Source organism: Psychrobacter cibarius (genome assembly GCA_030686115.1).
GTDB lineage: Bacteria > Pseudomonadota > Gammaproteobacteria > Pseudomonadales > Moraxellaceae > Psychrobacter > Psychrobacter cibarius_C.
The window spans coordinates 2,594,246-2,824,931 of sequence record CP131612.1 but is presented as its reverse complement, the minus strand read 5'-3'; the positions used below and the strand labels follow the sequence as shown (position 1 = coordinate 2,824,931).

Below are 230,686 nucleotides of genomic sequence, written 5' to 3'. Positions count from 1 at the left end.
GACTCTGACGGCTGAGCAGCTGCAAGATTTTACGGCGATATCAATTATCGTTACCCCCGATGATTATTCGACCAGTGGCTATCACAACAGCTACTTAGCAATTAGCCAGCATTTGGCAACGCTTGCGGACAAACTCACCAACCTTTCACGCATTGTTTTTATTTCATCAACGGGTGTTTATGGGCAAGATAACGGCGAATGGATTGATGACAATACTGCACCTGTGCCGCCAAAACGCGAAGCATCGCAGGTGATATTGCAAGCAGAACAAGTCCTGCAACAAGGCTTTGGGGATAAAGCCATTATCATTCGTCCAAGTGGTATTTATGGCCGCGCGCGTCTCATGCGTCTGCGCAAAGCCCGCGAACCACAAAAGGAAGCAGTGGCAGCCGCGCATTGGAGCAATCGGATTATGGATCGCGATTTGGTCGTTATCATCGCTAACGTACTGACTATCGATGCGCCCAAGCCCCTTTATATTGCTACTGATTATGCGCCAGTCACGACTTTTGAGTTGGGTATCTGGTTAAGTCAGCAGATAAATGAAACGCCTCCTGCTCTTGACGATAAAAAAGTAGCGGTTACGGGAAAACGCTTGCACAGTAATATTCCATTAGCTTGGTTGGCATATCCTGATTGGCAAGTCGGTTACCGTAATATTTTGCGTCATCAAGAACAATATCAAGAACAACATCAAGAGTAATATGCCAGTTTGATTTAATTAGAATTATTTTTATATTTTATAGCTTATGGAGATTTCATGACCCAGCCTTCTACTTCTGACACTCATTTACCCAGTGCTGATCTTAAAAAAGCAGTAGGCGGTACAATTTCAGAAGGCAATGCTGAGCAGTCGTCTATCTTGCCAGATAGTACCCAACCTGCGATTGTACATCCTAATTTTGACCCGAGTCGCTTGGCACTTGATCCTGCCAGACCCTTGAGCGATATTCCAGAGCCTGCTAGGCGTCTAAATGGTCAATTGCAACGACTTTATGGTCGCTCTGCGCGTTTTTATCAGCCTAAAGAACACAGCTTGTCAAAATGGGCGCTGATTGCTTCAGAAGTATTGGGCGAGCATCTGTCATTACTGCGGGCAGCAGAGCTTGTCGAGTTTCCAGACAGCTTTTATCACAATCACAGCACGCAACCATTATTATCATCATTAAATGGTATGACTTTGCTCGACATGGCTGATATTCAGCAGGCGCTTCGTGCTTATCTAAAACTGCATCGTTACGGTTTTATACTGAATGGCTCTTCTGTAAGTACCGATACGAGCGTTAGTAGTAATGCTAAAAACAAACAGACTTCTTTCCGTGCATTGACCAAACGGTATAATCCAGATGAGTTGCTCAACAGTGTTTACGCCGAAGATTGGCAGGTGGTGTTGCAGCCGCAGCAATTTGAGACAGGCGAGGGCAGTTTGGCTACTGATATTATGGCATGTAGCGTCGCTGTCCATGCATTGAGGCAGTGCGAGACACGCAAAAGTATCAATCACCGCTATAGCGCCGCGCAAATCTGTCAGCACATACGCAGTTATCTGCTGAGTCAAATCATTTGTGAGCCATCGCAGCGCCATGCCTACCGTCAAATACGCATTTTCACAGGACATGTTATTGTTGCCGCGTATCATTTAGGTTGGGAGATACAAGTAAGTGATGACGGTCAGTGTTATTTTAATCTCTCATCGCGCAGTGGCCTATTGACTCGTTATCCTAACATGCAGGATTACGACATCAATGGTTGGTCAAGCTGACCAATAATGCGTACAATAACGCCAATTTTTTGCTCTTCTTTTTGTCAATAGGAACGCTTCCATGCTTAATGCCTCAATGCCTAATGCCCAACACCCTTCTTTCTCCTCACACCAATTTATCCAACTGGCTTTAGACAATCAAGTTCTCAAATTTGGCGAGTTTGTCCTCAAGTCTGGGCGTATTAGTCCGTATTTTTTTAATGCAGGCTTGCTGGCATCGGGTGAGATGTTGTCGTTGCTTGCGTGTGGTTATGCTGATGCCTTGGCTGAGCAAATGGCTGCTAGTCATAACGGTACAGATGAGCAGGAGCTGGTGATCTTTGGGGCAGCGTATAAAGGTATTCCTTTTGTGGCAGCAACCGCGCAAGCCTTATGGATTCATCATGGTATCAATGCCAAGTGGGGCTATAATCGCAAAGAAGCCAAAACTCATGGCGAAGGTGGCAACTTAGTAGGCGCTGACGTTAGTGGTAAAGCAGTCTGGGTACTCGATGATGTCATTACCGCTGGTACGGCGATGCGTGAAGTGGTTGAGATTTTAGAACAAGCAGGCGCTAGCGTTGCTGGTATTATCGTTGCTCTTGACCGTAAAGAAAAAGGTCAGGCTGAGCATTCTGCTATTCAAGAGTTGGCGTCGACATTAGAGGTACCAGTGCGTGCACTCGTCGATATCGATGATTTAATCAGTTATTTGGCAGATGACCATGGCGTACAAAGCGGTCAGCATAAAGACGCGACCCAACTTGCCAAGATGCAACATTATCGCGCGCAGTACGGCGTATAGTTGGGCACTGAGTTCGAAGCTGTTCTACATTAATAATATAACGTAAGTGAGCTTTATTATGAGCCAAGAAAATCAAAAAAAATCGTTAAACATACTCGTTATTATGGATCCTATCGAGCAAGTTAATTATAAAAAAGACACGACCCTTGCGATGATGTGGTCGGCACAAGACCGTGGGCACAGCCTTGGCTATTGTCAGATTCATGATTTATGGTTGGATCGTGGGCAACTGATGGTTGATACGCAGCCAGTGACCATCAAGCGTGCTCCTGAAGATTTTTATACATTAGGGGATAAAGCGACAGCGCCAATCAGCGACTATGACGTGGTGTTGATGCGTAAAGATCCGCCGTTTGACATGCGTTTTATTTATGCCACTTATATGCTTGATCATGCCAAAGCTGCTGGTGTGCTAGTGGTCAATGACCCACAAGCGATACGTGATTGTAATGAAAAGCTATTTGCCACGTGGTTTAGCGATTATATGAGCCCAACGATTGTGACCAGTAAACAGGCGCATATTCGCAAGTTTATCGCTGAGCAGCAAGACGTCATTGTTAAGCCATTAGATGGTATGGGCGGTACGGGGATTTTCCGCTTGACCGCAGATAGTCCAAATATCGGCGTCACGCTTGAGATTTTAACTGAGCTTGAAACCTTGCCGATTATGGCACAGCGTTATTTACCAGAGATCAAAGAAGGCGATAAGCGTGTGTTGATCGTTGATGGTGAAGTGGTCGATTATAGCTTGGCACGTATTCCCACCAAAGGCGAAACCCGTGGTAATCTTGCGGCGGGTGGTAGCGGTGTTGCGATGCCGCTCACCGATATCGAACGTCAAGTGGCCCAAGTCGTGGCACCTATTGTTAAAGAAAAAGGTCTAATGTTCGTCGGGCTCGATTTAATCGGCGGTCGTATTACCGAGATTAATGTCACCAGCCCAACGTGTGTACGTGAAATTGATGATCAATGCGGTACAGATATTGCGACCGATTTTATCATCGCCATTGAGAATAAAGTAGCAGTTTGCGCAACGCTGTAAGGATAGAGTGATTTATCACTAAGCTATGCGCACAATACTTAAAAAACACTGTGCTAAGATAGATTGATAAACAGCATCTTTTCATAGCGCATAAAAAGGCGATAAAACGTCATTTATAAACGATGCTTTTATGATTTTTCGATAGTATTTATAAAAGCCAAGTCGTGATTGCTCGCGGCTTGGATTTTTGTTATTGACAGTGCATAAAGTGCTATATATCAGCCAACGATTTACACTATACTATGCGAGATTTTATAGGGTCATTATTGGCTGATGACTAAGATGATCATAAGATAATAAGTCCTTCATATAAATAAAGAAAAGATAGGCAGGCGTTCATGAAAGCACCGCATATATTAATGATGGCCGCGGGTACTGGCGGGCATGTGTTCCCAGCGCTGGCAGTGGCTGAGGAATTGACTCAGCGTGGTGCGGTTATTCATTGGCTAGGAACGCCAAATGGTATGGAAAACGGCTTGGTTGCACCGACTGGTTATCCTTTTCATGCGATTGAGATGCAGGGTTTACGCGGTAAAGGAATCGGGCGTTTATTGAAATTGCCAGTGACCTTATTATCAGCGACGATGGCAGTTATAAAGGTGATTCGTAGTAATCAAATTGACATAGTTGTCGGTTTCGGTGGTTATGTGACAGCGCCTGGCGGTATCGCCGCACGTCTGACCAATACGCCTCTGATTATCCATGAACAAAATGCCATTGCAGGCATGAGTAATCGCTACCTATCCAAGATTGCAACCAAGGTGCTGCAAGCATTTGAGGATACCTTTGCCAATAGTGCACAGGATGCTAAGCTTGAAACGGTTGGTAACCCAGTACGCAATGCCATTACTGGTGTCTCTGAACCGACGGTGCGTTATGATGTTAATGACAGCTCACCGCTTAAACTGTTGGTGGTGGGTGGCTCACTTGGTGCACAAGCCTTAAACGACACTGTGCCAAAAGCGCTGGCATTGCTCAACCAGCCTTTTGAAGTGCGTCATCAATGCGGGCGTAACAATGAGGCTGCCACACAAGCAGCTTACGATGAGCAAGACTTGAGTATGCACAAGTTTGTGGTACAGCCTTTTATCGACGATATGGCCGCCGCTTATAATTGGTCAGATATTATTGTTTGCCGAGCAGGGGCATTGACGGTTACGGAAATCCAAAACGTTGGTATTGCCGCAATTTTTGTACCGCTGCCGCACGCGGTAGATGACCATCAGACTGCTAATGCCCGCACTTTAACCTCACACGATGCGGCGATTTTGTTACCGCAGTCTGAACTGACAGCACAGCGTTTGAGCAATGAGCTTGCTGCCCTTAATCGAGAGAAGTGCCTAGCGATGGCCAAAAAAGGCCATGCCCTTGCCAATCGAAGTGCGAGCAAGCAAGTGGCTGATATTATCTGGCAAACGCTGTAGCCTATATTCTTATAGCTGACTGTTTTTATTACCAATTATTTTGATCCATTAAATTTTATTAGCCTTTAATAAAGAGAAGCCCTATGTCTAACCCTGCGAAAGCTCTACCTAAGCGTTTGATTGAAATACCAGAAATGCGTCGTATTCAGCATTTGCATTTTGTCGGTATTGGTGGCTCGGGGATGTGCGGTATCGCGGAGGTGATGAATAATCAAGGATATCAAGTAAGTGGTTCTGATATTGCTGAGAGCTTAGTCACCAAACGTTTGGCACAGATTGGTATTGATATTGCGATCGGTCATGATTCTAAGAACATCGCTAATGCTGATGTCATCGTTGTATCGTCAGCGATTGATCGCAGCAACCCTGAAGTAAAAGCGGCACTAGAAGCGCGTTTGCCAGTGGTTCGCCGTGCCGATATGCTGGGCGAGTTGATGCGTTATCGTCACGGTATCGCTGTTGCTGGTGCTCATGGCAAAACCACGACGACCAGTTTGTTGACTACCATGATGGCAGAAGGGCAACTCGATCCTACCTACGTGATTGGCGGTAAGCTGAATGCATCTGGTAAAAATGCTGCGCTAGGTAGCAGTCGTTTCTTGGTGGCAGAAGCCGATGAATCTGATGCGTCGTTTTTATCGTTACATCCCATGGCTGCGATTGTCACCAATATCGATCAAGACCATATGGAAACGTATGAGAATAGTTTTGATAAATTAAAAGCTGCTTATATTCAGTTTTTACAAAACATGCCATTCTACGGTTTGGCAGTGGTCTGCGGTGACGACCCGGAATTGTATGCCATGATTGATGATATTGGTCGTCCCGTACTGACTTTTGGACTTGAGGCTTTTAACGACGTTCAAGCCATCGACTTGGTGACGGAAGGCACGAAAACTCACTTCACGGTACTGCGCCGTGACCGTGAACCTTTACGTTTGACCCTTAACATTCCTGGTACTCACAACGTTTACAATGCGCTTGCCGCTATCACCATGGCGACCGATGAAGGGGTCGATGACGAAGCGATCAAACGCGCTCTGCAAAAATTTGAAGGCGTTGGTCGCCGTTTTGAGCAGCATGCTTCTGTCAGCCTTGATGAGGGTAATGTTTTATTGATTGACGATTATGGTCATCACCCAAAAGAAGTCGATGCCACCATTAAAGCGGCGCGTCAAAGTTTCCCTGAACGTCGTTTGGTAATGATGTTTCAGCCGCATCGTTATAGTCGTACCCGAGATTGCTTCGATGATTTTGTTGAAGTACTCTCCAGCGTTGACGAATTATTATTATTAGACGTATATTCAGCAGGTGAAAGCCCAATTACTGGCGCTGATACCAAATCATTGGCGCGTAGTATTCGGTTGCGCGGTGAAGTTGAACCGACGATTATTGACAAGGACAATTTAGCTCCTGTCATGCAGCGTTTATTAAAAGCCAATGACATGCTCATTACTCAAGGTGCAGGTAATGTAGGGCAGATCGCTGTCGACTTGGCTGCCAATAACCTTTACATTAAGTAAGCTAAAAAATTCTAGGAACGATCTTCATGACGACTGATACTAAAGAAAATACCAGCACTCAAAATTTAGATAATTTAGATAGCAATGATGCCACTCTAAACACGACGACCAGTGATGCAAAAGATGCCAGACAGTTTGGTAAAGTGGCGGTTGTCTATGGCGGCAGTAGCAATGAACGCAGCGTGTCGTTAGACAGTGGTGCCGCTGTATTGCAGGCGCTACAAAACCAAGGCGTTGATGCCACTCATTTCGATCCTAAGCATCAAGACATCACAGAGCTACGTGAGTATGACCGCGTGTTCAACGTGTTGCATGGTCGCGGCGGCGAAGATGGTTTGTTGCAAGGTGTGCTGCAATGGTTTGATATTCCGCAGACGGGTTCAGGCATTCTGGCATCAGCGCTGGGTATGGATAAGGTTCGTACCAAGCAATTGTGGCAGGGTTGTGGGTTAGCAACCGCGCCATTTTCATTGTTAACAGCTGAGACTGACTGGCAGCAAGTGGTCAACATGCTAGGTCTACCACTTATTATCAAGCCCGTTCATGAAGGCTCGAGTATTGGTATGACTAAGGTCAACAATCTTGACGAGTTGCCAGCGGCTTATGCAACGGCGGTACAGTGCGGTGATGCAGTTATGGCTGAGCGCTGGATTACTGGTCGCGAGTTTACAATCGTCATTATCGACGATGAAGCCTATCCAGTCATTCGTCTTGAACCTGCGGATATTACCAACTTCTACGATTTTGAAGCCAAGTACAATCGTAATGATACCAGTTACTACATTCCCTGTGGTCTGAGCGCTGCTGATGAAAAGCATTTACAAGATTTGAGCCTTGCAGCGTTCCGTGCCGTTGATGCCAAAGGCTGGGGACGCATCGATGCTATGCAAGATGAAGCAGGCAACTTCTGGTTGCTTGAAATCAATACGGTACCAGGCATGACCAGCCATAGCTTGGTTCCGATGGCAGCCAAGGCTCGAGGCATGGACTTTGATGCATTGTGCTGGCATATTTTAGCGCAGACATTAGAGTGACTGGTATAGTAGTCATTGCTTAAATAGTTATTTAGCAATGCTACTTTTTAACATTGCTCATTCTTTAATATTGCTCATAATGCTATTGATATTTATTGAGACAGTTGTCATTGATAGGCTGTCTTAATAAACCAGTGATAAAACTTATGAATCATTAGGTTTGAATTTTTCTTATAGCCTGAGAATACTACTAGACGAGAACGGGTTAATGTATCACTAGAGCTGCTATACCACAGCGTCATGTAAACTTGTGTAAATTCGTTGTCACTAGTAGGGGTTAAGCTATTGTTTAACCATAAAATACGTTAATATTGTAATTATAGGTCTGTTTTAGTGATATTTCTGTTTTCTATGAATTTAGCTCATAAGTTATTCATAAATTAAGAAAAATGTTACGTTTAAATGAGCATAATGTCATCCTATAAATCGTTTTAGTAAAATATTTTGATAATATGTCAACTTAATAGGCTTCTGCAAAAATATGCAGAGTTACATTTATAAATAGCATGATCAGTTTTATGCAAATATAGGGACAAAGGTCGTTATGGCTCAAACTGTCAACGAGGTAACTGACTTGATGAGTGATAAAACCCGTCGCCCAAACTCTAAGTTCCAAGTACCGACTTCGCTCAAATATTTTTTTATGGTATTGGTACTAGGGTTGCTCGTACTGATATTGATAATGGGTGGAAAAGCGTTGCGTGATGCACCGCCAGCTTCTATCCATGTGAATAATCAGGGTTTGACCGTTACCCAATATCGCGCATTGCAACAGGTTATGAATCAACAAAAGGTAAGCAGCTTTTTTACCTCTGATTTGCAAGCGTTAAGAGATATTACGACGGGTCTGGCTTGGGTTGATCAGGTTAGTATTTCTCGTGATTGGCAACGGGGCATAGTCGTTACCGCATTACCTAAGCAAGCGGTCGCTAATTTTGGTACAGAGCGTTTGGTGGATGCAAAAGGTGCGGTTTTTGTCCCTGCTGATAGTAAAGATCTGACGCAAGAACGCTTTGCCACCTTACAAGGTGAGATAACGCAAGCCCCAGTTATCATGCAGCAAATGCAGCAAGTTAACGACTGGTATGCGCCACTTGGTATGCAAGTCGAAGATATTATCCTGTCACCAAGAATGACTTGGCTGATTCGTTTTGACAATGGACTGCGTGTGATTGTTGATAACGAGAATACTGCGCAAAAGCTGCTGAGTTTAAGTCAGCTGCTCGGCAATCAGTTAAGTGATCGTCGAGGCGAAATACAGTCTGTAGATTTGCGCTACAAAAATGGTTTTACCATTGCTTGGGATATGGCACAGCCAAAAATTGATGAAGCAAAATAACAATAGATAGCACAAGCAAAAACTGGTTAGCATTTTAGTTTGAGCTATTTTGATAGTTTGTAGCACAGAATATACAACATCATAGCGTGTTGATAACGCTTTTTTTAATGATCTAATGGAGACGTCATTTGGTCTCCTGTTTAGCGATAATTTGTCTGGTACCATGAAAAATACTGAAAATCTGGTTGTTGTCCATCTAAGTGCCACGGCAGTATATGTCGTTATTGGTAACGTTGTCTCTGCAAAAGACATCCGTATTCTGGGCGTGGGACAAGTCAAAAATAGCGATTTTTACCAAGGTCAAATAAAACACCGTGAACGTCTACAAGGTGCTATCAAGCAAGCCATTCAAGAAGCAGAAGATACTGCCAATTGCCGCGTGCATAGTGTGTGGTTGACCTTAGCGACACCGGAATTATCGAGCAAAAATAGTGCAGGCGAGGTACGTGTAGAAGATGAGGCGGTACGTGCCAAAGATATGGTGCAGGCGTTGTCTAATGCCAAGTCACGCGATCTATCATCAGACTATTATCTAATGCATTGCTGTCAGCAGGGTATCTATGTTGATGATCAAGATTTCATGGTGGATGATGCAATCGAAATGATGGCGCATAATATTACTGTGATGTATCACATGATGATGATGCCCGTTGCTAGTCGTCAGAATATCCAAAAATTACTGCAAAGCTGTGATGTTGGTATTGACCACATTGTATTTGATGCAGTGACGAGTGCTGAATACAGTTTGATGAGTGATGAGCGCCAGCAAGGGGTTTGTTTGGTAGATATTGGTGCTAGTACGACCAGTATTTGCGTTTATAAAGAAAACAAGCTGATATTTACCCATTGTATCGCGACAGGCAGCCACGAAGTAACGATGGATATCTCAGCTGATTTTGGTATCTCCATGATTGAGGCTGAAAAGCTGAAAAAAACTCATGGTACTGTCGATGTCAATAGTGTCGATCCTAGCTCGTTCTTTATCTTTAAACCACAAGGAACAGGTGATGAGATTAATATTGGTATCTATAATCTAGCCCGTATTATTGAAGCACGCTATGTACAGATATTTACGGAAGTTGCTCGTCAATTGCATGAGGCTGATCTCATCGGCTATATTGACAAAGGTATCGTACTCACAGGTGGCGGTACGGCGATTAAAGGTATGATACCCTTTACCAAAAAATTGCTCAAAATGCCTGTAGTATTAACCAACACTCATCCTGCTATTAGTGCTCATAATCATTTTGATAATGATGAGTCATTTAAGCAGCTAAACAGTCAAGTAAATGATCGTGCTTATCAAACGGCATTTGGTACACTATTATATAGTCAAAGCGAGCAGTTTCGCCGTAGTGAAAAAAGCGAGCCTGAAGCGATTCAAAAAAATCGAGTCACTGGTGTTTTTCAAAGTGCAGGGCAGCGTTTTGCTAGTGTACTCAAAAAGATATTATAATTTGTTAGCAAAACATACTTATATTAAGCAGCATAAGAGTATGCAGCTATATAATAGGCAAGAATACGAAAAGTAACACCCTGTACCATACTGGCATATTTTGGCTAGCACAATTATCTAAGCCATTGCCCTGTTTTATTTAAATACAATTATATATAGTAAGTCGATAGCGCGCCATATAAGTGTGTTACCAAGTATCGACCATCACGCTATCTGCAACTGGAGAAACCTTTTTATGTCAAAATACACCATGCCAGATGATAACCAGCCTCAAAATAACGGCCAAGCAAGCTTCACTGTATTCGGTGTTGGTGGTGGTGGCGGTAATGCGGTTGAACATATGGTACAACAAGGGATTAGAGGTGTAACGTTCGTCTGTGCTAATACGGATAAACAAGCGCTTGATCGTTTAACTGCACCGCATAAATTGCAACTTGGCGCAAAAACGAATCGCGGTTTGGGCGCAGGGGCGAACCCAGAAGTTGGGCGTGAAGCAGCAGAGAGCGAAGAAGAAGCCATCCGTGCATTACTCGAACATTCAGACATGGTATTCATTACTGCTGGTATGGGCGGTGGTACGGGTACGGGTGCAGCGCCTGTGGTTGCTCGTATTGCTAAAGAAATGGAAGTTTTGACAGTTGCCGTCGTAACTACGCCATTTAAGTTTGAAGGTGGCAAACGTATCAAGGCTGCTAAAGCTGGTATTGAGCAATTGACTAACTTTGTTGATTCTATCATTACGATTCCGAATGATAAGTTGATGAGTGTCTATGGCAATATCTCTATGCAGGATGCCTTTAAAAAAGCGGACGATGTGTTATTACATGCGGTTCAAGGTATTGCTGAAACTATCGCTAGTGAAGGTATGATCAATATCGACTTTAACGATATCCGTACTGCTATGACTGCCAAAGGTCATGCGATGATGGGTATCGGCCGTGCTAGCGGCGATGATCGTGCGCGTCAAGCAACTGAGAAAGCCATCAGATCACCATTACTTGATGACTTGCGTTTAGAAAATGCAAAAGGTCTGTTGGTTAACGTAATTTCTTCTGAATCACTCTCATTAGATGAGATGAGCAAAATCAGTGTTATTGTCGAAGAAATTACAGATATTGACGATGCACATATTTTCTATGGTTCGGTGATTGATGAAAAAATGGGTGATGACTTACATGTCACTGTTATTGCAACGGGTTTGACGTTAGATGAAAACGCTGGACAAGAGCCAGAAGTAGTCGAGGCACCAGTTCCTTCTGTCAATAGCACTCAGCCTGTTGACCCTAACGTGCATACCAGTGCTTTAAACAGCCAGAAGCAATCGCAAGCTCAGATGTATCAAGAAACGGCTAGTGCTACTCGCTCAAGCGCGCCTCAAGAGCAGGCGAAAACCAAAACCAATAGCATTCAAGACTATCTAAAACGTCAACAAAATAAATAATATTTTCAGATGTTTGGGATAAAAAAAGCCAGTACTAAGTTGCTGGCTTTTTTGTGCGTATAGAAAATGTCCATATATTAGTAAGCTGATTCAGCTATGAGAGCGCTCTATTTATAAGAATCGCCTCTCAATGCGAAAATAATCATTAATAAATAGGCGCATAAAACAATTTATGATTGTAACATTTGGCTGTTATTTCCCTGTGTTAACAGAGGCAATGCGATCAATAAGACATGAAAACCATCAAAATTTATTGACGATAAGTGTTATCAATCAAGGAGATAAGGAAATTAGCGAGTTTTAACTATGGCGAACTAGGGGCGGGTAATGATACACTATGGCAATTGTAACAAAATATGTGAGAAGACAGCCATGAACCAAAGAACCATAAAAACTGCGATTGCTGTTACAGGTATTGGTCTCCATAGTGGTCAGCCTGTTGACTTAGAGTTTCATCCGCAACCTATTGATACGGGTATTGTTTTCGAGCGTTCTGATATCGAAGGCAGTCAGCCGATTCCAGCCAGTGCTTTTTTGGTGCAAGATACTATGATGTCGTCAAACCTAGTGTTTGGTGGCACACGTGTGGGGACGGTCGAGCATTTGCTTAGTGCCATTGCAGGACTTGGCGTGGATAACCTTTTAATTCGTGTATCGGCCTCAGAGATACCGATTATGGATGGTAGTGCCGCTCCTTTTGTAGCGTTGCTGCTTGACGCAGGATTCTGCGAGCAAGACGCTTTAAAGAAGTTTATAAAAATCGTCAGACCTGTAAGAGTAAAAGTGGATGATAAATGGGCAGAACTGCGTCCTTATGAAGGGTTTGAGCTAAATTTTGAGATTGATTTTGATCATCCTGCTATCGACAAAGATTTTCAGCATGCACAGTTGCAGTTTTCGACGCAAAACTTCATTGAGCAATTGAGCTCAGCCCGTACTTTTGGGTTTTTACGAGATATAGAAGCCTTACGTCAGAATAATTTGGCGTTAGGAGGCAGTATGGATAATGCTATTGTTATTGATGAGGTAAATATTCTTAACGAAGAAGGTCTGCGTTTTAATGATGAGTTCGTTCGCCATAAAATTTTGGATGCTTTAGGTGATTTGTATTTGATTGGCTATCCGATTTTGGGTCGCTTTAGTGCTTATAAATCTGGTCACGCGTTAAACAATTTATTGGTACGTGAGATACTATCTGACCATAATAATTTTGAAATTGTAACTTTTGATGACAATGTAACGTGCCCAATTCAGTATTTACCTCTCGAAGGTTTGACTGTTGAAGGATGAATACAGGAATATACACGAAGTATCGAAACATTTACGCAATATTACATAATCCAGCAGTAATTACATTCTAATAATATTCGTTTTTTTGAATATATTGTTTAGATTATTTTAACAATTCTGCTCTAGAGTAGAGAATATCAAAGCTGTGGATAGTTTTTCAATCATCTGTTGGTGACGTTCATAATGTGAACGGAGCTAGCAGGTGATTTTTTTTGTTTACGTCATTACAAAATCGCAGCGTTATCAGCTGATTTTTACGGTTTTGTTTACACAACTTTACATAGCAATATTAATAATTTCAATGATTTGCCAGACGCAAAAGTGCTTTTTTGAGATTTTCATCAGTGGTGACATGCTCTGCGGCCTGTGATATAGTCCGCTTTGTGTTTTGGCTAAGAGCCTGATTTTCATTGGCTTTACTAGACTTTGACAAAGTTGATGCTGCTGCTGATAGTTGTTTAGATGAATGATTATCAGCTGAATTTTTAGCGACGACGACGCGAATTTGCTTGAGTTGTTTAAATGTAATTGACTGCTCTGTTAAGACTTGCAAATAAGCGCTCTGCAAATAGCGAATATGATTGGCAGCAGTCATTGAGCCCACACTGAGTATTAATTGCTCGGAGGTGAGGCCTACGACCCAACAGGTATTAAGAATTTCTTCAGGTAGACAATCTACCAGTAGCTCTTTTACCTCGTTGGTCGCTTCTATGTATAGCCGCATATTGTCAGCAAGCGTTCGGGGTAATGCGCTACCAGCAAAAGCTTGATGGTCGATAAGTTGGGCAAGCCGATTTGGCTGTTTTTTTGACATCGTGATGACTCGTCTAATAGGTGACAAAATCGATATTCATAATTGACATGCTAAAGGCAATTGATACTGAACGATTTGCGAGACAGTGAACTAAGCGGAATATGGTATTAACAGATAATACCAGCATTAGTCACTACAGAAGAAATAGCGGGCTGTTTTAATAAGGATTTTATCATGTTTTGTAATGATCATCTCCTCTAAACTAATTGATGCTTTGTCACGGATGACGAGCGGTCTTGTATTAACAATAGGTAGTAAATTTATGAAACAAGCTTTATTAATTTTGTCAGTATTGGGAATGGGTATAGCACAGACAAGTGGTGCTGTCGAAACAACCTTTCAACCAAATAATACCTTGAGTCATACCATCACTAACATTTCTGCTTCTGCGAACTACGGTTCTAGCCGCAATATCTATAGCACTAACAGTGGTGCTCATGTATATAGCAATGATGAGATCAGTCAAGCCATTGACAATTTAAGTGCGCATGCCAAGCAAAAAGAATACCAACTTGCTTCGCTTACCAGCCGTTTGTCTTATGAGCAGCGTCAGCAGCAATCAAGCCGCGCTCCTGATCGCAATTCTGCTCCTGCTATCGCAGCGGCAAGTGCATCGCGAGTAGCGTTATCTAGAAGCTCTGGCTACTGTGCTCGCTATGTACGTAAAGCGCTACAATCAGCAGGTTACGAATTTACGCCTAACCCTTCAGCTTATCAGTATGCCTCTCGCGGCACACTTGCTCAAGCAGGTTTTACCAAGATCAGTAATGATATGCAGCCACAAGTGGGTGACGTCGTTGTCTATAATCGTACGTCAAACCGTCCACATGGTCATATCCAGATCTTTGATGGTAACGATTGGGTATCTGATTTCCGCCAAAACAGCATTAGCCCATACAGTGGCACTTACAGCTATACGACATGGCGTGATTCGCAATATGTCGATGATGCATCAGACCGTGGTATTTACCTCGCGATGGCTGACAAATAATAGCCAGTTAGATGTAACCTAAGTTAAAAGTTTTCTCCAAATCCAGTAATGCTCTTTATAGCGTTGCTGGTTTTTTTTGCGCTTTGAGTTGTAATGCTTAAGTTAAAAGTAGAGTTAAAGCTCAAATCTCGACCAGTGGCTACGATTGTGAAAGTCAGGTGGGGAGGCGTGGTTTGAGGCAAAATATAAAGCAATCTCACCAAACCATAAAATAACGCAAGGGTGTATCTGCTCAATCACAGTATTTGCGATGACGTACTGCTTATTAGGTCGTTGGATTAGTGGTACATTAAAGCTGCGCTCATAATGATGAGGTTTATTTGCGACTGATGGGTCATTAAATAAAGGATTCTCCACGTACCTTAATGTTGGCTTTACATTGTTTATCCAATTAATAAACGCGCGTGCTTGTCCATCAGCTGCATATAAGGGTGTTGGTGGTAAGGTCGCAGGATTACGATAGCTTGCAAATTGATATAGCGCGTAACGACCGTCTGGATTGGCATTAATCTCGATATAGGGCGTTGCCTTTTGAGCATCCGTTAGATTTTCATCATTTATCAGACGACCAGCGATAAAACACTCAAGGCAAGTCTCTTCCCACAAGTAATCATCGAATTTTACTTGCGCTTGCTGCCACATTGACCAGTTTAGCTGCTTTGCTAGCATTTGGTTGGGCAGGGTGAGTCGATAGGTTAGCTGTAAGTGGAGTGATGGCTGTTGAATGACCTGAGCACTCACATTTATACAGATGCGCTGCAACTCATCCACTGTTACACCCAGTTGCTGTGCATCGTTTACTATGGTTTCGGTGGCCACACAGAGATTGAATGATTGATTCATAAGTTAAGACCCGACAATAAAAATATAGAAGTAACCATAAGAAAAGTTGTACCGACTAAGCGAGCTAATATTACACGCTAAGTAAATCTAAAACGAGCAGACAACATAAAAGCCGCGAGCAAGATGGATGCATCGCGGCTTTTACATTTATCGTTACCATTTGGCTATGATTTGAGTTGATGTGCATCACATCACTCAAACCCGCTGGTCATCACATATTATTATGCATGACGTGCTAAGTTAGACAGTTTTGGGTTGGCGTTTGGATTTTTACGTAGTAACAATGCCATACGACCAATAGAATGAACCAAAGACGCGTTAGCCGCTTTGGCAAGTTCCGCACCGATGATATCGCGCTCTTCTTTTGTGCCAGCAGGCAGTTTTACTTTGATGAGCTCATGATCTGATAGCGCGCGATCAATCTCTTCAGTAATGGTTGGGGTAATACCTTTGTTGCCAATCATGACGATAGGTTTGAGGTCGTGACCAACGCCTCTTAGGCGTTTGATGGTAGCGTTATCGAGTTGCATAGAATTCCTAGGTGTTGGTAAAAATAAAAGACAGTGCTATTAAGAGCAGTTGACGACCATTATAGATAATCTGTGGTCATCTTGCATGAGATCAGCAGGATTTTGCACGATTTTACGTGATGAAAATGTTAAACTGAATGTTTGGGCACATTATAAACGCTACTGTCTGATAAATCAGTGTTTTAACCAATAGAATTTAGTCAGTCTAAGACTGTAAATGTATAAAAATCTTGATTGATGGCATATTCGAATGAATTTAACCCATATCGAAAGTGCTTCATAAATCTTTTAGCTACTTCAGTAATATGTATGAATGTTTTGCAAAGCAATAGGAGCAGGTATTTTGGCCACGCGTATCGAAAATAAAAAACTGTCAAAGAGTAGTAGCGCTTGGATGAAAGAGCATATTGACGATCATTATGTGCAAAAAGCGCAAAAAGATGGCTATCGTGCTCGTGCCGCCTATAAATTACTAGAAATTAATGAAAAGACCAATATTATTAAAAAAGGCATGACGGTTGTAGATTTAGGCAGTGCTCCAGGCAGTTGGTCTCAAGTGGCAGGTCAGCTAGTAGGCGAAAAAGGCATTTTGATTGCCTCTGATATTCTGCCGATGGATACATTGCCTGATGTGACCTTTATTCAAGGCGACTTTCGCGAAGCAGAAGTGTTTGATGCGATCATGGCAGAGGTTGGTGATAGGCAGGTCGATGTAGTGCTGTCCGATATGGCACCAAATACGGCAGGAAACAGCGCAATCGATCAGCCACGTATGATGTATTTATGCGAGCTGGCAGTGGACTTCGCGCTTGCAACCTTACCAGAAGGTGGCGCACTTATTATGAAAGTGTTTCAAGGTGAAGGCACACAAGAATTACGCAAGCAGATGCAGCAGGATTTTAGTAAAATCCGTAGTATCAAGCCGGGTGCATCACGACCACGGTCAAAAGAGATGTTTTGGATAGCGATTAAATAATCATAACGTCGTTATTTCACAGCCATTGTAAGCGAGATAATGTGTCACCATAACATAGTCTCATGAGCGCATTGAACCCGCTACAATCGTTAACTGAATAATAGCGAAACCTGCTTGAATTATGCAGGTTAGCACCACATATCATGGTATATTAACTTTGTTTCAAGCATATGTTTTAGGCAAAGTCGTCTGACAATAAGCGCCTGATGTGCTCATCTACGATAGATATATAGGTCATTGATATTTATAACTTGTGAAAACAGTCCCCATGCAGCATTTGAGTTGTATGAGTTTGAATCATAAATTTTGGCTATGAATATATCTACTAAAAAATGAGCGATACGTTTATAGACGTCACGTGTTTAATAAACACACCAATAAGTAAGGGATGGGAATAACTAGTGAGCGACATGGTAAAAAATACCTTATTGTGGCTGGTGGTAATCGGCGTTTTGGTGCTGGTGTTTAGCGGCTTTGATCAATCATCCGAGCCGGATAGCCTTAACTACTCTGAGTTTGTGACCGCTGTGTCAGAAAACCAAGTAGCCAGCGTTGAAATCGATGGCGAGCAAATCACCGGCGAAAAGAAAAATGGTTCATCATTTGAGACCATTAGACCAGCTGTGTCAGATGATGAGCTCATGCCATTGCTGCGTGAGAACCAAGTCGAAGTCCAAGGGACTGCCCCAAAACGCCAAAGCGTCTTGATGCAATTACTGATAGCCAGTTTCCCAATTCTATTGATTATTGGTCTGTTTTTATTCTTCATGCGTAATATGCAAGGCGGCGCTGGCGGCAAAGGCGGCGGACCTATGAGCTTTGGTAAGTCAAAAGCTAAAATGCTGACTGAAGACCAAATCAAGGTGAACTTTGAAGATGTGGCTGGTTGTGAAGAGGCCAAAGAAGAAGTGGTTGAAGTGGTCGAATTTTTACGCGATCCTGATAAATTTACCAAACTGGGTGCAACGATTCCACGTGGTATCTTAATGGTAGGTCCTCCAGGTACCGGTAAAACCTTGTTAGCAAGAGCCATTGCGGGTGAAGCTAAAGTGCCGTTCTTCTCAATCTCAGGTTCTGATTTTGTTGAGATGTTTGTCGGTGTCGGCGCCTCACGTGTACGCGATATGTTCGAACAGGCTAAAAAGAGCGCGCCTTGCATCATCTTTATTGATGAAATTGATGCAGTCGGTCGTCATCGTGGCTCTGGTATGGGCGGCGGTAATGATGAGCGTGAGCAGACACTGAACCAATTATTGGTGGAAATGGATGGTTTTGAAGGCAATGAAGGCGTAATCGTCATTGCAGCGACCAACCGTGCGGATGTGCTTGATAAAGCGCTATTGCGTCCAGGTCGTTTTGACCGTCAGGTACAAGTGGGCTTGCCAGATATTAAAGGCCGTGAGCAAATTCTTAAAGTGCATTTGAGAAAGCTGCCGAATACTATCGGTGTGGATGCCAATGCACTGGCTCGCGGTACACCAGGTTTCAGTGGTGCGCAGCTGGCTAACCTCGTCAACGAAGCGGCATTGTTTGCAGCACGCCGCAACAAGACCAGTGTTGATATGAATGACTTTGAAGATGCAAAAGACAAGCTATATATGGGTCCTGAGCGTAAATCAATGGTCATTCGTGAAGAGGAGCGCCGTGCGACCGCTTATCATGAAGCAGGTCACGCCTTAGTCGCTGAGCTACTACCAGGTACCGATCCTGTGCATAAAGTAACGATCATGCCGCGTGGTTTTGCGCTTGGGGTTACTTGGCAGTTGCCAGAGCATGACCAAACCAGTATGTATAAATCAAAAATGCTGAGCGATATTGCTATCTTATTCGGCGGTCGTATCGCTGAAGAAGTCTTTATCAATCAAATGTCGACGGGTGCTTCTAACGACTTCGAACGTGCAACCAAGATGGCTCGCGCCATGGTAACGAAGTACGGTATGTCTGATGCGCTTGGTATTATGGTTTATGAAGATGAAGACAGCTCGCAAGGCTATTTTGGCTCTAGCAGTCGTACGATTTCAGAAGCCACGCAGCAAAAGGTTGATGAAGAAGTTCGCCGTATGTTAGAGGAGCAATATGATATCGCGCGCGAATTGATTGAAGGCAATCAAGAAAAAATGCATGCGATGGTAGATGCTCTAATGAAGTGGGAAACGATTGACCGTGATCAGTTGCAAGATATCTTAGCAGGTGAAGACCCTCGTCCACCTAGAGTTTATCAGCACAACGAAGTCAACTTATCGAAGAATGATATTAAAACAACCAACTCAACACCGCCACCGTTACCAGCGATGTAGTTATTAATTGATTCATATTCAATAGAAAAAGCCCTTTATCATAAAGGGCTTTTTTTGTTGTCCATATTTCGTGAAGGGTTTAGTACAGAATAGAGTTTACTGGTATCATAAGCACAACGCATAACAAGCAGTCTGCAATAATTAGAATGTTTTAATGAGAGATAATTTGGTTATGTCCTTATTTCAGCCCTTACCCAGCTATAAGATATCAAGTCGTGATAAAACACTAGATCTATCGCAGCCTCATATTATGGGTATTCTTAATGTCACACCCGATTCGTTTTCAGACGGTGGACAGTTCAATGCGGTAGATAAGGCTGTTGCGCATTGTCAGCAAATGATAGAAGAGGGCGCGACTATTATCGACATTGGCGGTGAGTCTACTCGCCCCAATGCGAATGCTGTGGGCACGTCTGAAGAGCTGCAGCGTGTTGCGCCAGTGGTTCGAGCCATCCGCCGGCATTGCGGGGAGGATATTTGGCTATCCATTGATACCAGTAATCCAGAGGTTATGAAAGCGGCTTTTGACGCTGGTGCTGATATTTGGAATGATGTACGCGCACTCAAACGCGAGGGTGCAGCAGTACTAGCGGCTGAGCTTGATATACCCATCATGCTGATGCACATGCGCGGTGAGCCAACAACGATGAATAATTTGGCACAATATGACGACATCATTAGTGACGTAAGGGCTGAGCTATTATCGCGTATTGACGAAGTAACAGGAATCGGTGTTAAGCGTGAGAAAATTATTATCGATCCAGGCTTTGGTTTTGCTAAAAATTATGAGCATCATTGTGCACTATTAAGCCAGCTTGGCAGGCTACAAGCGCTTGGTTTACCGATGATGTTTGGCATTTCGCGCAAACGTTTTTTAGCGGAAGTATTGAGCAAGAGTGGCGTCGAAGTCGTTGCTACTACCAACGCGGTAGATCGTGATGTGGTAGGTACGGCAGCTGGTATCTTTGCCCTACAGCAAGGCGCTGGCATTATACGCACCCATAATGTGGCGATGATGCAGCAAGCAGTCGCCTTATGGCGTCAATTATCTGCGCATAATTATCCTTAATCCCAATTTAAAATAATGAGAGTACTTTTATGACCACCCCGATTCAGCCAGAACCAACCAATGAACAGCGCCGCATTATCTATCAAGCACGCCGCGGATTAAAAGAGTTAGACTTTTATATTGACCTTTATGTCAAAGAGATTTACTTAACGGCAGAGCCTGCTGAACAAGAGACGTTTGCAGAAATGCTGACTCATGAAGACCCTGATTTGTTGGATTATTTCACCAATCAAAATCGTCCAGAAAATGAAGAAATATGGGCGTTAGTCAATAAAATTAAGACATGGCGTCATACCAAAGATTTGACTTAAAGACTGATTTAGATATAAAAAATAGTTGTCCAGAGCTGGCATAGATAGGCCTGAGCAACATAATGGTCTGCCGTTTTTTTTGGTGATAAAATATGACCTTGGCAAATTCGTTACGTATTGATACGGCTATTCGGCCTGCCAGCTATTTTCGTTTGCTGCTTTATAGTGGGTTGACCGCCGTCATGGTTGTACTGGCATGGCTTGCTTCTTTACTGTTATGGCAATATGTGCTTATTTTAATCGTTACCGCCGCGGTGATTATTTATTTAACATTATCACGACCCATACTGCTGCACCTTAGCCAGCCACCACTTAGCCATCGTGTTGATCAACATTGGCAGCTACTGCTCCGTACGGGTCGCGGTGATGAGCTATGGCAGGCACAATTAATCAATGTCTCTGGATATCGATGGGCGATAAGCTTTGAATTCAATGTTATAGAGCCTTATCAGCGCTCTTTATCAGTGACCATCTTTCGAGATCAAGTGAGACCTGAACAATGGCGAGAGTTGAATATTTTGGCTAGATTGTATTGAATATTCATGAATGGTGCTTATCAGTACCATGGTTGAATGTTCAATATGCCTAACATAAACGCCGGAAATACGAGTTAAGGAAGTATTTTTTTATAGTTTCCAATGAGAGGTTTTTTCCACGAATTTACGAACGCCTACATGTCATAACAAAACACCTATCTGGATAGCGAAAGAGATTTGTTATATTGCAAAAGAATTGTGAATCGCATAAGTAAATCGAGATGTTACTTACTATATTAAATTAGCAGCGAAGTTTTTAGCGGTTTATAGATAATAAATAATATGACAAAAAGGAATCGAGAATGAGCTTATTAGGGAATTTGGTTAGTCAGGTGGCCCGTCGTGCGATGGATCCTGAAGATGCGCAGCGTAATCCTGTAAATCAACGCATTGATCCACGTCGTACAGGTGGTCTTGGGGATATATTGGGTAGCGTGCTAGGCAGTGGTAGTCAAACTGGTGGCTATAATCCACGCCAGTATGATCGTCAACCAGACAATGGTTTTGGCTTAGATGATATTCTCGGTGGGTTAACAGGCGGTGGACTTACTGGTGGCAATCAACGTGGCGGTGTCAATTCTAATGCTGGTGGTCTGGGCGATATTTTAGGCAGCGTATTGGGTGGTCAGCGTACCAAAGGCGGATTCGGTGGTAAAGGTATGCTAATCGCTGCACTTATGCCAATGGTACTAAGCTGGATCAAACGCAATGGTGGCTTGAGTGGTGCATTATCGAAAATCACAGGCATGGGTTATGAAAACCAAGCGCGTTCTTGGATGAGTAACCAGCAAGACAATGACAACCTTGATCCAAATGATATCAGTCAGTTATTCGATGAAAATGAGATTCAGCAGGTTGCAGCACATACTGGTGCTAATGACGTAGAAGTCCGTCAAGGTCTTGCTGAGTTGCTGCCAGAAGTAATGAATCAGCTGACACCAAGTGGCAATTTGGATAATGAATCTGAAGCCAATGAAGAGATTGATCAAATCATTAATCAACTATCTAGTCGACTAGGTGCGTTAAAATAAATTTATCTTTTAAAGAAAGTCGCAATCGTTAATGCCAAAAAGTTAATACCATAAAAAAGAGTACGTTATCCAACGTGCTCTTTTTTATGGCTGTTAGTTTAACCCTACTATTGGTACTCAATTACTGAATATTTACTCTTTATTCTAAATAGATATGTTAAAAATGGTGAATAATAGAAAAATAATTCTATAAATCTTATAAGATGGTCATATGATTCATTGAGTCTTTTGTCGCCGTGGTTACTTTGATAATCCGTTATATAATATGACTGCGTGATGGTATAAGCATTTATAAGGATAGTTAATCATGCCATTTAAGCCTATTCAAGCAGCGGTTGCCATTTTGGTCGGCTTGATCATTTGGTTTGTGATACCAGTGCCTACTGGCGTTACGCCTGAAGCATGGCACATGCTGGCGTTATTCATCGCCACTATTGTCGCCATCATCGGCAAAGTATTACCCATTGGTGCCATTGCTATCATTGCCGTCACCCTAGTCGCACTGACAGGCGTGACTAGTGATAGCCCAGCACAAGCCATTAGTGATGCACTATCAAGCTATTCAAGTCCATTGATTTGGCTAATTGGTATTGCAGTCATGATATCGCGTGGCTTGATCAAAACGGGTTTGGGTCGACGTATTGCCTATTACTTTATTTCTATTTTTGGTAAAAAAACCATCGGCGTGGCTTATTCTTTGACTGCGGCTGAATTGATGATAGCACCCATTACGCCCTCTAATACGGCACGTGGCGGCGGTATTATTCACCCTATTATGAAGTCTATCGCGCAAAGCTTTCACTCAACACCTGAGGAAGGTACTCAAAATAAAATTGGTCGCTATTTGGCGATGGTGAACTATCATGCCAACCCGATTACCTCTGGAATGTTTATCACGGCTACTGCGCCCAACCCTCTGGTTGTAGATTTGGTGAATAAAGCCACGGGCGGTGATATTCAGCTGTCATGGACCACTTGGGCAGTGGCGATGTTTGTACCTGGCATGCTATGTCTGCTTGTGATGCCGTTAGTCATTTATATAATTTATCCACCTGATGTTAAAATCACGCCCGATGCAAAAGGTTTTGCCAAGGAAAATTTGGCAGAAATGGGAAAAATAAGTAGCCAAGAAAAAATCATGCTCGGGGTATTTGCTCTGATGCTGTTATTGTGGGCGAATATTCCCGCATTGATGTTAGGTGAGCAATATAGCGTTGATGCTACTACCACAGCATTTATTGGTTTGACGACCTTAATATTGACTGGGGTACTGACTTGGGACGATATTTTAAAAGAGAAGTCAGCATGGGATACCATTATTTGGTTTGGCGCCCTTATTATGATGGCCGCTTATCTTAATAAGCTTGGACTGATAAGCTGGTTCTCTGGCAATATCGAATCGATGATTGGCACGACTGGGCTTGGCTGGATCGGTGCTGTGACTATTTTGACCCTAGTATACTTATATATCCATTACTTCTTTGCTAGTACCACGGCTCACATTACTGCACTATTTGCAGCATTTTATGCGGTGGGTTTAAGCTTGGGCGCACCGCCGATGTTATATGCGCTTATCTTAGCCGCAGCGGGCAATATCATGATGACGCTTACGCATTATGCAACTGGTACTGCGCCAGTCATTTTTAACTCTGGTTATGTGACGTTAAGAGAGTGGTGGAGTATTGGTGCAATAATGAGTGTGGTCAATTTAGTCATTTGGATCGGTGCTGGTTTGATTTGGTGGAAAGTGCTCGGCTATTATTAATAGATCGCTCAAGGCATATTGTTTTATGTAACAGCTGGGTGTTTTTAAAAAAAGGTGGGGGTGGCTTAAAAGCGCTCATCTAATGTGTCTAACGTATAATTGAGCGCGGCAAAACAGATATCGCTCTGAAAGCCTCGATATTGCAAAAACCGTAGCTGCTTTGCTTTGTCTTTTTGTTCAGTGGGTATGTCATCGCCGTACTTCTTAGTGCGGGCTGTGACCGCCAGTTTGAGCCAATCGACACCATCTACCAGATTATCTGCACTATCATCTACAAACTCCCTAAACTCTTCTGACTCTGCATTTGCCATATCGATTAACTCATCGATATTACTGGGCATGGTAATTTTTTTACGATAAAACTCCTGCTTGATACGTCCGCGTCCCCGACCTTTACGGATATTTTCACGAATGAGCATGAGCGTCGTGCGATAATCACTTTGGTAGCCTTTTTCCTCAAACTCATCGAGTAGAGCATCAATTTTATCTGGGGCTTGCTCTTTATCAATAAGCTTTTGCTTAAGCTCAGCCTTGCCGTACTCACGGCGCGATAAATAATAAAAAGCTAACCAACGTAAACGACTTTCGGCTTTGAGCTTATCTATTTCTGCTTGTCGTTGTTCAGGCGTGCGCAAATAGGCTTTAAGAGCAGCAGGTAGGTTATCCATCTGACTGTCGACTGTGCCATGCACAGAAGTGTTGGTAATGGCAGCATCGGTTGTATACTGTGATTCTTTGTTAAATTCATCATCAGTAGCCGCGCTATCGTCTGGTTCACCATGAATATTTTGTTTAACTTCAGCCAGCATCTCTTTGATACTTTGCGCTTCTGGTTGCTGATAAGCAGGCAAGTCACTAGGCTCAGGGCTAAAGTTAGCCGCTGGGTGAAAACGCTTTTTACGTTTCTTAGTTTTAGCAGGATTTTTATTGGTAGAAGAGTAAGCCTCAACGGATTCTACTGCAAATTCAGCATCGTCAGATAACGAGTGGTCTTCATGATAGTAAGTTGAATGTTTGCGCGTCTTAGTTGTTTTTTTAGGATCGCCTTGATAGGAATGCTGAGAAAATTTGGAGGATTCAGAGGGTTTAGAAGTTTTTTTTGATTTGATAGTAGGACCACTCGCTGAATCGGCATCGGATTCAGCAAGTATTTCAGCTAAGGTTTTAATGTTCATAACAATTTAATTTTCATAACAAGTCATGATTATTGATAACGATTAATCATTGCGCCGTTATTGTACAGGTTCAGAAACCAACGCTTCATTGGCTTTATCTTCGGCTTTGGTCTCTTTCTTTGATCCAAGCTTTTCTTCACGGATTTTAGCTTCGATTTCTTGCGCAATCGCAGGGTTTTCTTTTAAGAACAGCACAGAATTGGCTTTACCTTGACCGATCTTTTCGTCGCCATAGCTATACCAAGAGCCTGCTTTGCCAACGGCTCCAATTTCAACACCCAAGTCAATCACTTCGGCTAAGTGGTTGGTACCTTCACCATAAGTAATTTCAAACTCTGCTTGGCGGAAAGGCGGTGCCATTTTGTTTTTGATGACTTTGACACGGGTTTGGTTACCGATGATTTCATCACCATTTTTGACTGCACCGATGCGGCGGATATCCATACGCACTGAGGCGTAGAATTTGAGCGCGTTACCACCAGTCGTAGTCTCAGGGCTACCAAACATCACACCAATTTTCATACGAATTTGGTTGATAAATATCACCATACAATTGGAGCGTTTGGCGTTGCCTGTGATTTTACGTAGGGCTTGGCTCATAAGACGCGCTTGCAAACCCATATGTGAGTCGCCCATCTCGCCTTCAATCTCGGCACGTGGCGTCAAGGCAGCAACTGAGTCAATGACGATCATATCAACCGCCCCAGAACGCACAAGCATGTCGGTAATTTCAAGCGCTTGCTCACCATTATCAGGCTGAGAAAGCAATAGTTCATCAGTATTCACGCCAAGCTTACGCGCATAAACTGGATCTAGTGCATGCTCAGCATCAATAAAGGCACAGACACCGCCCTGTTTTTGACACTCTGCAATCGCCTGTAGCGTCATGGTGGTTTTACCAGAGCTTTCTGGACCATAAATCTCTACGATACGGCCTTTTGGTAGACCACCAATGCCAAGTGCAATATCCAGACCCAACGAACCTGTTGATACTACATCGACATCCATAATAGCTGAGTCGTCACCTAAATGCATGATGGTATTCTTACCAAACTGCTTTTCAATTTGACCGAGTGCTGCTTTAAGGGCTTTGGCTTTATTGTCGTCCATACTGGATTCCTTGTCTTCAATCATTGGTTAAAACTATAAATTTGGTATGATAAATAAAATGTTTGTAGCTATGAAGGTTAACGGCTCAATAGTGCTGATGGCTATCTACATAATAGGCAGCGTTCGTTCAATGTCTATCTAGGATGAATGGGTTAGGGTATCGATGGTGTAGACAGTAATATAGGATATATCACTCTACTATACAGTAAAATCAAATAACGATAAAAGTAAAATTAAGTTCATAATCAGCGGCAACAGATGTAATTTGTAGGTAACATTATGCTCGTTGAGCCTTAACTGTTTTCTAAAGTGCGGTTGATTAGATAAGGTGATTATAACAAAAACGAAGGAGCATATAGAAGGTTAGATGATGCTAAACGACACTAACTGTCGCATTGTATATAAGTTATAGCTTGTGTAATCTAGTTGCTGAATACATCCTAATTTTGGATAGGATAATGCTGCCCTTTGTCAATAGCATTAAAAGTTGTCCACAAGAAATAAAGCGTATAAATTTAGCTTTTGTGAAACATCAGTGAGGATTAATTTAATTTAAAAATATATTGAAAATAAATTACAGTATTATGAAATACCATTTAACTTACTGATTTAAAAGGTTTTTTAAATCGTATAAAAAATGAACGATTTTACCTCATCCTTTGAGCTATCTAGGGAAATTGTTGTCAAGTGCGTACTTATGCACAGGGTTATCCACAGCTTATGGGGAGAACTCATGAATCCCTTGTACTATCAATGTTTGAGTAGATAGGTAACCTGTGAGTGTGGCGCTGGAATATATTTTTTACCCCTATATGTAGCATTATCAATTTAAAAATTCTATGAAAATAGACGATGTTTCACGTATTAAAAAAATTTATTATTTTTAATAAAAATACTTATAGCTTGTCTATTAAGGGTTGTAGCTAAAAAAAATCAAATAATATTGTCATTAGATAATTTGCAAGCACAAAAAAGCGGCTAAATAATTTAGCCGCTATGCAGAAGTCACCGAAGATAAGTGAGCTGAATCTAGTTTTTAATATAGATTAAATCCCAAACGCCATGTCCACTATTTATACCGCGGCGCTCAAATTTGGTCATTGGACGAAAGTCAGGGCGGTCGGTGAAGTGACCTGCGCCTGCTTGATTGGTTAAACCAGTAAAACCGTCTAACACTTCAACCATCCAAAAGGCATAATGCTCCCAGTCGGTTGCGGTATGGAACCAGCCGCCTTGCTTTAGACTACGAGTCACAATCGCCATGCGTTCAGCACTGACGAAGCGGCGCTTGTGATGGCGCTTTTTTTGCCATGGGTCAGGGAAGTAAAGCTGGATACGATCAATATGGTTTTCTGGTAGTTGCTTGAGCAATTGGATGGCGTCACCGTTGATGATTTTGACATTGGTTAGCGCTTGCGTACCTGCCATATAGGCGCATTTACCGATACCTGGCTCGTGCACTTCGATACCAACGAAATTGCGGTTAGGTTCTGCTGCTGCCATCTCAATGAACGAATCACCCAGTCCAAAACCAATCTCTAAAGTAAGCGGTGCTTCACTACCGTTAGGGCTATCAGCGAATAGCGTTCGTAGATTGTCAATACCATCAAGATTGCCATCACCGAAACTGTTATTGACCAGATACTCAGCAAATTCTGGCGCGGTTAGTGCCAGTTCGGCATTTTTATTCATGTGCGTACGTCGTTTCATAAAGGTATTTACGATACGTAGATGTCTGCTTTCTTCAGGCTTATTCTCAATACTAATACTGGCTTCAATGTCAGTATTAGTATTGCTTTCGGTGTTAGTACTGAGGACTTTTTGCTCATCAGTAGTACTCGTACTATCGATGTTATCATTAATATCAAGATGTTGACTCATAGGATTGACAAGGCTTCATAAAATGGGTGATGTATGCTTATTATAAGTTAAATCTATACAGCTGTGAACGGGCAATGCTTTTTTAATATTGTTATCGTTCATTCAGCATAAAAAAGTGAAAGTGTTGACCTTGTTTGATGTATCACATATAGATTGGCATTCGGCTGCCTTGACTATCCTTTACATTGAATTAACGGTATTTATCTGTCGTTTTACTGTTTTGTGCATCGGTTTTGGCGTTATCATATAAAGTGAGTAATGGATTTAAATTTTTCTTCATCGTTAATAGGGGTCATCACTATGCTATTTATCGAGACGGATTCGCCACCCCCTTTTTACCAAGAACAGCTGACTCCTGCTAAGCGTACACAACTCGATAAATGGTTCATCGGTCATCGTAGCCAGCACTATTATCTGAAACGTTTTGAGCAGTTCGATGCGCAAGGTTATCTGTCGCCAAAATGGCATTGGGCAGCATTTTTCGTAACCTTTCCTTGGCTCCTCTATCGCAAACGCTATATGGATGCGATTGTCTATAGCGTGGCAGGCTGGTCGTTTATTCAGCTCAATGTGGCACTGGTATTGGTTGCGTTTGAATTTTTGGCGATGTCTTTTATCCCTGATGCTTACCAAATGGCGACACGCATAGGTATTGCTGCGCTCATTTGGTTATTTTGGTCGTTTATGGTGGCGCGTTGGACGGATGCGTATTATTACCGCATGGCGCGACGTGAAATTGCAGATGCTATCGATGATTATCCGCGTGATGAAGCAGCGCAAAAGGCGCATCTGCGCCGAGAAGGTGGTGTCAGTCTATTTGGGTTAGGATTGGGGTTTGGTATTTTTGCTTTTGCTTTAATGGTTGTTAAGATACAGTTTTTACCAATTATTGCCAAGCCAAAGGCCAATGAAGTGCTGTTCGATGCGTATGATACAGCCAAAACGGCACAAAATCGTGTGGCACTGATTTATCAACAGACAGGGCAATGTCCGATTCATTTGCCTATCGATACAGGCACTCAGCAGATACGAATTGATATCGATAAAAAGGCCGCTGGCGTAGTAGAAACGGATTGTGCAGTCATTGCGACCATACAAAATGTTCAGTTCCCTATCCGCTATCTAAATCAGCAGACACTGGTTTTTTACCATGTGCCAGACAGCGATAGTTGGAACTGTACAAGTTCACTAAATAAGAAACTGGCACCAGCAAGCTGTATGCCCGATTAGGGCATGTTTGATGATTTAACCATGACACTGACTATTTGTGAATCATCAAACACGCTTTAAAATATATAAATATTTAGGTGTTAGAGTCAGTTGCAACATCGTCCTTTTTATCAACGGGTGTTGCTTTACTTTTTAGCGCGTCATAAAAATCTGTTAAGTCCATTTTTCGGGCTTTATCAATGTCTTCATCAAACAAGCTTTCTAGCTCTGCCATCGCTGATTGTGCGGATTCAATCATGCTGGCTTCATCATCATAGATCGCTTGCTGACGTTCAATCAAGTCATCGTCGTAATCACGGAAAGTTTGCACCGTCTCGCGCGCTTTTTCTGGTGAGATGCCAAGCAGTTGTAGCGATTCACGCGACATATCCAAGGACGATAGGTAAGTCTCACGCCAAATATGACGCACACCGACCTCACGCAATCGATAATAATGCTGACGGTCACGTGCCCGTGCCAAGACAATCAAGTCTGGATAGTTTTTACGTAAGTATTGAGCCGTGGTGATAGAGCGCTCTAAGTCATCGATGGCTAAAATGAACACACGGGCTTTTTTAATACCAGCCGCGCGCAATATCTCAGGGTTTTTTGGGTCGCCGTAATAGACTTGGTTACCAAATTTACGAACGAAATCGACGCGATTCGCTGAGCGTTCAATGGCGGTAAATTCGATATTATGCATGCGTAGTACACGACCGATAATCTGACCGACGCGCCCAAAGCCAGCAATAATGACCTGATGTTCATGATCGGGGATGGCATCGTATTCGCGGCTTGGTTTGCTTTTGGCAAATAAAGGCTCACCGATTTTCTCAAGTAACAAAAATGCCAGCGGTGTGAGTGCCATAGAGATAGTGACGATAAGGTTCAGGGTGTTAGCAAGCTCAGGGCGCAACACATTTTGAGCAGTAGCGACACTGAATAAGACAAAAGCAAATTCACCACCTTGAGCGAGTGTCACACCCAGTCTGATGCTGGTTGGCCAGCGATTGCCTGATATCTTTGCAATGGCGGTAATGACACCAAATTTGATCGCCATCAATGCCATTGCACAGCCGATGATAAAGATAGGTTTTGCCAAGATAAGTTTGACATCAGTCAGCATACCGACCGACATAAAAAACAAGCCAAGTAGCAATCCTTTAAACGGCTCAATACTGGCTTCTAGCTCATGGCGATACTCAGAATCTGCAAGCAGTACCCCTGTCAAAAAAGCACCTAATGCCATGGATAAACCAATTTGGCCCATCAAAATAGACACACCCATCACGATAAATAGCGCAACGGCGGTCAGCAGTTCTGATGCGCCACTAGAGGCTACAAACTTAAAGAAGGGACGAACGACATAACGACTAGCAAAAATCAGTCCAGCAAAAACCGCAAAAACTTTGCCAAAATAAATCAAATCATAACTTTGTTCGCGCACCCCTGATAGGAAAGGAATGACGGCTAGCAAAGGGATAACCGCAATATCTTGGAATAATAAAATCGTGAACGCTTCACGACCGTGGGTGCTAGAAAGCTGCTGTTTTTCCGTCAGTATTTGTAGTACAAAAGCTGTGGATGACAAGGCAAGGCCAAAACCGACGATAAAAGCAGTATCGAGCTGTAAGCCAAAAATTTGATGTAACAGCCCCATTAATAATGTGCCAGTCAGACCGACTTGCAAACCACCGAGGACAAATATCGAGCGCCGTAGTGCCCAAAGCCGCGAGGGTTGCAGCTCAAGCCCGATAATGAATAGCAGCATGACCACGCCAAACTCAGAGAAGTGTAACAAGCTCTCAGCATCGCCTGCGACGTCCAGACCACTGGGCCCCAATATCAATCCTGTAATGAGATAACCTAAAACCGTCGCAATGCCAAAACGTTTACCAAGGGGTACAAAGAGCAGGGCTGCTCCTAAGAAGATTGTAGCTTGTAACATTAAATTTGGTGAGCCGGTGGCGGCAGCGAACATCTGGAATCCTTAGCAATCATGATAAAATAAGCGGTACAATATGGGCATGGCAAAAATAAAAAATCTTAGCATACGTTATTTTTTACGATAAATCTTCCACACACCATTATCGGCAAGTGGATTGTTATAAGCATCGTTACGGCGCTTACGCGGGGTCTGGCGACTGTCTACGATTTTGAAATCGGGCAGCGCATGGACGATAAGACCCGTTCGATAAAAACGTACGCGTTCAGGCTCCAGCATCTCGCCCTTGCTATCACGGCAAAATACATAGGCGCGCAAATCAATAAATTCACGATGCGCCACCAAACGCGCCTCATCATCATTATCAAATACTGCACTCATACGCGCAATTTCATCAGCACTATAGTCACCACACTTATCAGTAAGCGCACCGACCGAACCGAAGCTTTTGGATTCTTTTGCACGAGTCTTGGTCAAATGTAGCCTTTGAACATGATAGATAAATTGCGGTATCTCAAGGCTGGCTGGTAGCGGCAGATGATCGGGCGGTAGATTGGCAGCAGGATAAAACGCCATGGCGCGCTCAAGAAGATTATGCCAACGCTGCTGATAGGCTTGGACTTCGGCAATATTGCCTTCATAAATTGGCATATCACGAATTTGACGCAAAATATCAGGCGGAAACTGCTCATCTCGAAAGCTAGCAATGTCTTCTTGCAATGTTGATAACAATGCTTTGGCATGCTTTTTACCCTCTGCTGAGATAGGGTCATCAATGTGGCTTGGAGCAACAAAAGGAGCTGAGCGTCTCGACATGGCAGAAAATAATCCATTAGTGGTAAATTGGGTATTTCAGCTTTAAGTATACAGAATTTATATGAAAAATATGGCGGCGAGGCTAAATTTCCCATCATTTTTAACATGCCATTACAATGCTAAAAATCGGTGTGATATCAGCTTATTTAAAATAAAGCCTGTTTATGTCGGCGCATAATAAGTTAAATTCATGCACGATGATTCGTCCGCTGATAGTAAGTTGCGCGGATTATTGAAGACTTTTAGAAAAATAATTTTAAGGGTTTTCGGGGCAGGACTGGCGCTGTTATTTGGATTTTGGTTGCTGCTTGCGTCATATATGGCATCTGATTATTTGACATCTGATTATGTAACGCACATCAGGACTGACGCATGAGATTTTTGGATTCGAATCATATTCTTATCGTTGGGGTTGGGTATTTGGTCAATAACAACGCTTTGGCTAATTTGGTGCATATGACGTTATGATTTCCACCACTTGATAAAACGTCGCCAATCATAGGCAACGTTTAAATTGATATTTGAATAAAGAATGGTCTTTTCAATGTCTCATGCTTAATGATTGTGACCAATATGATTATTACCCTCTGTTTGTTGTTCTGAGATATCGCAGACCAGCGCATCGCTATGTGCCTCAGTCTGCGGATGTGATGCGCTTTCTACCTGAATGGTCGCATGATGGATGCCGAGCTCAAGGAGGCTTTGCTCTAAACTGCTAATCAGGATACTGGATTCATAAATACTCATTTCGCCATTGACGACCACGTGACACGATAGAGCGTTGAGACCGCTGGTGATACTCCAAACATGCAAATCATGGACTTTTTGCACTTGTGGATGGGCAAGCAGTTTGTCTTCGACATTCACTAAAGATATGCCCTCTGGCGTGCCCTCCATTAGGATATGTACCGAATCCCGCACGACGCGGTAACCACTAAATAAAATCAGTATCGCCACAATCACAGAGGCTACTGCATCTGCCCAAACCCAGCCAAAGCTCATCATCAAAAGTGCAGCAACAATAGCGGCAACTGAACCCATTAGGTCACTTAATACATGCAGGTAAGCACTTTGCATATTTAAGTTGACTGGTTCTTTACTGGCATTTTTTCCTTGAGTGTTTTCGTGAGTGTCCTCGCGACTATCTTTATAACTACCAGCATGACTGTGACCATGGGTATCTTTACCGCGACTGCTACGATGCATCAGCCATGCGACCAAAATATTGACCAACATACCGATAGTAGCAACGATAAGCATACCTTGGGTCGCAATATCAGGCGGCGAATTGAAACGTTTAATCGCCTCATAAAAAATCATGATGGCAATAATAACCAGCGTTGCACCATTGACCGTTGCAACTAAAATCTCAAAGCGCTTGTAACCAAAGGTCTTTTGGTGAGTGGCTGCTTTTTCACCAATCTTAAATGCCATTAACGTCGCGCCAAGTGCTACGGCGTCACTGAGCATATGACCTGCATCAGATAATAGCGCCAAACTACCAGTCAGCCAGCCACCGATGGCTTCAATAAACATATAGCCTGTGATAATAATAAAGCTAAACAACAAGGTACGCTGATAGCCTTTGGTATCGCGCGGAGTGACAGTCTGTTCTAGATGTTTATCGTGGTCGTGATTGTCTTGATTATCATCAGTATAACTGTCTTTAGTATAATGACCTTCTGCATCCTTTTGACCGTGCTTATGGTTATCAGCCGCAGCATTCTCATGAGAATGATCATTGTGTCCAGGTTTTGGGTGATTGTGATTCATAACAACCCTCAGGATGATAGAAGAGAAATTTTGACTGCTGATAAACTTTGATGACTTATGGAGCTGTGCTTGCTATGCTCAAACCAGACAGATACAAAGAATTTAGCACATTTAATAAAGGCGTGCTGTATCTAGGCGGTAAACGATGAATTGTCTATTTTGAATAACCCTCTTTATTGACGGCGAGCTATAGAAGAGTGATTGGGCTTAGAGAGTGATAGTTAGGAGCTGGCGGCTACCAACCAATAGGGTCGATATCCAAGGTCAGCTTCAGATATTTGGCACTTGGCAAAGTAAGTACAGGCTGCCACCACTGGCTTAATACCTGATGTAATTGCTGTCGACTTTTTCCTAACAGCAGCAACTGCACATGGTAGCGGCTGTTCTTTTTACTCATTGGTGCATCAATAGGACCGAGGACGGCAAGACTATGCCCATTTGGCAAAATAGCAATCGCATCTTTAAGAGCCTGCGTTGTAGGAGCAAGGGTTTTGCCTTCACAGCGTATCAGGGCAGCATGACTGTGCGGCGGCAAGCCCATCATTTTACGCTCTTGCAGTAGCTCACGCGCGAATGATAAATAACCATCTTTGACCAGTTTTAATAACAGCTCATTGTCAGGTTGCAATGTTTGAATGAGTACGCGCCCCGATTTATCACCACGACCCGCACGTCCTGCGACCTGAATCATGAGCTGTGCAGTATGTTCCGGCGAGCGAAAGTCGGCTGATAAAAAGCCACGATCAGCATTGGGCAAGCAGACAAGCGTAACATTGGGGAAATGATGACCTTTGGCGACCATCTGCGTACCAACCAAGATGGCAGGCTTGCCTTCATTGATACGCTGATAGATATGCTCCCAGCTGTCTTTACGCCTGGTGGTATCGCGATCGATTTGGATAATGGGGTACAACTCTTTGCTGGTTTGCGGATTGGCAAAAATCGCATGCAGGTTTTCGCTGAGCCTTGTCGTGCCCATTCCTTTAGCATCCAAATTTTGACTGCCACAATCAGGGCAAACTGTTGGAATATAGGCTTGCCAATCGCAATGGTGGCATTTTAAATATGAGCTGCTTGAATAGGAATTAGATGGCGATTGGCTATTATAATGAACGGTTAAATGGGCGTCGCAGCGCGGACAATCTGCCTGCCAGCCGCAAGCTTCGCAGAGCAAAACTGGCGCATAGCCGCGGCGGTTTAAAAATATTAATACTTGATCGCCCGCTTCTAGCGTTTGCCGTATGGCGCCAATAAGCGCATCGGTCAGCCCAGTATCATAGCGCGCGCCGTCGTCCGTTGTTTGCTGATGAGTACTTTGCAGGCGCGCATCAATCAGCTGCATGCTGGCAAGCTTCGCATTACCGGGGCGAGTTTGCAATTGGCACTCTACCAGCTTGCCATCATCGACCAGTTTTAGATGCTCAAGAGACGGCGTCGCCGTACCCAATATGACAGGGATGTTAGCTTGAAGTCCGCGATAAAGTGCCACATCGGCGGCATGATAGCGCAAGGTATCTTGCTGCTTATAAGAGCCATCATGCGCTTCATCCACGACAATTAAGCCCAAATCTGCAAAAGGATATAGCACCGCTGAGCGCGTGCCGATGATGATTTGAGCGTGACCGGTACGGCAGTCTTGCCAGCCGTGCAGGCGATGGGTATTGTTCATGCCAGAATGCAGCAGGACAATGTGAGCGGCAAAGCGACTGGCGAAACGCGCACGCGTTTGCGGTGTCAATCCAATCTCTGGTACCAAAATCAATACCTGCTTGCCAGCTTCCAATACGGCTTGCATCGCTTGCAGATAGACTTCTGTCTTGCCACTACCAGTGATGCCATTTAATAAAAATCCCGTGTAGCGATTGGCTTCATGAGCCGCAATAATGGCGGTAACGGCGAGTTGTTGCTCGTCATTAAGATCAAGGGGCATTTTTGCTAATTTAACAGGCGCAGGTGATTGTTTGGGCTGAATATAGCGCTCGATTAAACCTTTGTCTTCGAGCGCCTTTAAAAAACTCCTCTCCATGCCCTCTAGCAATAAAACATCTTCACTCGCGCCGCGCTCGCCATGCAGCTTAAGCATATCGAATTGTTGTTTTTGTTTTTTGGCATTGGCACGAAAGTCAGTGTCGCTTACCTGTGGCAAAATTCGCCAATGGGTAATCAGTAAATCCAGCGGCTTACCTTGACGAACGAGAGTTGGCAGCATGACTGCTAAAACGTCACCAAGCGGGTAGTGATAATAACGCGCCAGCCAATGTGCCAGCTTTAGCATACTTGTCTCTAAAATAGGCTCAGCATCCAAGCATTTATTGATAGGTTTTAGCTTATTAAGTGGCACGCTGCTATTTGCTTCTGGAATATGAGCGACGACGATACCGATTAAAGTTTGACGACCAAAGGATACTTCGACACGGCAGCCAATATGAGGTAAAGAAGGGCTTGATAAGGCGTTGATATCTGCTGGTACGCTATAGTCAAATACCCGATAAAGGGGCACGGGTAGAGCAACTTGTACCAACATAGAATGCGTTCCTAGTTTTCAGGTAAATGGTTTTTGGATAAACAGTTTTTAGGTAAATGGACTTTAGATAACCAGCTTTTAGATAACTAGATCGTAATATTGATAAGAATAATAGCAGTAAGCCCAAATAGTGATATTTGGGCTTACTCTGGCCTTACCTTTTAGCAGTGGCTTTTTTGACGTAACGACTTGAGAATTAAGTACGTCTATGTATTAAGCCTTACCATATACATGATGATACGGCTTAAGTTACTCAATATATAAAATTGACTCAATCTCGACCACACCGCCTTTAGGTAACGCCGCTACTTGGACAGCTGCACGAGCAGGATATGGCTCGCTCAAATTGGCAACGAATACTTCGTTTAAAACAGCAAAATCACTCAAATCTGTTAATGACACGTTAAATTTAACCACGTCATTTAAGCTGCCACCAGCCGCTTCACAGATGGCTTTGATGTTTTCGAACACTTGCTCAGCCTGTGCTTTAAAACCTTCTTTTAATTCCATGGTATCAGGGTCAAAACCCAACTGTCCTGAAATATAGACGGTGTGACCAACTTTGACGGCTTGTGAATAAGTACCAACGGCAGCAGGGGCTTTATCAGTTTGAATGGTTTGACGAGTCATATTATATCCTTTTTATCTTTTTCTGGTTTAGTAGGTAAGGGCGCATTATTCATCATTTACATTTTGGTTTTCACCGTGCAAATGATGACACGCTCTATGTTTATTTGTTAAAAATCAAAAAACACAGTTTATCATTATTTCAGGTCTTTCTAAAATTTTCTAAATCCATTATTCAATGTTCTATTGAGTGGGTGTTGGTGGCAATGTATCACGCGCACTACACCATACGCACTACACCTTGTTACCAGCACTACAGCTGATACAGCCTGATGATGTTTGGAAAACCTAGCAAGGAGCGTAGCTCGCGAATGCCTTGTGCTAGATGATTGCGACTGCGAACGATGATATGGATGATGGTGTCACTACTACGCACGTCTACTTTTTCTACCCCTATATTTAGTTGGCGTAAATGATAGATGACTTCAGTAATCTGTTCGTCGCTGAGGGCAATAGATAGTTTTAAATAGGCTGGAAAGCGAATTTTTCCGGTATTTTTTATGTCATACTCGCCAGCGTCACCTTGTTTTACGGCCTTGTCATTACGCCAGCGCAGTTGTATAACCTGATAAGGATTGTCTTTACGAATATCGTCAAGTGAAAAGCACTTGTGTCGATGAACCACCAGACCGTGACGGGACAAGTGACCGACGATAGGATCACCATAAATAGGATGACAACAATTGGCAAAATCAAGCTCAACCCCAGACGCATTGACTATCAGCTGCTGTGGTTGGGTCATATCATCGCTGTGTTCTTGTGCTTGTAAATCATTAACTTCATCGCTAAACAAGCGAGTTACCACCAGCTGTGGTAATAACGTACCAGAGCTTATTTGCTCGAATAGTTCGGATTTTTCGGTCAAGCCACGCCATTCAGTGAGGTTTTTCCAATCACTATCGGTTAAGTCATCGAGACTTTTTTGATAGGTTTTTAGCGCCCGATCTAAGGCTTGTTGACCATGGTGTTGCTTATCAGCAGGAGACAAGTCTTTAAACCAACGCAAAATCTCTTCACGCGCTTTATTGGTCACGACAAATCCTAGCCATTCTGCTTTTGGTTCTGAGTGGCTATTGACTTCTATTTCAACCAGCTGCCCATTCTTAACGACTGTGCCAAGTTTGGCTTTTTTGCCATCGATATTGGCGCCAACGGCTACATTGCCGACCATCGGTCCGACAGCGTAAGCAAAGTCTAGTGCGGTTGCGCCTTGTGGTAGCTCATAAGCGCGACCCTTTGGACTATAGCAGATGATTTTACTGGAGTGTAGGTAATCCATCAGCTCATTAATGGTAGAGACTGCCGCTGAAAAGTCTGGGCTATTTTCATCTAAGCTGTCTTCATCGACCAAGTCTTTCATATTGCGTAATGAGGCTTGGATAACCGATTGGCTAACGTCTGAGGCATGCTCTGCACCAATGACACCAAGCCGCGCTGCGCTTTGCATTTGCTTGGTCAAAATCGTCACTTTGACGACATCGTTATCGCGCTCATAGATAAGCGTGAGTGATTGATTGCCACCCGGTAGCGGACGACGAATATTATCAGCGATATGAGAGTCATCAATCTGGTATTTTTTAATTAAGTAATAGGCCAGCTTGTCACAGGCTTCGACATTATCGAGGACAATCTCAAAGGCATAATGACGGAGTAGAGCATTGATTTCACCGCGATTGCGGAAAAACTGACGGTAGATGACCACGCGATTGTCTAAAACTTTAACCAGACCATTCAACCCCAAATTATTGAGGACAATACTCAAGTAGCGATGGATGGCCTCTCTTTGAAAGTTACGCCCAAGCCCGTGCTGTAGTAGCTTGTCAGACAGTTTGTTGTACATGTCAGAATCAAGGTTACGGTAACAGAGCACCTCGATATAATCGGCAATATCATTAAGACCCATTAGCCGCGCAAACGGCACATAAAAATCCAACGTTTCTTGTGCTGTGGTGCGTTGTTTTTCGGGGCGTACTGCATCCAGTGTCGACATATTATGTAAGCGGTCAGCAAGTTTAATAATCAATACACGTGGGTCGGCAAGGGTGGCTGTCAAAATTTTATGAAAGGTGGCTGCTTTGTTTTGCTGTTTATTGTGTGAGGACGACTTTAGCTTAGTCACACCGTCGACCAGTCTCGCCACTATTTTGCCATAGCGCTGCTCAATCTGCTCATCGCTCACCTCGGTGTCTTCGACCGTATCATGCAAAATCGCTGCAATAATCGTATCTCGATCCAAACGAAAACCTGCCAGTATCTCGGCCACCGCAATCGGGTGGGTGATATAAGGCTCTCCTGATTTACGCTTATCTTTGATGTGCGCAATATCACCGAACTCACAGGCATCAATAATATCACGGCGTTCAGCAGCAGTGAGGTAACCTACTGAGCGCAGTAAATTATATTGAGCCTCATCGACTAAATGATGGCTGAGTTTGGGTAAGGTTTGACTCATAAAGTAACGATCCTATTTTCCATTACCTGTTTGCCTGACTGTCTATCGGGTAAATGGTGACTGAATAAATGCTGGAATACTATAAATATAAAAAATCTCGAGAAAAAAGATAAAAATAGGTAGACCATCCTCTAATTAATCGTAAATCGCATTCAATGTCAACTGCTAAGCGAACAGGTGCTATAAAAATTTAGCAATTCTAACTCAATGGTAGGTTTTCAGGTATAAATGGTGACTAAAACAGTCAAAGCAATATCGCAGCAATCAGCCATTACAACCAAAAAACCACAGCCTATGCTGTGGTCTCTCGTCAATATGTCATCACTGTGTGGATTTGTCTTATAAGGCAGTGGTTAGCTTTATAGGCTTCATACGACAAATCTTCAATGCTGTATCTTAATAATACAGTGTCTTAAAAACCATGATCGCCTGACAGTGCCAAATCTAATGAACTGGTGGCAAAGTTGTGCTCTGGCTGATTTAGGATATCGCGAGTGATTTTACCAGCAGCGATTTCACGCAATGCCAATACCGTAGGCTTGTCATTATCCACATCAACCAATGGTTCTGCGATACCTTTAGCCAATTGACGTGCACGTTTGCTTGCCACTAAAATCAGTTCAAAGCGATTATCAACATTATCCAAACAATCTTCAATCGTCACTCGTGCCATATGTAGCTACCTCGGTTGTTTTTATTAGTCACGGAGCTTGCCCGCTACTCAATAAAAATAATATCAAAATATAAAGGGGGATAGCGAGACATTATAGCATTTTTTGCCCAGCCGCGTAGTTGCTTTTTGCGTGTCTATTAACGTATCTATTAATAAGCGCTCATCGACTGAGTTGACAGTAGTATTTCGTTCTTGCTTTACTCTTCTACTTTATTACTAAGTAAATTGCTGATGGTGCGATGATACCGCTGCTGTTGACGCTTAAGCGTCTGCCTGTCCGCCACGATAATGGCTTTTAGCTCAGTTAAAGCGACCTCAAAATTGTCATTAATAATCACGAAATCAAAATGGACATATTGCGCCATCTCAGTCACTGCGCCAGCCAGACGTTGCTCTATTACCTCCATAGTATCTTGCCCACGCGTCGATAAGCGCTGACGTAAAGTGGCAATACTTGGCGGTAAAATAAAAATCATAATGGCGTCAGTAAAGATTTTTTTGACTTGTAGTGCGCCCTGCCAATCAATCTCTAAAATAACATCGACGCCTGCTTCTAACTGCGTCCGCACGCTTTGCTCCGAGGTGCCATAGTAATTACCAAAGACCTCAGCATGTTCTAAAAACTTGTTTTCACCGATGGCAGTTACAAATTTTTCGACATCGGTAAAATGATAATGGTGACCATCAATCTCGCCGGGACGCGGCGTGCGCGTGGTGTGTGATACGCTGACGGTTAAGTCATTAGTCGTGGCAAGTAGCTGCTTTACCAGTGAGGTTTTGCCCGTACCTGAGGCAGCGGTAATAATAAATAATGAACCTGTCATACAATTTGTCCTAATGGAGTGTGTGCTAGTCAAATCTGTGCGAGTAAAAGAGCCAAAGCTGTTTTAGTAAACAATTCAAAACTGGTAAAAAGAAAAATCGCCATCATGTATGGCGATAGACATTGTCATCGATGCACTATTATAAACTGCTTTTGTGGCTTTTATTTTAATTAAAGCCGCCTTTGACCAGTCGTTATCATCGAAGCGATCTAAAGATGGCATAGGGCAACTTATTATAAATCACATTTTTAGTGCATTAAGTGCAGTTAACGCTGCCACTATGGATAAATACTTTGAACGTATGAATATGTGTGTGCTTCTAGTTAAAACAGCCTCTAGTACCGTGCTATTTTCAAAGGCAATAAAAGTAAATTATGCTAAAGTAGCGTAATGAATTCATCCCAATTTTTGAGTTAAAGCTTTTGACAGTAATGTCGTGTATTTAAGCTTTAATAATAAATTATCTAATGATAGGCCCTCTTATGCAAATTTATCTTGCCAATCCACGTGGATTTTGTGCTGGTGTGGATCGCGCGATTGCGATTGTGAACGAAGCATTGACACGTTTTGAACCGCCCATTTATGTTCGTCACGAGGTGGTACATAATAAATTTGTCGTCTCTGATTTGGCCAATCGCGGTGCAGTCTTTGTGGAAGAACTTCATGAAGTGCCAGATGGCTCTATCGTTATTTTTTCTGCTCATGGTGTATCAAAAGCTGTCGAAGATGAGGCTGAACGCCGCGATTTGACCGTATTTGATGCCACTTGTCCGCTGGTCACTAAGGTACATATCGAAGTCGCTAAATTTGCGCAAGAGGGTATGGATGCGGTATTGATTGGGCACGCTGGACATCCCGAAGTGGAAGGCACGATGGGGCGCTTTAACCGTCGCCACGGCGGTCACATTCATTTGGTTGAAAACGAAGCCGATGTGGCAGCATTGAGTGTACAAAATGCCGAACGTTTGGCATTTGTTACCCAAACGACCTTATCTATGGATGACACAGCGCGCGTCATCGATGCACTGCGTGAAAAATTCCCTAGTATCCAAGGTCCGCGCAAAGACGATATCTGTTATGCCACGCAAAACCGCCAAGATGCGGTAAAAGACTTAGCCAGTCGCTGTGAGGTGGTCTTAGTGGTCGGCTCGCCCAATTCATCAAACTCTAATCGTCTGCGTGAGCTGGCTGAGCGGATGAATTGCCGTGCGTATTTAATCGACAATGCCAGTGAGATGGATAAAAGCTGGTTGGATGGTGTGCAGAGTATCGGTGTCACCGCTGGCGCATCAGCACCCGAAGTACTGATTCAAGAAGTGCTACAGCAGCTGCAAGATTGGGGTGGTGATTTACCGAGTGAGCTATCAGGCATCGAAGAAAATGTCACTTTCAGTCTGCCTAAAGCCTTGCGTATCCCAGTCACCCAAGTGGGTAAGTAGATAAGGCTTTGTACAAGACATCTAATAGGTAATGTATAGTAGGTAACGCAAAATGAAAAAGCAAAAAAAAGGATTTGTATTGGCAGAAGCTACTCTCGGTGAGGTTAACAAGCAATTGAAAGTGAATTTGTTTGTCATCGTGGTGGTGGGATTCGTGTTAGGTAGTAATATTCTGCATTTTATGCGAGAAAAGAGTGTTTTTTATGGCGTATTAATTGCCGCGATGGTCGTTGCGTTATTTTTTGTCATTAAGAGTCGACAGGTTCTTAAATTAAAACAACAAGAGCTTATCAAATAAATCATAGGACAGTCATGTCAGCTTATTATAACTTTATCAAACGCGAACAGCGAGAAGACGGCGTCAACGTCGCACATTATCAGCCCACTAAGCATGCTCAAGGCGCTTGGAATGAGCATGAACAGCATATGGCGCCAGCGACAGGATTGCTCACGGCTGAGCTCAACGGTTATGCGCCGCAAGAAAACATGCGTATCGCTCGTATCAGCCTAGATATCTTAGGATTGATTCCACTGGATGACTTTACCATTACCACGCGTTGTATTCGTCCGGGCAAGACCATTGAGCTGATTGAAGCAGTCATGAGCAGTCGCGGTCGTGATGCGATTATTGCGCGGGCATGGCGCCTAATGACCCAAGATACCAGCGAGATTGCAGGCATTGAAGACCAAAAAGCGGTACATAAGCCCGAAGAATTGCCCATCTGGGAAGACATGAAAGGCTGGCCGGGAGGGTTTATTGAAAGTGTGCGCTTGGTCGCTGATGATACGCAGCGTCGCCCAGGACGCGGTATGGTCTGGATTACTAATGATTTGGATATGATCGAGGGCAAGCCAACTGATGACTTGGTGCATCTATTGGGCATGGTCGACACGGCCAATGGCGTTGTGCCTCGGCTTGGGCTTGGCTTGTCAGAATTAGAATGGATGTTTCCCAATACGGATTTGCAAATTCATATGCACCGCACGCCGCAAGGTCGCTGGCTTGGCATCGAAGCGGTGCAGCAGTATGGCAATGATGGTATTGGCTTAACGAGCGCTGTGTTACATGACATCAATGGCCCTTTTGGTCGTAGTGAGCAAATTTTGACCATTCGTCCGATGCCGCGCTAATTGCTCTGTGGTATTTAATCAAGCTCTATTTGATATGGTCAATTCGCTTTAAAAAAGTGATAGCAAGGCTGATAGAGAGTGCTTGCACTTTTAATATTTATCGTTGTTAATAACAACCATCCTAAGGAATAAAGTATTTGCATGAGTAAAAAACAAGTTAAGTGGTTCTGAAAAACAAAACTAAAGCATGTAATTAATTAATTATACAAATCAATGGTAATGGGTTGTAATAGTATCTAACCACAGAACATGACTGTCATTAGACATTACTATGAAAAAAACAAACCGTTTTTCGAACAAGCTGACAACTATTCTGGAACTATTAATAGAAGCGTATTCAGAATAGATTTTGTACTTTAACCCATTTGCTATTCACAGGAGTATGACTATGAACAACGATATGAACAATGATATGAGCGATAAAAAATGTCCTTATGCACCGACCCAATTGACCATGGGCAATGGCGCACCAGTGGCAGACAATCAAAACAGCATGACCGCAGGCAAACGCGGCCCATTATTGGCGCAAGATGTTTGGCTCAATGAAAAGTTAGGAAATTTCGTCCGTGAAGTGATTCCAGAGCGCCGTATGCATGCCAAAGGTTCTGGCGCATTTGGTACTTTTACCGTGACCAATGACATCACACAATATACCCGTGCGGATATTTTTAGCGAAGTGGGTAAACAGACGGAGATGTTCGCGCGCTTTAGTACCGTCGCAGGTGAGCGCGGCGCGGCTGATGCCGAGCGCGACATTCGCGGTTTTGCTTTGAAATTTTACACCGAAGAAGGTAACTGGGACATGGTGGGAAATAATACACCTGTGTTCTTCTTACGTGATCCGCGCAAATTCCCAGACCTAAACAAAGCCGTCAAACGTGATCCACGTACCAATATGCGTTCGGCGACCAACAACTGGGACTTTTGGACTTTATTACCTGAAGCCTTACATCAAGTTACCATCGTTATGAGTGATCGCGGTCTGCCAGCCTCGTACAGAAATATGCATGGTTTTGGCTCGCACACCTATAGTTTTTGGAACGAAGCCAAAGAACGTTTTTGGGTAAAATTCCATTTCCGTACGCAACAAGGCATCAAGAACTTGACCGATGCAGAAGCGGCAGAGGTGGTTGGTTCTGATCGTGAAAGTCATCAAAAAGACTTGTACGATGCCATCGAAAATGGCGATTTCCCTAAGTGGAAAATGTATGTGCAAATCATGCCAGAAGCTGAGGCGGATACCGTTCCTTATCATCCGTTTGACTTGACCAAAGTATGGCCAAAAGGGGATTATCCACTGATTGAAGTGGGTGAGTTTGAATTAAATAAAAACTCTGACAACTACTTTGTCGATGTGGAACAAGCCGCATTTGCCCCAAGTAATTTGGTACCGGGTATCAGCGTTTCACCAGATAAAATGCTACAAAACCGCTTGGTTAACTATGCCGATGCTCAGCGTTATCGTGTCGGTGTCAATCATCAACAGATTCCTGTCAATAAGCCGCGTTGCCCTGTGATGAGCAATCATCGTGATGGTCAAGGCCGTGTCGATGATAACTATGGCAGTCGCCCGCATTATGAGCCAAACAGCTTTAGCCAGTGGCAAGAGCAGCCTGATTATGCTGAGCCACCATTAAAAATTGACGGCTATGCGGCGCATTATGACTTCCGTGAAGACGATAGCGATTATTTTAGCCAACCTCGTGCATTGTTTAATTTGATGAGTGCTGAGCAACAACAAGTGCTATTTGAAAACACAGCGAATAATATGGCTGGTGTGCCGGACTTTATTCAGTATCGCCACATTCGCAACTGTAACTGGTGTGATGCCGCTTATGGCGCAGGTGTTGCCAAAGCACTAGGCTTAATGGTTGAAGATGCGATGAATGCTCGTGAGTCAGATCCAGCGCTGCATTTGCCTAGCTGCTTATAGTTGATAGGTCTATCTAAGAACGTATTACTAAATCTATTTGCTAAACCTATTATCGATATAACGACACCGCCTTAGGATACTAGGGCGGTGTTTTTATCGAATTGTGCTTTTTAGCTTGAAATTTTCTGCTGCGCCCCTATTAGTATAAACAGCTTAGCGATATTCGAAATTGAACTGCTTAATTTATAGCTGAGTAGAGAAAGTTGAATGCTTGCTATTTTATGATACGTTTTTGACATAAATTAAAGGAGTTTTTTATGAGTGAACAGACCCCAGTTGATAACCAAAAAGTTGATAGCATCAATGTTAATAAAAGCAGCCCTGAATTAAAAAAACATACCTTTGAGGCGGAAGTAGCGCAACTGCTACATCTAGTCACCCATTCGCTTTATTCTAATTCTGATATCTTTGTGCGTGAGCTGGTTTCAAACGCCTCTGATGCTTGTGATAAATTGCGCTTTGAAGCGACCAATGATGACAGTCTTTATGAAGACGATGGTGAGCTAAAAATTCGCATTGCGGTCGATGAAAATGCCAAAACCATCACCTTTACCGATAATGGTATTGGTATGAATGAAGCAGATGCCATTGAAAACTTGGGTACGATTGCCAAGTCCGGTACTAAAGCATTTTTAGACAAGCTGTCTGAATCACAAAAGCAAGATGGTCAATTAATCGGACAGTTTGGGGTTGGCTTCTATTCAGGTTTTATCGTTGCCGATACGATTAGCGTCGAATCACGCAAAGCGGGCGAACCTGCGGATAAAGGCGTACGATGGGTATCTGATGGTACCGGTAGCTTTACGGTTGAACCTATCACGAAAGAAACTCGTGGCACCGCCATTACTTTGCATTTAAAAGAGCAATATAGTGAGGGCGAAGACAGCTATTTAGACCGTGGCAAAATTAAGCAGTTGGTTAATAAATACTCAGACCATATCAGCTTACCGATTCAGATGCGTAAAGAAGTTTGGCAAGAAGATGTCAAAGAAGATGAGAACGACGACGCACCTGCTGGTGGCGAGATGGTATTGACCGATGAATGGGAAACTATCAATAAAGCCAGCGCGCTATGGACACGTTCAGCCTCTGAGATTGAAGATGATGAGTATGTCGATTTCTACAAAAACATCACTTATGATATGGATGCGCCACTCGCATGGACGCATAACCGTGTCGAAGGTCGCGTTCAGTATACTCAGCTGCTATATATTCCGAAAAAAGCCCCTGTCGATTTATATACTCGTGACCAGCAGCATGGCCTAAAGCTATACGTGAAGCGCGTCTTTATTATGGATGAAGCTGAGCAATTATTGCCAATGTACCTGCGTTTCGTCAAAGGGGTCATTGATTCAGCAGACTTGCCATTGAATGTCAGCCGCGAGCTATTACAAGAGTCGCGTGATGTGAAATCAATCCGTGATGGTAACGCCCGTCGTATTTTGACTTTGCTCGCCAGTCTTGCCAACAGTGAAGACAGTGATAAGCAAGAAAAATTCGCGCAATTCTATGCTGAATTTGGTGATGTTATCAAAGAAGGCGTTGGCGAAGACATGGGCAATCAAGAACGTATTGCCAAATTGCTGCGTTATGCAACCAGTACTCAGGATAGTGTGACGACCAGCTTTGAAGACTATAAAGCGCGTATGAAAGAGGGTCAAAAAGCCATTTATTATTTAACGGCTGACAATCTAGCGGCTGCTAAAAACAGCCCACAACTTGAGCTGTTTAAAAAGAAAGGCATCGAAGTTATTTTGATGACCAGCCGTGTTGATGAGTGGGCGATGAATTTCTTGACCTCATTTGATGAGACACCGCTACAAAACGTTGCCAAAGGTGCCGTTGATTTGGGCGACTTGCAAGACGAAGCCGAAAAAGCTGAAGCTGAAAAAGCGCAAGAAACCATGAAGCCAGTCGTTGATAAACTTAAAGCAGCGTTAGGCGAACGTGCCAAAGATGTGAAAGTATCGACGCGTTTGGTTGATAGTCCTGCCTGCTTGGTCGTTGGTGAAGGTGAGCTATCACCACAAATGATTCAGATGCTTAAACAAATGGGTCAAGATGTGCCAGAAAGCAAGCCGACATTAGAGGTCAACCCTGATCATCCATTGATTAAAAAGCTAGAGACTAGCGAGCAATCTGACGTCGATTTTGATAAATTGGCGCAAGTTATTTTTGACCAAGCATTGTTAGCAGATGGCGGTCAGTTAGATGATCCAGCCGCTTATCTAAAACGTGTGAATGAGCTTTTGATGAGATAGTAGTGAGTCTTTGATACAGTCATTATTGAGAAAAAAGGAGGTCTTGGATTCAAGATCTCCTTTTTTATATGTTCTTAGCCAAATTTAAGCGAATTTTACAAATCAGCCTTATCCTCTTGACCGACAATCCGTTACAATCGCGTTATATTAGCGAGCTAAACTGTTTAGTCATATTTTTAGTCTTTGCTATTCGTCTCTTAAAATCATCTCATTGTGAATTGCATGTAATCTTGATGTCCATATGCTATATAAAAAATGTGAATTAATGACATTTTGTAGGTAGCTGCACACCAAAAATCATCATCAACTCACTTTCTTTTCTCGACTGGCTAGAGGTTTAAGTCTTTGTCACTTGCGTCGTTAAAAACCGTATCGCTTCAGCGTTTTTCGCTCAATTTCGCTGCCAATATTATTGCAACCTTGTGGATGCTAGTAGGGTCGACGCGCGCGTTTTCTTGGGTAAAACCTACCTTTATCCAGTTTGCCGTATTTGCACTATTGGCACTCGGTAGTAATGTACTGTTTTCTTGGTTAGCCGCGGAAAATGGCAGTATCTTTAATGAGCAAGGGTTGGTCAGCTACTTGATTTGGCCGATGATAATTTTATTGGGCGGCATCATTTTGGCACGGCGTTCTGGCAATCAAACGTTGGTGTTTGTGCCTGTGGTATTGTGGTTAGTGGCTGATACCTTATCTGCACTATTACAAAGTTTGGTGCAGTTTTTGGGCAGTTATGGTTGGTTGCCAGATTGGAGCTATTCACTTTTACCCATACTGTTTTTGGTGCTGTTTTTATGGCAGACGTTGGCATTATTATGGATTTTTTCTCGTCGTCTACGCATACCGTGGTGGGAGCGGGTCATTGTATTGGTAGGTGCAGTCGCACTGTTGACGATTTGGCAGCGTAATGTCGCGGATCAACCTATATTTAAGCAGATTCCTGTAGAGCCTGTTTTAGCTGAAGCGGCATTATACGAGCAGCCTCGTTTGTTACAGCAAGCATTAAATAGTATCGATCCTAGCACTTCGGGCAAGACCGACTGGTATTTTATGGGTGTGGCAGGCTTCTCTGGTCAAGATGTCTTTCGCTCTGAGATTAATAAAGTGCGTGAGCTGTTCGATGTGCGTTTTGGTACTAGTGGACATTCACTCTCGTTGATCAACAATACTTATAGTTGGCTTGATGAGCCAATCGCTACCAAAACCAGCATTCTGCGTGGATTAAAGAAAATTGGTCAGCAGATGAATGCCGATGAAGATGTGTTATTCCTAACCTTGTCTTCACACGGCAACGAAAATATCATTCAATTAGCAAATCCACCATTAGCAATGGAGAATCTAGATGCCGCATGGTTACGGGAGGCGCTAGACGCTTCAGGTATTCGCTGGCGGGTGATTGTGGTATCTGCTTGCTATTCAGGCTCATTTATCGATGAATTGGCCTCCCCAACCACGGTGGTGATTACCGCATCAGCGGCGGATAAGGCATCGTTTGGCTGTACCAATACTGCTGAGATGACCTATTTTGGGCAAGCGTTTTTTGCTGAAAGCCTGCGTGGCAATACCAGTTTTGAATCTGCCTTTAAAGATGCCCGTTTGCGTGTGAATGAGCGTGAAAGTGCGATGGGTTTTGAACCCTCAGAGCCGCAGATGGTGATTGGTAGTCTGATGGAGACTGCTTTGCCAGCATTCGAACAAGTATTGTTTGATAAAACCCGACCACCAGTCGCCAGCATTATTAATGACAGTGATTCTATCGCCATTAATATCGTAGAGGATAGTGCTTCTGGTCAGCCAGTGGCTAATACTGCGATCACGGCCAATTAACAACTAACAGTAAATCCAAAACCCGCAACCCAAAAATCACGATGAGCCGTATTAAGCTCGTTCAGTCTAGAATCTGTAATACTGACACTCGCTTTCCTTACTACTTTAATTCTTGTGAATGGTATAATGATTGAGTACTAAGTGAGTTTGGAGAAGTGCTAGTATTACTTTACCAATGCTTTTTATAAGTCATCGTGTACTTTACTTTGGATAAAAAGGATGTCGCTTATGAACAACTCTTATAAACACAGTTTATCTACCAATTCAAAAATCACGCAGATCAGCGTCAACCGCTGTTTCGATGGTGAGCAGCATTACTATAGCCATCAATCATCATCGACCAAAACGCCGATGACCTTTAGCATTTATCTGCCAGATGAAGCGCTTGCTGGTCGCCGTTGTCCAGCGATTCTATATTTATCAGGTCTCACTTGCAATGCTGATAATGTCACCCACAAAGCGCATTTTCAGCAAAAATGCAGCGAGCTTGGCATGATATTTATCGCCCCTGATACATCACCTCGAAGTAGTGATGACAGCGATGTGCCAAACGACGACCGCTATTTTGTCGGTCAGGGTGCCAGCTATTATGTCGATGCGACGCAAGCACCTTGGTCAGAGCATTTTAATATGCAAAGCTATATCGTTGATGAGTTATATGACTTGTTACGCTCAGAATTTCCTATTGACAGTATCGGCGTGACAGGGCATTCGATGGGCGGTCACGGAGCATTACTATTGGGCTTTAAGTTTCCAGGCAAGTTTGCGAGTGTCTCAGCTTTATCGCCTGTGTGCGCGGCCAGTGAGTCGGCATGGGGGCAAGCCGCTTATACAGAATACTTCGGCGATGATAAATCACGATGGGCGCAGGCAGATGCTGCGCAGATGATTGAAAAATCGGGGCAGCAGTATGCAAGTATCTTGGTGGATCAAGGCGCGGCTGACAATTTTTTAGCAGAGGGTCAACTGCAAACCACCAAATTACAACGCGCTTGTGACAAAGCCAATCAGCCCTTAACCTTGCGTTATCAGGCGGGTCACGATCATAGCTACTATTTTATCCAAACGGTGATTAACGATCATATCGAACATCACTGGCGTATGGCACAAATGAGCTAAGCCCAGTATTAGAATGATGCTCTGATCGATAAATTGACAGACAGTTACGCTGATTATTTAGTCAAGCGTACTTATTGATATAAAATAGATTAATATAAAATAAAAATTGGCTAAGTATCTGTTAAGCATCTTTAAAGGTAAGGTTTTATGGCAAATAATCTGACAGCATTAGTAGTCGATGGTTTGGCTTGTAAGCAGCAAACCGTTCAGTCATCGCTTGCGACCATGCAAGCCGATATGACCGCGGCTCTAAAAAATAATCAGCATGCTGATATTAGTACTGAATCAAATGACAGACAGACACGTTCAGATGAGCTTATCGCAACTGTAGTCAATGAGTCGGGTGATAAAGTGCTAGATGACGCGCAAATCTCACGAGTGATAGAAATGGCGTGGGAGGACAGAACACCGTTTGGGGCGATAGAGCATAGCTATGGTCTTAATGAAGCAGGCGTGATTAAGCTGATGCGCCAAGCGCTAAAGCCGTCGTCTTTTCGCTTATGGCGTCAGCGCGTGAGCAATCGCGCTACCAAACACCAAGCTAAGCGAGGCTTCGATGTCGGTCGTGCTTATTGCAAAACCCAGTATAAGCAGCGCTAGTGGTTTGAGTTCTTAATATTATTGCTTTAAAGGCTCAGTTTTTTTAAGTCAGTCCTTAATTTCTTTTTATTTTATTCGTATTTTATTTCAACAGAATCAGGTAGCTCAACTATGATTATTCCTTCTAAACCTTATCTTATCGCCCCATCAATACTCTCAGCTGATTTTGCACGTTTAGGTGAAGAAGTTGAAAGGGTGTTGGAATCAGGTGCTGATGTGATTCATTTTGATGTAATGGACAACCATTATGTACCCAATCTCACCTTTGGCAGTATGATTTGTAAGGCGCTGCGTGATTATGGGATTGATGCACCAATCGATGTGCATTTGATGGTATCACCAGTTGACGGCATGATTGAGCAGTTTTTGGAAGCAGGTGCGAGTGTTATCACTTTTCATCCAGAAGCCAGTGGGCATATTGATCGCTCTTTACAGCTGATCAAAGATGGCGGTGCTGAATGTGGTTTAGTATTGAATCCAGCAACGCCATTACATTATTTAGACTATGTGATGGACAAGGTAGATCAAATTTTATTGATGAGCGTCAACCCAGGTTTTGGCGGTCAGTCATTTATTGAAGGGACGTTAGAAAAAGTGCGCCAAGTCCGTCAGCGCATCATCACCAGTGGTCGTGATATCAGATTAGAAGTAGATGGCGGTATCAAAGCCAGTAATATTCGAGCCATTGCCGAAGCGGGTGCTGATATGTTTGTGGCAGGGTCGGCGATCTTTAACCAAGATGACTATAAAGTGGCTATTGATGCTATGCGTGCTGAGCTGGCTTTGGCTAATGGTAACGAATAACCACGGTCTTATGTGATTAGTAAATACGTTCATCAGTCATTTTCGTCATAAAAGAATAGTAGCAAAATGTGCTGTATAACGGATAACGATGCATAACGGCAAGTTACGTAAAGGTGAAATATGGACACAAAAAACTCAATCAATTCGTCAGAATCACCTGAGTCAGAGCAAAGCATTGAGCAGCCAATTCAGAATTAGACACAGCAACGCAGCTTGGTGCCAAAGGGTATTACTATTGGCTTGGCTGTATTTGCCTTGGTTCTAAGTCTGGCAGGTTACGGCTTTCGGCTAATGGTGGGTGATGATACTGGTGAAGTATTACGTCATGCTGCGGTCATTGTGCCTGCATTTATGCTGGGCATTCCCCTGTTTTTTTGGGTAGGTTCGAAGATACTTAACAAAGTTAAAGGCATGCATATAGAGAGCTGGAATGCTATTAGCTTGGGCTATTTGACGTCTTGTATATCGATGCTATGGTTGATGGGTACTTACAGTTAGAGTCTTATGAACAGAGATAAAGCTGTTTGATAAATAGTGCACTGCAATATTTATGATAGGCTGTTTTTATACAATTTTTAATTATTAAGTCACGCGCTACAAGCGTGACTGGAATTTTACATGAGAATCATACCTACCAAGATTGCCAATATCATCTATCCAAAAGATCTACCCAATGGCTTATTCACCAGCTTAATTATCGCCTGTTTGCTGCTAGGACTGGCATCATTGCGTAACGGTACTGATTTACAAGGCTGGCTCAATGTCATCGAAAACTGGCTGCTTATGCTGTTGATATTTCCGACCGCCACCGCCACTGTAGCATTACCGTTTAAATATCGAGATCCGACATTAGAGTTAAAGCTCATGTATTATCTCGGCATGTTTGTTGCCTTCTTATTTACTGTGGCAAAATTACGCTACTGGCGCTAATACTATTAGTGATAGCACACCTAAAAAGCCTTTATGTAGAAGACTTATGTGACAAGCCTTGAATTTCAAGACCAAAGCGTCCATTGTATGACTAAGATAGTTTTACCCGTATTACTGTAAAACAATAATGTTGCGACGCGCGATTTTTCTTGCAAGTATTAGACGGGACAATGAGGAACCAATTCATGCCATACGATATCGATAATGATATAGAAGTAGATAACGAAAGTACGGATCAATTTGCAGGATTTGCTAAAGAGACTACCCTTGAGTTGGTAGAGGCAGAAGATGGTCGCTTATTGTTACGTGACGCGGAACAAGACGAAGCGCCGCTGATGACCATTGATTTTTCTGAAAAGCTTAAAGAGCTGCTCGGTAGTGACACCCAAGCGATAGGTCAGCATATGATTCATGCCGCGATTCAGGTCATTATGCAAAAGCAGATGAGCCAATGGCATGCGCATGTTTATGACAAAGAGCCGACGCACTATAGTTAGTGATGAGTTGCTGTTAAGCTGGCTGGCTAGCAGTAGTCAATTAAAATAATCATCATGAAAAGTAGCAAGCATAAAAAAGGGTATATCAATTGATATACCCTTTTTTTTCAAATAACTTATATATAGAAAGTATATTCTATATATAACAGTAATTATTTGATTTTAGCTTCTTTAAACATCACGTGCTGACGAATTTTTGGATCGAATTTCTTCATTTCCATTTTGCCAGGCATAGTGCGTTTGTTTTTAGTAGTGGTGTAGTAATACCCAGTACCAGCTGTTGATACTAATTTAATTTTATCTCTCATGATAGCTTTCCTGTAAATGAGGGGTCTTCAAACGATAGGTACGGATCTAAAATATTGAGTCGCTACAAATGTAATGATGTAGCAGAAAAGCAGCTTAAATGACGAAAATTATCGAGATATTAAGCTGCCAGTCTTAACTTATACTTTTTGACCTTGTGCGCGCATATCTGCTAGCACTTTATCGATACCAAGTTTGTCAATAGTGCGCATACCTTTGGTAGACACACGTAGACGTACAAAACGATTTTCAGACTCTACCCAAAAACGATGGTTATGAAGGTTTGGTAGAAAGCGACGACGGGTTTTGTTGTTTGCGTGCGAAACATTATTACCCACCATAGGGCGCTTTCCAGTCACTTGGCAAACTCGAGACATGGCGAACTCCTAATCTATGAGGTATGAGTTTTTCTCATACCAGTCTGGGCAAGTTGCACGTTTTTGCGGCATGGACACAGCAAGCGGCAGCTTTGCACCAAACAAAACTATATGAATGTTGAGTTGATATTGCTGTTATCTAAAGGCAAATAACAAGCGTACCAATTCAGAAAATTTTAAAGCCGACATTTATACCATAAAAGAGATGAATACTCAAATATTTTTATGATTATTGTCGATCTAAAGGATGGCTATTATACCCTGAAATTCGCTGGCTATGTTGTTGATTATTTAATAGTAAAGATTAATTTTTAGTTGTAAGTTATAACAAAAGTCAGTAAAGTTGCTGTTATATATTTAATACAATCTGTTAATACAACGAGTGTTAATGTAAATCTATGTATCATTACCAATCTATTATGATTCTGTGTAATGATTTTTGTTTATTTGCTCAAATAAATTACTGCTGACGCGGAGTCCAAAACATGTCATATAGCTCATTACCTTTTACCTCTAAATTATTTCAGCTTACGGCGTTAACAATATCACTAACTCTAGCTGGATGTGGTGGAGGTGGCGGTGATACTGTGGATTCTGTTGCACCAGCGCCTGATATTGGATTGGTTCCAGTAGTTCCTGATAATCAAAATCCTGGTGATCAAGGTTCAGGCGATCAAGAAGAGTCAACGATTAAAGCAAGCGAAATATACATATTATCTAACTATACTAGTATTAACGTAAATATGGCAAAAGACACTTCTATAAAAATAGAGGCGCTTATACTAGATGATAATAACGGTGTGTTAGACAATAAGACCGTTACCTTTAAGATCACTGATCCTAAAGCTACAGGGCTGTTTAGCACTTCTAGCTCTAGAGTTGTTACTGACGAAAAAGGTAGGGCAGTTATTGAGCTGCAAGCAACAAATAAGTTGACTGCAGCTCAAAGTGATTTCCTTATTAAAACTGGTTTAACAGTAGAAGTTAGCGTTGATGGTATTCAGCAATCTATCACCCTATTCGGAAAAGAAAATAATACCAATACTCAAAAAGATGATGTTTATGATGTGTTTATTTCATCTGATAAAACTGAGTTATTGACCGGTGCAGATACAGCAACAGTAAATATTAGAGTTACTGATAAAAAAGGCGGTATTGTTGCAGGTGTTCCTGTGATTATAGGCATCACTGATGCTGCATTATATGGCTTGTCTCTAAGCAGTCCTTCTAAGCAAGTCACTAATGAGCAGGGGCTTATCGCTGTTCAGCTAGTACAGAGCAGAGTAAGTATCGACGCTCAATTAAACCATGAGAGTCTACTAACCATCGTTGTTGATGATGAAAAGAATAGTATCGTTGAGCAAAGTTTTCCTATTATAGTGTCAGGTACTCGTGCGAGTAATGTGGTATCTTCCAAAAACATAGTAAGTACAGGAGAGAATTTCTCAGTATCTGGGCAAATTCTTGACGGTGCAGCGAAGCCTATCAATCGTGCAAATGTAGTGTTATATAATAATAACGTAGAAGTAAGTACTGGTAGCACTGACAATAATGGTAATTTTAGATTTGATTTAAACTCTGCTACGTTAAAAACTTCAGATGATGACAGTTATGTATTTAGTATTGAGATTAAGGGTACTGAGAGTAGTCAGCGCATTTCTAACATACTGACGGTAGGGTCTGCTGTCAGCTCAAGTATGAATTTTGCACAAACTACTGATATCGTAGTTGGGGTCAGAAAGAAAATAACCTTGAATGTTCCCGATGGTAGCAACGGTGATGATGTTGTTATCTCAACTAATAAAGGTAAAGTGTTTGAGAGCATGAATGAAGCTGAAAGCCTAGGTAGCTCTCGTCGCATACTAAAAGTGGCAAATAAAAAGGTTGAGTTCTTCATTGAATCTAATGTACCTGATAGCGCCACGATAACTGCCACACATAAGCGTACAGGACAACCAGATAACACCAAAGAAACCGTGCTAAGCTTTGTATCTATTAGCCCTACTAAGCTGCTGCTACAAACTGAGCGTTCAGTACTAAGTATTGGCGGTTCCACTGAAGTGATTGCTCGTGTATTAGATAATGATGATGCACCAGTGAAAAATGCTATCGTACAGTTTACGACGACTAAGGATGCATCTGGAGGTAGTTTAGGGCAAGGGATTGCTTATACTGATAGTAGTGGTTTAGCAAAAGTTGTCTATAACGCAGGACAGAACCCTACTAAGACAGATGGTGTCATCATAGAAGCTGAAGTAAGATTGATCGAGTTGCCAGACGGCAAAGAGAAGCCAGTTAGTGTCACACTTGCAGAAACAAAGCTTTCAGTGCAGACCAGATCAACATTTATCAGCTTTGCTTTTGCTGATAAAATATCTGCTGGTGATCGTCAAGTATATTATTATCAAAAAGGTTCAATTAGTGTGCTTAATAGCACTGGTAAACCAGCAATTAATCAGCCAGTATCTATTAACTTGAATCCTGATAGTTACCTAAAAGGTGGATTTGATATTGGTAGAAATATATTTGGCGACAAAGTTTGGATTCGAAATCCACTTTTCTCTTGCCAAAATGAAGACGTTAATAACAATGGTATATTAGATCCAGGTGAAGATTTTAACGGTAATGGACAACTAGATCCTATCAACGTCGCAGCAGTACTTGATAAAGATGGCAATGAAGTTAGTTCTAGTCAAAATTTTAATTTTATAACGGATGGCGCTGGTAAAGTTGATTTTTCAATACGTTATCCAAAAGAGTATGCAGAATGGTATAAAGCAAAAGTTACCGTCAATACTAGCGTAGATGGTAGTGAGTCACAGCAGTCTCGTGCAATAAGCTTCCCAGTTCTCATAGATGATGTTGATATTAGTGAGCCAATACGTCCGAATTGGGTTAGTCCATTTGGTGTTGAAGCCTGCACAAGTCGCAACTAAGTCAGTTTTAAGCTAAGTGATATTAAATTATGAACAAAACCCTCAACCTCGCGTTGGGGGTTTTCGTATTTATAACCTCAATAACGAAATACAACCAACTCAATCAGCAAAGTTAGGTAAAAGCGATTAGAATAGTCGGTTTCCTATGCTAATGACCGTATTGAAAGTCAGTAGCAAGTTTAATTTTTTGATTGGGCGCACTATGTCAGACACTGCAACGATTACTTCAGCAAAAAACTCATCTCATAAACTATCTAATAACCTGTCTAACAAGACGACAATCGATACTGCCACGCTATTGATTAAATGCCGTGATCAAGCCGGTATCGTGCAAGCGGTATCTGAGTTCATCCATCGCTATGGCGCTAATATCATCACTCTCGATCAGTATTCAACTGCTCATGAGGGTGGTCAATATTTTATGCGTTTAGAGTTTGCTTTAGCAGGATTGAGCGAGATTATTGAGAATTTTGAAGCCAGTTTTGCGCATACGGTAGCCAAGCGCCATAACATGGCTTGGCGTTTACATGATAATGCGATTAAGACGAAAGTTGGGATTTTAGTTTCCAAGTTTGATCATGCATTGTTGGATTTGTTATGGCGTCATCAGCGTGGATTGCTCGATTGCGAGATTACCTCTGTTGTTAGTAATCACGAAGACTTGCGCCAATCGGTAGAGAACTTCGGTATTACTTTCCATCATGTGCCAGTGACCAAAGACAATAAATCAGAGGCAGAAGAGCAAATTCATGAGTTGATGGAAGGCAATGATTTGCTAGTGTTGGCGCGTTATATGCAGATATTATCGTCTGATTTTGTCAAGCGATGGCCGATGCAAGTCATTAATATTCACCATTCATTTTTGCCTGCATTTGTGGGAGCTGACCCTTATCGTCAGGCTTATGATAAAGGTGTGAAACTCATTGGCGCGACCGCGCATTACGTCACCGCTGAGCTTGATCAAGGCCCTATCATTGAGCAAGATGTACACCGAGTCACTCACCGTCAAGGTGTGACCGAGCTGCGCGCTATTGGTCGTGATATCGAGCGTAATGTCTTGGCACGCGCTGTGAACTGGCATGTACAAAACCGCGTGATTGTAGCGGGTAATAAAACCGTGGTTTTTAATTAGCCTCTAATTAGAGCTATTTCAAATTGAAAAGTGCTGGTTAACATAAGGTTAAAAAAAGCCGTGAGTATTATTCATTAATACTCACGGCTTTTTTCTGGACCTATTGCAGAGCTGATTTTATATCAGCATCTCTAACACAAACTTGCTGCCTACAAAGCCAATGGCTAATAGGATAAAAGCATAGATAGTCATATTGGCGGCACGTTTGCCCCGCCATCCAGCACGCCAGTTACCGACCAGTAGCGCCCCAAACAATAACCAAGACAGCAGGCTAAACACGGTCTTATGCACAATATGCTGCGCCATCAAATCCTCTACATAGATAAAGCCAATGCCCAATGCGATACTTAGTAGGACAAAACCGACCAATAGCATATCGAATAATAGACTCTCCATACTTTGTAGTGATGGTAGTTTATTGACCCAAAAGCGATGAATAGAGTGGTGCTTGAGTTCGCGTATTTGTAGGCGCAAAAATAGCGCTTGCACCGCTGCCATCAGCAGCACACAATAGGCGGCAAGTGATAGTAATATATGAGCTTCAAGCCCAATACTGATATTCGTAATGGGTTGATAAGGCGCACGGCCAATATAGCCAATTGTTAACCCTACCAATGCTGTTGGCGCTGCCAGTATGCCCAGACTGACAATAGGGCGATATAAACAAAATAAAAAATAGAAGAACAAAAAGAACAAGCTGATTAGGCTAATGATATTAAAAAGATTGAAGTTTAGCCCGTAAAGCGTCACAACATAAGGATAAAGTAGCGCCGCATGCGCGAGCATGCCGACCATCAATAATCCCAAGCTGATGCCTTTATGGATAGGCTTATCCCGAGTCAGTGCCCAACTAAGGTAAGCGCTGACTAAGATATAGGCTAGGCTAGCAAGTAAGAATGCAAAGTGCACAGATAGAATGCCTCATCTCATACTGAGCGTAAAATAGCCGCTCAATTTAATGCTAAAGTGGTATTATCGGAATGATTAGAATAATCGTCCAATTTATCATAAAATGGGTGCCAATTGAGCACCAACTTGCTTATTCCTTATAAATGCTTGGCCAAGTTTGCTTGAATAAGCGCTAATATGCCTAGCTTGTAAAGCGATTGTCTATAAGTCATAAAGCGCCGCGCCAAGCTTTGGTAATGCTGTATTTGCAAAACCAATATAATTTTGGCATCTTCTTGGTGCTATAGTGTTGATAATAGACTGTTTTTTATCATTGTTTTTATGAAGATACGATTAAATACTTTACAGTATTCCCTAATAATATTTATCCGCCATTTAAGCTGAAGCCAGTTTTAGCTAAGTATTGTTTTAAGTAAGCATTATTTTAAGTAAATATTGTTTTCACCAAGAATTATTTTAACTGAGAGTTATTTATGTTTGATACCTTAACAGAACGCTTATCGTCGAGCCTGCGTAATATCGCAGGAACTGGGCAGTTGACCGAAGACAACATCAAAGATACCCTGCGTGAAGTGCGTATGGCGCTACTAGAAGCCGACGTCGCGCTACCCGTCACCCGTGACTTTGTGAAGCGCGTCAAAGAGCAAGCGCTTGGTGCAGAAGTACTCAAAGAGTTAGCGCCAGGGCAAGCCTTTGTCAAAATCGTCCATGACGAACTGACCGAAATGATGGGCAGTGCCAATCAGCAGCTTGAGATGACGGGTAAGCCGCCAGTTGTTTATTTACTGGCTGGTTTGCAAGGTGCAGGTAAAACCACCACGGCTGGTAAATTGGCGAAGTTTTTACAAGAGCGCCATAAGAAAAAAGTCATGCTAGTATCCGCTGACGTCTATCGTCCAGCGGCGATTGCTCAGCTTGAGCAAGTGGCAGGTCAAGTGAATGCCAAGTTTGTTAATTCAAGTAGCGACGAAAACCCGATTGATATTGCCTTACGTGCTATCGAAGAAGCAAAGATTCAGTACCAAGATATTTTGATTATTGATACCGCTGGTCGTCTGGCTATCGATGAGACTATGATGGCTGAGATTAAGGCGTTAACTGCAGCGGTAAATCCGTCTGAAACGCTATTCGTCGTCGATGCGATGACTGGTCAAGATGCGGCCAACACTGCCAAAGCCTTTAATGATGCGCTGCCATTAACAGGTGTGATTTTAACCAAGACTGACGGTGATGCTCGCGGCGGTGCGGCACTTTCTGTACGTGCGATTACTGGCAAGCCGATTAAGTTTTTAGGTCGCGGTGAAAAATTAGACGCGTTAGAGCTGTTCCATCCTGAACGTATCGCTCAGCGTATTCTTGGTATGGGTGACGTACTGAGTTTGGTCGAAGAAGTTGAACAAAAAATCGACCGTGATAAAGCCGAAAAAATGGCGAAAAAGATGCAAAAAGGCGGCGATTTCGACCTTGAGGATCTATTGACCCAATTCCAACAAATGAAAAGCATGGGCGGCATGGCAGGCTTCTTAGATAAGATGCCAGGTATGGGCGGCTCGGATATGCAAAAAGCAGTCGAAGATGCTAAGCCAGAAGAAAAAGTACGTGAGATGGAAGCGTTGATTAATTCGATGACGCCATTTGAGCGCAAAAATCCCGATAAAATTAACCCAAGCCGTAAGCGCCGTATTGCCGCAGGTTCGGGACGTGAGATTCAAGACGTCAATCGTTTGCTCAAACAACACAAGCAAATGGCAAAAATGATGAAAATGATCTCTAAGCCTGAAGGCATCAGTAAAATGATGAAATCGATGCAAGGGTTAATGGGTGGCGGCGGTGCTGGTGGCGGCGGTGGCGGTCCTTTATTTGGTGGCGGCGGTCAGCAAGGCGGCGTCAAGGATGTGAATCCACAACAAATGGCTAAGCAGATGGGTCTGGATCCAAACAACATGCCAAGCACCGAAGAGATGCAAAAACAAATGCAGGAAATGCAGAATCAAGCGCCAAAAAAGTTTAAAACCCGTTTTTAATTGATAGATGCTTAGATTGCTATAGTATTGAATTCTTAATGAAAACCCCAAGGTGCCAGTCGCTTTGGGTTTTTTTATGTCTGTCATGTTCCCATAAATATTGATGGATTAAGTATGAAAATTTAGAAATTAATAAAATTTGCCTATCCTAAATGCTATGATAGGCGCTGTTTTATAATGCTAAGTGAATAGGCCGAGGTTATGATGTTTTTAGCAATGGATACCGTGTTTGATCAGTGTTCGATCGCGATTTTAGATGCCAGTGGTCAAGTGCTATCGAGTCATACGGAGACGGGCAAACGCCAGCAAACCCAGCAAATTCTACCGATGATTGACGCCGCTTTGTCCGAGGCTAAGCTCAACCTTACTGATTTACAAGCCTTGATATTTAACCGTGGTCCTGGTGCCTTTAGTGGCATACGGATTAATACGGCAGTAGTACAAGCATTGTCTGTCGCCCATGATATTCCTTGTGTCGGAGTCTCAAGCTTACAAGCGATTGCGCAAGCGGCGTATCAAAAATATGGTGTGACCGAAGTGTATAGCGCCCTTGATGCGCGTATGCAGCAAGTTTATTTTGGGCAATATGTGCTAATAGAAAACCTTATGCAGGCGGTTAATCAAGAAAATGGCGAAGATACCGAGCAGTTGCTCGATTATGACAGCCAGACGGTGCTTAATATTCCCATTGCTGGCAATGGTGCGCCGTTATTAATATTACATGACGGTCAGATCATTCAGGCAGATATTCACCCTGACGCTACTGTGATAGGGCAGCTTGGTATTGCTCAATTTATGGAGACAGGCGGCACAGAAGCCTCGCAAGCGTTACCAAAGTATCTGCGCAATCAAGCGTGGAAAACACTTAAAGAACAAGGTAAGGCGTAACCATCATATTAATGCCAGCCATTATCAGTGCTATATAAAATATAAAATATAAAAACACTCTAAAACGCTATTAGCCAATAGATCCATATTTAGGAAAGCCATCGTGGATATCATTTTATTAATTCAAGCTGTTATCATGGGTATCGTTGAAGGTATCACTGAATTTTTACCCATCTCTAGCACTGGCTACTTGATTTTATCAGCGGATTTGATGGGCTTTTGGACCAAAGAAAAAGTCGATTTATTTGTGGTAGTGGTGCAGCTTGGCGCTATCTTAGCGGTCATTTATGATTACTGGGACAGACTATGGCAAGCGCTTATGGGTCTGCTGACAGGCAAAGCTGAAGGCATGAGTAATCCAAGACAGCTTGGACTTAGCTTAATTGTGGCGACTATTCCGGTGATGATCGTTGGTTTTACCTTCGCCGATGAGATTAAATCATATTTATTTAATCCCATCGTCGTGGCAATTATGCTGATTATCGGTGGTTTATTGATATTCTATGTAGAAAATCGCCCTAAAACGATTATTGCGCAAGAAGCAGAAGACGTCGGCCTAAAAACCGCGTTGATGATTGGTCTGCTGCAATGTCTGGCATTGATACCGGGAACATCACGCTCAGGCGCGACAATTATCGGCGCGCTATGGCTCGGCGTCTCACGTAAAGCTTCTGCTGAATTTTCTTTCTTTTTGGGTATTCCAGTCATCGTGGGCGCGGCATTATTGGATTTGCTGAAGCATCATGATGTATTGACCAATAGCGAGGATTGGCTGGTATTAGGTATAGGGACGGTTGTGTCATTTATCGTCGCCTTACTCTGTATCCGTTTGCTAGTAGAATGGGTCAGTCGTCGTGATTTTAAAATCTTTGCGTGGTTACGCATTATTACTGGCATCATTGTATTAATAGCGGCTTGGGGTTTTGGCTATCAAATGGCAGGCTAGAGCCGATTATAGGATGAGTCTATAAGCCGCGAATAGGAAAGTAGAGATGACCGCTTCACGCCAAGGGTTCAAAGAGAGTAGTAACATTATGCACTGCCAACTATACTATGTCAGCGAGTCGCAGCATAGTCAGGTTGCAGATATACAAGCGCTGATCATTGCACATCAGCTGCCCATTATTTTACACCTTGAGCTGTTTACCGATAAGCTTAGTCAAAAACGTCGCCAGCAGTTAAGCCAGACAGTTACCCAACCTATATTGTTGTTGGATGAAAAAAATAAGCTGTCATGGCTGAGCGATGGGTTAAGCGTTGCACCAGAATGGGATAAGCTGCAACGCCGTGTGGTGAGCGCGGGGCGTAAGTCTGAGTTATTATTACAAGCAGTCAAAATCAAATCTGACAGTCAGGTTATCGATGCCACAGCAGGCTTTGGTCATGACAGTTTGATATTAGCCAGTACGGGCGCACAGGTCATTATGCTCGAGCAGCAGCCCTTGATGGCATTGTTATTGTTAGTAGAGCAGCAGCGTATGAGTGGGCTAGCAAATTGGCAAAAGCTGATGCACCGTCTGCATATTATCAATACCGATGCGCTTGGCTATTTTGCAACTCTAGCAGCGGATGCGATAGATGACACTAAAGAAATCGATATGAAAGCAGTCGATGTGGTGTATCTGGACCCTATGTTTCCGGAGGACAGTTACCAAGATAGCAAAACGGGTAAAGGCGCTAAAGTGGGCAAGCACATGCAAGCCTTACACCAATTGGCTAGCCCCCCAACGCTAGAACAAGAAGAACAGTTGCTACAAAGTGCGCAAGCAGTCGTCTGTCAAAAGGGACAAAACACAAACACACAGGGGCGCGTGGTTGTTAAGCGTCCGCAATTTGCGCCGTTACTTGCGCATCAACAACCAAGTGAGAGCTGGCATAACGAAGCCGTACGCTTTGATGGTTATTTTGTTTAATAGCCGTTTCTCATCATAATAAATGCGCCTAGCTGTTGAACTAAGTTATTTGACTCAGTTATTGAGCTTAGAGCGCGCAGTTAGCAACTTCATATTTGTAAAATTTAGAGTGATTGGATTTAGGAGCAGGGAATGTCGACGCTAATTATTTGGATCATGGGTGCAGGATTATTATTAATAAATATCATGTTGCGCACCCGAATATTAAGGCTAGAAGCCCGTTTAAAAGAGTTCAGTCGTCCTGAAGATTATGTGGCATTTTTGCGTCAACAAGCCGCACAAAAAGACAAAATCCCTGCTATTAAAGCTTTACGTAAACAATATCCTGAGCTGTCGCTCATCGAGGCCAACAAATTGTGGCAGCAAATTCAGTAGCTCGCCAATGTATTAATAATTCAATGTAATAGCACTTCATATAAGAGCTGCCGAAAAAGTAGGCAAACACGCACGAAAAAACCTTCTATTAATGATAATAAAAAGCCATGACATTTAACGACAAACTACAAGCCTACCTACAGCTGACGCGCTTTGATAAACCAGTAGGTATTGAGCTATTATTATGGCCAACGCTATGGGGCGTAATGCTGGCGGCGATGGGTCAAGCGCAACAGCAAGGTTCAAGTGCAGGTCTACCAAGTCTTAAGATGTTGGTGATTTTTGCGCTGGGCGCGATTTTTATGCGGGCGGCAGGTTGCGCGATCAATGATTTTGCCGATCGTAAGGTCGATGGTCATGTGACCCGCACCAAAGGACGTCCATTAGCTGATGGGCGTCTGTCTGCTAAAGAAGCAATCACTGCTTTTTTAGTATTGGTATTACTCAGTGCCAGTTTGCTGTTCTTTTTGCCGATAGCCGTATTTTACTGGTCGCTTGGCGCAGTGTTATTGGCATTCATTTATCCATTTATGAAGCGTTTTACCCATTTGCCGCAGGTGTTTTTAGCAGCGGCTTTTGGTTGGGCGATACCGATGGCGTATGTGGCGATACAAGGCGCGCCTGATATCTGGTGTTGGCTGTTATTTGTCGCTTATATGTGTTGGACCGTAGCTTATGATACCCAATATGCTATGGCTGACCGTGAGGATGATTTAAAAATTGGGGTCAAATCAACGGCGATATTATTTGGTCGCTATGATGTGATTATTATCTCGCTGCTACAAACATTGTTTTTGCTTATCATGGGCGCGGTCATTTGGCATTACTTTGCACCGACAAGCTTAGGCCTGACGCCAGTATTTGGCTTGGCGTTAGTGGCGATGATGTTTGCTAAGCAAAATAGCGCTTGTGCTACTCGTAATGCAAGAGCCTGTTTTCAGGCGTTTTTAGCCAATATATGGGTAGGGCGTTACGTCTTTGCTCTCATCGCAATCGCTTGCCTATGGACGACTTTTAATGGATAACTTCAAAAAGCTCTCAAAGTCAAAAGCGAAAAAATCTTCTGATGCCAATGCACTTGTTATCGATTATCAAGCAAAGTTAGCTGAGCACGGATTAACACGCGAACAAGTGATCGCCACCGAGCGTAAATTGGCTAAGTTTGCTAATACGATGGATTCGCTGGTACGTGTGCCTTTTACCAAACAAGGCATGGGTGCAGATGCGGCGCTTTCGACGATTCCGCTGGCAGGAGATTTAGCAGGACTGGCTTTAACCAGCTATGCTTTTGTATTAGGGCGTCAGCTAGGTGTGCCAGCGCATAAAATGACGCCTGCGGTCAGACTGGCACTCATTGATATGGTCGTTGGTATCGTACCGGGTATTGGCACGCTGCTCGATATTTTTATTCGCCCCAGTCGTAAGACTTTAGGCATCGTGCATGAGCATCTGCACGATGAATATGGCATTACTGAAACGATGCATATGGATCGACCATTTTTACATCAATCGCTAGAAGATAAGCAGCGTAGCCGTTTTGGCGCTTTTTGGCACAATCCTATCATTGCGTGGTTGTATTTGCACATTCCTGATCTGTTGGGATTGATCGTTTTTGTAGTGGTTGGTTGGGGACTGTGGGCAGTAATCAGTTGGCTGGTCAGTCTGTTTGGCAAGGTAACTGGATTTGGTTAGAGAAAAGTTAATAGCATTAAAAAGGCGGCAAATATCATAAATATTTGCCGCCTTTTTAATGCTCAAGAGATTTCTTTTATGTAACTTTTTAAAGGTTCTAAGCTGTATTTTTTAATCAATTACTCAGTGATGACTTCTGCTTCGGCACTGACTGCATCAAAGCTAGTAATTTTGTTATTTTGGACAAGGTCGATAGTACCACCACCAGCATGACTGACCAGCTCGATGCTGCCATCGCTTGATCGATAAGTCGGGTTATTGCCTTGACCTTCAGGTGCACTTAGTGTCATTTTTGGTTTGTTCGGTAGGCTAATGATAGCGTTGAGTACGCCTGCTGCTGAGGTTTCAAAAACGACCGAGAGTGATTCACCAGCCGCATTTTTATAACGGACATCAGTAATTTGCGCGCCTTTAATGGCTTGTTCTGGATTTGGTGCTAGTGCAGTATTGTTTACTGCCGAGTCTGTTGCACCAAGGTCATTCTCTAGCTCAGTTAAGCTTACATCTTGTTCTGAGCTTACTTCAGGATTTGCGATATCATCACCGTTATTAGCGGTCGTATCAACATTAATATTGCTAGTCACGGGTGTGGTTTGTACCGCCGCTTCAGAGATTGTTTCGTTATCTGTCTCAGGCTCTGGTGTTTTTTGGCAAGCACTCAATAGTGAGAGACTTAAAAAAATAGCAGAAATTGCCTGAAAAAAGAGTTTTGATTTTGCAATTGTAAGAGCATCGATTTTCATGATAATACGGCTATCCATTGGAAGGGTTTTTGTTTAAATATAGTGAATGACGTAGACTTATTTATCCCTCACAGTCAAATATGACCGTCATTTGCTATTACTATCAATTTCTTGCTTACTATCTACAGGCATTACTTATTTCAGTTTTAGATTGTCGGCTGCCATACCGCTTTCTTTATACACGTCATCTAAGTATCGACGGCTGGCAAGTAGCTTGTCTACAACGCCACTTTGGCTTTGGATATTGAGCTTTCGAGAAAAATCTAAAATCGAGTTTAATTGATCTAATACCATGTCATAGCTGGTATTTTGTTTGTCGGTATCAATAATGACTGTTTTGGCATAATGTTGATCGAGGCTCAAGTAGTCGCCAATCAATTCTGGAACACGTGTGGTGATGAGTTTATTGAGGGTAAATAGCTGTGATTCAGTGATTTCTTCATGATGGGTAGACTCATATTGTTGTCCAATATCGTCCATCACAGATCGAAACGTCTTAGGTACTTGCTCGTCATAAAGTAGCTTGATAAAAGGATGTCGAGCTGAAAAATTAATCATGCTGAGCCCGTTAGCTCGCTCATGATTTACCTCGTTGTTTACCGCCATATCTGCTTTAGACTGGGTAGCGACAAGATTCGCAGAAGCCAAGTATTCTTGATGCCGCTGTATAGAAGCAATCTGTGTGTGCTTAGACTTTTCTTTCATCACAAAAAATATGGGCACAATAACAATTAGGCTAAGCAAAATGAGTAAGGTAAAAAAAGACATGTCGGGGCTCTTTCATAAACAATGCTATTTATTAAAAAAAAGTTTTTAGATTACAATATAACATGCTTGTGTTATGTTAAGGCAAAATAGCGGTCGATAAAAGTTGTATCTCGCTACTGTTTATCTCGCTATTATGTATCTTACCACTATATATTTTACGACTAAGTGCTTGCCTATTTCTAATTAAGGAAGATGATGAATAATGACACGATTACGAAGAGTCAGCTAGCCGCTTATAAACCAACTACTGCTTATGTCGGAACTTCTTGGGCGGTGATGTTGGTGGGTGTCCTAGCGTATTTACTTGGCTTATGGAATGCACAGAGTATGTTATTAAATGAAAAAGGCTATTATATAGCGGTGCTGGCGCTAGGTCTTTATTCAGCAATTAGTTTGCAAAAAACCCTTCGTGATCGTAGTGAAGGTATTCCAACAACCAATATGTATTATCTAATCAGCTGGGCGGCTCTTGGGTTGTCCATTGCACTAATCGCTATTGGTTTGATGAATGCGGGAAGTTTAAGCTTAAGTGAAAAAGGCTTTTATATGATGGCATTTACCATGAGTTTATTTGCTGCAGTGACCATCCAAAAAAACACCCGTGACGAAGCACAGATTCGCACTTTAACTGCACCAATGATTACGACTGACACTCAAAGTAGTACTAAAATTGGTCATCAAGAGTCCCGCGACTCTGACACTGGAAAATCACTTTTTGGTGCAGTTAAATCTAGAATGGAAGGCAGTGATTAAACCTTTGACTAAAAATTTCAAGTAAGCGGTGTTTGTAAACGCGTACGATTTGGCGACAGGCGCGTAAGCATCGCTGTTGATAAGGGGGCAAATGCTCCTAACATCATATCTGTTAACGCTTCAGCACATATTGGTGCAATGGCATACCCCTTAGCTCCCATGGCACTCATTACCCAAATTCTTTTGCTTTCTGCTAGTACGCCAACGATAGGATGATAATCAGGCGTTTGCGTACGAATCCCCGCCCGTCCTTGCCACAAACTAATATCTGTTGGAATAATCGAGTCCATCTCGGGAATGGCAGTCACTAGTTTGTCGCGGCTAATCTGATGCTCTTCTGTGCGGATATCTATGTCAGTATCATTACGTATAAAGCTTGCGCCTAATAAAAACTGAGATTGCTGTTCTACAACATCGTTCAATTGTGCATCGCCTGTTTGCGCGGTAAATAACGCACAGTAACCGCTGTATTTAAGCGGTATTTTGGGCAATATGGTGAGCTGCTCGGTTGTGGGCGTAAACCAAGAAAGCTGACCACGAATTTTACGACAATCAAAAATACGCTTGTCCAGTTGATGACTCTCAAAAGCTGCGCAAATGACCACATTATCAGCGCTAATGGATATCGTCTGCTTATCCTGATTATTGCCTGCGATACAAACACTTTCTTCTGTTTCGCTAACACTTTTAACGTCTACTTGCTGAAAGTGGATGAGCGGATGCATTAGGATAGTATCTTTTAATGCTTGTGGATTGACCAAGCCAGACTGCGGTAAATACAAGTTCTCTGATAAATCTTGTGTTTTTAACCCGCTGACAGTTTGCGCCTGCTCATGGGATAGTGTGGTGGCCATTTCATCGCGATAATCAGCGATTTGCTCTGTGCCAATATTGGCTTTCATAAGCAGATCAAGAGCACCCGTTGGTTCAAGTATTGGCACTAATGCTGATTTTTTAGCGTCTACACTTAAGCATCGATATAGCCTGCTGCTATAGAGATAGCCTATGGTATGCAAATGTTCATCGACATGATGAATGGGCGTCATCTTGGGAGCGAGCAGAGCACGAGGGTTGCCTGATGCGCCTGCCAAAGGTGCTGATTTATCTAGCAAAGTCACTTGAATACCACGATTGGCCAATGACCAAGCCGTTAATAGCCCTGAAACGCCAGCGCCAATGACAATGCTATGGGCGGGCAGGTTGTCAGTGGGTTTGGCAGATTGGCTATCGTTGTCGGGCGCAGCGGTGCTAGCATTATTGTAAGAGGTTATGTTTTTACTATTGTTGCCATTATTATTGTCAGTTAAATTTATGGTATCCAGCATGATCGCCGTTAGCATTTCGTTCTTACGACCAAAGCCTTTCACTTTTTTAATCTGAAAGCCACAATCTTGCAGCGCACGTTTGACGATACCGGCACAGCTATAGGTGGCGGCAGTTGTATTGGGTCGTGATAAACGCTGCATTTGTGCAAAAATACTATCCGCCCACAAGGTACTATTGCAAGAGGGCGCAAAACCATCTAAAAACCAAGCGTCAACATAAGGTGCATGCGGGCTAGAAGAGTTATTTGCCAATTTGGCTAAGCTCTCAGCTGCGTCACCCAACCATATATCAACGGTCAAATTATCATCAAAGAAGCTCAAACGATGACAGCCCGCGATAAGAGGCGGATAGGCCGCTAATAATAGCTCTATTAGTGTTGTCAATTCAGGCGCGCGCTGTCCCCATAAGTCAAGTATTTGGGTAAGGTCGGTACGAGGTATCGGGAACTTTTCAGTGGTAATAAAATGCAGTTTTGCAGTTGCTAATTGAGGGTGTATATCCCGCAGCTGTCGCCATAGCTGCCACGTAGCGAGAAAATTCAGTCCAGTACCAAAGCCCAATTCAGCAATCGTAAAGCATTGATTTGGTGCAAGATTGGTCAGTCGTTCAGGCAATTGATTGTGCGCCAAAAACACATGACGCGATTCCGCTAAACCATCAGCATTTGAGAAGTAAACATCACCAAACTCACCCGATACCGGCACTTTATTACCCGTATCATCCATCTGCCAATCAATCTTGGCAGGGGTGATATTTGATGAGTGAATGCTTAGTGACTGAGTGTTTTTGGAGGGTGTCGACGATGTATCAGTATCTTTTGATTCGAACGTGGATTTAGACATAGACAGTCACATAAGATAAATCAATAAAAAGCGCGTGGTACTAGTTACCAGCGTTCACGGCGGACAAACACCAACCAAGAAATAAAAATACCGACCAACAAGCTAATTAACACAGTAAATGCACCGTATAAAAAAAGCTGACCTTTGCTCTCGTAGACCAAAACATTTACTTGAGTTTGCAAGTCATTCAACTCGCGCTGCAACTGTGCATTACGGCTTAATAGCTGCTGATTGGCATCGGATAACGCCTTATCAGATGGTTGTAATTGCGCCGCCAATGTATCGCTGATATTCATCACTGAGTTTTTCGTTGGTTGAGCGGTCGATATTGGTTGAGCTGGCACGGGTGTCGTGAGTGTTGGATCAGCCACATCGATAGCTGTCACCGTCGGCGCAGCCTGTGCTGAAACAGTAGCCATAAAAATCATACTAACAATGCTACGCTGATAAGAGCGACTTTTTAACAAAGATAGGCACTGAATCACGATTTTGCTACTTTAACTGATGCGCTGTCATCCGCTTTTGGCAATGTATGGATAAAGGGTTTGATATCTACGTGACTGTACACGCCATCACGTAAGTAAGGCTCATCGTTTGCCCATGATTGCGCTGCTTCTGCAGAGTCAAAGTCAGCAATAATTAAGCTGCCTGACATCTCGCCTTTGCCATGCTCGATAGGTGTTGGACCAGCGATAATCAGTCTATTGTCATGATCTAAAGCTTGCAAGCGTTCGACATGTTCAGCGCGGGTAATCTGACGTTGTGCGCTGCTATTGGCCACGTCATGACCAATAATGGCAAATAAGGACATGAGACTTCCTCGATTAATAAAAATTATGATTAATTTAAAGTGTTTTGCTTAATTCGCCTGAGCTAATTGCGATTAATGATTGTCGCTATTGGCATTTAGAAATAGCATTGGCTCTATTATAAAATGATAAATTGAGTATTATTTGACGGTTTTATCCGTGAGCGCAGGGTTGAGGTGCTTTTTTAATACGGCAAACTGGGCGATGACGAACACCAACATAATCGGAATCCAGCCATAAGTTTTAAAGTTAATCCATGCCTCATCTGACATCGTAAACGCTGTGATATAATGCAGTATGCCCATAAAGGCGAAGAATAGTGCCCAAGCGAGAGTGAGTTTTTTCCAACCACTCATCGTTAGCAAAAAAACATCTTTCATCGCCAGTTGCATCAGTGGCTTATTAATCGCAGCACTGACTAAAAGTGTTAGTGCAAAGATACCGTTGATAATGGGTGACTTCCAACGCAGATAGATATCATCACGCAATAATAAAGTACCACCACAAAACAGAATGGTTAATAGTAAGACAACCCATTGCTGTTTATCAAACGTGCCTTTTTGGCGAATAAAATGAATGGCATAAACGATGATGGTGGCGATGAGTAACGCACCTGCCCCCGCTAGGATACCACTGTAGCGAGCAGCAATAAAAAAGGCAATTAAGGGAATAAAGTCTAATAAAGCTTTCATAGCAAAGGGGATGTCCGACAAAAACGTATGGGGTAGTTTACACGTCTACTGCGCCAAAAAAAAGCAATCAACACGATAATCATGCTATATCACGGGCCTGCGTAGCAATACCTGATGATTATGACTCATAATCATGACAACTGCCAAATATAACGGCTTATTGCCAATGTGCTCATTTTCTACACTTTTAATTTTTAATGCTAAGGCTTCTCTTATGAAATTCGATTTACATTGTCACAGCACTTGCTCTGATGGTACTTATGCACCAACGGAAGTAGTGCAGCGCGCCCATGCGGCCGGCGTCAATGTATTGGCATTGACCGATCACGATACGCTGGCAGGAATTGATGAGGCGCGTGCGGCTGCCATTGCCTGCGATATGCAGCTGATTAATGGGGTCGAGATAAGCTGTGAGCATACACTTATTGGTGGTTATGGCAAAAATAAATCAACCAATAAAATCATCCATGTGCTGGGGTTAGATTTTACCGATCGCGAAAAAATGCATGCAACGCTGCAGCAATTACAGGATAGCCGTGCCACGCGTGGTCAACGAATCACTGAAAAGCTCAGTGTGCTATTAGATATTAACTATGATGCGCTGTGGCAAGCCGTACTTGATAAAGCTGGCGGCAACCCACAAGCGGTCGGGCGCGCGCATATTGGTCAAGTATTGTTTGAGCGCGGTGAAGTCAAGACAGTACAAAAAGCCTTTGATAAGTATTTGGCAGATAATAAACCTGCTTATGTGGCGATTGATGCACTGAGTATGGCTGACGGCATTGAGCTGATCCATGCTTGTGGTGGCAAGGCGGTGTTGGCGCATCCCACGCGCTATCAGCTTTCAGCGACACGAGTTCGTAAACTGATTGAAGAGTTTGCTGGTCTTGGTGGCGATGCTTGTGAGCTGCCGTCGAATAGCGAACCGGTTAGTACTCGCAGAATGGTCGATCGCAGTATCGCTGCCCACAATCTTGTCGCCTCGATCGGCAGTGACTTTCATGGTAGCAATATGCCGTGGCGTCGTTTGGGTGATGTACCGACAATGAACCCTGATCAGCAGGGAGTTTGGCAGTCTTTTGCAATGTTTTCTTAAACGAAAATTCATTGCTGAGTACAGTTTTGAATGTTGACTAAGCTCAAACATCAATTGACAGGTTATCCAAAAAACATGCGTCATATATTGACGCATGAAGGCAGTAAATAGATTGATAACTGCGACAGAAATTGCCACACTAGATGAGTGGGGTTTTTTTAAAAATGAAATTTTCGGGGTTAACTCCCATTTAGTTTACAAAATGTAGTATCGACACTCGCATTCTTATCTACTTAAGTTTTTGGGAATGGTATAAGGTAAAAAGTCATACCATTTATTATTGTTGATTTAGGCTTTTGATTTTTATTTAATGGTTTTAATGTCAACTTAATAACTTTCACTATTTGCGGTAGCCCTACTATGGCTGTATCGATATCTCATCTAGGCTATACCAAGCTATCTCAAGCAATTTTTGAGTGGCAAGCTGCTGATAAAACGTCATTACTGGCTTTATTTATGGTGATGGAGGTATCTTTACACTGGCTATGGTGCTTATTTGTTTGGTGGCGCCGCGATATTTATGACACATATGTCGATATAGCCCTGCTGTATCCACTATGGTTCGGCGTGACACTGGTAGCTTTGTTTTTATTATGGATAACCAGTCGTTTTTCACCTGTCAAAAAAGCCAATAGCAATTTGTATAAATGGCAAGGCATATTAATTACGGTCTATAGTGCTTATATTGCAATGGTTATTTTAGTTCTAGGACATAGTAGCTTGGTCGCAGGCGTCTCTTTAGTCGGCGGTGCGATATTGGGGATGATGCTTATACGTCGGCGCTACGTATGGAGAGCATTTTTAGGGCACGCAGCCGTCATTCTGGCAGTCACATTTATTCCTTATCTTGGCGTTACTTTACCCAATCTGCGTCAAATGACACTCACAGTCATTCCTCTTGATACCTATTATAGTTATATCAATTATAGTGAAATTACGACAATCGAAAACGCCATCTCTGCCTCTATTTTTCAAAATGGCACGCTAAATTGGGACAGTGTTGATCAATTGCGCCGATCTTCCGCTTTTTTTTGGCGTTCTACACATATTTATATGGCGCTACCAAAAGCTATTTTTATTATCTATATGTTTCGTACTTTGTTACTAATATTGGATGACAGTAAAAAAGAAATTCTACAACATGCCAATCAAGATGAGCTAACTCAACTCAAAAGTCGCCGTTACGGGATGATGCAAATGAAGCAGGTGCTGAAGTCAGTAGAAGACCATCAAGATATCAGCGTTATTTTATTGGATTTGGATTGGTTTAAAGAGGTCAATGACAGTTACGGTCATGAGATCGGGGATCGAGTATTGGTGGAGGTCGCGCAGACGCTCTTGCAGTCTTTAACTGATGAAACAATCGTGAGTCGCTATGGCGGTGAGGAGTTTTTGATTGTATTGCCAGATACGAAGCACGACACAGCTATGATAATTGCTGAACAATTACGGCGTGTTATCGCTAAACACGTCATCATTCTCGATGACGATACAACCTTTAGTGTGACTGCCAGCTTGGGGCTATATACACTGACCCATGGTGAGCGTAATTGTATAAAACAAGCCTGCGAAACTCTGAATAAAAAGGATGTCTCGCAGTCGCTTGCTAAACCGCAGAGAATCCCCTCGTATAGTAGCAAACGCGTGAATCGTAAAATTCCCGCAGTGCAGCTACCTCATGATATTTGCCAGCGCTTAATTTGTATGGCAGATAAGGCTTTGTATGAAGCCAAAGGCCGTGGCCGTGATCAAGTGGTGAGTGCCAACGAGATGTTGGCAGCAAAAAATAATAATATTGAAGCGCTCTATGGCACATAGCTAGCTGCCATAGTCGAAGGTTTAATTATGCTTTAGTGTATTAATTGTTTTACTAAGCTTGCCAAGACACTGGTAGCAAAGCTACCTGTCGTTAACGTAAAGCTCAGCACCAATGTCTGTTCATTATCTTTATCCTGCCATTCCCAAGACAGCGCTTCAATAGGTAGGCGCAGCGCGCGTCGCTGTGCTTTTACATCGCGCTGCTCTAAGCCATTGGCTAAGCGAGCCAGTAGCGGATTTTGCTGAATCACATTTTTCTCAGTACTTGCCGCCATGCCGCTGACTTTATCATTATCCTTGCCCCATAATGCAGCAGTGGGATGGATATCACCCGTCTCAAGGCGTGAACGCAACGTGTCGTCTATGGCTTCGCTAGTAAATATTGATCCTGAACCCTCTAAGTTAAACACTTCGCCTGCCAGCCCAGTATTCCAGCTGCCATCACGCACTCGTACTGCCAATACCTCATTGAAAATTAAGCTACGTGCGGCAGACAGCTCCATTGTATTCTGCTCACGTGGCGCGTGCTTGCGTTTGCTCTTTTTGGGTTGTGGTCGACTTTGCTGTAGTGGGCGCGCAAACAGCGATAATGCTTCTCTAATATTATTGCCATTTCGTCCAAAACGCTGAGGGCCAAAATAATTGGGCACGCCATTTATAGCGATGCTTGATAAATGCTGCTCGACATCTTGCTTCGCCGACAATAATTGCTCAGGTGCTGGCAATGCTGTATCAAAATCAGCAAATTGGATATCACGCAAGGTAATGATAAATTGATTAGCGCGATGCGTGCCGCGATTGAGCTTTTTGTTGTGCCATTGTTGGTCGATGATCGTGAACGATTCATTGGCTCCGATATCGACTGGTGCAAACTCAGCCGCGGGCAGTTGTTTTTTTGGGATTCGCAAGCTAAACCACTGGGTTGTCAATGCATGGCGATCCTTAAGACCTGAATAACCAACATCGCGCAGAGGAATCTCTGCCCACTCTGATAGAAGTTTGGCAAGATAAGCGGTATTCATCCCTGATTTTTGGATATGCAGCCATAAATGCTCACCTTCACCGGTGAATTCGAGCGGCAATAGCTCATTAACGATAAAGTCTGTTGCGTTGGCTTTATAGGTCGCTTGCTGTACAGGTGGTTGAAGAGGCTGCGGTAACTGCGCAGTATCCGTCGCTGCGGTAATATCGATACTTGCCATATCAAACTGCTCATTATTAAACGACCCATTAGCAGGTAACTCGTTATCAGGTTGAGTACTTTCAAGAGCGGATTGAGGGCTAGCATTAATATCGGTCATGTCATCACGAGAAGTCATAAAGTCGTCTTTTATGTTGAGGATAAAATTTAAAAAGAATAGGTAAGCATAGGGATTAACAGTTAACGATTACGTTTTGCAACGCAGGAAACATACAAAAAAACAGCGTGTGCGAAAGTGTCTTGTTACTATCAATGGATAGCGTTTTAAAAAAACATTTAAATAAACGTATCGAGAATGGTGTTTTTCGTTGAAACTGGCTGATGCGATAGGGTTATTTTCAACACGTTTGACTCAGGGAACCATTATAACTGTTAAGGAAGACTTATGACCAATGCAACGATTCACACAGTGACTATTAATAAGGCCGATATCGCCAGTGGCGACATGAAATCTTACAAGCAAGATGATGACAGTATCATTTTAATTACCCGCGACGATGATGAGTTTCAGGCGTTCGATGGTAAATGCCCGCACGCAGGTGCAGATTTAGGCACAGGATTACGTTGTGGCAATCGTGTGGTCTGTCCTTGGCATCATGCGACTTTTGATAGTCGCGATGGAACGCTATTAGAGCCAGTCGCGACAGTAGGATTGACTCAATATGAAGTGACCGATAATGGCGATAGCTTGACGGTGAATACTTCAGCGAAGATAGACAAAAAGATTGCAAATGATAAGCTTATCGAGACGCATACTCTCATCGTGGGCGGCGGCGCAGCAGGTTTTATGACGGCGCATCAGCTGCGTAACACTGGCTATGGCGGCAAAATCACCTTGATTAGTGCTGATGATAAAGCCCCTTATAACCGTCCATTATTGTCCAAAGCATTTTTAGCGGGCAATATGCCTGAAGAGAAGCTTCTACTAGGCGGTGCAGATTGGGCGAGCAAACATGATATTAAGTTGCGATTGAATCAAACTGTCAGCGAAGTATTGCCCAATGAACGTACCATTATCATTAAAGATAAAAATGGTCGTAGTGACAGACAAACTGCTGATTTCTTAGTGGTTGCAACAGGCGCTGAGCCAAAGATTCCTCCCCTTAAAGGGGCAGAGCTTGATGGCGTTTATACGCTGCGCAGTATGGATGATGCCAAATTGATAAAAGCGGCCAGTCATGACCAGCGTGTGGTGATTATCGGTACTGGCTTTATCGGTATGGAGGTCGCTTCCGCATTGGCACAAGCAGGCACGACGGCTTCTATTACCGTCATCGGACAAGATCATCGGGTAATGGGAAATATCGTCTCCGAAACCGTCAGTAATGCGCTGATCAAGCTGCATGAAGAAAAAGGCATTCAGTTTGTTGTTGATGCCACGGTCAATGAAATCACTGAGGTCAAAAGGGTTGTTAATCCGTCTGAGAATGAAGAAGAAAACCAAACCTTTTTACAAGTGGGCGGTGTCACGCTGGCGAACGGTGAGCAAGTTGATGCAGACATCGTGATTTTGGGGACTGGCGTAGCACCACGTATAGAACTGTTCGAAGAAGTAAACGCGCCAGATGGCGTGCAAGTGGATGAGCATTTACAGCTGCGTGATGGGGTTTATGCCTTGGGTGATATTGCAAAAGCTTCTGGGCAAATGGGGCGCATGCGCATCGAACATTGGCGTGTGGCTTTGCAACATGGCTTAGTGACTGCGGCTGCGATACTAAATGATGATAGTGTCAGCTCGCTCGCCGCGCGCATCCCTTTCTTTTGGACGATGCAATATGGCAAAAGCCTACGCTACAGTGGACATGCCGCGACACCTGATCATAATATCTTGTTTGGTTCGCCAGATACGTTAGATTATATCGAATACTACTTTGATGATGATGGGGAAGACACACGTGCTAGTGCGGCTAGCACTTTAGGGCATGATAAAGAATTGGTTGCCTTTTCTGAACTGCTCCGCCGTGGTCATGCACCAACGCGTGCACAGCTTCAGGCAGGATTTAATATTATCGACCAAGCGCAGGTATTATCGCCCTAGTACTCAAGATGGATACATATTACTATTAAGGCTGACCTATCGATTTGGGTCAGTTTTTTTAATACAAACAAGGAAAGGAAAAATTATAATATGAATAAAAACACTATAGGTAAAAATTACTTGGATAGAGAGTCTGTATTTTTGCGACAAGCGCAAGCCGATGATATTGATGCACTTGAGCAATTATTGAACTGCTGCTATCGCGAGACCGCAGGTTGGACCAATGAGGCGGATTTAATTGGTGGTATTCGAACCACGTCAGCCGAGCTCGCTGCCGTAATTAATGACCCTAATCACTATTACTTTGTCTATCCAAAAACGACAACGGGCGACCGTGATGGAGAGGAAACGGGTGAGATACTCGGTTGTATCGCTGTCGATATCAAAACCGATGCTGACTCAAATAACAAAGCCTACATCGGCATGTTTGCAGTAGATCCAGAGTTGCAGGGGCATGGCGTTGGCAATGTGATTTTGCAAGCGGCAGAAACCTTTGCTACTCGTCATCTACAGTCAGATGGGCAAGCAGCTGATAAAAACACTGCGCGTTTGACCATGTCTATTTTAAGTCATCGTCCTGAGCTGTTGGCTTACTATCAGCGCCGAGGTTATGAGCTAAATGGTAATAAAATGCCATTTCCAAATGACGGCAATAATGGCGAGCCAAAGCGTGAAGATTTAGAATTATTGGAGTTAGAAAAAATGGTTCATTAAAGAATATTGAATGTTTAAAGGCTGATTTTATTAACCCCAAAAATGACCAAAGGTCATAAACAGCCCAACACTTAGCAAGATAAATGCCACGATAATTAAGCGCTTGAACCAGTTAAAAGCGGGCAAGCGCGTGGCATTGTCATCAGACATCAGATAGGCAAACAAAAATAACAAACTTGCTGCCAAGGTCATAATTCCCAGACCAATCGGTAATATAAAAAAGTACACCTGCCACACAGTTATCTCGCAACGGTTTTGAATACCACATCATAGCAGTATCGTGAATGCACTGTCAGTATACACCGCACGTTAATTCCTTCATCTCATTAGATTATTAAAGCTATTCATCATAAATCCAAACTTGTACTCTAAAATTAAGTTGGGTATTTAGAAGTAATTCTGTATAGTGAAGTAACATTATAGACACATTGAGATTGAGATGACTAATCTGAAAAAACTGGCAGTCATAGCATTACTAACACCGCTATTTGTCGCATGCTCTAATGCACCTTCTGAAAGCACGGTTGAAGCGTTAATCGAGGCACAATACGAGCAAGCCAATAGTATGATGGACGATGCGATGGCGAACGCAGGCAATGATGAGATGGCAAAGGCGATGAGCGGCATGATGGAGGGTATGATGCCAAAGCTTGAACGCGTCGAGAATATCAACTGTGATACTGTTGAGGGCGACAATACTTATATGTGTACCGCTGATATCACTCAGACAATCGCGGGGGAGAGCCGCACTAACAAGACCAATTTCAAGGTTTATCAAGTGAACGATGAATGGGTATTAGGCAATTAAAGCAGAGCTATATTTTTTAAAGTTACTCATAATAAAATCATCAGAACTTTCAAGTCACATTCACTTTATTCTTAGAGAGATAAAATGCTAAAAAAAATCGCTTTTCTAACGATTACATCAATACTATTTGCTGGTTGTGCTTCTGTACCTACTGAAAATGTCGAAGTATCTAACGTACTCAAGCAAGTGAAAGCACCAAGTACAAACAATGCTGGCCTATATATTTATCGTAGCAATAGTGTGGTGGGTGCTGCTTTGAAGAAAGATGTCTGGGTAGATGATGAGTGTATTGGGGAAACTGCGCGTGGAACGTTCTTTTATCATGAGGTGCTAGGTAACAAAGAGCATAAAGTTTCGACAGAGTCTGAATTCTCACCCAATGATCTAATGGTAATAACCAAAACAGGTCAAAACTACTTCGTCAAACAATATATTAAGCCAGGTCTGTTCGTTGGGGGAGCTGGTCTTAAACTTGTATCTGAGAGTGAAGGTAAAGAAGCTATAGCCGATCTGGAACTAGGTATTAAAGGAACTTGTAGCAAGTAGTTCAAGTCACTATCTATTAAAAAAGGCCATTCTTTATAGAATAGCCTTTTTTTGTGTTGTCCAGTCTGTCTCGTGCTTAACACTTAGCGCATCGTCACAAATTCTTCTGAGCCGGTTGGGTGAATGGCAACTGTATTGTCAAAGTCAGCTTTAGTCGCGCCCATTTTGATGGCGACCGCAAAGCCCTGAATCATCTCATCGACACCAAAGCCAAGACCGTGTAGACCAATGACTTTTTCCTCATCGCCCAAGCATACCATCTTCATCATACACTTCTGACGATGCTGGGTCACCGCGCTATACATAGAGGTAAAGGTCGATTTATAACATTTGATATTTTCTTTGCCATAGCGCTCAACCGCGTCGATTTCAGACAAGCCAATCGTACCAATAGCAGGATGGGTAAAGATAACCGTCGGTATTAACGTATAGTCCAAATGCTCATTAGGCTTGTTGTTAAATAAGCGCTCTGAAAGACGACGACCTGCGGCAATAGCCACGGGCGTCAAATCCACACTGTTTTCGATAATATCGCCGACCGCATAGATGTTCTTAACATTGGTATTCTGGAATTTATCGACTTTGATTTTGTCAATCTCGTTTGTCTCTACGCCTGTCACTTGCAGGTTGATATTGTCTGTCGATGGCGCACGACCAATCGCCCAAATCAAGCAATCTGTCGTGTCTAGGCTGCCATTTTCGGTACACAAAGTCAGACTGCCATCTTCATTTTTATTGACTTCCGTGAGCGTGGTATTGGTATGCAATTGAATACCGTCTTGCTCCATCTCTATCAGCAATGCCTCTACTACACTGTGGTCAAATGAGCGTAGCGGCGAGTGCTGGCGTACATACAAATGCACCTCAGCGCCCAAACTGTTCAACACGCCTGCGATTTCAACAGCGATATATCCAGCTCCCACAATTGCCACGCGTTTTGGCAAGTGATTCAACGCAAAAAAGCCGTCAGAGTCGATGCCGTATTCTGCGCCTTTGATGTCAGGCTGAATCGGGTGACCGCCGGTGGCAATCAAAATATGGTCAGCGGTAATAAGTTCGCCATTCACTTCTACCGTATTGGTATCGACAAATTTGGCAAAGCCTTTGATCACTTCTACGCCATTTTTGGCTAAGTTATTGTCATAAGAGCGATGGATATTTTCGATATATTGTTGACGGCTCTGCACCAGTTTTTGAAAGTCAAAACCTTTAACATCCACATCAAAGCCATAGTCTGGCGCATATTTATGAATCGCCTCGGCAATTTGCGCGCCATACCACATTACCTTTTTGGGAACGCATCCCAAGTTCACACAAGTACCGCCCAACTGGTTGGCTTCGATAATGGCGCATTTTTTGCCATAGCTCGCCGCACGGTTGATTGAAGCAATGCCACCGCTACCGCCGCCAATGGCGATATAGTCATAATGTTTTGTCATGGTTAAGTCTCTTTATTCAGGACGTATTGATGCGTATTGGTGCAATTTTGCCGTCTATTATTTTTTAATTCTGTTGTTTTGAACTCTATTGTAACGGGTATCATTATTAATCTTACAAGGTTTTGCTTATGAGGATGTACCAGTTAGCATCAGAATATAAAAGCATTTAGGCAAAAATAGCCTGATATCTAATAATTCCATTTAAACCCAACTAGACTCATCTAAACTTACTTAAACAATGGCACGTCGTCTATAAAATAACAGTCCCGGAATAGACAAACCCAGTACCAATCCTGAGGTGACAAATAATGCATCAAACAAGTACACCATCATTTGGCTAAATAACTCGTCTGAAAAACCAAAATAACCAATCTGCACCATACTGACCATCGCTTTATAAGCGGCGATACCGGGCATCATACAAATGACACTAGGCGAGATAAGTGCTTTGGGTGGCAAGGTATATTTCTTAGAAAAATACACGCCTAAAAAGCTGGCAAGCATTGCCCCGAAAAAGCTGGCAACCACGAGATGTACATGTTGATAAACGAGAGCAGTCTTTAATCCGAAGCCAAAAGCAGTCATCAGCAAACAAGGCAAAATATAGCGTTTGGGTACGCTAAACATCAGCGTCCAACCAAGGGTAATAATACATGAAAGCACAACGGTTTCAATAAACCACATCTCAAAACCCCCAATGCTGTATGCGAAGCAAAACCAGCGCCATCACGATACCAACGCAAGCAGATAAGGTCAACATATAGGTAAAGACTGCACGCCCAACGCCAATATTGACATAGCCTTTGAGGATATCTGAGAACGAGTTAATCAAAGGAAAGCTCGGCACCAGTAGCAGCACGCTAGAGGCAACCGCAATATCGGCATTATTACCAATATCAAAATAGTAGGTCGTCGCTCCAATTAAAGAAGCAATAAAAGCGGTCACAATGACGGTGATAAAAGGATTAAAGTGGTGTTTGGATAAGTAAATACGAGTGAACATCGCCACCATACCCGCAATAAATGTCACCGCGGTAATAGACCAGCTGCCGCCATTCAGATACGCAAACGCTCCACAAGATGCGCCAACAAACATGCTCACTAGCCACGTTGGGTATACGGTCTTATCCAATTCATCAAAGGCAAGGGTCGTGCGGTCAATCAAATCGGTACTGTCTACGGTGGCTTCGGTTTTATTGATAATTTGCTGAATTTGTACCAATAAATTGACATTGATGCTTTGATTGATCGTGTCTCTGGTGGTGGTGATACAGCGTTCGTCACAGATGGTCGTCAGGGTGATAGCGTTAAAATTCAGAGAACATTCAACGCTGTTCATCCCCAACGCAAGCCCCAAGCGTTTGGACAAGTCCACGACTACGGCAGACTCAGCGCCATACTGCATAAGGAGTAAGCCGCAGCGCACGCATAGTCGAGTAATGCGTTGCTGCTTTACGTAGCTGATAGAGGTCATGGTGAGACACGCAGGTTGGTTGGTATCGATACGCTATTATAAAGGGTCTGGGAGCTGACGCGCAGACATTATCGGACATTATGTTTGATGCTACTATAAATTATAAACTTTTTTGGCAAAGAGAAAATAGAACGTACGGTAGATGCGCGAGTGATAAATGTAGAAAGGGCGTTCATGTAGGTGGAATCTATTGCAGGATGCTCTCTAAGCAGCGATTTTAATTAAAGGAATAAAGTTGTAGGCGTCAAATGGAGGCTGGGAATTGTGATATCAAACAAATAATAGATTATAAAATTAATAGACTTTTGTTTTCTGTAGTGATAATCTCTTCCTCGATAATCTAGACACATTACTTACATGATAATTACATATTGATTGAATTTTAGTTACGTTATCAATTATATATCGTTCTCAATTATATATCGTTCTCAATTAATGTGTTGCAAGACATAGATTTCGATAGTGGAATTTTAAGTCTATCAATTCCTTGCCTTTAGCTTAGCTATTTAACTTAATTGTATTTCTCAACCAGGACGTCTAATGACCACTTTTAATAACATAAAAAATGCTCTATTGCTGACTACTATTACTACTTTAGCAGGGTGTACTACGGTCGCCGATATGGCAGGGTACGATACGGCTACATTAAATACCGATGCGGCTAAAAGCTACTCTCAAGTGGTCTCTAAAGCCAGTAGTCAAGGCGCGGTAGATAATACTTCTGCTACCGCCATTCGAGTGAAAAACGTCTTTAATCGTATGAAGCCCTACGCCGTTCGCGCTAATACAACAGGCGTCCCTTTTGATTGGCAGGTCACGGTTATACGTTCACCTGAATTAAATGCTTGGGCAATGCCTGGCGGTAAGATGGCTTTTTATACCGGTATTGTAGAAAAGCTACAGTTAACAGATGCAGAGATCGCGGCAATCATGGGACACGAAATGACCCATGCGCTATCTGAGCACAGTAAAAAAGATGCTGGGCAAAAAATTCTGACAGGCTTAGCGCTGCAGTTAGGTGGTGCCGAACTACAGTCAAGAACAGGGTTAAGTGATGATGCGTTGGGTTTGATTAGTGACTACGGACTTGATAAGCCATTTTCTCGTAGTCAGGAGTCACAAGCCGATGCGGGTGGTCTACGCTTGATGGCGGAGGCAGGCTACAATCCAGAAGCTGCCGTTGCAGTATGGCAAAAAATGGAGGCTGCCAATGGTCGTAGCAACACCATAGCTACTTTAATGTCTACCCATCCAAACTCTGGGCAGCGTATCGCTAAAATTCAGGCACTTTTACCTGAGGTTACGCCAGTTTATCAAGCGGCTGCGAAAGCACCTGCTAATGCAACTAGTGGGGCAACGACTGGAGTAACGACTAGAACCATTAAACGTAAATAACTCAGTAAATACTCTCAAAAGTAAATGTTATCGAAAAAGGTAAGTCAAACGACTTACCTTTTTTTTGCGAAGAAACATCTAAAATTGGTTGGTTTAAATTTTATCTTAGGTCATGATGTTGGGTGTTGTGAGCTGCGCCTAACATATTGGCTTTGGCAATACGTCAAGCTTCGCGGTATGTGAGAGCGGTGAGCGGGATGACATGACGCTAACGAGTAAGCGTTTTGACAGTTGGGCTGTCTAAATGTGAAGTTGAGTCGTAATGCAGCAAATTGAAGAAAAGCTAGAGTGTATTGTGGATGCGCAGGTGATGAATATTGAGCGGGAGTTTGTTTAAGTTAGGTATGCTTATAGAGAGCAAAGGCTGATTTTAGCTCATACCTTATCTACCCTAAGCTTATGAGTAGTCGCTACAACCGAAGCCAAATAGATTTTTAGAGCAGAAAGCCATAATATCTTTAGAGATTTATGATTGATAAAGGACTAGATGAATGAGTGAAAGAAAAAAAATATTAATATTAGGAAATGGCTTTGATTTAGCTCATTTCCTACCAACAAAATATGAACATTTTATTACTGCAATGCGCGCAGTCGAAGATGCTGATTCAAATGAACATTTATTATTTGATAATATTTTCCATGAGCTGTTAGCAAGTGAAGATTTCTTTCTAAACAGAACTAAAGAAATGTATAAAACTGAAGATGTGAAAATTTCTGTAGAAAGTTTAATACTTTTGAAGGAGAAGCTATCTAATAATGGATGGTTTCAGTATTTCAAAGATTACTTAGATAGCGGCATCGATACATGGATAGATTTTGAAAACGAAATAAAAAACGTTTTAGATATTGTATGCTCTGTATTAGATAAAAATTCAGATAAGAACGAGATGATTGATATAAAATACTATGGAAGTGATTTAAATATCATTGCGGATGAATTTTTTGAAGACTTTAATACTAATAAAAATCACTATCTCAACGTCTTGCTAAAGCTGGGTATTTTACGAAATACATATATATACGAAGATAAAGGAAACTTTATAGAAGTCAATAAATTTGGGTTTGACGATATGAATCAACAATATGGTTACGATCCACTTACCGGATTTGGTAGACCGAGTCCAGCATTTGAAGAACTAAGTTTAAACGATGACTATGTAAAGAAATATAAAGGTAAAACAACTGGTGTCCATATCTATAAAGTAATAGAAAATATGAATTATCACTTATCGTCTTTTATAGATATTTTCTCTAGGTATATTGAATTAGTTGAAAGTTTGGTACCAAGGTCTAAATTGCAAAGACCTAAAGCACTTTGTAATTTAGATGATATCTATAGTTTTAATTACTCATCTACTACTAGTAGATTATATGAAACAGCACATCAAAATTTCCTACATGGTAAAGCAGGCGCTGATAATATTGTTCTTGGAATATCAGAATTAGAAAATGAATTATTAGTTAACCAAAAAGCATATGGGTTTGTTAAATATTACCAAAAACTAGTTAATGACACTAACTATAAATTCCTTTCTGGTAATCAGAGTCTAAATATTTTAGAAAGGAACACTAGAGACGATACAAATTATATGCTTGCAAAGCCATATGAAGTATACATATGGGGTCACTCACTTGACTCATCTGATAGTGACTACATTAAAGAAATTTTTTCTTTTAATAAAACTGTTAGAGTTTCAGTGTATCTAATTGTGTATTACTTTCCATCTCCACATGCACAACTTGCAAATCTAATCTCAATTATGGGTAAGGATATAATTGAAATGTGGATGAAGAAGGGTTGGCTTGAATTCGTTGAAGCGCCTGATATTTATGCTCTTAACAGTACCGAAGGTTATGTTGATAAGTTAAGTAAATATTCAGAAGGAGGTATTTTTGCATAATGAATATTGTTGACTAAAAACGTAGGTTATCAAGTTGTAGTAAGCTGCTAACTTAATCTTATATTAAAACCCAACCCAACAAAAAGGCCACTCCCTAAAGAGTGGCCTTTCATCAATGATCATCTAACAAATACCAGTTATTAGTGACGACCTTGGCCTGCAGGCTTCTCAAACCCTTTTGCACTCATGCATGAATCTATTTTCTTCATATCGCTTTTACTTGGACGACTGTCTTTATTCATTTTTACGCCAGCTCTTTGAGCACAATCATTCATGGCTTGTTTCATGTCTGCTGACATAGCAGGTCTTTGATGGTTGCGATCGTTTGAGCCATTTGATGTACCGTTTGACGCACAGGCACTAATGCCAACAGTAGATGCTAAGACAATGAACAGTAATTTTTTCATAAGAAGTCCTTGAGAGTTTTAGGGATAGGATAGGGGTTAGCTGTGTCAGTGTGTACGTGCTATGGCTTGTTATATGGCTCTTAACCAGATATTTCTATATCGTATGCGTCTACGCATCATATCTAACTATTTAAATATTAATACAATCAACGTTTAAGTATCTTTAATAAAGATTAAGAAAGGTAACGCAACGCGTTATATATATCTTGATGCCTTAATCAAGATATAGTGTGCAGATTGGACAAAGCCTTATATTAGCCAATAAAAAAGGCCACCCTATCAAGAGTGGCCTTTTATCAATCATTCACTAACTTGTATTAGCTGACTTCTTTCATGCCTTGCTCTAGCATCGGCTTTAAGAATATACCCGTGTAGGATTCTGTGCCTTCAGCTACTTGTTCAGGTGTGCCTTCAGCGATGATCATACCGCCACCTTTACCGCCTTCAGGGCCCAAATCAATTACCCAATCTGCCGTTTTGATGACGTCAAGATTGTGCTCGATGACCACGATGGTATTACCTTTATCGCGTAGGGCATGTAGGATATGCAGCAGCTTATCGATATCATGGAAATGCAAACCAGTGGTTGGCTCATCCAAGATATAGAGCGTCTGTCCCGTATCGCGTTTGGCCAGCTCACGCGCTAATTTAACACGTTGCGCTTCACCACCTGATAGGGTCGGTGCAGACTGACCAAGACGGATATAGCTAAGTCCAACATCCATCAGTGCTTGCAGACGACGATAAATCGCTGGAATGGCTGAGAAGAACTCAGTGGCATCTTCTACGGTCATATCTAGGACATCGGCAATATTTTTACCTTTATAGTGAATCTCTAAGGTCTCACGGTTATAGCGCTTGCCTTCACAAGTATCACACGGCACATACATATCAGGCAAGAAATGCATCTCAACCTTGATGAGACCATCACCTTGGCACATCTCACAGCGTCCGCCTTTTACATTGAAGCTGAAGCGACCCGGCTTATAACCACGGGCACGCGCTTCTTGCGTCTGAGCAAACATCTCACGCACAGGGGTAAACACACCGGTATAAGTCGCTGGGTTTGAGCGCGGCGTACGACCAATCGGACTTTGATCGATATCGACCATTTTATCCAAATGCTCAAGACCACTGATGCTGTCATGCTTATCCGCGATGAGCGTTGAGGCATTATTCAATTGCGTCGCTGCCAATGGCATAAGGGTACGGTTGATCAAAGTTGATTTACCCGAACCTGAGACACCAGTCACACAAGTCATAATACCAATGGGAATGGTCAAATCTACATCATGCAAGTTATTGCCTGAGGCACCTTTGAGCTCAATCGTCATCGGAACTTTTTGAGCTTTGGCCTTACCTGTGATTTCAACATCCATCGTCTTGGCTTTATGACGAATGCTTGGAATCTCGATTCTCTTCTTACCAGACATATATTGCCCAGTCAGCGATTCTTTATTGGCCATGATGTCATCGACCGTACCCTGAGCGATAATATGACCGCCATGTACACCTGCACCAATACCGATATCGATGACGTGATCTGCTTGGCGAATGGCATCTTCATCATGCTCAACGACCAGTACGGTATTACCCAAATCACGTAAGCGCGTTAGAGTTTTTAGCAGACGGTCATTGTCGCGCTGATGTAGACCAATCGATGGCTCATCAAGCACATACATCACGCCCATCAGTCCTGCGCCAATTTGGCTAGCCAAGCGAATACGCTGCGCCTCACCGCCTGATAATGTTTCAGCAGAGCGGGCGAGTGATAGATAATCAAGTCCGACACTGACGAGGAAGTTTAAGCGCTCGTTAATCTCTTTAAAGATTTTTTCCGCGACTTCACCTTTATGACCGCCAATCTTGAGCGTTTTATAATAGTCAGCAGCGTCACCGATAGACAGCTTAACGATTTGAGCGATGGTTTGGTCATCGACACGGACATTGCGCGAGATTTCATTGAGACGCGCGCCATCACAGACGTTACAAGTGGTATCAGCCAAGTATTTCGCTAGCTCGTCACGGACGAGATTACTTTGCGTCTTAGCATAACGGCGTTCTAAGTATGGAAGCACCCCTTCAAATGGCACGGTCTTATTGGTTTTACGACCGCGCTCATCAGTAAAATTAAACGTCAGCTTCTCTTTACCAGAACCTTGCATAATCAGGTCTTGCTGTTCTTTTGGCAGATCTTGCCACGGTGCATCCATGTCAATTTTAAAATGATTACAAACGGTCGATAGCAAACCAAAATAGTAGGCATGACGCTTATCCCAACCATTGATCGCCCCTTGATTGAGCGATTTTTCATGATGGGTAATCAGTTTTTCGGCAGAGAAGTACTGACGTTTACCGAGACCATCACAGCTTGGGCACGCACCGTATGGATTGTTAAAACTGAACATACGCGGTTCAAGCTCAGGTACGGCACGATCACAGACAGGGCAAGAGTGCTTAGCTGACATGACTTGATTGTCATCGCCGCCTTCTTTTGGATTGCCATCCATAAAGTGTAGCGTCACCAGCCCTTGACCCAAACGCAGAGCGGTTTCTAAGCTCTCAGCAACACGGTTGCCCAAGTCATCACGAACTTTAAAGCGATCGACCACCACTTCGATGGTATGTTTTTTCTTCTTATCCAACGTCGGTAGCTCATCGGTATCATAGACATCACCGTCGACGCGCACACGGACAAAACCTTGTCCAATCAGCTGCTCAAGCAAGACGGTATGCTCACCTTTACGCTCACGAATCACAGGTGCCAAGATCATAATCTTAGTATCATCTGGCAAGGCCATGACTTGATCGACCATTTCAGTGACCGACTGCGCGACCATTGGTTCACCATGCTCTGGGCAAAAGGGCGTACCAATGCGCGCATAGAGTAGACGAAGATAGTCATAAATCTCAGTAATCGTCCCGACGGTAGAGCGCGGGTTATGGTTGGTTGATTTCTGCTCGATAGCAATCGCTGGCGATAAGCCTTCGATACTATCGACGTCAGGTTTTTCCATTTGCGAGAGGAACTGACGCGCATAGGCCGACAAGCTTTCGACATAACGACGTTGCCCTTCGGCATACAGCGTATCGAATGCCAATGACGATTTACCAGAGCCTGATAAGCCGGTAATTACTACGAACTTGTCGCGTGGAATGTCTAAATCGATATTTTTTAGATTATGAGTGCGTGCGCCGCGAACCTTAATATACTCGTGTGCCATCGGTGTTAGGTTTCCTATTTGCTAAAAGGGGATTGAAAATATCTCAAATTAAAAGCTAAATACAGATCAATAGAATGGTTGGTTAAAAACGTGAATATTTTGTAAGTTTATAATATGGTTATAAATAATATTTTTATAAAGTGTTCATACGTTGATGAAGTGAGAGCTATAGATGCCTAATTTACTGTTTTAATTTTTATTGCTGAGCGATATGCTACTTGGCGTTCATTTTGCTGTTTTCTTATTCTACAGCCTTTGAGGTGATTGGTTTTCGTATGACTAAGCAAATCTAAATCAAATCAATGTTAAGTAGTAGTCATCTTTTGTCATGGTTTTGACCAAAATGTCGTTTTATAGAGGAGTTTGTCATCTAAGCGATCGCTTTAGCTGACGAGTAATAATGTTTATGACGTTTTACTTTATTGTCATGGCGACCGCATTATTCAAGGTGTGATTGCGCATCCGATGCAGTTGGTAACAAAATAATCGCGTAATATGAATGGCTTGGGTTGAGACGGTATAGGAGGCTGCACTCATAAGACAAAAGTCTCGGCACGCAAACGGCGAATGTCTTATACTAGTGGGCTTAATTTGTAGCTAAAGTCTTGATAGCATCACAATAGTATAAGCAGCGCAGTAGTGATAAATCAGCAATGACGAACCAGTGAGGCAAGTATGAATAGCGTAGAAAAACGGGCAATCCTCGGGGTCGGTGGTATATTTGCTTTGCGGATGATTGGTCTGTTTATGATTGTGCCTGTGTTTTCTGTATATGGTGACAATTATGCGCACGCGACGCCGTTTTTGATTGGCTTAGCCGTTGGTATTTATGGCTTAGGGCAGGCGATATTTCAGATACCCATGAGTTTGGCTGCGGATAAATTCCCGCGTAAGCCGATTATCTTTTTAGGACTGATCTTATTTGCCATAGGCGGTATCATTGCGGCAAATGCGACTGATATTTACGAGGTTATCATTGGTCGGGCGCTGGCAGGTAGTGGTGCGGTCTCTGCAGTATTGATGGCATTATTGGCTGATGTAACGCGCGAAGAGATGCGTACCAAAGCGATGGCAACGATGGGCTTGACCATTGCGACTTCTATCATGCTCGCTTTTGCCTTTGGTCCGTTATTGGTTGGCTCGATGGGTATCTCTGGTTTATTTTGGTTGACCTCAGGCTTTGCCGTATTGGCGATGCTGTTATTGTTGTTCGTGCCGACACCGCTACGAGTGCTTAAACACAATTTAGACAATAAATCGATTGGTCAACAATTAGCAACCGTCCTCAAAATCGGCGATTTAAACCGCCTACATATCGGTATCTTTGCTCTGCATCTGACCATGACGGCGATATTTGTGATATTGCCGCATCAGCTTAATGAAGTGATGGGTTTATCGGTACGTCAGCAAGGCTTGGTTTATTTGCCGCTGTTATTCATTGGTTTTGCCGTCGCCATTCCTTTTATTATCATCGCTGAAAAGAAACGCAAAATGCGCCAAGTATTCTTAGGTGCGATTGCGCTAATGACCGCTGCTTTAGCGATATTGGCTATTGGCAGTCAGGTTGGCATTGGTATTATATTAGGTCTGTTATTGTACTTTATGGGCTTTAACTTACTTGAGGCAACGATTCCCTCATGGATATCTAAGCGCGCCCCAGTCGCCAATAAAGCCACTGCTATGGGGCTTAACTCATCCAGCCAGTTCTTTGGTGCGTTTGTCGGTGGTGCGATGGGTGGTTTGTTATTAAGTCAGCCGAATTTTCTGGCGTGGGGTATTTTAGCCGTCATTATGGGCGTGGCACTACTCATTATCATTCCGATTGCTCAGCCGCCTTATCTATCGAGTACTACTGTGACCATCCCTAAAGATATTAATATCCAAGACTGGTCACGCCAAATGCTGGCGGTAGACGGCGTGGATGAGCTGGTCGTGATGGCGAAAGAGCAAGTCGCCTATCTCAAGCTAGACAAGACACAACTGACAGATGACTCGCGGCTGCAGCTATCGAGTTTGGCACAGAGTCCACTAGATATTTAACAAAGGGTATAGACAACGTACTTAGGCGAGTAGAGATAAGGTTGAATAGGCAAAAACTGAGTAGACAACGACTAGATAGACAGCCATTATTAATAAGTAAACGCTAAATCTTTATCTCTATTTAAAAGGAATTAATATGAGTAAGTTTACGATGTTGTCGCACGGTGTTGCGCCTCGAGTAATGGCCAAGCTGGCAATAGGTGCTGGTCTATCAGCCACGTTACTACTCTCAGGTTGCGCCACACAAAATATCCAAGCCTATCAGAACAGCACGCCGACGCTCGATATGCATGAATTCTTCTCGGGTCAAATCGATGGTTGGGGCATGTTTCAAGGTCGCAATGGCGAGGTCAAAAAACGCTTTTACGTCGATATTGATGCCACTCACGAAGGCGATAACGTCATCGTTTTAGATGAGAAGTTCGCATGGGCGGATGGGTCAAAATCACAGCGTATCTGGCGATTGACCAAACAAGAGGATGGTAGCTGGAAAGGCACAGCAGGCGATGTCATTGGCGAGGCAACAGGGAAAGTGGTTGGCAATACCTTGCATTGGAATTACTTGTTAGAGCTACCCGTTGAGGATAAAACCTACAAAGTGAATTTTGATGACTGGATGTATCTGGTCGATAAAGACGTCATGCTCAATCGCTCAGTGATGAAAAAATTTGGCGTAGAGCTGGGTAGCGTCACCTTGAGTATGCATCGCAATAACGAGAGCAATGGTTCTAAATAAGTTTATAAAGGACAGAGTGAGTTGATATAGTCAATCCTTTATAAAAGAGCTACAGCGTTAACCTCGCTTGAAGTATCACATATACATCTGCACTCGGTTGCCTTGTATCTCTTTTAAACTGAATCCACTATAAGTCAGTAACTGGTAATAGTATTAATTCGCTTAATAAAATGGCAAAATAGCAATATCAGGGTTTTTTAAACCTAAAAATTATAATATATATCTAGACGACATAGATTGTCGTCTTTAATAGATAGCTTGTAGATATTCCAATAAAAATTGATTACAGTAAAATCATTAATGAATGCGCTTAGCTGCACAGTCATTAAAGCGATTCATAAAATTATTCATAAGTAAAAGGACGGTATCATGCGCGGAGTTAATAAAGTTATCATCATCGGTAACCTTGGAGCAGACCCTGAGGCACGTCAATTTAATAACGGCGGTAGTGTGACCAATATCTCGGTTGCAACGTCAGAGCAGTGGACCGACAAGCAAAGTGGCGAAAAAAGAGAAGCGACGGAATGGCATCGTATTTCTCTATTTAATCGTTTGGGTGAAATTGCCGCGCAGTATTTGCGTAAAGGCAGTAAAGTTTATATCGAAGGCAGTTTGCGTACCCGTAAATATCAAGATCCCAATGGTCAAGACCGTTATATTACTGAGATTCGTGCTGAGCAAATGCAAATGCTAGATGGTGCGACTGGTGGTCAAAGTGATAATAGCTTTGGCGGTCAAAATCAGGGTCAAGGTGGTGGCTATGGCAATCAAGGTGGTCAAAGCAATCAAAACAACTTTGGTCAGCAAGCAAACAATCAGCCAGCACAGCAAGGCGGTTACAACCAGTCAGCTGCTCAAGGTGGTCAAAACAGCTTTAACAATCAAAGCGCACCTGCTCAGCAGAACCAGTTTAATCAACCTGCGCAAAAGCCTGCACAGTCAAAGCCGACAGCAATGCCAGACGGTCCTGTCGATGATGATATTCCTTTTTGAGGAATACGTAATCTAATAGTGTTGATTAAATCAGATGGGGTCTATATAAATAGACCCTTTTCTTATGTCTAAAGAATAAAAATAGTTTATAATAGATTTGTGAATAAAATACATGATTAAGTGTTGATTAAAAGGTTTGTCACATGGCTCAGATTAAGAACTTAATATTTAGTAATGGGGAAAGATATCCAATGCTAATGGATTCAGATGGTACTCCTGACTATTGGGTTACATTATATGTGACAGAGAAGCTAAGACCTTCTCAAACACAATCCGCAATTATCAATACTCTTGGGCATTTGATACACCTTAAACTATGGGAAGAGATAAACAATAGAAACCTTATAGAAGAATTTGTAGAGTCTAAGTTCTTAAGTAATGAGGATGTCTACTCTATTCGTGATCACTGTATGCTGGATAGTAGAAGCTTGAGGAGTTGGTTAAAAAGATCAAAGAGTAATGTAGTAAGGTTTCCGTCAGCATCAACTGCGAGCTTTAAGCCTATTCAAAGTGTCTCTAGTAATCATGCATCAAATAGAATGACTCATATAGCTTTTTACTTAGACTTTATAGTTAGAGTCTTACTAAAGAACAAACTAATAAATGAGACTGTGTCTGCTTCAATTACTAGCATGAATAAGTCGTTATTAGCTAACAAGCCCAAAGGCAATAAGGGAAAGGGTTTAGCTGTTGACCCTAATTTAAAGTCTGCACCACCTGAAGCTTTCGATCGAATACTGGAGATTGTAAAAGAAGATTCATCTGATAATCCTTTCAAAGGTACAGATGTTAAATTACGCAATGCAATTATATTTGAAGTCATGAATCAGACAGGTATGAGAGCTGGTGAGATCCTAGCGTTGCAAATTGATGACATAGATTTCCATAAAAATACTATTTCAGTTGTGAGGCGACATGATGCGGTTGAAGACCCCCGAAAAAGGCAGCCAGTGGCTAAAACTAGAGAACGTAGCATACCTGTTAGTGCAACCCTCATTGGACGATTAAAAAGCTATATTATGGAAAATCGTGCAGCTACCGATAATGCTAAGGCGCATCCTTATATTTTTGTCACTCATAAGCGTGGTAACTATTTCGGTAAGCCAATATCCAATAGTACGTTTGTTAACCGTATTATTAAGCCTGCAATAGCAGTTAGCCCAGAGTTACTTGAAGAAGTAACAAGGCATGGTTTTCGCCATAATTTTAATTACAACCTCTCAAAGCGCATAGATGCTAGAAATCAAGCAGCAAAGACCAATCCAGAGATATCTCCAGTTACAGAGAAAATGGAAATACAAATTAGGAAGCAACTTAATGGATGGAGTTCTGATAATACTGCTGAGGGATATAATTTAAGATATATAAGAGAAGAAGCCGATCGCGTTATGCGCGAAGATATAGAACACTGGTCTCAATTCATTAAGAAGGATTTATAGCGTGCAAAGTTTACTGAAAAATAATAATAGTGTAGAAGTTTGTGCTGAGCTTGAAAAAGCAAGAATCAAGATACCCGCTCAACATGTTAGTAAAAGTGGATATCCTTTTCAATTTAATAGTGATGAGTGGCGTTTAGATGGCTCCACTGTTATCTACTTCGAACGTTTGTCACGTATGCCTAATAAGCTAAAAGATAGCTTTAAGAGAGCTTTGTGTCGATATGCAGAAGAGCTTTCAGCAATGCATACCTTCAATATGTTTAATCGTTTTAATGCTTTCATGAAAGCTAATAGTGATGAAAATATAACAGTAGACGCTTTATCTAACTACAGAGCTTCGTTTAACTCAGATAATGAATACAAATTAGGGGCTTTAAAAGGGTTTTTGCTAGCTTGGTATGAATGGCGCTTTGAAGGCATTGGCAAAGAAGTCGCAAGTTACTTGGACGAATTAATACTTAGAGGAAACCCTAAAGGCAATGCTGTCAAAGGTGCATGTCCATATTCGGGGCCGTTGACTCATAATGAGCTAGGGGCCTTAATTGATTGGGCGTCAAATGCATTCAATACGAAATCTCTGAATCTTAAAGAGTATGCTTTTTTTATGACATTAGCATTAACTGGTCGTCGAGCTGTTCAAATTCGATCTCTAAGATCCATAGATCTCATTTTACGTGAAGGTGATAACGGTAATGATTATGTTATTAACTGTCCTAGAGCTAAGCAGCGTGGTACTGGTTTTAGAGGACAGTTTACACCTCTTCCAGTCAATGACGATTTATACCTTATCTTGAGCAATCAGCGTGACGAATCGATAAAACGGATTGAAAGTATATTGGGAGTTGTCTTACCTTCAAAAATTCAGGATCAAATCCCCATCTTTTTAGAAGAAGAAAGATTGAATGAGATAGTGGATCAGAAGGACTTAATAAGACAGTTTACTGAAACACCTGATTTTTTACACATGACAAGAAATACAGCTTTTTATTTGCTTCGAAAAGTTTCTATCAAAAATACAGCCTACTCTGAAAGAACTGGTGATTTTATTAACTTTACTGCTTATAGGTTTAGATATACTAAAGGAACTAACCTTACACGTCGAGGAATAACAGGTGTTGCTTTAGCGGCTGCATTAGATCATACGGATACACAGAGTATTGGTGCTTATGTAGAAAATACCGAAGAAACAGCTAAACAGATAGATGAAGTAATGGCTCCAATATTAGCCCCTCTAGCACAAGCGTTTGCTGGAAAACTGATCGCTTCTGAACGAGATGCTATTAGAGCGAATGATCCAAACAGTAGAGTAAAGAATGGGGTTTCGCAAAATATTGGTAATTGTGGGACACATGCATTCTGTGCATCTGGCTATAGAGCGTGCTATACCTGCGTAAATTTTCAACCTTGGTTAGAAGCTCCTCATACTAATGTTCTCACCGAAGTCCTAGAGGAAAGAAAAAAACAAGAGAATCTAGGTATTTCACAAAACGTTATTCAATCAACAGACAAGTTACTACTTGCCGTACAACAAGTCGTTCTTATGTGTGAAGCTATCAAGTCAGAGGAGAAAGTAGTAAATGTCTAATGTTATTCATTTTGAACCTAAAGACGAGCTAACAGCTAAAGAGAACTTAGAGAGTTTTATTGTCCATTGTCGTGATAAGTTGACGCTCTATGATGATCAGGGCGGTTGGCAGAGTAATAACTGGAAACACGAACAAAAAGGGCGTTCAATAGCAATGACCTTTTCAAAATATCGTGAAGTTTCGAATCCTGCTAACTTTGATCCTTTAGAAGAGCCTTTCCTGTCTTTCGCAAAATCTTATATTCGTTACAACCAAAGCATCAAAGCTGTTTCAAGTGTTACTAATAAGATGGTTGCTTTACGCCTAATTCATGATGCTTTGTTTGAGGTTCATGATGATGCCGATATATTAAGAGTTGATGGTTTAGTCCTTATTAAGGTGAATGAACTAACTACGATTCGGATAACTAATGATGACCGCAGAAATAAAGTAGGCTACCAAATTCAAATTCTGCTTGATTTTATTCGGGATAAGAGATTTGCACCTACACTTCAGGCATGGGTAAATCCTTGGCCTAAAGTAGGCGCAAAAGCCGAAAGAACTGACAAAGAATCTATAGAATGGCAGGATACACGTTGTCCAAGTATGCATCAAATGTTAGCTTTGGCAGATAGTTTTGCAAAAGCTGATACTCAAGAAGACAAGTATTGGTCTAGTATTATGGCACTGCTAATGTTTGCACCTGGAAGAGGCGGAGAGCTTTCAGAATTAACGGTTGATTGTATTCACCGAGGCGAAAATGGGGCGTTAGGTGTCAGATGGTATGCTAAAAAGGGCTTTGGTCATACAATCAAGTGGGTTCCTAAAGACCTTGAAGAGACTGTTTTAGAAGCTCATAGAAGGCTAATGGAAATTGGGCAACCTGCACGAGATGCTGCTAGGTTTGCCTACAATAGGCCTAATACTTTCTTACGTCACGAAGAATGTTGCACCTCACATGACTTCCCTGAGAACGGAAAGCTAAATGCATACGAATTTGCATGTGCAATGAACTTCTCAAAATCTACTGTTGATGGGTTGCTGTATAAGAATATAGATTTAAAATCTGAAGAAGCTTGGGATTACATCGGTGAGAAAAGGACTAAATGGATACAGAATCTAAGATCTAATGGAAGCCCTACATATACAGCGCTAGCTCAATATACCTTAGAAGAGTACAAAAACTCAAGTTGGCCAAATTTACAGTCAATTGAACGTCCAATATGGGACTCTCTAGTACTTATACGTGACCGTGAATTTCATAACCAGTTTTCCGCTAGATCCTTTTCATGGCGTCTGCCTACAGTTAACGAATTAAATGCTCAATTATCTATCCGAGACAAGCTCAAAAATCCACCTAAAACTCTGTTCCAAAGAATGGGTTATAAAGATGAAGATGGATCTGAGATTCGCTTAACTTCACATCAAATTCGTGTTTGGCTATCCACTAATGCTGAGCGTGGAGGTATGGATGCATGGCAATTAGCACGATGGGCAGGACGAGCAAGGATAAACGACAACCGTCATTATGATCTTAGAACTAGCGAAGAGCGAGAGCAACAAGCTAGAAGTGTGATGGAGTTTAATGAGCGTCCAACGGCGCTTCAAGCTATAAAGCTTAATTTACCAGTAAGTTATAAGGATTTAGGCTTAAACCGTATCGGTGTCGCTGATGTTACAGAATACGGTATGTGTACTCATGATTATGCTATGTCACCCTGTACTAAAGGTGGTGAGTGCATGACATGTAAAGAGCATGTGTGTATCAAAGGGATGCCCAACACTTTAGAAAGCATTATTAGACTAGAAGACCAAGTAGAGTCTCAGTTCAAAAAAGCAGAGCGTGATGAAGTTAGCGGTCATTTTGGTGCTAATAGATGGGTGACTCACCTTAGTTGGAAGTTGGCACATATTCGCACGCAGCGTATATTGCTTGAGTCAGAGGACACGGCTGAAGGAGCTATTTTGTGGATTCCACCAGACCATGACCCTAGTCCAGTCAAACGCGCATTAGCACAGAATGATTTACAGATCATAGCGAATAGCGAAGATTACGTTGAAGAATCTACACTTACATCTTTACTAGGAATCGAAAATGCCTAAACAAATTATCACACGAAAAACTCTTCAAGTTGCGTTGCATGAGCTGGATAGTTGGAGTGGTAAGTTAACATGGGATAGATACGCTCAGCAGCTTGCTAAGGTGTTAGGTGAGGATGCAATCAGTCGGCATACTCTAATGTCATACAAGGTGTTAGTTGAGGCTTTTAGAGAGCGAAAAGAAAGCTTGAAAGAAGCTAAAAATAGCGATGCACCAGATATTACTCTTGAGTTTGCCAAAAAACAGATTGCTATGCTAGAAGCTAAAGTGAAGCGACTTGAAAGTCAAAATGAGAAGTTACTAGAACAGTTTGTGAGATGGCAGCATAATGCTTATATGATGCCGAAAGTGGATATGAATTTGCTTAATCAGCAGTTAGATAAACCTTTGCCTCAAGTAAACAGAAGGTAGTTTTAATCCACAGATGTAAAGAATTCGTAGTACTGTTATTATTAGTTAAGTATATTCAATACAATTCTTACGAAACTACCCCTTCGTTGATTTTGCTAAAAGATTTTAAGAGTAAACGAGGCTATAATTTTGTATCCGAAGCAGAAAATCAAAGTAATTATAAAGCGGCTATGTAAAAATTAAATTAATAAAGTATTTGATTATAAAAATTGGGCTTTCAAATGGAAAAAAACGAAGTACAAATACAAATACAGACGCAAGTACAAAGATGGTTGTCTCGCAAGACAACTACAGGTTCTGTTAGACAAGTGACAGGATTACCTATTGCCTTAGCATCAGATGTGGGAGTAGTACGGTCTGAGAATCAAGACCGACTAGTGTTATTGCGTGCCCAAGTAACCAATGAGAAATCATTTTTAGTTGGAGTCTTATGCGATGGTATGGGGGGAATGGTTAATGGTAAAGAGTGTGCTGAACTTGCAATATCTTTCTTTATTTCTAGTTGTATAGTACATAGACAGATGAAGTTAAAAGATAGGCTATTGAATGCCGTTAATTCTGCTAACAATGCAATATATGAGAAATACCATGGAGATGGTGGTACAACGCTTTCTGCATTCATACTGGATAGCGATAAACAAATAGAAGTTGTAAATGTTGGTGATAGTAGAATTTATTTAAAAACTGACATGGGTTTTGAGCAAATTACAACTGATGATACTGTTGCAGGGCAGCTTAAAAATAACTTTCATACCCCTGAAGTAAGTGGCCTTCTTCAATATATTGGGATTGGACCGAGCTTAGAGCCTCATTTTATTGAGCTACCCCATATAGATAAAATTTCAAAACTATTAATGACAAGTGATGGTTCGCACTACATAGTACAGGAAACTCTTAGGCGTATCATGATTCCCAAATTACCTGCATCAGAGCTTGCTGAAAGACTTATAAGTGTAGCTAAATGGTGTGGCGGTCATGATAACGCAAGTGCTTTACTCCTAACAGATTTGCCTTCTCTATTCCTTAAAACTGAAAATATTTATAAAGGAACGATAGATATTTGGGACTCATTTGGAGAAATGCAATTGTTTGGAATAGAGACAGCGTCATCCAAAAAAACTCAAATAATTTCCGATGTTAGTGTAGATCCGAAAGCGGATATAAACGCAAGTGTTGTGTCTAATACTAGTGCGCGCTCAAAAGATGAAGAAACTTCTAAGAATAGTGACAGTCTCGATAATAAAATCAAGCCAAGAAAAATGAGACAGAAAAAAGAACTTACAAAAGAACCAGAACAGCCCAACTTGAGGATTGATTTTGAATAATAGTATTCTGATGAATGGATTGCCAACAAGATATGTACTTGATGGAGAATCAGGAAGCGGTGGTTTTAGTGATGTATTTTACTGCAATGATACTCACCTAAAACGTAAAGTCGCAATAAAGACGATTAGAGATGCTGATCAAGCTCGGCGACTAGATGATGAGATAGAAGCGTTATTGAAGATTAGGTCAAAACACGTAGTGCAAGTATTTGATGTTATACGTGTGTCAGACATTGATACTAATATGGATACAGTTGGAATTGTTTTGGAGTACATAAACGGTGAAGATTTAGTTGAATCTAAATATCACCTTCAGTCTAATACTAGTTTACTAAAAGTGCTTTGGCAAATTGCTTCAGGAATATCTGATATTCATGATACTGGATTGATTCATAGGGATATCAAACCAAACAACATGAAACTGGATAGCGAAGGTATACTTAAAATATTTGACTTTGGATTATCAAGGAATTCAGGCTTAGATGCGGTGACTGTCGGATTTACAGGCACTCAGGGATTTGTTGCTCCTGAACAATACACGCATGAAGAGGTAAACTTTACATCTGCTATCGACATATATGCATTTGGAATTTCAGCTCTTTATTTAGCTACACAAGATATACCTAAGCCATTATTGGAAATGCCACCTAAAGCTATACCTATAAACTCTTTTGACTGCCCATACTTAGATCCCTACCCAACTTTAAAAGTACTTTTTGAAAAATGTCTAGCACATGATCCTATTGATAGACCAAGTATTGTAGAGATTACAAACGAAATTAGTAAATATTTGCTTTTTAACCAGCATCAAGCAATTGTTGTTATGGACGGAAAGACTAACTTATTAAACTCATCAACTAGAAGTGCGAAATTAAATTATGGAACAATCGGTAGTTTTGAGATTGAGTATAATGGACTGGATTTCTTATTGAAAAATGTTGTAGGTGAAGTGTTTGTCAATAATGGACTAGCAAAATCTGGTAGAAATATTCCTGGAGCATGTGTAATTGGCTTAGGAAATAAACAAAGGCATCATCTTGAAAGAAAGTTTGTTACTTTTGATATTTCAAATCCGGAGGTTACATTATGATCGGTCCACACGAGCGAGATGATATTGTAGGTGAGCGATACCAAATTGAAGAATTTGTTGACCAAGGAGGTATGCAATTCGTATATTCAGCTTACGATAAAACTCTCAACAATAGAGTTGCGCTTAAAACTCCAAAAAATCCATCTGCGGAAAAGAGATTCCATAGAAGTGCAGTTGTTTCAGCAAAAGTTAATCATCCTAATGTTGCAAAGACATTAGACTATTTCGAGGTTGGTGATAGAGCATATTTAGTTGAAGAACTGGTTATTGGAGGTGATATGTCTAAAACGCTTCTTAAAGAAGCAGACTATTTGGACCCATTTCTTGTTGCCAAGTTATTCCATTATTTAGCAAAAGGACTTGCTGCTTCGCACCACGCAAATGTCATACATAGAGATTTGAAGCCCACAAATATAATGATTGTTGGTGGTTTTCAATTATCGGGTGTTAAGATTACAGATTTCGGTATTGCTAAGATGGCCGCTGAAGAATTAACAGAAGCAGTCATAGGTGGTGAAGAGACAATAACTGTTTCAGCTACTGCTCTTGGAGCTTTACCTTATATGTCACCCGAAGCTATAGACACTCCCAAAGATGTAGGAATCGAAACTGATATTTGGTCGCTTGGAGCTATGATGTATGAGTTATTGACAGGTACAAAGCCTTTTGGCTCAGGTTTAAAAGTTGTTAAGCGTATCCTTGATGCTGATTATGATGCCTTTCCTGAGTTTATAACTGCTAATCCCCAATTTAGCTACTTGTCTACGAAAATAGTTGAACTGATACAAAAATGTCTATCTCTTGATTCAAGAGATAGACCAACTGCTGATGAATTAGTTACAGAATGTGGATTACTTTGCTATCCAATTCGCGAAAGACACTTTGGTACTATGAGACCACAGAATTCAAGATGGGGATTTGTGGATCCAAGCGATAATACTGCTAATGTTTTTTATCATGTGGACTGTATATATGGTGCACGACCTCAAGTAGGAGAAAAAGTCATGCTGTCTAAATATGAAGGTAGTGGTGCCTATCGTGCTTTACCTCTAGTTCGTATGAAGCAGTAAGTTTCTAATCAAACCATCTGTAGTAACTATGCTCACTATTTAGAATGTTGATTAAGGTAGATAAAATGTCGTTCTTTTGCTTCATTTCTACAATTTTGCAAATTAATGTTAAATATAAAAATAATATTTTATATAAGTATTTGATAAATATAAATTTATTTTAATATTTTTTTTCTATCTATTGATATATGTATACATTACCATTTTAGGATACACCTTAGACTTTAATGTAAAATATATGTTCTAGAAAACCCTGCAATTGCAGGGTTTTTTTATGGCTAGTGATAAATGACTTAAAAAAATAAATTTTCTATAGTGCCCATAAAAGTCGGATGAGAGTGAGCGCGTTAAGAAGATAGACTTTGTCAATTGCTATATTATCTCGCTAAAAAAGTAAAACGTTTGTTGGTTTTTATAGTTGCGCTCTGATGGTTATTTGAAAGCATAGAAAATTAATTACTGGTTGGTAAACGATTTAGTAAGAAGATAAAGCGGATAAACAGTAGCCTGCTTCATTGATTTTATCGATTTTTTTATTCTCATTATTTTATCAAAGTTTATATTGAAATCTATGAAAACTACCTTTCATATCCTATATAGACCGTCTGTTCTATTGGATTTAATTAATGCTAACGGTTCATTAAATGGGTTGATATAATCCACTCGAATCAATAATTCAAACAATATTAAATGTGGGGCTTTCATTTAAAGGGATTTTTATTAACCAATAAAAAGTCAAAATTTGACTGTTTATTGGCTGAAATAATAAAAATTCATCTGGTCGACCGCTTACGATAAGGTTGGTTCAATGTGAAAGGTTAAAGCTGTCACGCTTTTATAATCAATTGACTATAAAAGTGCCCACCTTACTGCTAGTGCTGAGTACAAAGAATGAAAGATGGTGATGTGTTTCAAAAAACTGATTTGGGCAGAGAAGAGATTAAATCTCAGAGTCTTGGCATATTGCCGCGTGAAGCGAGAACATTGCTCATTATGATCGATGGTAAACGCACGTATCAAAGCTATCTTGATACGCTTGACCGTAGCAAAATGTTTGCCGATTTTGGCGGTGTTGCACCACTATTTGAGTTGCTGTTAGGGCTTGAGTGTGTAGAGATAGTGGGCGCTGATAATGCTACCTCCCAAACATCCACTGCGCCGCAAGCATCGACGGCTTATCAGTCTCAAGCATCGTCGTCTGAAAGAAATATTGAGACAGAGTTTGATCGCACCTTTAATGATAAAGGTCTCAATAAAATGGCAGCATTAGGCAAGAAATCAATCAGTAGTATTTTCAAGGCTAGGTTGTCTGGTGCGAGCTACGAAACGATAAAGTCAGAGTTGGCCAACTATATTGAAAAAAACGCACCACCAGTAGAAGCTTGGGGTTACTTGTTGAGTTTAGAACAATGCAAGGATAGCTCGCAATTATTGAGCTTAGTCAAAGAAATACAGAGCACCAGTAGCAGTAATTTATCGCGCGGCATGAATGATTTTATCAAAAAAATTCAACGTTAATATATACGCGACTTATGTTATAAAAAAATGACTTATACCACAAATACTCGGTTATAAAAGGCAGTAGCTGGGTGGTGATAGGTGAAAAATTTAGCAAACTAATTGGAGTGTTTTGTGGAATCAGCTGAGCTTTCAGAATTAAATCGCCTAAAAATGCATCATGGCGAGCATATTATTTTACGTTTAACTTATATTAGCCGTTATAACACCGACAATCCTAAAGGTGAAGTAACGCGCATCCTGACACAAGCTCAGCAAAACAATGAGCGCAATGGTATTACAGGTGCTTTGGTATTTAATCACAATTATTTTTTGCAAAGTATTGAAGGAGCGAGACCCGTCATCAATGAATTGCTCAGAAAACTGGTTAAAGATAATCGGCATCATGGCTTACAAGTCATCGAATGCCGTGAAGTAGAGCTGCGCCATTGGAGCAAATGGTCAATGAAGTATTTGATTCCGAGCGATGAAAACAAAGGACTTGCGCTCAAATTTTCGACAGGTACTCAGTTTAATCCTTATTTGATGAACACCAATCAAATCATGATGTTGATTGAGACGTTATCAGACCTTCAAGAGCAAGAAGCAGTGAGCGCCGCCAAAAAGAAGAAACCATGGTTTTCTATTGGCTAATTGACTGACGTTTATAAAAGCTAAGAACCATCACACCCATGACATTTTACAAGAGATAAGATATGACATCAGCAATGGAAGATGCACACATTTTGATGAGCATGACATACGCTAGCCGTGCCAACCCAGATGTATCGGCCAACGACTTCAACGAAATCTTGCAGCAAGCACAAGTAAATAATGCCGCCAATGGCATTACTGGTATGCTGACGTTTAATAAAGATTATTTTTTGCAAACCATTGAAGGGCCAAGAGCACAGATCAATCGTCTGTTATATAGTTTAATTGCTGATCCGCGTCATCATGACTTACAGGTTATTGAAACACGTGAGTTAAAGCATAGAGCATGGTCTAAATGGTCTATGAATTATGCTTCTCCGACTGAAAAAAATGCGGCGATTTATTTAAAATATTCGACAACGATTGATTTTAATCCCTATTTATTGAGCGCCGAAGCAGCCTATAATTTGATGAATGAGCTTAGTGATCAGCATGATTAATCAATGGTGCTTTTAACTAATCGGTAGGTATATATGGAAAAAATCGGTTGCTATTTTTTATGGATTTATGTTTGCTGAGTTATTCGTTTAACCGTTTTTAGGACATTGTTTATAGAGACTGGTTTTATCTTAAAATTAATAACTGTTTACGAATAACTATTAAATAAATAGTGGTTTTTTATTTACCCGATTTTACTATTCACTGACCTTTGTTATAGAAGATATAATAATCTACTGTTGTGATAGCAAGGTTTTTTGTTTATATTATCTACGCCCTTAGGTATTGTGGCTAACAATATTTTATTTGGTTGAAAAAATATCGATTTGTGACATTCATCGTTGTATTTAATGATGAATACGTCATTCTTAGTTCTTAATAGTGAATAATATCTATTAAGGTTATATTTTTTATCTTACAGTTGGATTTATTATGAGCAAAAATACCGCCATTGATTTAGAAAACCTGAACGTTGATGAGCTACGTGCCATCACTGAAAATGCTCAGCAGCTTATTGCCAAAAAACAACATCAGCGTTTGTATGACGCTTATATGCAGTTTGAGAAAATTGCAGAAGACAGCAATGCCTCTATCGAAGAAATTCTAAAAGCTGGTGAAACGCTAGAGAAAAAACGCAGCATCAAGTATCGCAATACTGACAATAACGAAGAAACATGGACTGGCCGTGGTCGCAAGCCAACGTGGTTGGTTGAAGCGCTAGCAGCAGGTCGTAGTATCGAAGATTTTGCTATCTAGATAGTGTAGTGGCTAACAGGATGATGTCGGTTTAGATTTAGCAAGGTGCAATTTTTACCAAAGACTATTTAAAATAAGCGCTTGTTTAAATGAGTTCTGTTTTAAAAAAGTGCCATGTTATATCTACTCTGATCATCGGGCTTGTTTCTCATGATTTGTGTGCAATCATAGCGTTTGATCGTGATAGTCCTTTCGTCTTAGAAGCTGAGAAAAGCCAGTATCTTTATTGCCATTATGTTGGTAAAAAGATACTGGCTTTTTTTCTGTCATCTGTATGCCATTGTTTGTTATGATAATGACGTTTTTGTCTTATATAAGAGTTATGCAACCGTGCCCCAAGTATCTGCGTCGTCTCATAAGCGCCCTCGTAAGCTGTGGTGGCTGGTTGGGTTTGTATTACTTGCATTATTTGCTGTGTTGCAAATGCCAGCGGCGTGGCTGCTTGAAAAGTATGCTCCCGAAACGCCTTATGTACAGCATGTGTCGGGTAATTTATGGCAAGGCTCCGTTATCTGGCAGATGCCTTTAGCAGCGACACCGCTCACAGGTACGGCGGAATGGTCGTGGCAGCCATGGCATTTGTTATTGGGTAAGATAAGTGCAGAGGTCGATATCAATTCAGCACAAACCCGCCTCAATGGACAAGTAAAAATAGGCACCAACTCATGGCAAGTGGATAATATGAGCGGCAAGGTAGCACCTGAGACGTTGGCAAGTTTGGTTGATTGGCAATTGCCCAATACACCGATTCAGGTCAATAATGTCTCGCTCAGCCGTCAGTCTGGCTCAAGTGCCGCCGCAGAAAACGCTTCAACAAAAAATCCATCTGGTTTTACTCAAGCGGATGGTCAGTTGACATGGGTCGGCGGTGAGATAGGCTATCCTAGCGGTGGCAAGATTTTTTATCTGACCATGCCTGCGATGCGTGCTGAGTTAAGTGCCGAGCAAAAAAACAATAAAAACCTGCTTCATATCAATTTATTAAACAATCAAGATAAGCGCTTGGGCGACTTATATATCGATGGCGATAATATGTTGGATGTCAGTTTGACGCAGCGTTTATTAGAAAGTATGCCTGAGTATAAAGGGCAAGCACCCCAAGATACCCCAGTCGTCAGTGTGCGTCAGCCGCTGCTAAATGGGCTGGGGACACGCTAGATGATGAATGTTTCTACAACTTTGAAACCTGTGCTTAATACCCTTAATCGATTCTCAGGTTGGGTATTGTTATTGGCTGTTGCTTGGTTATGTTGGACAGCGGCTCGATTACTATGGTTGTTGCTCGCCGCACCATTGGCACCGATGTTGCCACCAGCAGCTTTGCAAAATACATCGGCATCTGGCAAGGACTATAGTGGATTATTTGCTATTTTTGCAGACCCTGAACCTATTGCAGCAGCAGTGCAGCCACCGCCCAATGTCAATCTAAAAGGCGTTCTGTTAGCAATGCCAGAGAGCATGTCCTCGGCACTATTGGACGTCAATGGTGAAGTGAAAAACTATCGAATCGGTGACGCGCTAAAAGACAGTGGCTATACCCTTGTCGCTGTCGACTGGAACTCGGTTGTCATCGCTGATGCTAGCGACAAGCAAACCGTCATTAGCATGCCAGCCGCGATGCCATTAGACCAAAGTGACATGATCGCAGGTGCCGTCAGTAATCAGCGCTTGCCAGAGAACAGCATGTTGCCTAACGCCCCTCAGCCTACACAAAATACTGAGGAAGAGTCCGCTGCGACAGGCAGTGACAGTAGCCCGCAATCTGCTATCGATGAAGCGGTCACAGAATTGCAAGAAAACCCCGCCAGTTATTTGAGTAGGATGGGGGTTATGGCAGCAGGGGAAAGCTATCAAGTGACGCCTGCAATGCCAGCAAAGCTGCGTAATCGACTAGGGCTTGAGCCAGGTGATAAAGTGCTAACGGTTAATGGTCAAAGCGTGGGTAGTAATCCTGCCCAAGATGCTAGTGTGCTGCAACAGGTACAGCAATCAGGTGAGGCGCAAATAGAGGTACAACGCGGCGATCAAGTTATTACCATTCGTCAGCAGTTTTAAGCACAATAAATGGGTGAGAAACCTTATTTTAAGTAAATAAGTTTTAATTAAATAAGTATTTAGATAGTGCCACTTAAATAATGCCATTGTGGGCAGAATGTTAAGTGAGCAAAGCAATCATTGAGCACAGCACACAATAAATCCAGTACATACTAAGCGACATCACTGTAGGTAATCATCAATATGGTAAGTTTTCATAATTTTTCAGTCACGCCTCTGTACCATGTTTTGCAGCGCCTGTTGCGCCTGTGTCGTCCTCTTTGCCTAGCCGTACCATTATGGGCTGCCAGTACGGGTCTTGCGAGTGCTGAGAGCTGGAAAGTTAACTTACAAGATGCCGATATCAAAGCCTTTATTAATGAGGTGGCAACCATCACTGACCAAAACTTTGTCCTTGATCCACGTATTAATGGCAATGTGACGGTGATTTCTAACAAAGCCTTGTCGCGTGACGAAATATATCAGCTGTTTTTGAGTGTGATGCAAGTCAATGGTATTGCAGCGATTGACTCGGGAACGACCATCAAATTGGTGCCAGATAATGTCGCCAAACAATCTGGCTTGGCTGTTGATTTACGCGGTGACAGTGTTGGTGAGGCATTAGCTACTCGTGTTATTTATTTAACCAATACCCAAGCTGCAGAAGTGCTGGGTGTCATCCGTCCGCTTATGCCTCAATCAGCTCATGCCGCTGCCGTGCCTGGTGTCAATGCCTTGGTATTGTCCGATCGTGCCGATAGTCTTAATCAGCTGACGTCGCTCATCCGCGATTTAGATAGCAACGTCAATGACAGTTTGCAAGTGATACCACTACGTCACGTCGATGCTGAACGTATGATGGAATTGATTAGTGCCTTGGTTGCAAGTGCTGGTAGCGGGCAAGCACAAGGTGGTAACAACCAGCTTAAAGTTATCGCTGATACCTCTAGCGATAGATTGTTGGTGAAAGGCAGTCCGGAGATGATTGCTAAAGTCAAAGAGATGGTCAATCAATTGGACACCACGCCTACAAGGCGTTTGAGTGGTCTGCGCGTCTTTCGATTAAAATACGCCAGTGCAGGTCATATTGCAGATATGCTACGTGGATTGCTCGCCAATCAATCTATTAATAGCGCTGGAGCAACGTCCTCGTTAGAGTCGGCATCATTGAACGATTCCAGTAGTACAGGCGCTACTTTGACTAATGAGTCTAGCACTAACACAACGAACAACGCGCCGACCTCAGCGACCTCTGGTGCCAATTCGAGTAGTACTGGTACAGGTGTTGGCGGGCGACCTTTTAGTATTATCGCTGATGAAACCCAAAATGCCGTTATTGTCAATGCAGCACCGGAGCTGATGTTTGAGATTGAAGATGCGGTCAATCAGTTGGACAGTCGCCGCGCGCAAGTATTGATTCAAGCGGCTATTGTAGAAGTGTCAGGTGATGATGCGACCCAGCTTGGTGTGCAATGGGCGCTTGGCAATGCCAATAGCGGCTACGGAGTCGTAAACTTCAATAACGTAGGCGCGAGTGCTACAGCACTTGCCGCCGCGGCGTTGGGTGGCGGTGCCGCCAGTATCAGTGCAGCAGCAGGCTCGATAGCTGGTGCTTTGATTGGTATTGGTGATAGCAGTAAAGACAGTCAGGGAAACACCCAGTTTTATGGGGCTATCTTGCAAGCACTTGATTCTTCTACCAGTGCCAATCTGCTGTCTATGCCATCAATTTTGACATTGGACAACGAAAAAGCCAGTATTTTAGTGGGTCAAAACGTGCCTTTTGTGACAGGCTCCTTTACCACCAGTGGCAACGATTCTAGCAACCCCTTTCAAACCATTGATCGTCAGGATATTGGTATCAACCTAAATGTCATTCCTCATATTGGCGACAATGGCACCGTACGCTTGGAGGTCTCGCAAGAAGTCTCGTCGGTGGTGCCGGGCAGTACGGGTAACGCCAGTGGTTTGATCACCAATAAAAGCCTCATCAATACGACGATTCTGGCTGATGATCAGCAGACCATTGCTCTTGGTGGCTTGATGCGTGAAAACAGCACCACGCGCCAACAAAAAGTCCCTGGCTTGGGTAATGTACCAGTCATTGGTCGACTGTTCCGCTCTGACAATGACACGACGCAAAAAAGCAACTTAATCATATTTTTACAGCCAACCATTTTACGTGATGGCAGGGCAGTCGCCAGTGTCACCGAGCGCAAATTTAACCAAATGCGAGTCCTGCAATTGGTCATTGATAAAAACGGTACCATTAAACAGCTGCCATTGAGCGGTACGGAAGGTTGGAATGGCGATGTTAGCGCAGATTATGAATTGATGCCGCTCAATCCCCTTGTTCCTAAGCGCGATCAGACACCAAAGTCTCAGTCTCAAGGTTTTACCAAAGTAGACAGTCCTAGTAATGGTATGACAACTTACCCTTTAAACCGTTAAGAACTCAAAAAAGCGCTTTATTAACGATAGGTTAATAAAGCGCTCGCCTCCTATTCTTATAGCATGTAGAGACACGGTGTAATAAATAAACTACGCCGTACATTAGCTTGCGTATTCATAACACAGATAAACATAGCAGTTTTTATATCGCAGTATACTAATGAGTAATTGAGTAGTAAGTATGAACACTTGCTGATAAATATTGTAGATGATGATATAAAGGTAGGGGTGCAAGCAATGACACATCATAAAAATGCTAAAAAGTGGTTTTTATTAGCAGTCGCTGCCACCACCTTATTAGTGATTCCTCGGCGTAGCAGTCGACAATCTGATACCAGAGCGTTAGATGAGCACAATGTATCAGATGAGCACTTAGATGAGCACTCAGATGAGCAAAATGCAAAAGCCAATTATGATAATACTAATAGGGCGTGTTGAAGGTCTCTTTACTTATCAAAATCTCTTTTGTTGATTGGCATTTTTTAACTATAGAAATCATTTTAAATAAAGTCATCATTCTAAAGTGTTCATTGACGTGGTTATTGCTACAAAATGACAAATAATGTCTATTGAATGACAAATCACGGAACGCCTCGCTGAAAACTATTAATTTTGGAGTCTATCAATGACCCCTATCGCTTCACCTAAGATGATCAAACAGCCCTTACCTACTATTTATCCTCTCATTGACACGCATACTCATTTTGATGCCCCAATATTTGATGATGATAGAGAAATACTGACGCAGCAAGCTCACAATCAGGGAGTGCTCCATCTGGTATTAGTGGGTTATCTATATCAGCATTTTGAGCGGATGTATGAGACTGAGCGCCTGTTAAATACGCTGCCATTACCTACGATAGCCAATGTCGATAGACAAAAAGTGTCAAATTTTAGTAGCCATATTGCGGTCGGTTTGCATCCTTTTTATATCAAACAGCATACTGACGATCATTTAACCGCTATGGCAAAAAGGATTGCTGATAAACGCCCATTAGCAATCGGCGAGATTGGTTTAGACACCTTTACTGAGGCGATGAAAGCGCCTGACATATTTGCCAAACAAGTACGATTTTTTAAGGTGCAATTGGACATGGCGGTGACTCATCAACTGCCAGTGATGCTGCATATTCGTAAAGCCCATGCAGAAGCGTTGGCCATACTAAAAGCGCATGATTACGATGCACACAAACTTGGCGGTATCGCGCATAGTTTTAGTGGTGGGACGCAAGAAGCCAAAGCATTTGTTAAGTTGGGATTTAAGCTTGGGGTTACCGGTCAAATCACTAATCCCAATGCCAAGAAACTGAGCCGCGCCATTCAAGCAGCGGTTGATAGCTATGGTGTTGAATGTTTGGTAATAGAAACGGATTGCCCTGATATGACGCCTATCATGTGCCAAATATCTGACCATGATTCATCAGTGCCAACTCAAAAATCAGACAGTGCAAGGAGGAGTACAGCCGTACATAATAGAAATGTACCTGCCAACTTACCATGGGTGTTGCTAAGCTTGAGTGAGTTGCTCAATGTACCACCCGCCAGTCTTGCTAAGCAATTGTGGCACAACAGTTGCAGTGCTTTGCAAGCAAAATGGGATTATCCGTTGTAATAGTGCCACATATTTTAGTCACTGACGGTTTATTGTATGGCTAGCCATTGATATGATAGTGAATGAGATAGCCGTGAATAAAGAAATTGACGTAATATAAGCGCCACCAAAATAATTTAAAAGAGCATTTAATCTGTTATGAGTGAAATACAACCATTTGAGCAAACAATGACAGAGTCCATTGGTACCGAAGACGTTACAAAGACAGAAGAGCTTAGCGAAGACAATGTGCAATATGATCGCCGTTTTCAAGGTACGCGCACTCTTTATGGTACGACAGTTGTCACTACTTTTGCCGATGCGCATGTATACGTTATTGGCGTTGGAGGCGTTGGTTCTTGGGCAGCTGAGGCTTTGGCAAGAACGGCAGTGGGCACTATTACGTTGATCGATTTGGACGTATTGGTTGCGTCCAATGTCAATCGGCAGTTGCCTGCACTAGACAGCACCTTTGGTGAGAGTAAAATTGCAGCGATGGCCACCCGTATTCGTGAAATCAATCCCAAAGTAACGCTAAACTTGATCGATGATTTTTTAACTGTAGAAAACGTCGCCACTTTATTGCCAAGTCGTGATGAAGCAAAAGCCGCTGTTGCTCAAGGCAGACCTATGGTTATTTTGGACTGCGTAGATGATATGAATGCCAAGCTTGCCATCGCGCTACATTGTCGTTTTAATAAATTAAAATTGGTGTGTGCAGGCGGCGCAGGTGGCAAGATAGACCCTAGTCAGATTAGGGTGAGTGACTTGCGTGACAGTTACCAAGATCCTTTACTTGCCAAATTACGCAATAAGCTGCGCCACGAAAAAGGCATTAATAGTACACTAAAAGAAAAGTTCGGGATCAAATGTGTCTACTCTACAGAGCCACCGCGGGTAGATAAGAGTTGTCAGACAGGCGGTTTGCAGTGTGGTGGTTACGGCTCAGCAGTAGTGGTCACATCGGTGGTTGCGATGATTATGGTGAGTGAAGCATTACAATTATTAATAAAACAGGCGGGCATCAAGCCGAGCGTCTGATCTTATTTAATGGAGTCTATCTTGTCTATATTTAACGCACCTAAACACAGCTACCCAGTAGCGGCAGATGAAGTAGAACGCATCAATAAGCTTAGGAAGTATCAGGTGCTCAACGACAATGATGAGCCTGCATTTAAGCGTCTAATTGATCTGGCAAAGCTATTTTTTGATGTACCAGTTGTGACCATTACTTTCATGGATGAAGAAACACAGTATCTAAAATCTGTCCAAGGACTGGGCGGTGTTTGCCGCACGACGCGTGAAGTGGCTATTTGCAATTATACCGTGCTTTCTAACGACGTCTTTGTAGTACCGGATTTAACCAAAGACAGTCGCTTTAGCCACAATCCCCTAGTGACAGAATCGCCATACCTACAGTTCTATGCTGGTGCGCCAATTATCTTGCATGAGGACAATAAAAGCTATCGTTTGGGCTCGCTGTGTGTGATGGATATGAAGCCCAATCATGACTTTGATGAGCAAAAAGCAAAGGTGTTGGCTCAATTTGCGATGATGGCGGCAGATGCCTTGCAGTTACAGGATAAGCAGCGTGATGCCAAACATGCCAATGAGATGAAATCAGACTTTTTGGCCAATATGAGTCATGAAATCCGTACACCGATGAATGGCATTATTGGTATGGTGGAGATGCTCGGTGAGACCAAACTTAGCAGTGAGCAACAAGAATACGTGGACAATATCAAAGTTTCCAATGAGCATTTGATGGCGATCATTAACGGGATTTTAGATTTATCGAAAGTAGAATCTGGGAAAATGACCATTGATTCTATTCCTGTTAACTTATCCGCATTATGTAATGAGGTGGTCAGCCTCTTTGCTGTCAAAGCACGTCAGCGAGGGCTCATTTTAGACTACCATTATACCGAGTCGTTATCGCCCTATGTGCAAGGCGATCCGGTACGCCTCAAACAAATTTTAGCAAACCTTGTTAATAATGCGATTAAATTTACTCGTGAGGGTGGACGAGTCACTATTGATGTCAAACATGTACCCAATTGTCATTGTGATGGTTTTGACGATGACAGCGCTGACCAATATCGCGCTCAAGGCATTTCGGCAAGCGATCTCAGCAAAATAACGGCTCAAGAAGCTATCAGTAATACCATCTATCATGAAGTCATGACCTTATGCATTGAAGTCACAGATACGGGTGTCGGCATCAAAGCTGAGTCATTGGATGCAATATTTGATGCTTATGACCAAGCAAATAAATTCACCCACCGTCTTTATGGCGGCACAGGTCTAGGACTCTCGGTTTGTAAGTCTTTGGTTGATTTGATGGGCGGTTATATCGATGTGGATAGCGAAGTGGGTGTGGGCACTACGTTCAGTGTTTTATTACCGCTACCGACTATTGATGAAAACCAGTATGAGATGTGGCAAGAGTCAAATGACTTTACGATGATTGAGCCGACCCATGAGCGTGCTGGTCATATATTGTTAGTTGAAGACGATACCGTCAATGCCATTATCGCTAAAAAAGCCCTGAATAATAGTGGTCATACGGTCACGCATGTCACTGATGGGCAGCAGGCTATTGAAATTTTTGCGCTCTCACCTGAGCGTTATGATGTCATTTTAATGGATCATCACATGCCTATTCTAGATGGTGTACAGGCCACTATTAAATTGCATGAACTCTATGATCCTCAATCATTACCACCTATTATTGCGTTGACCGCCAATGCAATGGATGGTGAGCGTGAAAAGTATTTAAAAGTTGGAATGCAAGATTACTGTACCAAGCCTTTTAAACAAGAGCAGTTGAATGCATTGGTACAATATTGGCTGATACAGAAACACTCATCAGCAGAGTAGTGTTTTGGTAGATATTTATAGAAGGTTATACGTCATCGCTGTCATCAATAGCGACAGTTCATCCACTATAAAAAACCACAGCGTTAACCTTGCTTGACATACTCCATATGAATTTTTACTCGGTTGCTTTGGAATACTTTTCAATCAAATTAACTACAGAGACAGTATTAAAGGCAATATTCATAAATAAAAAAAGCTGAACCGCTTTATCAGTGGTTCAGCTTTTTTGTGGAATAACAGCTAGAGGCTAACTGTTAAGTCCTATTATGTAAGTTCTATTATGTAAGTTCTATTATGTCGAGCGCTATGACTTTTACATGCTATTGGCTAACGCGAGTTTGATAGTCACCTGTGCGAGTATCAACACGTACGACTTCTTCTTGTTGTACAAACAATGGCACACGGACGACAGCACCTGTCTCTAACTTGGCAGGTTTGCCGCCACCACCTGAAGTATCACCACGCACACCAGGATCTGTTTCAGTGATTTGCAACTCAACAAAGTTAGGCGGTGTTACTGAAAGAGGAGTACCGTTGAATAAAGTGATGGTACATAGTGCATTGCTGTTTTCTTTTAGCCACTTTATTGAATCGCCCATCGCTGTTTTGTCCGCTTGAATCTGCTCAAAACTTTCAGGGTGCATGAAATGCCAAAACTCACCATCGTTATATAGATAGTTCATTTCAGTGTCCATGACATCAGCAGCTTCTAAGCTATCGCCTGACTTAAAGGTTTGTTCCAATACCTTACCACTACGAAGGTTGCGCAATTTAACACGGTTAAAGGCTTGACCTTTACCTGGTTTGACAAACTCGTTTTCAAGAATGGCACAAGGGTTGCCATCGAGCATGACTTTTAGACCAGCTTTAAATTCATTAGTAGAAAAACTTGCCACAAGAAACTCCTAGGGGTTATAAATAGGGTGGTAGATAAGAGAATGAATAGCTTACTGCGTTAAAATCGCTTATTACGCTAAGTGTTTAAAGGATAGGTCGTATGCTTTGATAGGCTACGCACTAAGCGCGTATAATAGCGACTTTTGGGCACAGGTATTAGGTTGTCATGATAAACCATTTAATCACACAAAAAAACTGGCAAACGCAATTATCCGAGGCCATTACGTCTATCGATGAGCTGTTAAGCATCCTAAAGCTAGAATCATTGCGGGCAGAGGTTTATGTGCCTAAGCATTTTGAGCTGCGCGTACCACGTGGATTTGTGGCAAAAATGAGTATCGGCGATAGCAATGATCCTTTACTGAGACAAGTATTGCCTGATCAGCGCGAGCAAATCAAGGTAACGGGCTATGTGGCGGATCCCTTGAGCGAGAATACGCAAAACCCAGTCAAGGGTATGCTGCATAAGTACCAATCCAGAGTGTTATTGACCGTGACAGGTGCTTGTGCCATTCATTGTCGTTACTGTTTCCGTCAGCATTTTGACTATAGTGCCAATATGCCGACGGCTGATGCCAAAGAAAATATCATTGATTACATTACCGCACACCCTGAGATTAATGAGGTGATTTTGAGTGGCGGTGATCCACTGAATGTGACAAATAGACGCCTGTTTGCTTGGCTAGATTCTTTAGAGTCACTCCCGCAATTGACCACTATTCGTCTGCATACGCGCTTGCCGCTGGTCATACCAGCGCGTTTGGATGATGCGTTATTGACCAGACTGTCTCAAAGTCGCTGTCATATTGTGATGGTCATTCACTGTAATCATGCCAATGAAATCGATGCCTTAACAGCAGAGCATCTGCAACGTGCTCGAGCGGCTGGTATGACTTTATTGAATCAAGCGGTGCTATTAAAAGGTATCAATGATAGCGTTGCTGTTCAAACACAATTAAGCCAACGTTTATTTTCTGCTGGTGTGTTGCCTTATTATTTGCATGTATTAGACAAAGTGGCTGGAGCCGCACATTTCGATAATGATGAGCGCTTCGCAATTGAGCTGTATTGGTCATTGTTGGCAGCACTCCCTGGTTACTTGGTACCGAAGCTGGTGAGAGAGCTACCAAATAAACCTTTCAAAGTACCGATTGATATTTACAATGATCGTTAATATAGGCACTATGGTATATTGAAAAATTAGTGAACAAAGCGTGATTTTTAGAAGATGGGCGTGCGGTTAGATGATGCTCTAGAACTTAATCGTTACTAAAAATGGGTGCTGTCGATTTCGATGGTTGCTGCTGATTTGTATCTTTTATCTTGTGTTGTTGCATACGGCATGGTTGAATATTTGCCTCCTGCCAAGTTACTCAAGGTTACTAGGAATACTGATGATAACTTTATCGACGTTTCAAGAGCACCTATCTTCTACAGAGGCATTGCCCCTAGTTTCTAAGCGATCCGCTAATGGCCAAGAAGGTTATTTGCTAAAATTGTTGGCAGCGTTACCTTCGCAAACGCAAGCACAGCAAGCTGAACAATTGGCAAAAATACTTACGGTACTACGCGTGGCTAATATAGATGAGTCGCAACGTCTTACCCTTATGGCGACGGTGATAGACGCCTCAGATCAGTTAATTGCCACTTTGCGACAGTCTTATATTTATGAGACAGGTGCGCTTAGCGACATTCAAATGGGTTATGTGGCTCAAATAAAGTCGCTATACTATTCAATGATTATGGTCTATGACAGGGTCATACGTCATAAAACCTCATTGCTCAATAATCAGCGAAAATATGCTGCAAGTAATGGCTGGCAGCGCTATTTTAATGGTGATAAGTCTTCATCAACGACACTCGCCATTGCTATTTACCAGACGCTGCTGATGTACCAGAAGCTATTGGGCGAAGAAGCACTGTGCTATCAAAAACCCTCATCTTACTTATGGCACAAAATCAATCAGCTGTATTACCTTGCTTATCAGTACCATGCGGCTGAGATTAATATAAGTGTTACGGCAGGCACACAGCGTGCCAAGACGGTTCATCAGCTGTATTGCCAAATTTGTTTATACAGTCTATTAAATGTACGTGCCATGCGTCGTCCCAATATTCTGCTCGTCCAACGTTTGTTACCTGAATGGGCTAAGCATATCGTTGCGACGATTGAGCCAACCACCGAGACCCGCGTGTTCGTTGATTTACAAAGTGACAATCCGCCAACTTACCTGACGGCCAGTTCTACAATCAACCCATACGATGATCGCTATCACTGTTTATTTATAGAAATTGCCCCGCTGGTTGAGTATCTTAAACGACGCAAACAGGCTTTAGTTAAGGAAGGGGGTGACGGCGTTGAGAGTCACTTGCTTAATAAAATAGCGATGACGCTCAATTACCGCTATTTACAGCCGCCGCTCACCCTAGCGACTAAACATCGTGCGAAAGAAGACGCTGTTTTGATTACAGGTTTTAATAATATTCATTATCGGGTGAGCCATTCGCATAGCTTTACCAGTTTAATCGCTATAAAAGAGTTACCAGATGAGCAGCGTCCTCGTTATGATACCGTGAATAAAAAACAAGACAGCAGCCACGTATTAGCCAGTGAAACCTTTGATCGTAATGATGATTTATCACTATTTCGCACCCTGCGACTATCATCAACAGTAGATACTTTAAATAAAGACCGCTTTCATAAAGATGGCTTTTATAAAGAAAGTGTTCATAAAGACAGTCTTAACATAGTGGCTGATGAGAATGCATCTGCGACGACTGCACCGCCAGCATTACATATGATGAGCCTTTTTTTAGTCTGTCGATCTGATACAATCACGCCGCCTGATTGGTCAATGGGCGTGGCGCGCTGGCTTGATTTTGATAGCAAAAACCCAGAGATCGAGTGGCAAGTACTCGGACATCAGCTAGTGGCTTGTGGCTTGCGTTTAGAAGGTGAAGGCAGAAAAACGCGTAGTCGCCATTTTGTGCCAGCATTTATCCTTGGTAGAGATGATCGACTACAAACCACTGGTACTCTGATTGTACCGACTTCTTACTTTCAGACCGATGATAGAGTCATTATGCGTATTAATAGCAAACAAACCCCTTTACGTTTGGGGCAGAGGTTGCTGATTACGGATGAATTCAGCCAGTATGAGGTGGTGCAGCTGTAGTTTGTTTGAGCGTCTATGGAAAAGTTGTCAAATAGTAATGTCAATAAATGCTGGCTTAAAGGTTACTTTATTGAATTTTTTATTCAATAATAGCAGTGAATAAGTGTACTGAATAATGATGATAAGTTAGTCTGCAATCAGTCAAGTTATTGTCTATAATGATTGATACAGTTATGTTCGTTTATACGATGTTTTTGCTTCGCCAAGATGTCGCCTTGATTCGAAAGACGATGCCAATCTACTAAAAACCGCTAAGCCTATCCCTGATAGTATTTTCCTTGCTGGGTTAATGCTTGGAAAAGGTGTAGGGTATCAAACATAAAAACAAGATCCAAAAGGCTTCTTATGCGTACTCAGTCCATCTTAAACCTCTTAGTCATTGATGACGATCAGCTCTATGCTGAGCGCCTTGTGCACTTACTAGGTTGCTATTATGACACCATCAATTTAGGGTTTTTGGACGATAAAGAGGAGCTGTTAAAGTCACTTCGACAACCGTGGGATGTCTTGGTGTTTGGCAATGCTTATGATATGAGTTTCACCGATGTGGTGGGCGTCGTTCAAGAGCAAAGTATTGATTTGCCTATGATCTGCCTATTCAATGAAGAGATGGCAGCGTCTGCCAATAACGATGAGGGGCTACCCGATATTATTAGCGGCACGATGGTCAAATCGCTCAAAGTAGACCAAGAGATGGCAGTAGTGATGTCTATCTGTCTACAGCATGATAATTTACGCAGTCGTCGTGAGCTTAGAACGTTGCGACATGTTCTTTCTGAAGCAGAGCAACGCGCCAACGTATTGATTAAAAACTCCAAAAGTGCGGTCGCCTATATTGATCAGGGTATCCATATTTTTGCCAATGACCCTTATCTTCAGCTTTTTGGTTTTGAGTCGATTAATGATGCCATAGGCGTGCCTGTTGTTGACCTGATTGCAGGCGGTGATAACGTTAAGGGTTTCAAACAGTTTTTACGTCAATTTGATAAAGGTAGCCGCCAAGAAGTCGAGTTCAATTTTGAAAGTAAGCGGATGGATGGCAGTACTTTTGAAGCAAAGCTACAATTGGCAGCCGCGACCTTAGATGGCGAACCGGTGACGCAGGTTATTATCCAACAAAACCATAATAATAGTGCGGAAGTCGCTAAGCGTTTGGCAGCCGCTGAATGCAAAGACAGTCTGACAGGAATCAACAACCGCCGCGGCTTTGAAGAACAACTGGCAATCGTGTACCAGCAAGCACGTCAAGGTATAATGACGGCTGGGCTTTTGTATATTCAGCTCGATAATGTCGGTAAAATAAGAAGCAGTCTAGGTTTGCAAGGGGTAGATGCGACCGTCAAGCAAGTCGCCTATGCGTTAGATGAGCTGATATCAGACGGGCATGTGAGTCGTTTCAGTGATACCGCCTTTACCATACTGGTTGAGGACAAGAGCACCACAGAGCTTGAAACACTGGCTAAGCAAATTGGTTCACGTATCAGTGATATGCTCATTGAAGTAGATAAGCGTACGACCAGTACGACTGTCAGTATTGGTATTGTCAAAATCGAAACCAATACAGCAGAGCCAAGTATCGTGCTCGAACGTGCGATGGATGCTATCAATCAGATTATGATAGAGACCTCTAATCATGGCGGCACCTATCATTTGTACGATCCAAGCGAGCATGCCAATAGTGATGATCATGCGCTTGCCGAATCTTTAGTTGATGCCATTGCCAATAGCCGTTTTGAGCTGTCATTCCAGCCAATATATGATATCAACAATGACCGAAGCGACTTTTTTGAAGTATATCTGCGGTTGCCATTGGCGGATGCGGACAATACGATATTGACACCTGATCAATTTATGGCAGTCGCCAAGACGCATAAATTGCTCGAAAAAATAGATCGTTGGGTACTCATCAATGCCTGTAAAAAGGTCAATGAGGTACGTAAAACACATCCTGAAGCCAGATTGCTAGTGCAATTGACTAGTGCCTCATTGATAGACAAAAAACTGCCTAGTGTTGCCAGTCAGCTTATAAAGGCGGTGGGCGGTGCAGCTGGTGTGTTAACCTTGCAATTCAACGAAAAAGACGTCTCAGACCATCTTACAGTGGCAAAAACACAGTTTGCCGCCCTTAGCCAAGTCAGCTGTCAGATAGGCATCAATAACTTCGGTTCTTCTGCCAAATCCATAGAGATTGTCAGTTTTGTACAGCCAGATATGGTGCGTTTAGCACGTAGCTATGTGGATGGCATTGAATCAGCAGACAATTTAGAAACTGTCAAATCACTTATTATGCGTACTAATGAAGTCAATGTGGACGTATTGATGCCTTATATTGAAGATGCGGCGACCATGTCCGTTGCTTGGAGCGTGGGCGCGCGCTATTTACAAGGCTATTATTTAGAAGAACCCAGCAGTACGATAAAGGTTGCGACCTAAAGTCATTGAGAGTGCGTTTGATATGCAACTATCAACAGTGCCTATTTATGGAATACTCGACACGGCTTAATAGTACATAATTTTTTTATCGTCATACATTACAAAAGCCTTACTCAAACTGTCCTATAAGCGTTGTTTATTGGCTCGATATGCCCCAATAAATAACGTTGTGTTTTCAAAAGCAGCTGTTTAGATGTGAAGAGGGTTCCACTTTGCATGTGTTTGACCCTTACCTTATTATCTATATTGTTCACCTATAGCTGACATTCCCCAACCAAAGATTGCCGAAAATGCCTATCATTAATAAATATCAAATAAGCAGTATATTTGCTGCTGTTTTATGGCTCAGCGCTTGCGGAGAAAGTACGCCACCGGATCATCGTGCTGCTGTGACATTGCCGCTCTATACGGAAGGTGATGCTGATAACGGCGCGATCATTTATCAAGACGCTTGTGGTCAATGTCATCAGCTGAATGCGGGGCTCAACAAAAAAGGTCCGCAGCTGATGAATATATACGGTGCGCCCGCCGCTGAGCTAGAAGATTACACCTATAGTGACGGGCTAAAAACATCAGGTTGGGTATGGGATGCGCAAACGCTCGACCCTTATATTGCGGATGCAGAAAAAGCCATACTAGACTCAAAAATGCTATCAAACCCGATGCCCGATGCGCAAGAACGTGCAGATGTCATCGCTTATCTGTCAACGCTTCGTGCCGCCGCGCCGATAACTGAAGATGACTCAAAGAAATAGCCAATCTATGGCGTGTCCTCAAGCTAAACGAAAGCGACTAAATGGGCTAAAGATGGTTAAATTTTGCTAAATCATGTCAAACAATTGGTTAATATCTTGATATTATTAGTGCTATTTTCCTTGTTTGACTGCCATTTATCTCATTTTTATCACTACTTTCAAAATAAGAACACGCCCTAGAAACATTAATCTTATAAAAATTGAGCCAATAATTGACTATGACCCACGCAGCTATCGATAGAGCCATTACAACACCACATCAATCAGCAGCAGAGGTGATTCATAAGTCGACCTTTAGCGCTGCCGACTGTCGTCACAATCAGCAAAAAATTGCCCAACTTATGGCGCAGTTAAATCATATTGTGTTAGATAAGCCGCAAGTGGTTAAGCTTGCGCTGAGTGGTATTTTTGCAGGTGGACATTTGCTACTGCAAGATCTGCCGGGTATGGGCAAGACGACGTTGGCGCAAGGCTTGGCGCAATTATTAGGCTTGAGCTTTAGCCGTGTACAGTTCACCAATGATATGCTGCCAGCAGATATCTTAGGCATGAGCATTTATGATCAAAAGAAACAGCAATTTGAGTTTCGAGCAGGTCCTATTTTTACTCAGCTGCTACTCGCTGATGAGATTAATCGCTCTAGCCCTAAGACGCAAAGCGCGTTACTAGAAGCGATGGAAGAACGGCAAGTCACCCAAGATGGGCAAACCTATCCTTTGCCGCAGCCGTTTTTTGTCATTGCAACCCAAAATCCTTTGCAGCAAGCAGGTGTCTATCCGCTTCCTGAATCGCAGCTAGATAGATTCTTACTATGCTTGTCGCTTGGTTATCCGTCGCCTACCGCAGAACGTGAGCTATTAAAAGGTCAGGATCGCCGCGAGCTACTAAAAAATTTAGATGCGCTGCTTGATACTGAGGCGGTCTTATTAGCACAGCAAGGTGTTAAACACGTTTACGTCGCGGATGTGGTCTTGGATTATCTGCAGCGATTGGTCGCAAAGACACGAGCAAGCTCCGAGTATCATGGCTTATCACCGCGTGGAGTATTGTCGCTACAGCGTGCCGCGCAGGCTTATGCGTATGTATCGGGGCATATGGAAGTGACACCTGAGGACATCCAAGCGGTGTTTGCCGCGGTCACAGATCATCGTCTCGGTCAGCGCTTTGTCCCAGCCCATGTGACTGGTGGGCAGGCGACGCAGACTATCGCACAACGTATATTGGCAAAAGTGGCTGTTATCAGTTAAATGATGGTTATTTAAATAGTTGTTACTTCAATAGTTGTTATTTGAGTATTTATTTTTCAGCTGCTTGTTGTTTTATAGCGTATTTGTTTTAAAGCTATCACCAATTATGAATGAGAGTATCAATTTTATGGTAAGGATAGGGTAGTCATGAGCTTTTTGCCAAAAGCCTTAACCGTACCAGCCACTTCAGCATTAAGCCGTTGGTTCGCCTCGCGTGCGCCTAAAAGCGATAGCGCCACCCTCAATTTGCGTAACGTCTATATCTTTTTTAGCCGTGAAGGGGTGCTATATGCAGTGTTACTAATCATCACCTTTATCGCTGGCATTAACTATGGCAATAACTTGGTGTTAGGTTTATGTTTTTATTTGGTCAGCGTTTGGCTTATCAGCTTTCATGTAACCTTTGCCCATATCTCAGGTCTGCAAGTACGTTTGCTTGAAGTGACTATGGCAGAAGCGGGCGCGCCTGTTTGGGTGACTTTGCAGTTGCGCAGTGAGAGCCGTCAACCAAGACGACAGTTGTTATTTAGCTTTGAGCAGACTGATGATAAGGCTAATAGCAAGCTTAATAGTAAGACAGATAAAAAAGCCAATAAGAAAATCAAAAATAGCGTTAATAATCAACAGTCGATACTTGTGACACGACTGCAAGGCGAGCAAATTATTCGCTTGCCAGTACTGACGCAGAATCGTGGGCAGTTTGAATTACCACGCTTAAAAATAAAAACCGTTTATCCTTTGGGCATTATGCGGGCGTGGTCCTATGTTTATTTTGCCCGTACTGCTTGGGTCTATCCAAAACCTGAAGTGTTTGATTGGCAGACGCAATATGCCGTTGCCAGTCAGGAGGATTTGCCAACAGGTGGGCAATATCGGCAAGGTCAAGATGATTTTGAGCGGCTAGATAACTACGTTGAAGGCGAGTCGCTGGCACGGGTGTCGTGGGGACATGTAGCACGTGGTCAAGGCATGTTGACCAAGCACTTTGCTGATCCAGTCGGTCATGAGCAAGCGTTAGATTATGCGGATATGCCAGCAGCACATCATGAACAAAAACTCGCACAACTGGCGTATGGGGCGATGAAATTAGGTGAGCTGGGCGTGACATTTCATATGCGCTTACCCAATGACATTCATTCTACTGCACCAATGGGTGAAGGCGACAGTTTTGCACAAGCGTGCTTGCTAAGGTTGGCGAAAGCACAATGACTAATAAGACCAACTCAAAAAAACTCCCTACAAATGACGCTGAATATACATTTATAGGTTTTCCTGAAACAAGTCCCACAAGCTTTGAGCAGTTGGCACTGGGTCAAAACGTCACTGATCGTGCTCTACAGGATAGCGCTGCAAAATGGACTCGTAAGCTATTCGCCTTGCCTGCTTATTATTGGGTACTAATTGCTCAAATTACCGTTATTTTACCTCATGCGGCGCATCTGCCGTTTTGGTTGATAGGTTTTGCGGTGGTCAGCATCGCCGCACAGCTACCGTCTATAAAAGCTAAGTTTAAAAAAATAGCGCATTTAAGACGTGTCTATCAAGGCATGCAAATGCTCGGCTTCTTATTGGGGCTGGCAGGTCTATGGCTGACTTACAATACAGCGTTTGGACTGGATATGGGCGTGGCGTTTTTAGTGCTCTGTCTCATTAGTAAATTGTGGGAGATGTATAAACGGCGTGATGCTTATGTGGTCCTAAATTTGTCACTATTTGTTCTTGCCGCGCTGTTTTTGATGGATCAAGGTCTTGTTACGACTTTAGAAGTGATTGTTGGTGCAGTTATTATTTTATTGGCATTTATTGCGCTTAATGATGATGGCAACACTCGCGGTGATGGTCGCTTACGTACTTTGGGTGTGCTGGGTATCGGGGCGTTGCCGTTATTAGTCGTGCTATTTTTGTTCTTCCCGCGCTTGCCACCACTATGGTCAGTACAGCTATCAGGTCAGCAAGCAACCACTGGCGTGTCCGACAGTATGTCGCCCGGTGATTTTGCCAATTTGGGACAATCGACTGAGCTGGCGTTTCGGGTAGAGTTTGCAGATAATCGCCCGCCACAACAGCAGTTATATTGGCGTGGTTTGGTGTTTAGCGACTTTGACGGTATTACATGGCGTCCTAGCCCTCAGCAACGACAATGGCGACCTGCACCGCAAATGCCATCTTGGATTGAGAATGCCTTTGCAACTGTCCCCGACTCAGTAAAAAATACGCCTACCAGCTATGAAATTATCTTAGAGCCGACGCAGCAAAACTGGCTATTTGGACTTGATTATCCTTTTGCCCAGCGCCAAGATGTCAGTATTACTTCAAACTTTACCTTATTAAAAGATCAGCCCGTCACTCAGCAGTTACGTTATGAAGTATTGCAATTTGCACCGATGCGTATTGACCCTGTTCTCTCTGATGAGTTGCGTCGTTTGAATCTTGCCTTGCCAGCCGATGGAAATCCGCAAGCACGCGCGTTGGCACAGCAGTTATTTGCGCAATCAGACTCAGACCCAGTGCGCTATATGGCGGCTATTGAACGCTGGATTAATCAAACAGAATTTCGTTATACGTTATCACCGCCACGGCTGAATAATAACCGTATTGACGAGTTTTTATTTGAGACCAAAGCTGGGTTTTGTGAGCATTATTCCTCCAGTTTTACCTTTATGCTGCGCGCCGCTGGCATACCCGCGCGCGTCGTCGCCGGCTATCAAGGTGGTGAGCTGAGCCGCGGTGGTAATGTATGGGAGGTGCGGCAAAAGGATGCGCACGCTTGGACGGAGGTTTGGCTTGAGGGTCAAGGCTGGGTACGTGTCGATCCGACTGCTTTTGTCGCACCTGAGCGTGTCGAGCAAGGGATGGATGCGCTGACGCAGGCACGAGGAGCGGCAATGTTCGGCGATGGCGCTAGCGCACAAATCAGCTATCAGCAGTATCAAATGCTACAAACCTTACGCCGTCTATCCGACCAAGCAAGCTATTATTGGCAAAAAGACGTCGTCGGTTACGATCAGGACAAGCAAGCTGACTCGCTACTGAAATGGTTTAACATCCGTTCAATCACGCAGCAAATTATTTGGCTAGCGGCAAGTGCTATTACCGTCATGGCTATTGTGGTCTTTATCATTTGGCAACGCCGCCGCAAGCGCTGGCATCCAGCAGACCAGCCGCTTGCACAGCTATCAAAACGTATTGGAAAAGTGGATAAATCACTTGCTCGTGATGAAAGTGAAGGACAGCTTGCTTGGCTTGAGCGCGTGGCTAGGGCTGTTGATGACCGAACTAATGATATCGGTAGTTATGTAAATAGCGATGTAAATGTGTCACGTAGCGCTGATAGTAGTAAAGCTAGTAAGCTCACAGATAGCGGTCATTCAGATATTGTCCAAGCAAAAATCATGCAGATGAAGCAGGACTATCGTCAGCTCCGTTATGGGCGTCTAAGCACATTTGAAACCAATCATAGCGAATACCAAGCCGTACTCAAACAGCTAAAGAAAGATGCACGTGAATTGTTCTAGTGGCTGCTCTGTGAAAGCGTTGTTTAGCACATGATAAAATAGCTAATGATAATAAAGGAGGCGACTCTATGGCGATATATGTAGATTTTATGCAGATAGAATTTAAAGGCTATAAGTGGTGCCATATGCTGGCAGATACCCTGCAAGAGTTGCATGACTTTGCAGCGTTGATTGAAGTAGATTCGCGTTTATTCCACCGTCATGCCAGTTATCCGCACTATGACGTCACGGTACAAATGCGAGAAATAGCGATTGAATATGGGGCTATTCCTGCTGGTCGAAAAAAGATTATCGAATGTGCAAAGAAGTTAAAAGTAGAGTTGCATGAGCAAATAGCACGGTCTGAGCATTGCTAGTAAATGAAGCTTTTAAAGATATAAAAAGGTGGGAGTGCTTTTGCATCCCACCTTTTTATTTGTTCAGATTTTCACCCAACGCTTATACCCTCTCAAAAATTAGAGTAGCAAGAAAAAAGAGTGCAAGCACTACATCTAGTAGACTAAGCGAGCGGAACAAGCAAAAATGACGTCGTTAATCGTATTTTTTTGGTTTGGTATTACTTTGCAACTGCTGCTTTACTAACGCCATCAAGGGCTTTTGCAATATTCGCCAATTGGGTATCACAACCTTTTATGTTATGACGGTCTTTGAGATATTCAGGATTGTTGTACGACAACCAAACTTTTTTATCAGCGTCTTCACTGATGAGGATTTTTTGCGGCAAGTCGATAGCGACGCTTTGCTCGCAATTCATCAATGGCGTACCCGCTTTTGGATTACCAAACATAATGACCTGCGTCGGTCTTAATGTTAAATTGACACCTTGGGCGTTCTTTTGATGATCGACGCGCGCAAATACTTTCATACCTTTGCTTTCAATAATTGCCGCCAGTTTATCAGCGGTATCTTGCACGGAATGATTGCTTTGCATCGTAACCAAGCCTTTTTCGGCATCGATAGCAGTCATCGTTGCTCGCGTTGATGGCATCTTATCAGGCGCGTTTAAAATATTTTCAACACTGGCGCAAGACGATACGGCCAACGCTAGGGCAGCGATAGAGAGAATCTTAAGCATAAAAAGTCCTTTTATTGTCATTGTTTATTCAGCAAATGATGGCTGACAACATCGAATATTTAGTGTGAACCATAATATTCCTTGTGCTTAGTAGCATCGATAGTAGCATTGTGCGTAATAAACCGCGCATAGTAAAGCCTCGCATTGCAACACACCTTAAAAAATGCCTAAGCCAAAACGCATAGCTAAACCAAATGCTCTGCTAGATAATCGACGAGCAGTCTAATCTTTGGCGATAAATGACGGTTGTGCGGGTAGACAGCCCAGATACTTTCTTCAGGCTCTCGATAGTTATTCAATAAGCTGACCAGCTCACCTGATGCTAAGTATTTTTGCACATAATAATCAGGTAGCTGGACGATACCCAGACCTTTTAACGCAGCATCGACTAGACTGTGACCGCTGTTATATTGGACACTGCCAGACACGCGCAGGTTTTTTTCTTTATCAGCATTTTTTCCAGAATCTATTTTGCCATCTTCTATAAAGTGCCAATAGTCACGTGTGCCAAGTAAGCAGTTATGCTGACTCAGATCGCTCAAAGAATGTGGTATGCCGTATTTTTCGAGATAAGCGGGCGCAGCACAAACGAAGTTGGTACGACGGCTGAGCTTTTTTGCCATCATCGTCGAATCGCTTAATTTGCCGATACGAATCGCCAAATCATAACTGCCATCAATGAGGTCGATTTTTTGATTGCTCAAAAACGCCGTCACTTCGATATCGCGATATTGCACCATGAAATCATTGACTAATGGCAATAATTGCTGCTCGCCATAAGTGACAGGAGCGGTCAGCTTAATCCTACCTTGCGGCTTTGATTGTAAATTGCTTACTGCTTGCTCAGCGGCATCCAAGCCATCGAGCACACCGCGGCAGTGCTGATAAAACACGCGACCTTCTTCAGTCAGTGATACCTTACGTGTCGTGCGATACAGCAGTTTAATATTCAGTCGCTTCTCTAAAGCGCTTATCTGCCGACTGACTTGCGCGGTAGAAATGCCCAATTCTTTTGCCGCGCGCGTAAAGCTTTCGTAATCTGCTACATAAACAAATTCGCTAATACCATCCCAGCGCATGATTATTACCACTGTGTAAAAGATATTTGCAAATATAGCATATTGTTATCGCTATAGAAAAAACTATAATAGCCAATATAAAGCTTTACAGACTGCTACAACTGCCGCTTGCCTCCATTCAACAAGCAAGATAAGCTGAATAGAGGTCTGCGCTTAATAACCCATAAAATGAATTAAAAAGAGAGATGACGATGTCAGATAAATTTATTAAATCAAAAGCCGCCATTGCTTGGGGCCCAAATGAGCCACTATCTATCGAAGAAGTGGATGTCATGCTGCCCCGTAAAGGCGAAGTATTGGTAAAAATCGTGGCAAGCGGCGTCTGTCACACTGACGCTTTTACTTTATCTGGTGAAGACCCAGAAGGCGTGTTCCCAGCGATTTTGGGTCATGAAGGTGGCGGTATCGTTGAGCAAATCGGCGAAGGCGTCACCAGTGTGCAAGTCGGCGATCATGTCATTCCTTTATACACAGCAGAATGTGGCGTCTGTAAAATGTGTACCTCAGGCAAAACCAACTTGTGCTCAGCGGTACGCGAGACCCAAGGTAAAGGCTTAATGCCAGACGGCACTACGCGCTTTTATAAAGATGGTGAGCCAATTTATCATTATATGGGCTGCTCAACCTTCTCTGAATATACCGTGTTGCCTGAGATTTCTTTGGCGAAAGTAAATAAAGAAGCCCCACTAGAAGAAGTCTGCTTATTGGGTTGCGGTGTCACCACGGGTATGGGTGCAGTGATGAATACTGCAAAAGTTGAAGAGGGTGCAACCGTTGCTATCTTTGGTCTCGGCGGTATTGGTCTATCAGCGGTCATCGGTGCGGCAATGGCAAAAGCCAGTCGTATCATTGCTATTGATATCAATGAGAGCAAATTTGAGCTGGCTAAAAAGCTTGGCGCAACCGACTGCATCAATCCAAAAGATTATGACAAGCCAATTCAAGAAGTCATCGTTGAATTGACCGATGGCGGCGTCGATTATTCATTTGAGTGTATCGGTAACGTCGATGTCATGCGTTCAGCGCTTGAGTGCTGCCATAAAGGGTGGGGCGAGTCGGTCATCATCGGTGTCGCTGGTGCTGGACAAGAAATCTCTACGCGCCCATTCCAGTTAGTGACTGGTCGCGTCTGGCGCGGTTCAGCATTTGGCGGCGTAAAAGGTCGCAGTGAATTACCAGGTTATGTTGAGCGTTATTTGGCGGGTGAAATCCCACTACAAGACTTCATTACCCATACCATGCCATTAGAAGACATCAATGAAGCGTTTGATTTAATGCATAAAGGCGAGAGTATCCGTACGGTTATTCATTTTTAAAAATCATTATTAATAATAGTGATTATAGATTTAGCCTTATAAAGTAGCAGTATGCTAAACCAAAAATGCCGTCCTTATATAGGGCGGCATTTTTTTGGCATTGGCAATTATTTTTTAGTGGAAAAAATTATCTGTTCGGCAAGCGTGGTTAGATCTGCTGCTATAAAGTGCGGCGCTGGAACGTTTGGTGCTGATAATAAAGCATTGTGCGGTCGCGTGAGAAACGCCCCTTGGCAGCCAGCCGCTTGCGCGCCGATTGTATCCCAAAGATGACAAGCGACAAGGCACAAATCTGACAACTCAACAGACAATGCGTGAGCGACCATTTGGTAGGTTTCAGGTGCAGGCTTGAATCTTGCTACCTGCTCAACACTAAAGTGCTGTTCAAAAAAATGGCTGATGCCGGCTTTTTCAAGCGGGGTCGGGGAAGCGCTATTTGCTGAGTTGGTCAACGTCACCAGTCGAAACCCTGCCTCACGCAGCTTGGTTAATGCTGGAATTACATCAGGGTGAGCAGGCATTTTGCTCATACGCTCTTTTAATTCGTCGATATCGCTATCTATCAGCCCGACTTTATGAATATCAGCGGTCATCTGTAAGGCACTGACGCCAAGCTCGCCAAAAGGCGTATAAAGTCCTGATAACGTCATGGTTTGTGAATATAGCACCAATTGCGCAAACCATTCTCTTAGTAGCATTTTATTGCCAAATAGGCGAGCAAATAATGGCTCAAGAATGGTAATGTCGAGTAGCGTCTCATTGACATCAAACATGATAATAGGGAGAGATTTATCAGAGGACATAAGGGATCCTTTTAGGAATAGCAAACGAAATCTTGCCAAAAAACCTAGTCTGGCATGTCAGCCAACTGCTGCAAGATATTCTTGAAATTTTCCACGCCTTGCGCACCGCTAACCAGATGGCGCTTATTAAAAATTACCGCTGGCACGCTTTGAATGCCTTGTTGTTGCCAATGTTGCTCTTCTGCGCGCACCTCTTTAGCGAACCTTTGGTCTGCTAATACGGCTAGTGCCTCATCACGATCTAGTCCAATCTCTGCTGCGATATCAGCAAGCACAGCATTGTCAGAAATATTGCGACCATTGGTAAAATGAGCGACGAATAATGCCTGCTTTAAGTCATGCATGCGACCTTGCTGATCTGCCCAGTGCAGCAATTGATGCAAGTTGAACGTGTTGTGCATACGCGTGTCATCGTTAAAGTTAAACGTAAAGCCAACCTCATTACCCGCTTCCATTAATCGAGCACGGCTAGCATCAGATTCTTGCTTACTCGAACCATATTTCTCCATAATATGTTCACGCATATTTTGTCCTGCGCGTGGCATATTGGGATTAAGCTCAAACGGATGCCAGTGAATCTCGTGTTCGGTGTTGGTTTGCTTGAGGGCTTCTGCCAGCTGGCGGTAACCAATGACGCACCAAGGACAAACAACGTCTGAGACGATATCTATGCGTAGTGGCTGCTCTGAGGATAACTGCTTTGAATGTTCCATATCTATCTGCCTAATTCAGTATTTATTTCATATATAAGCTGTCTGTGGTCGACCGCCTTATAAATCAATGCTCATTATCAATACTAATTAACTAATGCTAAGAGAATGAGTGAGCGATTACAATATCGTCTAAGTTACTGTTTAATGAGTGTCCGTCTAATAAGTAGCTGCTTAAATAACTGTTCAAATGGCGGCTCAAATAACTCAGCGATGCACTGAATCATCAGTAACGTAATAACAAAATAGGTGACTACTTAACCAATCTGTAACGGTCATCAAACGGGTTTTTGCTTAAAGTGGCGGTACTAAAAATCTTGGAGTCATAAATGAAAAATATCACTGAAGCCATGAACTGGCGTTACAGCACCAAAGAGTTTGATGCCAATAAAAAAATATCAGCAGCAGACTTTCAAAGTTTAAAGGATATCCTACGACTTAGCCCATCAAGCACCAATATCCAACCTTGGCATTTTGTGATCGCTGATGATGATGCTGGCAAGGCACGTATCGCAAAAGGTACGCAAGGGATGTTTGATTTCAACACGGCAAAGGTGAAAGATGCCTCACACGTCATCATTTTCTGTAGTCGTATCTATGCTGATGATGAATTTTTGCATGAAGTATTGGATAAAGAAGAGATGGATGGTCGCTTCGCAGAACCAAAATTCAAAGAGCAAATGCATCAAGTGCGCAAAATGTTTTTGGACATTCGTCGTTATGAGCAAAAAGACGAGCCACATTGGCTAGTCGAGCAAGTGTATCTAAATATGGGTGCATTATTACTGGGTGCTGCTACTTTAGGCATTGATGCTGTACCGATGGAAGGTGCTGATCTAAAGGCACTCGATGAAGAGTTTGAGCTACATAGCAAAGGCTACACAGCCGTTGCCGTTATCTCACTTGGTTATCGTAGTGAAGACGATTTTAATGCAGATTTACCCAAGTCTCGATTGAGTGAAGCGAGCATTATTACTAAAGCCTAATGCCCGACTGGTATTTTTAACTGACTATATTGATCTCAAATAGCGTTATAAACGGCATGTTTATAGCGCTATTTTTTGCTAATAAAATGAGTTTTTGAGTTTCATTTATAAAATTGATAGTGAATAAGCGAGATAGAATAGTGAGAAGCAAAATTTTTTTAGATTAAAAACTACACTGTAATAACTACAAAGTGAAAACAAATCGACATTTCTAATAAGTCATAATAAATCGATTGGCGCGACTTTTAAGGAGCGTTTAACCCTATTTTTTTTGATTATCTGCCAGCGAGAAGCCAGCATGTCTACCTTGAACTTAACCATTAATAAGCAGGATTATCAGCTCGACAATCTTGATTCACGCACGACATTACTCGATGTCTGTCGTCAGCACCTCAAAATTACGGGGCCTAAAAAAGGTTGTGACCATGGTCAGTGTGGCGCTTGTACCATACTTATCAATGGGCGTAGGGTCAATGCCTGTTTGACCTTGGCAGTTATGCACGATGGTGATGAGATTACCACGATTGAAGGTATTGGCATGCCCGAATCCTTGTCAGCGTTGCAACAAGCCTTTAAAGATAATGATGCGTTTCAATGTGGTTACTGTACCCCTGGGCAAATTTGTTCAGCAACCGCGCTCATCGATGAAATTAAACAAAACTGGCCCAGTCATGTCACTACAGATTTGCAAAATCCGGATGGGTTGTTGGTACAAGAAATCGCTGAGCGTATGAGTGGCAATATTTGCCGCTGTTCTGCTTATCCCAATATTATTAAGGCCATTTCACAAGTTTTAGAAAATGAAATGAATGACTCATCTAAAGCTGACGCAGTACAAAAATCAGAGGTGACGGGTATTTGGTCGCCACCACCTAGTGAAGCGCAATTAGGAAGCCAAACGACGAACCATAACACTATAAGTAATACGTCAGGAGGTCGCTCATGAAACGCTTTGAATATAGCCGTGCTACCGCGCCAGAGCAGGCAGCCCAATCTGCTAGTGTAAAAGACGCCTCATTTATCGCAGGGGGTACCAACCTTTTAGACTTGATGAAGTTAGAGATTGAAACGCCAGTTAAGCTGGTGGATATCACTCGCTTAGCATTAGCACAAATTGAGAAGACTACAGATGGTGGCCTACGCATCGGTACGCTGGTGACCAATAGCGACTTGGCCGCGCATCCTGAGGTCATTGCCAATTACCCAGTGTTATCACGGGCGATTTTGGCAGGTGCGACAGGACAATTGCGCAATAGAGCGACGACGGGCGGTAATCTACTACAGCGTACGCGTTGTTATTATTTTTATCAGACAGACAGCGCCTGCAATAAACGCAAGTCAGGTTCTGGTTGCCCAGCGATAAATGGTGAAAATCGTACGTTGGCAATTTTGGGTACTAGCGAGTCCTGTATTGCCCAGCATCCATCTGATATGGCCGTCGCGATGCGCTTATTAGATGCCACTGTTGAGACGTTAAAAACGGATGGTTCAACGCGTAAAATCGCGATTAAAGACTTTTATTGTTTGCCAAAAGACACGCCACATATCGAAAACGTTTTAGAGTCTGGTGAGCTTATCACTCATGTTGTGTTGCCAGCGCCCATCAAAGGTATGCACACTTATGACAAAGTGCGTGATCGCGCGTCCTATGCTTTTGCCTTAGTGTCTTGTGCAGCGATTATAGACGTGACTGATAATGGGCGTTTGGACACAGTGCGCCTAGCATTCGGCGGTATTTGCACTGAGCCATGGCGCAACGAAGCCGTTGAGGCATTGTTGATAGGTACTGATGGTAATAATGATGTGATCAAACAAGCAGCGGACTTATTATTAAAAGAGGCTAAAGGTAGTGGTCAAAATGATTTCAAAATACCGCTGACTCGTCGTCTACTCAAACAAGTTATTCAACGCGCATTAGCGGGCAAGGGAGCATAATCATGTCGTTATTGGATTCAATATTGCCAGCAGAACCGACCAAAACAATGATGATGAATGTACCAGTTGAGTCGCTTTTTGATAAAACAGCGAGTAAATTGGTGGGTAAGCCCATTAACCGAGTCGAGGGATCACTTAAAGTCAGCGGTCAAGCGCACTATACGGCAGAGATTCATCTAGATAATCAAGCCTATGGCGTATTGGTGGGCGCGACGATTGCCAAAGGGCGGGTTAAGGAAATTGATCACAGCTCTCTAGAGGGTATTCCCAACATTATTAAAGTAGTTACTGATCCTGAGCATTTTTTGCGCAATGCACAACAGGGCGGTGCAACTAAATCACCTAAACAAGGCGTCAGTGAGATTTTTTACCATGGTCAGTCGATAGCGGTTGTCATTGCCGAGACGTTTGAGGCGGCGACCGAAGGTGCAAAAGCTCTCAAAGTGACTTATGAAGATGAGACTGACCAGGCGGCATTGAACTTTACGGCAGAGCTGCCAAATGCTCATGACGTTAATGAAAAAAAAGGTTCGGATAAAAATTCAGAAAAGGGTAATCCAGAACAAAGTCTTGCTGATGCTGCGGTAACCCTTGACCGCTTTTATCATACGCCAAGTCAAAACAGCGCAGCGATGGAGCCTCATGCAACGCTTGCTCACTGGGAGGGCGATAAGCTGATTATGTATTCATCTAATCAAATGCTGTCCTCGTGCAAAAAGCAAATCGTTGATGCATTGGATTTGGATCCAGAAAATGTACAATTAATTGCTCGTTATGTCGGTGGCGGTTTTGGTAGCAAGCTTGGTATTTCACCAGAATCCATAGCCGCCGCACTCGCAGCAAAAGAGTTGGGTCGTCCCGTGTTAATCACTATGACACGTCCGCAAGTAATGGAGGCAACGATTAGACGCTCAAACACGCGTCAACGCATCGCAATTGGCTGTAGTGAAGACGGTATTATCGACACTATGATTCATGAGACGGTCTCTAGTAATTTGCCAGGAGAAGCCTTTTTTGAGCCAGCAGCACTCTCTACGCATTATTTGTATCGCGGTGACAATCGCCGGGTCAATTATCAACAAGTAGATATGAACCAAGTATTGTCAGGCTCGATGCGTGCCCCCGGCGAAGCAGTCGGACAAATTGCCCTTGAGTGTGCGATGGATGAATTGGCAGAGCAACTCAACCGAGACCCTGTCGAGCTGCGCCGTCGCAATGAGCCTGAGCAAGATCCTAGTAAAGACATCCCATTTTCCACGCGTAAGCTTATTGCCTGCATGGATCAAGCGGCTGAACAGTTTGGCTGGAATCAACGCAATGCTAAGCCTGCCAGTCGCTTAGAAGGTGATTGGTGGATGGGCATGGGTATGGCAGCGGCAGCTCGCGGCAACAGCTTAGCGCCATCAGAAGCACGGGCGACCCTGCAAATAGATAACTCAAAAGCGCTGGGCGTCAAAGCCGTGATTGAGACGGACATGACCGATATCGGTACAGGTTCTTATACCGTATTTACTCAGGTTGCTGCAGATTTATTAGGGCTCCCAATAGATCATATTGAAATGAAGCTTGGTGATACCAGTTTGCCACCTGCGGTTGGTTCAGGGGGGAGCATGGGCGCGGCCAGCTCAGGCAGTAGTATTTACCTTGCTTGTCAGCAGCTACGTGAGATGATCGCAGAAAAAGTCGGTCTATACCCTGACAGCATTCAGCTGGATAACGGTCAAATTAAGCAGATAGGTGAGCATGATGCTAATTTTGTAGAAACAGTGGTAGAAACCGTTATAGAAGCAGGAAAAGAAAAAGTAGCAGGTTTGGGCGATAACATCGTAGATAAAGTGGCTGATCTAAAAGATAAATTAGCTGAAATAACGGGAATCTCACTAACTGAATCGAAAGAATATGACTTTAGTAATTTCCAGACTCATTCATTAGCCGATATCGTCGCTCAATATGATGACCAAAAACTCAGTGCCAAAGGTCAAATTGCACCAGGTAAAAATGCAAAAAGTCATCGCCAAGCGTCATTTGGTGCTAATTTTGCCGAGGTCGCTGTACACCGAGTGACTGGTGAAATACGCGTTAAACGTATGACTGGTGCCTTTGCAGCAGGGCGTATCCTCAATCACAAAACCGCGACCTCACAGTGCTACGGCGGTATGATATTTGGTATTGGTTCTGCGTTGATGGAGCAGGTGATTCACGATAAGCGTGACGGTCGGCTATGTAATCATAATCTTGCAGAATACCATGTCCCAGTCAATGCTGATGTTCCTCAGCTTGATGTTATCTTGGTAGAAGAGGACGATCCTTACACCAATCCAATGCACATAAAAGGTATTGGGGAAACGGCGATTGCTGGTGCTGCCGCTGCTATTGCTAATGCCGTGTACAACGCCGTGGGTGTACGAGTTTATAACTTTCCTATTACCCTCGACAAATTACTTTATGAACTACCAGAGTAGGTTTTTAGTCAAATAGATGGACAACATAAACTCGCTAATTGTAGTCGTTAGCGGGTTTGATAAACTGGTTTTATAAGTTGGTCATGATGGATATAGTTCGTATATGGACATCAATGATAGATAGTATATAAGAGACATTATGAATCAAATTGCTGATATTCTTAAGCTGGCACGCGAGGCTCAGCAACAAAATGTTGACGCGGTATTAGCAACCGTCGTGCGTACCGAAGGGTCAGCCTATCGCCGCGCAGGCGCGATGATGCTCATCTGTGAAGATGGTCGTTCGGTCGGGATGATTAGCGGCGGCTGTTTGGAGCCGCATATTATCAAACGTGCTTTTTGGCTCACGCGTCAAGGTGCAAACGTGCAAGTTTACCAAACGGGTGACGACATCGAATATGCTGAAAATGGTAATGTGCGAGCGAGCGTATCAGAAGAGGGTTTTGACTTTGATAGAGGTAGTGATAATAAGGGCACAGATAATAAATACGATGAACAAGATATTGATTTGGACGAGTTAAATTTTGGATTAGGCTGTAATGGGCGCGTACACGTGTTGTTTGAAAGGCTGGCAACGGCAATGCCTTTGTTAAATGTCATCAGTCAGGTTCGTCAGTCTCAGCAGCCGGTAACGGTAGCAACTTTAATGCGCTCTACAATCCATTTTAATATCCAAAATAATCCAAACTCTCAACTTCAAATTGGTTTGCGTCTTAACCTAGATAATTATATCAAGTCAGGAAAACTCACCGCTATCGACGCTAATAATTCAGATAAAGTGGTATCTAATGTTTCAAGCACAGTTATCCATGCTGTTGACGTATTAGCGAAATATCAAATATTTGATAATAATGCTAAATATATTAAAGTGGATGGCGAAGACGGTACTACAGAGTGGCTGATTCAGTGCCTACAACCACAAATTCGCTTGCTGATTTGTGGTGCTGGCAATGATGTGATGCCACTAGTTACGATGGCAAAGCTGCAAGATTGGCATGTGACAGTGGTAGACAGTCGAGCGCAATATGCCACGCAGCGGCGTTTTCCTCAGGCAGATAGCGTGATGGTACTGGCGTTAGATGATAGTGACACTTTACTAAAACTCAGTAAAAATGCCGCTATTGCTTTAATGTCGCATAGTCTCAGCCAAGACCGTGCTCGGCTTGGCGTATTATTAGAGCATGCTAATCACTATAAATATCTTGGACAACTAGGACCACGCTACCGTACCGAGCGCTTAATCGAAGAAATTAGTACAAGGTTTACAAATCCTGCCAGTTTAAACCTAGGTATCAAAAAACTGCATTATCCGATTGGCTATAAGCTGGGCGGAGATGGTCCTGAAGCCTTAGCACTGGGTATCATGGCACAAGTCAATGCGGTCGTGAATAATCAAAACCTATCAGCAGAAAACTCAGACTCTCATCTGTCAAACACTAACTTTACAACGCTATTTTCTACGCATATTGATTCTATAGAGACGACTGCTACAAGTGCTCGTGCCGCGATAAATTTATCATGAGCCGCGACGCATCTATTTTAGCATCTACGCAACTAAAGCCAATAAATCTATCAAAGCCACCAAACCATGTGGTCATTATTTTGGCCAGTGGACTGAGCCTGCGTTTAGGTCAAGCAAAACAGTTACTGTGTAAAGATGGCGAACCCTTAATTTGCTTCATGACCAAACTCGCACTTTCTACAAAACCGCAAGCAATTATTATAGTCATTCCTGATAATCAACCATCAATAGCCAGTGCGATGAATGAATTGGCTTTTCAGTACTCTATGATTCAAATGGTCGTAAATCCCACGCCTGAAATAGGTATGGCGTATAGTTTGAATTTGGCTATTGAGGCGGTCACGCAGTTAACAAGCTCATTAATCGAGCGCGTCGTCATTATGGGTATTGATCAAGTTATACTTGATGAGCAGCATTTGGCAAAACTGCTGGCAGATAAGCAGTCTGTAGTGGCAAGTGCTTATAGTAGCTGGCAGCATTTAAATAATAGGAATTTAAATGAAACGTCTGCTGCCACTGCATTAAAGCAAAATATTATCGGTTTACCTTTAACGATTGATTGTGATTTACTCAGAGAGTGGCAAGCATTGCTGGTAGGCGATAAAGGGCTGCGTTATTTAATTAGAGAATTGAAGCCCAGTCAGATAAGTACCGTTGTTAATCATCAACTGAGCTATGATATCGATACTCCTGAGCAACTTGCTTATGCCAAGCAACAAGGCTGGATAAATAAGTATTAACAGTGTCAATCCATAAGTGATAAAAATGATAAATGTGATAGAAACAGAACGTCTTTACCTTAGGCAATGGCAAGCAAGTGACTTTGCTGTTTTTGCTGAAATAAATGCTGATCCTGAGGTAATGAAGTATTTTCCCAAGTTATTAACGCCTAAAGTAAGTGACATCATCGCTAGTAAATGCCAGCAGCTTATTGCTAATCAAGGCTGGGGGCTTTGGGCAGTATGTTTAAAAAATAGCACCAAAACATATGATGATTTTATCGGTTTTGTTGGCTTGAATGATACCCACGCAGATATGTCTTTTGCCCCGGCTGTCGAGATTGCATGGCGACTACATAAAGATTATTGGGGACAGGGCTATGCTACCGAGGCGGCACGTGCGGCGCTGAATTTCGCTTTTACTGAGCTGTCGCTCGATGAGGTTGTGTCATTCACAGCGCTTATCAATAAGCGCTCGCAATTGGTTATGGAGCGCCTTGGTATGATGAATACCCGCGCCAACTTCTACCATCCAGCCCTTAACCCTAACCATCAGCTGGCTGAGCATGTACTGTATAAAATGACGCGGCAACAGTGGGACAATCAGTTAGCAGGCTTGTGACCACAAATCAATCCCCACACTCTGATATTAACAGGACTACTCGAAGATATTACTACCGTTATACAACACAAGGTAAGGTTTGCGATATAATTTATTTTCTATTAAATGTAAAATAAGGTCGTCTTATGAATCGTACATTATGGTTAGTCATTGGCATCATTAGTATTCTTGGCGGTATCTTTGCATTTTTTAATCCTCTTAGCGCCACTTTGGCCGCTGAGCAGTTAGCAGGTTTTATCTTCCTTTTAGTGGGTGTTTTACAGTTTATTGCCTTGTTCCGAGCACCTAGTACCACTGGAAAAGTGCTGGCTGCCATCGGCGGTGTACTTGGTGTATTAATTGGTATTGAATTATTACAAGATCCGTTGCAAGGCATATTGACCTTGACCATGGTAATTGCTATTTTATTTATGGCAACAGGTATAGTCAGAGTTGTTGTTGCTTTCGGTCTACGTCGGACAGTGGCTTTTGTCCCAATATTACTATCAGGGCTGCTCTCTATTATATTGGCTATCATGATATTTACCAGTTATCCGCAGTCAGCGACGTATATTCTTGGCATACTGTTGGCCGTCGAGTTGATATCTAACGGCATATCCTTAATTATGTATTCACGTATACAATCAATTGTGGTGCGCAATATATAAGTTTAGTTATATAGTCAGAGCATTTTTAAACCGCTACGGTGTTACCCGCTCTAGATGTACTCAGTGTACTATCTGCGGTCGGTCGCCTTGTAGCGATTCTAAAATTCCTTGACTATAGCAACAAATAAAAAAGACGCTATTTAAAGCGTCTTTTTTTTATTTCATAATTTATTTGAATATCACATCTTAACCATGCGTAAAGGCTAAGTGCAATTTGTAGTACTTTATCCTTGTATACAAATCGTATTAAATCGGCTACAGCAGAAGATGAAAGAAAAAAATATATTGAAAGTAAAGCAGATGTGAGAGATTGAAAGAAGTGCGCTTGGTTTGATATAAGCGCACTGGTCAGTATGGCAGCGTGTCATACTGATATATCAAGTGGTTTGGTTGAATTAACTAAGAAATCTTAATCCAGATGTTTTCAATGCCCATACCATCTCAACAAAGGCGCGGCTATTAGTCAAAGGCTCGCCATCGATGATGAGGGCGTAACCTGAACCATCAATCCATAAAAACACAAAGCTGGTCTCAGGAATCAGTAAGTCAACTTGTTGAAAAAACGAGATGGCTTGGCTTTCGACCGCCCAGCCGCGTTGTTTTTGGCGAATCATAAAACCTGAAAAGTCAGCAGCTGCAACACTTAGCATGTCCGCTTCTTCTTGGCTGTAACCGATTCGTGCTAGGCAAAACCCTTCATCAGAGCCAATAGCGGCACGGCGTTTACCGGATAAGCTGGCAACCACATACGGTAAAAACTGGTCCAACGGCAGATTGGGTGCGGGTAACAACAAAGACAGCTTTTCAATCCAGCCGTGTTCTATAAAGCTCTGTAGCCATTCGTCAGAATAACGCTCAAGCCAATCAGCGGCGAGCAATGTCTGCCCATAGGACATTAAGTCTTGTAATGACAGCTGTTCATCAGTGGGCTCACTTTGTGAAAATGCCTCAAAAATACCGGCTGGAGTGAGGGTTAGATACGTTTTATCAGCATTTAAGTAAGAGGACATAGCGGCTACCATTGTGATGAAAGGGTTAAATCGGCGATAAATTAGGTCTTGATGGTCTGATCAAGATGCTGTTGACAGTTGTTCCAGCGCTCATCGAACTGCCAGTCGCTTTTACCCAAGCGAAACCATACTAACGAGAAGGCAAGTCGATCATTGCGAGCGATACAGTGAGCAAAGAATTCGTTTTCGATCTGCTCAATCGTGCCCCAATCCTTATCTTCACGCGCTTGCATGAGCTCAGCGGTGATGTCTTTGGATATTTCTTTGGCGTCATCGCTACTGATAAGCAATCGCTGTTTTTGCTCATTGAGAGACGGCGATATCAGAACACTCCAGCGAGTCGCCAGCATACTATTGCGTTGAATATATCGCTTCTTACTAATACAATCGCGAAACCCTTGCTGGACATGAGGGTACAAGCGATCTTTAATACGCGTAAACAGATTATTTACATCGTAAGGAATGTCATACCAACAGCCATAAAAAAAGTCTGCGACGGCACCTTGTAGCGGCTCTTTTTCGGTTAAAAGTAATGCGGCATTGATACGTTGTTCATGAAAATGACGGTTATTGGGTGCCAAAAACACTTTACGCGAATATAAACGAAATACTCGGCGCGCTTCCATCTCATTTTCTTTGATAAGGTCTAAATCAGACATAATAGTGTCCTTTAAGTCATAGTGTCTATTATATGGCTAACAGCTTATGGCTAATATCGTATGGTCAAAATGATATAGCCACTATTGAGCGACAATAGGCTATGACTTCACTAAGCGAAGCGGTGCAACGTGCCAATTAATAAGTAGTAATTAATAATTAATCAAGTAAAGTTTGCATCAAATCTATCATAAATTCAGCATCTTCTTCGTCCATGGCTTCAAACCCTTGAGGCATGCCAAGTTCAGCCAATGCTTCTTTACCATCGTCATCATTATGCAAGTTCAGGATCGCATTCATGAATATTTCTGTATCAGGAAAGCCATCTTTAATCAGTAATACATGGCTAATGTCTGCCAAATCACTTTCGATTAGCACTGACAGCTGAGTTTTGGTCAAGCGTGAAAAGCTATGAAAAATCTCTGCTAAGAAGAAGGCCGCTTGAGCATCACCTTTGATGACTTTACGGGCGGCTGCCTGATAAGTTTCAGTGATATCCCAGTTAAGATCAGACTCTTCTATATCCACAGCTTCTAGCAAGCGTAAGCCAATCAGCTTAACATCACGGTTGTCTGCCATTGCTACGGTCGCACCCGCTTTAATGTCTTCTAAGCGCTTGATATCACTGTTTGCCGCAGCAATGACCATCTCATCTGATTTGCCGATAGGGCGTGCAACAGCACGATAACCTTGTTCACGGATCAAAGCGGCTGCATCAAATGGGTTGGCATAGATAACTTGAATGTCACCTGCCTCAATGATTTGCTCTTGTTCAGCATGTGAGGTAGGTATGTTCAGATGCATATTCAGGTTGGCACGTTTTTGAATCAAAATATTAAACATGTGCCAGCCTGCAAAACGCTCAGGAGAAAAATCAGGGGCGATTAACATATTGTGTGTCGTCATGATTTAGCCTTCCTCATTTTGATTCATTTGGGCATACTGAGCCATAGCCGCTTCGATTTTGCTACGCGATGGCTTACGGCGTACCGAGGTATAACCCACTGTTTCGCCGCGACGAATGTTTGGCACAACGGTCGCATAGACCCAATAGTGACTACCATCTTTGCATAAATTCTTAACGTAGCCATGCCATTTTTGCCCAGCCGCTGCGGTATCCCACAAATCTTTATAAGCGGCTTTTGGCATATCAGGGTGGCGCAAAATAGATTGTGGCTGACCAATAAGCTCATCAACGCTGTAGCCACTGATTTCGACAAAAGCATCGTTGACGTGAGTCAGCACACCATCCAAGTCGGTGCGCGATACAATCAGCTTGCCATCAGGATAGGGGCGTTCAATACCAGTATCATAGACAGTCCGTGATGTACCATCATAATAAGTCAGAGTAATCTGCTCAGCGGGCATATCAGGCTTATGTGCATCAGGGATTGGAGAACCCATCGTAATCTCCTTTATTTATCGTTATATTTATAATCATTAAAAAGCCAATCTGGTGTGGTAGTTGTCGATAACATCATGTTGCCTTTCAGCTCAGTCGTCGTCCCAATATCTATCAGGCTATTATTCCATACAAATAATGTGTGCCATCTTAAATATTTTTTATGAGACAGTCACTTCATTTTGATTTAAAGTCATATTTATCAGTCGCGCTATGTGCTATATGACATTAAATAATAAAAAATGTGTTATCGACAAAAATCCAAATTTACCAATTAGATAAGTTTTGCAAGGGCTTCTGAGGCACGCTTGATATCTAAGAATATCAAACCAAGTTTTGCATTCGGTTTTGCCATGATAGTAAGTACCGCTTCATCTCCAGATGAGGTCATAATCACGTAGCCTTTTTCACCTTGAATCATAATACGATCGATACTACCACGTGCCAACTCACGACCTGCGCGGTCACCCAATGACAATAAAGCCGCTGACATAGCGCCAACACGGTCTTCATCAACGCCCGTTGGTAGTGCTGAGGCAATCATCAGACCATCGTTAGAAATAAGGGCAGATGCTTCAACATCGGCTGATGAGCTGTTTAGGTCTTCCAAAATTTGCTGGAATGAATCTGTACGCATATCGCTTTCTCTATGACGGGTTATTCAATTGATAAAATAACAGTTAGTAATGGTGGAGAATAAATGTTGACTAAGTCGGCTATTATAAACCCTTGCTGTTAATATTGATATACATCAGCTCGAGCAAAAAGCCAATTTTTTGGGTCTTTTATACCGTTTGGTGCTGATTATTGACCTTTCGTCTTTACTTAACGGTTATCAATACACAAATTTCCATTAATATTTGATTTATTTACCGATTAGAAAAACGAAGATTTTTTAGTAATACAGGACTATTTTTAGCACAATCAATGAGATCTGTAAGCTCATCAGTCGGCATCTCAAGGTGCTATGCAAAGGCGCACGCTAGACTGTGCCAATAAAAATCGCTTATAACTTTTCATGATGGTGATATTTACTAGACTTATACGCCTCAAAAATGATATATATTATGAGATAAAAAATGTTCTTGTCTCTGAATATGGCATCTAGGCATAAATTCAGTCAGCTTTTTTAATCCCACTTGTCTCTACACAAGCCAGCGTGTCGAGGCAATTTCAGTTTTACACCAGTGTCTACAATCCTCTCGTTTGTTGTCATACGACGTGATATCGGTGTAAGTAAGCACGATCACCATTTTTACCCTAAGGAAAAGATATGAGTATCAGTCAGGCCATCGAAAAAGTCGAAGCGCGTTACGCCCATCAACCTGAATTCGTTCAAGCGGTAAAAGAAGTTGCAATTACGATTGCGCCGTTATACGACGCCCACCCAGAATATGATACTTTTAAAATATTTGAGCGCCTCGTTGAGCCTGACCGCGTTATTGCTTTTCGTATTAACTGGGAAAATGACCAAGGTGAAGTTCAGGTTAACCGCGGCTGGCGTGTCCAGTTCAGCAATGCCTTAGGTCCTTATAAAGGTGGCGTGAGATTTCATCCGACTGTCAACCAATCTGTGTTGAAGTTTTTAGGCTTTGAGCAAATATTCAAAAACGCTTTGACTGGATTGCCAATGGGCGGCGGTAAAGGTGGCTCTGATTTTGATCCCAAAGGCAAAACAGACAGTGAAATCCGCCGTTTTTGCTATGCCTTTATGCGTGAGCTACATCACTATGTGAATAAAGACATCGATGTGCCCGCTGGTGACATTGGCGTGGGTGGGCGTGAAGTCAGCTATATGTTTGCTATGTATAAGAATTTAACGCATGAATACGGCGGCGTTTTGACCGGTAAAGGCGTTGGCTTCGGTGGGAGCTTGATGCGTACTGAGGCGACAGGTTATGGCGCGGTGTATTTCTTAGAAAATATGCTTACGGCGCAAAATGACGATATCAAAGGTAAGAGAGTATTGGTTTCAGGTGCTGGTAACGTCTCATTACATGCTGCTGAAAAAGCCCATATGCTGGGTGGCATCGTCGTTACTGTGTCAGACTCACAAGGGACTTTGTATGATGAAGCGGGTCTGAATCAAGAAAAAATTGATTGGCTCAAGGCGCAAAAAGCAAAAAGCAAACCGTTGGCTGAGTACGTCGATGTTTATGGTGGAGAGTGGTTTGCGAAGCAAAAGCCGTGGCAATTCAAAGGTGACATCGCGATTCCATCAGCGACGCAAAACGAAGTCAATGAAGAAGATGCCAAGCTCATGGTTGAAAATGGCATCACATACGTTGTCGAAGGTGCCAACATGCCATTGACTGCTGAAGCCATCGACTATATTCGTTTGCACCGGGTGCATTATGCCCCAGGTAAAGCCGCCAACGCGGGCGGTGTAGCAGTCTCTGCGCTTGAGATGTCACAAAACTCAGTCCGTCAGTATAAGAGCTTTGAGCAAATCGACTTGCGCCTCAAAAATATCATGAGAAATATCCATGACTGCGCAGCTGATGCCTCAGAACAGTATGGTCAAACGGATAATGGCTATATCAACTATATGGCTGGTGCAAATATCGTTGGCTTTAAACGAGTTGCTGATGCATTGGTTGCTTACGGTATTTTAAACTAAGCACTTTTATCATAGCCACCTATTAACGAATAACGCGTCTGTTTTAACGATAGGCGCGTTTTTTATGGATTAACCCTACCGTGAGCAGTCAAAGTGGTTTTTATGAAGTGATACGATTGACCTATTGATAATGTGTGTTTTTTAAAAGATAATAATTTTAGAACACTCAATAAGATTAATTTTGTGGAGACCGTTATGAGCAAGATTTTCAAGCCATTTTCGCTAACGACTTTGGGTACTCGTGCTGCAGTAGTAGTGGGTGCGGCTATGTTCACTACGACAATCTATGCATCTACGCAGCAACCGCTAGCAAGTGAGGTCCAAGCCGCCAAAGCCAGTAGAATAAGCTTACAACAAGCAATAAATATTGCGGCGAAAAAGTCATCTGGTCTATTGATGAGTGCCAGCTTTGATCACGATGATGATAAAGCGCAAGGCGGTGTGTATGAGATGGAATTCGTAACCAGTAGCCGAAACTATGAAATCAAAGTCGACGCCATGAATGGTAGAGTGATCAGTACGGATGTGGAACGATTAGACAGTGACGATCTGGTAGATTATAAGGCACTTAAACAAGCGAAGATTGATGTTAAACAGGCAATGAAAATTGCTGAAAAACAATCGGGCGGCCGTGTTATCGAGATTGAGTTTAAAAACGACCGAGATTATAGTGATCATGCATCCTATTATGAAGCTGATATCCTCAAAGGTAATAGTATCGTTTGGCTAAATGTTGATGCCAATACTGGCAGTGTATTTAACAATAAGTTTAAGAAATAGCTAAGTAAGTTAGATAGATAGATATGATAGGTATCGCTAATAGTCGTTTTTCTTGCTACTCAGTTTTTTGAAAATGAGATAGCAAAGCTGTGCATTTATTATTAAAAAAGCCCCAATCATTGAATGACTGGGGCTTTTTTAATGTGAGTAGTTAGATCAGTTCGCTATACCGTCTCACGCCACTTGCCTTGAACCATAATGCCGTTAATAGGGTTTAGTCCCATCTGATAAGCCAAATCCGCAGGGCGGGCGATATCCCATAGGACTAAATCTGCATCACAGCCAACTTCTATTTTACCTTTATTAGATAGCCCCAGCGCTTGTGCTGCATAAACGGTTGAGCCTGCCAGTACCTCTTCAGTCGTTAAGTAAAACAGCGTACAGCCCATGTTCATCGCAAGCAATAATGAGGTAAGCGGTGAAGTGCCAGGATTACAGTCAGTAGAAATAGCCATAGGTACTTGGTGTCTACGTAATGCCTCAATGGGTGGCAATTTGGTATCACGTAAGGTATAAAATGCGCCGGGCAATAGAACTGCAACGGTATTGCTTGCTGCCATTTTTTTAATGTCGTCTTCTGATAAATGCTCTAAATGGTCGCTTGATAGCCCTTTATATTCGGCAACCAAGGCACTGCCACCTATGTCAGATAATTGCTCAGAGTGCAGTTTAACTGGGATATTTAATGAGCGTGCCACTTCAAAAACGCGTCTGATTTGCTCAGTACTAAAGGCGATATTTTCACAAAAGCCGTCGACTGCATCGACTAAGCCTTCTGAATGCAAGATGGGTAGCCACTCGCAGACTTGCTCGATGTATTCGTCTGTGCGGTCCTGCATGTGAGACTTGTATTCAGGTGGTAGGGCATGTGCTGCTAGATAAGTAGTGCTCACATGAATATCGTATTTCTCTCCCAGTTGGCAAGCGACCGTGAGCATTTTGCGTTCCGTGTCTAAGTCTAAGCCATAACCAGACTTGATTTCGATGCTGGTGACGCCCTCTTTCATAAGAGCAACTAAGCGTTTTTCACTTTGTGCAAATAACGACTCAATACTAGCGGCGCGGGTGGCACTAACCGTCGCAACGATACCGCCGCCTTGTGCAGCAATGTCTTGATAACTGGCACCTTGCAATCGCGCTTCGAACTCATTGCTGCGGTTGCCACCATAGACGATATGCGTATGGCAATCGATAAGCCCCGGGGTGATCCATTTACCATTTATATCTGTTATTTGAGCATCTTGATAATTAGGCAGATGAGCAGTGATTTGATCCTGTGCACCAATCCAAGCGATTTTGCCGTTTTTAATACCGATAGCCGCGTTCTCTAACTGGCCGTATGGGACGCTATCAGCATCTTCGTTTTCATACATATCAAAACCATAATGCGCAGAAAACGTCGCAATGTTGGCATTGATAATAAGGTGATCAAACGATGTCATAATAGATGCATCGATTGTCTTATTCTTAGAATTCTCTGATTCATTCATAATATGCTCCTAATTATTGGGAGGCGAGTGACGTGTGTTTGTAAGATCTTGGTGTGTAAGACCTAAGCGACAAGTAAATGCTGTTCTATAATAGTGGCCAGCAATCGACCAGCAACCTTGCAGCTACGCCCATCAATATCAAAGGCGGGATTAATCTCGGCAATGTCTACCATTTTTACCTTGCCCGATACCATGATAGTTTTTACCATGCGCTCAACGAAACCCAGCTCAATACCATAAGCAGCTGGGGCACTCACACCGGGCACAACACTGGCAGAGAAGCAGTCCATATCGATAGTCAGATACACGATATCGACCTTATCGATAAAGCTTTTGACCTGCTCAGCAAGCGTGTCCCAAGGCTGATAATGACAGTCTTCATCACTGATAACATGCACACCCAATTGCTCAGCGCGATCGAAAAGCGCCGCCGTGTTAGAGAACCGACTGACGCCAATACAGCAATAATGAAAGGGCTGACCATGTGCATCAAGGTGCTCGGCAATTTGGCGAAACGGTGTCCCAGAGGTCGCTACATCAGACTGACGAATATCAAGGTGGGCATCAAAATTAATAATTCCGATAGTAGGTGCTGTATGTGTGCTGATAGTTGTATCGTTTTGACTTTCTAAAGCCTGCCATAACCCTAAAAAGCTGCCGTAAGCGATGGCATGATCACCGCCCAATCCGATAGGCAAACCGTCTTGCTTGACGATAGCGCTCACTTCCTCAGCATATTTAATCTGAGCTTGTTCAAGAGTATTCGTGGCAAAGTCATCATCGTCGTGACAATGAATGTCACCAGCATCACCCAATAAGGTTGATAATTGTCCATCAAAGCGCTGTTGCAATTCAGCGATGACTGGCAGCGTAGCAAATGCTCGACGAATTAATGGCGGGGCTGCTCTAGCACCCACGCGGCCTTGATTACGTCTGACCCCTTGATCACATGCAAAGCCAATTAGCCCAATATTTTGACTCTCATAAGGCTGAGCAAGCTGATACCAGTAGCGGGCACGTGCCGTCTCAAATAGCTCTGCACGGCCGGTCCACAGCATCATGTCAGCCGCTGTGTGACTCACGGTTGTGCTAATTTTCGTCATGGCCATTGCTAATTCCTTTTAATTATCTAACGCTTATTTAGACTCATACCAGTCGCTACGTAATGACTGCCAGTGCTCAGCAAGCGTACCGTCTAATACCAACTGCTTGGCCGCTTCAATATCAGGCGCTAGGTAGCGATCTTTGTCATAGAAAGTCACTTTCTCGCGCAGTTTCTGATGCGCCACAGTCAACGGCTCTGATGTCTCTAATCCGCGATGAAAATCAATCCCTTGACCGGCAGCCAATAGCTCAATACCGATAATGGTGGCGGTGTTTTGTGCCATCTCGTATAGGCGGCGTGCGCAATAGGTCGCCATAGACACATGATCTTCCTGATTGGCGGAGGTTGGGATACTGTCGACACTGCCTGGGTGAGCGATAGATTTATTCTCCGATGCCAGTGCGGCGGCGGTCACATGGGCGATCATAAAGCCTGAGTTCACCCCAGCATTGTCGACCAAGAATGGCGGCAGACCACCTGACAGCGTCGCATCGATTAGCAAAGCGACACGGCGCTCAGACATAGAACCAATCTCGGCGATTGCCAAGGCCAAAATATCAGCGGCAAAAGCGACTGGCTCAGCATGGAAGTTACCACCTGAAATAGCGACTGGGCCATCTTCATTATTAAAAATAAGTGGGTTGTCTGTCACCGCATTGGATTCGATTAGTAGCGTTTTACCTGCTTGATTGATGATATCAAGGCAGGCACCCATGACTTGCGGCTGACAACGCAGGCAGTAAGGGTCTTGTACTCGGTCATCCTGCTCACCATCATGCGAGGCGCGAATCGCACTGCCTTTAATGAGTTGACGGTGTGCTTTGGCGATTTCAATTTGACCATGATGCCCACGTACTTCGTGAATACGCGCATCAAATGGCGAATCCGATCCTTTGGCCGCATCAATTGACAGGGAGCCAACGATAGTCGCTGTCTCCAGCAAGTCACGCGCTAAGAAATAACCCCGTAATGCCAATGCGGTTGACACTTGAGTACCGTTGATAAGTGCAAGACCTTCTTTGGCTGCAAGAGTAATAGGCTCAAGTCCATGCTGGGCTAGCGCGTCTGTTGCAGGCACTTTTTCGCCAGCGACAAACACGTCACCTTCACCCATCATTGCAAGCGTCATGTGTGATAAAGGCGCTAAATCACCAGAGGCACCAACAGAGCCTTTAGCCGGAATGTTTGGCGTGATTTGATTATTGATTAAGGCAAGTAAGCTGTCGACTACCTCGCGGCGTACGCCTGATACACCTTGTGCTAGGCTGGCCACTTTCATCACCATAATCAGTCGTACCACGCCAGCAGGAAGTGCTTCACCAGTGCCTACTGAGTGAGAAACGATCAAGTTGCGCTGAAGTAGCTCAAGCTGATCATCACTGATACGGGTCTTTGCTAACAAGCCAAAACCAGTATTGATGCCATAAGCGCTTTTGTCTCGGGCAATAATCGTACGCACATCTTCGTGTGAGGCATCGATGGCCTCATAAGCACTCTCAGGTAATGTCAATATGACAGGTTGCTCATAGATATCACGTAGCATCTTAAAGCTAAGCTGGCGAGGGTGTAGGGTTAATTGTTTGATATCGTTCATAGGGTGATCCTAGTATTGTAAGACATATGGGTTATATTATTTTTGATTCATGCCTTTGTTGAAATGACGTTTTTTAAATGTTTTCAGTTAACATAATACTTGTTATTAAATTTGTTTTTTTAGCCAATCCAGTTGAAGTACATGGCTAGATGTCCGAATGCAGCAGCCAATAAAATACTGAGTACCACACGCTCAAACCAGATAATGACCATTTTGCCGACAGATAATGGTATTTCAGTGGCAAGCACACAAGGAATCATGGCAGAGAAAAACAACACGCTGCTAATAGAGATGACCCCTGCAACATAGCGAGTCAGTATATCAGCCTCACTGAGGAGCAGTGCTGGCAAGAACATTTCAGCCAATCCCGCTGACATACCTTTGGCCGCAACCAGAGGCTCTGGTAAGCCGCTAAGCCATGTAAATGGATAAAGAAGCAAGCCTAAAGCATCGAATACAGGCGTATACTTTGCTAATATCAATCCTGTCAAGCCAACCGCGATGATAGAAGGCACAATCGCCGCTGCCATCGTCAGCCCATCGCGAAAGTTAGACCATAAGATTTGTTTTAGGTCAGTGGCACGGCGCGAAGTGGACAAACCCAAATCAAATGCTGCCGCCAAACGTGTACCACTTTTATGGTCTAAAGCGGGACGTTCAACGCTATCATCTACAAGGCTAATGGGTGGAATACGAGCAGTAATCGCAGTAACGATAAAGGTAATCACTAGCGTAGACCAAAAAAACAGGTTCCAAAACTCCATCAGACCAAGCGTTTTGGCAACAATGACCATAAATGCCGCTGATACGGTCGAAAATCCAGTCGCAATGATAATGGCTTCGCGCGCTGAATATTGCTTTTGCAAATACACGCGATTAGTAATGAGCAGCCCGATAGAGTAGCTACCAACAAAGGATGCGACAGCATCAATCGCTGATGAACCTGGGGTTTTCCAGATAGGTTTCATGATCGGCTGCATGAGCACACCGACCATCTCGAGCAAACCAAAACCCACCAAAAATGCTAAAATTAATGCCCCAAGCGGTACAATCATACCGACTGGTAATGCCAGTTTTTCAAACAAAAACGGCAGCATGTCCTTTTCCATCATAAAGGCAGGCGCTACGTCAGCCACATACATTACTGCCAGTATCAGACCAATGATTTTAAAAGCAGTCATAATCATGTGGGTGATATTTTTACGCCATGAGCCGTCTATAAATGGCTTGCTTACCCCAAAGATCATCAATAAAAATAATAACATCACAGACAATGTATGCTGCTGATTGACCAGATAAGTTGCCCCATGATCGAACAAAATCGTGCTTTTCTCACCAATGGTAAATGGCACAAAGAACATGACCAAACCGATAGCACTAAAGACTATCAATTGCAGTAACGCTATAGGTTTAGACAGTAGTGCTTCAGTTGGTGTCGCTGCTGCATCCTTGAGATTTAGTGTCGTATTTTGCTCAATCATATTATCCTCCTTGATAAAATGTCGATGATATCCTTATGTCAAGTAATCACTTATAAGGATAAAGGGTATGCTACTTAATCATCGGCAAATTTAGACCATAGTCTTTGGCTGTTTTGATCGCTAGCTCATAGCCTGCATCGGCATGACGCATAACCCCTGAGCCGCAATCATTGACTAGCACTCGTGCCAAGCGTTTGGCAGCGGCATCAGTGCCATCTGCGACAATCACCATGCCTGAGTGCTGCGAGTAACCCATGCCAACGCCGCCGCCATGATGTAGTGATACCCAAGTGGCACCGCCTGCGACATTGAGCATACCATTCAATAATGCCCAGTCAGATACCGCATCTGAGCCATCTTTCATGCTTTCAGTTTCACGGTTTGGGCTAGCCACTGAGCCTGTGTCTAAGTGATCACGGCCAATGACAATAGGGCCTTTTAGCTCGCCGTTTTTGACCATCTCATTGAATGCGAGCCCTGCTTTGTCACGTTCACCCAATCCTAACCAGCAGATACGGGCAGGCAAACCTTGGAATTGAATACGCTCTTTTGCCATGTCTAACCAGCGATGGATATGTTGATTTTCAGGAAACAGCTCTTTGATTTTTTGATCGGTCTTGTAGATGTCTTCTGGGTCACCTGATAACGCTACCCAGCGGAATGGGCCTTTACCTTGGCAGAACAGCGGACGAATATAAGCGGGGACAAAACCTGGGAAATTAAAGGCATCTTTAACGCCTTCATCAAAAGCCACCTGACGGATATTATTACCATAATCGGTCGTTGGAATGTCCATTGCCTGCAAGTCTAGCATCGCCTGTACGTGTACGGCACAAGACTGAGCGGCAGCTTTGGTTAATGCTGCATGTTGCTCTGAATCTTCTTGGGCAGCTTTCCATGCTTCCACTGTCCAGCCACTTGGTAGATAGCCATTGATCAAGTCATGCGCTGAGGTTTGATCGGTCACTAGATCAGGCTTCATACCGCCAGCATTGGCGCGCTTGACCATCTCTGGCAATATATCTGCGGCATTACCAAGTAGGGCGATAGAGACCGCTTCACCTGCGTCGGTATGCTGTTTGATGAGCTCATAAGCATGGTCTAAGTCATCAGCTTGCTTATCGACATAACCAGTACGCAAGCGGAAATCGATACTAGATTGCTGACACTCGATGTTCAGTGAGGTTGCACCTGCAAAAGTCGCGGCTAATGGCTGCGCACCGCCCATGCCGCCAAGACCCGCGGTCAAAATCCAACGTCCTGCCCAGCTACCGTCATAATGCTGACGACCTGCTTCTACAAAGGTCTCATATGTACCTTGCACGATGCCTTGCGTGCCAATATAGATCCAGCTACCAGCTGTCATTTGACCATACATCATCAAGTCTTTGCGATCGAGCTCGTTAAAGTGCTCCCACGTGGCCCAGCGTGGTACAAGGTTAGAGTTTGCAATCAATACACGCGGGGCATTTTCGTGCGTTTGAAACACGCCAACTGGTTTGCCAGATTGCACCAATAAGGTTTCATCGTCTTCCAATTCTTTTAATGACGCTAGGATTTGATCGTAGCTTTCCCAATTGCGGGCTGCGCGTCCGATACCACCATAGACGACTAGGCTTTTTGGGTTTTCGGCCACATCAGGATGCAAATTGTTTTGCAGCATGCGATAAGGTGCTTCGGTCAGCCAGCTTTTGCAATGTAATGTGCTGCCCGTGGGCGCAGCGATTTCGCGGCTCTCATCACGGCGAGTCAGCTTAGTCTCTTTATTGGTTCCATGGTCAGTAGTCATTATCATATCCTTGTGATATCTGTTAAGACGATAAAGTAATCAAAGTAAGTGTTTTACCGTCAGTCTATAAATTCAGTGGAACATCGATTAGATGACGCAGATTTTTTAGTACTGTCGTAAAGTTGTATATACAAATTATCAAAGATACTTTTTTCATGCAAGCAATTTTTTATGAATGACTCAATTATTTTTGTGAGGATTTTGGTAGATAGATAAATGTCACAGTGTTTTGCCAAGGTTCATGACGTTATCTCGTGATATTATGGCGCTACTATTACTGGTAAAACTAACGGTTAAACACGGACATGACAAAGACGATTCCGGCATATCAGCGCATAAAAAACGCCATATTAGACAATATTCACTCTGGTAAATGGCAAGCGGGCAATGCAATTTCTACAGAAATGGCGTTGGCAAAAGAGTTTGGCGTATCGCGTATGACGGTCAATCGCGCCCTAAAAGAGCTGAGCGAAGAGCGAGTGCTAGAGCGCCGGCAAGGGTCGGGGACGTTTGTCGCCCAGCAACAGTTCAATCATACCTTTGTAGAAGTGCGCAATATCGCGCAGGATTTAAAATCTGCCAACCGCGATTATCAGGCGCAAGTGGTGAGTAAACGCATACTTACGGCTGCGATATTGGATGATGAATTACGGCGTAAATTTGATATTGATGAAGTAGCTGTGTCTTCTAATACAAGCGCTGATACAACCGTAATGGATGACAGTACTGGCGCAGATAGTAGCAGCGACGTTGCTGTTTTATACGAGGTAAAAATCATTCACTTTGCGGATGGTCAGCCCATACAGTTCGAAGAGCGCTGGGTGGATGCGCAAAAGGTGTCAGAATTTATTGAGCAGGATTTTAGTGTGGTCAATACCAGTGATTATCTCATTGCCAAAAGTCCACTAGAGCGCGGCAGCTATACTATTCGTGCACTGGCGGCACCAGATGAGATTGCTGCGCTACTGCAAATCGCACCGCAGTCGCCGACATTGGTATTGCGCCGTCAGACGTATTCAGCAGGTCGAGTATTGACCTTTGTGAAGATGTGGCATGCAGGCGATCGCTATCAATTCTCCGGTGAACTATAATAGTCTTACGCATGCTCACTGTTTTTGTACGTTTATTCTTTCTGAAGTGCGCTAGTATATGAATAAATGGCTATTTAATCGGCAATAATAACGTTAATATCTGCCTAAAAAATGCCCAAAAATTCAAAGATAATATAGAAACGGTATTGAAAAATATGCTGAGCATCCTCAAATCGAGCAGCCAGAGCTAAATAATGCGGCGCAAATACTTTATTATAGTATTTGCCTGTGCTGGTCTTATTCTTATTTGTTGCTATGGTTTTATTGGCACGATACCTTTTTGTATTATTCATTCACTCTTATAAGGACGTCTTATGAAACGTCGTACTCTTTTAGCACTTGCCGCCAGTACTATGCTACTTGCCGCTTGTGGTCAGTCTACTACCAATGAAGCAGAAACCAATGCGACAGACAGTGCCGCGACGGGTGGCTCTGATTTGCTGCAACGTATCAATAATGGTGGCACCATCAATGTCGGTACAGAGGGTACTTATCCGCCATTTACCTATCATGATGAGAGTGGCAAGCTAACTGGCTATGATGTCGAAGTGACACGTGCGGTTGCGGATAAACTAGGCGTAGACGTCGAATTTAAAGAGACTCAGTGGGATGCTATGCTGGCAGGTCTTGACTCAAAACGCTTCGATATGGTGGCCAATCAAGTAAGCTTGACCACGCCTGAGCGTTTGGCTAAGTATGACAAAGCCATGCCATATAGCTGGTCGGGCGCGGTTGTACTAGCACCGACTGATGACAATCGTTATAGCTCTTGGGAAGGTTTAAAAGGTCTGCGTACTGCGCAATCACTGAGCAGCAACTATGGTGAGCTTGCAGAACGCTACGGCGCAGAAATCGTCCCTGTCGATGGTATGGCGCAAGCGATTCAACTGGTTAAGCAAGACCGTGCTGACTTCACGATGAATGACAATCTGGCAGTATTGGATTATCTCAAAAAATTCCCAGATGCAGCACTTGAGATCAAACTGACGGCGCCTGCGAGTGAGCAGACTGGTTCAGGTCTAGTACTCATCAAAGGGGATGACGCTGTGGTGGCAAAATTGAATGAAGCAATGGCCGCATTAGCAGCCGATGGGACGCTGACCAAGCTTAGCGAAGAGTTCTTTGGTGCTGATATAAGTCAACAAAAATAATGCTAGCGTCTATCACGTCAATGCTAGCTGAGTTACTGGCACTACTACCATTTATGGATCCTGCGCGGGCGCAAATTGTCATCAATTCATTTTGGCCAATGCTTAAAGGCGGTATTTATTATTCGATACCGCTGGCGTTGATCTCATTTGCGATTGGTATGGCTATTGCGCTGACAGTAGCGCTGATTCGTATCGTACCGCGTGCTGGCTGGTTCCATGAAATCATATACAGACTTGCGCGTATTTATGTGTCCGCCATTCGCGGGACACCGATGCTGGTTCAGCTATTTATTATTTTCTACGGCTTGCCAAGTATCGGAGTAAAGCTTGATCCTTTTCCCTCAGCGATTATTGCCTTTTCGCTCAATATTGGCGCGTATGCATCGGAGACGGTGCGTGCCTCTATTTTGTCCATTCCAAAAGGGCAGTGGGAAGCAGGCTCGACCGTAGGCTTGACGTATCTACAAACCTTTCGTCATGTCATTTTGCCGCAAGCACTTCGGGTGTCAGTACCCCCGTTATCCAATACCTTTATTAGCCTAGTAAAAGACACCTCTTTGGCGTCATTGGTATTGGTGACTGAGCTATTTAAGCAGGCACAAATCATCACGGCACGTAACTATGAATTTATGTTGGTCTATACTGAAGCGGCGATTATTTATTGGGGTATTTGTCTGTTCTTAACCTTTATTCAAGGTAAGCTTGAAACCAGACTTGATCGCTATGTGGCGAAATAAACCCTTGGTAATGGGGGCAGTATAGGATGGTAATGCCGCGTCGATAAGCGTGTGTTATTAGCAAACAGATATCAGTACAACAGGAAGCTTTATGATTCAAGTCACTAATATTCACAAAGCTTTTGGTGGCAATCAAGTGCTTAAAGGCATCGACTTGACCATCGAAAAAGGCAAGGTAGTGGTGATATTAGGACCGTCAGGGTCTGGTAAAACCACTTTTTTACGCTGCTTGAATGCGCTGGAAATTCCTGACCAAGGCATCATTGCTTTTGATGATGGTAGCTTAACGGTCGACTTCGCTACCAAGCCTAAGAAAAAAACATTGCTCGCGCTGCAGCGTAAATCAGGCATGGTATTTCAATCTTATAACTTGTTTCCACATAAGACCGCGATTGAGAATTTAATGCTTGGGCCGACGGTAGTGCAAGGGCAAACTAAGGCGCAAGCACGCGAACAGGCACTGGCATTACTTGATAAAGTAGGCTTATCGGATAAGGCAGATCTGTATCCGTTCCAGCTATCTGGTGGTCAGCAGCAGCGTATCGGCATTGCTCGTGCACTGGCTATCGAGCCGTCATTATTATTATTTGATGAGCCAACGTCTGCGCTCGATCCTGAATTGGTACAAGATGTACTGGGCACGATGAAGCAACTGGCATCTGAAGGCTGGACGATGGTCGTTGTGACTCATGAGATTAAATTTGCTCGTGATGTGGCAGATCATGTGGTGTTAATTGAGGATGGTCATGTGGTCGAAGAAGGTAGTGCTAAGCAGATGTTCGAAGTGTCTACTCATCCACGTACGCAGGCCTTTTTGCAGCGTATTGAACAGTAATATTATCAAGACATTCCAAGTTGTTTAGCAACTGTCTATGATGTCAATGCTTTGCTCTAAAGTAACGTTCCAATAAAAAATCTCCAGCTATTAATTATAGTTGGGGATTTTTTTCGTTTGATAATACAGATATAAAACTATTTAAAACAATCAAAAGTCACCACTAAATTCTTTGTCGTCTTTTTAGCCAGCGTGGTACGCGAGTGGCAGTGCCGTTTAATATGGCATTAAATAAAGCTGCCAGTAAGATTAATACCACGCCCACATATTGAATCCAAGATAAGGATTGATGCAGTAATAGTATGGCAAGGGCAATGGCAGTCAATGGCTCAAAAATCGTAAATACTGATGCACGAGTGGCAGGTAGTTTCTCTAATGCTTTCATATAAAGGGCAAAGGGCACGACGGTTCCAATCAAAGACAACCCCAAGGCATAGCCCCAAGTATGTAAAGGTAAGCTCAATAACCGCCCATAGGTTTGATAGGTTTCAGGTAATAATAGCAGTACACCAGCACTGATGATAATAGAGGTAAAAAACACCAAAGGCGCAGGGTGAGCATCGTGCATCGCGCGCTTGCCCAGTACCCCGTATAAGGAATAACAGACGCCTGCTAGCAGTCCTAATAGGATGCCCCAGTTGACTTGTGCTTGCTCACCCAACATCGTCAATCCAACACCAAATACCGCCATGAGCGCCAGTAATGCCGACTGGCGAGTGATAGATTCATCAAGCAAGAATGCCGAAAACAATAAGCTAAAAACAGGCGCAGTATAAAGCAAGGCAACCGCAGGCCCAGCACCGACATAGATCACAGCAAAAAAGTAGCATACCGACATACCAAGTACGCCAATCAAAGACTGCAATGCCAGTCCAAGCCACTGCTTTCGACGAAGCTTGATAAGATGCGGCCATAGTTTTGGTAGCATGACAAGAATAAGAAAAGCCGCGGTTACGATACGTAAGATCGTAATCTGCCAGCCACTAAAGCCGATTTGATTGAGGTAAGTCGAGAATATCCCCAAGGTACCCCAGCAGACAGCGGCTATGATAATTTGAATGGTGCCTATCCATGACTGCCGTGCTGACATTACGCTACCAGTGTTTGTCATATCGCTCTCTATTTTTATGTGATATCAAAACCCATGCTTAAACTCAAAACCTCAAACTGTCCAAGCCTTTTAGCTAATGGCATCATACAATACTGAAATAAGAAAAAGACAACCCGAGTAAGGGCTGTCTTTTGTTTATTTTTTCAGTCTATCATTAAAGCGTTAATTAAGTTCGAACGCAAGTTAGTCAGACACAAAATTCAATTTATTTGAGTTAGAGGTACGCTTGTTTATGGCTTATGTCTTTAGCTTATCACCCTTTGGTGTCATATCCCCCAAACTTAAGCATCAAGATTTACAATTGTAGTAAAAAATTCGTCAGCAAGCGTTTGGCACCTTCCGTCGCAAATGACTCTGGGTGAAACTGCACACCTTGAATGGGATAGTCTTTATGCTGTAGTCCCATAATCTCCTCACCTGCTAGCGCAGATTCGGTTAGGCTGAACTCAGCATGAGCATTATTGGCGACGACAGCTGTGACAGCCAAGCAATCTGGGAAGGTGTCTGCTTTTACCATCAATGAGTGGTAGCGCATGATTTCAATCTCTTGTGGCAAGCCTTGATAGACGCCCGCGCCATCATGGCGAATGGAGGATACCTTGCCATGCATTGGCACGCTCGCCCGTACCACATCGCCGCCGAACACATGCGCGATGCCTTGCATACCTAAGCAGACACCCAATAGCGGCGTCGTCTTACCCATAACTTCAATTACTTCGGCACAAATACCGAAGTAGGCGGGGTCTTCAGGAGCGCCAGGACCGGGTGAAATGATGATGCGGTCAAGATTCATGGCTTGTACATCTGCTAACGTTATCTCATTGTTACGTTTAACAATGACGTTTGCGGCTTTATCGGCGTCCATCGTCTGCAAAATCTCGCCGATATATTGGTAAAGATTAAAGGTAAAGGAGTCGTAGTTATCTATAATTAAAACATTCATGGGTTATCCACTCTTTGGCAAAATATAAGCAATTTACGGGTTCATCAAACTGTCTAAGACTACTTTCATGGCAGACAATTTACGCTGAATTTCTAGATATTCATCAGCAGGATTGGAGTCATAGACATTGCCGCCACAGGTTTGCGCATAGGCAGACTCGCCGTTGATGAATAGGCTGCGAATAGGAATGGCAAAGATACAGTCACCATTAAAGTTAAACGATCCAAGCGCACCGCCATAAGCACCTCGACCATCGGGTTCGAGCTCATTAATAACTTTAATCGCTTCAACTTTCGGTGCGCCTGACAACGTCCCAGCGGGGAAATTACTGGCAAGGGCGCTAAACATATCTTCATTAGGGTGTAAGATTCCGACGATTTCAGACGAGATATGTTGCACGTGAGAGAAGCGTTTGATATCCATGAGACTACGTACTTTGACAGTGCCAAATTGTGCCACACGGCCAATGTCATTGCGATGCAAATCGACCAACATATTGTGCTCGGCAATCTCTTTGGCATCGTTTAGCAATGCACGGGCAAGCTGTCGGTCTTCGATGACATCGACACCGCGCTTGGCAGTACCTGCCAGTGGATAGGTTTCCATCTCACCTTGACGCAAGCGAAATAGCAGCTCTGGTGACGCTCCAATGATGCATTGCTGGGCAAATTTCATAAAATACATGTGCGGCGACGGATTGACCGACCGCAATTTCTCATAAATGGGCATTTTATCGCCGGCAATACGGTATTTGGATTTAAAACCTACCTCACACTGAAAGATACGCCCTGAGATGATGTCTTCTTTGACTTGCATGACGGCTTTAGCGTGCTCTTCTTGGCTCATGCCGTCACCCAAAAACTCAACTGTAGGCGGCTCATAGCTTGGAATTTGCTCATCAAGTAGCGCTTTGATTTGCTCGATGCGATTTTCTTGCTGCGCAGTTGGATAATAAAAGTAGAAAATCTCACCGGTCATCTTATCGAGCGTTAGACCATCCAAATATACGCCAAATTTAAACGGTTCAAAGTCATCGCTCGGCTTAGCATTGAGACTGGGTTCAAAGAAATTGACACTGTCGTAACCCAAATAACCGACAAGACCACCGCTTTGGTCGCGAGCAATGACGTGCTGCGGCGTAATTTTGCGCAGTAGCTCGTAAGGATTATCCGTTTGATAATGAGTGGTTTCAGCGGTTTTATTATCAGTAATCGCGAGGGTTGTACGATCGATGGCAGCAATGGTCATCACTGGATCAAAACCAATCGCGTGATGACGCGCCATATGTCCATCTTCGCCCAATGATTCGAGCAAATAGCAGGTCTCAAAAGCGCGCTCAATACGTTTGAACAACGCAAAGAAATCAATATCCTGAGTGAGTTTAATGCGCTGTGGTTTACTAGGAATATCAATAGCAGCAGGTTGCTCAGGTTTTGAGTTAGGAGAGGTCATAACAATATCCAAATTGGTTCAATGGTTGATCAAATAAAAAGTAAGAGAATTTAAAACTCTAGTTTCTGATGAATTAAGCGGCCTTTTCAGCTGTGTCTTTTATGAATGTTTTCTATGAGTCATGTCTATGAGTCATTAGTAAGGCACTCACATCGTGAACTTGCATGGCTTTGGCGCCGCGCGAGACGGTAGCGATACCGACACCTAGCTGCTCGGATATCTCGCGTTGGGTGACACCGCGCTCAAGCAAATCAAAAATGCGGATACGATTCGCAATTTCCTGCTGCTCTTTTTCCGTCAATAGCGCACTGAATAGTAGGTCGATAGCGGTGCTGTCATGACAACTGGCTAAATAGCTTAATAAGCTTTGATAAGGGTCTGTGCTCATAACATTCATCTTAATGGAAAAGAAAAGGGAAGCTTACTTCGTTTCAGTATTCTAGTACGATAGTACACAAAAGGCAAGTAGCCTATGTAGATGTTTTGCTACTGCTGTTAAATGGGCACTGTGTTTTGGAAGATGATTATTTATATAGGATGGATCCCAAATTTATAAACATAAAGCCAGATAATCTTTATTAACTGGCTTTATGTTTATGAATGGTTAACAGCTCGTTTACAGACCCTAATTAAACGGAAGAGTGCTCACTGGCAAGTTCAATTTGCACCTGCCAATCCTCTATATCTAGCTCATAACAGTTTTTGCCTTCACCATTGATACGATCTATCACCAAAAAATCAGAGTCACAACCGAGGGCAAGTAGCGGATGATGCCAGACATTGGCATCGTATTGCACACCTTGATGAGATTGGACATAAAACACGGTCAAATCATCCGCAGACTGTGGCGGCGCACCAGCAGGCGCAACGATGACGATATAATCCTGACCATTCATCGAAAAGAACGCTTGCGTGCCAAACGGATGATATTCCATGACCGATAAGGCAATAGGAAATTCACGCTTTTTGGCGCGGAAGATACTCATGCCGACATCGCCGCCGTCAAGTTTGGCTTCAGCGATGGCGTGATGGCGGCAGGCATAGCCTTTATTGATATGGTAGCTATTTTCAGGCGTCTGTGCTGCCTTGTCATAGGGTTCTATTACGGTGCCGTAGGGCGCAAACTCAGCTTTGGTTAAAGGTCTTGCAACGATCGTAGTCTTCATAAGAGTACTCATGACTTTGCCTTACTTTTGGTGATCACTGTTTATAATTGCTATGAGCCACTTTGCCATAAGCCCGTACGCGAATTAAATCAACATCTGGGAATAAATGACATATTCGAATGAACGATTATGCCGCTATATTGCTCATCGTTCTGAATGCTTTGTTGTTCTGGTTATTATTTATTGCGCAGTGCTTATCGTGCTGGGCGAATAAACGGCATATGACGATTCACGTCTTTATATAGTAAATATCTAAATGGACCCGGTCCGCCGGCGTAACAAGATTGTGGGCAAAATGCGCGTAGCCACATAAAATCACCTGCCTCAACTTCTACCCATTCACCATTTAAGTGATAGACGGCTTTACCTTCTAGGACATACAAACCATGTTCCATCACATGAGTTTCATCAAATGGAATCACGCCACCTGGTTGGAAAGTGACGATATTCACATGCATGTCGTGACGCATATCAGACTGCTCGGTAAATCTGGTGGTTGCCCATACGCCATCAGTACCCGGCATCTCAATCGCTTCAACATCGTGATCGCTGGTTACAAAGGCTTCAGGCACCTCAATTCCTTCACAGTGTTGATAAGCTTTACGAATCCAATGGAATTTAACGTGCTTGTCGCTATTGTTTTTTATCGTCCATTTGCAGCTGGGTGGTAAGAATGCATAACCACCCGCTTCAAGATGATGCGACACGCCTTCGATAGTCATGTCCATTTCACCTTCAACGATGAATATAACACCTTCAGCGTTTGCATCTAGCTCAGGCTTTTCTGAGCCGCCATTAGGCTCAACTTCGACGATATACTGTGAAAAAGTCTCAGAGAAACCTGAAAGTGGGCGTGCAAGCACCCACATGCGCATACCTGTCCAAAACGGCAGATAGCTAATAACAATGTCGGTCAGTACACGTTTGGGAATAATGGCATAAGCTTCGGTGAAGATAGCGCGATCAGATAGCAGTTGTGTTTGCGGAGGTAGTCCGCCAGTTGGTGCGTAATATGTACTCTTTGTTGACATTGTTGATGTTCCTTAGTGGTGTTGTGCCGCAATAAATTTGTGTCTAAACGTATGGTTACATCCAGTTTGCAGTGTTATCGGCTGTGGCTGGATGGTTCTTATACCAGTGTTTGGCAATGTCATCACGGCGGCATACCCACACATCGGGCTTGCTAGTGATATACTGCAAAAACTTTTTGAGGGCAATGATGCGACCGGCGCGACCAATGATGCGGCAATGTAAACCGATGGTCAGCATCTTGGGCGTGTGCGCGCCTTCCTCGTATAAGGTATCGAAGCTGTCTTTTAAATACTGATAAAAAGGCTCGGCGTTGGTAAAGCCTGGGCTTGAGGCAAAGCGCATGTCATTGGTCTCTAAGGTATAGGGAATGACCAAATGCGGCTTACGAGCGATTTTATTACCGTCTTCTACTTTGACATTGAGCCAGTAAGGGAGCTCATCCGCGTAAGAGTCGGAGTCATAAATATAGCCACCTTGTTCGGCGACCAACTCACGAGTATTCGGGCTATCTCGTCCCGTGTACCAACCAAGCGGCTGACCACCGATCATGCGCTCGAATATTTCAGTGGCACGGCGCACATGCTCGCGCTCGGTCTCGCGGTACATATTTTGATAAGTAATCCAGCGCAGACCGTGACTGGCGATTTCGTGCCCATCTTCTAATACTCGCTCGATAATATGCGGCGTTTTTTCGGCAGCAGCAGCGCAAGTGAAGGTCGTAATAGGTAAACCGTATTCTTTAAAAGTGTCTAATACTCGCCAAACACCCACACGGCTACCATACTCAAATGCCGACTCAATCGACTGATGACGATTGTTAAATTCTGGCGTACCCAAGACATCCGATAAAAACTGCTCTGATTGACCGTCACCATGAATCACGCTATTTTCTGCGCCTTCTTCGATATTGAGGACGAACTGTACAGCGATTTTAGCGCCGCCTGGCCAGTTGGCTTTTGGCGGCGTATCAGCATAGCCTTTTAAGTCGCGAGGGTAGGCGTCTTGATTGAAATCGCTGATTATTTTTTTGGTCATTGTCAATATATCCTAAATATTTTAAAGCAACTTAAGTCAATTAAAGCAAAATAAGGCGTAACTTTTGATCTATATAATATTTATCTACGGCCTTTATCTACGGCCTTTATCTATAATCCCGATGCATAAGCCACCATTTGCTGACGTTCTTCATCCGTCAATTTTGTGAGATTACCCAGTGGCATATAGCCCGTTTGTACGGCAGTGACGATTTTTGCTTTATGAGTTTTCATGTCGGTCGGTGTTTGCAAGATGATACCAGCTGGCGGCGCGGCAAATCCTTGCTGAGTAGGCTGAGCGGCATGGCACGTGCTACAGCGCGTGTGCACGACATCCATAATGGCATCATCAGCAGAGGCAGTTATTGGCACGACGTCGGCAGTGATATTTTCATTTGAGGCGGCATCAGTGCTTATAGTAGAACCGTCGACTGCACTATCAGTAGTTGTTGGTGGCACACTATTTGGTGTCGCCGTTTCAGCAGCGACTGCAGCATTGACAACAGGTAATGGCTCAATTGGTTCTGGGCGCATCCAAATAATTAATAATACAGTTAAGACAGCAGGGATGACCAAATAACGCGGCTTATGATTGTCTAAATGCTTTTGGTTAAAATAGTGACGTACAATAGCCGTGATGATACCCACAAATACCAATACCAACCAGCCGTGAGCATGAGAGTACATCATCGGATAATGGTTGCTAATCATGGTAAAGATCAGCGGTAAGGTAAAATAGTTGTTCATCAGCGAGCGGTTTTTTGCTTGTAGTGCCAAGTCCGCTACTTCTTTGCCTGGTTTTTCACCACGCCTCACGCATTCTACCAGCGCTCGTTGAGCAGGCATAATGCCAAAGAACACATTACCTGCCATCACAGTACCTAAGATAGCACCGATATGAATGAACGAAGCACGGTCACTAAATAGCTGATAAGAACCCCAGCAGGCGATGATTAATAGGATAAAAATAATGGTGCTAAAAATAAACGAGTTTTTGCCCAAGTGGCTGCGGACAATTACTTCATAAATGAAATAGCTGCCGAATAAAAATAACAAACTGGTCGAAATGGCACCGATACTACTACCAAAATCGACTTTGCTGGGATCAATCAAGTAGGCAGTCGCATTGGCATAGTAGACGATAGAGAGCATCGCCATACCCGTCAGCCACGTGGTATAAGCTTCCCATTTAAACCAGTGCAGGGTCTTTGGCATCTCTTCGGGCTCAAGCTTGTATTTGGCAATTTCATAAAAGCCGCCACCATGTACCGCCCATAAGTCGCCTGAAATGCCTTTGTCAGCCTTCCACTGTGGTGGTTTACGTAAACTAAGATCTAGCCAAACAAAGTAAAAAGACGCACCAATCCATGCCACGCCAGCGATGACGTGGAACCAGCGAAAAAATAAGTTAAACCAATCGAGATAATAAGCGCCCATGTTGCAAATGTCCTTTTTACAATTTTCTTTTGTTCAGCTTTTTTCAATCTTTCGACGCGTTTTGCTATGGCGACGTGCTTTTATGATGCATCTTTATAGAGTGGTGTCAAAAACTACGAGCCGCGGTATGTGCTGTAGCCATGTGCGCTAAGCAATAGCGGTACATGATAGTGACCGTTATCACTTATCATAAAATCAATGACTACTTGTGGATAAAAAGCCGTGAGATTTTGTGCATCGAAATAAGACTGCGTATCAAAGGTTAAGGTATAACGACCAACATCTAAGTGATATTCAGCAATATCAATCGTTGGATCAAACGACCAGCTATCTGGTGCCACGCGTCCATCCGCGTTGGTGACGCCATTGGCTAATAGAGATGCCTCACCAGTTGCGCTTACGCGATCTAGCGTCACGGAAATACCAGCGGCTGGTTTGCCCAGATGGGTATCTAAAATATGCGATGAGAGAGTACCTGACATAATAATTCCTTTTATGTAAATGAGTCAGATGGGCTGAATGCGTTAAGCGTCACTCAGCAGTTTCTGTAAACGTAAGCGGGTGATTTTATTTTGCTCAGCCGCCGCATTGACCAGCTCAGTAGCGCGATCATTGGGCAAGCGTGCTAACAATAAATCGAGCATTTGCTGCGCGCTCTTACCAGTGGCAAATACGATAAAGATAAAGCCAAATTTATCAAGGTAATCTTGATTGCCTTGAGCCAAAGCTTCAATCACCTCGTCATTGGCATCATTAGCACCCGACTGCTCATGGGCAGCACTGTCTTGCGTGTTGCGGTATTTTTCTTTTAACGAGTCGACGTTGCCGATTTGTGGATGACCATCAAAAGCCTCTAGTAACTGGGCTTCTGCTGTCCGTGCTTGTGCCCAAGCATCATCACTATGAGCAAGTAATGTAGATATATCAGCAAAAGGACGTTTTTTTTCTAAAGTCTGCGCCCAATGGGTGCTGGTACAGCAGGTCAATAGATGTGAAATTGCCTCAGCTGTTGAGAGCTCATTAAACTGCTGTAAAGATAATTTCACTATGACATCCTTTTCTTTGCTGACAAAAGCAGTGGAGTAACATTTCTCGATAACATCTCATGCTAAAGTAGTATTTATCGAATAATAATTGGTTTACTATGAGCTATTCTGCTTAAACCTGACCATTTGGTCAACTACTTTATGCAAATATTTTATTTAGACTGGTGATATTTCATAAAAATTAGCATATGAATCCAGTTATTGGCTGGGATATGGCTCTTTATTCATCACAATAATGACAGGTAACATTTATCATGGCTCAACATAACGATATAGAACCACAAGCTGCATCTGACGCGCCTGTACAGCGCAATCAGCAAGATATCCGCGCCCACAATCAAACCGTCATTTTGGCGGCGGCAGAAGAGGAGTTCGTGCTGCAAGGTTTTCGCGGTGCGACGATGCAAGGTATTGCCGATAGAGCCGAGCTGCCAAAGGCCAACGTGCATTACTATTTTAAGAATAAAAAAAATCTGTACCAAGCAGTGCTGCATTCTATTATTCAAGAGTGGAACGATGGCTTGGTCGCTATGAGTGTCGATAGTGACCCTAAAACGGTCATCGAAAAGTTTGTCCGTACCAAATTGCATCAAGCGTTTGCTCATCCCAATCGCCATAAATTATTTGCGCTGGAAGTCATCGGCGGTGCCCCGCATCTGCATGAATTTATGTCGGCGACCATGAAGGCGTGGGCGCTAGACAAGGCGCAAGTGATGAAAACTTGGCATGAGCAAGGCAAAATTGGCATCGCTGACCCTTTACAGCTATTGATTTTGATTTGGGCAACGACGCAGCGATATGCAGAATTTGAGACAGAAATTGTCGGTTTGATGGAAAAGAGTGAGTACGATCAGCAGGATGAAGCGCGGGCGGCAGACTTTTTAGTGCCGTTTATTTTGCGTGGCTGCGGTCTTGAGTAATGCTTATGTATTATTATTTTACGTCTATCACATGCCATTAATACGAAAGCATTCTGAATGTTTTCGTATTAAGGCGCGCTAAAAGAGTCAATTTTCAGAACCAGAACAGCAATGCTGATTGGTAAAGAATTTGACTATCCTAACGTACGTTTAAGAAGCCTTTTGTCTAAGAGGCTTTAGACCGTCATCCAGATGCTGCTCTGCCGTATCAAATTCGACACCGTAGTTTTTGGGCAAAATCATATCGAGAGTAATGGCCACAATACCTGACATAGTAACTGCTGACCCAAAGATATTACGGAAAAGCTGCGGCGCCTGTGCGAATACATCAGGAACAAAAGCCACGCCCATAGACAGACCTAGCGAAGTGGCAATGATTAAGATATTGCGATGGGTAAAGTTGACCGTTGATAGGATGCGAATACCAGCAGTCGCTACCGTTGCAAACATCAATAACGTCACGCCACCAACGACTGGTTTTGGCAATTGGGTAAAGATAGCACCCAAAATAGGAAATAGCCCCATAGTGAACAAGATAGCCCCAACATAAAAGCCCACATAGCGACTGGCAATACCAGTCATCTGAATCACGCCGTTGTTTTGGCTAAAAGTCGTCACAGGGAAGGTATTAAACACCGCCGCAATTAATGAGTTGACACCATCACCTAATACGCCACCTTTGATGCGTTTCTCATATAGAGGTCCTTTGATGGGTTCGCCCGATATCATCGAAGTCGCCGTCAAATCACCAGAGGTTTCAATACTGGTAATGACATACATAAAGGCGATAGGAATAAAAGCCTGCCAATCAAACCCAAAGCCAAACTTGAATGGCACAGGTAGCGTAAAGATAGGGGCATCAGAGACCAAAGAGAAATCAATACGTCCCATAAGAATGGCTGCGATCAGACCAAGCATCAACCCTATAAAAATAGCACTGGAGCGAATGACTTTATTATTAACAATACTAATCAACACCACACTGACCAAGACCCCGCCACCGAGCAGCAGATTCTGTATACTCCCGAAATCTTCAGCGCCCACGCCGCCTGCCAAATCCGTCAGACCAACCTTGGTTAATGACAGACCGATGGTCACAATCACACAACCCGTCACGATAGGGCTCATCAGAGATTTGAGTTTGGTAATAAATTGGCTTAAGAAAATCTCAACGAAGGCACCAAGAAAGGAGACGCCAAAGATAACAGAGAGAATCTCCTCCGGACTCCCGCCTTTGTTTTTTACCACAAAACCTGCCGCCAATACTGCGGCCAAGAAGCCAAAACTGGTTCCTTGTAACGCCATAAGACCTGAACCTACCGGTCCAACTTTATGCGTCTGAATAAAGGTAGCGACCCCTGATACCATCAATGACATGCTGATGAGATAAGGGATATGTTCCCCCAAACCCAAGACGCCACCTATGATTAATGAGGGGGTGATGATACCGACAAAGCTGGCAAGTACGTGCTGTACTGCGCCCAAAAAGGCTTTTGTAGGGGTAGGGCGGTCATGCAATCCGTATAGTAAATCGGGATTCCCTTGAATGTGTTCGCTCATCTTGGCTTCCTCCTAAAGTGACTTTTAGTCCAAGCTCTGTGGAGAGAGCTAAGCAGTGTGATGAATTTAGAGATGGATATCGACACACCGTTTATCTTCATATTACTTAGTTGTCTCACAAAGAGTCGCACTTATCCTTGTGCTAATAAATATCAGCAGCTAGCTATTATTTATTAATATGACTAATAGTCGTAGGTTTAAACCTGACTAATTGGTCAACTATCTAAGGGTATAGTGAAAGGGTTGGCTATTGCAACGTTTTTTTTCATGTTGATGGCTTTATTTCTTAAATAATAACAGTCTATTAGACGAACATAGCGCAGCGGATTTGGTTTGCTCGCTATTTCTACTCGTCTAAAAACAGTAAGCAACAAAACGGAATAAGTCAGCCAGATTTAGCGCTATTTTTTAATATTAAATTTCTCGCATTAATTATTGCCAAATTGTTAGTACTTCGTTATTATGCCTCTCACTATTAAAATGCTAATAATTATCATTAACATTGTTATTCGTATGAAAGACTTTGGCTTTGTCAAGACTCCAATCGTCTAAAAAATGGTTTTCAATAATAATCAGTGCAACTGCCACAAGCTGTGCTCAACAGTAAATAGCTCTTAAAAATTTTAATTTGTGATAGTCAATAAGGTGAGTGTGTTATGCGTGAAGTAAAGTTATCAAAACTATCTAGTCAAATGACGGTATTGTCCATGGGCGTGGCAGCGGTATTATGGTCACAAGCAGTCAGTGCAGCACCTGCAGAAGACATGCCAAGCACCACGTTGCAGACCATTACAGTGACAGCCAATAGCTCAGTACGTGATAAAGTGCAAACCGATTCTGTTTACATAGAAGACTATACGCCAGCGCAGCAAGCCAGCCATTTAAGCGATTTTTTGAATGTCGTTCCTGGGGTTACGGTAGGTGGTACCTCTGCGGTCAATCAGCGTATTCGTATTCGTGGTCTTGAAGACAGCAACCTAAAAGTCACTATCGATGGGGCGCGTCAAGAAGGCAAACTTTTTTATCATATGGGTGACATTACTATTGACCCTGACTTGCTTAAGCAAGCAGATGTCTCAGTCGGTAATAACTCAGTGACGCTAGGTAACGATGCGATTGGCGGGGCGGTGGCTTTTAAAACCGTTGATGCAGTGGATTTGCTGAAACCGGATCAAAGAATAGGAGCTAAAGTTCACGCAGGCTATGCCAGTAATAATGACGAGCTACTAACGTCAACGACTGTATATGCCGCACCAACGGACAATGTTGACTTACTGGCTTATTATGGCAAGCGTGATAGCGATTCTGGCGAAGATGGTAACGGTCGTGAGCTGTTTGAAGACAGTAAAACTGAAAGCATCTTATTAAAGGCGGGTGCTTATATTGCGGATGACCATCATATTGGCGCAAATTTCAGCCAAACTGAAAAGAAAGGTATTTTCCCATTCCGTCCAGACTTCCCTAGCCGCTCTGAGCCTCCAATTCCGCAACAGGTGAAGCGCGATACTTATGGTATTGATTATAGCTTTAATCCTAGCAACCCACTGATTGATGTAGATACCAACGTGTATCAGACCAAAACCCGCATTTTGCGCGATTCTGATTATATCAATGATCCAGGTTTTGATTTTAACGCTGAAGTTCAAACCACAGGCGCAAAAATCCAAAATACCAGTGACATTGCTACGAATGTTGGCACACACAAACTCATCTCTGGTATTGAGCACTACAAAAAAGAATCGGAGATGGAGCGCGACTTCGTCAAAGCAGGGTCAGACGAGGCAACCAATACATCAGTATATCTAGAAGACCAATGGAAGAATGGTAAGCTCACTTTAACACCTGGTGTGCGTTATGACCGCTACAAATCTCCTGAGTTTATCTCTGGTGGCAAAACCTATGATAATGTCGTTGGTGCACTTGCCGCAAGCTATGAGATTGCACCATTAACGCAAGTATTTGCAAGCTACACGCAGTTATTTAATGGTCCTGACTTAAGCCAAACCATTTTTAATTCAAATGGTGACAAAACTTACGTTAATAATGACTTAAAAGCAGAAGAAGGGTCTAACGCTGAAGTGGGTATCGTTACAACGTTACGCGATCTAACGGTAGCTGGTGATGCACTACAACTAAGCGGTAAATACTTTGAAACCGATATCGAAAACTACATCGAATTTGTTCGTTCCGGCGGAACTCGCGTTGGCTTAGACTGTGTCACTGGACAATTAGGTGGTGAATGTCAAGGCGTCATCAATAAAGATGAAGATTTTAAAATTAAAGGGGTTGAGCTCGCTGCCGACTATAAAATGAATAACTTTAGTATGGGTTTGAGCTATTCACGCGCACGCAGCGAAGGTGAAAAAACGGGCTACAGCATTCCATCAGTGACCGGAAGCAGCTCAGAATCAGGCGACAAATATATGGTCAATCTGGCTTATGCTCCAACAGAGACCACAGATATCGGCTGGCGCAGTACGTATGTCGCTTCAGTGATGCCGAATACGTCTGAAAATGAGATTGAAAAACCAAGCTATAATGTTCATGATATCTTTATGAACTATTCGCCAAAACAAGTTGATGGATTAAAAGCCACGCTTGGCGTTTACAATCTTTTCGATGAAGCTTATGCGAGCCACTCATCTCGTCTAAATCCGATTGATGATGTTGCTACTGACTTTGAGAAAGGTCGTAATATTAAAGCGTCATTGACATATCAGTTCTAATCTTATTGTCACTTGATGATAGATGAAAGGGCCAGCTGTCTGTATAGGATAGCTGGCTTTTTTATGGTCATAAAATGGTGGAGCATGTGATAGCAATTACAACTTTTTTTAAATACCAATCAAAATAACCAATGAATAAAGAAACGATGAATAAAAAAATCATACTAATGACTTCATTTCCCCTTACGTTGCGTCAGAGCTGTTTATGGATTCATCGTTATACTGGGCTTGCGATGGCCGCTTTTTTGATCATTGCTGGTATCACGGGCACGCTATTGGCGTTTCATGATGAGCTGGATGATGTGTTCAATCACAAGCTGGCAAATATTGAGGCGCAACACAAGCCGCCACTACCGATCGCCACACTGCATGATGCTGTTATCAGCGCTTATCCACAGTATCAATTTTCTAGTATGCCAACGTCAGTAGAGCTGAACAAATCAGCCGTTTTTTCGGTAGATAGAACGCGAGGTCAGGCAGCAGATAATGCTCCTAAAGCCCCATTTCAAGAGGTATATATCGATCCCTTTACGAGTGAAATTATCGGTACACGTGATAAAGAGGCGTGGGCATGGCGCAATACGATGTACAAGGTATTTTGGTTGCACCGAGATTTATTGCTAGGTGATATCGGCAAATTAGTATTGGGTATCGTGTCTTTAATCTGGACGATTAATTGCTTTATTGGCTTTTATTTAACCTTTCCAAGAGCAGTTAGCGCCAATAAATCTCAACAAGCCGCATTGAGAAAACCATCTGGTAAACCCCGCGCTTCATTTTTTAAACGCTGGCTACCTGCTTGGAAAATCCGCCGAAAAACCAATACTTTTAAGCTTAATTATGATTTGCATCATGCGTTTGGCTTATGGCTCTGGCTCATGTTATTTGTCATTGCGTGGTCGAGTGTTGGTTTTAATTTAAAACCGATATATCAGCCTGTAATGCAAGCGCTGGTAGGACTTGAAGGTAGAGATGAAGGCAAAGGAAAGAAACAAAATAAGCCTGCGATAAACACTGAATCTAGTAGTGATGAGGCGACTACTATTGGCACTAATATGAACAGTACTAATAAGGTAGACAAGGCTAATAGTATTGCTTATTTAAGCAGGCAGGCAGAGATAGCCGCACAAAAAAATGGCGTCGACGTCCAGCAGCTATTGGGAGTGCGTTGGGTAGAAGAGGACAATCAATGGCAAATGCGCTTTAAAACCAATAAAGATATCGGTAAAAAAGGCGGTGCGTCATCTATCACGGTTGACGCCGCAACAGGCAATGTCGAGCGTATTAATTTTGGGTATCAAAGCTCATTTGGTAATCAAGCTGATCAATGGATGGCAACGCTACACATGGGACATATCAGCCATGGCGTAGTTCATTTGTTGTATCAAATATTTTTAGCATTGACGGGGTTAGCCGTGGCGGTCTTATCTGGCACAGGTGTGTATTTATGGGTCAAAGGGCGTCAAAGTCGATTAAAGCAAAGGCAAAAATTGACGGTTAAAGACAACTCTTTGAAGCGATTACGCGAAACCAGCCATTAAAGAGCAACTATAAGATATGCTGTACTTAAACCATATCCATAATAATGATGATGCAACCTTCAGAGGTCAAGGTGGTAACGTCAATATTACAGAGTACAGCTATCTTTGATAGTATTTATTAAGGTCGCTAACTAAAGCTTTAATTGCAAAAATATACTGTAGGCTATCCCAACGGTAAATATCAAAAAAGCAAATTTTTCACCCAACATTACCCATCTATGCCATCTGTTGTTTTCGTCAAAGTTTTTTGTATAATCTACTGAAGCAATATTTTGAGTAAAATCCATCGGAATAACCAACAATCTTAGAACATACAAAGTCATGCCTAACCAAAACAGCGTATCTGCTATCTCTTTATTCACAGCGTAATAAATGCATAGACAAAAGCTAATGATTAAAATTAATAGAGATAAGTTTTTGTAATTTATCCATCGATGATTCAATAGGATTTTATGCATCAACAATTCCTTTTATTGTTTGCAAAGCTCTGTACTTAAACCGCATCGACAATCACTGGGCGACCTTGATGATTGAGTACGGTAACATCGACGTTATACAGATCCTTCATGGTTGTTTGGGTGATGACCTCTGCAGGTTGACCGACAGCCATCACCTGACCCTCTTTCATAGTGACCACGGTATCGGCGAACTGCGCGGCTTGATTGATATCGTGCAGCACGATGACCACGGTTTTTTGCTGAGTATGGCTTAACTCGCGCAGCTCACGCATCAGGCGACCAGCATGGTACATATCCAAATTATTCAGCGGCTCATCGAGCAACAAATACGGCGTATCTTGGCAAACAATCATCGCAATTAAGACCCGCTGACGCTGCCCACCTGATAGTGTCGATAAAAAACGCTCGGCTAATGGCGCAAGCTCAAAACGTTCGATAATTTCTTGCACTTTTTGCTGATCATCAGCCGTCGGTTGCCCTTGATGATAAGGATAACGCCCAAACATCAGCAGCTCATGCACGCGAAGTCGTCCTTGTACTTGGTTGTCTTGTCCAAGCATCGCCACAGTTTTGGACAAGGTTCGCGCATGACAACTAACAATATCACGTTCCTCATTATCTACAGCGAAACTGACCTGTCCCGACTGTAGCGGTTGCAAGCGTGCCATGACCGAAAATAAAGTAGATTTACCTGCGCCATTGGGACCAATCAGGGCAATCACTTGTGCGCTTGGTAACGACAACGTAATGTTATGAAGAATTTGCTGTTTGCCAATATGGTGCGAGATGTTATTGAGTTTAATCATAGTGGTTCTTATTTTTACAAAGGATCTGATTTTTCATTACTATATCAATGGTTTTTAGATGATTGGCTACTAGGTCAGTGATGATTAAATAAGCACGATATTAACGACGCTGAGTCATAAAAATTAATATTAAGAATACCAAGCCACCAGCCAATTCAATGACGACCGATAGCACACCCGCCATGCCCAATAGTTGCTCAAATATCGTCTGACCGAGTACCAAGCAAATCATCGCCACCAAACAGACCAATATCAGACGCTCGCTGTGATACATATGCCGAGCGATACGATTGGTTAGCGCACAAACCAACAGCCCAAAGAAGGTCACTGGACCGACCAATGAGGTTGCCGTGGCGACCAATACCGCAATGACCGTTAATAGCCCAAATGCCAAGCGTTGATAGTTGATACCGAGGTTAATGGCTTGTGATTTGCCAAGCATCAATACGTCACATTGATAACGCCAGCGCCAGATAAACAGTGCGCTAATGGCACAGATAACAATGCTGATACCAAGCAGCTGAGGATTGACTGTATTGAATTGTGCGTAACTGGCAGATTGCACGACGACGAAATCATCAGGATTGATCAATCTGGCAATCAGGGCTGATAAGCTGCGAAACAAGACCCCAAAGATAACGCCGACCAATATCAGTCGCGTCAGATCCTGACTGCTTTTTGAAAACAGCAGCTTAAATAACAATAATGACGCGCCAAACATTAAAACAATTTCAAGGGTGAATTTGGCAAGAGGATTGATACTGGTAAAACTTATTGCGCCCAAAAAGAAAACCAACAGGCTTTGTAATAAAACATATAGCGAGTCAAAGCCCAGCAATGACGGCGTCAAGATAGGGTTGTGCGTCAAAGTCTGAAACAATAAAGTCGATACGCCAATCGCATACCCGACCACCATTAACGCCAGTAACTTTTTACCTCGCAGCGGTAGCGCAAAGTCCCAATGGCCGTTGACATTGACTGTCAGAAATAGGATGGTTGAGATCAGCAATATGATAGCGGCAATAGATTTTGGGTGATTGACTATAAATGTCCAGAGTCGCGCAAGACAACTTTGTCCAAAAGTAGTTTTGTCGTTATTTTCTGAAGCACTGTTATCTATAGTGTTATTGGCTGTGGCGCTAGGCTTAGACGGTGAAAACATGCGTAAATCCTATAGTGCTAGGCTTATCTAATCAGACAAAACAACGATAAAAGAAAGAGAAGATGCAAAGAGGTTTGATCAGTCGTTATGAATAAAAACTTTATGACGAGCTATTTTATTGTTCAGCAGGCGCACGTAATAATAGCCATAAAAACAGTACTGTACCGACCACCCCAAAAACCGTCGCAACAGGCACTTCAAATGGATAGCGAATCGAGCGTCCAATAATATCGCACAATAGCACTGCCGAAGCGCCCAATAATGCCACTGCTGGTAAGCTACGGCGCAATTTATCCCCCATCAATCGGCTGACGATATTAGGCACGACCAAACCAATAAAAGGAATCATGCCAACGGTGACAACGACAACTGCACTCATCATCGCCACCATACCAACGCCAACCCACGTCACTTGTCGTTTGCTGATGCCTAAATTGAGCGCGATATTGTCACCCAAACCGACGATGGTCAGCTTGTCAGCAATGATATACGCCAGCACGCACAATCCGCCTGTCAGCCATAACAGCTCGTAACGACCTGCTAAGACGCCAGAGAAATCACCAAACTGCCAAACGCTGAGCATCTGTAACGATTCTGTTTGATAAGCAATAAAGGTCGTCACTGCCTCGATAATGCCACCGAAGACGATACCAATTAGCGGGATCATTAAAAAATCCGTCGGCGGAATGCGGTGGATCAGTAGCATAAACAGCATCATACCAAATACCGCGGCGATGGTAGCCACACCCATTTTGACAATGAGCGCACTGGCTGGAAATAGCAGGCTAACCACCAATAATCCCAGTGCGGCGCTTTGAGTTGCACCGACCATCGATGGCTCAACGAAGCGGTTTTTGAGCACCACTTGAATAATCATCCCAGCAACTGCCATGGAAACACCGGTCAAGATAATAGCGATGGTACGCGGTAGGCGACTGACCAGTAGCAGTGAGCTGTCGGAGTTGGCGCTATGGTTGATAAGGCTGTGAAATATACCTGACCACGAAAAATCAGCCACACCAATTGATAAGCTTAATAACACCAAAAGCCCCATAATAATGAGGCTGCCCGTGTTGATTAACCACGGCGGTATAGAAGCACGGCGATTTTTAGAACTTAGACCACGGCTTGCGCTTTTTTGCCAACTCGTTGATGCGGCTGGTAAAGTAGGGCGGGCTTTGACGCTGGTCTGCGCACGAGAGGAAAATAATGGCATATCAGCTACTGGCTTAAAGTGAGGGTTGGCAACTGACAGTGATGACAGTTGCCTAAAAACGAATGACGCTTATTTAACATGTTGCTTGTTTAGCATATTACTTATTTAACGCATCATTTATTTAGCGTTAGCAAAAGCCTCTTTAATGGTCGTCAAATCCTGCATCCATTGATAATAACCGCCAAAGGCAAGGTATGAGTCTGGGCTAAGATAGACCACTTGATTGTTACTCCATGCGTTGGTTTGCGCGACCAGTGGATTGTCCAATACGGCTTTGGCACCAGCACCATCTTCACCAATGGCAGCACTGCGATCGACGACGAATAACCAGTCTGGATTGGTTTTTTGTATGTATTCAAACGAGATTGGCTGACCGTGGCGCGCATCGGCGATTTGGTCATCTGCCATTGGAATATCCAGCACGGTATGGATGAAACCATAGCGGGATTTGTCGCCGTAGGCAGACAGCTTATTGCCATTGACCATGACCACTAAGCCTTTACCTTTATCTTTGGTTAATGCTTTGGTCTCATCAATGAGCCCGTCGATATTGCCTTGCAGTTTCGCTGCTTGAGCACTTTTACCGAACAATGCACCCAAATCATGCAAACGCTGCTTGCTCGATTCATAGATATTTGCCGTATCAATCGTCATGTCGAGCGTTGGCGCAATACTGGACAGCGCATCATATTTTTCTGCCATGCGTGAGCCGACCAAGATAGCTTGCGGTTGCATCGCGTTCAACGCTTCAAGATCTGGCTCAAATACGGTGCCGACTGTTTTTGGTTCAGGCTGTGTCTTAGACTGTAAATTGTCTAATTTTAGACCGCTTGGCATACCATCGACAGCAACATCAAGCGCGGCCAAATCCTGCATCAACGTCATATCATAGACCACCAACGGCGATGGATTCATTGCCAAGTCGACATTGCCTTTTACCGTGTCGACCGTGATTTTTTCAACAGAGACCGCATCGTTATTAGCGACATTCGAGGCATGATCTGCTGTTTGGTTTTCAGTCTTAGCGTCTGCGGGCTCGGAGTCGTTAGATTCAGGTGAGCTACAACCTGTCACACTGATCGTAGCAACCAGAGCGGTCACCATGGCAGTCAGTAAAGGGCGTTTGAAAAAAGGAGTAGAGCGGTTAGGCAATAAAGTAATAGACATAAATAACTCGGTATATCAGCTGGTTGGACAAAGGATGTATCAAATAATCGGTCATATAAAAGTAAAAAGAACTTCATCGATGTGATGCTTCACACCATACAATGCTCGACGGTATTACTTTTGACGTTATGATTTTTTATGGGTTTTTTTTACGCTTAGCTATTGAGATGTTCAACATGCCTTAATATCTTGAGATTTTGTAATCTTAAAGATTCGCAGTCGATTAGGGGCTATGATAAATTAATTGAGACTCATTATCAATACAAATGATAATGGTTTTTATTACGTCACTTTATTTATGAGTTGTGGCGGCTTTGGCACAATAATTCTGTATAGCGATATTTGAGAAAGGGTGGTCGAATGCCTAAGCAAATTTTGCTTATTAATAACGCTAAATTATTGGCCGATCATTTGCCTGATAAGCAAAATTATTATAAATTTATTATTGATAATAATTATCGTTTGCATTATTATCTACGCCATTCTACCTCGGTTAATGAATATTAGGGTGTTATGAGTTCAACGGATTTAGACGCGCCACCACTTAAATTGATACTCGCAGCTATTATTATAGTGGTGGGCTTGCACGTGCTGACGGCAGTCGCATTGGTGGCGATCAAGACGCCTGATATAAAAGTTGAACCAAAAAAAGACACACCACCTATCGAGATAGAGATGGTGACGTTACCTGTCAAAACTGCCGTCCCTGAAGTAGAAGAAGTTCAGGAAGTAACGCCCAAAAAAGCAGCGCCTAAAACAGAGTCAAAACCTGAACCTAAAAAACAAGCACCGTCAAAACCTAAAGTAGCTCCAGTAGTGAAGGCTAAGCAAAATACACCAGAAAAACCGGTGGTAAAAGCCAAAAAGGCTGATATAGCACCTGTCGTAAAAGTAGAAAAAAAGAAGCCGGATATTATTAAAAAAGAGGTGTCGAAAAAGCCAATAGTAGAATCGAAAGTCGATACCTCAATGGCTGATAGTCAACGTGAAGCTGAAGAACGACGTAAGATTCTAGCAGTAGAATCACAAAAGGCCGCTCAAGAAGCCCATGATAGAGCGGTGCAAGACGCTAAGAGAATAGCCGATGCCAAGGCTGCCCGAGAGGCTCAAGCCGAAGCGAATGCTAGAAAAGCAGCAGAAGACAAAGCGGCTAAAGATGCCGCGCAAAAAGCAGCAGCCGCTGCAAGTAATGAACCCGTGAGCTTTACTGCTAGTGCTGCAGACTGGGCATCAGCGCCAAACTTTAGCTTTCCTACTCGAGCCGCTCGTAGAGCATCTTCGGGTGATACATTCAAAGTGGTATTGATATTAAGAGTGAATAAGCAGGGCGGTATTGATAGCGCCCGGGTTGCTCAATCTTCAGGCAATTCAATAGTAGATAAAGAGGCGAAGCGTCAAGTAAGCTCTGGAAAATTCAGACCTTTTACTAAAAATGGCGTGCCAGTCGTCGGTAATGTGACATTACCTGTTACTTATAATGTGCCATAAATACATGGTTATTAGTACCAAGCATCGGCGCAATCGCAAATAATCGAACAATGGTAATAAAATACAAAGGAGTCTGACATGGACTTTATGCAATACTGGCAAATCAGCGACATGGTGACAAAAACTTTGTTCTTTTTGTTGCTTGCTTTATCTATTCTTTCTTGGGTGACAGGCATCATTCGTGTGCTACAAAGCCGCAAATTGGCCGCCAATGTTGCAGATGATTTGAGTCAGCAGATTCAAGTAAAACAGGCTGAGATGATAGCAGCAGATGCCACTACTCGCCGTTTGGTTACTGAGCAGATCTTGCTCAAGCATATTGGTCGTTACCGTTTTGCCAGTGAGCGCGGCTTACCTATTCTTGGGACGACGGCCGCAATTGCGCCATTTATCGGTTTGTTTGGGACGGTATGGGGTATTTTTCATGCGCTACATAATATTGGCATGAGTGGGCAAGCAGGCTTGGGACAAGTGGCAGGGCCAGTCGGTGAGGCACTTATCATGACAGGTTTGGGGATCGCCGTGGCGATTCCAGCCGTGGTGTTTTATAATCTTGCAGTGCGTATCAATCGCCGTGTGATGTATCACGCCAACGATAGAGCGCATGACTTATTGGCACGTTCTGCCGAAATGGTCGTTACCCAGCAGCCGTTAACGGACAGCAAATCGACTGTTACCCAAGATTCGTTAGCAAAGGGTATGCACTCAAACACAGCAGATGCTCAGCGAGTGACTCATTATCACAGTTCAGCCGCGTCGCAGCCTTAACGACTATCCATTGATGGGGCAGTTTGTTAGGCGATAGCCAAGCGAGCTATATTGCGAATAACCAAATGTATTGAGAGTGATTATGGCATTTCAATTGGGTGATGATGACAGTCAAAGTATGAGTGAGATGAACCTCATTCCGCTTATCGACATCATGCTGGTATTGATGATTATATTTCTATTGACGGCGACCGTACTGAATCCGACAGTGCCATTAGAGTTGCCGAAGACCAGTGCTGCGTTAAATGAGGCGCCACCAGAGGCTATTCAAATTAGCATCGATAAAGACGCAGGGATATTTTGGGACAGCGATGCGATTAGCATGGAGGAGTTAGAGGCACGGTTACAACAGCAAAGTGCTGAAGGTAAAGACCCCTCTGTACAATTGCGTGCTGACAAAGACAGTAAGTATGACACGGTCGCTCAAGTGCTAGCCGCTGCCAGTCAAGCAGGACTTACGAAGATAGCCTTTGTCAATGAATAAGGCGAGTCTATAAAAAACGTGATTATCATATGATGTTTGCTAGATAGCCAACGATCAAAAAGGTAGCTAATATAATAATAAAACAAAAATAATAAACTTTTCTCCAGCCTCAATGAGTACTTAAACCTCAAATTAAGTACTCATTGGGGTTTTCTTTTTACCAGCCATAGCCAAAGGGATGATAGCCGTAACCGAAGCGCCCAGGCCCGTAGCCAAACGGATAAGGCGAACGTAGGTAATCGAGATCACGTTGACGGATATAGTAGTAACGTCCTTGCGCGTAAGCTTCTTCTAGCTTTTCGATGCCTTCGAGCGGACAAACGGGCTGCCAGTCGTAGCCTTCGCGACCAAGTTTATAAGCATTGAGCTCGGTGCAGTAGCTTTTGAGACCTTGCTGTCGCCCTTGCTCCCATTGTATGCGGTTGGGCATGGGACCACCTACCTTTGCGCAGCTATCAGCGTAATGACCGAAATAAGCACCTGAACGCCCTTGCAAGCCATCAGCATAGCCGACTTCTTGCCAGTTGCTTTCCTGACATTGCTGCGGGGTAAGATTTTGCGTCGTTGCACAGCCTGACAGGGTAAATAAGGCAGCGCCTACTAGCGAGAGGGTAAGTCCAGTTTTACTCATGAGTTTATGGACACATTTGCTCGCTAGTGAAGTGGTCGATGAGTTTCGCTTAAGAAGATAATTCATAATAAACCTGCGCGCGTTTAAAATTATGGTTTATCATAGCACTTTTTGATGATGACAACTTTTTGTATCTCGTTATTATGCTGTTTTTTATTCGAGTTAAGTGTTTGATCTATTAGCACATATAGCCAAGCCATCGAGATTAGAAAACGCGAGTGGTTGGTGGTTATCAACTTATCATGCTTGATTTTTAACGGTTCGTGCTCATTATAAGCTTCTATATAGTAGCCAGTATTCAGACAATCATTCGTTAAACAGCCGCACATTAGAACGCTACTGGTTAGAAAATGACTGGTTAGAAAATGACTGGTTAAAAAGTCACTGGTTAAAAAGTCAATGATTGCTTTTTTATAGTTAGCTGGGCAATCGCTGTCTTTGTTGTAGCCTGTTGTATAGATAGTAGCGGTTCTATTTTTTAGTACATTTTCATTTATCCAAAAGGCCGGACCATCATGGGAACATTCATTGGCGTTATCATTGTACTATTTGTATTAGGGAGTATGATGGCGCTCAAACCTAACGGTATCGATCAGCGTTTGGATAAGCTGCGCATGACCGCGCGTCGTTTACAATTGAATCCAAAGCTGGTGAGTTGTCCTGATTGGATCAAAGGTAAAGACAACGAATATGGGCGTGGAATGTTAGGTCAATACTGTTTAGTGTTAGATGATGTGCAGCTGCCGCACACGCGCTATCAAGTGATTGATGGGCAATGGCGACCAGATAGTAGTTTTGTCGATACAAGCAAAGATGATGTTAAGCTCACGATTCCAAGTGCGATTCGTGCTAATAACAGCACTAATAATACGATTGTCAAAAAGACCAATTTTAGCTTGGATAAATCACCGCTAGATTTGCCAGTCAGTATTGAGCCATTTGTTAAAGGTTTGCTGACTAAGGCGAATAGTATCGTGATTTATTGGGAAGATATCGCTTATGTGCGTCCTTCATCCAATCCTGCTTATCAGCAAAAATTGATTGAAGCAGATTTGTTGGTGCTTAAAAAACAGCTTGAACAATGGGCGTCAGAGATGCAAAAGCGCCTATAAAACGGCTACAAGGTAGAAAATCATTTTTTAATCTCCATTTATAAGCAATATGCAAGCACTTTTGGCAAACTCTCAGTCATTTACAGTTGACAGTGTAACGCTTAGCAGTGTAACGTCTTTATAACTGACTCTTTATCTTATGGTTATTGTTTGTTTTATAAACGTTTTTTTAAGCAGCTATTACTATAATGATTCACCGCGCTACTATAACTCACAATTATAAATTGCCATGCTGCTGTATTTATTCTTACTTTTAATTTACTCATATAATAATGGTGTCGTCACATATGGCAAAAACCGCAACCAAAAAAAGTCCAGCGCCTGCTGCTGGTAATCCCAAAGGCAGTCCAAAGGGCAAGTCTTTGGTGATTGTAGAATCACCTGCCAAGGCAAAAACAATCAATAAATACCTTGGCGATGACTTTATCGTGCGCTCCAGTATTGGTCATGTCCGTGATCTGCCGGTTGGCGCAAGCAAAAGTGCAAAAAAACCAACAACGACCAAAAAAGATGACAGTCTAAGCAAAGAAGAAAAAACCCAGCAAGCCTTGGTACGGCGCATGGGCGTCGATCCAGAACATGACTGGGCAGCAGTTTATGAAGTATTACCCAATAAAACCAAGGTTATTAAAGAGCTGAAAGCCTTAGCCAAAGACGCTGACAAAATCTATCTGGCAACGGATATGGATAGAGAAGGGGAGGCGATTGCGTGGCATCTTAAAGAAGTCATCGGCGGCGCTGACAGTAAGTATGAGCGCGTGGTTTTTAATGAGATTACCAAATCCGCCATTCAAAATGCCTTTAAGCAGCCCTCCAAACTTGATATCGACCGTGTCAATGCCCAGCAAGCACGGCGCTTTTTAGACCGTGTCGTTGGCTTTATGGTATCGCCGCTGCTGTGGCAAAAGGTTGCTCGCGGTCTCTCTGCAGGTCGCGTCCAGTCAGTTGCTATGCGTTTGGTCGTAGAAAGAGAACATGAAATTCGCGCCTTTATACCAGAAGAGTATTGGCAAATTCATGCCGATACTCACGTTGCCAGTAGCAAAAAGGACGCTGAGCAAATTGCGATTCGCTTAGAGGCGACCAAGCAAGGCGGCAAAACGCTTAAGCTCGTTAATAAAGAGCAAACAGATAAAGTCTTAGAAATTCTTAACTCAAGTGACTTTATCGTCAAAGAGCGCGAAGAGAAGCCAACGCAATCGCGTCCGAGTGCGCCATTTATCACCTCGACATTACAGCAAGCCGCCAGCACGCGCTTGGGTTTTTCGGTTAAGAAAACCATGATTTTGGCACAGCGCTTATATGAAGCGGGTCATATTACTTATATGCGTACCGACTCGACTTTCTTATCTGGTGATGCACTTGCTGCGGTACGTGGCTATATCGAAGACAGCTATGGCGCAAAATACGTACCAGAAAAGCCAAATTTTTACGGCAACAAACAAGGCGCACAAGAGGCGCATGAGGCGATTCGTCCTTCTAACGTCAATATGAAGTCAACGCAGCTTAAAGGGGTTGAGCGTGATGCCATCCGCTTGTACGAGCTGATTTGGCGTCAGTTTGTCGCTTGTCAGATGCTGCCAGCAAAATACTTGTCAGTGAATCTATTCGTCGCTGCCAATGATGTCGAGTTAAAAGCACGTGGTCGTACGTTAGTATTTGATGGTTACACCAAGGTTATGCCACCAGCGAAGACTGACGATACTTTGCTTCCGGATGTGAAAAAAGGCGATAAACTAATACTAGATAAGCTCGATCCGAGTCAGCATTTCACCAAGCCGCCACCGCGCTATACCGAGGCAAGTTTGGTGAAAGAGCTTGAGAAAAAAGGTATCGGTCGTCCATCAACTTATGCATCTATCATCTCGACCATTCAAGATCGCGGCTATGTGAAGCTTGAGAACAAGCGCCTGTTTGCTGAAAAAATGGGTGATATTGTCACCGACAGACTGACTGCAAGCTTTCCAGATTTGATGGATTATACCTTTACCGCCGCGCTAGAGGACAAGCTTGACCATGTGGCAGAAGGCGATACAGATTGGAAAGATGTCCTCGATAATTTCTATGGCGACTTCAAAACAACGCTTGATCGCGCCAAAGAAAAAGACGGCATGCGCCCAAATGATCCAACTGACGTACCAGACGTGCATTGCGATCTTTGCGATCGTCCAATGCAATTACGTACCGGCTCAACAGGTGTATTCTTAGGGTGTACTGGCTATAATTTACCGCCAAAAGAGCGCTGTAAAGGCACTAAGAATTTAATGCCCGTCGAAGCTTTTGCCAATCTTGATGAGGCAGAAGGTGATGATGAAGCGGCAGAAGTTCGCGATTTGATGGAGAAAAAGCGTTGCCCGAAATGTAGCACGGCAATGAATGGTTATATCGTCGATGGCGGTCTGAAACTGCATGTGTGTGGTAACAATCCTGATTGTGATGGTTATGTCTTAGAAGAAGGCAAGTTCGAAGTGCCTGGCTCTGATTCTCCAACCATTGACTGTAATAAGTGCGATGGACAAATGGAGCTAAAGACGGGACGTTTTGGTCCTTACTTCGCTTGTCAGCAATGTGATAATACGCGTAAAGTGCTAAAAACAGGCGAAGCCGCACCGCCGCGCATGGATCCTATTCATCTGCCAGAGCTGAAATCAACCAAGCACGATGATTACTTTATCTTGCGTGAAGGGGCAGCTGGGATGTTCTTGGCAGCGTCTAAATTCCCGAAAGTACGCGAGACACGCGCACCCAAGCTGGCTGAGCTACGCGAAATCAAAGATAAAATGGAAGATAAATTCCAGTATTTGTTTGAAGGTCCAGATGAAGATCCAGATGGTAATCCAACCATTCTACGCTGGTCACGTAAGAAGAAGGAGCAATATATCGGCTCTGAGAAAAATGGCAAGGCCACACGTTGGGGTGTGTATTGGCGTAATGGCAAATGGGTAGAGGAGTAAGTCTCCTTTACTTTTTATCTTGATGATTGATTGTTAATATATGAGATTCTATATCACTCATATTGTTTTAAGCTATGAAATTTTGAACAATAAAAAACCTCTTAGATTCTAAGAGGTTTTTTTGTGCTATTCATATATGTGCTATCAATAACAGCTAGGTTCATATGCTATTAGTTCTTTTCGATGATACCGCAAGCAACGCGGTCGCCTGCATTACCAGCTGGTTGGCTAGTATAGTCATCAGCACCGCTATGCACGATAAAGGCTAGACGATTAACGCTATATTTACCAGCATCAGCGACAGAAATTTTCTTATTCACATAGTTAATAGTAGCCACGCCATCTGCATTGGCAGTCAGGTTAGGCAAGTCGCCAGCATGACCATTCATATCATCAGGATTAGAGTGAGGCTTATTGTCTGGATTAAAGTGACCACCTGCCGCTTTACCCATATCAGCACAGCTGCCTGTTTCGTGGATATGTAGTGAGACTGTCTTGCCCGGCTGCAAATTCATCAGCTTACCGTAGACTTGTACGCCGCCATCAACTGGACGTAGGAATACTTGACCCACTTCATTTTTATTACCAGCGACTGCATTGATAGTAGATTTTAAGGCAGGTTGGCTAAGTGGATTGCCAGTTTGCATTTGACCTTCGACGGTTTGACAACCCGTCATTACTAACGCTGAACCACATAATAGCGCACTTGCAAGCATCGTCTTATTCATTATTATCTCCAATTATTTTTAATATTTAGTTATTTTTGATAAGAAGCTAACTCTTGAAGGTTTATAGATAAATATCTTTTGATTTCTATAAACATTCGTTAGTGTCGTCATCAGTATAGCTAAGGATTAGATATAGTTATTCATCAAATGCGCAACAATCGGTTAATAAATGTAAGTATCGTATGGGTTTGAAAATTGTTTACGGTATTTTCTTTACTTCGTTTTGCCATACTAGAGTTTCGCCAGTCTCTATCGTTTGCAATAAATTATAGCGAGGCATATCAGTCTGATCGTCTGCTGTTGGCGATATTGATTGTGAAGGTTGCAAACTCAAACTAAGAGTGCTCTGGCTATTACTGATAAGCTTAGCAAGTTCGCCCTCAATTCTATTACCAGTAACACCGCAGCCCATGAGTGTTTGTGGTCCCGAGCCAACTAGCAATGTATAATCTTTCATCAAAATATAAGGACCACCGATACCATTGCAGCTAGAACTAAAAAATGCGTATTGACTATCGTCATACTCTCTAAATTTTAGCGACACTGGAAACTCTGGATGATAAAAATGACCAATAGACTCTCGAGATATTACCTGCCCTTTGTCATTAAAAGTATTACGAACGGCGCTAACCAGTCGCCAGTCATAGCGCTCTAACAATGCCTTATCAATAGGGAGTCCAGTCGGTTCTTTAAATGTCCTAGGCGTACCATCAAATGTTAACGTATTGCCATTTTCGATTTTAATGACCAAGTTTTTCGATGCCATTTGAGTATTAACGAGTTTGATTTTTGCGACTGGTAATAGCTCAACATCTAACTTAATAATATTATTATCGTTAGGAAATAACTTTTTGATATTTGTGTTACTTACTTTATTTTCAGTAGCACTTTCGCAGGTCGAGGGTCTTTCTCTGAGCTCGCTACCATACTCAAAAGGCGGTGCGGACATCCAGACGAATTTGATAGCAAAATGTTGGCAGCCTTGAAACAAGCTCAATGAACTGGGCGCAATTTCTAAAGTAATCGGCGTTTCAGTGTTAATATTAATAGCGTTACTTTTTTTGTCTTTAACTTGTGTTAACTGCCAATGATAATTACTTGCCCATTGCAGCGTCGTAACTTCATTAGCTGTTTCATCAGCTACCACTACAATTTTTTCTTCCAGCTTTTCAGTTTTTATGATGGGCTGATATGATATTGGAGCAGAAGTGCTAAAGCCCGTCATCATTGAGTTAGTAGGTATAGAGTTATCTTTTGCAATATTGGACTGACAGCCTGTTAACGCTAAAGAAAACGAAACAGTAAGTAATAAGGATATAGTTAAGCGGTTTAAAATCAGGTGGTTTAACATTATGGTTATTACCAAATAAACATTTGTTTAAAATATAGCACAGAGTTTTAACAAGATTGTTTTTTGTTTTTGCCAAAAAAAGCCGCCCATCATTACGATGAGCGGTTTTTTGATTTATAAGACTGGATTAGTAACTAATCAGATTAGTTATGCAGCGCTTTGCTTGAGGTTTTATCAACCGTCACTTTAGCTGGTTTAAGCGGCACTGGCATACTGACCAATGCTACTTTCAATATCTCATCAATCGTGGCTACTGGTTGAATGGTCAGACCAGCTTTAACGTTATCAGGGATATCGGCCAAGTCACGCTCGTTAGTCGCTGGAATCAACACATGCTTGATACCACCGCGATGAGCAGCAAGTAGCTTCTCTTTAAGACCGCCGATACGCAGGATTTTACCGCGCAGAGTAATCTCACCCGTCATAGCGATATCTGGGCGAATGGCAATACCAGTCAAGGCAGAGACCAGCGCTGTGGTTAGTGCACCACCAGCCGATGGGCCATCTTTCGGCGTGGCACCTTCTGGCATATGCACGTGGACATCGGTAGTTTTAAAGGTTTCATAATCGATACCTAAGCTATCACCGCGAGCACGTACTACGCTCATCGCAGCGCGAATCGACTCTTTCATCACATCGCCGAGTGAACCGGTAAAGCTTAGCTCGGCTTTACCTTTCATCGCCACCGCTTCGATGGTTAATAGCTCGCCACCGACTTGTGTCCAAGCAAGACCCGTAATACGACCAATCTCAGGCTCTTCTTCTGCTAGACCGTAGTCGTATTGATGGACGCCTAGATAGTCATCGATGTTTTTGTCATCGACCACGATTAGCTGACGTTCTGCTTTCTTAGGAGCTCGTGCGCCATGGGTTTCAACCGAACCGCGAACCACTTTACGGCAGATTTTATTCACTTCACGCTCAAGGTTACGCACACCAGCTTCACGCGTATAGCTACGGACGATGCTATGCAACGCCGCTTCGACAATCTCAATTTCGCCTTCTTTGAGACCGTTATTCTTAATGGCTTTTGGCACCAAGTACTTCTGCGCGATGTTGACCTTTTCTTCTTCGGTATAACCCGGTAGACGAATGACTTCCATACGGTCAAGCAGGGCAGGCGGAATATCCATGCTGTTAGCGGTACAGATAAACATCACTTGTGATAAATCTAAATCCATATCTAAATAATGGTCGTTAAAAGTATCGTTCTGTGAGGGATCTAACACTTCAAGCAACGCTGATGCTGGGTCACCGCGGAAGTCTTGCGCCATCTTATCGATTTCATCTAATAAAAATAGAGGGTTTTTAACTTCGACTTTAGCCAGTGATTGAACAATTTTACCCGGCATCGCACCGATATAAGTACGGCGATGACCACGGATTTCCGCTTCATCACGCACGCCGCCAAGCGCCATACGTACAAATTTACGACCAGTCGCACGGGCAATAGACTCGCCTAATGAGGTTTTACCAACACCCGGAGGACCGACTAGGCAAAGAATAGGGCCACGGAGTTTTTTCACTCGTGACTGTACGGCGAGGTATTCTAAGATGCGATCTTTCACATCTTGCAAGCCATAATGATCTTCGTCTAATACCGTTTTTGCTTTTTCTAAATTAATCGAAACCTTGGTTGTGGCATTCCACGGTGTGTCCAAAATCCATTCAATATAGTTGCGCACCACGGAAGACTCTGATGAGGCAGGTGGCATCATTTTGAGCTTTTTCAGCTCCTGATCCGCTTTTTTGCGCACATCTTCTGGCAAGTCGGCATCTTCTAGACGCTGCTCTAGCTCAGCCACATCATCTTCGCCATCGAACGCACCGTCATTCATATCCGACAGCTCATTTTTAATGGCTTTCATCTTCTCGTTTAAGAAGTATTCGCGCTGATTGTCTTCCATTTGCTGACGGACAGCTTCTTGGATATCTTGCTCGATATTTTGTTCAGCACTCTGCTTAACCAAATATTCGGTTAAGGTGTTGATATGGGTTTTAAGATCATCATTTTCTAAGAATGATTGCTTAATATCTAAATCCATCGACACACGGGTCGATATGAAATAAACCAGTTCAAGCAAGTCATCGATACGTTTGGCCACACGAGTCAGCTCGCGAGCATTACGCAGACGCGCATCCGCATAGCTTTCAAACAATGTGGTTAATGCTTGAATCGTGTTTTTCTGCTGGCTCTCATCCATACTGACATCAAGGTCAGCACGCTCAAAGCTTGCCATTAATAATGTGTCGTGATTTTCTATATTATCAACGCGCGCACGATATTGACCTTCGATCAATACTTTGATGCAGCTCTCATCACTGTCATGCGGCATGGTACTGACGATGCGGCAAACCGTACCGTATTGATACAAGTTATCTTGATCAATGTCTTCAGTCAGCGAGTCTTTTTGTGCCACGACCAAGACTTTATTGCCGTACTCAGCCTGTGCCAATTCAACGGCTTTGACTGAAGGCTCACGACCGACGAACAAGGCAATCTGCATGTGCGGATAAACGACAACATCGCGCAATGCCAGTAGTGGTAAATAGTTTTCTGTACCGTCACCTTTTATACTATCGTCTTTTGCGTCATCGTCTTCAATAGTGTTGTCCTTGTCTTCATTATCTTTATCATCACTATCTTTGCTATCACCATCTTCAACGCGATCAGCTGTTGCAGCTATATCACCTGTCGTATCGTTAGGCGCGCTGTCTCGCTCCTGATCATCAGCAACAGTAGATGAAACGTCGACATCGATGTCGATATTGTCTTGGGCAATTTTATGTTCACTCATATATTCTTCCTCGTTCACCAGACTTGTAAAGTCAAGTTCGTGGTTCATGTTTAGATAAATGGTGCTCACCGATAAAATTGCAAGGCTTGTAGGCAAAGTCACACGCTTATCTGCGCAAAATAGTTATATCTATCTAAAGACTGCGAGTCATATTGTTATTCATAATTTTAAATATTAGCTGAAATTCAATGTATACAGAGCATAGGTAAAGAGTGCGTAGCTAACACCTATTGGGTTCTGTGCGTAGGATTTGTGTGCAAAATAAGGTAAACTGACGCGCGTCTTAAACGGTGGTTTAAGCATCAAGCGGTTTAGAGGCGAGGATGATATCTATCGTCCATGAGATATTAATAGGTCTTAATCAGGCTATAGCAGACAGAATAAGAGGCAATATATGACCATCAATGCGGTACTGCTGGCAGTCGTCATCATGCTAGGGCTGTCTTTGGCGCGTGTACACGTGGTACTCAGCTTATTAATCGGGGCGCTGGCAGGCGGACTCATCGCTGGTTTGGGTATGACTGATACTTTGAACGCCTTTCAAGAAGGTATCCGTAATGGCGCACAAATTGCGCTGTCATATGCGCTGCTTGGGGCTTTTGCAGTGGCGATTGCGCATTCAGGATTGCCACAGTCACTGGCAGGGGCAGTGATCAAACGCATTGATGCGGGCGGCCCAAGTATAAAAGCAGGTGGCATGATTAAATACATGCTGTTTACAGGTTTAATCACCATGAGCTGCTTTAGTCAAAACTTAATCCCTATTCATATTGCCTTTATTCCGTTGCTAGTACCGCCATTATTGCTCGCTTTCAATCGCATGCACATTGATAGACGTTTAATTGCTTGTCTACTGACTTTTGGTCTTGTGACTACTTACATGTTTATTCCGTATGGCTTTGGCGATATTTATCTCAATCAAATCATGCTGAAAAACGTCGGCGAAGCAGGTATTGATATCAGCAACATCTCAGTCACCAAAGCCATGGCAATTCCGGCTTTGGGTATGTTTGTAGGCTTGCTCGTCGCCGTATTTATCAGCTACCGTAAACCGCGCCAGTATCAGCAGCTAGCAATTGATAAAGCTGCGCATGATGAAGTGTTAGAGGGTGACGCGTTAAGCAAAACCGCAGCTAGTGCGCAAACACAAAGCAAGATGAAAACGTTGGTGGCGCTTGCCGCGATTGTGACGGCATTTGTGGTGCAGATGTATACCGACTCACTTTTGCTTGGCTCAATGTTTGGCTTTGGCGTCTTTATGGCAACGGGTGTCGTTAAATGGAGTGAAGCCGATACAGTCTTTAATGACGGTATCAAATTGATGGCGATGATTGGCTTTATTATGATTACGGCGCAGGGTTTTGCGGAAGTCATGAAAGCGACTGAGCAGATTCAGCCCTTGGTTGATGGTGCCGCGTCATTATTCGCAGGTAATAAAGCGATAGCTGCATTTATTATGCTGTTAATTGGTTTAATTGTGACGATGGGTATTGGTTCGTCATTCTCAACCATTCCTATTTTGGCCGCGATTTATGTGCCGCTATGTATCTCTTTAGGGTTTTCGCCTTTAGCAACCGTGGCTATTATCGGAACGGCTGGCGCGCTTGGCGATGCGGGTTCGCCTGCGTCAGATTCGACTCTTGGACCTACTTCTGGTCTAAACATCGACGGTCAGCATGACCATATCAAGGACAGCGTAGTGCCGACATTCTTGCATTACAACATTCCATTATTGATATTTGGTTGGATTGCAGCGATGGTGTTGTAGGCTATCAAAGTTAAGTAGAGTTTGGTGTAGGCTGGGTTTTTAACCCAGCTTTAAAATGTCAATTACCTTGTTATTAAACTGATTCTCTACGAAAAAATCGCCTTAAAACAAATAAATAGACCTGCCAAAAGCAAAGCAATAAAAATAGTAAAGAGGACAAAAACGTCCAAAAAATCATCCCACTTAATGACGGCGGTGCATGCATCGCCATCATACCGAAACCAAATAAAAATAAAATGCTAGTCCCCAGCATAGTGAAAAACTTCCAGCGACTATCCATATATACATCCATAGTCACCAGTAAGCTTAAATGAAACAGCATTCCTATTATTAATATAACGACTAATTCTATAGGATAGGGATGCGGAAGAGGAATATTCTGAACGTGAAGTAAATAGGGATCTGTGCTAAAACCTAAAGTGATAATAAGACCGACGAAAATGATCCACAAGATAGCAAAAACTACCCTTAGTGGTTTTGAGCGAAAGTAGCTCATTGTTGTCTTTGCAAATCCTCTATGGGTCTTTATTGTCATTTTCAAAATCTTTTATCCCATCATTCAAACCACGCAAAAACGCATCACTTTGCGCGAGCAACTCATTCAAGCGTTCTTCATTAATAAGCCGTGCTAGCTCATCAGCGCTAAAAGACTGCTCTTGACTATAGTAACGCAACTCTCTAGCGTCCTCGTTACCTAACGTTTGCAAATACTCATCTACATTATCAGCGCTAGAGTTAGTATCCATCGCTTGCTTATCATCTTTCATCAAAACCACCTTATGCCGCTTGGGGTAATTAAGCCATCTAGTGGCACATCCCACGGTTGCCGCTGTAATTGTTCGACTATTTGGAAGTCATAACACCAGCCGATCTTTAATGGTCTTTTAGCCCCTGATCGATAGCCTTTGCCTAACGTCGTATCATAAAAGCCGCCACCCATGCCCATACGATTGCCGTTGAGATCTACTGCCACGAGCGGACAGATAATAACATCCAATTCTCGCGCCCATAATAATCTGCGATGATGATTTTGCTTCATGCCCAAACGATGAATCCGTGTCGGTATATTGACCAGCTTCGATTGGTAAATTGGCACAAAACGCAGTCGTTTGTCATCGTATTCCTGATTGTCACGTCCGAGCGAGCCAACGACAGACAAATAAGGTAAATAGCCTAAGCCTTGACACCAAGTTAGCAGTGGCTGAGTAGGTAGCTCACCAAAGCCATCGTAGTACAGTCCAATACGTGCGTTTTTTGGTAGCCGCTGCTGTAGCTTAGATAGGTGCAAACTTGCCATGCGCGCGTAATGTCTACGTTCGCCAGCCGTTAATTGCCGACGCTGACGGGTAAATTGCCGTCTCGGCGGATTGCTAACGGTAGATGTCTGAAACTCAGAATGTTTTAACTCAGGATGCATAGATAGACTATCCCATAATGTATTAAATTGATGATGGCTGTTGCTTGTAGAGAGCAGCAATGGCTATTTGTGAATATTCAACACGGTCTAGTCATGCTATCATAACGCCACTTTACAGCGTATTTTCCTTTATGTGCAGCGTGTGTTGCACTTTTTTCGAAGCAGCTATACAACAAACCATCAAAGAGGGTAGTTATGTCGACACAGAATCAGGCAACTCGTACCGAAAAAGATACCATGGGCAACGTGGAAGTCCCAGCTGACGCTTATTGGGGTGCGCAAACTCAGCGTAGCCGTGAGAACTTCAAAATCGGTGGCGAAACGTTGCCGCGTCCAATGATTGAAGCAATGGCACTGGTCAAAAAAGCTGCTGCGATTACCAATGCTAGCCTAGAGCGTATCGAAGGCGACAAGCGTGATCTCATCGTACAAGCTGCTGATGAAGTCATCAACGGTGGCCTAACGGATCAGTTTCCGCTAGTCGTTTGGCAGACGGGTTCTGGTACCCAGTCAAACATGAATATGAACGAAGTATTGGCCAACCGTGCCAACGAAATTGCTGGCAATGAGCGTGGCAGCTACACGCCAATTCACCCAAATGATCATGTAAACCATGCACAGTCTACCAACGACAGCTTCCCAACGGCGATTCGTGTTGCCGCTGCTCGTGAAATCAATGGTTTATTGATTCCAGCGGTAAAAGCACTACGCGATACGCTAGCTGCAAAAGCGAAAGAGTTCGATAGTATCGTAAAAATCGGTCGTACGCATTTGCAAGACGCAACGCCTTTGACATTAGGTCAAGAGTTTAGCGGCTATGTGAGCCAGTTGGATCATTCATTGGTACGTATTGATAATGCGCTACAAGGTCTATATGAATTACCACTAGGCGGTACAGCGGTTGGTACGGGTCTAAACGCCCATCCTGATTATGCGGTAAAATCAGCTGAGCAATTATCAACATTGACTGGTCTACCGTTTGTCACGTCACCGAATAAATTTGAAGCATTAGCCGCTCGTGATGCCGAAGTATTTGCTTCTGGTGCACTCAAAACTTTAGCAGGTAGCTTAAACAAAATCGCTAACGACGTACGCTGGTTAGCATCAGGTCCTCGTTGTGGTCTAGGCGAATTGACGATTCCTGAGAACGAGCCAGGCTCTTCTATCATGCCGGGTAAAGTAAACCCGACCCAATCAGAAGCAATGACCATGGTTGTCGCTCAGGTCATGGGTAATGACGTGACGATCAGCATGGCGGGCGCATCAGGTAACTTTGAGCTAAACGTCTATAAGCCAGTGATTGCCTTTAACTTATTGCAATCTATCAAGCTGCTTGGTGATGCGTGCAATAGCTTTAATGAAAATTGTGCCGTTGGTATTGAGCCAGTAAAAGACAAAATTGATGACTTTTTGCATAACTCATTGATGCTAGTAACGGCATTGAACCGTCATGTTGGTTATGAAAATGCAGCGAAAATCGCTAAAACTGCTTATAAAGAAAACAAAACTTTGAAGCAAGTTGCAGTTGAGCTAGAATTGCTAACTGAAGCTCAGTTTGATGAGTGGGTTATTCCTGCTGATATGGTAAACCCTAAGTAATCTATCTAATAGTTTCTTAGAATAGTAAAAAGACCTTGTCGTGATGCAAGGTCTTTTTTTTGTTTTCGATTTTGGATCTGATACTACTTTTAGCTATTAATTTTTTCATTTGCTATAGAGATAATACGATTTACTCATTATCATATTAAGTTTACTCTCAATATCAAAATTACATTCAATGAGGCAAAAAATGGCTTCCAATAAGAACCAACATTATGTACCTCAGTGCTATTTAAAACAATTCTCTACTGATGAATCAAAAGCAGCTATTTGTCTCTATAATCTGAACAAAAAGAAACTAATAGAAAATGCACCTATAAAGAACCAGTGTTCAAAAAATTACTTCTATGGTGAAGATCTAGCTTTAGAGAAGGCGTTACAGCCGATTGAAGGGCAGTTCTCTGAAATAGTTCGCAATCTTGAAAATATAAATTACGTTCTGACAGACAAAGACAAGCTATTTCTCATAGAATTTTGGCTACTTCAACGTGCAAGAACCGAGGAGTTTTCTAAGTCTACTGCTGAATCAACTGAACAAGATATAAAAACTTTGCTTTCTATTGACATTAAAATGGAAGTTAAAGAAGTTGTTCACAAAGTAATGCAATCGATCTTAAAAGATAGGCATTTAATCCATGACTTAAAGGTTTGTATTTTAAAGAACAATACTAAAACTGATTTCATAACCTCAGACCATCCAGCAGTACTCACAAATCGATGGTATTTTCTCAATAAGAAAGTGCAATTTAGATCTTTTGGATTACAGTCAGCAGGAGGACTATTTATTTTACCTCTTACTCCTAGAATTCTTATGTTGGCCTATGATAAAGATGTTTATAGTATTGCCAATATAAAAGGGTGGGTTCAGCTTAAAAATAGGCATGATATAGATGCTTTTAACTATCTTCAGTTACTGAATTGTCGAGCTAATATATACACAGCAAATCCTGATAGTGCCCTATACCTAGAGATTCTTCATAACAAAGTGGAGTATTCAAAATCTTTGCAAGGTCATAAAACAGAGTTTTACATTTCAGATAACTCTGACGGTAAGATAAAAGATGAAAATCGAATTGATGTTTCTGAAATTAAGGTAAATCAAAAATTCTTCAAAGTCACTCAAACTGTTTACGCTGCACCACCAATATGGCCTAGAGTAATAAACTGGAAGCCAAATGGATTTATAATGACAAATGACACGTATGATGATTTTGTTCGTCAAGCAGTAGTAAAAAAAATAGGGCGAAGTGATTTTTATAAAATGTCGATCCGCGAAAGCTAGCTAGATTCAGTAAAAGTAATTTTATTCAAACAACTAAACTAAACCTCTCTGATTTCTTAAAAACTCAAAATATGTGTTGATCTAAACTACCTACAAAAAAGCCGAGCAAAATGCTCAGCTTTTTATATCAATCCCTCAAAAATCTAAAACTTATAAAGCAAACCAAGCGTCGAAGTTGACTCAGTACGCGAGTCAACCATTGGGCTATCGTATTGTTCATTCGGCAAATAGCTTAAGCTTTGATTGGCAAACAATGCCCAGCGTTCATTGAAATCATAGTTGGCACTAATGTTAACGTAAGGATTCAAGCTCGAATTAGACTTATAAGCGGCGACGCCTGTTTCCGCTGACTCTTTTTCACTGACGCCATAATAGTATTCATTATAGTCAGCATCGTTGTATTCAAAACCAATGCTTGGATAGACTGTTAGCTTGTCTTTCGTAATTCTAGCGAGATAGGTCAAACGAGCTGTATTACCACCGCTACGGTCTAAAACATCAGTCGCGATTTGAGCACGGAAACCACCGACGGGCGTGCGGCGCAAATAAGTTAGACCAGCAGCGACTGATGCTTCACGCTCATCGAGACCTTGCAATGCGCCTCTAGCATCATCAGGATCGAAATCGTTGCCAGCGAGCTGAGCATAAGCCGACAGCTGATTTTTGCCATCATTAATGATATAAGCACCTGCTTGAGCGCCGCGCACATAGAATCTATTGTTATCATAAAATGCGCCCGGCAACACACGTACATCAAGGCTATCTTCCATATCGTAGGCTGAGTTGACGGCTATGACGTTGACGCCCACGCTTAATACAGCGTCTTGGTCAGTAGGTAAATTGTCCTTAAAAAGTGCAGCATTGGACATACTGGCGACACTAAATAACGCGGTAGCCGTTAATGCGCTAAGCATGACGCGCGTAGAAATATGAGGTAGCGCTACAGGTTTAAACATAATAAAGTCTCGTGAATGGATGAAATAATTGGGGGCAATCGTGTATAGTCAAGGAATTTTAGAATCGCTACAAGGCGACCGACCGCAGATAGTAAACTGAGTACATCTAGGGCGGGTAACACCGTAGCGGTTTAAAAGTGCTCTGACTTATAGCAAGAAGCGAGTAAGGAAAACCTAACCAGTAAGCTGTTATCATGAACTATTTAGCAATGATAAATAACTATGAAGGTTTACTCAATGGTTTTTAATACTTGTAGTATTTGATCATGAATATCTTGCCACCACCAAATAAAGCCAATGCTAATCAGTAGCATCATTAGCCATGGTAGTAATTGCCAAATAAGGATAGATTTAGTCGGTGTTTCTTGTTGACTAAGGTGGCCGTGATTAGCATGAGTATTTAAGTGTGAGTTTACAGCAGAGTCGGGGTGGAAACTGCTGTTATTGTCAAAATCAACATTACTAAAGTGCTCGTTATTAGCAGAAGAGTCAGTATCGCTGCTTGCTGGAAAATTGATATAAGTCGTTCGATAACGGTCTTCATAAGCAGCTGGATTAGGCATATTCTGTAAGGCTATTGTCATACGCTGACGGTAGGCGATTGCGAATGCCAGTGCAACTACTAAGCCAGTCACCGCGCCGCCGATATGCCCCGCATTGTCGATACCCGGTACGGCAAAACCATAAACAAGGTTGATGCCCATGATAAATATCAAGCTCTTAAGATTGAGCACCATGCCATTGACCGATATTTTAAACAGGGCGGCTATCAATAATGCCGCGCCGATACCCATGATGCCACCTGATGCTCCAGCCGATAGACCTGGTTGACCAGTTCCTTCTACAATACTGTGCCACGTGACATAGTTATTTAGTAAGTTGCCCCCGATCGCTGCCAGTAAAAACAATGCCAAAAACTTGGCTGAGCCAAACATCGGCTCGGCAATCTGCCCAAAGAAATACATAGCAAATCCATTAAACAATAAATGCATCAAGCCGATGTGTAAAAAGGCACTGCTGACCAAGCGCCACGGCTCATCACCCATGGTAAATGGCAATGCATTGGCACCCCATTTTAAGAGCGCCTCAGTCGATGGGTTATTGGCGTCGACGCCTGTCAGTACCTGCATGATGAATAACCCAATAAAGCTGGCTAGTAATAGGGTGGTGACAGGGGCTGTTTTTAATAATTGTTGAATGGTCATAAAGGTGAGATATCATTAGAATGTTATAAATAGAGTATAAAGGGTATGATCAAATAATGTCAGACATCTGCATGACATTATGATTTAATGATTAGTACTCTTAAACGACTAGTACTCTTCAACAATTAATGCCCTTAATAGTGGATCGTTTTAACGACCGTTTTAACGACAAGTTTAACGATTAGTAACTTTGAGGTTTTCGTAAGTGCCTTTTACCAAAATATCAGTGGTGACCTTATTGATATCGGTATGACCACAGAACGCCATCGATAGATCGCATTCTTTATGGATGATTTCCAGCGCACGGCGCACGCCATCTTCGCCATAAGCGCCCAGACCGTAAAGAAAAGCGCGACCAATCATCGTGCCTTTTGCACCCAATGCGCGCGCTTTTAGTACATCCTGACCCGAGCGAATGCCGCTGTCTAACCACACCTCGATATCGCTATTTTCAGCATGCACCGCTTGTACGATATCGGATAGGGCAGAAATGGAAGAAAGGGCGCCATCTAATTGACGACCACCGTGGTTTGAGACGACCAGTGCATCGGCACCGCTACGAGCAGCCATAATGGCATCTTCAGGTTCCATGATACCTTTAATAATTAATTTGCCGCCCCACATATCTTTGATGCGTGCCACATCATCCCAGCTCAAGCGCGGATCAAATTGCTCTTCCGTCCAAGCGGTGAGAGAAGATAAGTCGTCGACGCCTTTTGCATGACCGACGATGTTGCCAAAGCTATGACGTTTGGTGCCCAGCATATTCATACACCACTGCGGCTTGGTCATCAAGTTGACGATATTAGCAAGTGTAGGTCTAGGCGGTGCAGACAAGCCATTTTTGATGTCCTTATGGCGCTGTCCCAGCACTTGTAAATCTGCGGTAAGGATCAATGCCGAACAATTGGCATCTTTCGCCCGTTGAATGAGATTGGCAACGTATTCGTGGTCACGCATCACATATAGCTGAAACCAAAACGGCTTGCTAGTATGGGTGGCGATATCTTCGATAGAGCAGATACTCATAGTCGATAGCGAAAACGGCACGCCGAATTTTTCTGCTGCCCGCGCAGCATGAATCTCGCCGTCCGCCCACATCATACCGGTAAAGCCAGTGGGTGCGATGGCGACGGGCATTTTTACCTCTTCACCAATCATCTGGGTTGCTAAACTGCGATTGTCCATATCTACCAATACTCGCTGGCGTAACTTGATACGGTCAAAGTCGGTTTCATTGCTACGATAAGTCGTCTCAGTCCATGAGCCTGAATCGACATAATCATAAAACATACGCGGTACTTTACGTTCGGCAACGCGGCGCAGGTCTTCAATTTCTGTTATCTTTTTTAAATCTTTCATTATGTTCTCACTACATCGTTTTTTATTGTAGGCTTGCTATGATTGCATGAAAAGTTGCTGTAAATCCATGACTGAAAATGGATAATTTAATCGTGTTGATGGTGTCAAAATCACCGGAATAGTGGTGGCAAATTCCATCATCAATGGTTCATCGAAATGAGCGATATCGACCTGTTGATAGGCAATCGGCTGTACGGCTTGAAATTGAGTCAGCACTTGCTTCGCGATGTCGCACAAATGACAGCCAGATGTTCCAAGTAGCCACCATTTATCATTATTCTCAGCATGACCAAGATCGGGGTTTGCAGCAACCATACGTTCCCGTAAGGCTTTTATATTATTATCATCGTACATATTTATTCTCTTGTCTTAATACTTGTCACAAACTTTTGGTTTTTAGGACTTCGATTGCCAGCATAAATACTGCCTGATCTTTTTTACGCAGACTCTATGGCATGATAAAGAAGTGGGGTAAATAATGACAGCGATTGTGAGATTAGGTAAGATGACCTGCTGTTTTTAATTACTGGCTCTTCAGCTCATCTTATCTTATTACCTTTTCAATCACTTGGATATCGCGCATGGCAAGTTTTGGCAAATTTTTCAAACGATTATTGATGGCAATCATGCTATTGGTCGTCGCATTTCATGTATTAGTCGCTGGGCTACTATTAATTTGGAAAACGCAGCCGATTAATAACAGCATGTTTATGCTGACTCATCGTTTGACGGGCGGTACTGTCACCCAAACTTGGGCTGAATACGATGCCATCGCAAAATCTGCCAAACAAGCCGCGATAGTGAGTGAGGATTCGACATTTAGTCAGCACAATGGTTTTGATTTCAAAGGCATTGAGGCGGCACGTAAGAAAAATGAAGAGACGGGTAAGATGTCCGCTGGTGGCTCGACGATTACCCAGCAGCTAGCAAAAAACTTATTTTTGACCTCGCATCGCTCGTATGTTCGTAAAATTGAGGAAGCGATTATCACTGTCATGATTGAGACATTATGGGACAAGCAGCGTATCTTGACCGCTTATCTCAATGTGGCAGAGTTTGGCAATGGTATTTATGGTATCGAAGCAGCAGCTCAGCATTACTTTGATAAATCTGCGGCCAAGCTGAACCGTGATGAATCAGCCTTACTTATCGCTATGTTGACCAATCCAAAATACTACGAAGACAATCAGGGTGATAGACGTTTACGCAATAAACAACGTATTATCAAAAAGCGCATGAGCAATGCGGTGTTACCACAATCAGCTTAATGGATTGTACCTAATACTATTTAACAAATAGCGCCGTGTTTTTGAATGATAGTTTTAAGTGACGGTTTTAAGCGATAGTTTTGAATGGCAGTTTCGAGTGATGGTTTCGAGTAGTAATGGATGAAGAAAGACCCATGATAAATTTCTTAGTGGAAAAGCGATTATAAAAGACAATTGGTATTGAAGATGATGGCGTATCGATAACGCAAAGGAGTAGTGACGTGATGGATGTGAATAATAAGCAGGACACTGATAGCAATAATACGGTGATAGCAGTTAATAATAAAAGCCATACACAGAGTCGCAATGACAATTTAACTGAGGTTGCATGGCAGCGTTCAGAAGACGGCAGCTATTCACCCAGCAGTTATATCAATCGCGACTTGTCTTTATTACAGTTTCATTTGCGTGTCTTAGCGCAGGCGGCAAGTCCTCGTCATCCGCTACTTGAGCGCTTGTTTTTCTTGATTATTTTCTCATCGAATATCGATGAATTTTTTGAGATTCGTGTCGCAGGTATTATGCAAAAGCTCAATATTGGTGATGTTTCGACCAGTGTTCATGGCATGCGTCCCAGTGAAGTGCTGAATGAGATATCCACCGTAATGCATGATGCCATCGCTGAGCAATATCGTATTCTCAATGAAGATATCTTACCAGCACTGGCGCTTGAGGATATCCGTTATCTAAAACGCGACGAGCTAAATGCTGAGCAGTCGGCATGGATGAAGCGCTACTTCACTGAGCAAGTATCGCCAGTGTTGACACCGATTAGCATCGATCCGGCGCATCCGTTTCCGCGTTTGGTCAATAAGAGCTTAAACTTCATCGCTACTTTAGAAGGTAAAGATGCCTTTGGTCGTGATATCAATCTAGCGATTGTGCCCGCACCGCGCAGTTTGCCACGCGTGATTCGCCTGCCTGATGAGCTGACAGGTGGCAAAGAACATCACGTCATGCTCTCAGCTATTATTCATGAGCATATCGGTGAGCTGTTCCCTGGGATGAGTGTGACAGGCTGCCATCAGTTTAGACTGACGCGCAATGCTGATTTAGATTTGGCTGATGATGTTGAAGATATTGCTAAGGCTCTGGAGGGCGAGCTAGAAAACCGCCGCTTCGGTGATAAAGTGCGGCTAGAAGTCACAACCGATTGTCCAACGCCTATCAGCGATTATTTGCTCAATGAGTTTGAGCTGCATGACAATCAGCTGTACCGCGTCAATGGTCCTGTCAACTTAACGCGCTTATTGTTTGATTTCAATATTCCAGCGCTGCGTTATCAGCCCTTTACTCATGTGGTGCCAAAAGAGTTCCGCCGTGAGATGGATAAGCTGGACAAAGCAACCAGTATGTTTGGCGCCATGCGTAAAAGCGATGTGCTAGTGCATCATCCTTTTCATGCATTTTCACCGATTATCAATCTGCTTTGGCAAGCGGCGAGCGATCCAAAAGTGTTAGCGATTAAGCAGACATTGTACCGCTCAGGCACCAATTCAGAAATCGTTAAAGCATTGGCTGCTGCTGCTCGTAATGGCAAAGAAGTCACTGCCGTCATCGAGCTGCGTGCGCGTTTCGATGAAGCCTCTAATATCGCCGTCGCCAATTATTTGCAAGAAGCGGGTGCGGTCGTCGTGTACGGGATTGTCGGCTATAAAACCCACGCCAAGCTGATGCTCATTGTGCGCCGTGAGGATGATCGAATCCGCCGCTATGTGCATTTAGGGACGGGCAACTATCATGCCGCCAATGCCAAAGTTTATACCGATTATGGTTTATTTAGCGCAGATCCTGATATCTCAGAGGATGTACATAATATATTTCAAGAGCTGACGGGAATGGGCAAGCCTGCCAATCTCAAAAAGCTTTTGCATGCGCCTTTTACCTTGCATGATAAGTTGATAAGCTTTATCGATGATGAAATTGCTCATGCAAAAGCCGGCAAGCGCGCTCATATTATCGTTAAAGTTAATGCTTTAACCGAACGTCGATTGATTAGCAAGTTATACGACGCCTCGCAAGCAGGCGTCAAAATCGAGCTCATTTTACGCTCTATGTGTTGTTTGCGTCCGCAAGTAAAAGGTCTATCAGAAAACATTACCGTACGCTCTGTTATCGGGCGTTTTTTAGAGCATACGCGTGTTTATTATTTCTATAATAATGGCGACGAGCGCTTATATTGTGGTAGTGCAGACTGGATGGATCGTAATTTATTCCATCGCGTCGAAGTGGCATTTCCAATCGAAGACAAAAAACTGTTTAAACAAGTATGTCAAGACGGTTTACTTAACTATCTGAAAGACAATACCCAAGCGTGGATACTTAGCGGTGATGGTGTTTGGCAGCAGCTGCAACCAGCCGCAGGGGAAACGCCGCATACTGCTCAAGAGTTTTTATTAAAAGTGATTAATGGCGTTGACGCATCAAGCTAGCTTAATATTTTAACGACGTTTTTATAGCGGTAAAGGCGTCTGCATGATCCATAAAAACCAAGTAATAAAACCCAAGCGTAGATGACTCTATACGCTTGGGTTTTTATTTGGGCAAACGTTCTGCATAAGTTACAAACTGTCTTGTAACCTCACATTTATTCACATATTGATACGGCAGCACACTGGTGCAGTCCGTTATCTCATCCTTATAATCAAGGTCAGCCCTCACGCTATTATTAAACGGATTTGATGGTTTAACAAACCATTAGCACTCTAGTAATTCATGCAAAATTGCTCGTATTACTATTATTGACCGTATTACGATAAAGAGTAGGGACTGCCTAAATCAGCGAATTATAAAAATAGGAAACATCTTATGAGCAATACCGATAATGACACATCAGATATCAAAAAAGCTGCTGAGCAAGCAGATAGTCAGAAAATTGCGCGAAATCTCAAAGACAATAAAGAGGTCGATGCGCCTGAAGCATTAAGTAAAGACGAGCAAACTTCTTTTATTGAAGATGATTTGCGTACGGATAAATGATAAATAAGCTGTGATATAAACATTTGGATTAACTTATTTTATATATTAATGACATATTGATGCGAGGGATCTGCAATGCCAAATAATACTCAGCCAAACCATGAAGAAGCGGTACCAGTTCGTGATCCAGCCGCCTTACACCCAGACAATGCACAAGACAGTTATGAAGGTCGTAAACACGAACCTAATATCGATGGTCCACAACAAGAGTCGCAAGAAACCGACGAGATATATGTTGACCCTCGTAAAGAAGAGAATTTACCCGCTGGTGGCAAGAACGTCGCAGATCTGAATGCCTATGACTTAAGCCAAGAAGGCAATGAATAGTACGGCTTACAGGCTAAGTTGAGTTGGGTATTAAATCAGGCTCACCATTTGCTAAACCGCCATAAAAAATCTAAGCACATTAAGCAATTGCCAAAACACGAATAACAATAATAAGGATATAGCCATGCAAACCAATGATCCAGCACTTACCAAGACACGCATCAGTGAAAATGATGACTTAATCGATAGTCATGATTCTGCTAATAGCTTCTCTAGTAGTCCTACTTCTAATGAGCATAGTGATACTGATAGTGGCATTGAAAAGAACATCACTGAAAATAAAGGAACGGATACTTTTAAAGAAGGCGTCGTCCACTCAGAGCATGTCAATGATAATGACAACCCTGCACGTCAGCCTGATCGTCGAGACCAAGAAGGTAACGCCTTTGATGATGGTGTGAATGAGCATACGATGGTTAGCGAGACATCCAAAAGCGAAGGTATTAACAACATGAATCGTTATGCAAATATCGATAACGCCCAAACACGGGTGTTAAATCCTGACGAAAAAGATTAATAGCTTTTTATAAAAAATCGAATGAATACAGATTTTTTATCTTTATAGAATGATTATGATGATAATAATAAGGAGTAATGATGAATACGCCAGATGACAAGGCTGTCAATCAAGAAGACCGTCAGTTAAGAGATGCGAACGATAACCATGGCATCGTACCTGATGATGCGCTACAAAAAGTCAATCCAGCAGCGGCAGAAAGAGCAACCGATGATCACGATCCTCATCATGTTGCGAAGGATAGTAAAGAGTACGACAGCTCATTAATGAAAGATGATAAATAACCATTCATTTTGCTATAACGAAGTTTAAATAAAAGGCTAATAAGTGAAGTAGCAGACCAGAGCATTAAACTTGGCTAGTTACTTCACTTATTGTCTGTATAATTTTTACTGTATAAGAGGGTATCTAATCTAAAGTGATACCTAATCTTATGTATTTAAGCAGGTGTGCCGCTATGAAAGCGTAGCTCATTATCTGGGCTAGAAATCAGTTCTGCTTCTACTTCTTTAAAAAATGCGACGCGCTCATCAATATCATCCTCAGACAGTGATTGAGCCAAGGCTAAATAATCCTCAAAGTGACGACTCTCTGACTTAAGTAAGTAGCGATAATACTTTGCCAAGCGTTCGTCGTCGATGACTTCAGCAAGGGCGGCAAAACGTTCACAAGAGCGTGCTTCGATAAATGCGCCAATTATCAACACATCAACCATCGCTGCTGGCTCATAAGTACGTTTGTGTTTTAACATGCCTTTAGCATAACGTCCAGCACTCAGATATTTCCACGCCTGACCACGGTCATTCATAATACCTAAGACCTGCTCATAATGCAGCATTTCTTCACGTATCAATTGCGCCAATTTACGCTGCAAATCATAAGAAAACTCATAGCGGAATATGAGATTCATGGCAGTGCCAGCGGCTTTTTTTTCGCAATTGGCATGATCTTGAATGATCAGCGGTACATTCGCAATCGCCGCATCAACCCAAGCTTGCGTTGTGCGAGCACCCAAAAAACTATAAACAGCAGATAGGTCAACTTTGATCGGGGTGCGTAGCTTTGCGATATCGACATCGTCCTCTTCTATCTCGTCTTTTACTATACGAGGTTCTTCTATATTGCTGTTGTTCATAACTTTGTCGTTACTGTTCTTGGTTCTTATATCTTCTTTATTCATAGTTTTTGCCATAATCGAACGTTTAAAAAATCTTTTACTAATATCAAATAGATAACAGTTAAGCATAAATCCGTGAGGTAATGATTACTGACAGTTTGTCTATGCGATATCAATTATTGATCGATAAGTGCTAATAAAACCGCTTAGCGCCTGTATCATATAGGTTATCATTATAATACAACCCCAGTATTTATCTAGTGAATGATGTTTTCTTGTTTATTTCTTTATTTGATAGTAGGATGATATTTTGCTTAACCGCTATTTTGTCTTACTATTGATGTGTCGCCATATTGTGTTGTCGCAGTGATGATGCTTGCCAATGTTATGCAGTTGAAGCTGTTTACAGTGGGTACAAGACAACCGAGCTCAAATCGTACACTGAGCACATTAAGCAAGGTTGACACCATCATCCGTTATAAATGCTTTGACCATGCTAATGGCTAAAGCGGCAAAAATATAGGTTAATAGCATAGCATAAATAGTTAATTCGCTAATCACCACAAGCTTGTAAGATATATCAGTAGGTTTGCTTAGTATTTCATCTAAATTTGGAATAGATGCCTAAGACCAACAATGTGTAGTCATTGCGGTAGCAACTTCGTATTCACACCCCTCACGAACAGATAAGGATAACAACATGAGCCAGTCTTCTAACGCCAATCATATTCAAAGAGGCATTCTTGCCATCGACCAGCAATTGTATGACTTTATTGAAAACGAAGTGCTGCCGAAAGTCGGTGTTGATTCAGACAGTTATTGGTCAGGTTTTGAAAAAGTCATTAAAGAGTTTACGCCGCGCAATAAAGCATTGCTCGCAACTCGTGACAAGATTCAAGCGCAGATTGACCAGTGGCACCTGCAACATCCTGCCAAAGACGGCAACATTGATTATCCTGCTTACAAAGCATTCTTACAAGAGATTGGTTATCTGTTGCCAGAAGGCGATGATTTTAAAGTTAGCACAGAAAATGTCGATGATGAGATTGCTCATATTGCAGGCCCGCAGCTGGTCGTACCAGTACGTAATGCGCGCTACGCATTGAACGCAACCAACGCTCGTTGGGGCAGCTTGTATGATGCTTTATATGGTACTGACGTTATCAGTGACGAAAATGGTCAAGAAGCAAAAGGTGGTTACAACCCAACACGCGGTGCTGCTGTCGTTGCTTATGCCAAACAATTCCTGGATGAAAACTTTGCATTGGTGTCAGGTTCATATAACGATGCAACCGGCTTTAAAGTGGTCGATGGTAAGCTTGAAATTGTCCAAGGTGATAGTAGTACTGAGCTAAAAGATGCCGAAAAATTCGTTGGTTTCGTCGGTGATGCAGAAAGCCCAACGGGTATTTTATTAAAAAACAACGGTTTGCATGCAGAAATTCAAATAGATGCCAACCATCCAGTCGGTAAAGACGACCCTGCACATATCAAAGATGTGCTGCTTGAGTCAGCTATTACGGCAATTCAAGACTGTGAAGACTCAATCGCTGCCGTCGATGCAGAAGAAAAAGTGGAAGTGTATCGCAATTGGCTTGGTCTCATGAATGGTGATTTGATAGAAACCTTTGAAAAAGGTGGCAAAACCCGCACACGTCAGCAAAATCCAGATCGTGAATACACCACCCCAGATGGTGGTAAGCTTATCCTGCCAGGTCGTTCGTTATTGCTGATTCGTAACGTCGGTCACCTCATGCAAAACCCTGCAATATTGGTCGACTTGGGTGATGGTCAAGAACAAATATTTGAAGGCTTAATGGATGGTCTAATTACACCACTATTAACGCTCAATGACCTTAAAGGTAAAAATGCGCTATCGAATTCACGTAAAGGTTCAATGTATATCGTTAAACCAAAAATGCATGGTCCTGAAGAAGTCAAAATGGCCAACGATTTATTCAATGCAGTAGAAGACTTATTAGGATTAGAGCGTAATACCATCAAAATCGGTATCATGGATGAAGAGCGCCGCATGACGGTCAACTTGAAAGAAGCCATCCGCCAAGCAAAAGAGCGCGTCATTTTCATTAACACAGGTTTCTTAGATCGTACTGGTGATGAGATGCATACCAGCATGAATGCAGGCCCATTTGTACCTAAGGGTGAGATGAAGTCACAAGTATGGCAGCCAGCCTACGAGCAGTGGAACGTTGATATCGGTTTAGAGACTGGTTTACAAGGTGTTGCTCAGATTGGTAAAGGCATGTGGGCGAAGCCTGACGAGATGAAAGAGATGATGGACACCAAAGCTGCACATCCTAAGTCTGGAGCCAGTACCGCATGGGTACCATCACCAACAGGGGCAACCTTGCACAGCATGCACTATCATCAAGTGAGTGTTGCTGATGTTCAAGACAGCCTAAAATCACGTGAGCGTGCCAGCTTAGACGATATTTTGACCATTCCATTAGCCAAAAATACCAACTGGACTGATGAAGAGAAACAGCAAGAGCTAGACAATAATGCTCAGGGCATCTTAGGGTATGTTGTGCGTTGGGTAAACCAAGGCGTTGGTTGTTCTAAAGTACCGGATATCAATGATGTGGGTCTAATGGAAGACCGTGCGACCTTACGTATCTCAAGCCAACACATTGCCAACTGGTTGCATCACGATGTCGTGAGCGAGCAGCAAGTGATGGATACGATGAAGCGTATGGCAAAAGTGGTGGATGAGCAAAATGCAGGCGATAGCGACTATCAGACGATGGCAGATAGCTTTGACCACTCTTATGCATTCAAAGCGGCCTGTGACTTAGTGTTTAAAGGTCGCGAGCAGCCAAGTGGCTATACTGAGCCATTATTACATCAGGCACGCCTTGATCTAAAAGCAGGCTGTTGATATTGTGCAGGTTAACATTAAAATATGGCATACTTGACATTCTATTATGATACTGTCATGACTAAATGAGGCTTGTTATTGGCTTTTATACTTAATAAGAAGTCTGTGATAGCCATTGACTAAGGTTATAGTCTGGAAACAAGAGCAGTGAAAATACCTTTTTTACTGTTCTTGTAGCAATTTTCCGATCTCAATTGTGACTGTCAGTATGTCATAAATCACATTTATTATTTTTTATTAGCCCTACTTGTTAATCAACAAGTAGGGCTTTATTTTTGTTAATGAAAGGGTATTCATTACGATAGTTTCAAGTTCTTGGTAATTATATTAATCAATAATATCTTTATCTATTTGAGCGGATAGGGATTTTTTTACAATGACCTACATTCTATAGTAGATATGGCATTCAACAAATACTGGGTTTAAAAATTTAAAAAAAATGTTGCAAATTATGTCAAAGTTGTTATGCTTGTATTCGAAGTATGAGTTTGGTAACGGATGTTACGCAACGGAGCGATAAAGACCTAAGATTACATGGCAGTTACTTTTTAATCCCAGTTATGTAAGTCATTGTTTTTTTCATCTTACTGTAATAGAACTTCGCCACACTTGTTTCTGACTAATCTCGGTAGCCAGTTACACATTATATCTTTGAGGATTTGTGACGATACCATTATGAGCACCAGCTAATAATAGCTAGCTTATTACTAAAATTGTAAAGTGGAGATACCCCATGAAAAAACTACTTTTAGCTACAGCAGTTGCTGCCCTATCTGTATCTGCAGCCAATGCAGCGCCGACTGTCTATGGTAAAGCATTCTTAGCTCTTGACTATGTCAATGCAGATTTCAATGCAACTGCGGCTGGTGAAGATTTCGATGAAAACACAGTAGAAATCAACTCTCATTCTTCACGTTTAGGCTTTAAAGGCTCTGAAGCCATGACAGCCAATACTGATGTTATCTATCAGTTAGAGTATGGCACAAGCATCGATGGTGATAATGCTACTTTCTCTAACCGTGATACTTATCTTGGTATTAACAACAAGCAGTTCGGTGAGTTCCGTGTTGGTAAAAACCAATCTAGCCTAGACAGAATTAACAACGTTGTTGTTAACGAAGGCTATTGGGATAACATGGGTACGAATGAAATGGAAGATGACGTTGTTGAAGCGTTGAATATGGCTGATAGTGGTCGTATCAATAGCTCAGTTATTTGGACTGCACCAAAATACAACAACCTACCATTAGAATTGTCTGCTATGTATAGCTCTGATGATGATAATTTCAACAATGATGCTGGTTTTGGCGTTGCAATGATGTTTGACCAAGGTACTGGCTTCACTGCTGGTGTGGCTTATGACAAAGACCAAAACATCAATGGTGATATCATCCGTGGTACTGCAACTGTAGACTTAGGCAAATTCATCGCAGCCCCTGTAACACTTGGTGCACTATATCAAGTAGCTGACTATGACTATGCTCGTGATACTAAGAAAGAAAAAGGTTTAGTGGTTAGCGCTGCAATGGGTCTAACTAACTTTGCTCGTCCAGCATCTGTATACGCACAATACAACAAAACTGACAACCTTAATGGTTGGAATGACGCTAATTCAGATCAAATCGTTGTTGGTGGCAAATACTTCTTTAAAGACAACATCATCATGCATGCCTACGCTGGTATGAACAATGCTGATGATCTTAAAAGTCTTAATGTAGATGATGGCATGATAGTGACTAGAGGCGATGCTGAAGTATTCGTAGTTGGTAGTGGTCTAGAATACAAATTCTAATCTAAGCATTAGAATCTGATTATAAAAACTCATCCTTCGGGGTGAGTTTTTTTTGTTATATCCTTTTTGAGTGGGTAGTGCGTTATAATAGCTAAGTACTAAAAATTGAATGTTTCAAAGAGTTTATGCTTTTGCCCTATATTTTTTGACGTATTTTTAGTAAAATCCTTCTTTACCAATTACCGACAGAGTACTATGACCAAGTTTATATTTGTGACCGGTGGGGTAGTGTCCTCACTAGGAAAAGGTATCACCGCAGCCTCTCTTGCAGCGGTCTTAGAAGCCCGTGGCGTGACCGTCACGATGACCAAGATGGATCCGTACATCAACGTCGATCCAGGTACGATGAGCCCATTCCAGCATGGCGAAGTATTCGTCACCGAAGATGGTGCAGAGACTGATTTAGATTTGGGTTACTATGAGCGCTTCTTACGCCATTCAAAAATGAGTAAGAGTAATAACTTTACTAGTGGTCGTATCTATCAAAACGTTCTAAATAAAGAGCGCCGTGGTGAATATCTTGGTGGTACAGTACAAGTTATTCCACATATCACTGATGAAATTAAGAGTAAAATCTTAGCCAGTGGTGAAGGTTATGATATCGCTATTATTGAGATTGGCGGTACCGTTGGTGACATCGAATCGTTACCATTTATGGAAGCCGTCCGCCAAATGCAAGTAGAGCTTGGTCGTAATAGAGCCATGCTGATGCATTTGACGCTAGTTCCTTACATTGCTAGTGCAGGCGAAACTAAAACCAAACCAACGCAGCATTCAGTAAAAGAGCTACGTTCTATCGGTTTGCAGCCTGACATATTGATTTGCCGCTCTGATCACCACATCTCGCAAGACAACCGTCGCAAAATAGCGCTGTTCACCAATGTGGAAGAGCGTGCGGTTATTATGTGTGAAGATGCGCAAAGTATTTATCAGATTCCACGCACGCTTCATGAGCAGGATCTTGATGATTTGATCTGTGAGCGTTTTGGTTTAGATGTACCAGAAGCAGATTTGAGTGATTGGGACAAAGTGGTTGAAGCGCAGCTTAATCCTGAAATGAGCCTTACGGTAGCGATGGTTGGTAAATACGTCGAGTTACCTGATGCTTATAAGTCGATCAACGAAGCACTGCTGCATGCTGGTATCACTCATAAAGCCGATGTCAAAATTGACTATGTCGATGCTGAGCGTCTAGAAGATGATGACAGTTTATTGGTGCAGCTACACAATGCCGATGCCATCCTAGTACCGGGTGGTTTTGGTGAGCGTGGTACCAATGGTAAGATAAAAGCCATCACTTATGCTCGTGAAAATAACGTGCCATATTTAGGTATTTGCCTTGGTATGCAGTTAGCAGTGATTGAATACGCGCGTAATGTACTCAAAATCAATGCCAATTCTTCTGAGTTTGATCGCAAAACGGCAGAGCCTATCATTGGTCTCATCACTGAGTGGTTAGATGAGCGCGGCGAATTACAGATTCGTAGTGATGACTCGGATCTTGGCGGCACCATGCGTCTAGGCGCGCAGCAAGCCGAATTGGTTGCTGGTAGCAAGCTTAGCCAAATCTATGGCGCCAAAAATATCACTGAGCGTCATCGCCATCGTTATGAGATGAACAATCGCTATATCGAGCCATTAGAGCAAGCAGGTATGACCATATCTGGTTATTCTGCCAAGCAGCATCTAGTAGAATCGGTCGAGATTGCTGATCATCCTTGGTTTGTCGCCGTACAATTCCATCCTGAATTTACCAGCTCGCCACGCGGTGGTCATCCACTGTTCAACAGCTTTGTAAAAGCGGCTAAGAACTATAACGAAAACAAATAATCGTTAACGTATAAAAGCTTACACGTATAAACAAGACTGATCTTCGGATTGGTCTTTTTTTTGCGTTTAATTTTATGACTGTGGCTATGAATGAGATTGTTTTTAAGCAATAAACATGACAATTTTTCTAATGGTTGGTCAGCAATTACGCTTAACCCCTTTTTTTACTGAGTCTATCGGTTACAATATGGGAGAGAAATATTAATAACAATAAAGAGGGCAACGACTTCATGGAACATTTATCAACAGCGCAATCACATATCAAACTTACTACGCCAAATGGCAATACTCTTAATATCGGTAACGACCAACCATTTGTGTTATTTGGTGGTATGAATGTTTTGGAATCAAAGGAATTGGCGTTCGAGATTGCAGAGCAATATGTCGAAATATGTCAGCGTTTGGGCATTGGCTATGTCTTCAAAGCCAGTTTTGATAAAGCCAACCGTTCAAGCCTGCACTCATATCGAGGTCCTGGATTAGAGCAGGGTATTGATTGGCTGGGGCAAATCAAAGAAAAGTTCCAAGTTCCTATTATCACGGATGTACATGAGCCGTATCAAGCGGCACCCGTCGCTGAAGTCGCAGATATCATTCAACTACCTGCATTCTTATCACGTCAGACAGATTTGGTACACGCGATGGCGAAAACGGATGCGATTATCAACATCAAAAAAGCACAGTTTTTAGCGCCGCATGAGATGCGTCATATCGTTAACAAATGCCTTGAAGGTGGTAACGATAAGTTGATCCTTTGTGAGCGCGGCAGTGCCTTTGGTTACAATAATTTGGTCGTTGATATGCTTGGTTTTGATACCATGAAGCAGATGGATATCCCCGTATTTTTTGATGTGACACACAGTTTACAGCAGCCAGGCGGCCGTAGCGATAGTGCGGGTGGACGCCGTGAACAAATCACAACATTGGCACGAGCAGGGATGGCGACAGGACTGGCAGGGTTGTTTCTAGAAGCGCATCCAAGCCCAGAGACTGCAAAATGCGATGGTCCGTGTGCGCTACGTATGAGCCAGTTAGAGCCGTTTTTGCGTCAGTTGAAGCAAATTGATGACTTGGTCAAAGGCTTTGAGGTGTTAGATACCCATTAATGTATTCACAGACAATAAAAGGCTGAGATTATGGCGATGCAAACAGCAACAGTCAGTATCGAAAATATCGATGATGATGAAGGATTAAAGAGTGTGATGACAGCGCTGAAAAATATCACAGGGGTGACGGCCATCGAGCTTGATCCTGAGAATCATGTTGCCACCATACGTTATGAAGATACAGACACCAGTATCCATGCGTTTACGGCGGCAATTAGGACGGTCGATTATGTGACCCAGCCATTTCCTCTTGATGCACCGCAAAACCCACGTCATGATGATTAGACGTTATTCTAAAATAAGCGCTATTGTCTGTCACTTAGGCATAAATTCACGGTTCCATTATTTACAGTTCCATTATTTACGTTTCTATTAATAAAGTGATAATCAAAGAGCCTTGTTGTTAACCGTGATAGGGCTTAAGCTGGTTAAGTGCTATTTTTATAACGTCTTAAAAGATAGCCGTCTTAAAAAGACAATTATAAAAGCAGTTCTTTAATAAAAGTATTTACCTATACAAACTCAGTTACAAAAATAAGGAGCCTCTCATGGCAAACCAAACACGTATTATTAAAATTGATGGCATGACTTGCGGTGGCTGTGTGGCCAGTGTGCATAACGCCACTGCCGATATCGATGGCTTAGACGATATCAGTATTGAGCTGGCAGATAATCAAGCGACGGTTACTTTTGATGATAGCAAAACCAGTGTAGAGACAATTGCTGCTGCTATCGACGATGCTGGCTTTGATGCCACTGTTGCCAATGCTTAACCTACTCCGTTTGTATTAAAAAACCGGCTATCAAGGCTGGTTTTTTAATGGTTAAAAATTATTGATAGTAGCGTACTCATTATTCAGTTCGACCATACTAATATTAAATTTAAAAGTGTGCTATTTGTTTGACTTAGATATTCCATCCACTGAGTTGCTGTCCTAGCTCAGACGACTTTATAACGCATAAACGCCATACCGAGTTTTATTTATGAATGATACTACCCAAACCGACAATCATGACGCCTACGATGTAAAAATTGACATTCAATCCAATACGCCGCTCGCGCCGCAGCGTGCACACTTGCAGCTAGCAATTGAGGGGATGACGTGTCAAGCCTGCGCCTCGCGAATTGAGAAGGTGCTCAATAAAAAGCCGTCGGTATACGAGGTGAGTGTAAACTTCGCTGGCGAGACTGCGAATGTTGATTATGACCCAACGCAGACCACGCCTGAACAAGTGACAGAATGGGTAAATAAAACAGGCTTCGTTGCCAATTTGCAGGCGGCCGATAGTTTGTTTGCAAAAACAGACGAAGATACCGCGACTCAGTACCCATGGCGCTTGATTGGGTTATGGGTTTGTTTGGTGCCATTTTTAGTTGGTATGGCAGGCATGCTCGTTGGTCAGGGTATGGCGTGGATGCCGCCGATTTGGACTCAATTTATATTGGCGACCATTGTACAGTTTGGATTTGCTTTACCATTTTACAAAAGCGCTTGGGCGTCGATTAAAGGTGGTCTTGCCAATATGGATGTGCTAGTCGTCATCGGTACCGTGACTATTTGGGCGTATTCAACGTATCTGTGGCTGACCCATGGCGATGGCACTTTAAACAGTTTGCTGCAAAGTGGTCATGCTGGTGGTCACGGTGCGGATGGCAGTCCTTCGGTGTATTTTGAAGCAGGCGTCATGGTCATTGCTTTTGTGCGTACGGGTAAGTATCTAGAAGAGCGCACCAAAAAACACAGCCTCAATAGTATCGATTTATTATTATCCTTAACGCCCGATGAAGTCGAACAGCAGCAGCCTAATGGTGATTTTCATAATGTTGCTCTTAAAGACGTGCAAGTTGGTGATATTTTGCGTGCCAAGCAAGGCAGCCGAGTTGCAACCGATGGGGTAGTTATCGATGGTGCTGGCTGGTGTGTGGAGAGTCATTTAACGGGTGAGTCGGTACCGCTTAAAAAAGAAGTGGGAGATAAATTATTAGCAGGGGCGTTGGTTGAAAATGGCAGCTTATTATACCGCGTCAGTGCTAAAGGTAGTGATACAAAGCTTGGTGATATGGTACAAGCCCTCAGCGATGCCCAAGGCTCAAAAGCCAATTTAGCCCGTCTCGCCGATAGAGTGACGGCGGTATTCGTCCCAGTCGTCGTTGCCATTGCGCTTATCACCTTTGGAGTGACGTGGTGGCTGACTGGGATGATTGATACTGCCTTGATGCATGCCGTCTCGGTGTTGGTCATTGCATGTCCTTGTGCTTTAGGTTTGGCAACGCCAGCCGCTATCATGGCTGGTATGGGTGTTGCCGCGCGTCATGGTGTCTGGTTCAAAGACGCACAAAGCCTTGAAGCGGCAGGCAATATTGATACGGTAGTGCTCGATAAAACAGGTACTTTGACCATTGGTAAGCCGACTATCGTGGACCATGTGATGGTGGATAAATCGATCGCAGTCGATGATGTGTTACAAATAGCCGCAAGCGTTGAAGCACATGCCAGTCATCCGCTAGCAACAGCATTGGTTAACGCGGCTACTGAGCGAAACTTGCCGTTGATGAATGTGACTGATATCAGTGTCATTAAAGGCGCTGGTATACAAGCAAATATTGAAGGTTTGGGTATAGTGAAAGTCGGTACCGCAGAGTTTGCTAATTTAACACTGCCTAAGCTGATGCCAAAGGTATGGCAAATTGCCAGTACCGTTGCCGTTAGTATTAATGAGGAAGCTTTGGGTGCTTTTGCTCTAGCTGACGACTTAAAAGTAGATACTCCGAAGGCTATTACTGCGCTACAAGATGCAGGTATTAATGTCATTTTGATGAGTGGTGATAAGCAGTCCGTCGTCGATCATGTGGCAGGGCAGCTGGGTATTGAACAGGCTTATGGTAAAATGAGCCCACGCGATAAGGCCAGTCAAATTGCCTTGTTGCAAACGGCTGGTCATAAAGTTGCAATGGCAGGTGATGGTGTCAACGATGCGCCAGCGATGGCAACTGCCGATGCAAGCTTTGCCATGTTTGAAGGCACAGATGTCGCCCAGCATAGTGCGTCTGCACGCTTGATGGGTGAGTCACTGATGCATATTGATGCCGCGCAAAAAATCGCTAATGCAACAGTGCGCAACATCAAGCAAAATCTGTTTTTTGCTTTTATTTATAACTGTCTGGGTATTCCGCTGGCTGCTTTTGGTTTCTTAAACCCTATGATTGCCGCCGCTGCGATGGCGCTTAGCTCTATTTCTGTATTAATGAATGCCTTACGTTTGACCCAATTTAAAACAAAGGTTGAGCTGGATAACACAGTATCTGGCTCCCACGCTAAAACAGAACGTCTAACAAAAGCATAAGAGTCATATGGCTCTTAATATTATAGGTGCTGAGACAAATCCATAATTGGTAATTTGTTTATCTAAGTGTGATTTTATCAGCGCCAGTCGGTGCAAGATAAGGGAAGTTTGGCAAAATTTATGCTATGATGCCAAGCACTATAGCTGACGATTAAAGTATTAAAAATCCCTTTAATCCTGCTCAAAACTTGCTGCTTATATAGATAAGAAAAGCTGGTTTGGGCAAGCACTATACGATATTTTGCTTTATCTTTTTTGTATTCTAGTTGCCGTTATTTATCCCACAAACTTGGCATGACCAAAGGAATTAACAGACATTATGTACGCTGAAGAAACCACCAACGTCACCGCAATTAAAGACATTCGCGCCCGTGAGATTTTAGACTCGCGTGGTAACCCAACCATCGAAGCTGATGTAATCTTAGCTGATGGCACTATCGGCCGTGCTGCTGCGCCAAGTGGCGCCTCAACTGGCTCACGTGAGGCATTAGAGCTACGCGATGGCGACCAAAGCCGCTATGGAGGTAAAGGCGTCAAAAAAGCCGTTGCTAACGTCAATAGCCAGATTCGCAGTGCTTTGATGGATAAAGACGTCACTGAGCAGCAAGCCATTGACGACGCTATGATTGCGCTCGATGGCACAGAAAACAAAGACAGTCTTGGTGCCAACGCCATGCTAGCGGTATCACTTGCTACGGCTAAAGCCGCTGCCAAGTCACAAAATCTGCCACTACATCAATACATTGCAAACTTGCGCAATCAGACGTCGCTGACGATGCCTGTACCGATGATGAACATCTTGAACGGTGGTGAGCATGCGGATAACACCGTTGATATCCAAGAGTTCATGATTGAGCCTGTTGGTTTCACCAGCTTCTCAGAAGCATTGCGTGCTGGTACAGAAATTTTCCACAGCTTGAAATCTGTGTTGAAATCACAAGGTTTAAATACTGCGGTTGGTGATGAAGGTGGTTTTGCGCCAAACCTGCGTAGCAATGAAGAAGCCATCACCGTTATTATGCAAGCGATTGAGCAAGTCGGCTATAAAGCGGGCGAAGACATTCATTTGGCGCTAGATTGTGCGGCTAGTGAGTTTTATAAAAATGGTCAATATATCTTGGCAGGCGAGGGCAACAAAGCCTTTGATAGCCAAGGATTCTCAGACTATCTAGTCGGCTTGGCGCGTCAATATCCTATTATCTCTATCGAAGACGGGCTTGACGAGTCTGATTGGGATGGTTGGAAATATTTGACTGAGCAGATTGGTGATAAAGTTCAGTTGGTTGGTGATGATTTATTTGTGACCAATCCTGCTATCTTGCAAGAGGGTATTGATAAGCATATTGCCAATGCAATTTTGATTAAATTTAACCAAATCGGTACTTTATCAGAAACGCTAGATGCGATCTATCTAGCGAAGAAAAATGGCTATGCAACTATTATCTCACATCGTTCAGGTGAAACTGAAGACAGCACCATTGCAGATTTAGCAGTTGGTACTGCTGCTGGTCAGATTAAAACTGGCTCACTATGTCGTTCAGACCGTGTGGCGAAATACAATCAGCTGTTACGTATCGAGCAACAAGTACGTGCAAGCTATCGTGGTCGTGAAGAGTTCATCGGTCTACGTGGTTAACAAGCCAGATTTCTTGCTACAGCTAGGCGATATGTCATCATTAATATGGTGATATATCGCTTAGCAAGCTTAGCTGGTTTTTTATTTTTATTATTGTCTCTATGTTGTTCGGCGTTATTATCTTATGAAATACTTTAGCCAATTTATGCTACTTGCTCTAGCCGTTGCCGTCCTTTTGGGATTGCAATATCAGTATTGGCTGGGCGAAAATGGTCGCTTTGAGCATAATAAATTGCTGACTCAAATCGAAGAACAACAACGCTTAAACGAAAACCAAGTGGCAGCAAATAACTTATTGCGTACTGATGTACATGACTTAAAAACTGGTCTTGAGGCAGTAGAAGAGCACGCTCGTTTAGATTTGGGTTTGATTAAGCCGAACGAGACCTTTGTACAAGTATCTACGGCACCCACGACGCATAGCCGTTATTAATTGCTCTTAACTGTCTAAAATTATGATCTTCTATTGTCTATAATAGAAATCTTATTCACCTGAAATTCGTTACTTCTCTTATTCCTCGTCTATCCCTAGCAATACTGTCATGGGCTCTAACCATGAATACTACTTTATGAATATTGCCTTATGAACATTGCCTTATGAACATGACACCTAATGTACATGCCATGATCGTCGCTGCGGGTCGCGGTAGTCGTTTTGGTGCCTCTATCGCCAAGCAATATACGATGCTGCAAGGGCAGACCTTGCTACAGCATAGTGTAGCACGGCTTGCTAGTAGTGCTTATATTGATACATGTTTATTAGTCGTCGCAGCAGATGACAGTACGGCACAGACATTGGATTTTGCGCTACCTATACATTATGCCATGGGCGGCGCTGAGCGCTGGCAGTCGGTACAGGCAGGGGTAAAGGCGATTATTGAGGCGGGAGCTGACGATTCAGATTTGGTTGTTATTCATGATGCTGCGCGTCCTGCGGTTCCCAGTCATGATATTGAACAAGTCATCGAAGCGGCGATGCTAGAGCCTTATGGTGCTATCTTAGCGACACCGGTGGCTGATACTTTAAAGGAATCTTATCCCCAGTCTACCGCTCAATCTGAGCTTGTAGGTGAGACGCCTGTAGTTAACCTGACAGTGAGTAGCAGCCCACATTCTTACGCTAAATGTACTATCGATCGCCGTCATATGTGGCAAGCACAAACGCCGCAAGTGTTTCGCTTAGGTCAGCTGCAAAAAGTATTAACTTATGTCGCTGAATACGAGCTCACCATTACTGATGAAGCCAGTGCATTTGAATGTCTAGACCTACCCATTCGCCTCGTGACTGGCAGTCGCCAGAACATAAAGCTTACCTATCCTGATGATGCTATCTTGCTCGCAGCGATTATTAATGCCCAGTTCTGAGCAGATTAAAAATAATTAAACACTCGTAATAGCCACCAGTCTGTATCAATCTCATTAATGAGCCGGTGGTCTTATCGCTCATTGGATGACGATTTTTATCATCACTTCCCCCTCCCATATTACCTATTTATCTTATCGCCGCCCAAAAACCACAGTGTAAGTTCTCGATATAAATAATTGAAAATTATTGTTTGGTTTTTTCAATTAATGACATTAGATAAACAGATATTGCTTTGATGACTAAACTAGCCTATGATGTAACCAACTTAATACAATTAATATAAACATTTATAAAATCAATAATATACCAAGCCTACTTGATATTTTCAAAGATCTTGTTTCTATGTTTTTTCTAAAGTTAGTATGGTTGTCTTAGCTACATTTACCTGAAAATAGGGAGAAGCTGATTGTCAACAATCAACGATTCGACAAATCCAGTGACGACAGATCTCTGCCAGCTTATATATATAAGCCAAATTACTTCGACTGGTCTTTCAAGCCCCAGCACGCTTAACGACATCTCAGAGGTCGCGACTGAGCGTAACCAAGCCGATAATGTTACGGGTATTCTTTGCTATGGCAATGGCTATTTTTTTCAATGTGTAGAAGGGTCAGAACAAGATTTAACCAATCTAAAGAATCGCTTATTATTAGACGATCGACATAAAGAATTAAAAATCTTAGATTTTTCAGAAATTACCGAACGCCGTTTTTCGAACTGGTCTCTACGCTCCATTACACTTGAACGTTGGATGACCAAAGAGCCTGAGCTGAAAAAACTCATGCCATTTAAACCCTATGATTGGGGCTCTAACGCATGGCGCGAATTTTTAGATATCTTACAAGGGTATTATGAGGAACAAGCAAGAACTGGCAATATTGACACGCCACCTATCAAGTACAGCACGTTAGGGGTGACGTTAAGTAAGGTTGTTGGTCAGCATCAAGCATTCTTCTTGATTCAAACGGTACTCGGTATCATGATTGTGATGACATTGTTGTGGCTAATGCTATCAGATAAGATTTGGTAGTTTTTGTAAAAATAGATTGTTTGATTTAAAAATCCAGTATTCAATGCTGGATTTTTTTGCTTAAATTTATGATGAAGAGTTCAATAAATAAACAGAATATCAAGCTAATTATAGAAACTGTGGATAGCGACACTTAGTAAATATACCTTAATATCTTGAGCAAACTTAATACCGAATCTTATCTATAAAATTAATTATGCTTCACTTATTAAGTAAATCGGCGATGACGAACTGAGTGCTAAGGTATCAAGAGCCTCATGATATAAAAAACAGGCATAAAAAAAGCCCAATCACAATAGTATGTGATTGGGCTTTTTGGTGGTACGCTTATTAGTCTCATCAGATGCTTTGCAGCAAACTTGCTAATAAGTGACGCCAAATAGTGGCGTCCCCAGGGGGATTCGAACCCCCGTTACCGCCGTGAAAGGGCGGTGTCCTAGGCCTCTAGACGATGGGGACTAGTAACACAACACCTCAGCTGCTTTCACCTTTATGCTGAAGTGGTGCGTATTCTAATAGCGTCTGCGCTTGCTGTCAAGCCTTTTTCTTCTTCTTTTTAAAATTAAGTATCTTTTTTTGATCGCACGGCGTGGATGTAAGTCATTACGCTTTAAATGATAGCGAATCCATAGAGAAGTACAAGCACTAATAGTCAATGCGAGCAGCATATAACCGAGGATGGTTCCCCATAACTTAAGCTGTGGATCCATAATAGAGTCCCTCCTATTACGCCTCGATAGCATGAATCGTACGGGCTATCGAGACAATGTGGGCAACTTAAACCATCTATAGGATATAACGAGACGTTCTAATGTGAGTAGTTACAACAACTTATCTGTTTTTGAATTGTTTTACACAATATGATATTCAACGGTTAGACAAGAGGCTGATTTATTGTGATATCAATTATATCCCTATTGATTGTAAAACCAAGATGTTAAAGTCATCAAGTATTACAAATAGCACTATTATGGGTAGTTGGCAATATAGGATATGTGATAAATGGATTATTTGTGACTACTCTCAGTCGAATCCTCTTTATTTTCTTCAGTATGCATCGCATTAGCCAGCATAGGATAATGGTTTAGGATATGGCAAAACAGCTCAGCGGTCTTTTGTGTATCGTATAGGGCAGAATGTGCATCATTACCATCGAAATCAAGCCCTGCTGCCTTGCAAGCCCGTGCTAGTACTGTCTGACCAAATGCCAGCGCAGATAAAGTCACTGTGTCAAAAACTGAAAAGTTATGAAACGGGTTGTGACTTTTGTTATTGGTACGCAGCACCGCCGCATTCAAAAACGCTAAGTCAAAATGGGCGTTGTGCCCGATTAAGACACACTGGCGGCAGTCTTCAGTACGGCGTACTTCTTTTAACCCTTTGAAGATACGGCGTAGTGCTGTTTTTTCGTCTTCGGCAATGGCTTTACGCATTGGATTGTTGGGATCAATGCCAGTGAAGGCAAGGGCACTTGGCTCAAGATTCGCGCCTTCAAAGGGTTCGATATGAGCATTGAATGCTTCCCCAGGATAAAACACACCTTGCTCATTCAGTAGTACAGGAATGCAGGCAATCTCTAGTAAAGCATCGGTTTGCGCATTAAAGCCGGCAGTTTCCACATCAACGACGACAGGCAGAAACTTACGAAATCGGTCTTTTAGACGCATTGGTGCTAGCTCGTCTGCTGCGGCATCTTCTGTGTGAGTATTTGCTGGGCTCTTAATGCTATTATCTATAGGGTTTGATGGGTTTTCGTTAGGTAAGGCGGCATCGTTTGGAGTGGTCATATCTGGTTAAATCGCTTTTATCAGTCGTATTGTTATATTGAATTAAGACATTAAATGAAAAATAAATAACCTATGATACAAATCACACCGCTGGTTAGCAGATGTCATTCTTATCATAGGGTTAAACTTCTCAAGTTAAAATAGAATACAGATGGTTTTGCTTAGTGAGTTTTATGCTTTGATAGACCAAGGCAGTGTCTCGCCTGCCATAAGTGGGGTCAATGATGAGCCATCAAAGTAGGGATAGGCTGCTGGCACTTGCATAGGTGTATTGATAAGTGTAATCGTGCTTTCATTGACTGGCAGTCCATAGAACTGAGCACCAAAACGACTGGCAAAGCCTTCTAACTTGTCTATTTTCCCCACGCTATCGAAAGCGGTGGCATACAATGGCAAGGCAGTTGCGGCGCTATAGCAGCCAGCACAGCCACAAGCGGCTTCTTTTTTATCCGTCGCATGCGGAGCTGAGTCCGTGCCCAAAAAGAACTTGGGATTGCCACTGGTTGCCACATCTAGTAATACTCTTTGATGGCTTTCACGCTTCAAAATAGGCAAGCAATAAAAATGTGGCTTGATACCGCCAACCAATAGATGATTGCGGTTAAACATTAAATGCTGCGGGGTAATAGTGGCGGCAATGTGATTGCCTTGTGCTAAGACAAAATCAGCGGCATCACTGGTAGTAATATGCTCGACGACAATCTTTAATGTGGGGAATTTGACAATGATTTGCGCCAACACTTCGTCTAAAAAGCGCTTTTCACGGTCAAAGATATCCACATGATCTTGCGTCACTTCGCCATGTATCAATAGTGGTAGGTTGTACTTTTCTAATGCTTCAAAAACATCAACACAGGCGTTAATATTGGTGACGCCATCAGCCGAATTGGTAGTCGCGCCAGCAGGATAAAGCTTGACCGCTTGGACGATACCTGATTTTGCTGCCATCTCGATATCTTGGGCAGTGGTTTTGTCAGTGAGATATAAAGTCATACGTGGATCGAATGCAGTTTTGCGCTCAGCACTCAGCTCACTGGCTACTAAGTGCGCCATGATACGGTCGCGATAGGCACGCGCATCGTCAGTGTTCTTAACAGGAGGCACTAAGTTTGGCATACATATGACACGGTTAAAGCTGTTTGCTGCGTGCGATACAGTCGTGCTCAATGCTTTGCCATCACGTAAATGGATATGCCAATCGTCTGGCTGAAGGATGGTCAATTCTCTAATCGAATCAGTCATAATGTCGTCGCGCTCTATATCGTCATATACGGAAATAAAAGGAAGGAATACTGTACTGCTATCATAACAGATTTGCCTACTTGACTAAATATGCGACTAAATATCTGTACATAATACATGGGTTGTTTTTTAATTTGCGGCAGTTAACTGTCACTTACATGTGAATAATTGAAATCTATCGACCCAAAATTTAAATCAAAAGCTTATGCCATGGGGCAGTTGCACTTTTGCCTATAGTAAATATGATGTACACTGAGCAAGTAATTTATCTTTTGATTGAATATTAGCGCTTTTCCTAACACTAAATGCTCACAATAGGAGTTCTTCATGGCTCAACTTGATCCAAAAAATATTAATAAAATCGTCTTGGCCTATTCAGGTGGTCTTGATACCTCCATCATCGCTAAATGGCTGCAAGAGACTTATGATGCAGAAGTGATTACCTTTACTGCTGATATCGGTCAAGGCGAAGAAGTTGAGCCAGCACGCGCCAAAGCCGAAGCTATGGGCATCAAACATATCCATATTGAAGACTTACGTGAAGAGTTCGCCCGTGATTATGTATTCCCGATGTTCCGCGCTAACGCTATCTATGAAGGCGAGTATCTGCTAGGGACTTCTATCGCGCGTCCGTTAATTGCCAAGCGCTTAGTTGAGATTGCTAAAGAACACAACGCCGATGCGATCAGTCATGGCGCGACTGGTAAAGGGAATGACCAAGTCCGTTTTGAGCTTGGCGCCGTTGCTTTATCGCCTGACGTGGTTACCATTGCCCCATGGCGTGAGTGGGATTTATCGAGCCGTGAGAGCTTGATGGAATATGCCAAAGAGCATAATATTGCGATTGATTATGCGGGTAATAAGAAAAAATCTCCGTACTCAATGGACGCCAACTTACTACACATCTCTTATGAAGGTGGTATTTTAGAAGACCCTTACGCCGAAGCAGAAGATGATATGTGGCGCTGGTCAGTGAGCCCAGAAGAAGCACCTGACGAAGCTCAATACTTAGAATTAGAGTACGAAAAAGGTGACATCGTTGCCATCGATGGTGAAGCACTTAAGCCGTACGAAGTCATGATTAAGCTAAATGAGATTGGCGGTCAGCATGGTATCGGACGCCTAGATATCGTAGAAAACCGTTATGTTGGCATGAAATCACGCGGATGCTATGAGACGCCAGCGGGTACCATTATGCTAAAAGCGCATCGCGGTATTGAGTCATTGACACTCGATCGTGAAGCGGCGCATTTAAAAGATGAGCTGATGCCACGCTACGCTAAAACTATCTACAACGGTTATTGGTTCAGTCCTGAGCGTATGATGCTACAAGCATTGATTGACAAGTCACAAGAATATGTCAATGGCACCGTACGTGTGAAGTTATACAAAGGTGCTGTGAGCGTTGTTGGTCGTAAGTCAGATGATTCGTTGTTTGACGAAAAAATCGCGACTTTTGAAGATGATGCGGGCGCTTACGATCAAAAAGACGCAGAAGGTTTCATCCGTCTAAATGGTCTACGTTTGGCGATTGAAGCCAGCCGTGGTCGTGATTTATCGAAGTAAGCCAGTCTTAATAGACTGTGCTAGATAAAGCATGAATAAAAAATATGAATAGAAAAGGCGCTATATGAATAGCGCCTTTTTTTGTGGATTTTTTAAAGGTTTGTTCGATAATTTTTTGCTAATTAAGAAGTCCTGTATTCAGAGCTTTTATTTATCATTGAGCCGCTTTTGTTTCTTTGTCATCAGGCTCCTCATCGTCAACCATGACAATAGCCACATCCTGCTGTTGACGCTCTTCGATAATATCTTGTTCTATAACCTCTTCTGTCGCCAGTAACACACCGTCAGATTTTTGGCTTTGATACTTGAGCGCTGCAAGCCCGCCAAGCACTCCGATGACAGCAATAATAATCAGGATAACCGGATTTTTCCAGAGGGGTATGGATGCCTCGTATTCAATGGGCTTTTCGCTGGTGGTGGTCGGCGTATTATCGTTATTACCACCAATTAAACCCAAGCTTACTAAAGGCGGTTTGGGTGCGCTGGCAGGTTCGGAGGTAATACGTAGGCGATTACGACTGAGATAGATATCTGAGATTTTTGCGAGCTGTAATAGCCAGCGTTGGTGTGGCAGGGCAAGGGCTTGCATTTCTGTAAAAACTAGCATGTCGTTATGGCGACCTTGCTGCAAGTTATCAGGTGAGCGTCCAATGGCTTTTAAATAATTACCAGTTGCCAATTGCATATCTTGCACAGGCTCATGACGTTCAGGTTTGAATGTCGTTAATTCATGCCAGTAAGGATTGAAAGCTGGTGGGGTGTCAGCGAGCTGCGCTGTACTTAATAAGGCACGTTCTGTATTAGGATGGTTTTCGGATTCGGCTGCTGCTTTTGTTTTTACTGTCGAGTCTAAATTGACCTCTGATGCTGCGACTAGACTGTTATCTTCATTTACCTCATTCAATTTAACAGAGACAGACGCTGGCTCATTGATGGCAAAGCGAGCAGCTGATAAAAACTGTGGCTGTAAAGCGAACCATTTATCCATCTCGTCGTTATCAAGTTGGCTATAGTCGGCTAAAATAGCCAGCTCACGTAAGACAATCACGCATAAGGACGTGAGAAGTATCTGTACTTGCTGCGTTGTTGCGTCAATCTGCTGAGCAATATAGTCACTCGCTTTAATCACGCGAGCATTATCATAAAATATCGCATCCGCTGCTTCATGGCGGTGATATAACGTCGCATTCATGGTCGAAAAATTCATCGAATTATATTGGCGTAGCTCTTTGACTGCGCCGCGACTAAATAGCTTTTTGCTCACAGCTTGTCCGTCATTGTGCTGCTGGTAAGCAAGCAAGGCACTGATAATGGCCTGCAAACTGGCATCCATTGCCAATCGAGCTTGTGGTAATGAAAGCTTGGCGGCATCGGCCAATAAAGATACCATTGGCTTGGTATCTTGATAGAGAAAATCATACATCGACACACGTGTCGGTGAAATAGTCGTCATAATCTGCTAGCATCAAAAAGTGTGCCCCTATATTACGGTGCCAAAAGCCTTGATACAATCCCTTAATAATAGAAAAAATCAATCCACTTACTTATCACGCGGTCAATAATGATATCTATTGGGTAAATGACCGTTGGAAACATTCTATGACAAATAACGAAAGCTATAGCGAGAAAAATAACGAAAGTTCTGATGTGCAGTTGGTGGTTAATATTGCTAAGCAAACATTAACGCTCTACCAGCATAATAGAGAATTGGCTCAATATACGGTGTCTACCGCGAAAAATGGCATTGGCAGTCAACAAGATAGCGGCTGCACACCTCTTGGCAAACACTTTATCGCCAAAAAAATTGGCGCAAATGAACCCATGAATGCCGTGTTCATCGGACGCGTTCCTACAGGCGAGATATATAGTGCTGAGCTTGGTAAACGACATCCTGAACGCGATTGGATATTAAGCCGTATTCTTTGGCTAAGTGGTGTGGCAGAGGGCTTTAATAAAGGCAGTAACAGTCAAGGTGGCTGTGATACTTATCAGCGTTATATTTACATTCATGGTACGCCTGACAGTGAGCCGATGGGTGTGCCACTCTCGCACGGCTGTATACGTATGCGTAATGAGGATATTATTGAATTGTTCAACCAAATTGCAGAGGGCGTATTGGTGACGATTGTCGCTAATTAACGACTATTTATTAACGATTACGTAGTAAATTATTTTCTTACATCTTAAGTAAAACAGAATAACTTCATAGAGTAATTGATAAATAAAACTTTATAGAGTATAGATATTATTTAGTATATTGCTATAATAGCTTGCTTATGAATGATCAACTTGTCATGCCCAGCATGGCTCGTTTAACCTATGTTTTATGATAATTATAAGGATAATATCGATGTCTAAAGAAAGCCTAGTCACTTTACAACAAGCCTTTGATGAACGCCGGTCAATATATGCTTTGGGCAATGAGCTGCCAGTAGAGCCACAAGCAATTGTGAATATGGCAGAGCGTGTTTTATTACATACGCCTTCTGCTTTTAATTCACAATCTTCGCGTCTGGTCGTACTGTTTGGTGCCGAGCACCAGAAATTATGGGATATCGCTGAAGAAAAACTGCGTGCAGCCGTCGGCGATGGCGACTTTTCTGGGACTAAGCAAAAGTTAGACGGCTTCCGTGCGGCAGCGGGTACAGTGCTGTTTTATGAAGATAAAAACGTGACTGAGTCATTGCAAGAGCAGTTTGCGTTATATGCAGATAGATTTCCAGTTTGGGCTCAGCAAACCTCAGCCATGCATCAGTATGCGATGTGGACAGAGCTACGTACTTTAAATGTTGGTGCCAACCTACAGCACTACAATCCGCTTGTGGATGAAGACGCAGCTAAGGCTTATGCTATCCCAGATAGTTGGGAATTGGTGGCACAAATGCCATTTGGCAACATTGTTGAGCCTGCTGGCGAAAAAACGTATCAGCCAGTTAGTGAGCGTATGAAGGTGCTAGGTTTATAAAATACTTGAGCTTACAAACACGCTAGATGTAGAAAACTGATAGTAGTTTTTGAAATATGCTTAACTCAGTTGAAGTATTACGTTTTTCAAATAACTGAGTTTAAGCAT

Annotated in this window: 203 protein-coding genes and 1 tRNA gene (1 of these 204 only partly in view); 126 read left to right on the top strand and 78 right to left on the bottom strand. The window is 42.9% G+C overall.

What is annotated here, in order from left to right:
* The 11 genes from Q6344_12020 to lpxC form a co-directional block, all read left to right on the top strand.
* A protein-coding gene (locus tag Q6344_12020) for an SDR family oxidoreductase (protein WLG13316.1) crosses the window boundary here: on the top strand, nt 1-703 show its 3' portion. The gene continues 161 nt to the left of window position 1, outside the view; the window shows 703 of its 864 coding nt (coding positions 162-864); its start codon lies off the left edge, out of view; the stop codon is at nt 701-703.
* Nucleotides 704-760: 57 nt separating this feature from the next.
* A complete protein-coding gene (locus tag Q6344_12015; GenBank protein WLG13315.1) occupies nt 761-1,762 on the top strand; it encodes a hypothetical protein in 1,002 nt (333 codons plus the stop codon).
* A 76-nt stretch (nt 1,763-1,838) separates the two neighbouring features.
* Nucleotides 1,839-2,546, top strand: coding sequence for an orotate phosphoribosyltransferase (gene pyrE, locus Q6344_12010; protein WLG15211.1), 708 nt, complete (start codon nt 1,839-1,841; stop codon nt 2,544-2,546).
* Between the two features lie 58 nt (nt 2,547-2,604).
* On the top strand, nt 2,605-3,588 hold the full coding sequence (gene gshB, locus Q6344_12005) for a glutathione synthase (protein WLG13314.1): 984 nt from the start codon (nt 2,605-2,607) through the stop codon (nt 3,586-3,588).
* 338 nt (nt 3,589-3,926) lie between these two features.
* The gene (murG, locus tag Q6344_12000) at nt 3,927-5,012 is read left to right on the top strand and encodes an undecaprenyldiphospho-muramoylpentapeptide beta-N-acetylglucosaminyltransferase (protein WLG13313.1); all 1,086 of its coding nucleotides are present in this window, start codon (nt 3,927-3,929) and stop codon (nt 5,010-5,012) included.
* A gap of 83 nt (nt 5,013-5,095) precedes the next feature.
* Nucleotides 5,096-6,535 (top strand): UDP-N-acetylmuramate--L-alanine ligase, encoded by a 1,440-nt coding sequence (gene murC / locus Q6344_11995; GenBank protein ID WLG13312.1) that lies wholly within the window; start codon nt 5,096-5,098, stop codon nt 6,533-6,535.
* Between the two features lie 26 nt (nt 6,536-6,561).
* Nucleotides 6,562-7,569: a D-alanine--D-alanine ligase gene (locus Q6344_11990; GenBank protein WLG13311.1), complete on the top strand. Its 1,008-nt coding sequence runs from the start codon at nt 6,562-6,564 to the stop codon at nt 7,567-7,569.
* A gap of 544 nt (nt 7,570-8,113) precedes the next feature.
* Nucleotides 8,114-8,908, top strand: a complete 795-nt coding sequence (locus Q6344_11985; GenBank protein ID WLG13310.1) for a cell division protein FtsQ/DivIB — start codon at nt 8,114-8,116, stop codon at nt 8,906-8,908.
* A gap of 163 nt (nt 8,909-9,071) precedes the next feature.
* Nucleotides 9,072-10,364, top strand: coding sequence for a cell division protein FtsA (gene ftsA / locus Q6344_11980; protein ID WLG13309.1), 1,293 nt, complete (start codon nt 9,072-9,074; stop codon nt 10,362-10,364).
* Nucleotides 10,365-10,599: 235 nt separating this feature from the next.
* Nucleotides 10,600-11,805: a cell division protein FtsZ gene (gene ftsZ, locus Q6344_11975; GenBank protein WLG13308.1), complete on the top strand. Its 1,206-nt coding sequence runs from the start codon at nt 10,600-10,602 to the stop codon at nt 11,803-11,805.
* Between the two features lie 372 nt (nt 11,806-12,177).
* Nucleotides 12,178-13,095, top strand: coding sequence for a UDP-3-O-acyl-N-acetylglucosamine deacetylase (gene lpxC, locus Q6344_11970; GenBank protein WLG13307.1), 918 nt, complete (start codon nt 12,178-12,180; stop codon nt 13,093-13,095).
* Between the two features lie 298 nt (nt 13,096-13,393).
* Here lpxC and Q6344_11965 read toward each other — a convergent pair whose 3' ends face one another.
* A complete protein-coding gene (locus Q6344_11965) occupies nt 13,394-13,909 on the bottom strand; it encodes a hypothetical protein (protein ID WLG13306.1) in 516 nt (171 codons plus the stop codon).
* Nucleotides 13,910-14,171: 262 nt separating this feature from the next.
* On the opposite strand from Q6344_11965, the gene Q6344_11960 reads away from it, so the two are divergent.
* A complete protein-coding gene (locus Q6344_11960; protein WLG13305.1) occupies nt 14,172-14,900 on the top strand; it encodes a CHAP domain-containing protein in 729 nt (242 codons plus the stop codon).
* 114 nt (nt 14,901-15,014) lie between these two features.
* Here Q6344_11960 and Q6344_11955 read toward each other — a convergent pair whose 3' ends face one another.
* Together Q6344_11955 and Q6344_11950 are read right to left on the bottom strand one after the other, a co-directional pair.
* Complete coding sequence (locus tag Q6344_11955) at nt 15,015-15,743, bottom strand: hypothetical protein (protein WLG13304.1); 729 nt, start codon at nt 15,741-15,743, stop codon at nt 15,015-15,017.
* A gap of 221 nt (nt 15,744-15,964) precedes the next feature.
* A complete protein-coding gene (locus tag Q6344_11950) occupies nt 15,965-16,273 on the bottom strand; it encodes a YhbY family RNA-binding protein (protein WLG13303.1) in 309 nt (102 codons plus the stop codon).
* Nucleotides 16,274-16,616: 343 nt separating this feature from the next.
* Between Q6344_11950 and Q6344_11945 the strand changes: the two genes are divergently transcribed.
* The 7 genes from Q6344_11945 to Q6344_11915 all read left to right on the top strand — a co-directional run bounded on the left by Q6344_11945 (nt 16,617) and on the right by Q6344_11915 (nt 24,258).
* The gene (locus Q6344_11945; protein ID WLG13302.1) at nt 16,617-17,249 is read left to right on the top strand and encodes an RlmE family RNA methyltransferase; all 633 of its coding nucleotides are present in this window, start codon (nt 16,617-16,619) and stop codon (nt 17,247-17,249) included.
* A gap of 401 nt (nt 17,250-17,650) precedes the next feature.
* On the top strand, nt 17,651-19,546 hold the full coding sequence (ftsH, locus tag Q6344_11940) for an ATP-dependent zinc metalloprotease FtsH (GenBank protein WLG13301.1): 1,896 nt from the start codon (nt 17,651-17,653) through the stop codon (nt 19,544-19,546).
* A gap of 172 nt (nt 19,547-19,718) precedes the next feature.
* The gene (folP, locus tag Q6344_11935) at nt 19,719-20,615 is read left to right on the top strand and encodes a dihydropteroate synthase (GenBank protein WLG13300.1); all 897 of its coding nucleotides are present in this window, start codon (nt 19,719-19,721) and stop codon (nt 20,613-20,615) included.
* Nucleotides 20,616-20,644: 29 nt separating this feature from the next.
* The gene (locus Q6344_11930) at nt 20,645-20,926 is read left to right on the top strand and encodes a succinate dehydrogenase assembly factor 2 (GenBank protein WLG13299.1); all 282 of its coding nucleotides are present in this window, start codon (nt 20,645-20,647) and stop codon (nt 20,924-20,926) included.
* A gap of 92 nt (nt 20,927-21,018) precedes the next feature.
* Nucleotides 21,019-21,462: a hypothetical protein gene (locus tag Q6344_11925; GenBank protein ID WLG13298.1), complete on the top strand. Its 444-nt coding sequence runs from the start codon at nt 21,019-21,021 to the stop codon at nt 21,460-21,462.
* 302 nt (nt 21,463-21,764) lie between these two features.
* Nucleotides 21,765-22,493, top strand: coding sequence for a YidB family protein (locus Q6344_11920; GenBank protein WLG13297.1), 729 nt, complete (start codon nt 21,765-21,767; stop codon nt 22,491-22,493).
* A 307-nt stretch (nt 22,494-22,800) separates the two neighbouring features.
* A complete protein-coding gene (locus Q6344_11915) occupies nt 22,801-24,258 on the top strand; it encodes an anion permease (GenBank protein ID WLG13296.1) in 1,458 nt (485 codons plus the stop codon).
* 65 nt (nt 24,259-24,323) lie between these two features.
* Here Q6344_11915 and Q6344_11910 read toward each other — a convergent pair whose 3' ends face one another.
* The 3 genes from Q6344_11910 to trmB form a co-directional block, all read right to left on the bottom strand.
* A complete protein-coding gene (locus Q6344_11910; GenBank protein WLG13295.1) occupies nt 24,324-25,433 on the bottom strand; it encodes a regulatory protein RecX in 1,110 nt (369 codons plus the stop codon).
* A 57-nt stretch (nt 25,434-25,490) separates the two neighbouring features.
* Entirely contained in the window at nt 25,491-26,543 is a 1,053-nt protein-coding gene (gene recA, locus Q6344_11905; protein WLG13294.1) for a recombinase RecA, read from the bottom strand.
* Nucleotides 26,544-27,572: 1,029 nt separating this feature from the next.
* Nucleotides 27,573-28,424, bottom strand: coding sequence for a tRNA (guanosine(46)-N7)-methyltransferase TrmB (gene trmB, locus Q6344_11900; protein ID WLG13293.1), 852 nt, complete (start codon nt 28,422-28,424; stop codon nt 27,573-27,575).
* Between the two features lie 300 nt (nt 28,425-28,724).
* On the opposite strand from trmB, the gene Q6344_11895 reads away from it, so the two are divergent.
* Entirely contained in the window at nt 28,725-29,654 is a 930-nt protein-coding gene (locus tag Q6344_11895; GenBank protein ID WLG13292.1) for a DUF2628 domain-containing protein, read from the top strand.
* A gap of 73 nt (nt 29,655-29,727) precedes the next feature.
* Here Q6344_11895 and Q6344_11890 read toward each other — a convergent pair whose 3' ends face one another.
* From Q6344_11890 to gmk, 8 genes are all read right to left on the bottom strand, one after another.
* Nucleotides 29,728-31,614, bottom strand: coding sequence for a monovalent cation:proton antiporter-2 (CPA2) family protein (locus Q6344_11890; GenBank protein ID WLG13291.1), 1,887 nt, complete (start codon nt 31,612-31,614; stop codon nt 29,728-29,730).
* A gap of 75 nt (nt 31,615-31,689) precedes the next feature.
* Nucleotides 31,690-32,394 (bottom strand): hypothetical protein, encoded by a 705-nt coding sequence (locus Q6344_11885; GenBank protein WLG13290.1) that lies wholly within the window; start codon nt 32,392-32,394, stop codon nt 31,690-31,692.
* Between the two features lie 555 nt (nt 32,395-32,949).
* Nucleotides 32,950-34,167: a cation diffusion facilitator family transporter gene (locus Q6344_11880; protein ID WLG13289.1), complete on the bottom strand. Its 1,218-nt coding sequence runs from the start codon at nt 34,165-34,167 to the stop codon at nt 32,950-32,952.
* 235 nt (nt 34,168-34,402) lie between these two features.
* Nucleotides 34,403-36,691, bottom strand: a complete 2,289-nt coding sequence (locus tag Q6344_11875; GenBank protein ID WLG13288.1) for a primosomal protein N' — start codon at nt 36,689-36,691, stop codon at nt 34,403-34,405.
* A gap of 249 nt (nt 36,692-36,940) precedes the next feature.
* Nucleotides 36,941-37,321: a RidA family protein gene (locus Q6344_11870; GenBank protein ID WLG13287.1), complete on the bottom strand. Its 381-nt coding sequence runs from the start codon at nt 37,319-37,321 to the stop codon at nt 36,941-36,943.
* 250 nt (nt 37,322-37,571) lie between these two features.
* A complete protein-coding gene (locus Q6344_11865; GenBank protein ID WLG13286.1) occupies nt 37,572-39,770 on the bottom strand; it encodes an HD domain-containing protein in 2,199 nt (732 codons plus the stop codon).
* A gap of 412 nt (nt 39,771-40,182) precedes the next feature.
* A complete protein-coding gene (gene rpoZ / locus Q6344_11860; GenBank protein ID WLG13285.1) occupies nt 40,183-40,443 on the bottom strand; it encodes a DNA-directed RNA polymerase subunit omega in 261 nt (86 codons plus the stop codon).
* A 197-nt stretch (nt 40,444-40,640) separates the two neighbouring features.
* The gene (gmk, locus tag Q6344_11855) at nt 40,641-41,267 is read right to left on the bottom strand and encodes a guanylate kinase (protein ID WLG13284.1); all 627 of its coding nucleotides are present in this window, start codon (nt 41,265-41,267) and stop codon (nt 40,641-40,643) included.
* A 482-nt stretch (nt 41,268-41,749) separates the two neighbouring features.
* Here gmk and ispH point away from each other — a divergent pair, with 482 nt between their 5' ends.
* The 12 genes from ispH (at nt 41,750) to Q6344_11795 (ending at nt 53,808) form a co-directional block, all read left to right on the top strand.
* A complete protein-coding gene (gene ispH / locus Q6344_11850; GenBank protein ID WLG13283.1) occupies nt 41,750-42,706 on the top strand; it encodes a 4-hydroxy-3-methylbut-2-enyl diphosphate reductase in 957 nt (318 codons plus the stop codon).
* Nucleotides 42,707-42,758: 52 nt separating this feature from the next.
* Complete coding sequence (locus Q6344_11845) at nt 42,759-43,004, top strand: hypothetical protein (GenBank protein ID WLG13282.1); 246 nt, start codon at nt 42,759-42,761, stop codon at nt 43,002-43,004.
* Between the two features lie 14 nt (nt 43,005-43,018).
* Nucleotides 43,019-43,837, top strand: coding sequence for a thioesterase family protein (locus Q6344_11840; protein WLG13281.1), 819 nt, complete (start codon nt 43,019-43,021; stop codon nt 43,835-43,837).
* Nucleotides 43,838-44,237: 400 nt separating this feature from the next.
* Nucleotides 44,238-45,770, top strand: coding sequence for a catalase (locus tag Q6344_11835; GenBank protein ID WLG15210.1), 1,533 nt, complete (start codon nt 44,238-44,240; stop codon nt 45,768-45,770).
* A 257-nt stretch (nt 45,771-46,027) separates the two neighbouring features.
* Nucleotides 46,028-48,031 (top strand): molecular chaperone HtpG, encoded by a 2,004-nt coding sequence (gene htpG / locus Q6344_11830; GenBank protein WLG13280.1) that lies wholly within the window; start codon nt 46,028-46,030, stop codon nt 48,029-48,031.
* 345 nt (nt 48,032-48,376) lie between these two features.
* Entirely contained in the window at nt 48,377-49,858 is a 1,482-nt protein-coding gene (locus Q6344_11825) for a C13 family peptidase (GenBank protein ID WLG13279.1), read from the top strand.
* 228 nt (nt 49,859-50,086) lie between these two features.
* Entirely contained in the window at nt 50,087-50,977 is an 891-nt protein-coding gene (fghA, locus tag Q6344_11820) for an S-formylglutathione hydrolase (protein ID WLG13278.1), read from the top strand.
* Nucleotides 50,978-51,364: 387 nt separating this feature from the next.
* Nucleotides 51,365-51,577, top strand: coding sequence for a TIGR03643 family protein (locus tag Q6344_11815; GenBank protein ID WLG15209.1), 213 nt, complete (start codon nt 51,365-51,367; stop codon nt 51,575-51,577).
* Between the two features lie 111 nt (nt 51,578-51,688).
* Nucleotides 51,689-52,381, top strand: coding sequence for a ribulose-phosphate 3-epimerase (rpe, locus tag Q6344_11810; GenBank protein ID WLG13277.1), 693 nt, complete (start codon nt 51,689-51,691; stop codon nt 52,379-52,381).
* A gap of 216 nt (nt 52,382-52,597) precedes the next feature.
* Nucleotides 52,598-52,879: a hypothetical protein gene (locus Q6344_11805; protein WLG13276.1), complete on the top strand. Its 282-nt coding sequence runs from the start codon at nt 52,598-52,600 to the stop codon at nt 52,877-52,879.
* Nucleotides 52,880-52,999: 120 nt separating this feature from the next.
* A complete protein-coding gene (locus Q6344_11800; protein WLG13275.1) occupies nt 53,000-53,311 on the top strand; it encodes a hypothetical protein in 312 nt (103 codons plus the stop codon).
* 185 nt (nt 53,312-53,496) lie between these two features.
* Entirely contained in the window at nt 53,497-53,808 is a 312-nt protein-coding gene (locus Q6344_11795) for a hypothetical protein (GenBank protein ID WLG13274.1), read from the top strand.
* A 152-nt stretch (nt 53,809-53,960) separates the two neighbouring features.
* On the opposite strand, the gene rpmG is transcribed toward Q6344_11795, so the two are convergent.
* Nucleotides 53,961-54,116: a 50S ribosomal protein L33 gene (rpmG, locus tag Q6344_11790; protein WLG13273.1), complete on the bottom strand. Its 156-nt coding sequence runs from the start codon at nt 54,114-54,116 to the stop codon at nt 53,961-53,963.
* A gap of 138 nt (nt 54,117-54,254) precedes the next feature.
* Nucleotides 54,255-54,491 (bottom strand): 50S ribosomal protein L28, encoded by a 237-nt coding sequence (gene rpmB, locus Q6344_11785; GenBank protein ID WLG13272.1) that lies wholly within the window; start codon nt 54,489-54,491, stop codon nt 54,255-54,257.
* A 485-nt stretch (nt 54,492-54,976) separates the two neighbouring features.
* On the opposite strand from rpmB, the gene Q6344_11780 reads away from it, so the two are divergent.
* Together Q6344_11780 and purU are read left to right on the top strand one after the other, a co-directional pair.
* Nucleotides 54,977-57,427 (top strand): hypothetical protein, encoded by a 2,451-nt coding sequence (locus Q6344_11780; protein ID WLG13271.1) that lies wholly within the window; start codon nt 54,977-54,979, stop codon nt 57,425-57,427.
* 202 nt (nt 57,428-57,629) lie between these two features.
* Complete coding sequence (purU, locus tag Q6344_11775) at nt 57,630-58,559, top strand: formyltetrahydrofolate deformylase (protein ID WLG13270.1); 930 nt, start codon at nt 57,630-57,632, stop codon at nt 58,557-58,559.
* 117 nt (nt 58,560-58,676) lie between these two features.
* Here the strand turns inward: purU and ccsA are convergent, their stop codons facing one another.
* Nucleotides 58,677-59,468 (bottom strand): cytochrome c biogenesis protein CcsA, encoded by a 792-nt coding sequence (gene ccsA, locus Q6344_11770; protein WLG13269.1) that lies wholly within the window; start codon nt 59,466-59,468, stop codon nt 58,677-58,679.
* Between the two features lie 473 nt (nt 59,469-59,941).
* Between ccsA and ffh the strand changes: the two genes are divergently transcribed.
* The 7 genes from ffh (at nt 59,942) to Q6344_11735 (ending at nt 66,360) form a co-directional block, all read left to right on the top strand.
* Nucleotides 59,942-61,492 (top strand): signal recognition particle protein, encoded by a 1,551-nt coding sequence (gene ffh / locus Q6344_11765; GenBank protein WLG13268.1) that lies wholly within the window; start codon nt 59,942-59,944, stop codon nt 61,490-61,492.
* Between the two features lie 204 nt (nt 61,493-61,696).
* A complete protein-coding gene (gene tsaB, locus Q6344_11760; GenBank protein WLG15208.1) occupies nt 61,697-62,380 on the top strand; it encodes a tRNA (adenosine(37)-N6)-threonylcarbamoyltransferase complex dimerization subunit type 1 TsaB in 684 nt (227 codons plus the stop codon).
* A gap of 103 nt (nt 62,381-62,483) precedes the next feature.
* Nucleotides 62,484-63,326, top strand: a complete 843-nt coding sequence (locus Q6344_11755) for an undecaprenyl-diphosphate phosphatase (protein WLG13267.1) — start codon at nt 62,484-62,486, stop codon at nt 63,324-63,326.
* Nucleotides 63,327-63,372: 46 nt separating this feature from the next.
* Nucleotides 63,373-64,293, top strand: a complete 921-nt coding sequence (locus Q6344_11750; protein WLG13266.1) for a class I SAM-dependent methyltransferase — start codon at nt 63,373-63,375, stop codon at nt 64,291-64,293.
* A 132-nt stretch (nt 64,294-64,425) separates the two neighbouring features.
* Nucleotides 64,426-64,668 (top strand): hypothetical protein, encoded by a 243-nt coding sequence (locus Q6344_11745; protein WLG13265.1) that lies wholly within the window; start codon nt 64,426-64,428, stop codon nt 64,666-64,668.
* A gap of 107 nt (nt 64,669-64,775) precedes the next feature.
* Nucleotides 64,776-65,693 (top strand): 4-hydroxybenzoate octaprenyltransferase, encoded by a 918-nt coding sequence (gene ubiA, locus Q6344_11740; protein WLG13264.1) that lies wholly within the window; start codon nt 64,776-64,778, stop codon nt 65,691-65,693.
* Complete coding sequence (locus Q6344_11735; GenBank protein WLG13263.1) at nt 65,686-66,360, top strand: DUF4112 domain-containing protein; 675 nt, start codon at nt 65,686-65,688, stop codon at nt 66,358-66,360. The genes ubiA and Q6344_11735 overlap by 8 nt, the downstream gene beginning before the upstream one ends.
* Before the next feature lie 119 nt (nt 66,361-66,479).
* On the opposite strand, the gene Q6344_11730 is transcribed toward Q6344_11735, so the two are convergent.
* Both Q6344_11730 and Q6344_11725 read right to left on the bottom strand, forming a co-directional pair.
* Nucleotides 66,480-67,103, bottom strand: a complete 624-nt coding sequence (locus tag Q6344_11730) for a hypothetical protein (protein ID WLG13262.1) — start codon at nt 67,101-67,103, stop codon at nt 66,480-66,482.
* A 135-nt stretch (nt 67,104-67,238) separates the two neighbouring features.
* Complete coding sequence (locus tag Q6344_11725) at nt 67,239-67,871, bottom strand: hypothetical protein (GenBank protein ID WLG13261.1); 633 nt, start codon at nt 67,869-67,871, stop codon at nt 67,239-67,241.
* A 195-nt stretch (nt 67,872-68,066) separates the two neighbouring features.
* Here Q6344_11725 and yiaA point away from each other — a divergent pair, with 195 nt between their 5' ends.
* Nucleotides 68,067-68,624: an inner membrane protein YiaA gene (yiaA, locus tag Q6344_11720; protein ID WLG13260.1), complete on the top strand. Its 558-nt coding sequence runs from the start codon at nt 68,067-68,069 to the stop codon at nt 68,622-68,624.
* Between the two features lie 17 nt (nt 68,625-68,641).
* Here the strand turns inward: yiaA and mnmD are convergent, their stop codons facing one another.
* The 4 genes from mnmD to ispZ form a co-directional block, all read right to left on the bottom strand.
* Complete coding sequence (gene mnmD / locus Q6344_11715) at nt 68,642-70,675, bottom strand: tRNA (5-methylaminomethyl-2-thiouridine)(34)-methyltransferase MnmD (GenBank protein ID WLG15207.1); 2,034 nt, start codon at nt 70,673-70,675, stop codon at nt 68,642-68,644.
* 161 nt (nt 70,676-70,836) lie between these two features.
* Entirely contained in the window at nt 70,837-71,211 is a 375-nt protein-coding gene (locus Q6344_11710) for a hypothetical protein (GenBank protein WLG13259.1), read from the bottom strand.
* 62 nt (nt 71,212-71,273) lie between these two features.
* The gene (locus Q6344_11705) at nt 71,274-71,603 is read right to left on the bottom strand and encodes a YciI family protein (GenBank protein WLG13258.1); all 330 of its coding nucleotides are present in this window, start codon (nt 71,601-71,603) and stop codon (nt 71,274-71,276) included.
* A gap of 138 nt (nt 71,604-71,741) precedes the next feature.
* Nucleotides 71,742-72,293, bottom strand: coding sequence for a septation protein IspZ (gene ispZ / locus Q6344_11700; protein WLG13257.1), 552 nt, complete (start codon nt 72,291-72,293; stop codon nt 71,742-71,744).
* Between the two features lie 214 nt (nt 72,294-72,507).
* On the opposite strand from ispZ, the gene Q6344_11695 reads away from it, so the two are divergent.
* Entirely contained in the window at nt 72,508-73,389 is an 882-nt protein-coding gene (locus Q6344_11695) for a PHP domain-containing protein (protein WLG13256.1), read from the top strand.
* A gap of 360 nt (nt 73,390-73,749) precedes the next feature.
* Nucleotides 73,750-75,207 carry a GGDEF domain-containing protein gene (locus Q6344_11690; GenBank protein ID WLG13255.1) on the top strand — a complete coding sequence of 486 codons (1,458 nt, stop codon included), beginning with the start codon at nt 73,750-73,752 and terminating at the stop codon, nt 75,205-75,207.
* 32 nt (nt 75,208-75,239) lie between these two features.
* Here the strand turns inward: Q6344_11690 and Q6344_11685 are convergent, their stop codons facing one another.
* A complete protein-coding gene (locus Q6344_11685) occupies nt 75,240-76,409 on the bottom strand; it encodes a tRNA pseudouridine(13) synthase TruD (GenBank protein ID WLG15206.1) in 1,170 nt (389 codons plus the stop codon).
* A gap of 384 nt (nt 76,410-76,793) precedes the next feature.
* Here Q6344_11685 and Q6344_11680 point away from each other — a divergent pair, with 384 nt between their 5' ends.
* Nucleotides 76,794-78,446 (top strand): FAD-dependent oxidoreductase, encoded by a 1,653-nt coding sequence (locus tag Q6344_11680; protein WLG13254.1) that lies wholly within the window; start codon nt 76,794-76,796, stop codon nt 78,444-78,446.
* Nucleotides 78,447-78,536: 90 nt separating this feature from the next.
* The gene (locus Q6344_11675; GenBank protein ID WLG13253.1) at nt 78,537-79,160 is read left to right on the top strand and encodes a GNAT family N-acetyltransferase; all 624 of its coding nucleotides are present in this window, start codon (nt 78,537-78,539) and stop codon (nt 79,158-79,160) included.
* A gap of 30 nt (nt 79,161-79,190) precedes the next feature.
* Here Q6344_11675 and Q6344_11670 read toward each other — a convergent pair whose 3' ends face one another.
* Nucleotides 79,191-79,352 (bottom strand): hypothetical protein, encoded by a 162-nt coding sequence (locus Q6344_11670; GenBank protein WLG13252.1) that lies wholly within the window; start codon nt 79,350-79,352, stop codon nt 79,191-79,193.
* Nucleotides 79,353-79,599: 247 nt separating this feature from the next.
* Between Q6344_11670 and Q6344_11665 the strand changes: the two genes are divergently transcribed.
* Nucleotides 79,600-79,968 (top strand): hypothetical protein, encoded by a 369-nt coding sequence (locus Q6344_11665; protein WLG13251.1) that lies wholly within the window; start codon nt 79,600-79,602, stop codon nt 79,966-79,968.
* A gap of 84 nt (nt 79,969-80,052) precedes the next feature.
* Nucleotides 80,053-80,514 carry a DUF2846 domain-containing protein gene (locus tag Q6344_11660; GenBank protein WLG13250.1) on the top strand — a complete coding sequence of 154 codons (462 nt, stop codon included), beginning with the start codon at nt 80,053-80,055 and terminating at the stop codon, nt 80,512-80,514.
* 83 nt (nt 80,515-80,597) lie between these two features.
* Here Q6344_11660 and gorA read toward each other — a convergent pair whose 3' ends face one another.
* From gorA to Q6344_11645, 3 genes are all read right to left on the bottom strand, one after another.
* Nucleotides 80,598-81,953, bottom strand: coding sequence for a glutathione-disulfide reductase (gorA, locus tag Q6344_11655; protein ID WLG13249.1), 1,356 nt, complete (start codon nt 81,951-81,953; stop codon nt 80,598-80,600).
* A gap of 231 nt (nt 81,954-82,184) precedes the next feature.
* Complete coding sequence (locus tag Q6344_11650) at nt 82,185-82,637, bottom strand: threonine/serine exporter family protein (protein ID WLG13248.1); 453 nt, start codon at nt 82,635-82,637, stop codon at nt 82,185-82,187.
* A 1-nt stretch (nt 82,638) separates the two neighbouring features.
* Nucleotides 82,639-83,427, bottom strand: coding sequence for a threonine/serine exporter family protein (locus tag Q6344_11645; GenBank protein WLG13247.1), 789 nt, complete (start codon nt 83,425-83,427; stop codon nt 82,639-82,641).
* A gap of 540 nt (nt 83,428-83,967) precedes the next feature.
* Between Q6344_11645 and Q6344_11640 the strand changes: the two genes are divergently transcribed.
* Together Q6344_11640 and Q6344_11635 are read left to right on the top strand one after the other, a co-directional pair.
* The gene (locus Q6344_11640) at nt 83,968-84,822 is read left to right on the top strand and encodes a M48 family metallopeptidase (protein ID WLG13246.1); all 855 of its coding nucleotides are present in this window, start codon (nt 83,968-83,970) and stop codon (nt 84,820-84,822) included.
* Between the two features lie 491 nt (nt 84,823-85,313).
* Nucleotides 85,314-86,723, top strand: a complete 1,410-nt coding sequence (locus Q6344_11635) for an AbiH family protein (GenBank protein WLG13245.1) — start codon at nt 85,314-85,316, stop codon at nt 86,721-86,723.
* Between the two features lie 140 nt (nt 86,724-86,863).
* On the opposite strand, the gene Q6344_11630 is transcribed toward Q6344_11635, so the two are convergent.
* Nucleotides 86,864-87,130 carry a hypothetical protein gene (locus Q6344_11630; GenBank protein ID WLG13244.1) on the bottom strand — a complete coding sequence of 89 codons (267 nt, stop codon included), beginning with the start codon at nt 87,128-87,130 and terminating at the stop codon, nt 86,864-86,866.
* A 317-nt stretch (nt 87,131-87,447) separates the two neighbouring features.
* A complete protein-coding gene (gene uvrA / locus Q6344_11625; protein WLG13243.1) occupies nt 87,448-90,354 on the bottom strand; it encodes an excinuclease ABC subunit UvrA in 2,907 nt (968 codons plus the stop codon).
* Between the two features lie 675 nt (nt 90,355-91,029).
* Between uvrA and Q6344_11620 the strand changes: the two genes are divergently transcribed.
* The 21 genes from Q6344_11620 to Q6344_11520 all read left to right on the top strand — a co-directional run bounded on the left by Q6344_11620 (nt 91,030) and on the right by Q6344_11520 (nt 115,485).
* A complete protein-coding gene (locus Q6344_11620; GenBank protein ID WLG13242.1) occupies nt 91,030-92,394 on the top strand; it encodes an MFS transporter in 1,365 nt (454 codons plus the stop codon).
* Nucleotides 92,395-92,530: 136 nt separating this feature from the next.
* Complete coding sequence (locus tag Q6344_11615) at nt 92,531-93,130, top strand: DUF3833 domain-containing protein (protein WLG13241.1); 600 nt, start codon at nt 92,531-92,533, stop codon at nt 93,128-93,130.
* Nucleotides 93,131-93,499: 369 nt separating this feature from the next.
* Nucleotides 93,500-94,123, top strand: coding sequence for a single-stranded DNA-binding protein (gene ssb, locus Q6344_11610; GenBank protein WLG13240.1), 624 nt, complete (start codon nt 93,500-93,502; stop codon nt 94,121-94,123).
* Between the two features lie 143 nt (nt 94,124-94,266).
* Nucleotides 94,267-95,562: a site-specific integrase gene (locus Q6344_11605; GenBank protein ID WLG13239.1), complete on the top strand. Its 1,296-nt coding sequence runs from the start codon at nt 94,267-94,269 to the stop codon at nt 95,560-95,562.
* 1 nt (nt 95,563) lies between these two features.
* Nucleotides 95,564-97,147 carry a site-specific integrase gene (locus tag Q6344_11600; protein WLG13238.1) on the top strand — a complete coding sequence of 528 codons (1,584 nt, stop codon included), beginning with the start codon at nt 95,564-95,566 and terminating at the stop codon, nt 97,145-97,147.
* A complete protein-coding gene (locus tag Q6344_11595; protein WLG13237.1) occupies nt 97,140-99,230 on the top strand; it encodes a hypothetical protein in 2,091 nt (696 codons plus the stop codon). The genes Q6344_11600 and Q6344_11595 overlap by 8 nt, the downstream gene beginning before the upstream one ends.
* Complete coding sequence (locus tag Q6344_11590; protein WLG13236.1) at nt 99,223-99,639, top strand: hypothetical protein; 417 nt, start codon at nt 99,223-99,225, stop codon at nt 99,637-99,639. The genes Q6344_11595 and Q6344_11590 overlap by 8 nt, the downstream gene beginning before the upstream one ends.
* 221 nt (nt 99,640-99,860) lie before the next feature.
* Nucleotides 99,861-100,964, top strand: a complete 1,104-nt coding sequence (locus Q6344_11585; protein WLG13235.1) for a protein phosphatase 2C domain-containing protein — start codon at nt 99,861-99,863, stop codon at nt 100,962-100,964.
* A complete protein-coding gene (locus Q6344_11580) occupies nt 100,957-102,054 on the top strand; it encodes a serine/threonine-protein kinase (protein ID WLG13234.1) in 1,098 nt (365 codons plus the stop codon). Before Q6344_11585 ends, Q6344_11580 begins: the two co-directional genes overlap by 8 nt.
* Nucleotides 102,051-103,124 carry a serine/threonine-protein kinase gene (locus Q6344_11575; protein ID WLG13233.1) on the top strand — a complete coding sequence of 358 codons (1,074 nt, stop codon included), beginning with the start codon at nt 102,051-102,053 and terminating at the stop codon, nt 103,122-103,124. Before Q6344_11580 ends, Q6344_11575 begins: the two co-directional genes overlap by 4 nt.
* A 906-nt stretch (nt 103,125-104,030) precedes the next feature.
* The gene (locus Q6344_11570) at nt 104,031-104,642 is read left to right on the top strand and encodes a hypothetical protein (protein WLG13232.1); all 612 of its coding nucleotides are present in this window, start codon (nt 104,031-104,033) and stop codon (nt 104,640-104,642) included.
* A gap of 114 nt (nt 104,643-104,756) precedes the next feature.
* On the top strand, nt 104,757-105,275 hold the full coding sequence (locus tag Q6344_11565) for a BLUF domain-containing protein (GenBank protein WLG13231.1): 519 nt from the start codon (nt 104,757-104,759) through the stop codon (nt 105,273-105,275).
* Between the two features lie 62 nt (nt 105,276-105,337).
* Nucleotides 105,338-105,775 carry a BLUF domain-containing protein gene (locus Q6344_11560; protein WLG13230.1) on the top strand — a complete coding sequence of 146 codons (438 nt, stop codon included), beginning with the start codon at nt 105,338-105,340 and terminating at the stop codon, nt 105,773-105,775.
* Between the two features lie 430 nt (nt 105,776-106,205).
* The gene (locus Q6344_11555; GenBank protein ID WLG13229.1) at nt 106,206-106,529 is read left to right on the top strand and encodes an H-NS histone family protein; all 324 of its coding nucleotides are present in this window, start codon (nt 106,206-106,208) and stop codon (nt 106,527-106,529) included.
* Nucleotides 106,530-106,859: 330 nt separating this feature from the next.
* The gene (gene gspN / locus Q6344_11550) at nt 106,860-107,687 is read left to right on the top strand and encodes a type II secretion system protein N (GenBank protein WLG13228.1); all 828 of its coding nucleotides are present in this window, start codon (nt 106,860-106,862) and stop codon (nt 107,685-107,687) included.
* Nucleotides 107,688-108,584, top strand: coding sequence for a type II secretion system protein N (locus Q6344_11545; protein ID WLG13227.1), 897 nt, complete (start codon nt 107,688-107,690; stop codon nt 108,582-108,584).
* A 183-nt stretch (nt 108,585-108,767) separates the two neighbouring features.
* Nucleotides 108,768-111,014, top strand: a complete 2,247-nt coding sequence (gspD, locus tag Q6344_11540; protein ID WLG13226.1) for a type II secretion system secretin GspD — start codon at nt 108,768-108,770, stop codon at nt 111,012-111,014.
* A gap of 237 nt (nt 111,015-111,251) precedes the next feature.
* Nucleotides 111,252-111,452, top strand: coding sequence for a hypothetical protein (locus tag Q6344_11535; GenBank protein WLG13225.1), 201 nt, complete (start codon nt 111,252-111,254; stop codon nt 111,450-111,452).
* Between the two features lie 187 nt (nt 111,453-111,639).
* Nucleotides 111,640-112,626, top strand: coding sequence for a TatD family hydrolase (locus tag Q6344_11530; GenBank protein ID WLG13224.1), 987 nt, complete (start codon nt 111,640-111,642; stop codon nt 112,624-112,626).
* Nucleotides 112,627-112,794: 168 nt separating this feature from the next.
* Nucleotides 112,795-113,646, top strand: coding sequence for a ThiF family adenylyltransferase (locus tag Q6344_11525; protein ID WLG15205.1), 852 nt, complete (start codon nt 112,795-112,797; stop codon nt 113,644-113,646).
* Nucleotides 113,647-113,667: 21 nt separating this feature from the next.
* Nucleotides 113,668-115,485, top strand: coding sequence for an ATP-binding protein (locus tag Q6344_11520; GenBank protein WLG13223.1), 1,818 nt, complete (start codon nt 113,668-113,670; stop codon nt 115,483-115,485).
* Between the two features lie 320 nt (nt 115,486-115,805).
* Here the strand turns inward: Q6344_11520 and efp are convergent, their stop codons facing one another.
* Nucleotides 115,806-116,381 (bottom strand): elongation factor P, encoded by a 576-nt coding sequence (gene efp / locus Q6344_11515; protein ID WLG13222.1) that lies wholly within the window; start codon nt 116,379-116,381, stop codon nt 115,806-115,808.
* A gap of 167 nt (nt 116,382-116,548) precedes the next feature.
* On the opposite strand from efp, the gene epmB reads away from it, so the two are divergent.
* The 8 genes from epmB to Q6344_11475 all read left to right on the top strand — a co-directional run bounded on the left by epmB (nt 116,549) and on the right by Q6344_11475 (nt 127,864).
* A complete protein-coding gene (gene epmB / locus Q6344_11510; protein WLG13221.1) occupies nt 116,549-117,556 on the top strand; it encodes an EF-P beta-lysylation protein EpmB in 1,008 nt (335 codons plus the stop codon).
* A gap of 220 nt (nt 117,557-117,776) precedes the next feature.
* Entirely contained in the window at nt 117,777-119,558 is a 1,782-nt protein-coding gene (locus Q6344_11505) for a hypothetical protein (protein ID WLG13220.1), read from the top strand.
* Nucleotides 119,559-119,903: 345 nt separating this feature from the next.
* The gene (locus Q6344_11500; GenBank protein WLG13219.1) at nt 119,904-121,991 is read left to right on the top strand and encodes an EAL domain-containing protein; all 2,088 of its coding nucleotides are present in this window, start codon (nt 119,904-119,906) and stop codon (nt 121,989-121,991) included.
* 290 nt (nt 121,992-122,281) lie between these two features.
* Nucleotides 122,282-122,746, top strand: a complete 465-nt coding sequence (locus tag Q6344_11495; protein ID WLG13218.1) for a c-type cytochrome — start codon at nt 122,282-122,284, stop codon at nt 122,744-122,746.
* 218 nt (nt 122,747-122,964) lie between these two features.
* Nucleotides 122,965-123,993, top strand: coding sequence for an AAA family ATPase (locus Q6344_11490; protein WLG13217.1), 1,029 nt, complete (start codon nt 122,965-122,967; stop codon nt 123,991-123,993).
* Between the two features lie 147 nt (nt 123,994-124,140).
* On the top strand, nt 124,141-125,202 hold the full coding sequence (locus tag Q6344_11485) for a hypothetical protein (GenBank protein ID WLG13216.1): 1,062 nt from the start codon (nt 124,141-124,143) through the stop codon (nt 125,200-125,202).
* Nucleotides 125,199-127,508, top strand: a complete 2,310-nt coding sequence (locus tag Q6344_11480) for a DUF3488 and transglutaminase-like domain-containing protein (protein ID WLG13215.1) — start codon at nt 125,199-125,201, stop codon at nt 127,506-127,508. The genes Q6344_11485 and Q6344_11480 overlap by 4 nt, the downstream gene beginning before the upstream one ends.
* A 68-nt stretch (nt 127,509-127,576) precedes the next feature.
* Nucleotides 127,577-127,864, top strand: coding sequence for a DUF4031 domain-containing protein (locus tag Q6344_11475; protein WLG13214.1), 288 nt, complete (start codon nt 127,577-127,579; stop codon nt 127,862-127,864).
* Between the two features lie 200 nt (nt 127,865-128,064).
* Here the strand turns inward: Q6344_11475 and Q6344_11470 are convergent, their stop codons facing one another.
* Both Q6344_11470 and Q6344_11465 read right to left on the bottom strand, forming a co-directional pair.
* On the bottom strand, nt 128,065-128,583 hold the full coding sequence (locus tag Q6344_11470) for a DUF302 domain-containing protein (protein ID WLG13213.1): 519 nt from the start codon (nt 128,581-128,583) through the stop codon (nt 128,065-128,067).
* Between the two features lie 185 nt (nt 128,584-128,768).
* Nucleotides 128,769-129,662 carry a LysR family transcriptional regulator gene (locus Q6344_11465; GenBank protein WLG13212.1) on the bottom strand — a complete coding sequence of 298 codons (894 nt, stop codon included), beginning with the start codon at nt 129,660-129,662 and terminating at the stop codon, nt 128,769-128,771.
* A gap of 191 nt (nt 129,663-129,853) precedes the next feature.
* On the opposite strand from Q6344_11465, the gene Q6344_11460 reads away from it, so the two are divergent.
* A complete protein-coding gene (locus Q6344_11460; GenBank protein ID WLG13211.1) occupies nt 129,854-130,978 on the top strand; it encodes an S-(hydroxymethyl)glutathione dehydrogenase/class III alcohol dehydrogenase in 1,125 nt (374 codons plus the stop codon).
* A gap of 107 nt (nt 130,979-131,085) precedes the next feature.
* Here the strand turns inward: Q6344_11460 and Q6344_11455 are convergent, their stop codons facing one another.
* Both Q6344_11455 and Q6344_11450 read right to left on the bottom strand, forming a co-directional pair.
* Entirely contained in the window at nt 131,086-131,781 is a 696-nt protein-coding gene (locus tag Q6344_11455) for a haloacid dehalogenase type II (protein WLG13210.1), read from the bottom strand.
* A gap of 44 nt (nt 131,782-131,825) precedes the next feature.
* A complete protein-coding gene (locus tag Q6344_11450) occupies nt 131,826-132,494 on the bottom strand; it encodes a DsbA family oxidoreductase (GenBank protein WLG13209.1) in 669 nt (222 codons plus the stop codon).
* A 326-nt stretch (nt 132,495-132,820) separates the two neighbouring features.
* On the opposite strand from Q6344_11450, the gene nfsB reads away from it, so the two are divergent.
* From nfsB to Q6344_11410, 8 genes are all read left to right on the top strand, one after another.
* Nucleotides 132,821-133,477, top strand: a complete 657-nt coding sequence (gene nfsB, locus Q6344_11445; GenBank protein ID WLG13208.1) for an oxygen-insensitive NAD(P)H nitroreductase — start codon at nt 132,821-132,823, stop codon at nt 133,475-133,477.
* Between the two features lie 298 nt (nt 133,478-133,775).
* On the top strand, nt 133,776-134,423 hold the full coding sequence (locus Q6344_11440; protein ID WLG13207.1) for a 2Fe-2S iron-sulfur cluster-binding protein: 648 nt from the start codon (nt 133,776-133,778) through the stop codon (nt 134,421-134,423).
* Complete coding sequence (locus Q6344_11435; GenBank protein WLG13206.1) at nt 134,420-135,412, top strand: xanthine dehydrogenase family protein subunit M; 993 nt, start codon at nt 134,420-134,422, stop codon at nt 135,410-135,412. Before Q6344_11440 ends, Q6344_11435 begins: the two co-directional genes overlap by 4 nt.
* Before the next feature lie 2 nt (nt 135,413-135,414).
* Nucleotides 135,415-137,874 carry a xanthine dehydrogenase family protein molybdopterin-binding subunit gene (locus Q6344_11430; GenBank protein WLG13205.1) on the top strand — a complete coding sequence of 820 codons (2,460 nt, stop codon included), beginning with the start codon at nt 135,415-135,417 and terminating at the stop codon, nt 137,872-137,874.
* Between the two features lie 139 nt (nt 137,875-138,013).
* Nucleotides 138,014-139,396 (top strand): XdhC family protein, encoded by a 1,383-nt coding sequence (locus Q6344_11425; protein WLG13204.1) that lies wholly within the window; start codon nt 138,014-138,016, stop codon nt 139,394-139,396.
* Entirely contained in the window at nt 139,393-140,136 is a 744-nt protein-coding gene (locus tag Q6344_11420) for an NTP transferase domain-containing protein (GenBank protein ID WLG13203.1), read from the top strand. The genes Q6344_11425 and Q6344_11420 overlap by 4 nt, the downstream gene beginning before the upstream one ends.
* Before the next feature lie 25 nt (nt 140,137-140,161).
* The gene (locus tag Q6344_11415) at nt 140,162-140,737 is read left to right on the top strand and encodes a GNAT family N-acetyltransferase (GenBank protein ID WLG13202.1); all 576 of its coding nucleotides are present in this window, start codon (nt 140,162-140,164) and stop codon (nt 140,735-140,737) included.
* Between the two features lie 125 nt (nt 140,738-140,862).
* The gene (locus Q6344_11410; GenBank protein WLG13201.1) at nt 140,863-141,384 is read left to right on the top strand and encodes a DUF308 domain-containing protein; all 522 of its coding nucleotides are present in this window, start codon (nt 140,863-140,865) and stop codon (nt 141,382-141,384) included.
* A gap of 395 nt (nt 141,385-141,779) precedes the next feature.
* Here Q6344_11410 and Q6344_11405 read toward each other — a convergent pair whose 3' ends face one another.
* The 5 genes from Q6344_11405 to Q6344_11385 form a co-directional block, all read right to left on the bottom strand.
* The gene (locus Q6344_11405) at nt 141,780-142,394 is read right to left on the bottom strand and encodes a hypothetical protein (GenBank protein ID WLG13200.1); all 615 of its coding nucleotides are present in this window, start codon (nt 142,392-142,394) and stop codon (nt 141,780-141,782) included.
* 41 nt (nt 142,395-142,435) lie between these two features.
* Entirely contained in the window at nt 142,436-143,053 is a 618-nt protein-coding gene (locus Q6344_11400; GenBank protein WLG13199.1) for a hypothetical protein, read from the bottom strand.
* Nucleotides 143,054-143,210: 157 nt separating this feature from the next.
* On the bottom strand, nt 143,211-143,957 hold the full coding sequence (locus Q6344_11395) for a PhnD/SsuA/transferrin family substrate-binding protein (protein WLG13198.1): 747 nt from the start codon (nt 143,955-143,957) through the stop codon (nt 143,211-143,213).
* 3 nt (nt 143,958-143,960) lie between these two features.
* A complete protein-coding gene (locus Q6344_11390; GenBank protein WLG13197.1) occupies nt 143,961-144,455 on the bottom strand; it encodes a PAS domain-containing protein in 495 nt (164 codons plus the stop codon).
* Nucleotides 144,456-144,727: 272 nt separating this feature from the next.
* On the bottom strand, nt 144,728-145,090 hold the full coding sequence (locus tag Q6344_11385) for a roadblock/LC7 domain-containing protein (GenBank protein WLG13196.1): 363 nt from the start codon (nt 145,088-145,090) through the stop codon (nt 144,728-144,730).
* Nucleotides 145,091-145,726: 636 nt separating this feature from the next.
* On the opposite strand from Q6344_11385, the gene gdhA reads away from it, so the two are divergent.
* Together gdhA and Q6344_11375 are read left to right on the top strand one after the other, a co-directional pair.
* Nucleotides 145,727-147,073, top strand: coding sequence for an NADP-specific glutamate dehydrogenase (gene gdhA, locus Q6344_11380; protein ID WLG13195.1), 1,347 nt, complete (start codon nt 145,727-145,729; stop codon nt 147,071-147,073).
* Between the two features lie 195 nt (nt 147,074-147,268).
* Nucleotides 147,269-147,853, top strand: a complete 585-nt coding sequence (locus Q6344_11375; GenBank protein WLG13194.1) for a PepSY domain-containing protein — start codon at nt 147,269-147,271, stop codon at nt 147,851-147,853.
* Between the two features lie 164 nt (nt 147,854-148,017).
* On the opposite strand, the gene hutI is transcribed toward Q6344_11375, so the two are convergent.
* From hutI to Q6344_11350, 5 genes are all read right to left on the bottom strand, one after another.
* Nucleotides 148,018-149,343, bottom strand: a complete 1,326-nt coding sequence (gene hutI / locus Q6344_11370) for an imidazolonepropionase (GenBank protein WLG13193.1) — start codon at nt 149,341-149,343, stop codon at nt 148,018-148,020.
* Nucleotides 149,344-149,405: 62 nt separating this feature from the next.
* Entirely contained in the window at nt 149,406-150,452 is a 1,047-nt protein-coding gene (gene hutG / locus Q6344_11365; protein WLG13192.1) for a formimidoylglutamase, read from the bottom strand.
* A 27-nt stretch (nt 150,453-150,479) separates the two neighbouring features.
* Complete coding sequence (gene hutH, locus Q6344_11360) at nt 150,480-152,042, bottom strand: histidine ammonia-lyase (protein ID WLG13191.1); 1,563 nt, start codon at nt 152,040-152,042, stop codon at nt 150,480-150,482.
* 119 nt (nt 152,043-152,161) lie between these two features.
* Nucleotides 152,162-153,523 (bottom strand): YjiH family protein, encoded by a 1,362-nt coding sequence (locus tag Q6344_11355; protein WLG13190.1) that lies wholly within the window; start codon nt 153,521-153,523, stop codon nt 152,162-152,164.
* Nucleotides 153,524-153,593: 70 nt separating this feature from the next.
* Entirely contained in the window at nt 153,594-155,312 is a 1,719-nt protein-coding gene (locus Q6344_11350) for a urocanate hydratase (GenBank protein ID WLG13189.1), read from the bottom strand.
* Nucleotides 155,313-155,617: 305 nt separating this feature from the next.
* Here Q6344_11350 and Q6344_11345 point away from each other — a divergent pair, with 305 nt between their 5' ends.
* A complete protein-coding gene (locus Q6344_11345) occupies nt 155,618-156,403 on the top strand; it encodes a UTRA domain-containing protein (protein ID WLG13188.1) in 786 nt (261 codons plus the stop codon).
* A 104-nt stretch (nt 156,404-156,507) separates the two neighbouring features.
* Here Q6344_11345 and Q6344_11340 read toward each other — a convergent pair whose 3' ends face one another.
* Nucleotides 156,508-156,696 carry a hypothetical protein gene (locus tag Q6344_11340; protein ID WLG13187.1) on the bottom strand — a complete coding sequence of 63 codons (189 nt, stop codon included), beginning with the start codon at nt 156,694-156,696 and terminating at the stop codon, nt 156,508-156,510.
* Between the two features lie 21 nt (nt 156,697-156,717).
* Between Q6344_11340 and Q6344_11335 the strand changes: the two genes are divergently transcribed.
* From Q6344_11335 to Q6344_11325, 3 genes are all read left to right on the top strand, one after another.
* On the top strand, nt 156,718-157,554 hold the full coding sequence (locus tag Q6344_11335) for a transporter substrate-binding domain-containing protein (protein ID WLG13186.1): 837 nt from the start codon (nt 156,718-156,720) through the stop codon (nt 157,552-157,554).
* Nucleotides 157,554-158,291: an amino acid ABC transporter permease gene (locus tag Q6344_11330; protein ID WLG13185.1), complete on the top strand. Its 738-nt coding sequence runs from the start codon at nt 157,554-157,556 to the stop codon at nt 158,289-158,291. The genes Q6344_11335 and Q6344_11330 overlap by 1 nt, the downstream gene beginning before the upstream one ends.
* 91 nt (nt 158,292-158,382) lie before the next feature.
* A complete protein-coding gene (locus Q6344_11325; GenBank protein ID WLG13184.1) occupies nt 158,383-159,126 on the top strand; it encodes an amino acid ABC transporter ATP-binding protein in 744 nt (247 codons plus the stop codon).
* A 163-nt stretch (nt 159,127-159,289) separates the two neighbouring features.
* On the opposite strand, the gene Q6344_11320 is transcribed toward Q6344_11325, so the two are convergent.
* The 10 genes from Q6344_11320 to uraD all read right to left on the bottom strand — a co-directional run bounded on the left by Q6344_11320 (nt 159,290) and on the right by uraD (nt 168,347).
* The gene (locus tag Q6344_11320) at nt 159,290-160,237 is read right to left on the bottom strand and encodes an EamA family transporter (GenBank protein ID WLG13183.1); all 948 of its coding nucleotides are present in this window, start codon (nt 160,235-160,237) and stop codon (nt 159,290-159,292) included.
* A 295-nt stretch (nt 160,238-160,532) separates the two neighbouring features.
* Entirely contained in the window at nt 160,533-161,180 is a 648-nt protein-coding gene (locus Q6344_11315; GenBank protein ID WLG13182.1) for an aminodeoxychorismate/anthranilate synthase component II, read from the bottom strand.
* A 33-nt stretch (nt 161,181-161,213) separates the two neighbouring features.
* Nucleotides 161,214-162,632 carry an anthranilate synthase component I family protein gene (locus Q6344_11310; GenBank protein ID WLG13181.1) on the bottom strand — a complete coding sequence of 473 codons (1,419 nt, stop codon included), beginning with the start codon at nt 162,630-162,632 and terminating at the stop codon, nt 161,214-161,216.
* 112 nt (nt 162,633-162,744) lie between these two features.
* A complete protein-coding gene (locus Q6344_11305) occupies nt 162,745-163,020 on the bottom strand; it encodes a Trp family transcriptional regulator (GenBank protein ID WLG13180.1) in 276 nt (91 codons plus the stop codon).
* A 241-nt stretch (nt 163,021-163,261) separates the two neighbouring features.
* Nucleotides 163,262-163,810: an ureidoglycolate lyase gene (locus tag Q6344_11300; protein ID WLG13179.1), complete on the bottom strand. Its 549-nt coding sequence runs from the start codon at nt 163,808-163,810 to the stop codon at nt 163,262-163,264.
* Nucleotides 163,811-163,992: 182 nt separating this feature from the next.
* Complete coding sequence (locus Q6344_11295; GenBank protein WLG13178.1) at nt 163,993-164,829, bottom strand: bifunctional allantoicase/(S)-ureidoglycine aminohydrolase; 837 nt, start codon at nt 164,827-164,829, stop codon at nt 163,993-163,995.
* A 55-nt stretch (nt 164,830-164,884) separates the two neighbouring features.
* Nucleotides 164,885-165,865: an allantoinase PuuE gene (puuE, locus tag Q6344_11290; protein ID WLG13177.1), complete on the bottom strand. Its 981-nt coding sequence runs from the start codon at nt 165,863-165,865 to the stop codon at nt 164,885-164,887.
* A 110-nt stretch (nt 165,866-165,975) separates the two neighbouring features.
* Entirely contained in the window at nt 165,976-167,301 is a 1,326-nt protein-coding gene (locus Q6344_11285) for a urate hydroxylase PuuD (protein WLG13176.1), read from the bottom strand.
* A 113-nt stretch (nt 167,302-167,414) separates the two neighbouring features.
* On the bottom strand, nt 167,415-167,783 hold the full coding sequence (uraH, locus tag Q6344_11280) for a hydroxyisourate hydrolase (GenBank protein WLG13175.1): 369 nt from the start codon (nt 167,781-167,783) through the stop codon (nt 167,415-167,417).
* Between the two features lie 42 nt (nt 167,784-167,825).
* Nucleotides 167,826-168,347, bottom strand: a complete 522-nt coding sequence (uraD, locus tag Q6344_11275; protein WLG13174.1) for a 2-oxo-4-hydroxy-4-carboxy-5-ureidoimidazoline decarboxylase — start codon at nt 168,345-168,347, stop codon at nt 167,826-167,828.
* Nucleotides 168,348-168,601: 254 nt separating this feature from the next.
* On the opposite strand from uraD, the gene Q6344_11270 reads away from it, so the two are divergent.
* Nucleotides 168,602-169,267 carry a TetR/AcrR family transcriptional regulator gene (locus Q6344_11270; GenBank protein ID WLG13173.1) on the top strand — a complete coding sequence of 222 codons (666 nt, stop codon included), beginning with the start codon at nt 168,602-168,604 and terminating at the stop codon, nt 169,265-169,267.
* A 150-nt stretch (nt 169,268-169,417) separates the two neighbouring features.
* Here the strand turns inward: Q6344_11270 and Q6344_11265 are convergent, their stop codons facing one another.
* Nucleotides 169,418-170,827 (bottom strand): nucleobase:cation symporter-2 family protein, encoded by a 1,410-nt coding sequence (locus tag Q6344_11265; protein WLG13172.1) that lies wholly within the window; start codon nt 170,825-170,827, stop codon nt 169,418-169,420.
* A 656-nt stretch (nt 170,828-171,483) separates the two neighbouring features.
* Between Q6344_11265 and Q6344_11260 the strand changes: the two genes are divergently transcribed.
* A complete protein-coding gene (locus tag Q6344_11260; GenBank protein WLG13171.1) occupies nt 171,484-173,553 on the top strand; it encodes a TonB-dependent receptor in 2,070 nt (689 codons plus the stop codon).
* Between the two features lie 146 nt (nt 173,554-173,699).
* A complete protein-coding gene (locus Q6344_11255; GenBank protein ID WLG13170.1) occupies nt 173,700-175,094 on the top strand; it encodes a PepSY-associated TM helix domain-containing protein in 1,395 nt (464 codons plus the stop codon).
* A gap of 493 nt (nt 175,095-175,587) precedes the next feature.
* Here Q6344_11255 and Q6344_11250 read toward each other — a convergent pair whose 3' ends face one another.
* The 4 genes from Q6344_11250 to Q6344_11235 all read right to left on the bottom strand — a co-directional run bounded on the left by Q6344_11250 (nt 175,588) and on the right by Q6344_11235 (nt 179,903).
* The gene (locus Q6344_11250) at nt 175,588-176,358 is read right to left on the bottom strand and encodes an ATP-binding cassette domain-containing protein (protein WLG13169.1); all 771 of its coding nucleotides are present in this window, start codon (nt 176,356-176,358) and stop codon (nt 175,588-175,590) included.
* 100 nt (nt 176,359-176,458) lie between these two features.
* Nucleotides 176,459-177,520 carry an iron chelate uptake ABC transporter family permease subunit gene (locus tag Q6344_11245; GenBank protein WLG13168.1) on the bottom strand — a complete coding sequence of 354 codons (1,062 nt, stop codon included), beginning with the start codon at nt 177,518-177,520 and terminating at the stop codon, nt 176,459-176,461.
* A gap of 115 nt (nt 177,521-177,635) precedes the next feature.
* The gene (locus Q6344_11240) at nt 177,636-178,736 is read right to left on the bottom strand and encodes an iron chelate uptake ABC transporter family permease subunit (protein WLG13167.1); all 1,101 of its coding nucleotides are present in this window, start codon (nt 178,734-178,736) and stop codon (nt 177,636-177,638) included.
* 117 nt (nt 178,737-178,853) lie between these two features.
* Nucleotides 178,854-179,903 (bottom strand): siderophore ABC transporter substrate-binding protein, encoded by a 1,050-nt coding sequence (locus Q6344_11235; protein ID WLG13166.1) that lies wholly within the window; start codon nt 179,901-179,903, stop codon nt 178,854-178,856.
* A gap of 360 nt (nt 179,904-180,263) precedes the next feature.
* Here Q6344_11235 and Q6344_11230 point away from each other — a divergent pair, with 360 nt between their 5' ends.
* From Q6344_11230 to Q6344_11215, 4 genes are all read left to right on the top strand, one after another.
* Entirely contained in the window at nt 180,264-180,410 is a 147-nt protein-coding gene (locus Q6344_11230) for a hypothetical protein (GenBank protein ID WLG13165.1), read from the top strand.
* A 6-nt stretch (nt 180,411-180,416) separates the two neighbouring features.
* Nucleotides 180,417-181,391, top strand: coding sequence for a TonB family protein (locus tag Q6344_11225; protein ID WLG13164.1), 975 nt, complete (start codon nt 180,417-180,419; stop codon nt 181,389-181,391).
* A gap of 78 nt (nt 181,392-181,469) precedes the next feature.
* Nucleotides 181,470-182,159 carry a MotA/TolQ/ExbB proton channel family protein gene (locus tag Q6344_11220; protein ID WLG13163.1) on the top strand — a complete coding sequence of 230 codons (690 nt, stop codon included), beginning with the start codon at nt 181,470-181,472 and terminating at the stop codon, nt 182,157-182,159.
* Between the two features lie 82 nt (nt 182,160-182,241).
* Entirely contained in the window at nt 182,242-182,643 is a 402-nt protein-coding gene (locus tag Q6344_11215) for a biopolymer transporter ExbD (protein ID WLG13162.1), read from the top strand.
* 157 nt (nt 182,644-182,800) lie between these two features.
* On the opposite strand, the gene Q6344_11210 is transcribed toward Q6344_11215, so the two are convergent.
* Nucleotides 182,801-183,274 carry a DUF2799 domain-containing protein gene (locus Q6344_11210; GenBank protein WLG13161.1) on the bottom strand — a complete coding sequence of 158 codons (474 nt, stop codon included), beginning with the start codon at nt 183,272-183,274 and terminating at the stop codon, nt 182,801-182,803.
* 515 nt (nt 183,275-183,789) lie between these two features.
* Between Q6344_11210 and Q6344_11205 the strand changes: the two genes are divergently transcribed.
* Nucleotides 183,790-184,386: a hypothetical protein gene (locus Q6344_11205; protein ID WLG13160.1), complete on the top strand. Its 597-nt coding sequence runs from the start codon at nt 183,790-183,792 to the stop codon at nt 184,384-184,386.
* A 287-nt stretch (nt 184,387-184,673) separates the two neighbouring features.
* On the top strand, nt 184,674-187,340 hold the full coding sequence (gene topA, locus Q6344_11200; GenBank protein ID WLG13159.1) for a type I DNA topoisomerase: 2,667 nt from the start codon (nt 184,674-184,676) through the stop codon (nt 187,338-187,340).
* Between the two features lie 170 nt (nt 187,341-187,510).
* Here the strand turns inward: topA and Q6344_11195 are convergent, their stop codons facing one another.
* From Q6344_11195 to lon, 3 genes are all read right to left on the bottom strand, one after another.
* On the bottom strand, nt 187,511-188,068 hold the full coding sequence (locus Q6344_11195; protein WLG13158.1) for a superoxide dismutase family protein: 558 nt from the start codon (nt 188,066-188,068) through the stop codon (nt 187,511-187,513).
* Nucleotides 188,069-188,267: 199 nt separating this feature from the next.
* A complete protein-coding gene (locus Q6344_11190) occupies nt 188,268-189,215 on the bottom strand; it encodes a hypothetical protein (protein ID WLG13157.1) in 948 nt (315 codons plus the stop codon).
* 347 nt (nt 189,216-189,562) lie between these two features.
* Nucleotides 189,563-192,217 carry an endopeptidase La gene (lon, locus tag Q6344_11185; protein ID WLG13156.1) on the bottom strand — a complete coding sequence of 885 codons (2,655 nt, stop codon included), beginning with the start codon at nt 192,215-192,217 and terminating at the stop codon, nt 189,563-189,565.
* Nucleotides 192,218-192,611: 394 nt separating this feature from the next.
* Here lon and Q6344_11180 point away from each other — a divergent pair, with 394 nt between their 5' ends.
* Nucleotides 192,612-193,985: a Na+/H+ antiporter family protein gene (locus Q6344_11180; protein ID WLG13155.1), complete on the top strand. Its 1,374-nt coding sequence runs from the start codon at nt 192,612-192,614 to the stop codon at nt 193,983-193,985.
* A gap of 73 nt (nt 193,986-194,058) precedes the next feature.
* Here the strand turns inward: Q6344_11180 and Q6344_11175 are convergent, their stop codons facing one another.
* The 3 genes from Q6344_11175 to Q6344_11165 are packed head-to-tail and all read right to left on the bottom strand — an operon-like array spanning nt 194,059 to nt 195,402.
* Nucleotides 194,059-194,520, bottom strand: a complete 462-nt coding sequence (locus tag Q6344_11175; GenBank protein ID WLG13154.1) for a hypothetical protein — start codon at nt 194,518-194,520, stop codon at nt 194,059-194,061.
* Nucleotides 194,501-194,752: a hypothetical protein gene (locus Q6344_11170; GenBank protein ID WLG13153.1), complete on the bottom strand. Its 252-nt coding sequence runs from the start codon at nt 194,750-194,752 to the stop codon at nt 194,501-194,503. The genes Q6344_11175 and Q6344_11170 overlap by 20 nt, the downstream gene beginning before the upstream one ends.
* The gene (locus Q6344_11165) at nt 194,752-195,402 is read right to left on the bottom strand and encodes a 5-formyltetrahydrofolate cyclo-ligase (protein ID WLG13152.1); all 651 of its coding nucleotides are present in this window, start codon (nt 195,400-195,402) and stop codon (nt 194,752-194,754) included. The genes Q6344_11170 and Q6344_11165 overlap by 1 nt, the downstream gene beginning before the upstream one ends.
* Nucleotides 195,403-195,597: 195 nt before the next feature.
* On the opposite strand from Q6344_11165, the gene fumC reads away from it, so the two are divergent.
* Entirely contained in the window at nt 195,598-197,001 is a 1,404-nt protein-coding gene (gene fumC / locus Q6344_11160) for a class II fumarate hydratase (GenBank protein ID WLG13151.1), read from the top strand.
* A 190-nt stretch (nt 197,002-197,191) separates the two neighbouring features.
* Entirely contained in the window at nt 197,192-198,283 is a 1,092-nt protein-coding gene (locus Q6344_11155; GenBank protein ID WLG13150.1) for a DUF4238 domain-containing protein, read from the top strand.
* A 143-nt stretch (nt 198,284-198,426) separates the two neighbouring features.
* On the opposite strand, the gene Q6344_11150 is transcribed toward Q6344_11155, so the two are convergent.
* The 4 genes from Q6344_11150 to Q6344_11135 form a co-directional block, all read right to left on the bottom strand.
* Complete coding sequence (locus tag Q6344_11150) at nt 198,427-199,239, bottom strand: MipA/OmpV family protein (GenBank protein ID WLG13149.1); 813 nt, start codon at nt 199,237-199,239, stop codon at nt 198,427-198,429.
* Nucleotides 199,240-199,469: 230 nt separating this feature from the next.
* A complete protein-coding gene (locus Q6344_11145; protein ID WLG13148.1) occupies nt 199,470-200,444 on the bottom strand; it encodes a rhomboid family intramembrane serine protease in 975 nt (324 codons plus the stop codon).
* A gap of 174 nt (nt 200,445-200,618) precedes the next feature.
* Complete coding sequence (locus Q6344_11140; GenBank protein ID WLG13147.1) at nt 200,619-201,806, bottom strand: alpha-hydroxy acid oxidase; 1,188 nt, start codon at nt 201,804-201,806, stop codon at nt 200,619-200,621.
* A gap of 36 nt (nt 201,807-201,842) precedes the next feature.
* Nucleotides 201,843-202,160, bottom strand: coding sequence for a glutaredoxin family protein (locus Q6344_11135; GenBank protein ID WLG13146.1), 318 nt, complete (start codon nt 202,158-202,160; stop codon nt 201,843-201,845).
* Nucleotides 202,161-202,387: 227 nt separating this feature from the next.
* On the opposite strand from Q6344_11135, the gene mtgA reads away from it, so the two are divergent.
* The 6 genes from mtgA (at nt 202,388) to Q6344_11105 (ending at nt 207,181) form a co-directional block, all read left to right on the top strand.
* Entirely contained in the window at nt 202,388-203,074 is a 687-nt protein-coding gene (gene mtgA, locus Q6344_11130) for a monofunctional biosynthetic peptidoglycan transglycosylase (GenBank protein ID WLG13145.1), read from the top strand.
* Nucleotides 203,075-203,298: 224 nt separating this feature from the next.
* Entirely contained in the window at nt 203,299-205,506 is a 2,208-nt protein-coding gene (gene ppk1, locus Q6344_11125; protein ID WLG15204.1) for a polyphosphate kinase 1, read from the top strand.
* Nucleotides 205,507-205,882: 376 nt separating this feature from the next.
* Nucleotides 205,883-206,053, top strand: coding sequence for a hypothetical protein (locus Q6344_11120; protein WLG13144.1), 171 nt, complete (start codon nt 205,883-205,885; stop codon nt 206,051-206,053).
* Between the two features lie 75 nt (nt 206,054-206,128).
* Nucleotides 206,129-206,380, top strand: coding sequence for a hypothetical protein (locus Q6344_11115; protein WLG13143.1), 252 nt, complete (start codon nt 206,129-206,131; stop codon nt 206,378-206,380).
* A gap of 124 nt (nt 206,381-206,504) precedes the next feature.
* A complete protein-coding gene (locus Q6344_11110) occupies nt 206,505-206,897 on the top strand; it encodes a hypothetical protein (protein WLG13142.1) in 393 nt (130 codons plus the stop codon).
* An 80-nt stretch (nt 206,898-206,977) separates the two neighbouring features.
* Complete coding sequence (locus Q6344_11105; protein WLG13141.1) at nt 206,978-207,181, top strand: hypothetical protein; 204 nt, start codon at nt 206,978-206,980, stop codon at nt 207,179-207,181.
* A 155-nt stretch (nt 207,182-207,336) separates the two neighbouring features.
* Here the strand turns inward: Q6344_11105 and Q6344_11100 are convergent, their stop codons facing one another.
* Complete coding sequence (locus Q6344_11100) at nt 207,337-208,089, bottom strand: tRNA-(ms[2]io[6]A)-hydroxylase (GenBank protein WLG13140.1); 753 nt, start codon at nt 208,087-208,089, stop codon at nt 207,337-207,339.
* A 625-nt stretch (nt 208,090-208,714) separates the two neighbouring features.
* On the opposite strand from Q6344_11100, the gene Q6344_11095 reads away from it, so the two are divergent.
* The 11 genes from Q6344_11095 to Q6344_11045 all read left to right on the top strand — a co-directional run bounded on the left by Q6344_11095 (nt 208,715) and on the right by Q6344_11045 (nt 223,018).
* Entirely contained in the window at nt 208,715-210,913 is a 2,199-nt protein-coding gene (locus Q6344_11095) for a malate synthase G (GenBank protein ID WLG13139.1), read from the top strand.
* A 733-nt stretch (nt 210,914-211,646) separates the two neighbouring features.
* Nucleotides 211,647-212,705, top strand: a complete 1,059-nt coding sequence (locus Q6344_11090; GenBank protein WLG13138.1) for a porin — start codon at nt 211,647-211,649, stop codon at nt 212,703-212,705.
* A 195-nt stretch (nt 212,706-212,900) separates the two neighbouring features.
* Nucleotides 212,901-214,535 carry a CTP synthase gene (locus Q6344_11085; GenBank protein WLG13137.1) on the top strand — a complete coding sequence of 545 codons (1,635 nt, stop codon included), beginning with the start codon at nt 212,901-212,903 and terminating at the stop codon, nt 214,533-214,535.
* Between the two features lie 230 nt (nt 214,536-214,765).
* Nucleotides 214,766-215,641: a 3-deoxy-8-phosphooctulonate synthase gene (kdsA, locus tag Q6344_11080; GenBank protein ID WLG13136.1), complete on the top strand. Its 876-nt coding sequence runs from the start codon at nt 214,766-214,768 to the stop codon at nt 215,639-215,641.
* A 30-nt stretch (nt 215,642-215,671) separates the two neighbouring features.
* A complete protein-coding gene (locus Q6344_11075) occupies nt 215,672-215,926 on the top strand; it encodes a cation transporter (GenBank protein WLG13135.1) in 255 nt (84 codons plus the stop codon).
* Between the two features lie 263 nt (nt 215,927-216,189).
* Nucleotides 216,190-216,414 (top strand): cation transporter, encoded by a 225-nt coding sequence (locus Q6344_11070; protein WLG13134.1) that lies wholly within the window; start codon nt 216,190-216,192, stop codon nt 216,412-216,414.
* 211 nt (nt 216,415-216,625) lie between these two features.
* On the top strand, nt 216,626-218,986 hold the full coding sequence (locus Q6344_11065; GenBank protein ID WLG13133.1) for a cation-translocating P-type ATPase: 2,361 nt from the start codon (nt 216,626-216,628) through the stop codon (nt 218,984-218,986).
* 319 nt (nt 218,987-219,305) lie between these two features.
* Nucleotides 219,306-220,622, top strand: a complete 1,317-nt coding sequence (eno, locus tag Q6344_11060) for a phosphopyruvate hydratase (protein WLG13132.1) — start codon at nt 219,306-219,308, stop codon at nt 220,620-220,622.
* Nucleotides 220,623-220,746: 124 nt separating this feature from the next.
* A complete protein-coding gene (locus Q6344_11055; protein WLG13131.1) occupies nt 220,747-221,055 on the top strand; it encodes a septum formation initiator family protein in 309 nt (102 codons plus the stop codon).
* 164 nt (nt 221,056-221,219) lie between these two features.
* Nucleotides 221,220-221,987: a 2-C-methyl-D-erythritol 4-phosphate cytidylyltransferase gene (locus Q6344_11050; protein WLG13130.1), complete on the top strand. Its 768-nt coding sequence runs from the start codon at nt 221,220-221,222 to the stop codon at nt 221,985-221,987.
* 407 nt (nt 221,988-222,394) lie between these two features.
* Nucleotides 222,395-223,018, top strand: coding sequence for a BLUF domain-containing protein (locus Q6344_11045; protein ID WLG13129.1), 624 nt, complete (start codon nt 222,395-222,397; stop codon nt 223,016-223,018).
* Between the two features lie 383 nt (nt 223,019-223,401).
* On the opposite strand, the gene Q6344_11040 is transcribed toward Q6344_11045, so the two are convergent.
* The 4 genes from Q6344_11040 to pyrC form a co-directional block, all read right to left on the bottom strand.
* Nucleotides 223,402-223,477: transfer RNA gene (locus Q6344_11040), tRNA-Glu, on the bottom strand.
* 53 nt (nt 223,478-223,530) lie between these two features.
* Nucleotides 223,531-223,728: a hypothetical protein gene (locus Q6344_11035; GenBank protein WLG13128.1), complete on the bottom strand. Its 198-nt coding sequence runs from the start codon at nt 223,726-223,728 to the stop codon at nt 223,531-223,533.
* Between the two features lie 297 nt (nt 223,729-224,025).
* On the bottom strand, nt 224,026-224,685 hold the full coding sequence (gene rnt, locus Q6344_11030; protein WLG15203.1) for a ribonuclease T: 660 nt from the start codon (nt 224,683-224,685) through the stop codon (nt 224,026-224,028).
* A gap of 291 nt (nt 224,686-224,976) precedes the next feature.
* On the bottom strand, nt 224,977-226,047 hold the full coding sequence (pyrC, locus tag Q6344_11025; GenBank protein WLG13127.1) for a dihydroorotase: 1,071 nt from the start codon (nt 226,045-226,047) through the stop codon (nt 224,977-224,979).
* A 327-nt stretch (nt 226,048-226,374) separates the two neighbouring features.
* Between pyrC and Q6344_11020 the strand changes: the two genes are divergently transcribed.
* Entirely contained in the window at nt 226,375-227,613 is a 1,239-nt protein-coding gene (locus Q6344_11020; GenBank protein WLG13126.1) for an argininosuccinate synthase, read from the top strand.
* Between the two features lie 154 nt (nt 227,614-227,767).
* Here Q6344_11020 and Q6344_11015 read toward each other — a convergent pair whose 3' ends face one another.
* Nucleotides 227,768-229,066 carry a hypothetical protein gene (locus Q6344_11015; GenBank protein ID WLG13125.1) on the bottom strand — a complete coding sequence of 433 codons (1,299 nt, stop codon included), beginning with the start codon at nt 229,064-229,066 and terminating at the stop codon, nt 227,768-227,770.
* A 146-nt stretch (nt 229,067-229,212) separates the two neighbouring features.
* Between Q6344_11015 and Q6344_11010 the strand changes: the two genes are divergently transcribed.
* Both Q6344_11010 and Q6344_11005 read left to right on the top strand, forming a co-directional pair.
* Nucleotides 229,213-229,752, top strand: coding sequence for a L,D-transpeptidase (locus Q6344_11010; GenBank protein WLG13124.1), 540 nt, complete (start codon nt 229,213-229,215; stop codon nt 229,750-229,752).
* 211 nt (nt 229,753-229,963) lie between these two features.
* On the top strand, nt 229,964-230,578 hold the full coding sequence (locus Q6344_11005) for a nitroreductase family protein (GenBank protein WLG13123.1): 615 nt from the start codon (nt 229,964-229,966) through the stop codon (nt 230,576-230,578).
* The last annotated feature ends 108 nt before the right edge of the window (nt 230,579-230,686 follow it).

What these genes read in the sequence shown, in the direction of transcription:
- Q6344_11015 (WLG13125.1), bottom strand. Translation starts at nt 229,066, where the DNA reads ATGACGACTATTTCACCGACACGTGTGTCGATGTATGATTTTCTCTAT.
- purU (WLG13270.1), top strand. Translation starts at nt 57,630, where the DNA reads ATGTCAGACACTGCAACGATTACTTCAGCAAAAAACTCATCTCATAAA.
- Q6344_11020 (WLG13126.1), top strand. Translation starts at nt 226,375, where the DNA reads ATGGCTCAACTTGATCCAAAAAATATTAATAAAATCGTCTTGGCCTAT.
- Q6344_11450 (WLG13209.1), bottom strand. Translation starts at nt 132,494, where the DNA reads ATGGAACATTCAAAGCAGTTATCCTCAGAGCAGCCACTACGCATAGAT.
- Q6344_11575 (WLG13233.1), top strand. Translation starts at nt 102,051, where the DNA reads ATGATCGGTCCACACGAGCGAGATGATATTGTAGGTGAGCGATACCAA.
- Q6344_11215 (WLG13162.1), top strand. Translation starts at nt 182,242, where the DNA reads ATGGCATTTCAATTGGGTGATGATGACAGTCAAAGTATGAGTGAGATG.
- Q6344_11245 (WLG13168.1), bottom strand. Translation starts at nt 177,520, where the DNA reads ATGTTTTCACCGTCTAAGCCTAGCGCCACAGCCAATAACACTATAGAT.
- rnt (WLG15203.1), bottom strand. Translation starts at nt 224,685, where the DNA reads ATGCGTCTAAAAGACCGATTTCGTAAGTTTCTGCCTGTCGTCGTTGAT.
- Q6344_11070 (WLG13134.1), top strand. Translation starts at nt 216,190, where the DNA reads ATGGCAAACCAAACACGTATTATTAAAATTGATGGCATGACTTGCGGT.
- Q6344_11910 (WLG13295.1), bottom strand. Translation starts at nt 25,433, where the DNA reads ATGAACATTAAAACCTTAGCTGAAATACTTGCTGAATCCGATGCCGAT.
- Q6344_11675 (WLG13253.1), top strand. Translation starts at nt 78,537, where the DNA reads ATGAATAAAAACACTATAGGTAAAAATTACTTGGATAGAGAGTCTGTA.
- Q6344_11880 (WLG13289.1), bottom strand. Translation starts at nt 34,167, where the DNA reads ATGAATCACAATCACCCAAAACCTGGACACAATGATCATTCTCATGAG.
- rpmG (WLG13273.1), bottom strand. Translation starts at nt 54,116, where the DNA reads ATGAGAGATAAAATTAAATTAGTATCAACAGCTGGTACTGGGTATTAC.
- Q6344_11840 (WLG13281.1), top strand. Translation starts at nt 43,019, where the DNA reads ATGTCAGCTTATTATAACTTTATCAAACGCGAACAGCGAGAAGACGGC.
- Q6344_11110 (WLG13142.1), top strand. Translation starts at nt 206,505, where the DNA reads ATGCAAACCAATGATCCAGCACTTACCAAGACACGCATCAGTGAAAAT.
- Q6344_11630 (WLG13244.1), bottom strand. Translation starts at nt 87,130, where the DNA reads ATGAAAAAATTACTGTTCATTGTCTTAGCATCTACTGTTGGCATTAGT.
- Q6344_11330 (WLG13185.1), top strand. Translation starts at nt 157,554, where the DNA reads ATGCTAGCGTCTATCACGTCAATGCTAGCTGAGTTACTGGCACTACTA.
- Q6344_11485 (WLG13216.1), top strand. Translation starts at nt 124,141, where the DNA reads ATGAGCTTTTTGCCAAAAGCCTTAACCGTACCAGCCACTTCAGCATTA.
- Q6344_11870 (WLG13287.1), bottom strand. Translation starts at nt 37,321, where the DNA reads ATGACTCGTCAAACCATTCAAACTGATAAAGCCCCTGCTGCCGTTGGT.
- Q6344_11300 (WLG13179.1), bottom strand. Translation starts at nt 163,810, where the DNA reads ATGAGTACTCTTATGAAGACTACGATCGTTGCAAGACCTTTAACCAAA.
- Q6344_11460 (WLG13211.1), top strand. Translation starts at nt 129,854, where the DNA reads ATGTCAGATAAATTTATTAAATCAAAAGCCGCCATTGCTTGGGGCCCA.
- Q6344_11115 (WLG13143.1), top strand. Translation starts at nt 206,129, where the DNA reads ATGCCAAATAATACTCAGCCAAACCATGAAGAAGCGGTACCAGTTCGT.
- Q6344_11475 (WLG13214.1), top strand. Translation starts at nt 127,577, where the DNA reads ATGGCGATATATGTAGATTTTATGCAGATAGAATTTAAAGGCTATAAG.
- Q6344_11670 (WLG13252.1), bottom strand. Translation starts at nt 79,352, where the DNA reads ATGACCTTGGCAGCAAGTTTGTTATTTTTGTTTGCCTATCTGATGTCT.
- Q6344_11495 (WLG13218.1), top strand. Translation starts at nt 122,282, where the DNA reads ATGCCTATCATTAATAAATATCAAATAAGCAGTATATTTGCTGCTGTT.
- Q6344_11105 (WLG13141.1), top strand. Translation starts at nt 206,978, where the DNA reads ATGAATACGCCAGATGACAAGGCTGTCAATCAAGAAGACCGTCAGTTA.
- ftsA (WLG13309.1), top strand. Translation starts at nt 9,072, where the DNA reads ATGAAAAATACTGAAAATCTGGTTGTTGTCCATCTAAGTGCCACGGCA.
- Q6344_11875 (WLG13288.1), bottom strand. Translation starts at nt 36,691, where the DNA reads ATGTTGGTACAAGTTGCTCTACCCGTGCCCCTTTATCGGGTATTTGAC.
- rpe (WLG13277.1), top strand. Translation starts at nt 51,689, where the DNA reads ATGATTATTCCTTCTAAACCTTATCTTATCGCCCCATCAATACTCTCA.
- Q6344_11165 (WLG13152.1), bottom strand. Translation starts at nt 195,402, where the DNA reads ATGCATCCTGAGTTAAAACATTCTGAGTTTCAGACATCTACCGTTAGC.
- Q6344_11500 (WLG13219.1), top strand. Translation starts at nt 119,904, where the DNA reads ATGCGTACTCAGTCCATCTTAAACCTCTTAGTCATTGATGACGATCAG.
- ffh (WLG13268.1), top strand. Translation starts at nt 59,942, where the DNA reads ATGTTTGATACCTTAACAGAACGCTTATCGTCGAGCCTGCGTAATATC.
- lon (WLG13156.1), bottom strand. Translation starts at nt 192,217, where the DNA reads ATGAGTGAACATAAAATTGCCCAAGACAATATCGACATCGATGTCGAC.
- fumC (WLG13151.1), top strand. Translation starts at nt 195,598, where the DNA reads ATGTCGACACAGAATCAGGCAACTCGTACCGAAAAAGATACCATGGGC.
- Q6344_11560 (WLG13230.1), top strand. Translation starts at nt 105,338, where the DNA reads ATGACATCAGCAATGGAAGATGCACACATTTTGATGAGCATGACATAC.
- Q6344_11075 (WLG13135.1), top strand. Translation starts at nt 215,672, where the DNA reads ATGGCGATGCAAACAGCAACAGTCAGTATCGAAAATATCGATGATGAT.
- Q6344_11340 (WLG13187.1), bottom strand. Translation starts at nt 156,696, where the DNA reads ATGAATAATACAAAAAGGTATCGTGCCAATAAAACCATAGCAACAAAT.
- Q6344_11255 (WLG13170.1), top strand. Translation starts at nt 173,700, where the DNA reads ATGAATAAAAAAATCATACTAATGACTTCATTTCCCCTTACGTTGCGT.
- mtgA (WLG13145.1), top strand. Translation starts at nt 202,388, where the DNA reads ATGGCAAGTTTTGGCAAATTTTTCAAACGATTATTGATGGCAATCATG.
- Q6344_11180 (WLG13155.1), top strand. Translation starts at nt 192,612, where the DNA reads ATGACCATCAATGCGGTACTGCTGGCAGTCGTCATCATGCTAGGGCTG.
- Q6344_11050 (WLG13130.1), top strand. Translation starts at nt 221,220, where the DNA reads ATGAACATGACACCTAATGTACATGCCATGATCGTCGCTGCGGGTCGC.
- Q6344_11085 (WLG13137.1), top strand. Translation starts at nt 212,901, where the DNA reads ATGACCAAGTTTATATTTGTGACCGGTGGGGTAGTGTCCTCACTAGGA.
- rpoZ (WLG13285.1), bottom strand. Translation starts at nt 40,443, where the DNA reads ATGGCACGAGTGACGATTGAAGATTGTTTGGATAATGTTGATAATCGC.
- ppk1 (WLG15204.1), top strand. Translation starts at nt 203,299, where the DNA reads ATGGATGTGAATAATAAGCAGGACACTGATAGCAATAATACGGTGATA.
- Q6344_11065 (WLG13133.1), top strand. Translation starts at nt 216,626, where the DNA reads ATGAATGATACTACCCAAACCGACAATCATGACGCCTACGATGTAAAA.
- Q6344_11895 (WLG13292.1), top strand. Translation starts at nt 28,725, where the DNA reads ATGCTATTTATCGAGACGGATTCGCCACCCCCTTTTTACCAAGAACAG.
- mnmD (WLG15207.1), bottom strand. Translation starts at nt 70,675, where the DNA reads ATGGATGATACGGGTAATAAAGTGCCGGTATCGGGTGAGTTTGGTGAT.
- Q6344_11690 (WLG13255.1), top strand. Translation starts at nt 73,750, where the DNA reads ATGGCTGTATCGATATCTCATCTAGGCTATACCAAGCTATCTCAAGCA.
- Q6344_11260 (WLG13171.1), top strand. Translation starts at nt 171,484, where the DNA reads ATGCGTGAAGTAAAGTTATCAAAACTATCTAGTCAAATGACGGTATTG.
- Q6344_11395 (WLG13198.1), bottom strand. Translation starts at nt 143,957, where the DNA reads ATGACGACACACAATATGTTAATCGCCCCTGATTTTTCTCCTGAGCGT.
- Q6344_11885 (WLG13290.1), bottom strand. Translation starts at nt 32,394, where the DNA reads ATGTCGAGACGCTCAGCTCCTTTTGTTGCTCCAAGCCACATTGATGAC.
- Q6344_11205 (WLG13160.1), top strand. Translation starts at nt 183,790, where the DNA reads ATGGGAACATTCATTGGCGTTATCATTGTACTATTTGTATTAGGGAGT.
- Q6344_11955 (WLG13304.1), bottom strand. Translation starts at nt 15,743, where the DNA reads ATGAATCAATCATTCAATCTCTGTGTGGCCACCGAAACCATAGTAAAC.
- hutH (WLG13191.1), bottom strand. Translation starts at nt 152,042, where the DNA reads ATGAACGATATCAAACAATTAACCCTACACCCTCGCCAGCTTAGCTTT.
- Q6344_11210 (WLG13161.1), bottom strand. Translation starts at nt 183,274, where the DNA reads ATGAGTAAAACTGGACTTACCCTCTCGCTAGTAGGCGCTGCCTTATTT.
- Q6344_11925 (WLG13298.1), top strand. Translation starts at nt 21,019, where the DNA reads ATGACCTTGGCAAATTCGTTACGTATTGATACGGCTATTCGGCCTGCC.
- Q6344_11095 (WLG13139.1), top strand. Translation starts at nt 208,715, where the DNA reads ATGAGCCAGTCTTCTAACGCCAATCATATTCAAAGAGGCATTCTTGCC.
- Q6344_11470 (WLG13213.1), bottom strand. Translation starts at nt 128,583, where the DNA reads ATGCTTAAGATTCTCTCTATCGCTGCCCTAGCGTTGGCCGTATCGTCT.
- topA (WLG13159.1), top strand. Translation starts at nt 184,674, where the DNA reads ATGGCAAAAACCGCAACCAAAAAAAGTCCAGCGCCTGCTGCTGGTAAT.
- Q6344_11960 (WLG13305.1), top strand. Translation starts at nt 14,172, where the DNA reads ATGAAACAAGCTTTATTAATTTTGTCAGTATTGGGAATGGGTATAGCA.
- Q6344_11140 (WLG13147.1), bottom strand. Translation starts at nt 201,806, where the DNA reads ATGAAAGATTTAAAAAAGATAACAGAAATTGAAGACCTGCGCCGCGTT.
- htpG (WLG13280.1), top strand. Translation starts at nt 46,028, where the DNA reads ATGAGTGAACAGACCCCAGTTGATAACCAAAAAGTTGATAGCATCAAT.
- yiaA (WLG13260.1), top strand. Translation starts at nt 68,067, where the DNA reads ATGAATAATGACACGATTACGAAGAGTCAGCTAGCCGCTTATAAACCA.
- Q6344_11605 (WLG13239.1), top strand. Translation starts at nt 94,267, where the DNA reads ATGGCTCAGATTAAGAACTTAATATTTAGTAATGGGGAAAGATATCCA.
- Q6344_11035 (WLG13128.1), bottom strand. Translation starts at nt 223,728, where the DNA reads ATGGATCCACAGCTTAAGTTATGGGGAACCATCCTCGGTTATATGCTG.
- puuE (WLG13177.1), bottom strand. Translation starts at nt 165,865, where the DNA reads ATGACCAAAAAAATAATCAGCGATTTCAATCAAGACGCCTACCCTCGC.
- Q6344_11375 (WLG13194.1), top strand. Translation starts at nt 147,269, where the DNA reads ATGAGCAAGATTTTCAAGCCATTTTCGCTAACGACTTTGGGTACTCGT.
- Q6344_11235 (WLG13166.1), bottom strand. Translation starts at nt 179,903, where the DNA reads ATGTCTATTACTTTATTGCCTAACCGCTCTACTCCTTTTTTCAAACGC.
- hutG (WLG13192.1), bottom strand. Translation starts at nt 150,452, where the DNA reads ATGGCCATGACGAAAATTAGCACAACCGTGAGTCACACAGCGGCTGAC.
- Q6344_11240 (WLG13167.1), bottom strand. Translation starts at nt 178,736, where the DNA reads ATGCCATTATTTTCCTCTCGTGCGCAGACCAGCGTCAAAGCCCGCCCT.
- Q6344_11410 (WLG13201.1), top strand. Translation starts at nt 140,863, where the DNA reads ATGAATCGTACATTATGGTTAGTCATTGGCATCATTAGTATTCTTGGC.
- Q6344_11295 (WLG13178.1), bottom strand. Translation starts at nt 164,829, where the DNA reads ATGTCAACAAAGAGTACATATTACGCACCAACTGGCGGACTACCTCCG.
- Q6344_11465 (WLG13212.1), bottom strand. Translation starts at nt 129,662, where the DNA reads ATGCGCTGGGATGGTATTAGCGAATTTGTTTATGTAGCAGATTACGAA.
- Q6344_11525 (WLG15205.1), top strand. Translation starts at nt 112,795, where the DNA reads ATGACAGAGTCCATTGGTACCGAAGACGTTACAAAGACAGAAGAGCTT.
- Q6344_11890 (WLG13291.1), bottom strand. Translation starts at nt 31,614, where the DNA reads ATGTTCGCTGCCGCCACCGGCTCACCAAATTTAATGTTACAAGCTACA.
- Q6344_11815 (WLG15209.1), top strand. Translation starts at nt 51,365, where the DNA reads ATGGCGTGGGAGGACAGAACACCGTTTGGGGCGATAGAGCATAGCTAT.
- Q6344_11425 (WLG13204.1), top strand. Translation starts at nt 138,014, where the DNA reads ATGAATCAAATTGCTGATATTCTTAAGCTGGCACGCGAGGCTCAGCAA.
- ssb (WLG13240.1), top strand. Translation starts at nt 93,500, where the DNA reads ATGCGCGGAGTTAATAAAGTTATCATCATCGGTAACCTTGGAGCAGAC.
- Q6344_11315 (WLG13182.1), bottom strand. Translation starts at nt 161,180, where the DNA reads ATGAATGTTTTAATTATAGATAACTACGACTCCTTTACCTTTAATCTT.
- uraH (WLG13175.1), bottom strand. Translation starts at nt 167,783, where the DNA reads ATGTCAGGTACTCTCTCATCGCATATTTTAGATACCCATCTGGGCAAA.
- Q6344_11640 (WLG13246.1), top strand. Translation starts at nt 83,968, where the DNA reads ATGACCACTTTTAATAACATAAAAAATGCTCTATTGCTGACTACTATT.
- Q6344_11350 (WLG13189.1), bottom strand. Translation starts at nt 155,312, where the DNA reads ATGACTACTGACCATGGAACCAATAAAGAGACTAAGCTGACTCGCCGT.
- folP (WLG13300.1), top strand. Translation starts at nt 19,719, where the DNA reads ATGTCCTTATTTCAGCCCTTACCCAGCTATAAGATATCAAGTCGTGAT.
- gdhA (WLG13195.1), top strand. Translation starts at nt 145,727, where the DNA reads ATGAGTATCAGTCAGGCCATCGAAAAAGTCGAAGCGCGTTACGCCCAT.
- hutI (WLG13193.1), bottom strand. Translation starts at nt 149,343, where the DNA reads ATGAATGAATCAGAGAATTCTAAGAATAAGACAATCGATGCATCTATT.
- Q6344_11355 (WLG13190.1), bottom strand. Translation starts at nt 153,523, where the DNA reads ATGATTGAGCAAAATACGACACTAAATCTCAAGGATGCAGCAGCGACA.
- Q6344_11505 (WLG13220.1), top strand. Translation starts at nt 117,777, where the DNA reads ATGATAACTTTATCGACGTTTCAAGAGCACCTATCTTCTACAGAGGCA.
- Q6344_11320 (WLG13183.1), bottom strand. Translation starts at nt 160,237, where the DNA reads ATGACAAACACTGGTAGCGTAATGTCAGCACGGCAGTCATGGATAGGC.
- Q6344_11585 (WLG13235.1), top strand. Translation starts at nt 99,861, where the DNA reads ATGGAAAAAAACGAAGTACAAATACAAATACAGACGCAAGTACAAAGA.
- Q6344_11620 (WLG13242.1), top strand. Translation starts at nt 91,030, where the DNA reads ATGAATAGCGTAGAAAAACGGGCAATCCTCGGGGTCGGTGGTATATTT.
- Q6344_11665 (WLG13251.1), top strand. Translation starts at nt 79,600, where the DNA reads ATGACTAATCTGAAAAAACTGGCAGTCATAGCATTACTAACACCGCTA.
- Q6344_11225 (WLG13164.1), top strand. Translation starts at nt 180,417, where the DNA reads ATGAGTTCAACGGATTTAGACGCGCCACCACTTAAATTGATACTCGCA.
- Q6344_11685 (WLG15206.1), bottom strand. Translation starts at nt 76,409, where the DNA reads ATGGCAAGTATCGATATTACCGCAGCGACGGATACTGCGCAGTTACCG.
- Q6344_11985 (WLG13310.1), top strand. Translation starts at nt 8,114, where the DNA reads ATGGCTCAAACTGTCAACGAGGTAACTGACTTGATGAGTGATAAAACC.
- murG (WLG13313.1), top strand. Translation starts at nt 3,927, where the DNA reads ATGAAAGCACCGCATATATTAATGATGGCCGCGGGTACTGGCGGGCAT.
- Q6344_11590 (WLG13236.1), top strand. Translation starts at nt 99,223, where the DNA reads ATGCCTAAACAAATTATCACACGAAAAACTCTTCAAGTTGCGTTGCAT.
- Q6344_11480 (WLG13215.1), top strand. Translation starts at nt 125,199, where the DNA reads ATGACTAATAAGACCAACTCAAAAAAACTCCCTACAAATGACGCTGAA.
- gorA (WLG13249.1), bottom strand. Translation starts at nt 81,953, where the DNA reads ATGACAAAACATTATGACTATATCGCCATTGGCGGCGGTAGCGGTGGC.
- Q6344_11800 (WLG13275.1), top strand. Translation starts at nt 53,000, where the DNA reads ATGAGAATCATACCTACCAAGATTGCCAATATCATCTATCCAAAAGAT.
- Q6344_11435 (WLG13206.1), top strand. Translation starts at nt 134,420, where the DNA reads ATGAAACGCTTTGAATATAGCCGTGCTACCGCGCCAGAGCAGGCAGCC.
- tsaB (WLG15208.1), top strand. Translation starts at nt 61,697, where the DNA reads ATGTTTTTAGCAATGGATACCGTGTTTGATCAGTGTTCGATCGCGATT.
- kdsA (WLG13136.1), top strand. Translation starts at nt 214,766, where the DNA reads ATGGAACATTTATCAACAGCGCAATCACATATCAAACTTACTACGCCA.
- Q6344_11545 (WLG13227.1), top strand. Translation starts at nt 107,688, where the DNA reads ATGATGAATGTTTCTACAACTTTGAAACCTGTGCTTAATACCCTTAAT.
- epmB (WLG13221.1), top strand. Translation starts at nt 116,549, where the DNA reads ATGATAAACCATTTAATCACACAAAAAAACTGGCAAACGCAATTATCC.
- Q6344_11325 (WLG13184.1), top strand. Translation starts at nt 158,383, where the DNA reads ATGATTCAAGTCACTAATATTCACAAAGCTTTTGGTGGCAATCAAGTG.
- Q6344_11950 (WLG13303.1), bottom strand. Translation starts at nt 16,273, where the DNA reads ATGCAACTCGATAACGCTACCATCAAACGCCTAAGAGGCGTTGGTCAC.
- gshB (WLG13314.1), top strand. Translation starts at nt 2,605, where the DNA reads ATGAGCCAAGAAAATCAAAAAAAATCGTTAAACATACTCGTTATTATG.
- Q6344_11965 (WLG13306.1), bottom strand. Translation starts at nt 13,909, where the DNA reads ATGTCAAAAAAACAGCCAAATCGGCTTGCCCAACTTATCGACCATCAA.
- fghA (WLG13278.1), top strand. Translation starts at nt 50,087, where the DNA reads ATGAACAACTCTTATAAACACAGTTTATCTACCAATTCAAAAATCACG.
- Q6344_11265 (WLG13172.1), bottom strand. Translation starts at nt 170,827, where the DNA reads ATGAGCGAACACATTCAAGGGAATCCCGATTTACTATACGGATTGCAT.
- Q6344_11100 (WLG13140.1), bottom strand. Translation starts at nt 208,089, where the DNA reads ATGGCAAAAACTATGAATAAAGAAGATATAAGAACCAAGAACAGTAAC.
- Q6344_11145 (WLG13148.1), bottom strand. Translation starts at nt 200,444, where the DNA reads ATGACCATTCAACAATTATTAAAAACAGCCCCTGTCACCACCCTATTA.
- Q6344_11405 (WLG13200.1), bottom strand. Translation starts at nt 142,394, where the DNA reads ATGTCCTCTTACTTAAATGCTGATAAAACGTATCTAACCCTCACTCCA.
- Q6344_11725 (WLG13261.1), bottom strand. Translation starts at nt 67,871, where the DNA reads ATGTCTTTTTTTACCTTACTCATTTTGCTTAGCCTAATTGTTATTGTG.
- Q6344_11535 (WLG13225.1), top strand. Translation starts at nt 111,252, where the DNA reads ATGACACATCATAAAAATGCTAAAAAGTGGTTTTTATTAGCAGTCGCT.
- Q6344_11090 (WLG13138.1), top strand. Translation starts at nt 211,647, where the DNA reads ATGAAAAAACTACTTTTAGCTACAGCAGTTGCTGCCCTATCTGTATCT.
- Q6344_12015 (WLG13315.1), top strand. Translation starts at nt 761, where the DNA reads ATGACCCAGCCTTCTACTTCTGACACTCATTTACCCAGTGCTGATCTT.
- Q6344_11930 (WLG13299.1), top strand. Translation starts at nt 20,645, where the DNA reads ATGACCACCCCGATTCAGCCAGAACCAACCAATGAACAGCGCCGCATT.
- Q6344_11010 (WLG13124.1), top strand. Translation starts at nt 229,213, where the DNA reads ATGACAAATAACGAAAGCTATAGCGAGAAAAATAACGAAAGTTCTGAT.
- Q6344_11250 (WLG13169.1), bottom strand. Translation starts at nt 176,358, where the DNA reads ATGATTAAACTCAATAACATCTCGCACCATATTGGCAAACAGCAAATT.
- Q6344_11195 (WLG13158.1), bottom strand. Translation starts at nt 188,068, where the DNA reads ATGAATAAGACGATGCTTGCAAGTGCGCTATTATGTGGTTCAGCGTTA.
- Q6344_11420 (WLG13203.1), top strand. Translation starts at nt 139,393, where the DNA reads ATGAGCCGCGACGCATCTATTTTAGCATCTACGCAACTAAAGCCAATA.
- Q6344_11990 (WLG13311.1), top strand. Translation starts at nt 6,562, where the DNA reads ATGACGACTGATACTAAAGAAAATACCAGCACTCAAAATTTAGATAAT.
- Q6344_11455 (WLG13210.1), bottom strand. Translation starts at nt 131,781, where the DNA reads ATGTCCTCTGATAAATCTCTCCCTATTATCATGTTTGATGTCAATGAG.
- Q6344_11390 (WLG13197.1), bottom strand. Translation starts at nt 144,455, where the DNA reads ATGGGTTCTCCAATCCCTGATGCACATAAGCCTGATATGCCCGCTGAG.
- Q6344_11310 (WLG13181.1), bottom strand. Translation starts at nt 162,632, where the DNA reads ATGACCTCTCCTAACTCAAAACCTGAGCAACCTGCTGCTATTGATATT.
- murC (WLG13312.1), top strand. Translation starts at nt 5,096, where the DNA reads ATGTCTAACCCTGCGAAAGCTCTACCTAAGCGTTTGATTGAAATACCA.
- Q6344_11795 (WLG13274.1), top strand. Translation starts at nt 53,497, where the DNA reads ATGCCATACGATATCGATAATGATATAGAAGTAGATAACGAAAGTACG.
- Q6344_11345 (WLG13188.1), top strand. Translation starts at nt 155,618, where the DNA reads ATGACAAAGACGATTCCGGCATATCAGCGCATAAAAAACGCCATATTA.
- Q6344_11490 (WLG13217.1), top strand. Translation starts at nt 122,965, where the DNA reads ATGACCCACGCAGCTATCGATAGAGCCATTACAACACCACATCAATCA.
- Q6344_11270 (WLG13173.1), top strand. Translation starts at nt 168,602, where the DNA reads ATGGCTCAACATAACGATATAGAACCACAAGCTGCATCTGACGCGCCT.
- gspD (WLG13226.1), top strand. Translation starts at nt 108,768, where the DNA reads ATGGTAAGTTTTCATAATTTTTCAGTCACGCCTCTGTACCATGTTTTG.
- Q6344_11705 (WLG13258.1), bottom strand. Translation starts at nt 71,603, where the DNA reads ATGTCCTTATTTGCCATTATTGGTCATGACGTGGCCAATAGCAGCGCA.
- ubiA (WLG13264.1), top strand. Translation starts at nt 64,776, where the DNA reads ATGACATTTAACGACAAACTACAAGCCTACCTACAGCTGACGCGCTTT.
- Q6344_11285 (WLG13176.1), bottom strand. Translation starts at nt 167,301, where the DNA reads ATGGGCGCTTATTATCTCGATTGGTTTAACTTATTTTTTCGCTGGTTC.
- Q6344_11865 (WLG13286.1), bottom strand. Translation starts at nt 39,770, where the DNA reads ATGAGTCAAACCTTACCCAAACTCAGCCATCATTTAGTCGATGAGGCT.
- Q6344_11135 (WLG13146.1), bottom strand. Translation starts at nt 202,160, where the DNA reads ATGTACGATGATAATAATATAAAAGCCTTACGGGAACGTATGGTTGCT.
- Q6344_11710 (WLG13259.1), bottom strand. Translation starts at nt 71,211, where the DNA reads ATGGCTACTGTTTCAGCACAGGCTGCGCCGACGGTGACAGCTATCGAT.
- Q6344_11920 (WLG13297.1), top strand. Translation starts at nt 21,765, where the DNA reads ATGAGCTTATTAGGGAATTTGGTTAGTCAGGTGGCCCGTCGTGCGATG.
- ftsZ (WLG13308.1), top strand. Translation starts at nt 10,600, where the DNA reads ATGTCAAAATACACCATGCCAGATGATAACCAGCCTCAAAATAACGGC.
- Q6344_11150 (WLG13149.1), bottom strand. Translation starts at nt 199,239, where the DNA reads ATGTTTAAACCTGTAGCGCTACCTCATATTTCTACGCGCGTCATGCTT.
- Q6344_11595 (WLG13237.1), top strand. Translation starts at nt 97,140, where the DNA reads ATGTCTAATGTTATTCATTTTGAACCTAAAGACGAGCTAACAGCTAAA.
- pyrE (WLG15211.1), top strand. Translation starts at nt 1,839, where the DNA reads ATGCCTAATGCCCAACACCCTTCTTTCTCCTCACACCAATTTATCCAA.
- Q6344_11745 (WLG13265.1), top strand. Translation starts at nt 64,426, where the DNA reads ATGTCGACGCTAATTATTTGGATCATGGGTGCAGGATTATTATTAATA.
- eno (WLG13132.1), top strand. Translation starts at nt 219,306, where the DNA reads ATGTACGCTGAAGAAACCACCAACGTCACCGCAATTAAAGACATTCGC.
- Q6344_11555 (WLG13229.1), top strand. Translation starts at nt 106,206, where the DNA reads ATGAGCAAAAATACCGCCATTGATTTAGAAAACCTGAACGTTGATGAG.
- Q6344_11415 (WLG13202.1), top strand. Translation starts at nt 140,162, where the DNA reads ATGATAAATGTGATAGAAACAGAACGTCTTTACCTTAGGCAATGGCAA.
- Q6344_11780 (WLG13271.1), top strand. Translation starts at nt 54,977, where the DNA reads ATGTCATATAGCTCATTACCTTTTACCTCTAAATTATTTCAGCTTACG.
- Q6344_11005 (WLG13123.1), top strand. Translation starts at nt 229,964, where the DNA reads ATGTCTAAAGAAAGCCTAGTCACTTTACAACAAGCCTTTGATGAACGC.
- uvrA (WLG13243.1), bottom strand. Translation starts at nt 90,354, where the DNA reads ATGGCACACGAGTATATTAAGGTTCGCGGCGCACGCACTCATAATCTA.
- Q6344_11335 (WLG13186.1), top strand. Translation starts at nt 156,718, where the DNA reads ATGAAACGTCGTACTCTTTTAGCACTTGCCGCCAGTACTATGCTACTT.
- Q6344_11170 (WLG13153.1), bottom strand. Translation starts at nt 194,752, where the DNA reads ATGAAAGATGATAAGCAAGCGATGGATACTAACTCTAGCGCTGATAAT.
- Q6344_11120 (WLG13144.1), top strand. Translation starts at nt 205,883, where the DNA reads ATGAGCAATACCGATAATGACACATCAGATATCAAAAAAGCTGCTGAG.
- Q6344_11635 (WLG13245.1), top strand. Translation starts at nt 85,314, where the DNA reads ATGAGTGAAAGAAAAAAAATATTAATATTAGGAAATGGCTTTGATTTA.
- Q6344_11660 (WLG13250.1), top strand. Translation starts at nt 80,053, where the DNA reads ATGCTAAAAAAAATCGCTTTTCTAACGATTACATCAATACTATTTGCT.
- Q6344_11730 (WLG13262.1), bottom strand. Translation starts at nt 67,103, where the DNA reads ATGAAAATCGATGCTCTTACAATTGCAAAATCAAAACTCTTTTTTCAG.
- Q6344_11845 (WLG13282.1), top strand. Translation starts at nt 42,759, where the DNA reads ATGAAAAAGCAAAAAAAAGGATTTGTATTGGCAGAAGCTACTCTCGGT.
- Q6344_11385 (WLG13196.1), bottom strand. Translation starts at nt 145,090, where the DNA reads ATGCGTACAGATTCATTCCAGCAAATTTTGGAAGACCTAAACAGCTCA.
- gmk (WLG13284.1), bottom strand. Translation starts at nt 41,267, where the DNA reads ATGACAGGTTCATTATTTATTATTACCGCTGCCTCAGGTACGGGCAAA.
- Q6344_11735 (WLG13263.1), top strand. Translation starts at nt 65,686, where the DNA reads ATGGATAACTTCAAAAAGCTCTCAAAGTCAAAAGCGAAAAAATCTTCT.
- Q6344_11680 (WLG13254.1), top strand. Translation starts at nt 76,794, where the DNA reads ATGACCAATGCAACGATTCACACAGTGACTATTAATAAGGCCGATATC.
- Q6344_11305 (WLG13180.1), bottom strand. Translation starts at nt 163,020, where the DNA reads ATGAGCACAGACCCTTATCAAAGCTTATTAAGCTATTTAGCCAGTTGT.
- ispZ (WLG13257.1), bottom strand. Translation starts at nt 72,293, where the DNA reads ATGAAAGCTTTATTAGACTTTATTCCCTTAATTGCCTTTTTTATTGCT.
- Q6344_11440 (WLG13207.1), top strand. Translation starts at nt 133,776, where the DNA reads ATGTCTACCTTGAACTTAACCATTAATAAGCAGGATTATCAGCTCGAC.
- lpxC (WLG13307.1), top strand. Translation starts at nt 12,178, where the DNA reads ATGAACCAAAGAACCATAAAAACTGCGATTGCTGTTACAGGTATTGGT.
- trmB (WLG13293.1), bottom strand. Translation starts at nt 28,424, where the DNA reads ATGAGTCAACATCTTGATATTAATGATAACATCGATAGTACGAGTACT.
- Q6344_11645 (WLG13247.1), bottom strand. Translation starts at nt 83,427, where the DNA reads ATGACCTCTATCAGCTACGTAAAGCAGCAACGCATTACTCGACTATGC.
- Q6344_11055 (WLG13131.1), top strand. Translation starts at nt 220,747, where the DNA reads ATGAAATACTTTAGCCAATTTATGCTACTTGCTCTAGCCGTTGCCGTC.
- pyrC (WLG13127.1), bottom strand. Translation starts at nt 226,047, where the DNA reads ATGACTGATTCGATTAGAGAATTGACCATCCTTCAGCCAGACGATTGG.
- Q6344_11230 (WLG13165.1), top strand. Translation starts at nt 180,264, where the DNA reads ATGCCTAAGCAAATTTTGCTTATTAATAACGCTAAATTATTGGCCGAT.
- Q6344_11400 (WLG13199.1), bottom strand. Translation starts at nt 143,053, where the DNA reads ATGTCTGATTTAGACCTTATCAAAGAAAATGAGATGGAAGCGCGCCGA.
- Q6344_11835 (WLG15210.1), top strand. Translation starts at nt 44,238, where the DNA reads ATGAACAATGATATGAGCGATAAAAAATGTCCTTATGCACCGACCCAA.
- nfsB (WLG13208.1), top strand. Translation starts at nt 132,821, where the DNA reads ATGAAAAATATCACTGAAGCCATGAACTGGCGTTACAGCACCAAAGAG.
- Q6344_11650 (WLG13248.1), bottom strand. Translation starts at nt 82,637, where the DNA reads ATGTGGTTTATTGAAACCGTTGTGCTTTCATGTATTATTACCCTTGGT.
- Q6344_11530 (WLG13224.1), top strand. Translation starts at nt 111,640, where the DNA reads ATGACCCCTATCGCTTCACCTAAGATGATCAAACAGCCCTTACCTACT.
- Q6344_11615 (WLG13241.1), top strand. Translation starts at nt 92,531, where the DNA reads ATGAGTAAGTTTACGATGTTGTCGCACGGTGTTGCGCCTCGAGTAATG.
- ispH (WLG13283.1), top strand. Translation starts at nt 41,750, where the DNA reads ATGCAAATTTATCTTGCCAATCCACGTGGATTTTGTGCTGGTGTGGAT.
- Q6344_11750 (WLG13266.1), top strand. Translation starts at nt 63,373, where the DNA reads ATGACCGCTTCACGCCAAGGGTTCAAAGAGAGTAGTAACATTATGCAC.
- Q6344_11175 (WLG13154.1), bottom strand. Translation starts at nt 194,520, where the DNA reads ATGACAATAAAGACCCATAGAGGATTTGCAAAGACAACAATGAGCTAC.
- Q6344_11695 (WLG13256.1), top strand. Translation starts at nt 72,508, where the DNA reads ATGAAATTCGATTTACATTGTCACAGCACTTGCTCTGATGGTACTTAT.
- Q6344_11220 (WLG13163.1), top strand. Translation starts at nt 181,470, where the DNA reads ATGGACTTTATGCAATACTGGCAAATCAGCGACATGGTGACAAAAACT.
- Q6344_11430 (WLG13205.1), top strand. Translation starts at nt 135,415, where the DNA reads ATGTCGTTATTGGATTCAATATTGCCAGCAGAACCGACCAAAACAATG.
- rpmB (WLG13272.1), bottom strand. Translation starts at nt 54,491, where the DNA reads ATGTCTCGAGTTTGCCAAGTGACTGGAAAGCGCCCTATGGTGGGTAAT.
- Q6344_11155 (WLG13150.1), top strand. Translation starts at nt 197,192, where the DNA reads ATGGCTTCCAATAAGAACCAACATTATGTACCTCAGTGCTATTTAAAA.
- Q6344_11915 (WLG13296.1), top strand. Translation starts at nt 22,801, where the DNA reads ATGCCATTTAAGCCTATTCAAGCAGCGGTTGCCATTTTGGTCGGCTTG.
- recA (WLG13294.1), bottom strand. Translation starts at nt 26,543, where the DNA reads ATGGACGACAATAAAGCCAAAGCCCTTAAAGCAGCACTCGGTCAAATT.